This is a genomic window from Bradyrhizobium genosp. P (assembly GCF_049949265.1).
Classification (GTDB): Bacteria; Pseudomonadota; Alphaproteobacteria; order Rhizobiales; family Xanthobacteraceae; genus Bradyrhizobium.
In genome coordinates, this window is sequence record NZ_CP188195.1 from 9,396,760 (window position 1) to 9,623,332 (window position 226,573).

Consider the following 226,573-nt stretch of genomic DNA (forward strand, 5'->3'; position numbering starts at 1 on the left):
AGATGTTGTTCATGCGCGGGAACGCCATATCAGGCGCGCCGATCATCAGCGGCACCATCCAGTTGCCGAAACCGCCGATCATCGCCGGCATCACCATGAAGAAGATCATGATCAGGCCGTGCGACGTCACGAACACGTTGTAGGTATGGGTGTTGTGGAAGATCTGGACGCCCGGATACATCAGTTCGGCGCGGATCGCGATCGACATCGCGGCGCCGATGATGCCCGCGATCACCGCAAAGATCAGGTACATCGTACCGATGTCCTTGTGGTTCGTGGAGTAAACGTAACGCCGCCATCCGGTCGGATGATGGGCGTGATCGTCATGTCCGTGATCTTGGGCGTGATCGTCGTGTGTCGCAGCGCCAGTAGCCATGTTCCAAATCCTGCCTTGCAGTCCCTCTCGGACCTCGCGGTCCCGTCGCCCTTAGTCCAGTTGCGCCGTAAGCCTTAGCTTACTCCGCCGCCTGACCAGCCGAAGCATAGGAATTCGCCGGGTTGGTCGCAAATTTCTTCTTCGCGCCGTCCACCCAGGTCGCGAACTCCTGGTCGCTGACGACCCGAACCGCGATCGGCATGAAGGCGTGGTCCCTGCCGCACAATTCCGAACACTGGCCGTAGAACACGCCGGTCTTGGTGGCCTTGAACCAGGTTTCGTTGAGGCGGCCCGGGATCGAGTCGATCTTGATGCCGAAGGCCGGCACTGCGAAGGAGTGGATCACGTCGGCGCCGGTGGTCTGGATCCGCACCACCTTGTTGACCGGAACCACCATCTCGTTGTCGACGCCGAGCAGGCGAGGCTGCTTGTCCTTGTCGAGCAGCGAATCGAATTCGAACTTGCCGTTGTCAGGGTAAGCGTAGGACCAATACCACTGCTTGCCGGTGGCCTTGATCGTGATGTCCGGCTTCGGCACGTCGAGCTCGAGGAACAGCAGACGGAACGACGGCACCGCGATGCCGACCAGGATCAGAACCGGGATCAGCGTCCAGGCCACCTCGATCAGGGTGTTGTGGGTGGTCCGCGAGGGGACCGGATTGGCCTTGGAATTGAACTTCACCACCACGATGACGAGCAGCGCCAGCACGAACAGGGTGATGACGGTGATCAGCACAAACAGGAAGTTATGGAACCAGATGATGTTTTCCATCACCGGGGTCGCGCCCTCCTGCAGCTTGTACTCCCAAGGCGCCGGCTGTCCCATCTCGGCGAAGGCGGTCCCGCCGGCGGCAAGCGCCATCCCGGCCACCGCAAAACCCAGCAATTGACGGCCAATTTGGCCAATCGACACCTTCATGCCGCCGCGCTCCCTTGATAGTTCCCCAAAGCACCTCCGGCGCGTGGCCGGAAATGCAGCACGATCCGCCCTGACAAACGGCCTACCGGACGTACCCGTCTTCGAAGTCAAGGAGGGTACGGGAGCCAGATCGCTAGAACGCGTCGAAATCCAGCCTCTCAAACCATAATTCGCAGGCGCTCGCAATGCAGTAGTAAGATCGGAAGCCATGCGTGCGCCACTAATCTGCCGCTCTCGAATTTTCCCGCAAAATCAAGCGAAAGTCGCGCAAACCGTAGCCGCCGCAGTTGACAGCGGGATTACTGGATGTACCCACAGACGGGGTGCCTTGCAGAATCCTGATTCGCTGCGGGACGCCCTGATCCGGCGCGGGAATTGCTTGAAGGTCGCCTTCAAGGCGCCGTCATTGCGGTATCAGTCGGCGGGCGCGTGCGGCCGGCGGCGAATGGACGGCCGTACCTGACCGAATTTTCTAGAGGATCGACGCGGATGGGCGCTTCGAATAGTCAGGCAAGACGTCCCGCACCGGCCCGTTGGCTGGGCGGCCTGCTTGCTGCGGGCCTCCTGCTGGGACTGACCCAGGCGGCGAACGCGCAAGGCGCGGTGCGCTCGGTCCATGGCGACTGGCAGATCCGCTGCGACACCCCGCCCGGCGCCCAGGCCGAGCAATGCGCCCTGATCCAGAGCGTGGTAGCGGAAGATCGCTCCAATGCCGGCCTCACCGTGATCGTGCTGAAGACCGCCGACCAGAAGAGCCGCCTGATGCGCGTGGTCGCCCCGCTCGGCGTGCTTCTGCCCTCCGGCCTCGGCCTGAAGCTCGACAACCAGGACGTCGGCCGCGCCGGTTTTGTGCGTTGCCTGCCCAATGGCTGCGTGGCCGAGGTGGTGATGGACGACAAGCTGCTGGGGCAGCTCAAGACCGCCAAAACCGCCACGTTCATTATCTTTGAGACGCCGGAAGAGGGCATCGGCTTCCCGCTCAGCCTGAACGGGCTGGCGGATGGATATGACAAGCTGCCGTGATCGGCTGTATTGCCGCGGGCCTCTCCCGATTTGCAGTCATTGACACTATCTTTCATGATTGCCGTCCGGGGCCTCAGGGCCGGCACTGACGGCCGCAGGTGTCCGGGTTGTAAGATGAGTTCGGTGCTCATCTCTGCTTAGATCGCCGAAAGCCTCGCTGGAGTGACCATGACCAATCTTGCCACAACCTCCCTGCTCGACCGCGCCAATCTCGACCGCGATGCCGTCCGCCGCGAGGTGGCGCGCGGGCTTGAAGGGGCCGATGACGGCGAATTGTTTCTCGAGTACGGGCAGACCGAGGCGCTGGTGTTCGACAATGGAAGGCTGAAGCAGGCGACCTACGACACCTCGCAGGGCTTTGGCCTGCGAGCGGTCAAGGACGACGCGGTCGGCTATGCGCATTCCTCCGATGTCTCGGTCCCGGCGCTGATCCGCGCGGCGGATGCGGTTGCGGCCGTGCGCGGCGGCTATTCCGGCAACTTCGCCGCGGCGCCGGCGCATACCAACGTCAAGCTTTATGGCGACGAGAACCCGCTGGACGGGCCGGCGTTCGAGGCCAAGGTAAAGCTGCTCGGCGAGATCGACGCCTATATCCGCGACAAGGATCCGCGGGTGCGGCAGGTCTCGGCCAGCCTGATGGCGACCTGGCAGGTGGTCGAGATCGTGCGGCCCGACGGCGAGAGCTATCGCGACATCCGCCCGCTGGTGCGCGTCAATGTCTCCGTGGTCGCCGGTCAGGGCGATCGGCAGGAGAGCGGCAGCATGGGCTATGGCGGCCGCGAGGGTTATGCGCGCTTCATCGAGACCAAGGCCTGGCGCAATGCGGCCGACGGCGCGCTGCGCGAGGCGCTGGTCAATCTGGAATCGGTGCCGGCGCCTGCCGGCGAGATGGACGTGGTGCTCGGCGCCGGCTGGCCCGGCGTGATGCTGCATGAAGCCGTCGGCCACGGGCTGGAAGGCGATTTCAACCGCAAGCAGACCTCGGCTTTTGCAGGATTGATGGGCAAGCAGGTCGCGGCCAAGGGCGTGACCGTGGTCGATGACGGCACCATGGCCTCCCGCCGTGGCTCGCTCTCGATCGACGACGAGGGCACGCCGACCAACCGCACCGTGCTGATCGAGGACGGCATCCTGGTCGGCTACATGCAGGATCGCCAGAACGCCCGGCTGATGGGCATGAAGCCGACCGGCAACGGACGGCGGCAGAGCTATGCCCATGTGCCGATGCCGCGCATGACCAACACCTACATGCTCTCGGGCGACCGCGACCCGGCCGAGATCCTCGCCTCGGTCAAGAACGGCATCTATGCCGCCAATTTCGGCGGCGGCCAGGTCGATATCACCTCGGGCAAATATGTGTTCCAGTGCACCGAGGCCTACAAAATCGAGAACGGTAAGCTCGGCGCGCCGCTGAAGGGCGCGATGCTGATCGGCAACGGGCCGACCGATCTCCACAGGATCACCATGATCGGCAACGATCTTGCACTCGATACCGGGATCGGCACCTGCGGCAAGAACGGCCAGGGCGTGCCGGTCGGCGTCGGCCAGCCGACGCTGCGGATGGAACGGATTACGGTCGGAGGAACGGGTTAGTGAGCAGCGGAAACGAGACAATGGCGGCCAAGCCGTCGACCTGGCGCGGCCAGGCCGTGCAATTGGCCGCGATCGTGGCCGTCGTGTTCCTCGCCAAGGGCGCGATTGCCGAGCCGTTCTATGTGCCGTCGGGTTCGATGGAACCGACGCTCCTGATCGGTGACGCGCTGGTCGCCTCGAAATTCCCTTACGGCTACGGCGCGGCCTCGCTGCCGATCCAGATCACACTGCCGGAAACCGGCCGCCTGTTCGGCGAGACGCCGAAGCGCGGCGATGTCGTCGTGTTCCGCTGGCCGGGTGACCGTTCGCAGGCCTGGGTCAAGCGGGTGGTCGGGCTGCCCGGCGACCGCATCCAGATGCGGCAGGGCCAGCTCTTCATCAATGACCATCCGGCAGCGCTGAAGTCCGATGGCGCCGGCTTTGCTGAGGACGATCGCGGCGGCGGCGAGGACGCCAACCGCTATATCGAGACGCTGCCTAACGGCGTCAGCCACGCGATCTTCAAGATGCGCGACAATGGCCGGCTCGACAACACCGCCGAGGTGACGGTGCCGCCCGGAAAACTGTTCGTGCTGGGCGACAACAGGGACAATTCCGCCGACAGCCGCGTGCCGGTGCGCGACGGCGGCGTCGGCCTGTTGCCGATCGACAATCTGATCGGCCGCGCCGACGCGGTGGTCGGCTCCTGGGACATGGGCATCCGCAGCCAGCCGATGTGGACCTGGCTCTCCGGCTTCCGCCTCGCACGGTTTTTTACATCCGTGCATTGAGCCATTGACGTAGCCCGTGGCCCGGATGGAGCCAACGGGGCACGCGGCTCAAGGAGGACGGCGACAGCCCGGTGATGCCGGGCGTGCCGCCGGACGAACGCGAGATGCTGGTCGAGAGCCAGCCGAAGATCTTTTACTTCACCGATCACTACCGCGATTACCCGATCGTGCTGGTCCGCCTGTCGAAGGCGAAGCGCGCCACCGTCGAGCCGTTGCTGCGCCGGCACTGGCGCACGCTGGCATCGAAGAAGGCGGTGAAGGACGACGACGGCAGAGAAAGCCTTACCGCACCACGCCGGAGGTAAACCCGGCCTTCCGTCGCGGCGGCTTGATTTCCTTTTTCAGGAAACAATGCGCGTCGCGACCGGCGTAGCCGGGGCGCGCGTAGGTCCAGGCGCGGCATTTGTTGTCGGCGGTGCAAGCGGCCTGGCAGGCTTCGTCACCGTCGCTGCTCTTCAATTCAAAGTTCTTGTAGTCGCCGCCCAAACGATCGATCGAGGTTTCGATCGCGCCGTTGCGCGGCTCGACCACGCCGGCACCGCGAACGCCGGAGACGCAGCAGGTGTCCTGCACGCGCGGCGGCACCGAGCTCTTGAGCCAGCACACCGCGCCTGCGGTCAAATCGGTCGGATAGCTGAAGGTCCAGGCGCGGCAACGGCGGTCCCGCTCGCAGGTGAGCGCGCAATCGGCGGGATCGCCCGATGTCACCGGCGAACTCTGATAGTCGCCACCGGGGCGGTCGAAATTGGTTTGTGCCAGCGCCGGGCGCGCGACGGCAACGGCCGCGAAGGCGGCGAACGTCACCACACACGCCCTGAACAGGCGGCCCATCCCCATGAGATTGCTTTCAAATTTTTGCGCCCCGCGCCATCCGCGGGCGGTCATTTGAGCGCCACGAACCTGTACGGCTGATGAACGGCACGGAACCGCGGGCCGAGACATCGCCTCGGACACCCGATTCCAACGCAACGAAAAATGCCCCAAAGCGCGATGAGGTTAGGTTGAGTAGCAGTCGCGGCGGTGCGCTCCCTCTCCCGCTTGCAAGCGGGAGAGGTGCAGCGGAGCCGGCCGGACTAGAACGCGTATTCCTGATAGGCCGGGTCCACCGAGCCCTTCCAGGGACCGTTGAACTTCTCCAGCATCTCTTCCGCCGGCGAACGGCCGCATTCGATGATCCGCTCCAGCGGCTCGAGGTAGCGGCTCTCGTCGCGTCCGAGATGATCGATCCGGCCGCGCCGCCGCAGTCCGGCATGCGACAGGATCAGGCACTCCTTGGCGACCTCGAACAGATAGCGGTCCTTGATCCGCGCCTTGAAGCCGAAACGCGGCACGTCGTCACGCAAGGCCTGCCGCTCCGGCGCGCTCCAGTGGCGGACAATGTCCCAGGCCGCATCGAGACTGTCATTGTCGTAGAGGAGGCCAACCCAGAAGCCCGGCAGCGCCGGCAGGCGGCCCCACGGCACGCCATCGGCGCCGCGCATTTCGAGGTAACGCTTCAGCCGCACCTCGGGGAAAATCGTCGATAAATGGTTGGCCCAGTCCGACAGCGTCGGACGCTCGCCCGGCAAGGCCTTGTTCTTGCCGGCGAAGAAATCGCGGAACGAAGAACCGGCGACGTCGATATATTCGTCGCCGCGCTTGACGAAATACATGGGAACCTCGAGCGCGTAGTCGACATAGCGCTCAAAACCCATGCCGTCCTCGAACGCGAAGGGCAGCATGCCCGCGCGCGCATTGTCGGTGTCACGCCATATCTCGGAGCGGAACGACAGGTAACCGTTCGGCTTTCCTTCCGTGAATGGCGAGTTGGCGAACAGCGCGGTCGCGACCGGCTGCAGCGCCAGCGACACGCGCAGCTTCTTCACCATGTCGGCCTCAGAAGAGAAGTCGAGATTGGTCTGCACCGTGCAGGTCCGGTACATCATGTCGAGGCCGTATTTGCCGACCTTCGGCATGTAGTTCGACATGATCTTGTAGCGGCCCTTCGGCATCACTGGGACCTGCGCGCGCGACCAGGATGGCGTCATGCCGAGGCCGAGAAAGCCGATGCCGAGTGGCGTCGCGATCTCCCGCACCTGCGCCAGATGCGCCATCAGCTCGGCCTGGGTCTGGTGCACCGTTTCGACCGGCGCCCCCGACAGTTCGAACTGGCCGCCCGGCTCGAGCGAGATCGCGCCGCCGCCGGTGACGTCATAGAGGCCGATGATGTTGCCGCGCTCCATGATCGGCTCCCAGCCGAGCAGGAGCTTCATGCCCTCGAGCAGCGCGCCGATGCCCTTCGCGCCCTCGTAAGGCACGGGCCTGTGGCCCTCGAGCGTGAACGGCGTCTTCTCGTGCTCGGTGCCGATGCGGAATTCGGATTCCGGCTTCGAGCCAGCCTCGAACCACGCGACGAGTTCGTCGCGCGATTGCAGCGGCGTCATATCGATCTGGTCACGCGCCATACGAATTCCAACTCAAGGGCGCTTCGATCGAATGCGCGTGGTGGCAGGGACAGCCGCAGGCCCGAACGGGCGCGGATGATGGGATCAAGGATATCATCGGGCAGGCACGCCGTCTCGCGCGGAGGCCGGCCTGGTCTCGCTCTTGCCATCGCTCTTTGAGTCGGTCTTGGCATCGGTCTTGGCATCGCTCTTTGCATCGCTCTTGGCGTCATCGCAAGAGCAGCCGAGCCGGTCGAGCAGGCCGCAGAGTTTCGTTGCATCGGCGTCGGACAATTTGGAGCCGACATGCTTGTCGATCGCGGCCGAATAGGCGCTCCACATTCGCTTCTGCAGCTCGCGGCCGGCATCGGTGATCTCGACGAACTGGCCGCGCTTGTCGATCTTGCATTCGCGGCGGGCGGCCAACCCTTCGTCGACGAGGCGGTCGATCAGACGCGACGTCGAATATTGCGGGATCAGCATCTGCCGTTCGAGCTCGACCGGACGCAGTTCGCCCGACGGCGCGCGCGACAGCTCGAGCAGCGCGTCATACCAGGCGAGCGGCGGATAGCCGGCCTTCTTCAGATCATGCTCGACACAGTCCAGCACCCGGCTCGGCACCCGCATGAGGCGGATCCAGGCGGCGGTCGCCTCGGTCGATAGCTTGCGTTTCATGGTCTAGCCCATAAGGTCCCGGAACCGAGTGTACCCCACTGAATGCATCTGCATCAATCTTGACTATTTCATGCAGGTGCATGTAGGCAATCTCCCTCCGGATGCCAAGAACAAGGGAAGGAAATACCCCATGAAGCTCTATTATTCGCCCGGCGCCTGCTCCCTCTCGCCCCATATCGCGCTGCTCGAGGCCGGCCTGCCCTACGACCTCGTGAAGGTCGATTTGCGCGCCAAGAAGCTCGAAAACGGTGACGATTTCCTGAAAGTGAACCCCAAGGGCCATGTGCCGGCGCTGGCACTCGACTCCGGCGAACTGGTCACCGAAGGGCCGATCATCGTCCAGATGATCGCCGACAAGGCCGCCGGCAAAAACCTCGCCCCGGCCCGCGATTCCAACGAGCGCTACAAGCTGCTCGAATGGCTGAACTACATCACGACCGAGCTGCACAAGAACCTCGGCCCGATGTTCTCGCCGGTTCTCGCCGACGACGCCAAAGCCTTCTTCAAGGACCGCGCCATGGGCAAGTTCAAATATGTCGAGAGCCAGCTTGGCGGTCACGACTACCTGATGGGCAACCAGTTCACGGTCGCCGACGGCTATCTCTTCACCATGATCATGTGGGCGACCGAGCGGCTCGGCTTCGATCTCTCCGGCCTGCCCAATTTGATGGCCTACAAGGCGCGCGTCGCCGCGCGTCCGAAGGTGCAGGAAGCGCTGAAGAAGGAAGGCCTGTTGAAGGCGGCGTAAGCCTTCTTCACAAAGCTGCGAGGGGCCGGATCGATGATCCGGCCCTTTTTTCTTCTCCTTCCCCCTGAAAGGGGGAAGGTCGGGATGGGGGGTCAGCCGCACGCACCGTTGCTCACGGTGGGACATGATCCCCACCCGCTTTGCCCTGGCGGGCAAAGCGACCTCCCCTTTTCAAGGGGAGGTGAGGACCGCGATCAGGAACTACTCCGCCGCTTGCGCTGCGGGCTTCTTCGGTGGGAAGCGGCCGTAGAAGGTCTCGCCCTTGGCAGCCATTTCTTCCAGAAGCTTCGGCGGCGTGAAGCGCGAGCCGTATTTGGCTTCGAAGGTGTGGCAGAGATCGACGAACTTTTTGGTGCCCATGAAGTCGATATAGGACAGCGTGCCGCCAGTGAACGGTGCGAAGCCGAAGCCGAGGATCGAGCCGACATCGGCCTCGCGCACGTCGGTGATGACGTGGTCCTCGACGGTGCGCGCGGCTTCCACCGCCTGCGCCACCAGGAAGCGCTGCTTCAGCTCCTCGACACTGAGCGTATCTGGGTCGAGATGCTTCGGCTGCAAATCGGCGATACCGGGCCACAGGCTCTTCTGGCCCTTGCCCTTCTCGGGATAGTCATAGAAGCCCTTGCCGTTCTTGCGGCCGAAGCGGCCCTGCTTCTCGACCATCTCGACCATCAGCTTCTTCTGCGCCTGGTCGATGGCATTGGGGCCGAGATCGGCTTCCGTCGCCTTGGTGATCTTCAGCCCGAGGTCGAGCGCGACCTCGTCCTGCAGCGATAGCGGTCCGACCGGCATGCCGGCCATCTTGGCGGTGTTCTCGATCATCGCCGGCGGCACGCCTTCAAGCAGCATCTCGTTGCCCTCGGCGATGTAGCGCATCACGCAGCGATTGGCGAAGAAGCCCCTGCTATCATTGACCACGATCGGGGTCTTGCCGATCGCGCGCACGTAATCCAGCGCGGTCGCCAGTGCGGCATCGCCGGTGTTCTTGCCCTTGATGATCTCGACCAGCATCATCTTCTCGACCGGCGAGAAGAAGTGGATGCCGAGGAATCGGCCCTGGTCCTTGAACTCCTCCGCCAGCGAGTTGATCGGCAGCGTCGAGGTGTTCGAGGCGAAGATCGCGCCCGCCTTCAGCAGCGGCTGCGCCTTGGCATAGGTGTCCGCCTTGATCTTGCGATCCTCGAACACGGCCTCGATGACCAGATCACAGTCGCCGATCGCGTTGTAGTCTGATGTCGCCGAGATGCGCGACAGGATAGCGTCGCCCGCCTCCTGCTTCATGCGTCCCTTCGCGATCAGCCCGTCGATCACGGTCTTGGCATGGCCCCTGCCCTTGTCGGCGCTCTCCTGGTCGCGGTCGACCAGCACGACGTCGATGCCGGCCTGCGCCGAGACGAAGCCGACGCTGGCGCCCATGAAGCCGGCGCCGATCACGGCGAGCTTCTTGACCTTGGTCGGCGGCACATTCGGTGGACGCCGCGCACCCTTGTTCAGCTCCTGCATCGACATGAACAGCGAGCGGATCATCGCGGCGGCTTCATTCGAGCGCAGTATCTTCGTAAAGTAGCGCGACTCGACGCGCAGCGCGGCGTCGATCGGCAACTGCAGGCCCTCATAGACGCAGCTCATGATGGCGCGCGCGGCCGGATAATTGTCGTAGGTCTCGCGGCGATAGATCGCGTTGCCGGCCGGGAACATCTGCATGCCGGCCTTGGAGAACACCGGACCGCCGGGCAGCTTGAAACCCTTCTCGTCCCACGGCGCAACGGCCTTGCCGCCGCCCTTGATCCAGTCTTTTGCCGCCTTGATCAGGTCGGCGGCAGGAACAATGGCGTGAATCAAATTGAGCGCTTTTGCTTTCGCGAGATTGACCGCCTCGCCCTTGAGCAGCAGCGTCATCGCATCCTGCGGCGGCACGATGCGCGGCACGCGCTGGGTGCCGCCGGCGCCCGGGAACAGGCCGACCTTGATCTCGGGCAGGCCGAGCCGGGTCTTCGGATTCTCCGCCGCGACGCGGTAGTGGCAGGACAGCGTGATCTCGAAACCGCCGCCGAGCGCCAGGCCATTGATGGCGGCGACCCAAGGCTTGCCCGACGTCTCGATCGAACGGAATAGCTGCGACATGCGGCGGCTTTCGTCGAACAGCATCTGGTTTGCCGCTTCCTCGCCCTTCTCCTTCAGAAGCTGCGCATAGCCGCGGTTCATGCCCTCGAGCATCGAAAGGTCAGCACCGGCGCAGAAGGCGTCCTTGGCCGAGGTGATCACGACGCCCTTGATCGCGGCATCGTTGGTGGTCTGCTTGATGATCTCCCCGATCTCCAGGGTCGAGGTCTCGTCAAACACGTTCATCGAACGGCCCGGGATGTCCCAGGTGACCAGCGCGATGCCGTCGGCGTCGGTTTCGAACTTGAAATTCTTGTAAGCCATGTTGGTCGCTCCCAGTCTCTCCGTCATCCCCGCGCAAAGGCTTTGCCTTTGTCGCTGGAGGCGGCCTCGCTCTTGCGAGGCCCTCGAAGGATGACCCGATGAATTTTTCCATCCTTCGAGGCTCGGGCTTTCGCCCTCGCACCTCAGGATGACGCTGCCTTTGCGGTTAAACCCGCTCGATGATGGTGGCGGTGCCCATGCCGCCGCCGATGCACAGCGTCACCAGCGCGGTCTGCTTGTTGGTGCGCTCTAGCTCGTCGAGCACGGTGCCGAGGATCATCGCACCGGTTGCACCGAGCGGATGGCCGAGCGCGATCGCGCCGCCATTGACGTTGATCTTGGCAGTGTCGATGTCGAAGGCCTGGATGTAGCGCAGCACTACGGAGGCGAAGGCCTCGTTGAGCTCGAACAGGTCGATGTCCGACTTCTTCATCCCGGAGCGCTCGAACAGCTTTTCGGTGACGTCGACCGGCCCGGTCAGCATCATCGCGGGCTCCGAGCCGATATTGGCGAAGGCGCGGATCTTTGCACGCGGCTTCAGACCATGTTTGCTACCTGCCTCCTTGCTGCCGAGCAGCACCGCGCCGGCGCCGTCGACGATGCCGGACGAATTGCCGGCATGGTGCACGTAATTGACCTTCTCGACCTCGGGATGCGACTGGGTCGCGACGGCATCGAAGCCCGCCATCGCCGCGACAGCGGCGAATGATGGCTGCAGCTGCGCCAGCGACTGCATCGTCGTGGTGGGGCGCATGTGCTCGTCCTTGGCGAGGATGGTGAGGCCGTTGAAGTCCTTCACCGGCACCACCGACTTGCTGAAGCGGCCCTCGTCCCAGGCCTTGGCCGCGCGCTGCTGGCTCTGCACCGCATAGGCGTCGACGTCGTCGCGCGAGAAGCCATATTTGGTGGCGATCAAATCGGCCGAGATGCCCTGCGGCATGAAATAGGCCGGCACCGCCATCGAGGGATCCATCGGCCAGGCGCCGCCGGAGGCGCCGATGCCGACGCGGCTCATCGATTCCGCGCCGCCGCCGATCACGAGTTCATGCTGGCCGGCCATGATCTGGGCCGCGGCGAAATTCACGGCATCGAGGCCGGAGGCGCAGAAGCGGCTGATCTGCACGCCCGGCACCTTCTCGCCGAGGCCGGCGTTCAGCGCGGCGAAGCGCGCGATGTCGCTTCCGGCTTCGCCGACCGGATCGACCACGCCGAGCACGACGTCGTCGACCGTGTCTTCACCGAGATGGTTGCGGTCCTTCAGCGCTTTCAGCGGCACCGTGGCGAGCGCCAGCGCGGTGACTTCGTGCAGCGCGCCATCGGTCTTGCCGCGGCCGCGCGGGGTGCGAACGTGATCGTAGATATAGGCCTCAGGCATGATGCCCTCCTTATATGAGGATCATAATATATAACGAAACGAAGCGCCGCCGCAGGGGGGGGCGGCGGCTATTTTTCAGAACGCTTCCGCGGCCAGTTCCATCGTGGTCGCGCTCCCGCTCTGGATCCGGGTCAGATGCACAGCGGTCTCCGGCAGCAGCTTTTCCATGAAGAAGCGCCCGGTCACGAGCTTGGTGTTGAGGTAGGAGGTCGCGCCGGCGGCGATCTTGTCCTGCGCCACCTTGGCCATCTTCGCCCACATGAAGGCCAGCGCCACGAGGCCGAACAGTTTCATGTAGTCGGTCGCGGCGGCGCCGGCATTGTCGGGCTTGGTCAGCGCGTTCTGCATCAGCCAGCCGGTCGCCTGCTGCAGATGGCCAAGCGCCGTCGAAAGCGGCGTGACGAACGGCTTCATCGCTTCGTCGCCACCATGCTCCTTGGCGAAGGCACCGACCTCGCCGAAGAACGCCATCGCGGCGCGACCGCCGTCGCGCGGCAGTTTGCGGCCGACCAGATCGAGCGCCTGGATGCCGTTGGCGCCCTCATAGATCATGGCGATGCGCGCATCGCGCACGAACTGCTCCATGCCCTGCTCGGCGATGTAGCCATGGCCGCCGAACACCTGCTGCGCCGAGACTGTGTTGGCGAAGCCGGTATCGGTCAGCATGCCCTTCAGCACCGGCGTCATCAGACCCATATGGTCGTCGGCCTCCTGGCGGTCCTTCGGATCGCTGGAGCGATGGGCGACGTCGCTCTTCAGCGCCGTCCACATCACCATCGCGCGCGCCGCCTCGTTGAAGGCGCGGATGGTGAGCAGTGTGCGGCGCACGCCGGGATGCACGATGATCGGATCGGCCGGCTTGTCGGCCGCCTTCACGCCGGTCAGCGAACGGCCCTGCAGGCGCTCACGCGCATAGGCGACCGCGTTCTGATAGGCCACTTCGGACTGCGCGAGGCCCTGCACGGCAACGCCGAGACGGGCCTCGTTCATCATCACGAACATGCCCGCCATGCCCTTGTTCTCCTCGCCGATCAGCCAGCCGGTGGCGTTGTCGTAGTTCATCACGCAGGTCGAATTGCCGTGGATGCCCATCTTGTGCTCGATCGACCCGCAGGACACGCCGTTGCGCTGCCCCAGCGAACCGTCGGCATTGACCAGAACCTTCGGCACCACGAACAGTGAGACGCCCTTGATGCCCGCAGGCGCGCCTTCGATGCGCGCCAGCACCAGATGGATGATGTTGTCGGTGAGGTCGTGCTCGCCGGCGGAGATGAAGATCTTGGTGCCTGATATCCTGAAGCTGCCGTCGGACTGGCGCACCGCCTTGGTGCGCAACAGGCCCAGATCAGTACCGCATTGCGGCTCGGTGAGATTCATGGTGCCGGTCCATTCGCCGGCGATCATCTTCGGCACGTAGGTCTTCTTCTGCTCGGGGGTGCCGTGCACCAGCAATGCTGCGGTCGCACCCATGGTGAGGCCGCCATACATCGAGAACGCCATGTTGGCGGAGATCTGGAATTCGTTGACCGCCTGCGAGAGCGTCACCGGCAGGCCCTGGCCGCCATACTCAGCCGGCGCCGCCAGCCCCAGCCAACCGCCGTCGGCGACCTGCTTGAACGCGTCCTTGAAGCCCTTCGGCGTGGTGACGCTGCCGTCGTCGTTGTGCTTGCAGCCTTCGAGATCGCCAACACGATTCAGCGGCTGCAACACCTCCTCAGCTAGCTTGGCGGCCTCGCCGAGGATCGCCTCGCGGACATCGGCCGACGCATCGGTAAAGCCGGGAAGGTTGTCATAGCGATCGATCTGGAAGACATCATTGAGCAGGAAGTTGACGTCTTCGACAGGGGCTTTGTAGGTCGGCATGCTGGTCTCCCGGCTGGCTCGCGGTCGCATTCGCAACCGACGCAGCGCATTTGTACTTGTTTGTTGGAACGGACCTTATCCGGTTCCGGAGGTCCGCGGCAGTAACTATCGGGAACGTGATTGCGACGATGCGCCGCCCTGCTTCATCAGTTCGTCTCCCATCAGCCGATGCAGCAGGTTGACGCCCTTGAGCGGGCGCACCATCACCTTGAAATGCACGATCCGGCCCTCCGCATCGAAAGAGATGATGTCAACGCCGTTGATCTTGATGCCGTCGATCTCGTTCTCGAATTCGAGCACGGCTCCGCGATCGTTCTGCCATTCACCGGTATATTTGAATGTCGGACCGCCGAGCACTGTCGCGGCGCCGGTCAGGTATTTGAAGGTGATGTCGCGCCCGCGCTGCGGCGTGTGCACGACAGGGCTTTCGAACACCGCGTCGGGATGCAGCAGATCCCACAACGCTGCGGTATCGTGGGACTTCATGTAGGCGTACCACTTGTCGAGGCCCGGACTGCTCATCGGACGTCTCCTGCGGCGGGTTGGGAAGCCTGAACACCGATCCGCGCGCCCGCAACGGGGCAGACGCGATCTCTATATGCATATTGACGCATATGCACAGCAACGCATAAAGTCAAGCGGACTTCAGAATGCCCTCGGGAACACAAATGGAGGTGGGTGTTGGCGCTCGGTGACGCAATCCTCGCATGCCTCACGGAACGTCCAATGACGGGCTATGAGCTCGCCAAGACGTTCGATGCCTCGATCGGTTTCTTCTGGAAAGCCGACCACCAGCAGATCTACCGCGAGCTGTCCCGGCTGCGCGACAAGGGCCATGTCCAGGGCCGCGAGGTGGTGCAATCGGGCAAGCCCAACAAGCTGGTCTACACCCTCACCTCCGAGGGGCGCGCGGCGCTGAAGCACTGGGCGGCGCGCCCGAGCGTCCCGCCCTCGATCAAGGACGATCTATTGGTCCGGCTCTACGCGCTCGACAGCGTCGACATCGAGCCGCTGCGGACCGACCTGATGGCGCGGCTGGAGCATCACCGCGACCGCTATGAGCGCTACGAACGCCTGCTCAACAAGCGCTTTCCCGACGGCGCAGCACCGCCGGCCGATCTCGGCAAGATGCTCGGGCTTCGCATCGGGATGCGCCACGAACGGGTGGTAATCGAATGGTGCGAGGAGGCGCTCGACGCGCTGTCCGCGATTTCCCACCGCGGCAACGTACTGCCGCTCGACGAGACCAAGCGCGGAAGCAGCGGCTAGCTGTCCTGATCCGGCGCATCCGGTTCCCGGATTCCCAACTTTAAGGCTCCTCAGCCGCATTCCTTAACCCGTTATTTACCGTGACGGGAAAAAGTCGGCAGCTGAGGCAGACGACCCGCGCAGAATTCGATTGTCTCTTAGATGGGATGCGCGGGGAGGCTGCAGGCGCAGGGTGTGGCGCCGGAGTCGGGACCGGACGGAATCATGAATTCGCGCGTATCGTGGAGTGTTGACGGCATTGATCCCTCCGTCCGCGAAAGGGCCGAGGCGGCTGCGCGCCGTGCCGGCATGTCGCTGAACGATTGGCTCAATTCCACCGTCGGCGAAGCCAGCCCGCCGGATTACCGCGCGGCCTACGAACAGCCGCAACGGCCACCGATGCCGAGCCGCGAGCGAAGCGACGTCGCCGACATCCATCAGCGGCTCGACGCGATCACCCGCCAGATCGAACAGATTTCCACGCCTGCCCCCGCCCCGCGCAGCGATACGCGCCCCGACGTGCCGCGCGGCCAGCCGACCGTCGCCCGGCAGCTCAACGACGCCATTTCGCGCCTCGATGCACGGCTATCGCAGATTTCCCGGCCGCAGCAAGCCCGCGCAACGCAGCCGCAGGAGCAGCGGATTCCGGATCGGCAGATCCAGGAACGCCAGACCCAGGATCGGCAGACCCAAGACCGGCAGACCCAAGACCGGCAGACCCAAGACCGGCAGACCCAAGACCGGCAACAGCAAGACCGGCAGCGCCAGGAGGACGTGGTCGAGCGCGCCGCCGCGCAGGTCTATCGCCCTTCGCCGCCGCTGAGCCCGGCCTCGTTCGATTCCGCGATCGCGGAGATTGCCGCGCGTCAGAACGAACTCGACGACGCCGCCCCGCGGCAGATGCCGCCGCGCAACGCCCCGCCGATGGCGCCCGCGGCTGCACCAATGGCGGCCGCGCCGCCGCCGATGGCCGCCTATGCGCCGCCGGCTGCACCCAGTGCACCTGCCGGCCCCGATTTCTCCTCGCTCGAGCGGCACTTGCTCAAGATCACGAGCCAGATCGAAGCGCTGCAGCGCCCGGAGCATATCGAGCAATCGATCGCCGCGTTCCGCAGCGAGCTTGCCGACATCCGCCAGGCCATCACCGAAGCGATGCCGCGCCGGGCGATCGAATCGATCGAGAACGAAGTCCGCTCGCTGCATCGTCGCATCGACGAAATCCGCGAGGAGACCGGCAACGGCAATAACCAGGCGATCGCCGGCATCGAGCGCGCATTGTCCGAAATCCGCGAGGCGCTGCGCACGCTGACCCCGGCCGAGCAGCTCACCGGCTACGACGAGGCGATCCGCAATCTCGGCGCCAAGCTCGACATGATCCTGCGCGCCAATGACGATCCGTCCACGGTGCATCAGCTCGAGGGCGCGATCGCCGCGCTGCGCGCCATCGTCTCCAACGTCGCCTCCAACGACGCGCTGGTCCGGCTCTCCGACGACGTGCAGACGCTGTCGGGGCGGGTCGACCAGCTCTCGCGGATGTCACGCTCCGAAGGCCCGGGCGAGGCGTTCGCCGTGCTGGAACAGCGCATCGCCGCCCTCACCTCGACGCTGGAAAACCGCGAGCGGCCGGCCGGCACCGACAATACCGACGCCATTGAAGGGGCGGTGCGCACGCTCTCGGAACGGATCGATCGCCTGCAGGTCGGCAACGACAGTGGATCGGCGTTCGCCCATCTCGAGCAGCGCGTGTCGTATCTGCTCGAGCGCCTGGAGACGTCTCCGTCCGACCAGCGCTCCGGCAATCTCGGCCGGGTCGAGGAAAGCCTGCATGACATCATGCGGCACCTTGAGGCCCAGCACGCCCATATCGCTTCACTCGCCGACGCCACCCGCAACATCAATGTCCCCTCGCCGCAACCGGCGATGGATTCGGGCCTCGTCGACATCATGAAGCGTGAGCTGTCCGACATCCGCTTCAGCCAGTCGGAGACCGATCGCCGCACCCAGGACTCGCTGGAAACCGTTCACAACACTCTCGGCCATGTCGTCGACCGTCTGTCGATGATCGAGAACGATCTGCGCGCGGTGCGCACCGTGCCATCCCCGGCACCAGCGGCGCCAGCGCCGGTCGAAACGCGGGTCGAGATGCCGCGCGCGGCGATGCCGCAGCCGATCGCACAACCCAAACCTGAATCGTTCAAGTTTGAATCGTACGAGCCTGACCAATACAAGCCTGCCGCGTACAAGCCCGAACTGCCCAATCCTGCCCTGGCGCAAGAGCACTTCCAAGAGCACTTCGCAGCCGCGCCGCGCGAATTCCACGCCGCGCAGCCGCAAGTAACCGCCCCGCCGCCGCTGCCGCCTGCCCCGCCGCGCGCCATCAGCGAGATTCTCGAGCCGCTTGCGGCGCCCGCCCGCGCCGTGATCGCGCCGGAACTGCCGCCGGATCATCCGCTCGAGCCGGGCACGCGTCCGACCGGGCGCACGTCGTCGCCGTCGGAGCGGATCGCCGCGTCCGAGAGTGCGATCAGTGATCTTCCTGCGGCCAAGAAGGAGCCGGTCTCGACGTCGAGCTTCATCGCCGCGGCGCGCCGCGCGGCGCAGGCTGCCGCCACGCAACCCATCAACGAGAAGGCTTCGCGCGCCACCAGCAAGGCTGCCGCCAAGGCCAAGGAAAAGGCCGAGAAGGCCAAGAATCTCGACAAGAATCCCGACAAGGCTCCGGACAAGCCTGCGATCAAGGCCGACGCCGCCGAGGGCCAGCCCTCGACCATCACCTCGAAGATCCGCTCGCTGCTGGTCAGCGCGAGTGTGGTCGTGATCCTGCTCGGCACCATCAAGATGGCGATGAACCTGCTCGACACCGGCAGCGCACCGCAAGCGCCGGCGGTGGAAAGCAGCGAGCCGGCCGCCGCTGCAGCGCAGCCTCCTGCCGCCGCACCGGCGCCGGCTGCACCATCTGCGGTGCCCGCGCCGTCCATGACCTCACCGACCCCGCTCGGCCGGCAGTCCAACAACAGCGATGCGCCGAACACCCTCGACAGCGCACAGGTCACGATTGCGCCGGCCCCGGCACCCGCGGCGGCTCCCGTCGCGGCATCTCCCGTGAGCGCCAACGACGTCACCGGTTCGATTCCGCTCGTGCCGGCCGTCACCGGCAAGTTCGCCACGATCCAGATTCCGCCGGGCGAGAAGCTGCCCGATGCGATCGGTGGACCGGCACTGCGTGCCGCCGCGATCAAGGGCGATCCGACCGCGGCCTATGAGGTCGGCTTGCGCTATGCCGAGGGCAAGGGCGTGGCCGCCAATCTCGACGAGGCCGCCAAATGGTATGGCCGCGCGGCGCAGGCCGGCGTGATCCCCGCGATCTTCCGGCTCGGCACCTTCTATGAGAAGGGGCTCAGCGTGAAGCGCGACGTCGATATCGCGCGGCGCTATTACGTGCAGGCCGCCGAGCGCGGCAACGCGAAGGCGATGCATAACCTCGCTGTGCTCGACGCCGACGGCGGCGGCAAGGGCGCCGACTACAAGAGCGCGGCGCAGTGGTTCCGCAAGGCCGCCGACCGCGGCGTCGCCGACAGCCAGTTCAACCTCGGCATTCTCTATGCCCGCGGCATCGGCGTCGAACAGAACCTTGCCGAATCGTTCAAATGGTTCAGCCTGGCGGCGGCCCAGGGCGATGCCGACTCCGGCCACAAGCGCGACGACATCGCCAAGCGGCTCGATCCGCAATCGCTGGCGGCCGCAAAGCTCGCGATCCAGACCTTCACCCCCGAGCCGCAACCGAGCGACGCGGTCAATGTGCCGGCCCCGGCCGGCGGCTGGGACAGCGCCGCCGCGCAGCCGGCTCCCGCCAAGCCCGCCAAACAACCGTCGAAGCGGACTGCAGCGCTGCTCGCCCACTAAAGCGTGATGAGTTTTGGTCGAATCGGTTCGCGGCGATTTCAGTTCACCTCTCCCCGGCGGGGAGAGGTCGGCGCGAAGCGCCGGGTGAGGGCTCTTGCTTCTCGATAGACCGTAACCCCTCACCCGATTTGCTTCGCAAATCGACCACTCCCAAGGGAGAGGTGAACCATCGACGCCGTTCCAGCTCGACCTTATCTCATCATACTTTAAGGCGTCGCGGCGTCGTTGTCCTGACCCTGCCCGATCGTGTAGACAGGCACGAACCGCGAACGGCACCTGATGCCAGAAGGGATCGCGCTTGTCTGCCGATGACCGCCAGGATGAAAGGGCGGGACTGCACCGTTCATCGCCAACCGGTCCCCGGATAGCGCCACCGCGTCAGGCGCCGCCTCGCGAAGCCCCGCCGCCTCGCGCAACCGTGCCACCTCAGCACGGCATCTTCAGGCCCTCCGTCTGGTCCGTGGTGATCTTTGTGCTGCTGCTGTCCGGTATCGGGATTCGCGCCTATCGGGATATGTCGCGGCCGGGAGCCTGGGACTATTCGCGCGAGACCTTTGTTGCACCGAGCATGAAATCGACGGTCGTTGCCAGCGTCGATCTCGACGGTTCGGGCCGAGGGCGGCGGGCGCTTGCGATCAGTGGCGAAATCGGCCCGGCCAGTGCAGGCTGGTTCACCGACCAGGTCAAGCAGGCGCAATTGTCGCCCGGCGATGTGATCCTGCTGTCGTCGGACGGCGGCAAGCTGAACCAGGGCACGATCATGGGTGAAGTCATCCGTTTGCGCGGGCTCGCCACTGCGGTCGGCACGGCGGACGCATCAGGCAAAGTGCACGCGGCATCCTGCGCCAGCGCCTGTGTGCTGGTCTACGCCGGCGGCAAAACCCGCTACGGCGTTTTTGGATCGCTGCTCGGGGTCCACCGCTTCACCATAGACGGACCGGTGAAGGATGCCCTTGCAGAGGGCCAGCGCACCCAAGGTCGACTGCTCAGCTACATGACGAAGATGGGCGTCTCTTCCAGAATTGTCGAAGTGATGTCGCAGACCTCGGACATCCGCTGGCTCAACCTGCGGGACGCGCTGGCGATGAATCTCATCACCACGCCACTCGAACGACCCTGAAGTCACGCTGTCATTAATCTGAATCATCAACCACGCCGGAAGCTCCCCTGCGATGTGCGGCAAAAAAGCCGCTTGAGGTGGATTCTTTAATCCCTCCTGCTGCCGAATTCGGTTATGCAGGGGCGCGGCAATCGACCCGCGTTCGCCTGCATCCCAGCGCGCCAACCGGATTGTTCTGCCGGACCATGCCCGACCAGGACACCACGCCGTGACGCGGCCTTGCGCCCGCTTTGCGACGAAACAAGAAGCGACGCGCGTGCAGCTTTACCTCCCGATCGCCGACATTCCGGTCAATGTCTTCCTCATCCTGGCGATGGGCGCGGCGGTCGGGTTCGTCTCCGGCATGTTCGGCATTGGCGGCGGCTTCCTGATGACGCCGCTGTTGATCTTCGTCGGCATCGCGCCCGCGGTCGCGGTCGCCTCCGTCGCCAGCCACATCGCCGCCTCGTCGTTTTCCGGCGCGATCTTCTATTGGCGCAGGCGCGCGATCGATCCGCTGCTGGCGGCGGTCTTGCTGACAGGCGGCACGATCGGCACCGCACTCGGCGTCTGGACCTTCACCTACCTGCGCTCGCTCGGCCAGCTCGACCTGATGATCGCGCTATCCTATGTCATCCTGCTGACAACCGTCGGCGGACTGATGTTCTGGGAGGGTCTGCGCGCAATGCTGCGCGCCCACCGCGGCGGCCCCGTCAGGCTGCGCAAGCCGGGCAGCCATGGCTGGATCCACGGCCTGCCGCTGAAAGTGCGCTTCAAGCGCTCCAAGATCTATCTGTCGGTCATTCCGGTCGTCGCGGTCGGCCTCGTGATCGGCTTCATCGGCGCGGTCATGGGCATCGGCGGCGGCTTCATCCTGGTGCCGCTGATGATCTATCTGCTGCGGGTGCCGACCTCGACCGTGATCGGCACCTCGATGGTCCTGACCCTCGTCACCATGGTGTTCGCCACCATGCTGCACGCGGTGACCAACCATCTGGTCGACGCCGTGCTGGCGCTGATCCTGATGATCGGCGGCGTCACCGGTGCGCAGTTCGGTGCGCGCGCCGGTCAGAAGATCCGCGGCGAGCATCTGCGCCTGCTGCTTGGTCTCCTGGTGCTCGCGGTCGGCATTCGCTTTGCGGTCGAGCTGGTGATCCGGCCACAGGATCTCTTCAGCATCCGTGAAAGCGGCGGCGGAGGCCCGCCATGAGACTGCGTAGGCTGCTCGCAATCATGGGCCTCCTCGCCGCCACGTTGGCGGTCGCGCCCGCGCGTGCCGAGCGGCTGATCGTGTCGGTCTCCAACCACCGCGTCACGGTGACGCCGAATTATTCCGGTGGCGAACTCGTGCTGTTCGGCTCGGTCGAGAAGGACGCCGGCACGCCCGCCAACCGCAGCAATTACGACCTCGTCGTCACCGTCTCCGGTCCGCGCGCCGACATGGTGACGCGGCGCAAGGAGCGCAAATTTGGGATCTGGATCAACACCGACTCCCGTCAGTTCCTGCAGGTGCCGGGCTATCTCGCGCTGTTCGCCAACCGTCCGTTCGACGAGATCGCCTCGCCCGAGGTGCAGCGGCGCCAGCAGCTCGGGCTCAACAATGTGCTGCTGATGCAGCGCGTCGGCCCTGATTTTGCCGACGTGGTGCCGAACGACGCGTTCCGCAGCGCCTTCGTACGGCTGCACACCGAGCATGGCCTCTATCGCGAGGCGACCTCGGCCGTGACGTTCCTGACGCCGACCCTGTTCCGCACCGGCATTCCGCTGCCGGCCGAGGTGCCGATTGGCACATACGATGTCGAGATCAGGCTGTTCGCCGACGGCGCGCTGGTGACCAAGACCGAGACCGCCTTCGAGATCGTCAAGGTCGGCTTCGAGCAATTCGTCGCCACCACCGCGCGGCAGAACGGCCTTGTCTACGGCCTCGTGACCGCGTTCATGGCGCTGATGACGGGCTGGATGGCGTCCATCGTGTTCCGCAAGGATTGATGAACGTAAGTTGGGTGGAGCGCAGCGATACCCAACCTACGGAGCCGCGGCGAGCACGATGGGTGTCGCTGCGCTCCACCCATCCTACGGTCGTTGCAATGCGCCTTCGAAAGCCTCGCTCAGGATCGAGAGGCCGAGATCGATCTCGTCATCGCTGATCGTGAGCGGCGGAGCAATGCGGAATACGCTGCCCATGCCGGGCAATTGCACGATGTTGGTGCTCAGCCCGAGCTCCAGGCAGCGCTGAGACACAAGCGTTCCGAGCGCTTCGTCAGGCTCCTTGCTGTACCGGTCGCGTACGATCTCGATACCTTGCATCAGCCCCCTGCCACGCACATCACCGATGCATTCGAACCGGTTCTGAAGTGCGAGCAGCCCGTCCCTCAACCGTGCCCCCGCTATCCTGGCACGCTCGACCAATCGATCGCGCAGGATGATCTCGATGACCTTCAGCCCGACGGCGGCCGGCATCGGATCCGAGACATGCGTGGTGTAAAAGAGGAAGCCGCGTTCATGACACCTCTCCTCGATTTCGGCTGACGTGACGACCGCGGCCAAAGGCAGGCCGGCGCCGAGCGTCTTCGACAGCGTCAGGATATCGGGCACGGCGCCGTCGCGCTCGAAGGCGAACATGGCGCCGGTTCTGCCGAGGCCGGTCTGCGCTTCGTCGACGATCAGCAGCATGCCCCGCTTTCTGCACAGCTCCTTCAGCGCAACCAGATAGCCCTCCGGCAGATCGATCAGCCCGCCGGAGGAGAGGATCGGTTCGGCAATCATGCAGGCGAGCGATCCGGTTGACTGGCGGTCGATGAGATCGAAGGCGTAGGCCAGCTCGGCCCGCCAATCGGCCGCATTTCCGAAGCGAGGGCGATAGAGGCTTGGCGTCGGGATCGCGAGAGAACCGACCGGCGCAGGGCCATAACCCTTGCGGCCGGCCGAATAGGTCGTCCCCGCCGCGCCGGATGTCATCCCGTGCCAGGACTGCGCGAATGCAACGGTCTCGAAACCGCCGGTCGCAAGCTTGGCCATCTTGATCGCAGCCTCGTTCGATTCACCGCCCGTGCTCAGCAGCATCACGCGATCGAGCCCCGGCGGCAGCAGGTCCGCGAGTTTTTCGGCCAGCGCGACCACCGGGCGCGTCAGCATGCCGCTGAAGAGGTGGTCGAGCCTTTCGGCATGCTCGCTGATGGTTTGGACGATCTCGGGATGACCATGACCGAGCACGGCGCTCATCTGGCCGGACGTGAAATCCAGGATGGAGCGACCATCGGCGTCATAAACGAAGCATCCGGAGGCGCGCTCGATGATCACAGGCGCGAACGTCCCGCCATACCGGATGAGGTGACGCCGCGCGCGCTCCCAAAAGGATTTGTCGTCATTTCCAGCCATGCCGGTTTCCTTGCTGCAGGGGCGCCCCGATTTCACGGGCTTACAGCTCATTCTATGCCGGCACGGTCGCAATGACATTGCGATTCGGGATGCATCTGACTGCATTTTCTGCAACTAATTGCGCCGAATGCAGAAAACACGAAAGAAATGAGAACCATGATCGTGCTTGACGAGATCGACCGAAGGATCCTCGACGTGCTGCAAGTCGAAGGGCGCATCACCAATCTCGAACTGGCCGAAAAGATCGGGCTCTCATCGGCACCCTGCATGAGACGCGTCCGGGCGCTCGAAGAGACCGGCGTCATCTGCTCCTATGTGGCGCTGGTGGACCCTGCGCGAATTGGACTCGGGTTCGACGTGATCGTCGAAGTCCGTCTCAAGCAACAGACGAGAGACTCCTTCGCGCGCTTCGAAAAGAAAGTCATCGACCTGCCGGAGGTTGTCGAGTGCTGCATGATTGCCGGCGATTGGGATTATTCGCTGCGGGTAGTGTCATCCGACCTCGCACGATATCAATCGTTCATCCTCGACCGCCTCATGCATCCTGACACCGATATCGCGAGCTACCGCACCACCATCATCCTGCAAAAAGTCAAATCCACGACGAAGATCGATACCAACCTGTTCTGATCGATGTTCGGTGCGTAGGTTGGCTGGAGCGCAGCGATACCCAACATTCGGAGTAGTGGTGAATATGATGGGTATCTCTGCGCTCCACCCATCCTACAACTCCTAAAGCATCAGCCCCGCTCCCATCGTGATCACGCTTAGCGCCATCGCGCCGGTGGAGAGCCAGCCGAGCCAATAGAGCCAGCCACCGATCACGAAGCGGCCCATCACATTCTTGTGGCGCGCCATCAACATCAGCAGCACCATGACCGGCACGGCGAGCACGCCGTTGACGACCGCACTCCAGTACAACGCCGAGATCGGATCGATCGAGGTGAAGTTGAGCGCGATCCCGATCGCACCTGATAGCGCCAGCACCGAATAGAACACGATCGCTTCCTTTGGCTTGCGCGCCAGGCCTACCGACCATCGCCCCGCCTCGCCGACCGCGTAGGCGGTGGCGCCCGCCAGCACCGGAATGGCCAACAATCCGGTCCCGACGATGCCGAGTGCGAAAATCACTTCCGCGAACGGCCCGGCGATCGGCCGCAGCGCCTCGGCGGCCTGCGCCGAAGTCTGAATGTCGGTCTTTCCCGCGGCGTGCAGCGTTGCGGCGGCGGTGAAGATGATCGACAGCGCGATCAGGTTGGAAAACGCCATGCCGACGACGGTGTCGGCGCGGATGCGGGAGAATTCCTGCCGCGCGCCGAAGTGTTTTCTGATCAGCGGGCGTTTCGTGACATCGACCCGCTGCTCCTCGGCCTCCTGCGAGGCCTGCCAGAAGAACAGATAGGGCGAGATCGTGGTGCCGAAGATCGCGACGATGGTCGTGAAGTAGTCCGCGCTCCAGGTGAGACGCGGCACGAGCACACCGGCCAGCGCCTCGCTCCATGAGACCTTGGCGAAAGCCAGCGCCGCGACATAGGCGAACAGGCTGAGCGTCAGCCATTTCAGCACCGCGACGTAGCGCTTGTAGTCCATGAAGATTTGCGCGGCGACCGAGGTGACGCCGAACAGCACGACGTAGATGATCGCCGGGCCGCCGATCAGAAGCTTGGTCGCATCCGCCATGGCGGCGAGATCGGCCGCGATGTTGATGGTGTTGGCGATAAACAGCAGCGCCACGACGATGACCAGCAACCAGCCGGGATAGTGCCGGCACACATTGCCCGATATGCCGTGCCCGGTGACGCGGCCGACGCGTGCGGAAATCTCCTGGATCGCCGCCATCAGCGGAAACGTCAGCAACATGGTCCAGCCGATGCCGTAGCCGAGTTGCGCACCGGCCTGGCTGTAAGTGCCGATCCCGGATGGATCGTCGTCGGAGGCGCCGGTGATCAGGCCGGGGCCGAGCGCCTTCACGACATCGCCAGGGCTGAACGGTTTGCGCTGCGCCTTCGCCACGGACGCGGTGCCGGGCGTGTCGTGATGCTTCCTCGAGATTTTCCTACGTTGCGTCATGCCCGGTTCCGGCCGTCTCGACAACGGACGGATACCAGCATGGTTCCATCGATGAAACCCGGCTGAGGGTCAGCCTCCCGATGGCTGCTCGATGACGGTGGCGACACCCGGCTCGAGGATGCGGAGGCGGCGGCCGAAGCCGAGCGTATCGAAACTGGCGCGCAGATCCTTTGCGTTCTGCCGGAAATGCGCCCAGCCATCGGTATGGACCGGAACGATCACGGCGTCGGCAAAGGCGCGCGCGGTCTCGATCGTGTCGTTGGTATCCATGGTGAGATGGAACGGACCACGGGTCTGCGCCGCGCCGGCGAACGGCAGCACCACGCCGCAATCGAAGCGCCGCGCGACCTCGGCGACGCCGTCGAACCAGGTGGTGTCGCCGCTGATATAGACCGGGCGGCGGCCCGCTTGGCGTGATTGCACCACGAAACCGATGACGTCGCCGGACAATGGCTCGATCCCGGCCGGCCCGTGCCGCGCCGGTGTCGCCGTGATGGTCAGCGTGGCGCCGCCCTTCTGCAGTTCAGTCGACGCCCATGGCGCAAAGCCCTCGGTGTTGCCGCCGAGCCGCTTGGCGCCGGCCTTGGTGGTCAGCACGCGCTTCGCACTGCCGAGGAAATCGCGGCCGGAATGGTCGAGATTGTCGGAATGCTGGTCATGGCTCAGCAACACTGCATCGATCTCGCCGACATCGCGCGCGCTGAGTGCCGGTCCGGTCAGCTTCTCCAGTTTCACATGCGGCAATTGATAGTCGCCGGGCGCATCGAAGGTCGGATCGGTGAGCAGGCGGAACCCGTCGATCTCGATCAACGCGGTCGGCCCCCCGATCAGGGTGATGGTGATGCTCATGCGACACTCCTCTTGAGCGATGCGGTGGCCGCGGGGCGGGTCACCAGATAAATGCCGATCGCGACCGGAACAATCCCGAGCAGGTCACGAAACTCAACGTGTTCGCCGAGCACGAGGAACGCGAACAGCATCGCGAGCGGCGGCATCAGGAAGTGATAGGCGCTTGCGGCGGTGGCGCCACACACTTTCAGGAGATGAAACCAGAGCAGATAGGCGACGATCGAGCCGCCGACCACCAGGAAGGCGAAGGCGCCGGCGAGCCGCGCACTCGGCACGATGTCGCTGACGCTGGAGAGGGTGAAGGCGAACGGCATCACGGCAAGGCCGCCGGCGATATTCTGGATACCGTTGCCGATCCACAGGCTGCCCTTCGGCGCCAATAGCTTGAACAAGATGGTGCCGGCGACGATCGATGCGAGTGAGGCCAGCGTGAACAGGATGCCATGCGGACTGTCCGTCCCGGCGGACATCCGGTGCCAAACGATGAACGCAACGCCGGCGATGCCGAGCAGCAGCCCCGCCACCTTGCGCCAGGTCAGCACCTCGCCGAGGAACAGCGCGGCCAGCACGGCCGTGAACACTGGATTGGCCGATACGATCAGGCCGCCGAGACCGGCCGAGACCGTCTTCAGCCCGGTGTAGCCGAGGCCGAGATAGAGCGCATTGTTTGCGACGCCGAGCGCGGCGAACACGGCCGCATCGCGCCAGGTGAGATCCCATGCATCCCTGCGCACCAGCGAGATAGCGATGATCAGAATGCCGGCAAGCGAAAAGCGCGCGGCCAACAGGATCAGCGGCGGGCATTCGGTGACGCCGATCTTGCCGGCAACGAAGGCGAAGCTCCAGAGCAGGCAGAACAGGGCGATCAGGAACGGCAGGGCGTTGAAACGGCTGCGGGGCATCGCGATGGCGGGGGCGACTGACATGGGAGATTCTCCTTCCCCCTGATCTAGGTCCGCGCGTTGATATTTGGAAATTAAATGATAAACTGACATGCAGTGGATTTTCGAATGGAAGGCTTCCAATGCTCGATCTGGAGCTGTTGCGCAGTTTCGTCTCGGTGGTGGACGCCGGCGGCTTCACCCGCGCCGGCGCGCGCGTTCACCGCACGCAATCGACGGTCAGCCAGCAGATCAAGCGGCTGGAGGAGGACGTCGGCCAGCCGCTGTTGATCCGCAGCGGCAAGGACGTGACGCCGACCGAAGCCGGGGAGCGGCTGTTGTCCTATGCACGTCGGTTGCTGGCGCTGGCTGAAGAGGCGCGCGATGTGGTGTCGCAGCCGGACAATGAGGGTGCGATCCGGCTCGGGGTTCCCGAAGATTTCGCCGCCTTCCGGCTGGCCAAGCTGCTCGCCGCATTCTCGCGCTCGCATCCGGCGCTGCGGCTCGACGTCCGCACTGACCAGAGCACGCAGCTGCGGCGCGACCTCGAACGCGGGGATCTCGACCTTGCGCTGTTCAAACGTGCGGCCGGCGAAAAAGGCGGCATCGCGTCGTGGCCGGAGCGCGTGCATTGGGTCACCAGCAAGCACCATCCGCGCGACACAACGGTGGGGTCGGTGCCGCTGATCGGCTTTCCGCCGGGCTGCCTCTACCGCGCCGGTGCGATCCATGCGCTGGAGAGCGCCGGGCGCAACTGGCACATGGCTTACACGTCGTCGAATCTCTCCGGCATCCAGGCCGCGATCGCCGCCGGCATGGGCCTGAGCATCCTTGCCGAGATCGCAATCCAGGCCGATCACCGCGTGCTGACGGCGAAGGACGGCTTCGCGCCGATCGACAAGACGGAAGTGGCCCTGGTTGCAGCCCCTGATGCCAGTCCGGCAACGCTGCGGTTGGCGGAGCGGCTCGCGGAGTTCTGCGAGACCGTGCAAGCGAAGGCGGCGTAGCGAGAGGGCGACGCAAACCTCCGCTGTCGTCCCTGCGAAAGCAGGGACCCATAATCACAGGGCTGTGTTGCTGAAGTTAGTGGTGGCCCCAGCGTCATTCAACAACAACCATCGGTGGTTGATGGTGTGGACGGCCCCCTACGGCATCAGTGTGCCAGAATGAGGTTGTTGCAAATCTCAGACAAGGGAGCCGTCCGTGAGAGAGATTATCCGCATTGGAATGGATACGTCGAAGTATATTTTTGTGCTGCATGGGGTTGATGCGGCGGAACAGCCTGTGTTGCGCAAGAAGCTTGCGCGCAAGCAGGTGCTGGAGTTCTTCGCCAAGTTGCCGCCGACCGTGATCGGGATGGAGGCCTGCGGGGCCTCGCACCATTGGGCACGGGAGCTTCGCAAGCTGGGCCACGAGGTGAAGTTGATGGCGCCGCAATTGGTGAAGCCCTATGTGTCGCGGAACAAGAACGACGGTCGGGATGCGGAGGCGCTGTGTGAAGCGATGAGCCGGCCGAGCATGCGGTTCGCGCCGGTCAAGACGGTCGAGCAGCAGGCCGCGCTGATGCTGACGGGTGTCCGCGCTGGATTGATCGCCCGGCGCACCCAGCTCGGCAATATGATCCGCGGCCATGCGGCGGAGTTTGGCCTGATCGGGGCCCAAGGGACCGACAAGATCGAGCCGCTGCTGGCGCGGATTGCGCAGGACGAGACGCTTCCTGCCCTGGCACGCGAGCTGTTTACGGTGCTGGGCCGCGACTACACCAGACTCGTGGGCGAGCTGCAGGAGATCGAAGCCAGATTGATGGCCTGGCACCGCTCCGACGCCGTGGGCCGGCGTCTGGCGCAGATCCCTTCTGTCGGGCCGATCGTTGCAACGACGCTCGTGATGAAGACACCCGATCCCCATGCTTTCCGCTCCGGCCGTCACTTCGCAGCCTGGCTCGGCCTCACCCCCCAGGATCACTCCACCGCCGGCAAAACCAGGCTTGGCAAGATCACGCGGGCGGGCGACGAGGACCTGCGCCGCCTGCTGGTGATCGGGGCAACGGCGGTCATCCAGCAGGCCAGACGCGGGCGCGGCCATCACTCGCGCTGGCTGCTGGCCCTGATCAAGCGCAAGCCACCGAAGCTTGCCGCCGTGGCGCTCGCCAACAAGGTGGCCCGCATCGCCTGGAAGCTGATGGCGACCGGCGAGAGTTATGACGCCGCACGGATCAATGCCACCGCGGCAGTCGCCGTCTAACAGATTGGCCGGCTGGCGGGCTCGCTCGTCAGCCGACCCGGAGCTGCAGGAGCAGATGGAGCGATCGATCGAGCAACGATGCGAGACAGTCCGTAGGACCCATCGGCCGTCAACAGGCCGCGTGGTTGTTTGGAACTCGCATCGCGCAAACCATCTTGGCCAGCGATCCATCCGATCGCACTCAAAAGGCCGGACATATGGATGCAAGCGATCCGATCCGCTCAAAAAGCTCTTGTGCCACGGGGGCCGTCCACATATGGGTCCCGGGTCGCGCTTCGCTTGCCCGGGACAACACCGAGTGTGTTGGACGAACCGTTCGTCAATAACACCGCGCGGCGGCGAACGCGTGGACGCGGTTGTCGCCGAGGACGTGGGCCATGAAGCCGGGCGAGCCGAACACTTTTGCGAACGCCGCGTCGCGGATGCTTAAGCCCCCGGTGTAGGCGCCGAACGCCGGCATCACCGCGCGTTCGCCATCGCTGGCAAAACAGCGGCGCTCGATCGAGCGGCCGCGAGTGGGTACGCGGGCCTTCGGATGCAGATGGCCGGCGATTTCGCCGGTCTCACCCGTCGGCTCATGGCGAAACTTGATCGGACCGATCGCGACCTCGGTTGCGACCACGCCGCCGAGATCGGACGGCAGCGCCGGATCATGATTGCCGGAGATCCAGATCCAGTTGCGCCGGACCTGCAGCGCAGCGAGCGCCTCGCGGTCGGGTGCCGACAGCCGCTCATGGGCGTTGCGGTCGTGAAAGCTGTCGCCGAGCGCGATCACCATGCGCGGGTCGTGCCGCGCGATCACGGCCGACAGCCGGCTGAGCGTCGCGACCGTATCATAGGGCGGCAGCAGCACACCGCGCGCGGCGAAGCTCGAGCCTTTTTCCAAATGCAGGTCGGAGACGACGAGCAGGCGCTGCTCATCCCAGAACAGCGCGCCGGAGAAATCGGCCGTGAAGGTGACATCCGCGACGGTGATCGTCGAAACGCGCATCTCGTCAGAGTCCCCCGAAACCTGCGCGCTTGCCGTCACGTCTCAATCCCCAGAGTATGATCCGAATCGGATCATACTCTTATCCTTTTATTTATCGCGTTTTCTTCACGCGAACCGGTGTCCACTTCGCTCGAAAACGCTCCAGCGTTATGTCGTCGCCTCCCGCACGAGATCCTCGGCCGCTTCGGCCAGAAGTTCGTCGGATGCTTCGCCATAAACTGACTCGCGGCCGATTTCCAGCATCACGGGTACCGCCAGCGGCGACACGTGATCGAGTTCCTTGTGGGTGATTCGGCCGTGGATACGCGACAGCATGTCCCCGAGGCGGCGGAGATCGAGCAGACCGGTGGCGGCATCGGACCGCGCGGCGCGCAGCAGTACGTGGTCGGCCTGGTGCTTGCGCAAGACGTCATAGATCAGGTCGGTCGAAAACAGCACCTGGCGGCGGGATTTCTCCTCGCCGGTGAAGCGGCGCGGAATCAGGCCGGAGATGATGGCGCAGTTGCGGAAGGTGCGCTTCATCAGCGCGGATTCCGCCAGCCACGCCTCGAGGTCGTCGCCGAGCATATCGGGATCGAACAGGGCGTTGAGATCGAGCTTGCCGTGGCGGATCATGAAGGAGAGATCGCCGATGCCCCAGATCGCCAGCGCATATTCATTGGCGACGAAACCCAGCGGACGGGCGCGGGCGCGCTCCAGCCGCCGCGTCAAGAGCATGCCGAGCGTCTGGTGTGCGAGCCGCCCTTCGAAGGGATAGCAGACAAAATAATGCTTGCCGCCGCGCGGAAAGGTTTCGACCAATAGTTCGCGCACCGCCGGCACGCGCGAGAAATTTCGCTGCAGGGACAGCCAGTCGTGCACCTGGTCCGGCAATCCCTTCCAGGCGCTGCGGTCGTCGAGCAATTTGCGGACCCGTTCGGCGAGATAGGTCGAGAGCGGAAACTTGCCACCCATGTAGGACGGTACTTTCGCATCCTTGTCGTTGGCGCGGGAGACATAGACGTGGTCTTCCATCAGCGCCTCGTAACGCACCACCTCGCCGCCAAAGACAAAGGTGTCGCCGACCACGAGGCCCTCGATGAAGGCTTCCTCGATCTCGCCCAGCATGCGGCCGCCGCGCGCGATCGCGCCGGTCGACCCGGTTCCGCCGGCGCGCGAGCGCACCAGACGGACCTTCAGCATGGTGTCTTCGACGATGGTGCCGACGTTGAGACGATAGCTCTGCCGCACCCTGGGATTGGCGACGCGCCAGCGGCCCTGCTTGTCCTGCTTGATGCGAGCGAAGCGCTCGTAGGTTTTCAGCGCGTAGCCGCCGGTCGCGACGAAGTCGACGACATCGTCGAAGTCCGCGCGGGCAAGACCGGCGTAGGGCGCGGCGGTCTTGACCTCGGCATAGAGCTCATCCGACAAAAACGGCTCGCCACAGGCGCAGCCGAGCACGTGCTGAGCCAGCACGTCGAGGCCGCCGGTCCGAAGTGGCGGCGTGTCCTGCGCGTTCTCGGCGATGGCGTCGATCGCGACCCGGCACTCCAGCACCTCGAAGCGGTTGGCCGGCACCAGCACGGCGCGGGAGGCCTCGTCGAAGCGGTGGTTGGCGCGGCCGATTCGTTGCATCAGCCGCGACGAGCCTTTTGGCGCGCCGATATTGATGACGAGATCGACATCGCCCCAGTCGACGCCGAGGTCGAGCGAGGAGGTGCAGACCACGCCGCGCAGCTTACCGGCCGCCATCGCCTCCTCGACCTTGCGGCGCTGCGCGACGTCGAGCGAACCGTGATGCAACGCGATCGCCAACCCGTCGTCATTCATGCGCCAGAGATCCTGGAACAGCATCTCGGCCTGGCTGCGGGTGTTGACGAACACCAGCGTGGTCTTGTTGCGCTTGATCAGCTCGTAGACTTCGGGCAGCGCATGACGCGCGCCGTGGCCGGACCACGGCAGCCGCTCCCTCGTGTCGAGCATCTCGACGACCGGCGGCGCGGCGCCACCGGCGATGACGATTTCGGCAGAGGCGCTTTCGCCGCCCGGCTGCGGCACCAGGAAACGCGCGAGCTGCTCGGGCTCGGCCACGGTCGCCGATAAGCCGATCGCGCGCAGCTGCGGCGCGATCTTCCAGAGACGGGCGAGTCCGAGCGAGAGCAGATCGCCGCGCTTCGAGGTGACCAGCGCGTGCAGCTCGTCGAGCACGATGCGCTTCAGCGAGGCGAACAGAAAGGGCGCATCGTCGGATGCCAGCAGCAGCGCGAGCTGCTCCGGCGTGGTCAGCAAGATATCCGGCGGGTAGCGCCGCTGCCGCTGCCGCCGCGACACCGGCGTGTCGCCGGTGCGGGTCTCGATCTTGATCGGCAGCCCCATCTCGGCCACCGGCGTTTCCAGATTGCGCGCGATGTCTACCGCGAGCGCCTTCAACGGCGAGATGTAGAGCGTGTGCAGCCCGCCGCTGCGGCGGACGTCGCGGCCGGTGGAGATGAGGGTGGGGCGCGTCTTCTCCGCCGCAGCTGCTTTACCACTTGCGAGTTCGTCGGGCTCCTTCCCCCTGAAAGGGGGAGGGTTGGGGTGGGGGTCAGCCGCTTGCTCCGCGCCTGCGGCTGACCCCCACCCGTCCCGCCCGGCAGCGCTATCGCGCGCCGGAGCGCGCCGACCTCCCCCTTTCAGGGGGAGGTGATCGGAATCCCTGCGATCCAATCCACCGCTCAACTCCACCAGCGTCGGCAGAAACCCCGCCAGCGTCTTGCCGGCGCCCGTGGGCGCGATCAGCAGCGCGGAACGCTCCTCACGCGCTTTCGCGAGCAATGCGAGTTGATGGTCGCGCGGCGACCAACCACGCGTGGCGAACCAGTCGCGAAACCGGCGCGGCAGCAGATCGGCCGCCTCTGGCGGCGGGACGGAGAAGAGATCGAGCGTCGACACGCCCAAGAGGTAAGTGGTTGACGGCGCTTCGTCGAGGGTGGGCGAAGATGGCGGCAGGTGGCACTGCCGCCGCTCACCTCGCCCCGCTTGCGGGGAGAGGTCGGATTGCATCGTTAGATGCAATCCGGGTGAGGGGGTACCGGCCTGGCCACGCGCATACCTCGCGGTGAGAGCCCCTCACCCCGCCCTCTCCCCGCAAGAGCGGGGCGAGGGGGACGAAAGAGCGAGCCCCCCTACTCCACCACGGGACTGTCGGAAATATCCCAGTCCTTGCCATTGAAGATCGAGATGTAGAGCGTCTTCATCGGTGTGTAGTCGTCGGGCGTGTAGGCGTAATTGACGCCGTCGAGGAAGAACGGCGAGTGGTAGCCCGCGAGCGTGGTGGCGTGCTTCAGCACGTTGGCACGGGTCAGTTCGTCGCCGCAGCGGCGCAGGATTTCCGCCATCGACGCCACCTGGCCATAGCCGGCGAAGGCGATGGTGTTATCGGGATCGACGTTAGGCAGGTACTTCTTGCGCAGATCCTCAAACGCCAGCGAATCGGGATCCTTCTCCCAGCGGCCCGGTCCGGCCTCCTTGGCGTAGCGGATCGCGACGATGTCCCTGGCGTTCTCGAAACCGGCGGCGCTGAGGATCGAGCGGCCGGTCGAGCCTGCCGACAACAGCTGCAGCGGCTTCCAGCCGAGTTCGGCGACCTTGCGGATCGATTGCGACGACGCCTTGCCGGTGCTGATGTTGTAGAACACATCGGCGCCCGACTTCGAGAGGTTGATGAGCTGGGAGTCGATCGTCGGATCGGTGAGATCGTAGGTCTGCTCCATGATCACCTGCGCGGTGCCACCGGCGTCGGCCAGCACCTTCTTGAAGGGGCCGAGGAAGTCGCGGCCGAAATCGTCGTTCTGGTAGAGGATGCCGACCTTGGCATTCGGCTTCACGCCGACCACGTGCTTAGCCAGGATGCGGCCCTCGGTCGGATAGAGCGGCAGGCCCGCCATGGTCCATTTGTTGTTCTTCGGGTCGTTCCACTTCGAGGCGCCGGTATTCAACAACAACTGGGGGACGCCCTTGGAATTGAGATATTTGTGCACGGCGGTCTGCGGCGCGGTGCCGAGCGAACCGTAGAGCGCCAGCACCTCCTCCTGCTCGACCAGCCGGCGCGTCGCCTCGACGCATTTCGGCGCACTGTAGGCGTCGTCCATGGTGAGGAACTTGACCTTGCGGCCATTGATGCCGCCGCTCTCGTTCAGCATCTGGAAATAGGCTTCACCGACGCGGCCGAGCACGCCATAGAGCGAACCTGGACCGGAATGCGGCACGGTCTGGCCGAGCTTGATCTCGGTGTCGCTCGCGCCGGGATCGTATTTCTTCTCGGCGCCCCAGACGAACGGCGCGGGCAAGACGGAGGCTGCGATGGCCGACAACGCGGTGGCGCCGAACTCGCGCCGTGTCTGCTTTTTCATTGTTTCTCTCCCTGGAACACAAGCTGTCGCATTCCGCCTCGTGCCGGGCAAGCGCGAACTCGCGGCGTCGCCCCACAATGCCGCGTTACGGGAAATCCGTAGCGTGTAGACTCAAGTTTTGAGCACGACGACGACGAGGCCGGGGGCCGGGATATTGTCTTCGTTGCGCGCCGAAAGGTCTTCGAGCTGGGCCAGGACCAGCCCTGCCGCAGCGACGGCCGTACGCACGCAAGCGGCACCGTGCGCGTAGCGCAGCCCGTCGCCGACGATGACGCCCTCGCCGTCATGGGTTTCGGTGGTGAAGGCGAGCACGCCGCCGGGGACCAGCACGCGCCTCGCCTCGGCGAGCATCGGCGCGAGATCGGCGACATAGACCATCGCGTCGGCGGCGAGGATCAGTTCGGCGCTGGCGTCGGGCTTGCTACCGATGCCCTTCAGCATGTCGTCGACCTCGAGCTCGGCATAGAGGCCGGTCGCGTGCGCCTTCTCGATCATGCGCGGCGAGATGTCGATGCCGATGAAGCGATCGACGTTTTTCGCAAATGCGCCCGCCGCCAACCCGGTACCGCAGCCGAGGTCGATCGCGCGCTTGAAGAAGGCCGGCTTCCTGGCGGATGCCCGCACCGACAGCACGGCCTTGAACAACAGCGCCGGGCCGCGATAGTCGAGACCACCGACGAGGGCGGCCTCGAAACGCGGTGCATATTGATCGAACAGCGTCTGCACATAGGCCGTCGGCATCGAGTTGACTGCCTCGGCGCCGAGCTGCATCAGGCGCATGCTGGCGCCGTGGTGATCCTCGGGGTCGGCATCGCGCGCGGCCCGGAACGCCGCAATCGCAGCCTCACGCTGGCCGAGCTGCTTGCGGATCTCGCCCAGCGTGAACCAGGCGGAGGTGAATTTCGGCGCCAGCTCGATCGCCTGTTCGAACAGGTCGGCAGCCGCCGGCAGGTCGCCCTTCAATTGCAGGTCGCGCGCGAATTCGTAGCGACGGTCGGCGACGAGATCGCCGGAGGACAGGAACAGGCGCGCGGGCATAGTCTCTCTATTTGACTCACGGTTCACCTCGCCCCGCAGGGGAGAGGTCGGCGGGACGCGAAGCGTCTCGCCGGGTGAGGGGCTGAAGTCTATCGAGGAACCAAGACCCCTCACCCGCCACGCCTTCGCTACGCTTCGGCGCGGCGACCTCTCCCCGGTGGGGAGAGGTAAAAGTCGCCGCGACAGCTCCTATATACAAAAGATGCGCCCGCAAGACATCCTGATGCCCGTTCCGGCCGGCCTGTGCTGCAAGCCCGGCGGCTTCCATATCGATCCGGTCAGGCCCGTGGAGCGCGCGCTGATCACCCACGGCCATTCCGACCACGCCCGCCCCGGTCATGGCGCGGTGCTCGCCACGCAAGAGACGCTCGACATGATGCGGTTGCGCTATGGTGACAATTTCGCCGGCTCGACGCAGGCCGTCAGCTACGGCGAGGAAATCAGGCTCGGCGATGTCACCGTGACGTTCCATCCGGCGGGCCATGTGCTGGGCTCGGCGCAGATTGCCGTGACCTGCAAGGACACCCGCATCGTCGCCTCTGGCGACTACAAGGATGCGCGCGATCCGACCTGCGCGCCGTTCGAGCTGGTGCCCTGCGACGTGTTCATCACCGAGGCGACCTTTGGCCTGCCGGTGTTCCGCCATGGCGACGCGGCCGATGAGGTGAAGAAGCTGCTGGCCTCGGTAAAGCTGTTTCCGGAGCGTGCGCATCTAGTCGGCGCCTACTCGCTCGGCAAGGCGCAGCGCGTGATGGCGCTATTGCGCGAGGCCGGCTACGACGCGCCGATCTACCTGCACGGCGCGATGGAGAAGATCACCTCCTACTATCAGGAGCGCGGCATCCCGCTCGGCGAGCTCAAGCCCGCGCGCGGCATGAAGAAGGCTGAGCTGGCCGGCACCATCACGCTGGCGCCGCCGAGCGCAACATCCGATGTCTGGACGCGGCGCTTTCCCGATCCGGTCACCGCCTTTGCCTCGGGCTGGATGCGTGTGCGCGCCCGCGCCCGGCAAGGCGGCATCGAACTGCCGCTGGTGATCTCTGACCATGCCGACTGGGACGGCTTGACCGCGACGATCGGCGCCACCGGCGCCGGTGAAATCTGGGTCACCCACGGCCAGGAAGACGCGCTGGTGCATTGGTGCAAGACCAGAGGCCTTGCGGCGCGGCCGCTCGATCTCGTCGGCTATGGCGACGAGGATGAAGGCGAGGCGGCGCCGACCGACGTGACCGAGTCCGCCGGCGAGGCTGAGACATGAACCGTTTTGCCCAGCTACTGGACCGGCTCGCCTATGAGCCCGGCCGCAACAACAAGATCAAGCTGCTGGTCGCGTACTTCCGCGAGACCGAGGATCCCGACCGCGGCTACGCGCTGGCGGCACTGACCGGCGCGCTGTCGTTCAAGCACGCCAAGCCAGGATTGATCCGCGACCTGATCACCGAACGCGCCGACCCGGTGCTGTTCGGATTGTCGTACGATTATGTCGGCGATCTCTCGGAGACGGTCGCGCTGATGTGGCCGAAATCTTCTCCCTCTCCCGCTTGCGGGGGAGGGTCGGGGTGGGGGTCTCTCCACGCGATCACCAAGCGGAAAGAGCCCCCACCCGGATCGGCCGACCGCGCTGACGCGCCGTCCGCCGGTCCGACCTCCCCCGCAAGCGGGAGAGGTGAGGACGACCGGCCGCTCAATCTCCACAACAACCCGCCCCCACCCACCCTCACCGAGGTCGTCACCACGCTGCGCACGCTCGGCAAGGCCGAGCTGCCGGCACAGCTTGCGCGCTGGCTCGACGAACTCGACGAGACCGGGCGGTGGGCGCTGCTGAAGCTCGTCACCGGCGCGATGCGGATCGGGATTTCGGCGCGGCTGGCGAAGACCGCGGCGGCTGCGCTCGGGACTAAGGACCCGCACGAAATCGAGCTGATGTGGCCGGGGCTGACGCCGCCCTATCTCGATTTGTTCGCCTGGCTGGAGGGCCGCGGCGAGAAACCCGTCAACCGCGATCCGACGCCATTTCGTCCAGTGATGCTGGCGCATGCGATCGAGGACACGGATTTCGCCAATCTCGACGCCGCCGATTTCAGCGCGGAATGGAAGTGGGACGGCATCCGCGTGCAGGCAGTGTCCGGGCGCGACGCGCGCGGCCAGATCCAGGGGCGGCTCTATTCGCGCACCGGCGAGGATATCACCGGCAGCTTCCCGGACCTGGTGCCGTCACTGCATCTGCCCGGCGCGATCGACGGCGAATTACTGGTACTGCGCGAGGGTCGTGTGCAGACCTTCAACGTGCTGCAGCAGCGGCTGAACCGGAAGGTGGTCTCGCCGAAGCTGATCAAGGAATTCCCGATTCACCTGCGCGCCTACGACCTGCTCGGCGATGACGAGAACGATCTGCGTGAGCTGCCGTTTGTCGAGCGCCGCGCGCATCTCGAAAGCTTCATCGCCAGGCTGGACGATCCGCGCATCGATTTGTCGCCGACGATTCCGTTCGCGAGCTGGGAGCAACTCGCCGCCGCGCGTGCCGATCCGAAAAGCGCCGGCGCCGGCGATGATGCCGACGCGGTCGAAGGCGTGATGCTCAAACGCCGCGACGCACCGTATCTGCCCGGACGGCCGAAGGGGCCGTGGTGGAAGTGGAAGCGCGATCCGCACATCATCGACGCGGTGCTGATGTACGCGCAGCGCGGCCACGGCAAGCGCTCGTCGTATTATTCCGACTATACGTTTGGCGTCTGGACAAACGGCGAAGCCGGCGACGAGCTGGTGCCGGTCGGCAAGGCCTATTTCGGCTTCACCGACGAGGAGCTGTTGCAGATCGACCGCTTCGTTCGCCGCAATACCACCGAGAAATTCGGTCCCGTCCGTCATGTCGTGCATGAGCCGGACCAAGGCCTGGTGCTGGAAGTCGCATTCGAGGGATTGCAACGCTCGCCGCGTCACAAATCCGGCGTCGCGATGCGCTTTCCCCGCATCAACCGGCTGCGCTGGGACAAGCCTCCGCGCGAGGCCGACCGGCTGGAGACACTTGAACGGATGTTAATGACTGTGACACCGAATTAACTCGACCGTCGCATGGCAGCCATTGACCGCGGTTGCCGGGTTCCCCATGTGCCCCGCCGTGACCTATAATAGGCGGGCGATTCCGCCAGGAGATAGTGATGCAAAACGACGTCAGAGACTTGCCGGCCAGCAACGCCGACGGGCTGCACCGTTTTCTCGGCGGCTCGCCCCTTGCCGTGGCGTTCCGGTTGATCTTGCTGTCGATCCTGGTCGGGGTCGTGCTTGCCACGATCGGCTTTGATCCCTGGAACATCCTCAACAGCATCCGCGTGCTGTTCCAGCGCATCTGGGATTTCGGGTTCGACGCGATCAACTGGGCCTGGCGCTACTTCCTGCTCGGCGCCGTGATCGTGGTCCCGATCTGGCTGTTGTCGCGGCTGTTCGGCGCGCCGCGCGGCCGCTGACCCGGAGCAGAGCGTGCAGCCGATGCGATTGCGATTTGCCGGCTGCGGCGATGCGAGCGACGGCATGGCGATCGAGCTCTGACCATGCACGCGCCCGTCCATCCAAAAATCACGACGCGCCAGGTGTTCGCCATCGCTGGACCTGCGATGGTCGCGAACCTGACCACGCCACTGATCGGCATCGTCTCGACCACGGCGATCGGCCGCCTCGACGATGCCGCGCTGCTTGGCGGCGTGGCGATGGCGTCGGTGATCTTCGACTGCCTGTTCTGGCTGTTCGCGTTCCTGCGCATGAGCACGCTGGCGTTCACCGCGCAGGCGCTGGGCGCCGGCGAGACGCAGGAATTCTCCGCGATCCTGGTGCGCGGCTTCATCGTTGCCGGCCTGATCGGCGCGGCGCTGATCGTGCTGCAGGTCCCGCTCGCCGCCATGACCTTCGACCTGATGGGTGGCAGCGAGGGCGTGACCCGCGCCGCCAAGATCTATTTCATGATCCGGATCTGGTCGGCGCCGCCGGCGCTCGCCAATTACGTCATTCTCGGCTGGCTGGTCGGACAGGCCCGCGCCAATCTGGCGCTGGTGCTGCAGATCGTGATCAATGTCATCAATGTGGCCGCTACCGTGCTGCTGGTGTCCCGCGCCGGCGCCGGTATCGCGGGGGCCGCGATCGCCGCCGTGCTCGCCGAAGCGGTCGGGTTCGTGCTCGGCATCGCCGTTGCATGGCGGATTGCCCAGGGCGGCTTCGCGGTGCCGCGCGCCACCCTGTTCGATCGCGCCAAGCTGATGCGCATGCTGGCCGTCAACCGCGACATCATGATCCGCACCGCGGCCCTGATCGTCGCGTTCCTGTTCTTCACCGCGAAAGGCGCGCGCGCCGGCGACGTGACGCTGGCGGCCAATTCGGTGCTGAACAATTTCCTGCTGGTCTCGGCTTTCTTCCTCGACGGCCTCGCCAACGCCGCCCAGCAGCTCTGCGGCCGCGCCTTCGGCGCCCGCGACACCAGGGGCTTTGCCGATTCGACACGGCTGGTGCTTATATGGGGCTTAGGCTTTGCGCTCGCCGTCTCGGTGCTGTTCGCGCTGTTCGGTCCCGATCTGATCGACCTGATGACGACCAGCGACGCCGTGCGCCGCGCGGCACGCGACTTCCTGATATTCGTGATCCTGGCGCCACTGCCCGGCGTGTTCGCATTCGGCTTCGACGGCATCTATGTCGGCGCCACCTGGGCGCGCGAGATGCGCAATCTGATGCTGCTGTCGCTTGCGATCTTCTTCGCCATTTGGTGGGCGACGCGTTCGTTCGGCAATGCCGGACTGTGGACGGCAATGCTCGGCTTCTACGTCGCGCGCGCCGGATTGCAGGGTGCGCGCTATCCGGCGTTGCTGCGCAAGACGTTCAAATCGTGACAATTTTCTCCTCCCCTTCTCCCCGCGTGCGGGGAGAAGGTCGGGATGAGGGGGAGTCTCCGCAAGGATGGTCACAGCTGCGCTCGCGGAAGCTCCCCCTCACCCGGATCGCATCTGCGATGCGATCCGACCTCTCCCCGCAAGCGGGCGAGGCGAAAGCACCTATCTCACCGGCCAGTCTTCGGCCGTGATGGTTGCGGCATCGGCGCCGACGATTTCGGACAGGGAATCGCGTCCCGTCCGCAGCAAGGTCGACGTCAGGTCGCGCTTGATGTCATCGACCAGCCCGAGGCCCTTGTAGACCAGCGACGAATAGAGCTGGATCAGGCTGGCGCCGGCGCGGATCTTGGTCAGCGCGGCGCCGCCGGAATCGATGCCGCCCACGCCGATCAGGGGGAATGCGCCCTCGACGCGCACAAACGTCTCGGCCACCATCCGCGTCGAGAGGCGGAACAGCGGCCGGCCCGACAGGCCGCCCTGCTCCTGGGCACGGTTTTCCTCACGCAACGTCGCCGGCCGCGCCAACGTGGTGTTGGCGACGATCATGCCGTCAACGCGACGCGAGCGCGCGATGTGCACGACGTCGTCGAGCTCGGTGAGGCTGAGATCCGGCGCGATCTTCAGCAGAACCGGTGAATCACCGGCGTTCTTGCGCACCCGCTCGCTGACGTCGATGACCCGCGACAGCAGATCGTCGAGCGCCGCCGATTGCTGCAGATTGCGCAGACCCGGCGTATTCGGCGAGGAGACATTGACGGTGAAATAGCTTGCGACCGGCGCGAACGTCTCGATCAGCTTCACATAGTCGGCAACGCGGTCGGAGGAATCCTTGTTGGCGCCGACATTGACGCCGACAATGCCGCCAAGGCTGGCGCGCGAGACCAGCCGCCGCAGTACCGCTTCCTCACCGTCATTGTTGAACCCCATGCGGTTGATCACCGCCTCGTCGCGCTCGAGCCGGAACAGCCGCGGCCGCGGATTGCCACTCTGAGGGCGCGGCGTCACCGAGCCGATCTCGACAAAGCCGAAACCGAGCCGCAGCAGCGCATCGGGCACTTCCGCGCTCTTGTCGAAGCCGGCCGCCATTCCGATCGGATTCGGGAAGTTCAGCCCGAACGCGCGCACCGCGAGCTTGGGATCCTCCGGTCGCTGCCGGATCGGCGGCAGCAGCTTCAGGCCCTGGATCGCCATGCGATGGGCATCTTCGGCGTCGAACCAGCGCAGCAGCGGCAGAGAGAAGGCATCGAAGGCGCGAATCACGGCTTGAGTTCCGGGACGTCGTGACCGCCGTCGGAGCGGGCGCGCAGGTCGAGGATTTCGGTGACCGCACCGAGGTCGAGTTCGCCATAAAGATGCGGGAACAGCTCCTCATTGCGCGACCGCTCCCAGCGCAGCGCATTGCCGAGCGCATCGGCATCGACCGCGACCAGGAACAGGCCGGTTTGCCCGTGGTAGTGCTTGCGCGCGGTCTCGGCGACCTGGGACGCGGTCGAAAAATGGATGAAGCCGTCGCGCTTGTCGTCCGCATTGCCCCGGTACACGCCCTGCCGCTCGGCCTCGCGCCAGACTGAGGCGGGGGTGATTTTGTAGATCATAGGCACGTGCCGGCGTTCCCTTTTGTCATTGAGTCTCTTGGGATTTTGTCCGGATTTGGCGGGGATACCGCAGACGACACCGGGCGAGCCAGTGACCGTATCGGCGGCGGCGCCGCAACTCAAGCGCCTGAGCCGCAACAGTGAGAGCAGAATTGCGGAAGCCGCCCGATTGAGGCAATAATTCCTAGAGTTCCACAGGGGACGTTCTCGATGGCCAAACAGCCCAAAACCCCCCGACCGCTGACCCACAGCCAGGTCTGGGCCGCGCTCGACCGGCTCGCTGAACGCGCCGGCCTGTCGCCGTCGGCCCTCGCCAAACGCGCCGGCCTCGACCCTACCACCTTCAACCGGTCCAAGCGCGTCACCGGCGGCGGCCGCGAGCGGTGGCCATCGACCGAGTCGGTCTCGAAGGCGCTGGCCGCGACCAACGCCTCGATCGACACCTTCGTGCAGTTGATCGGTGATAGCGGGCGCGCCGACCAGTCGGTGCCGCTGCTCGGCTTCGCCCAGGCCGGCGCCGGCGGTTATTTCGACGACAGCGGCTTTCCCACCGGCAAGGGCTGGGACGAGGCGGCGCTACCAGCGGTTAGCGACGAGCACGCCTACGCGTTGGAGATCGAGGGCGATCAGATGAAGCCCGCCTATCGCGAGGGCGACGTCATCGTGGTTTCGCCGGCAACCGCGATCCGCCGCGGCGACCGCGTGGTGGTACGCACGTCAGGCGGCGAGGTGATGGTCAGGGAATTGAAGCGCCGCACCGCCAAGGTGCTGGAACTCGCCTCGCTCAATCCGGCACAACCCGACCGCATGCTCGATGCCGAGGAGGTTGCGTGGATTGCAAGGATCGTGTGGGCGAGCCAGTAGAAGGACGAACCGGCCGCCACGCACTCCAGTGTCGTCCCGGCGCAGGCCGGGACCCATATCCACCAATCGGAGACGTCGTGCGGGCTGGGGCCACAGCTCGCTTTTACAACATCACCCTGTGGTAATGGGTTCTGGCTTTCGCCAGGACGACGATGAGAATTACGTCGCGTAATCCGGCTCTCTCCGGTCCAGCATCCGTTTCAGCGCATCGAAATGCCGCTGCGACGGGGTCGGGCCCTTGTAGAGGTGATCGTCGCGGAAATCGCGCTTGGTCTTCTCGACCACCGGCGGCGGCAATTGCTTCAGCGGCTGATGGGTCCACATCGCGTAGATCTGCACCTGCGCGGCGCGTTCGACGTAATAAAGCCGGTCGTAGGCATCAGCGATGGTCTCACCGACGGTCGAGATACCGTGATTGGCCATGAACAGCACGGTCTTGTTGCCGATCACGCTGGCCAGACGCGCGCCTTCGGAGGGATCGAGCGCGGGGCCGGTGTAGACGTCGTCATAGGCAATCGATTCCGACAGCCCGACCTCGGTCTGGCCGATCTCCTTGATGCGCGGATCTTCGAGCCGCGTCAGTGCGCTGGCAAACGGCATATGAGTGTGGAACACCGCCTTGGCTTGCGGCAGCGCCTTGTGGATCGGCGCGTGGATGCAATAGCAGGAACGCTCGACCTCGCCCTCGCCGCGCTTCACCTCGGCGTCGTCGATGCCGACTTCCATGAAGGACGACGCCGTCACCTCCGACCAGTGCATGCCGAACGGGATCTGGTAGTAGCGGTCAGTGCGGCCGGGCACCACGAGGGTGAGATGGTTGAAGATGCCTTCCGAAAAGCCGTGATTGAAGGCGAGCCGATGGGCGGCGGCGAGATCGACCCGCGCCTGCCATTCCTCGGCGCTCGAGTCGTTCTGCAGCGATGACGGCGAAACCCTGAACTGCATGCGCGTGCTCCCCTCTGTGCCGGCCCGTCCGTGGGGCCAAATTGATTTTATGGGCAGGATTGTAGCGCAATTCGGCAGTGCCCGTCGGTGAAATTGGCGATGGTCTGCCATCCCCATTTTTGCGAGCTCACCGGAAGTGTGGAATGATGCAACGCGAAGAAAATCGTGAATGGATCGACTGCAATGACCGATGACACCACGCCAAAACCTCCGGCATTTGATCCGGACACCCTGGCAGAGAGCAATTTCACCAGCTATCCGCCGCTGCACCGCGCCGCCAACCAGACACGCTACAACCGCCGGCTCGGCGATCACGCCGGCCTGACAAATTTCGGCGTCACCTTGACGCGGATCATTCCGGGCGGCCAGTCCTCCTACCGTCACGCCCATTCGCGCCAGGACGAATTCGTCTACGTGCTGGAAGGCGAGGTGGTGATGGAGACCAATGGCGGCGCGCAGTTGCTCACGTCAGGCATGTGCGCCGGTTTCCCCGCCGGCTGCGGCGATGCGCACCGCTTCGTCAACCGCACCGACAAGGACGTCAAGCTCCTGGTGGTCGGCGACCGCACGGCCAATGACGAGATCAGTTACCCCGACGTCGACATGCACGCCGTACTCGGCAACGATGGCGTGTACAAGTTCATCACGAAGACGGGCGAGCCGCTGTAGGCGCCGCAAACACCGCTGTCGTCCCGGCCTTGAGTCGGGACCCATACCCACAAACCCACAAATGTTTCCGTGCTGCGCGGACGGGGCCACAGCGCGCCTCATCGACTTGCAGCGGTGGTTGATGGTGTGGACGGCCCCCTACGGCATCAGTGTGCCAGAATGAGGTTGTTGCAAATCTCAGACAAGGGAGCCGTCCGTGAGAGAGATTATCCGCATTGGAATGGATACGTCGAAGTATATTTTTGTGCTGCATGGGGTTGATGCGGCGGAACAGCCTGTGTTGCGCAAGAAGCTTACGCGCAAGCAGGTGCTGGAGTTCTTCGCCAAGTTGCCGCCGACCGTGATCGGGATGGAGGCCTGCGGGGCCTCGCACCATTGGGCACGGGAGCTTCGCAAGCTGGGCCACGAGGTGAAGTTGATGGCGCCGCAATTGGTGAAGCCCTATGTGTCGCGGAACAAGAACGACGGTCGGGATGCGGAGGCGCTGTGTGAAGCGATGAGCCGGCCGAGCATGCGGTTCGTGCCGGTCAAGACGGTCGAGCAGCAGGCCGCGCTGATGCTGACGGGTGTCCGCGCTGGATTGATCGCCCGGCGCACCCAGCTCGGCAATATGATCCGCGGCCATGCGGCGGAGTTTGGCCTGATCGGGGCCCAAGGGACCGACAAGATCGAGCCGCTGCTGGCGCGGATTGCGCAGGACGAGACGCTTCCTGCCCTGGCACGCGAGCTGTTTACGGTGCTGGGCCGCGACTACACCAGACTCGTGGGCGAGCTGCAGGAGATCGAAGCCAGATTGATGGCCTGGCACCGCTCCGACGCCGTGGGCCGGCGTCTGGCGCAGATCCCTTCTGTCGGGCCGATCGTTGCAACGACGCTCGTGATGAAGACACCCGATCCCCATGCTTTCCGCTCCGGCCGTCACTTCGCAGCCTGGCTCGGCCTCACCCCCCAGGATCACTCCACCGCCGGCAAAACCAGGCTTGGCAAGATCACGCGGGCGGGCGACGAGGACCTGCGCCGCCTGCTGGTGATCGGGGCAACGGCGGTCATCCAGCAGGCCAGACGCGGGCGCGGCCATCACTCGCGCTGGCTGCTGGCCCTGATCAAGCGCAAGCCACCGAAGCTTGCCGCCGTGGCGCTCGCCAACAAGGTGGCCCGCATCGCCTGGAAGCTGATGGCGACCGGCGAGAGTTATGACGCCGCACGGATCAATGCCACCGCGGCAGTCGCCGTCTAACAGATTGGCCGGCTGGCGGGCTCGCTCGTCAGCCGACCCGGAGCTGCAGGAGCAGATGGAGCGATCGATCGAGCAACGATGCGAGACAGTCCGTAGGACCCATCGGCCGTCAACAGGCCGCGTGGTTGTTTGGAACTCGCATCGCGCAAACCATCTTGGCCAGCGATCCATCCGATCGCACTCAAAAGGCCGGACATATGGATGCAAGCGATCCGATCCGCTCAAAAAGCTCTTGTGCCACGGGGGCCGTCCACATATGGGTCCCTGCTTTCGCAGGGACGACCATGGTTGAAAGTCCCGCCGACCTACGACGACCGCGCCAGCGCACCGTCGATCATGCTCACCGCGTTCTGCACGCCATAGACCGCGACAAAGGAGCCGAAGCGCGGGCCCTTCTCCTGGCCGAGCAGCACCTGGTAGAGCATGTTGAACCAGTCGAGCGAGACGCCGGGACGGCCGTCCTTGCCCTTCTTGACGGTGTCGAGGAACGGCTCGCGGCGGCCGATCTCGTAGACCACGTTCTGGATGTCTTCGGCGGTCGCGCCCGCGGCGAGATTCGAGAGCGCGTCGCGCAGATCCTGCAGCGCGGCGCGTTCGCCTTCGGTCGGCTCGCGAAACTGTTTCGTCGGCGCCACGAAGTCGCGATAATAGTTGATGGCGTAGCCGACCATGTCGTCGAGCTTCGGATGGCTCTCGGGCGTCACGCCCGGCCGGTAACGGCCGATGAAGCCCCACAGCGTCTCGGCATTCTCCGCGTTCGACGACGACACCAGCGTCAGCAGCAGCTGGAAGGTGACCGGCATGTCGGCCTGCGGCGGCTTGCCGGAATGGATGTGCCAGACCGGATTCTGCAGCTGCTGCCGGGCTCCCTGCTTCGGAAAGCCGTCGAGGAATTGCTGGTAGTCGTCGACATTGCGCGGGATGACGTCGAAATACATCCGCTTCGCCGCCTTCGGCTCGCGATACATGAAAAGCGACAGCGATTCCGGTGAGGCATAGCGCAGCCATTCGTCGATGGTCAGGCCATTGCCCTTCGACTTCGAGATCTTCTGGCCCTTCTCGTCGAGGAAGAGTTCGTAGTTGAAGCCCTCGGGCGGCGTGCCGCCCAGTGCCGAGCAGATCTTGCCCGACAGCTTCACCGAGTCGATCAGGTCCTTGCCGGCCATTTCATAGTCGACGCCGAGCGCATACCAGCGCATCGCCCAATCCGGCTTCCATTGCAGCTTGCAGCGGCCGCCGGTGACGGGAACGGTGACGCTCTCCCTGGTTTCAGGATCTTCGTAGGAGATGGTGCCGGCCTTGGCGTCATGCGCGGTGACCGGCACGTAGAGCACGAGACCAGTGCGCGGACAGATCGGCAGGAACGGCGAATAGCTCGCCGCGCGCTCCTCGCGCAACGACGGCAGCATGATCGCCATCACCTTCTCGATCCGCTCCAGCATGCGCAAGAGCGCTGCGTCGAACCGGCCCGAGGTGTAATACTCGGTCGAGCTCGCGAATTCATAGTCGAAGCCGAACTGGTCGAGGAAGGCGCGCAGCCGCGCATTATTGTGCTGACCGAAGCTCGGATGGGTGCCGAACGGATCCGGCACCTTGGTCAGCGGCATGCCGAGATGCTTCTCCAGCAGCTCCTTGTTCGGCACGTTGTCGGGCACCTTGCGCAGGCCGTCCATGTCGTCGGAGAAGGCGAGCAGGCGCGTCTTGATCTTGTCCTCGGTCAGCACACGGAAGGCGTGGCGCACCATGGTGGTGCGCGCGACCTCGCCGAAGGTGCCGATATGCGGCAGGCCCGACGGACCGTAACCGGTCTCGAACAGCACCTCCTCCTTCGGATTTTTCTTCAGCCGCGCCACGATCGCTTTCGCCTGCTCGAACGGCCAGGCGTTGGATTGCTCGGCGAGCGCACGCAAATCGCTCGGGCTGAAGGCAGGATCAATCACGGACATTCTTCAGGCTTTCTCCAAGGGGACGCGGAAACTAGCGTTTTCGCGGCAAAATGCAAAGTTTGGGGCGCTTTTGCCCCGATCGTCATTGCGAGCGAAGCGAAGCAATCCATTTCTCCGCTTGTCGGGGCATGGATTGCTTCGTCGCTTTGCTCCTCGCAATGACGGTGAGCGATAGGTTGCAGCCCTCAGAACGGGCTGATCGAGAAGTACCGCAGCCACAGATCGGTGAAGCGGCCTTTTTCCCAGATCCGGAACAGCGCCCAGTTGAGCGATTGCCGGAGCAAGTCGTTGCCTTTGCGCACGGCGATCCCGATGCCCTCGCCGAAATAGCGGCTCTCGACGAAGGGACCGCCGGAGAAGGCGCAACATTCGGCCGAATCGGTGCCGTTGATCCAGAACGCCAGCGCGATCGCGTCGCCAAAGATCAAGTCGACCTCGCCACGGCGTAGCGCGGTGCGCAGCGCATCGTCATTCGGGTAGGAATGGATCTCGGCGTCGGTGAACATCGCCTTCAGATAGGCCTCGTGCGAGGTGCCGGCGATGACGCCGACCTTCTTGCCCTCGAGATATTCGGGGCGAATCTCCGGCATCACGGCGTCGCGGCGCGACACGAAGCGGGCCGGCGCGCGATAATAAGGATCGGTGAAATCGACCTTGGCGCGAAGCTGCGGCGTTACCGCGAGCGAGGCGATGATGGCATCTCCGCGGTTGGTCGCGAGCGCATCGACGAGGGTCTCGAAGCGTCGCATCTGGATGGTGCAGGTGACCTTGATCTCGTCGCAGAGCGAGCGGGCCAGATCGACGTTGAAGCCGGCCGGATTGCCGTCGGGGCCGGTGAAGTTGAACGGCGGATAATCGGTCTCGGTCAGGAAGCGGATCACGGTCAGCCGCGACAGGTCCGGCCGATCAGGCCGGCGCCGTGGGTCCCAGAAGCCCGGCACCGCCTGCGGGGCGGCCGCAGCGGCGGCCTTGGGTGGCGCGGTTTGCGCCGATGGCTCCGCGGGCGGGGTCGCTGCCGGGGCGGCCGCCGGCGGCGCTGCTGGCGCAGGGGCGGTCTTTGCGGACGGAGCCCGGGCCGGCGGAGTTTTCGCCGGCGGCGTCTGCGCGATCGCAGACCCGACCGAGACCAGCCAGACAGCCGCCATCATCCCCGGAACCAAATGGACGGCCTGGCGCAACCGGACGGCAAAAGGCTGGGTGGATGAATCTGGCATAAACAGGTGATTTTGAAAGGAATTGGACGGCCTTATAGACCATCCGGGACGCGATGCGAGCGCCGATTGGGTTAATTCTGAACCCGAAAACAGGGTCAGAGATACCGTTTCAAATCGGTCGCCCCTTCGTCCGGCGTTCGTTTCAGGTTGAACGGCGAAACAAAACGGCCATCGCGATCCATTAGATAGATCAGCGCGGTGTGATCCATCGTGTAGTCGCCATCCTTCAGCGGTACCTTCTTGGCGTAGACGCGATATTCCGACAGCACCTTGGCGATGGCGGCAGGATCGCCGGTGAGGCCCTTCAAATGCGGGTCGAAGCTCGAAAGGTAATCCTTCATCGCAGCCTGGGTGTCGCGCTCGGGATCGACAGAGACGAAATAGGTGTTCACGCGGTCGGCGTCCTTGCCCATCGCTCTCAGCACCTCGGACATCTCGAACAGCGAGGTCGGGCAAACATCAGGGCAATGGGTGAAGCCGAAGAAGATCAGCGTCGGCTTGCCCTTGAGATCCTTGTCGGTGACGATCTGGCCGGACTGGTCGGTGAGTTGGAACGGGCCGCCGATCGCGGCCGGCGCGGTGACGCTGCGCAAGCCCCCGACGGCCCACAGCATGACGACCAGGCCGACCATCAAGCTGGCAGCGAAGGCAGTGAAGATCACCAGCGGGCGAGCGGTCCGGGGCATGATGTCGCGAGTTCCTTGTCGGTCAGAAGCAGGCGGAAATGCCGGCAGCGATGGTCTCGAAGAACACGGTGGATCCGTAGTGGAACCAGAGTGCGGCAGCGGCAACCACGGCAAGACCGCCGATGCCAGCCGCGCCCCAGACGATCACGGACGCTGCCCGCCCCTGTGGCGCGGCAACGAGGTGAGGCTGGGTCGCGATCGGCTGAACCATGTCGCTGAGATAAGCCGGGTTCCGACGGGCGGCAAGCAGAATGGCGGCCTGCCCGATCACGTCATGCGGAGGGTTTCTCTGGCACCCTCAACTCGTCATGGCCGGGCAAAAGCGCGAAGACGCGCTTCGCGCTTTTCCCCGGCCATGACGACGAGAGGCGCTTGCGCTCAGTGCGAGAACGGCCTGTTCGCGGAGGCCTGGGCGTCGAGATAGCAGGGCTTGTAGAGCGCCTGCAACTGCTTGCCGCGCAGGAAGATCATGTGCGGGGTCAGGCCGCCGCGCGCCGCGATCCATTTCCGCACCGCCGGCGGATACATCGAATAGAGCATCTGGGTGGCTTCGGGATTGGTGACGGCGCGGCCATTGTCGCCGAAGTCCCAGGCGGCGTGAAAGCCGAGGTTGGCGTGCGACGTGACGCAAATCCGATCACGCGGAACCGCACCGAGCACGATCGTGCAGGCCGAGGCGCAGAGGCCGTCGATGATCACGGTTTCACCGGATGTGCGCAGTCCCTGATATCTGTCGACGTAGGTTCCGATCCGCCCACCACGATCATCGGCGATCCTGACCACCGCATGGGACGCGCCCATTCCCGCCAGCAGGAGAACCGCAGCGAGCAACCCCGTCATCAACTTCATGGCCAGCCCCAGTCGAAACCGAATCTGTTTGTCTTGGTGATGCAGTCGAACGTGAGCGTGTTGCCTGACCGGAATTTTGTCCAGCCGAGCGAAGCACATCAAAACAAATTCAAATTGGGTGTTGCGCGCAGGCTGCAGTTGGCTGCCGCAAGGTCCCAAACTGGAACAATCTACTGCAACCGCTTGATGCGTCGCCGCCACAGGCAAGGGCCAATAAGGGCCATTTGGCGTTGACCGCGCACGATGACGTGGTCTTCAATCGCGCCGGGCGGGGGGAACTGCAACATGGCTGACGATGCAGATGTGATCGTGGTCGGCGGGGGACTGGCGGGTCTGGTCGCCGCGAACGAGACCGCCGACGCGGGCAAGCGCGTGATCGTGCTCGACCAGGAAGCGGAACAAAACCTTGGCGGCCAGGCATTCTGGTCGTTCGGCGGATTGTTCCTGGTCGATTCGCCGGAACAGCGCCGGCTCGGCATCAAGGATTCCGTCGAACTGGCGCTGCAGGACTGGATGGGCACCGCGGGCTTCGATCGTGACGACGATCACTGGCCGCGCCGATGGGCGGAGGCCTATCTCGCTTTCGCCGCGGGCGAGAAACGCGGCTGGCTGCGCGCGATGGGCCATCGCATCTTCCCGGTGGTCGGCTGGGCCGAACGCGGTGGCTATGACGCGATGGGCCACGGCAATTCGGTGCCGCGTTTTCATGTGACCTGGGGCACCGGCCCCGGAATCGTCGAGCCGTTCGAGCGGCGTGCGCGCGAGGCCGCAAAAAGTGGTCGGCTGATCTTCAAGTTCCGCCATCGCGTCGATGCGCTCAGCATGACCAACGGCAGCGTCGACGGCGTCAGCGGCACGATCCTGGAACCGACCCATGTGGAGCGCGGCCAGAGCTCCTCGCGCAAGGTCATCGGTGATTTCGCACTTCGCGCAGCCGTGGTGATCGTCGCCTCCGGCGGCATCGGCGGCAATCATGATCTGGTGCGGCAGAACTGGCCGAAGCGGCTCGGCGAGCCGCCGAAGTTCATGATTTCAGGCGTGCCCGAACATGTCGACGGCCGCATGATCGGCATTACGGAAGCCGCCGGTGCACGGCTGATCAACCGCGACCGGATGTGGCATTACGTCGAGGGCATCCAGAACTGGAGTCCGATCTGGCCGCGTCACGGCATCCGCATTCTGCCGGGGCCGTCCTCGATGTGGTTCGACGCGTCAGGCAAGCGGCTGCCCGCACCGCTATTCCCGGGCTCCGACACGCTCGGGCAACTGCACTACATCATGAGCACCGGCTACGATTATTCGTGGTTCATCCTGACCCAGAGCATCATCAAGAAGGAATTCGCGCTTTCGGGCTCGGAGCAGAACCCCGATCTCACCGGAAAGAGCTGGCGCATGACGATCAAGCGCGCCACCAACAAGGGCGCGCCGGCGCCGGTGGAGGCGTTCAAGCAGCACGGCGCCGATTTCATCGTGCGCGACAATCTTGCCGATCTCGTCGGTGCGATGAACAAACTCACCGGCAACGACCTGCTGAAGCTCGACGCCATCACGGCGCAGATCGAGGCGCGCGACCGCGAGATCACAAACCCTTACGTCAAGGATGCGCAGGTGATGAACCTGCACAATGCGCGCCGCTATATCGGCGACAGGTTGATCCGCACGGCGAAGCCACATCGTATCCTCGATCCCGAGCATGGCCCGCTGATCGCCGTCAAACTCAACATCCTGACCCGCAAGACGCTCGGCGGCTTCGAGACCGATCTCGACTCCCGCGTGTTCGGCAGCGACCACGAGATCATCCGCGGCCTCTATGCGGCCGGCGAAGCCGCTGGCTTCGGCGGCGGCGGCATGCACGGCTATCGCTCACTGGAAGGCACATTCCTCGGCGGCTGCCTGTTCTCGGGACGCAATGCGGGGCGCGCGGCGGCGAAGGCCGTGGGCTAGGCCGTGTATCTATAAACCCGGCGGCGTCATGTGACTGGTGACTGCGTCCGCTTTGCTCCCATAGTACCAAGTTCGTGCGGCAGCGCAGTATGTCGCGATGGGCCAAACTCGGAAGTCGTCGCTTCATTCGATCACCTTGTCAGCGCGGCCGGTTGCTGCGCACGCGCCGCGATCGGACCACCCGTCCGGTACCCGTCAAGAGGCCTTCGCGGGTTTCCGAAAGACAATCTCCTTGGCCAGATCGACGAAGGCGCGCAAGCTCGCGGCCATGTGGCGGCGTCCTGGATAATAGAGGCAATATCCGGGATAAGGGGGCGTCCACTCGCTTAGAACTTCAACCAATCTGCCTGAGGCGATGTCATCAGCAACCATCCACTCGCCTAAATAGGCAAGGCCGATACCGGCCCTACTCGCCTGCGCGATCATCTCGGGCTCATCGAGCGTGAGGGACCCCGGCACATCGATCTTCATTGCTTCGCCGTGACGTTCAAACTCCCAGCGGTAAAGAGCGCCGCTTGAATAGCGAGCGCGGATGCATTCATGATTCGTCAGGTCGGCCGGCGCGATCGGCAGGGGCCTGTTTGCGAAATAGCTCGGCGCCCCGACCACAACATGCCGCGCGTTTGGACCAAGCGGCACCGCGATCATGTCCTGTGGAACCGCTTCAGCCAGGCGCACCCCGGCGTCGAACCCGTCCGTGATGATGTCGATCAGCCGCCCCTCGGTTGCGATTTCGACCTTCATCCGGTCATAGCGACGAAGATACTCGAAGACGAAGGGCATCAGCAGCCGGCGTCCCCCGCCGAGCGAGCAACTGAACCGTAGCACGCCTGTCGGTTTGCGGCTGTGATCGGCGACCGCCCGGGCGGCGTTACGGATGTCCAACAGCGCCGGCGCGATTGCCTCGACGTATTCGCGGCCAGCACTGGTGAGAGCGACGTTGCGAGTCGAGCGGTTGAAGAGGCGAACGCCAAGGCGGTTCTCGAGACTGGCGACGGCGTTGCCAATCGCTGTCGGCGACACTTCCAGATCGATGGCCGCCGCACGGAAGCTTCCGAGCCTGACGATGGCGACGACGGCCTCGAGTTCCATCAACCCACTCTTGTACATTGTCACGATTCTCTAGATACGATATCGCGGTTTATCTCAATTATCGCGACGATCAAAGCCCGTTATGGTGCAACGACCATCAACGACACAAAGCGGTTTGGAATGCCCAAAGCCCCTATCACCAACTTCACCTTCGGCACCATGACGCTCGGCTACCGCGGATACGGAGCCCGGGTTCATGACGCCGCGATCGCAGAAGCAATGCTCGGCGCCGTCTTGGAATTTGGCCACGAGCAACTCGACACGTGTTCTCTCTATGGCGATGGAACCTGCGAACAGATGTTGGGTGATCTCCGCGCCGCCGAACGGTTCGGCATCGCCACGCGGATTCCTTCCGGAAACACTCGCGGCCACGAACCAGAGAACCTGAAGCGAGTCTTCAAGGAGTCCCTAGCGCGCCTGAAGACCGACAAGGTCAAGATCTTCTATTTGGTGACGCGCGACACCGCGACGCCGATCGAATCGACGCTGTCAGCCGTCCAGGAACTTCATGACGAAGGCCTGTTTGAGGAGTTCGGCGTCAGCAACTTCAGCGCGTGGCAAGTGGCGGAGGCATCGGAAATAGCTGCGCGCCATGGATTGATAAGGCCGAGCGTCTACCAGGGAATGTACAACGCGATCACGCGTGCGGTTGAACCGGAACTGTTCAAATGCCTCGGCAACTATGGCATCCGCTTCCATGCCTTCAATCCGCTGGCCGGCGGTGCTTTCAGCAGGAATTTTGCCGATAGCGCTGCGATAGCCGCCGGTTCGCGTTTCGACAGCTCAACTGCTCAAGGCAAGGTATATCGCGATCGCTATATGAACGACGCCTATCTCAATGCTTTGGCGGAAATTCACCGATCTTGTGAAGGCCATGGTCTTGACGCTATCTCCGTGGCGCTGCGCTGGCTGATTCATCACTCACAACTAAAGGCCGAGCGCAATGATGGCATTATCATCGGCGCCTCGTCGTTGGAGCATCTCCGGCACAATCTCACGGCCGTGACCGAAGGTCCGTTGCCAACGGAGGTCCTGGCTGCGATCGACGACGCAGCTCTAGAGCATTTTCACAATTGGTGGAATCGGAGGATTCCCAGCGCGGTTGCTCCATGATTCAGTTTCCGCATTGATTCGAGGCGGAGGCTTTGATGGGAGCACCTTATTCTCAAGATTTGCGTGAACGGGTCATTTCCGTCGTCGACGGCGGAATGGGAGCGTATCAGGCAGCGCCGCTGCTGCGGGTCAGCGTTTCCTACATTTACAAGGCGCTGGGGCGTTGGCGGGCGACTGGCGAGACGACGGCTCGCCCGTCGGGCCGCGGGCCGGCTCCGAAACTTGCTGCTCACGATGAAGCGCTGCGCCAGCGGATCGTGCACAAGCCAGACGCCACGCTGGAGGAGATCCGGGCGTGGCTGCTGGCCACGCACGACGTGAAGGTCAGTATCGGCTGCTTGTGGAAGCGCCTGCGCCAGCTCGGCCTGACGCTCAAAAAAAGTCACTGAGAGCTGCGGAGCAAGATCGGGCCGATGTCGCCGAGGCGCGTGTGGAATGGCGCGCCGGTCAGGCGGAATTGAGCCCGGAGCGCCTGGTCTTCATCGACGAGAGCGGCGCGTCCACCAAAATGACCCGGCTTTACGGCCGCTGCGCGCGCGGCAAGAGGCTCGTTTGCACAGTCCCGCACGGCCATTGGAAAACAACCACCTTCGTCGGAGCTTTGCGCCAGGACGGCATGACCGCGCCGTGCGTCTTCGACGGCCCGATGAACGGCGAGACATTCCTCGCCTGGGTCGAGCAGTTCCTCGTTCCGACGCTGCGGTCGGGCGACATTGTCGTGATGGACAATCTGTCGAGCCACAAGGTCAGGGGCGTCCGCGAAGCCATTGAGGCGGCCGGTGCGATGTTGCGCTATCTGCCGCCATACAGCCCGGACCTCAATCCGATCGAGCAGTTCTTCGCCAAATTAAAGTCCCTGCTGCGCAAGGCAGGCGCACGAACTCTCGAAGCCCTCGACAACGCAATCGCCGACGCCCTTACCCGCTTCTCGCCAACAGAATGCCTGAACTTTCTCGCCGATGCCGGTTATCGTCACCAACCATGAAAACGCTCTAAAGGCCCAGCCGAAATGGCCACCCTATTTCTTCGGCAATGAGGTCTTCGGTCCGGAGCGACGTGAAGCGCGATTGTAGAGTTAAAGCGCAACCGTCGGGTTGAGCGACAGGCGCAAATATTCAACCTAATTTGTCGGAGCGCGAGCCGTGAACGCCGGTTGCGGAGCCTCCACGCCCTTAAGGCGGAATGATCCAATGCTGATCAAGCAGCCAGGTACGGCGCGCTCCATGGTTGAAGAGGCGATTAGCGCGTACGGCGTCTCCTTCGATAGGGCTTCGAGCCGAGCCGCCAGGTTGATCGATGAGCCAACAACGTTAAAGCTCAGACGCTTCTCCGCACCGACATTCCCACAGGTGGCGCTCCCAAGATGAAGTCCGACGCCGAAACGGATCGGGCTCCTTTCGTCAGCTTTACGGCTTAGATTAAGTCTTTCCATCTCGGCGAGCGCGTCGACGGCAGCGTCCACGGCATTTTGACACGCCGTGCGATCGCCGTCTGCGCTTCCATCTGATTCGAACACACCCAGTATGGCGTCGCCGATGAACTGAAGCACTTCACCCCCTCGTGGGCGAATCGAACAATCGACAACGTCGAAGTAGCAGTTCAAAAGATCTACGACCTCGTCGGCTGTCAGGCGCTCATTCAGACCGGTGAAATCGCGAAGATCTGAATACCAGAACGCCGCGCGAATGAGATCGCAATCGCCGCGTCTGATCTGCCCTCCAAGAACTCGCGCTCCCGCCCACTGGCCGACATAAGTGTCGAGCAGAACGGCGGTGATCTTCCGCATGTTAAGTGCTTCAACGAAGGGACAGACGAGGTCGACAACGTCGTCAAAGCCCGGCAGGTCTACATCAACAAAGCCTTCGGGTGACGAGGTCGCGAAGGCGCAGTAGCCGAAAGTGCCGGCGACGCTTCGAAGCGGTAGCCCGTAGTAGTCGATTAGTCCGATCGATCGCAATTCCCTGAAAAGATCATGCTCGCTATCTAACCGAGGTCCGTCCAATCTTATGCGCAGCGGAGCATTGCGCTCCATGATTGTTTGGCCTGGACTGCCCTGGTACTGGCCGGACCCAAACATCTCGAAGCCGAACTCGGCCTGTTCGACCGGCTCGCCGGCGCGCCAAGTCGCGCTCCAAGCGGCAACCAGCGGATGGAGAATTCGTGTCGCCACGCGCATGCGCGAGATCGGTGCACGACCTGCCGCAAGAGAATCGCCGACTCCTCGTACCAGTTGACCGATGGTTGTTGTCCCACGTCCAGGTCCGAGAAGCCAATCTGCAACCGGAGCCGCAGACCAAGTTATTCCCCTATCGGTCGAAGTCCACGCCATACACCTTTCTCCCTGCGCAGTCGAATTGGTGCCCTGAGCCTCGACTACCCGTGAAAGCGTCAAGACTCTCTTCCCCAGGAGCGCCGAGGATTTGATCCGCGCCTTCACTTTCGAGCATCGCGACGAGCAGATTCGATCCCTTGAGCGCCGCCGTTCCTTCAAGCCTCAGAAGGCAAAAGCCCTTGAAGTCCATATTCCATGGCGACTGCTTGCAGATCGACGAGCGTGTCAAACGCTCGGATACGGCTCGGGGCTTCGCAGTGATCCGGCGTCGTTGGGTCGTCGAACAACTTTCGGCTGGATCACGTCAGTTTCCTTCGAACGTTGCGCTCCCCAACTCCGATAGCTTGCGCTGAGTGATGTAGCGAATGTTCACGTCAGGCCGAGCGCTCGATCTGCTCCGTCATCAGCACGCATGCGTCTAAAAAAGCTGCCACTTTTGCAGAGGAACTCTGATCCGATGGCACAATGTGCCCGCCACGATGCATCACGACTTCGGCGCGCTGAAATCTCGCGGCAAGCGCGAGCGAGGTGTCTGGAGCCACTATCTGATCCGTGGCCCCTATAAGGTGAAGGGTCGGGAGAGCGTAGAGTTCCTGCTGCGCATAGATTTGGGCATGCGACGGATCCCGGCTTTCGAAGCCGCCAACCATCACTGCAAAGTTGAACCACGGCGCGCTTCCTGATCGTTCCGGGCTTCTCAGACCCGTCAGCAGGGACGTCATCGCCGCACCCTGGCTGAAACCGAAGACCCCGTCGTAGCGACCGCGAGCTAACCGCTCGGAAAGAAACTCCCTGCTCTTTTCCCACCCCACATAATGAACTGATCCCTTCGCCGCGGACGCGGACGCCTGCGGCGAAGGTTCGATCGCCCGCCACCACCCGTGATCGCGCTCGGCAAGCGAAGGCGCGTCCACGTAGTCCCATTCGAACTGTGGCGGAAGCTTCTGCGTAAGTCCGCTCATCTGCTGCCGCAAGATCATCGCGCTTCCTTGATGACCGTGCAAACACAGTATCCGAAGCCTACGCATCGTCTTCGCCTCTCGCGCGATGCCCGCGTTGCTGAGCTTTTGATCAATCACGCGCCGCTAGCGACCGTATTCGGCGACGAAGGAGGCCTTGCCAAGCAAGGCGTTACCGATGCCTTTGTTCAGAACAAATCCGTAGAGCCCCGCCGCTCCCGTCTTGGGGACGCCTGCCGCGGCCTGCACGTCCGGCATCGCATAGGCGTAAATCGTGAATTGGTATTTATGCGGCTTGTCGCCGGCCGGCGGGCAAGGACCCGCATAGTTACCGTTTCCGCCTCCGACGCCGGTGTCCAAGAAATCGGTGTTGCCGCCGAAGGCGGGAGCCGGCAGCCCCGAAGGCGAGTTACCAGCGCCTTGGTACAACTCGGTCACAGTTCCGGGAATGTTGTATATCGCCCAATGGGCGATCGTGATCCCTCCGGGGCCATCCAAATCCATGACCTGGATCGCGAATGCTTTTGTGCCTGCCGGAGCGTGCCGCCACTCCAGCGAAGGAGAGATATTCGCCCCGGTACATCCGAAGGCATTCAGAGTGAATTTCTTGTCGAATTTGCCAGAGGCAAGGTCGGAACTGCTGAAAGTGAAGGCGTCGGCGGTTCCAGCTTCGGCCGCCGCCAGCCCGCCCAAAAGAGCGAGCGTCAAGCCAGCCGCGGAGGCGATCGAACGGAATGCGCTTCTTCCGTCTGCGACTCTCCCTTCATTGGCTTTTGCCTTCGTGGTGAAGAGGACGGGCAGAGACACGGTCATGACGGCTCCAAATTTCGAATGCTTCCGTGAGATCGACGGTCTTCCTCGACCGCGCCAAGGATCTCTAGCGTCCCCTCGACCTTCCGAAAATACAATTTACCGCAATCGCAAGTTTCGAAATTGCAAGTTCTACGCCGCACTTGTAGGATCGCGGCGACCGCACGCTCACGAGCGGCGACGTCGAGGAGAACCTAGGACATGAACTGGGACGACTTGCGTTTCGTGCTGACTGTCGCGGAGTCTGGGTCGCTGGCTAGCGCTGCGAGGGATCTTCGCTGGGCCGTGTCAACGGCGATGCGACGCCTCGATCAGATCGAGTTAGAACTGAACGCGCGCCTCTTTGAACGGCGCCGCACCGGCTACATACCGACCGAGGCGGGCGAACTCCTGCTCGATGAAGCCCGAAGCTTCGCGCCGCGCATCGACGAGATTGAGCGCAGACTCCAAGGACGCGACCTCAGTCTGAAGGGAACCATTAGGTTCACCACGACCGTCACCGCCGTGCCCTATCTCCTGGCAAATACCTTGGCGCGCTTCAGCGCTCTGCACCCCGACATCGTCGTCAAGCTTTCCGAGAGCAGTGAATTGCTTGAAATCGGCGGCCGGCAAGCCGACGTCGCCCTGCGTTTCATCAATGAACCTCCGGAACATTGGGTCGGACGCGAGATCGGCTCAGTTCGATACCGCGCTTATTCGGCGGCGGGCGGAGGAAGGCGCCGAAAACAAGCTGACATCTCCGACCTGTTCTTGGAGCAGCCCTGGATCGACTTCAGCAGCCCTGAAAATCGTTGCTCGCGATGGGTAAGACGGAATGTTCCCAGCCAGAACGTCAAGTTCCAAGTAGAAACTTTTTCCAGCATGCTGTCGTTGTTGCGCGCCGGCGCGGGCGTCGGTCTGCTACCGACATATGTGGGCGACGCGGACGCTGGGCTTGTGCCTATGTCCGCGAGCATTGACGAGCTGACGAACAAGGCGTGGCTGCTTACGCATCCAGAGCTTCGTCGCACCGTACGCGTCCAGGCCTTTATCGCGGTCGTCGCAAAAGATACGTCTCGGCTGCTCGCATCGTCGTCGAGAGCCGCGCTACGACCGGCCGCGACATCTCGACCAAATCTGCCGAGTGATCCAAAAATGACAGAGGCGACAAATCTCAATTAGCATGCATCTTCGAATAGGGGCCCGCTCATGGTTGCTCAGGCGCTTTCGGGCGAAGAACTCGGCCCTGGTCCGCTCTTCCCACAAACCAGCCCGCGCGGACACCTGACCAAGAATCTCAACGACGATCTTGCCAATCCCGGTCGCGACCATCATCGCTACCCGCTCCGCGACCTCTATTTCTGCGGCATCCCTTCTGGAATGATCGTCTGCACGATCGAGGCATCGAGCGCCTCATAATCGTGAACGCCGAGCGTCGCGTAAAGCTCGGCGCGGGTCTGCATTGCTTCGATCTGGCCAGATCCCTGTGATTCAAGCTTCCGAACTGGGGCTCGAACCATGCGCTACGAACTCGCCGATTATGAATGAGGGCGCGCCAGCGCGATTTCGGAATATTCGAATAATATCGTTGATTTGCCCGACGTGTCAAGTTGCATGGCCGAACGCCGGCCGCCGCCGTCGGCTACTTTGCATGGGGTTGTTTTCGATATTTTGGCAACGCACCCCTGCGCCCTCATCTCTCATCCGCCTCCGCGCCGAGGAAGCGGACGCCGAACGGCTCGGCGTTGGCCTCGCCCCAATCGTACAGCGCCTGCAGCATCGGCTTCAGCATCTCGCCGCGCCTGGTCAGGCTATAGCGCGAGTTACTGCCGGCGCGCTCGTGCCTGACAAAGCCCGAATTGCAGAGATCGCGCAGGCGCTCGGTCAGGATCTTGTCGCTGAGCTGCGGGATGTCGTGGCGTAACTCGCCATAGCGCATCGGGCGGATCTTCAGCCGGCTCAGGATCACCGTCTTCCATTTGCCACTGAGCTGATCAATCGAGAATTCGACCGGGCAGCCATATTTGCGCTTGGTCTTGCGCATCATCCCGCTCTCCTGCGGCACTTTCCATCTGGTTCGTTGAGGGCCGCCATCGATCCATCTAAGCACGCTTTGCGCGGGTTGGGAGCACAGCAGGACCATTGCAAGGCATGACAGAGGACAGTTCCGCCGCAGGCGGCCGCGACACGACGCGCCCACGCATCGTCGTTATCAGCAACGGGCCCTACCAACCTGATCCTGGCATTCCGATCGTCGATCATCTCGGCGTGCCGATCGCAGCGGATGTGCCGGTTAGACTTTGTCGCTGCGGGCAATCGCAGACCAAGCCGTTCTGCGACGACAGCCATATCAGGCGCGGCTTCACCGATGCCAAGGACCCGAGGCGAGTGCCCGACAAGCTCGACGTCTATGCGGGACAGCAGGCGTTCGTGTTCGACAATCGCGGCACCTGCGCGCATTCCGGTTTCTGCACCGATCGCCTCCAATCGGTGTTTCATCTCGGCGAGGAGCCGTTCGTCTCGCCAAGCGGCGCGCGGCTCGACGACCTCGTCAACGCGGTGCGCAGATGTCCGTCGGGCGCGCTCGGCATCGGCATTGGGCCCAAGCGTGACGCCAACCTGTCTGACATCAGCCGGCCGCCGCAGATCGAAGTGTCCAAGGACGGCCCCTACCGCATCGCCGGCCATGTCGAGCTGGTCGATGAGGACGGTGTCGCCATCGCGCAGAATGCCGGCGCGTCGCAGGAGCATGTCAGCCTGTGCCGCTGCGGCGCGTCGCTGAACAAGCCGTTCTGCAGCGGCATGCATTGGAACGTGGCGTTTCACGATCCTATGCCCGATCCGTTGCGCGAGCCTACGCTGTTCGAATGGGCCGGCGGCTATCCGGCGCTGCTCGACATGACGCGCATCTTCTACAGCCGCTACGTGCCGGAGGACCCGCTGCTCGGACCGCTGTTCGCCGGGATGTCGCCGGATCATCCGGAACGGGTCGCGGCGTGGCTCAGCGAAGTGTTCGGCGGCCCGCGCTTCTATACGGAGCGGTATGGCGGCTATCGGCGGATGGTCTCGCAGCATATCGGCAAAGAGATCCAGCCGGTGCAGCGCGCGCTGTGGGCGACCTACATGGTGCAGAGTGCCGACGATGCCGGGCTGCCGTCCGATCCCGAATTCCGCGCCGCCTTCGTCGCCTATATCGAATGGGGCTCGCGGATCGCGATGGAGAATTCCGGTGCCGACGCCAAGCCGCCGCCGAACATGCCGGTGCCGCGCTGGTGGTGGGTCTGCAACGCGACACCCGGCGCGCGGCCATCGGCCATGCCGGACGATGCGCAGACGGCGGGTGATCTCAGCCCCGCATTGCCCGGTCCCGATGAGGCGGTACAGTTCGAACGCCATATCCAACCGCTGTTCCGGCCGATGGACCGCAACTCGATGCTGTTCGCGTTCGACCTCTGGAAGGAAGCGGACGTGACGACGCATCGTCAGGCGATCCTGACGCGGCTGCGGGCCGGGTCCATGCCCTGCGACGGCGCCTGGCCGGCCGAGCGCATTGCGCTGTTCGAGCGCTGGGCCGGCCAACACGGTGCGTGAAGCCTAGAAGTGATTGAATCTGCGGCGTCGGCGCGATGGCCACGATATCGACGGCGTCGAGACCATCTGGGCGTTCTTCAAGCGATTTCCGTGAAGCGGCTTGCAAATTGCGCAGTGGTGGCGGCCGTCCTGACGCGGTAGAGAGTGCGCGCCCTTCAAGTGGAGACCCAAATGAGCATTCAGCGTTTTGAGACCGGCCCGCGCATGAGCCAGGCCGTCGTGCACGGCAATACCGTTTATCTCGCTGGCGTCGTCGCCGGCAAGACCGCCGGCGGCAGCGTCACCGATCAGACCAAGGACATCCTGTCGATCATCGACGGCCATCTGGCGAAGGCCGGCACCGACAAGTCGAAGCTCCTCAGCGCGACGATCTACATCACCGACATGAAGACGTTCCCCGAGATGAACGCGGCGTGGGACGCCTGGGTCTCGCCCGGCAACACGCCGGCACGCGCCACCGTCGAGGCCAAGCTGGCGGCCCCGCAATACAACGTCGAGATCATGGTGGTCGCGGCGAAGTAAGGCGACGATCGACTTCTTTGAATGGCGCCGCAGCCGACCGCTGCCGCGCCATTCTCTTGTCAAGAGTCAGGCCGCGCGCGCGGCGTTTCTCTCCGCCTCGACCTTCCGCGCAAACAGCCAGCGGAAATAGGTCAATGGCGCATCGGCGCCGATTGCCAACAGCTGGTAGTTCGGATCGGCGTCGAGCACCTTCTGTTGCGCCTCGATGAAGTCCTTGTCCTCGTTGAAGGCCTCCTCGAGGGAATGCCGCAGCGACAGCGCGATGTTCGGGTTATCGACGTCGAAGTCGTGCAGATAATTCCAGAAGAAATGGGTGGTCGAGCGCGTCTCCGGCGTCATGAACTGGGCGTTGCGGTATCGCCGCATGCCCGGGACCTGAACGCCTTTCTCCGCCCCTGCGCCTGCGGGGGCGAACGTCGTGTCGAGCGTGAAGATGCCGGGAACGATCATGCGGCCGATGTTGCAGCGGTCGACCTGGTCGGCTTTGTTCGGGATCACCTTCTTGTGGTAGGGCGGTGCTTCGGCGCCCATATGCCAGCGCTCGACGCGAAAACCGTCGTCCAGCTTCTCGATCGCGACCGGCTTGGTCTTGTAGGCGTATTCCTCGGAGCCGCCGAGCGTGTTGGTATGCACGAAGGCGAGATGGGCGAAGTCGCTGAGGTTGTCGACGATCAACAGCCAATTGGCCTTGTAGTGCATGTAGCCCGGCAACCCCCGCCATTTGGGATCGGCAAGCGGCGGATAGTCGAGGACCAGCTTCGGATCGGCTTTCTCGGGATCGCCGGTCCAGATGAAGATCATGTTATAGCGCTCGACCACGGGATAGCTGCGCACGCCGAGCTTGGCGGGAATGACGTCCTGGCCGGGAATCTGGATGCATTTGCCGTCAGCCGCGAACTTCATGCCGTGATACATGCACCTGATGTCGTCACCCTCGACGCGCCCCATCGACAACGGCGCCGCGCGATGGCAGCAACGGTCGTCGAGCGCGACGACCTGTCCGCTCGAGCCGCGATAAAACACGATCGGCCGCTCCAGGATGGTGCGCGCCAGCTTCTTGCCGTCGATCAGTTCGTGATTCCACGCCGCGACGTACCAGGCGTTGCGCAGGAAAATTCCGTCGTCATCAGCCATCTCACCCTCCCGATGCAATGTTCGTTACAGCGACGTTAGGTGATCGCGGTCTATCCGATAATCCGATTTGGCTGGACACACTGTACCGCTGCATGGACAATCGGCCATGGAGTGGCGCGACTGGGAGCTGTTTTGCGAGGTTGTCGAGCATGGCGGCTTCACGGCCGCCGCGCGCGTGCTTGGGCATCCCAAATCGAGCCTCAGTGCTGCGGTGCAACGACTGGAAGCCAATCTCGGGCTGCGTCTGATCGAGCGCACCACCCGGCACCTGCGGCTGACTGATTCCGGCGAAACCATCTATCGCAAGGTGCGCCCGCTGTTCACGGCGCTGCATGATACCCACAGCGAGGCGCTGGCGATGAGCAGCGCCGTCGCCGGCACGCTGCGCATCAAGGCGCCCTACGAATTCGGTGCGCATCACGCCGGTCCGGTCGCCTGCGATGTGATGAGCCGCTATCCGGAGCTCGCGATCCGGATCGATGTCGAGCATGACATTGTCAATCCGATCACTGAGAACTACGACATCGTGTTCGCGATGCTGGAAGCGCCGCTGCCGTCCGCCGGCATCGTGATCCGCCGCGTATTCAGCCTTGAGCGCGGCCTGTTCGCCGCTCCGGCGCTGCTGGAGAGATACGGCGAACCTCGCACGCTGGAGGAGCTGAAGATGTTGCCGCTGCTCACCGGCCCGAGCGACCCGCCATGGGCGATCACCGCGCCTGGCGGCGCGATCGAGCATCTCGCGGTCGACAAGGCGCGCCTAACCAGTTCAAATGCGCATGTCCGCCTGCAGGCGGCGCTCGCGGGCCACGGCGTGCTGCGGGTCACCGCGAGTTACACCCGCGCCGCGGTCGCGGCCGGTCAGTTGCGGCGGCTGTTGCCGGACCATGCCTGCGAACCCTTGAATGTGCATGCGCTGCTGCCGGCGCGGCAATTCGTCCCGGCCAAGGCGCGCTGCTTCCTCGACGCGATGGAGGCTCACGCGCGCGGTGATCCCGAGGCCTATATCAAGCCGTAGCATGCATCACGGGAGCAAGCGCGATGACCTCCGAGGTAATCGATCGGTGCACGCGAAGCTTCGATAGTGCCGACAGCCGAACAGTCCGGCGCCATCGAAGGAGAGCAGAATGACCGACCATGCCACCATTGCCCGCCGCTATATCGACCTCTGGAACGAACGGACACCGAGCCGCCGCCGCGAGTTGCTGAGCGAAAACTGGACCGCGGACGCACGCTATCTCGACCCGCTGATGAGCGGCGACGGCCATGAGGGCGTCGATGCGCTGATCGCGGGCGTGCAGCAGAAGTTTCCCGACTTCCGGTTCACGCTGATCGGCGAACCCAACGGTTACGGCGATCATGTCCGCTTCTCCTGGGGGCTCGGCCCTGATGACGTCGACAGCCCGATCAAGGGCACCGACTTCGCCGTGCTGAAGGACGGCCGGATCAGGAGCATCACGGGCTTTCTGGACCAGGTGCCGGGGGCCTGAGCTTCGGCTCTGCCGCGGCTTCCACACCGGCGATGTCGCTGATAGTCTTGCCGAAACAAATCGGGAGGACATCCATGAAGGCCGATTTCGCCTTCACGAGGTCTGTTATCAGCGACATCACGCCGGCGCTGCTGGCAATCGGCCGTGACGGCTTTCCGCAGGCGCTGATCGGCGGACTGCGCCGCGTCGCCGATGTCGGCCACTGCATGGTGTTCTCGTTCGCAGGCCCGCGCTCCGCCGCGTGCCTGCTCGACGTCGGCAACATCCCGACCGGGCGCGACCTCGGGATCGCTTATTCCGAGCATTTCCACCGCGCCGACCCGAACCGCGACGCCGTGTTCGAGGGGCAGGCGCTACCGGTGCCGATCGTGCTGCCGGCCTTTGCCCGCCGCATGTACAATGACAGCTATCGCAAGATGTTCTTCGACGATTCCGATATCGTCGACAAATTCGCGTCCGCGATCTGGGTCGACGACACCTGCTTCTATGTCAACTTCTACCGCATCACCAAACAGGGTCGCTTTACCCGCGACCAAATCCAGCGCCTGACCGCGGTGGCGCCGGCGGTGAGCGCCGCGGTGGCGCGCCACTTCCAGCGCGACGCCGTGCCGGACGCCGATCCGATGGGCCGGCTGAAAACCCTGTTCGCGACCGCCGAGACATTCGCCAAATTGACCCGGCGCGAGAAGGAGGTCTGCCTGCGCATCCTCTCCGGCCTCAGTTCGGAGGCGATCGCGGCTGAGCTCGGCATTGGCCTGCACTCCGCCCTCACCTATCGCAAGCGCGCCTATGACAAGCTCGGCATCTCCTCGCAGAACGAGCTGTTCGCGATCGCACTGCGCCTGGTGGCCTCGGCGCCGCAGCTGAACTGACCAAAACTGCCTCCGACCAAGGCTGCCTCGAACCACTATCCCAAGCCGCTGTCCCCAACCGTGGGGACAGACAGTGGCGGCTGGCTCGCTTATCCTGCAGCAGGACAAGAGAGCCCAGCCGTGAGCACTGCGCCACATTTCGATATCGACGTGTCAGCGTTCTGGCATGACCCCTACCCGGCGCTTGCGCGCATGCGGAAGGAGGCACCGATCGCCTTCGTCCCGCAGCTTGGCAGCACCTTGCTATGCAGCCGCGACGACATCTTCGTCTCGGAGAAGCAGATCGATGTGTTCTCGTCGCACCAGCCCGAAGGGTTGATGAACAGGCTGATGGGCCAAAACATGATGCGCAAGGACGGCGATGCGCACATGAACGAGCGCAAGGCGATCTTTCCGGCGGTTTCACCCAAGACCGTGAGATCGCACTGGACCGCGCAGTTTGAAACGCATGCGATGCGGATCATCGACGAGCTGAAGCCGGATGGCGTGGTCGATTTCGTGCAGGCTTTCGCGCTGCCGTTCTCGGCAGAATGCCTGAAGTCGATCACCGGCCTCACCAACATGCGTTTCCAGGACATGAACGCGTGGTCACAGGGCATGATCGACGGCATCGCCAATTATACCGCCGATCCCGCGATCGAAGCGCGCTGCCGCGCCGCGACCTCAGGCATCGATGCCGCGATCGACGACGTGGTCCCGGTGCTGAGCAAGGCGCCCGACCTCAGCCTGCTCGGCGTGATGCTGCAGTCCGGCATGCCGATGGACAGCGTGCGCGCCAACATCAAGCTTGCGATCTCGGGCGGCCAGAACGAGCCGCGCGACGCCATCGCGGGCACGATATGGGCGCTCCTGACCCATCCGGACCAGCTCACGCTGGCGACCAGCGGCGCGATCCCGTGGTTGCAGACGTTCGAGGAATATGCCCGCTGGATCTCGCCGATCGGCATGTCGCCGCGGCGGATCGCAAAGCCCTGGACCATCCGTGACATCGCCTTCGAAACCAACGAGCGCGCGTTCCTGATGTTTGGCTCGGCCAACCGCGACGAGAAGCATTTCGCCAAGCCCGACACCTTCGACGTGCGCCGCGACGCCAGCAAGAGCATCGCGTTCGGCGCCGGTCCGCATTTCTGCGCCGGCGCCTGGGCCTCCCGCGCCATGGTTGCTGACGTCGCGCTGCCCGCGATCTTCAAGCGGCTGAAGAACTTACGGCTGATTGCGGATCGGCCAGCGCGGATCGGTGGCTGGGCCTTCCGGGGATTGTTGGACCTGCCGGTGACCTGGGATCGGTAGGTTTTGGGATCGGTAGCTCCCAGGATCGGCCCGTCACAGCCAGCCGACGCCCAGAACAGGCCGTCGGCACCAAAAGAATATACAAATATAGAAACGCCGAAATACAAAGATACGCTACGAAATGCGTAGAGAATACTTGCTTATGCGTCGAACCACGCCGCGCCGACGGCCGCTCGGACAGCTGTCATCGAACTGTCATGAATCCATTTCAATCCGCCGTTATTGGTGGAAGTACAGTAAATTTGTGCCGTCATAAGGGATTAGCGATGAACCCGAACCATAATGGTAGCGCCCAGAATGCCGACCATCACGATGAGGTGGCCGATGAGCATGCCGAGGAAGGCAACGGGCTGAGCAAGACGGTGGCGGTTGTCGCGGTGGTGGCCGTGGGTGCTGCGGTGTTCGAAGCTGCCCTGCTTCCCGGACTTGCACTCGGCGTTGCCGCGGTCGCGGCGCCGAAATACCTGCCCAAGCTCGCCGGGGCACTCAACCCGCTCTTCAAATCCACCGTTCGCGGCACCTACAAGTTCGCGCAGAAGTCGCGCGAGATGTTTGCCGAGGCGCATGAGCAGGTCAACGATATCGTCGCGGAAGTGAAGGCCGAAGGCGCGCAGGACGCCAAGGCTGCGGAAGGCCGGGCTCCGCACGCGGCCTGAACCGCACCGGACCGGGCCCAGGCGAGACGGCCGGAACGGCTGTCTCTGCGACGTGGACGGCGGCGCTGCAAGCAATTGCGCTTGACGACGGCAGCATTCGCTTCCCGCACGCCGGCTATCGAGTTGCCAGAGGACTACGATGACCAAGATGAAGTTGCAGATTGCGCATCAGGTGCCCGGCCGGATTCGCATGAAGATACCGTCAGCCAAGGAAAACCCCGAGCTTCTCGAACAGATCAAGGAAACGTTCAAGGTCATTCCCGGCGTCGAGCAGGTCACGGTCAATCCCGCGACCGGAAGTGTGGTGCTCCATTACGACACCGACCGGCACGACGAATTTCATGACCGGCTGGAACACCACACCGGCGGCCACCACAAGCCGCCGGCCGACGAAATCGACGCGTTGGCGAGCAAGATCGAGCAGGAAGCGGAGTATCTCGCCGAGCATTCGCACACGGCCAGGGTCATCGTCGATTTCTTCAAGAGCTTCGACGACGGGATCAAGGTCGCCACCGGAAACGTGGTCGATCTGAAGATCGTGCTCGCCACCGGTATCGCTGGATTCACGATCTTCGAGGTCGGTGCCAGCGCGGCGACTCCGGTGTGGGTCACGCTGGCGGTCTTTGCGCTCAACCACATGATCCAGGCGAACATGGCCCAGGCGGAAAAAGCGGAAGCGGAACTGGCGCGCGCGACGGCCTGACCGCGACCGGCGAGAGTGCAACCTCATGGACTTCTGCTTCCGTCATTCGATGCCAGGCCGCCTTCGCCTGAGCATCCCCGCGCTCGGACATAACCGCCGGTTGGGCGAGGCCTGCCTGGCGTGGCTGAAGGCGCAGAACGGCGTCAGGAGCGTGCGGATCAATTACGACTGCGCGAGCCTCGTGCTGGAATACGATCCGGCGCAGGAGCAGCGGCTCCTCCTGCTGCTCGGTCACTTCAAGAACATGAGCTTGGCCGAACTCAAGGCACTGAGCAGTCGTACCGCGCAGGACGCGGCTGCGCCACGCGCCGGCGTGCCGGAGGTCTCGAAGCGATCGCCACTGGCGCTGCCGACGCTGTCTCTGTTCATGGCATTCAGCGCCAATCCGGTGATCATGGCGATCAACATGCCGCTGATGCTCTGGAACGCGATCCCGATCGCCAAGCGGGCCTGGAAGGTGTGGGCAAACGAAAGCCGGCTGAACATCGACGTGCTGGATACGCTCGCGATCAGCGCTTCGATGCTCCAGGGCAACCCGCTGGCCGGCTGCATTGTCACTTGGCTGATCAAGCTCGGCGACTGGATCCGCGACCTCACGGCGGCGGGTTCGCGACGGGCCATCAACGAGTTGCTGGAATTCCAGACCAAGACGGCCTGGGTGCTCCGCGATGGTGACGTCGTGTCGATTCCCGCGATCGAGCTGCAGAATGGCGATATCGTCGTGGTGTATCCGGGTGAAATGATCCCGGTCGACGGCGAGATTCTCGAAGGCTCCGCCACCATCGACCAGAAGACCATCACCGGTGAAGGTCTGCCGGTGCATCGCGGCAAGGGCGAAGCCGCCTTCGCCGCCACTGTCATCCGCGAAGGCCAGATCACGCTGCTTGCACTCCGCGTCGGATCGGCCACCACCGCCGGCCAGATCGTGCATCTGATCGAGTCAGCGCCGATCGGCGACACCCGGATGCAGAACCATGCCGAGCGCTTCGCGGACCGGCTGGTGACGCCGACGCTGGCGCTGGCGACCGGCACAGCTATGGTTTCCGGCGACTTCAACCGCTTCCTGTCGCTCGTGATCGTCGACTACGGCACCGGCATCCGCGTCGCTGCGCCGACCTCCGTGCTGTCCTCGATGACACAGGCCGCCCGGAGCGGCATGATCATCAAGAGCGGCGGCCACATGGAGAAGCTCGCCGGGATCGATACGATGGTGTTCGACAAGACCGGCACCCTGACCCATGGCACGCCGGCGGTCATCGACGTGATCTCGTATCAAAGGAACATCACGCCGAATCATCTGCTCGGGCTTGCCGCCGCCGCGGAGACCAAGCTGCAGCACCCGGTCGCCGAGGCGCTGCGCAACCGGGCCCGGCAGCTGGCCGTCAATATCCCGCCATGCAACGAAACGAACTACCGCCTCGGCCTCGGCGTCGAGGGCCAGGTCAACGGCTATTACGTCCATGTCGGCAACCAGCGCTTCATGCGCCAGAGCGAGATCGTGGTCGACGCCGCCGTGCATGATCGCGCCGCGCTGGACGAGCGCGGCTATTCGAGCCTCTACATCGCGGTGGACGGCAAGCTCGCGGGCCTCGTGCCCTACTCCGACGAGATCCGTGCGGAGAGCCGTGCCGTGATCCAGCGCCTGCACGCCCTGGGGGTCAAGAACAGCATCATGCTGACCGGCGACAATGCCGTCGTGGCACGCGCCGTCTGCAACAGACTGGGGCTGACCGAGCACTTCGCGGACATGCTGCCGGCCGACAAGGCCGAAATCATCCAGGAGTTGCAGCGCGCAGGCCGCCGGGTTGCCATGGTCGGCGACGGCATCAACGATTCTCCCGCGCTGAGCTTCGCCGACGTCGGAATCGCGATGAAGCACGGCGCCGAGGTCACGCACGAATCCGCCGATGTCATCCTGATGGAGGATTCGCTGTGGAAACTCGTCAAGGCCGTCGAGATCTCGCAAGGTGCGGTCAGCCTGATCAGGCAAAATTACGCCATCGTCGCGGCGCTCAATACCCTGGCGCTCGGACTGGCGTTGCCTGGCGGCCTGATCACGCCCGAGGTGACGGCCCTGATCAGCAACGGCTCGGCAATCCTGGCGAGCCTGAATGGCATACGGCCAATTCTGCGGTATCAATGAGTCAGGATGTCACCCAGCTTCTTCTCCCTCCAGGCGATCACGCCGCGCTGCAAATTGCCGTCAAGGCCCTCGAGCGCCCCAATCTGGCAGCCAAGATCGCCGACTATGCCGGGGTTCCGATCAATCGTGTCCTGAACATGCTGCCGAAGGCCGCCAACCGCCAGCTCAGCGGGCTGGTGCGCTCGGCGGTCATGACAGGGCTCGAAGTTGCCGTCGATACGCTGAACGAAAAGCCACCGCCCTCGCCCGCGGTCGGCTTCTCGTCCTTCCTTGCCGGGGTGACCGGAGGGGTGAGCGGCCTGTTCGGCTTCGGCGCGCTCGCGGTCGAACTGCCGCTGACGACGACGCTGATGCTTCGTGCGATTGCCGAGATCGCCCGGCACGAGGGCGAGGACCTTTCGAAGCTCGAGGCAAGGCTCGCCTGCCTGGAGGTCTTCGCCTACGGCACAAAGAAGACCGGCGAGAGCGTCGACGTGGGCTATTACGCTGCGCGGGCGCTGATCAGCAAATACACCACCGACGCAGCGGCCTTCATCCTGGAGCGCGGCGCCGTGGATGCCTCCGCTCCCGTGATATCCAATCTGGTCGGCGAGATCGTCTCCCGGTTCGGCCTGGTGGTCTCGGACAAGGTCGCCGCCGGTGCCGTGCCGATCATCGGCGCCATGTTCGGCGCGACCATCAATGTCATCTTCATGGATCACTTCCAGCGAATCGCAAAGGCGCATTTCACCTTGCGCAGGCTGGAGCGGATCCATGGCGGCGCCAACGTTCGACACCACTATACGACGATTGCGAGCGGGCTTGCGATGACGCGAGGCGTCGCGATGACATCAGTTGCCAGCTCATGATGCGATTACAAGGAATCGCATCATGACCTCATCTTTTTGTTTGGGCATGATCTTTTCGGAACAGCGGATTCCACTTTTCCGGATCATGCTCTAGCGGTGGACAGCGACGTCGTGCTCCCGCGTGAAGACACCAGGCTGCGCGATCTTCGCCGAATGCGCTCCCTTGCCACGGCGTTGCTCGTGCTCATGTTCGTGCTCTTCGTGGCGACCTCGATGCTGCAGCAGCAATGGCCGTGGCTGGTCTATCCGCGCGCCTTCGCAGAGGCCGGGATGATCGGCGCCTGCGCCGACTGGTTCGCCGTGGTCGCCCTGTTTCGTCATCCGCTGGGTATTCCAATTCCGCACACCGCGATCGTCCCGCAGAGCAAGCAACGCATCGCCATCGCGCTGGGCCGCTTCGTCGCCAACAATTTCCTGTCGCCGCGCGTGGTCGGCGACCGCATCCGGGACGTCGACATCGCCGGATGGGCTGCGCAATGGATCGAGCGGCCGTCGAATGCCCACAGCGCGGCACAGCGCGCGGTTTCGACGCTGCATCAGGCGCTGCAGGCCACGCCGACCGACGACGTCAATGCCTTTCTGACCCGCCGGACGCGAGAGGGGCTCGCCGCGCTTCAGGCCGCACCGCTCGCATCGCGCCTGCTGTCGCTGTTGTGGGCGCATGGCGGCGCACAGGCGCTAATCGACAGGCTAATCGTCGCGGCGAGTTCGGCGCTCGCCAACAACCGGGAAACGATCCGAAAGAAAATCTCCCAGCGGTCCTATCGCTTCATGCCGAAATGGGTTGACGGCATGGTCTCGGACCGGATTATCAACGGCATCAGCCAGACCCTGGAGGAGATGCGCGAGCCGAACCATCCGTGGCGCATCGAGCTCAAGGCCGAGGTCGAGCGCATGATCGACCGGCTCGCGACCGATCCCGAGTTCCTCGCGCGCGGCGAGGAGCTGAAGCAGCAGCTGCTCGACAATCCCGCCGTGATCCGCCAGATCGACGCGATGTGGGGCGCGATCGAGGATCGGTTGAACTCCGCCGTGACGTCGGCAACCCTCGCCGAGGCGATCGAAACGGCTCTGACCTCGGTCGCGGCGCGGATCGGCGACGATGTCGATCTTCGCGATCGGATCAACCGCTGGCTTCGTGTCGCAGCACTTCGTGCCGTGGCGTCGCGACGGCAGGAGATCGCGGCCTTCATCCGGAAAGTGGTCGAGAACTGGGACACCGAGACGCTGATCATGCGGATCGAATTGCAGGTCGGGCGCGACCTGCAATTCATCCGGATCAACGGAACCGTGGTGGGCGGCCTCGTCGGCCTTCTGATCTTCTCGGTATCGAAGTGGTTCTAGCGGCTATTGAGATAAGGTCGAGCTGGAACGGCGCCGAACATTCACCTCTCCCTTGGGAGAGGTCGATTTGCGCAGCAAATCGGGTGAGGGGTGACGGTCTATCGAGAAAGCAAGAACCCTCACCCGGCGCTTCGCGCCGACCTCTCCCCGGTGGGAGAGGTGAACCGAAACCGCCGCGAACCGATTCGACCAGAACTCATGTCGCTTTAGACTAGCGCGCCCCGATCAGGGGAAGCGAATGCGAAGCAGCCGCAGCTGTCCCAGCCTGCCGAGCAGGTTGTCCACTTTGCTTACGACCAAGGCAAGACAGCCGAGCATGAAGTGGCGGCGGGCCAAGCTCAGGCCGCGGTCCACGAATCCCAGACGCACAAGACGAGGTTCGGGAGGAGCGTGTTCACGCAGGGCGGGAAGCGTTGTCATGCTGCGTCAGCCGACGGGAAGTTGGATTTCCGGCGCAGCGGTCATCCGTTCGATCGTATCGTCGAACGAGAGGCAATCCGGATTTTCGCCCGGCATCCGGCGCAATGTCTCGACGAGCTCTTCCTGCTCCAGCAGCAACGAGCGCCCGTCGCGCAGGCTGGCATAGGCGGCCCATGGCACGAATTTGGTGAACGGAAACGGAAATCCCTCACGGGGCGACACGTCGATATTCACGCCGGAAATAAACAAGACATTCTTGGTCCGGAACGCAGGCTCCCGCAGGATGCTGCGATAGGTGCGGTCGAACTCGGCCTGGGTGACGAAGCGGGCGGCATCCAGCGCCGGATTGGCCGACGTCACCAACACCGGCATGGCCGGGCCGAGCGCCGCTTCGAGGATGTCGTGGCCCTCGGGACCCTCGGCCGGCGCGCGGCGGAAATGAAACAGATCCGAGGACAGCGCCGCTCCGATCGGTGCAGGCTTCTCCCGGAAGCCGGCCTCACCGAGGCGTTCGCGCAGCAGCGGACTGGCGCGAAAGACTTTTGACGTGCTGAGCACACTGAGCGGCTGCGACGGCGCCTCGACGATGCGGTCGAGCGCAAGAAAGATGCCCTCGTTGCGGCTGTCATCCAGATACTGATTGTCGATCTGGACAACCGGCTCGCCAGCGAGCCGGCCACACTGCACCTGCCGGCAGGCATGGGCGTATTCGTCCTGATACCAGCCAAGAACGCTGCAAAGCTTTCCGCAGCAATCGCCGAATCCACAACCGTCGGTTCGGTGGCGCTGGTAGACGCCAAAGCGGCCATCGTCGGGATCGTAGCCGACATGGCTGGCCTGGATGATGACCAAATCCTCGCCGTGATGGGCATAGGGCCCATGGCGATTGATCGCGACCTTGCCGCCGACACGCCCGTGGTCGAACGGAAAGGTTCCGAAATGCTGGACCAGCAGCATGACCGGATAGCCCTGGCTTTCATCCGAGCAGAACGCCCGAGACGGCATCATGCGCTCGCGCTCGAAGCCAAGCGAACGGCAATAATTGTAAAGCCGCGGAACGAAGTGGCTGTAGCGCATCGCAAACGAGCCAATCCGGAAGGTTTCGATCATCCGTCGTCTGCCTACCGGTCCGCTGCGAAATACACCGAATTGACGTGCGGGAACGCCCCCACCGCCGTTGCCGGACGGGAACGGTAGATACCCTTGTTGACAGTTATGTGAATGTCGCGGGCTGCGTATCCCCGAACGCGCGGTCAGCGCCCCCAGCGCAACACGACCGGATCGAGCGTGCGCGCAATCTCGAGGAGACCGGTGCGGGTGGCCGGATGGAGCGGCTGCAACGGATGGCGCACCATGTCCGACTTGATGACACCGCCCTCGCGCATCAGCACCTTGCAGGCCTGCAGCCCGCATTGGCGGTTCTCGTAATTGATCAGCGGCAGCCAGCGCGCATAGGCGGCCATCGCCTCGTCGCGGCGGTCGGCGAAGAACGGATCCATGATCTGGCGGATGCCGTCGGGATAGCCGCCGCCGGTCATCGCGCCGCTGGCGCCGGCGTCGAGATCGGCCATCAGTGTGATCGCCTCCTCGCCGTCCCATGGACCCTCGATCGCGCTGCCGCCCTTTTCGATCAGGCTGCGCAGCTTGCTCGCGGCCATCGGCACCTCGATCTTGAAGTAGCTGATATTGGCGAGTTCATTCGCCATCCGCGCCAGCAAGTCGACTGGGAGCGGCGTGCCCGCGACCGGCGCATCCTGGATCATGATCGGAATGGTGATGGCGTCAGACACCACGCGGTAGAATTCGTAGATGCCTGGCTCCGGCACGCGGAAGGTGGCGCCATGATAAGGCGGCATCACCATGACCATGGCGGCACCGGCGGCTTCCGCCTGACGGCTCCGCGCCGCGCACACCGCCGACGAAAAATGCGTCGTCGTGACGATGACCGGGATGCGGCCGGCAACGTGCTCCAGCACCGCATGCATCACGGTGTCGCGCTCGGCATCCGTCAGCACGAACTGCTCGGAGAAATTGGCGAGGATGCAGATGCCGTGCGAGCCGGCATCGATCATGAAATCAACGCAGCGCCGCTGCCCGTCGAGGTCAAGATTGCCGTTGGCGTCGAAGATGGTCGGCGCCACGGGGAAGACGCCGCGATAGGGACGCTGTGCCGGAGCTGCCATGCCAAAACCTCGCTTGCGATCGGTTACACCTTGCGGAACGGCAGCGGTGGCCCTTCGAGCCTGCGCAGGCCCGGCTCGCGCCGCTCCAGCCACCAGCCATACTGCTTCGGCCAAGCCGCGAAAACCTCGCCGCTTCCGCCCGAAAGCGCAAGCTCGGCATGCAGCGGCCAGTTCGGATCGAACAGCGCCTCGCGGCCGATCGCGACGAGATCGGCATGGCCATCAGCCAGAATGTCTTCCGCCTGCTGCGGATGCAGGATCAGGCCGACCGCAATGGTGGCGATGTCGGCGGAGCGGCGGATCTCGTCGGCATAGGGCACCTGGAAACTGTAGCCGCGCGGAATCCGCGCCGCAGTCGCCGAGCCGAGCAGGCCACCGGAGGAGCAGTCGATCAAATCGACGCCCCGCGCCCTGGCTTCGCGGGCAAACGCGATCTGGTCGTCGAGCTGTAACCCGCCATCGACGCCGTCGACCGAGGAGATGCGCACCGACAGCGGCCGCTCCGCGGGCCAGGCGGCGCGCACGGTCTCGATGATCTCGAGCGGATAGCGCATCCGTCCGGCGCGATCGCCGCCATAGGCATCGGTCCGGCGATTCGACAGCGGCGACAGGAATTCGTGCAGCAGATAACCATGCGCGCAGTGCACCTCGACGAACTCGAAACCGGCCTCCAACGCCCGCAAAGTCGCGCGACGCCATTGCTCCTTCAGCGCAGCGAGCTCGGCGATCTCTAGCGCGTGCGGCATCAGCCAGCCCTCGTCCATCGGGATCGCGCTCGGCGCCACCGTCCGCCACGGCAGATCGCCGCGGCCGCGGTCGGCCACGTCGATCACGGCGTTGCCGTACCAGGGCCGCTGCATGCTGGCCTTGCGGCCGGCATGGGCGAGCTGGATCGACGGCACGGCGCCATTGTCCTTCAGGAAGGCGGCGATGCGCTCCAGCGGCGCGATCTGCTCGTCGTTCCAGATCCCGACGTCGCCATGGGTGATGCGGCCTTCGGCCGTAACAGCCGCGGCCTCGACCATCACGAGCCCGGCGCCGCCTTGCGCGAATTTGCCGAGATGGACGAGATGCCAGTCATTGGCGACGCCGTCGATCGCCGAATACTGGCACATCGGCGAAATCAGGATGCGGTTCCGGGAGGTCACGCCGCGAAGCGTGATCGGCTGAAACAGAAGCGGCTGCGACATCGGGACCTTGCGGGAGTGTGCTGGCGGGAGCGTGCTGGCGGGAAATGGTCGGGAGCAAAACCTAGGCGGCCGGCCACGTCATCGCAAGCCGCGCAACGACGCAGGCGTTACGACCAGAACGCATGATGGCGCACATCGATGATCGCAAATCGTCCCGGACATGCCTACATTGCCGGTATGAAAAAGATCGGATTTCTCTCGTTCGGGCACTGGACGCCCTCACCGCAATCGCAGACCCGCTCGGCGTCGGATACGCTGCTGCAATCCATCGACCTGGCCGTCGCTGCCGAGGAATTGGGCGCGGACGGCGCCTATTTTCGTGTGCATCACTTCGCCCGCCAGCTGGCCTCGCCCTTCCCGCTTCTGGCGGCGGTCGGAGCCAGGACCAGCCGTATCGAGATCGGCACCGCCGTGATCGACATGCGTTACGAGAACCCGATGTACATGGTCGAGGACGCAGGCTCTGCCGATCTGATCGCAGGCGGGCGCCTGCAGCTCGGTATCAGCCGGGGCTCCCCTGAGCAGGTGATCGACGGTTGGCGCTATTTCGGCTATCGGCCGCCCGAAGGCCAGACCGACGCCGACATGGGGCGGCGTCACACGGAGATCTTCCTCGACCTGCTGCGTGGAGAAGGTTTTGCGCAGCCGAATCCACGGCCGATGTTCCCAAATCCTCCCGGTCTGCTGCGGCTAGAGCCGCTCTCGGAAGGCCTGCGCGAACGAATCTGGTGGGGTGCCGGCTCGAACGCCACGGCGGTGTGGGCGGCGAAGCTCGGAATGAACCTGCAGAGCTCGACGCTCAAGAACGACGAGACGGGAGAAGCCTTCCACGTCCAGCAGGCGGCCCAGATCCGGGCCTACCGTGCGGCCTGGAAGGAGGCCGGTCATATGCGCGAGCCCCGGGTATCCGTGAGCCGCAGCATCTTCGCGCTCGTCGACGATCACGACCGCGCCTATTTCGGAAATGGGCAGGAGGAGGACCAGATCGGCTTCATCGACGAGAGGACGCAGGCGATCTTCGGCCGCGGCTACGCCGCCGAGCCGGATACCCTGATCGCGCAGCTCAAAACGGACGAGGCCATCGCCGAGGCCGACACCCTGCTCCTGACCGTCCCCAACCAGCTCGGCGTCGACTACAACGCGCATGTGATCGAAACCATCCTGACCCAGATCGCGCCTGCGATGGGATGGCGCTGAGCAGACGCTGAACACCGGCGTCCGTCGGCGAATTGGTGCGATGATCAACGATTGAGTACAAGGAGCCTTGGAGCGGGCGAAGGGAATCGAACCCTCGTATGCAGCTTGGGAAGCTGCCGTTCTACCATTGAACTACGCCCGCGATCTCAATCGCTTAGGTCGATTTTACCCAATCAGACCTGCCCGACCATAGCCCGGGCCGAGGCAACGGATCAAGCGTGCATTCAAATCGATCGGGGGCCGCTAATAATCCAGCCGCACGAGCACGTCATTGATGACAAAGGGCGCCGCGGCCGTCGCAACATCACAGGCTCCGCTTCGTGCGAAGATGCAGGCATCACCGTTGCCGACGCTGGCACAATTGCGCCGTGAAAACTCCACAGGGAGATCAGCTGCCGAGGCCGGACGTGCGAGGATGCGGTTGAAGGCTGGCTTGGTCGCCTCAACCGTGGCAGGCAGGCGTCCCTTCGCGAGGGGATCGCCGGGCTGAAGCGCGTAGAGTGGCGATGGACCGGACAATCGTTCTCGTCCCGGCAGCAGATGAAAGGGAACATCGTAAAGCGCGAGGCCACAGAGCTGCGGATCGCCGCGCAATTCCGCCGCCAACCGCGCAGCGCCGACGCCGCGCATCCAGTCGTCACGCATCTCTTCGCTCGCCCCGGCGAGCGCGATCGAGACCAAAGCCCAGCCGGCCGCGACCAGCGGCAACGCCCATGGCCGCCAGGCGGGCTTCGCGCGCAGCGATCGAATCCAATCGGCCGAGCCAAGCGCCGCGACAATGATGAGCAGGACCACCGACAGGAAGATGAAGCGGTATTCCTTGTGTCCGATCACGCTGTGAAAGACGAGGTTCACGAGCGCCACGGCGAGCAACAGCGGTGTGTGTCGCGCGCCCCGCCAGATCGCCCACAGCAGCGGCACGATCGCCAGCGACCAGACCATCCAGAAACTGACGAGATAGGTCGCAGCAGATTGCACGCCGAACTCGGCCGCGCGATCATGCAGCAGGTTCTGTTCGACGTTCGCGATCAGCCAGCGGAACGGGACGACGCCGTGGGCGACATCGACAATGGCGGCGAGCAACAGGATGACGATCCCGCCGGCGACCATCGGAACGAGATTTCGCCAGCAGCTCCAGCATGCGCCGATGGCCAGCACGGCAATCGCCGGCGCATATTGAAAGCGGCAGACAAAGGCGAGCGCGAGCAATGCACCGCCGATGACTAGGCGTCGCTGCGACGGGCCATCGGTCAATAGCAACGCTGCCGGCACGATGAGGGCCGTCGCCAGCGGTTCGCTCAATGTGTGCGGCGCGAACAGGATGAACTCGAACCAGATCGCGGCGACAAACGCTGCTACGACGGCGTGGGTTCGCGAGACCCGCGCGCCAAGGAACCAGGCGCTGGCCACGATCGACAGCGACGCGAGCGCGGCGACCAGACGAGGCACCACGAAGGCCCCCGCGCCATCAGGCGCAACAAGATCGCCCACGGCGACCGGCGCCGCCAGTAACGTCGGCAAGAACCAGCCGCGGATACCGTAGCGCCATTCCCACGTGAGGATGCCGTCATGGCCGAGCAACCGCCAGGCCGGCTCGAGGTATTGAAAAATCTCGTCGGGATGGATGATGTTGGGCCAGAAGGCGAGCGGAAGGCGTATGGCCAAGGCCAACAGCAGCAACGCCGCCAGCGGGTGAAAGCGCCCGGTCGATCGTTCGACCACGCCCTTGGTGCCAGGCGATGGATCGGCGCTGGTTCTCGTCATCGTTTCGCCGACCGTATCGGGGGAGGCCCGAGCCTCTTGGAGCAGCATCGTGAGGAACAGATAGCTCCCATGCCTTTAAGATGCGTGACCGGAGGCGGGGCTTTGGACGTCAGCCACACGGCCCGAAACCACGGGCGAGGTCCTTAACCGAACGTTAAGATTCCGGATGCGCGCCCTGGCGAGGGTGCTATCATCTCGTCCGGGATTGGTGGTGGCATGGCGGGGCGTGGGTACACCATTTTCGACACGGCAGTCGGCCGATGCGGCATCGCATGGGGCGAGATCGGCGTGGTCGGCGTGCAGCTTCCCGAGGCCCGCGAGATCGAGACCCGCAAGCGGCTGTTCCAGCTTTATCCCGACGCACGCGAGATGCGGCCACCAGACGAGATCGAGGTCGCGATCGAGGGCATCGCGGGGATTCTGCGCGGCGGCCATCGCGACCTGTCCGGCGTCATGCTTGACATGACCGGCATCCCCGCCTTCAACCAGCGCGTCTACCAGTTTGCCCGGACCATTCCGCGCGGCGAAACCCGCATTTATGACGAAGTGGCGAGCGCGTTACGCGCCTCGGGCTCGGCCTGGCCGGTGGCGCGGGCGATCAGCCGCAATCCCTTCATGATCATCGTCCCTTGCCACCGGGTGCTGGAGGCCGGCCATTATGCCGACCCGATCTCCCCGCACGGCGGCAGCATCTCCAAGCGACGGCTGCTCTCGATCGAGGGGGCGCAGACGACCACCAGCAAGACCCTGTTCGATGTGCTGTTGTCAGTTGCGCCGCCGCGGCCGCATCCTTAAATCGAGAATATGAACCGCACGACGCTGTTGCAGCGCGATCGCATCACTGTGAACGAGTTTCGCTGCACGGCGGAGCCTGGCGAGAAGCCGTTTGCCGAGCAGTTCGCCCGCCATTCTGTATCCTATGTGAGCAAGGGCAGCTTCGGCTGCCATTGCCGCGGCCGCTTCCACGAACTGGTGGCAGGATCGATCCTGGTCGGCCATCCCGGTGACGAATACACCTGCACTCACGACCACGTGGTCGGCGACGAATGCCTGTCGTTCTTCCTCGATCCGGAGTTCGTCGAGACGATCGGTGACCGCGCCGCGGTCTGGCAGGTCGGCTCGGTGCCGCCGCTGCCGGAACTGATGGTGCTGGGCGAACTCGCGCAAACGGCGGTAGGTGGCAACAGCGACATCGGCCTCGACGAGATCGGGCACCTGCTTGCCAGCCGCCTTGTCGAGCTGGTCTCCGACCGCAAGGCAAAACCCCTCACCGCCGGCTTGCGGGACCGACGCCGTGCGGTGGAGGCTGCGCTGTGGATCGACGCCAATTCACATCGCGCCATCGATCTCGACGATGCGGCGGAGCAGGCCGGCCTCAGCACATTCCATTTCCTGCGGCTATTCTCCGCCGTGCTCGGCGTCACCCCGCATCAATATCTCGTGCGCTCGCGGCTCCGCCATGCGGCACGACGGCTTGCCGACGACGACAGCCCGATCACTGATATCGCCTATGATGTCGGTTTCGGCGATCTCTCTAATTTCGTGCGCAGCTTCCACCGCGCCGCCGGCGCCTCGCCGCTGAAATTCCGCCAGGCTTCCCGCGGGGACCGCAAGATTTTCCAAGAACGTCTCGCGCTGCAATAGCTAGGGTTTCTTCAGGTTGCGCGTCACCGACGCGCCTATCACCTGGAGACCTCTCATGTACGACCATATCGGATTGCGCGTCGCCGACCTCGACGCCAGCGTGCGCTTCTACACGGCGGCACTGGCTCCGCTCGGCTTCGTGCTCTGCTCCCGCGACGACAGCGGCGCCGGCTTCGGCCCGAAGGGCGAGCCCGCGCTCTGGCTGCATCTGCACAAGGGCAAGGCCGCCGGCGGCGCCCATGTCGCCTTCCGCGCGCCGAGCCATGACGCGATCAAGAAGTTTCACAGCGAAGGCGCGAAAGCCGGCGGCAAGGACAATGGCGCGGCAGGCCATCGCAAGGACTATAGCCCGACTTATTACGCTGCGTTTTTGATCGATCCCGACGGCAACAATGTCGAGGCGGTGTGCACATAGGCGCGGGCCACCAACTCGACCGTTAAATCCATCAAGCAAGGACCCAATCCCATGGCTTCGATTTACAAGGACATCCCGATCGACGCGCCGGCCGACCATGTCTGGGACGCGCTGCGCGATTTCGGCGCGCTGCATACGCGGCTGGTGCCGGGCTTCGTCATTGACACCAGACGCGAGGGCGACGTGCGCATCGTCAGCTTCGCCAACGGCACCGTGGCGCACGAGACGCTGGTCGATTGCGACGACGGCCGACAGCGGCTGGTCTATACGATCACCCGCGAGCGGCTGAAGCAGCACTCGGCCTCGGTGCAGGTGTTCGCCGAACCCGACGGCCGCTGCCGCGTGCTATGGATCGCCGATGTGCTGCCGCACGACGTCGCGCCCTACATGGACGCGCAGATGGACCTCGGCGCGGCTGCGATGCAAACCGCGCTGGCCCGATCGGCCAAAGCGTTTTCGAGCGAAGTGGACGCCGGTTCGCGTGAAGAAAACGCGTCAAAATAAGAATCTAGAGCTTCGGTTCTGATTCAATCAGAACCGAAAATGCTCTAGGAACGAGAAAGTTGCGTGATCTTTCTCACGGAAGGTCGCGCCGCCAACCCGTAGGCCTCAACCCGTGCGTCCGGATCCTCGCCCGCAATCGCGGGCCGTGGACGCATCGGAGGTTTTGTCATGACGGGAGCCGACAAGGTCGTGTGCCAGGCGGCCACGCTGCTTCTGCTGTTTGCGCTGATATCGACGCCCGCGAAGGCGCAGTTCCTGGGAGGCGGCGGCGGCGGCCAGGACATGATGACGCAAATGGCGCCGATGCTGGAAATGATGAAGGCGAAGATGGGCAAGCGCCGCTTCGCCGCGATGATGCAGACCATGGGCCCGATGATGAGCCGCATGATGGATGGCGGCGGTGGCGGTCTCGGCGGGAACATGGGCGGCGGGGGAATTCCCGGCCTCGGCGGCATACCCGGAGGCTTTGGCGGCGGCGTGCCGAGCGCGCCCGAGAGTTACGGCGTCGGACTGGGCGGCATCAGTGGCGGCAGCGACATCATGGGCATGCTCGGTGGCGGCGGTGGCGGCGAGCTGATGGGGATGATCCCGCAAATTATGCGGATGGCGAATTTCGGCGGCGGCGGACGTCACGGCCGGCGGCACCGGCATCGGTGATACGGTCAACGGCGACACACTACTATCACCGTCACCCTGAGGAGGCTGCGCAGCAGCCGTCTCGAAGGGCGGCGGCCCAGCCATATCCACGAGAGCGGTGATCGCGCGCCGAGGCATCTGGGCCGTGCATCCTTCGAGACGCGCGGAGCCTGTCATCGGGCCGCGCTTCGCGCGGACCCGTTGGCGCTCCTCAGGATGACGGGTTGAGAAGCTTCTGGCTTGCCCCAGCGCGTCAGGATCACGCTTGCGCAGGACAGTACGCCAAGCACCCCCATCGAGGCGGCGGCGAGTGCGAAGAAATTCTGCGCGGTCGCGTCATGCGTCGACAGCCACCAGCCGCCGGTGGCGACGAAGATCAGCCGCGCGCTTTGCGCCAGCACCGGACCCAGCACCTTGGCGGCGCCCTGCGAGGAGAAGTACATCGACATCGCAAGCCCGATGAAGGCGTACATCGGCGCCGCGGTGGAGAGGTACTGATGGCTGGTGCTCCGCACATGCGGATCATCGGTGAAGAGATTGACCCAGAGGTCGGGGAAGACGGCGATGAAGCTGCCGACCGCACCGACCGAGAGGAATGCCAGCGTGCCCGCGGTCCAGGCAATACGCCGGGCGCGCGCGATGCGCTCGGCGCCAACAGCCATGCCGATCATTGGAACGGAGGCGATGCCGACGGCGAACGCGACCGACGTCAGCATGAACTCGAGCCGCGCGCCGATGCCGTAGCCGGCGAGCACTGGTGTGCCGAACTGTGCCAGCATGTGGGTGAAGATCGAGATCGTCAAAACCGATTGCAGCGGTGAGAAGCAGGAGACCGCGCCGACCTTGAGGATGTCGATGAACATCGCTCCCTGCACCCGCAAGCCCTTCAGTTTGGGAACGACACGGGCGCGACCGGAGAACAGGTACCAGCCCATCACGGTGATGCTGATCGAATAGGCGATCAGCGAGCCCGCGGCGACACCGCGCATGCCGAATTGCGGTACCGGACCGAGGCCGAGTCCCAGTGTTCCGCCAAGCATGATCTGCCACACCGCCGACGACAGGATCATGGTCGACGGCAGTTTCATGTTGCCGGTGCCGCGCAGGATGCCGGCCATGGTGTTCATGGTCCAGGGCAGGATCGCGCCGCCAAAGAAGATCTGCGAATAGCCGATCGCCTGCGCCAGCACATTGCTGCGGCCGCCAAGCAGTTCAAGCAGCCGCGGGCCGAAGATCAGCATGCCCAGCATGAATGTCACGCCGAAGGTAAGGCCGATCAGCAGCGCATGCGCCGCAAGCGTCGAGGCGCGCTCGATCTCGCCGGCGCCAAGCGCACGTGCAATTGAGGATGCCACGCCGCCGCCCATCGCGCCGCCCGACATCGTCATGGTGAGAATCACGCAGGGGAACAACAGCGCCATCGCCGCGAGCGATTCGACGCCGAGGCGGCCGATATACGATGTCTCGGCGATCACCACGCAGGTGCCGGCGGACAGCGCGATCACATTGGGCCAAGCCAGCCAGAGCAGCGTACGCAGGATCGGCCCGTCGAGCAGCGCATTGCGCGACGGCCTCGTCGCCGGTGGCGGCAGCGGTCGTTCGTGTTCGTCGACGGGTATTTCGGCGAGGCCGAGATCGGACATTTCTACTCCCAGCGCGCAGTCTGGGAGCCGCGCCATGGGTGTTTCCCTACCATGGTGGCAGCCGTTTCCACGTGCGCGGGACGCAAGGGGGGCCTGCGCGATTGCAGGTGAACCTTGGCGTGAACCTTGGCGTGAACCTTGGCGTGAACCTTGGCCTGAACCTTGGCCTGAACCTTGGCCTGAACCTTGGCGCTAGCCGACCGACCACACGAACGGCGCGCGGGCGCTTGCGTTCGGCTTCAGGTGCACCGGAATATGCCGCCCGCAACCTGCCGCCAGCCCCTCGAACAGGCCGGTCAGCACACTGGCACAGGCCGGATGATAATCGGCAACGTCGGCCATCAGCTTCCAGCCCTGTTGGCGGATTTCGAACTGCCCCTCGGAACAGCTGATCCCGGCGATATCGTCCTGTGACTCGAAGAGCACGCGCAAGAACGCGGCAAATTCCGTCGCGCGGCCACGGCTACCGCCAAGCGCCTTCGCAACCTCGTCGAAATACTGCATGCCGATCAGCTTGCCCGTCAGATGCAGCAGATAGCGCGCATCCTCCGGACCGAACACCTGCACAAGCACGGGTGCCGCAGTCTTCACATATTCCATCGCGTAGTTGCGATAGGCTTTTTCGAGCCGCGGCTTCGGCCAGCTGTCGACCGGCAGCGCCGGCGCAGTGTTCGGATCGAACAGCGGCGCCTCCAGATGGCGCGCAAAGACCAGCCGCTGGTCGAGTTCGAGCGGCCGATCATATTCGCAGTAGTAGCCTTCAAGCCCGTCCTGTCCGTCGACGCTCTGTTTGGTGCAGACGAAGCCAAGCCTGAGATCGCCGAGCGCGGCACCATTGTTGGCGTGCCAGCCGCGCAGCATCGCGCGCGAGACTTCGCCGGGCACACCGCAGATCGCGGTGCCCTTCCAGATCCAGCGCGGCGGCGGATAGCGGATCCAGGCCTTGCGGTCGGTCTCGACCATGTATTCGACGTGCACGCCGCCGATCCAGTTCGAGAGATAGTGATATTGCGCAGCCGCGACCGCCGGTGGCAGGCCTTCAAGGCCAAGCTTCTTGAGCCCGGGCAGGAAGCGCTCCTGCTGCTGGCGGCGAAACACCCGGAAAACAAACTCAGCAGCATCGGCCGTGCCCCGCCGTGTCACCACGGTGAGGATGAGGCCGGTGAAGAAGGCATGGTAGAGATCGGCGAGACTGCGCCATTTCAGCCATTGCGCCTCGCGCGCGTCCTGCTCTCCGGTCATGCTCGTTCCCGATTGTTGTTTTGCCGGAGTGTGTCATCGCCACAGAGGCAGCGCAACCAAACACACATTCGGTGTCATCGCCCGACTTGATCGGGCGATCCAGTATTCCAGAGGCAGATGTTATCTATTGAGAGGCTGCGGCGTACTGGATTCCCCGCTTTCGCGGGGAATGACAACGGAGGGAATTATCGCTAGACGCGGAAATGTTTAGAGAGCTTCAAGCCCTGCGCCTGGTAGTTGGAGCCGATGCGCTGGCCGTACATGGCGTCGGGTCGCTCGAGCATGCGCTCATAGACGAGACGGCCGACGATCTGGCCGTGCTCGAGGATAAATGGCACTTCGCGCGAACGGACTTCGAGCACCGCGCGCGCCCCCTTGCCGCCGGCGCCGGCATAGCCGAAGCCGGGATCGAAGAAGCCGGCATAATGGACGCGGAATTCGCCGACCAGCGGATCAAACGGCACCATCTCGGCGGCATAATCCGGCGGTACCTGCACCGCTTCCTTTGATGCCAGGATGTAGAACTCGCCGGGATCGAGAATCAGGCTGCCGTCGGCGCGCGCCTTGATCGGCTCCCAGAAATCGTCGACGGCGTAGCCGGCGCGCCGGTCGACATCGACCACGCCGGTGTGGCGCTTGGCGCGGTAGCCGACGAAGCCGTTCGAATTCTCGCCGGAGAGATCGACCGAGAGCGCCACGCCCTGCACGAGGTCGGCATCATCGATATCGACCAGCCGCTCGGCCGCATGCAGCGCGTCGAGCTCGTCTGCGTCGAGAACGGCATCGCCGATTCGGAAGCGCACCTGGCTCAGCCGCGAGCCCTCGCGCAGCAGCACGGGAAAGGTCTTCGGGCTGATCTCGGCGTAGAGCGGGCCGTGATAGCCGGCACCGATCATGTCGAAGCGGCGGGTGCCGTCGGCAATCACGCGGGTGAAGACGTCGAGCCGGCCGGTCGAGCTTTTCGGGTTGGCAGCGGCAACGATCTCCGGCGGCAGCGCGAGGCTTTCCAGCAGCGGGACGATGTAGACGCAATTGGTCTCCAGCACCGCGCCATCGGACAGATCGATCTCGTGCAGTTTCAACTGGTCGATGCGCTCCGCGACGGTGGCATCCGGCCCGGGCAGGAAGCTCGCGCGCACGCGGTAGGCGATATCGCCGAGACGCAGATCGAGGCTCGCCGGCTGGATCTGGCTCTCGACAAACGGGTACGCGGGCAGAATGAGGCCAGCCTCCGCCATCTCCGCAATCATGCGATCGGGCAGGATTCCGTTGGATTCATCTTCCAGCGTGAACGACACGGCGCGGTCCCTCGGGATGGCCCAAATCATACCCTGGGCGGCCATCCAGGCCCCAAAATATGGGCTTTTACGAGTTATCCGATGACCGCCTTGACGGAAAGGGCGCGAGGGAATATCAGCAGCACTTATCCCGTGGTGATTTGAGCCGGCCGGCTTGCAGCCACGTTAAATAAATCGCTAAACAGGCCGGGGACAGTGTGATCCCGGCTTGTGGAGCTTGCTCCAGGCCGGTTTTTTTGTGGCCGTTTTCTCGAGGAAACCGGTCGCGTTGGAGGTCACATGTCTGAATCTAAGGTTACCGCCCGCTATCGTCCCGAAACCCGCCTCGTCCATGGCGGCACACTGCGCTCGCAATTCGGCGAGACGTCGGAAGCGCTGTTTCTCACCCAAGGCTACGTCTACGACAGCGCGGAGCAGTGCGAGGCGCGCTTCAAGGGTCAGGATCCAGGCTTCATCTATTCGCGCTATTCCAATCCGACGATTGCGATGTTCGAGAACCGCATGATCGAACTGGAAGGCGCGGAGGCCGCGCGCTCGACCGCGACCGGCATGGCTGCGGTGACTACCGCGATCCTTGCGCCGTTAAAGGCCGGCGATCATCTGGTCGCCTCGAAAGCCCTGTTCGGCTCATGCCTTTACGTGGTGCAGGACCTGTTGCCGCGCTACGGCATCGAAACCACGCTGGTTGACGGTCTCGATCTCGACCAATGGCAGCGCGCATTGCGGCCGAACACCAAATCCTTCTTCCTGGAGAGCCCGACCAATCCGACGCTCGACGTGCTCGATATCGCGGCGATTGCCAGGATTGCGCACAGCGGCGGTGCACGGTTGATCGTCGACAACGTGTTCGCAACGCCGATCTGGCAAAGCCCGCTTTCGCTCGGCGCCGACGTCGTCGTCTATTCCGCGACCAAGCATATCGACGGCCAGGGCCGCTGCCTCGGCGGCGTCATCCTGTCGTCGGAAGCGTTCATCGCCGAGCACATCCACAATTACATGCGCCAGACCGGGCCATCGCTCTCACCGTTCAACGCCTGGGTGTTGCTGAAGGGACTGGAGACACTCGGCATTCGCGTCAAGGCGCAGACCGAGAGCGCGGCCAAGATTGCAGACGTGCTGGCGAACCATCCGAAGATCACGCGCCTGGTCTATCCCGGCCGCGCCGACCATCCGCAGGCCGAGACGGTCAAGAAGCAGATGCGCGCCGGTTCGACGCTGGTCGGCTTCGAGGTGAAGGGCGGCAAGGCTGGCGCCTTCCGCTGCCTCAACGCGTTGAAGATCGCGCGCATTTCCAACAATCTCGGCGACTCCAAGAGCCTGGTCACGCATCCCGCAACCACGACGCATCAGCGCCTGGCGCCGGAAGCCCGCGCCGAGCTCGGCATCAGCGAAGGCTTCATCCGCTTCTCAGCAGGCCTGGAGCACGCCGACGACCTGATCGAGGATATCGATCAGGCACTGGCGAAGGTCTGAGGCTGGCGTAGAAACTCCGAAGCGAGCTGAACTCCCTCTCCAGCTTGCGGGGGAGGGCTGGGGTTGGGGCTCTCTCCGCGAGTCACATCGCGGAGAGAGCCCCCACCCGCCGCGCTTTGGCGCGCAAGAGCGCTGCCGAGCACGTCGGCCTCCCCCGCAAGCGGGAGAGGCGAAGTGAAGTCAGCTGTTACGTCGCCGCCGTTGTGACGCCGCCGTCGATCACGATGGTCTGGCCGGTCATGAAGGTCGAGGCGTCGGAAGCCAGATAGGCGACCGCGCCTGCGATCTCGTCGGGCTCGCCGATGCGGCGCAGCGGCGTGGACGCGGTGCGGCGCTTCAGGTTCTCCGGATCTTCCCACAGCGCGCGAGCGAAATCGGTCTTCACCAGGCCCGGCGCCACGCAATTGACGCGCACGCCTTTCGGGCCCCACTCGCCGGCGAGGCTGCGGCACAACGCAAAATCCGCCGCCTTGGAGATGCCGTAGGCGCCGATCACGGTCGAGCCGCGCAGGCCGCCGATCGAGGAGATGATCACGACCGAGCCCTTGCCGCGTTCGGCCATCTGCGGAACCGCGAGCGCACAGAGCCAGATGTTGCTCTTGACGTTCGAGCCCATGATCTTGTCGAACGCCTCGTCCTTGATGTCGAGCAGCGGGCCGTAATAGGGGTTTACCGCGGCGTTGCAGACCAGGGTGTCGATCTTGCCGTAATGCTTGATCGTGCCCGAGACCAGCGCCTCGACCTCCTCGCGGCGCGAGATGTTGCAGGGGATGACAATCGCATCGCCACCATTGCTGTTGATTCCGTCGGCGACCTCCTTGCAGGCGTCCGCCTTACGCGAGGAGATCACGACCTTGGCGCCGAGCTTTGCCAGCAGTTCGGCGGAGGAACGGCCAATGCCGCGGCTCGAGCCGGTGACGACGGCGACGGTGCCTGTGAGATCGAACGGGGTGTTTTTCATTGTTGTTGTCTCCCTGACTTTTACAAAGACTCGTCATGCGCGGGCTTGACCCCCGCATCCATCCTCCCAGGAGCGACGGGTTGCCGGGTCAAGCCCGGCAACGACAGATCAACCCAACAGCCCGCCACCCTCGCTGACGCGGCGGAGGTGGTAGTCGGTGTCGCCGAGCGTGTTCTCGATCATGGTCAGCCGCTTGAAGTAATGGCCGATCTTGGCCTCCATGGTCATGCCGATGCCGCCATGGAGCTGGATCGACTGCTGGCCTACGAACTTCAGCGACTTGCCGATCTGCACCTTGGCCGCGGCGACCGAGTTGGCGCGCTCCTTTGCGTTGTCGAAGTCCGACGCCATGGTCGCAAGCATCGACATGCTGCGGGCCTGCTCCAGCGCCACGAACATGTCGGCGGCGCGGTGTTGCAGGCTCTGGAACGAGCCGATCGCAACGCCGAACTGCTTTCGCGTCTTGATGTATTCGACGGTCTCCTTCAGCGACTCGTCCATCGCACCGACCGCCTCGGCGCAGATCGCGGTACGGGCTTCGTCCGCCACGCGTTCGATTAGCGGCAGCGCGTTCTCGGGATCGCCGATCACAGCATCAGCGCCGACCTCGACATTGGTGAAGGTGATGTCGGCCGCGTGCAGGCCGTCCTGGGTCGGATAGCCCTTCCTGGTGATGCCCTTGGCGTCTGCCGGCACCAGGAACACGCCGATGCCGGTCTTGTCGCGCTGGCCACCCTTGGTGCGCGCAGTGACAATCAAGGTGTCTGCGTTCTCGCCATTGAGCACGACGAACTTCTCGCCGTCGATGACCCAGCCGTCGCCTTTTTTCTTGGCCGATGTGACGACATCGTGAAGATCGTAGCGCGAGTTCTTCTCGAGCTGCGCGAAGGCAAAGGTCTTGCTGCCGTCGATGATGCCCGGGATGTATTTCGCCTTTTGCTCGGCAGAGCCGCCGTGGCGCAGGAAGCCGCCGGCGATGACGACCGTGGCGAGGTACGGCTCGACCACCAGCGCCTTGCCGAGCGCCTCCATCACGATCATGGTCTCAACTGCGCCGGCGCCGAAGCCGCCATCGGCCTCCGCGAAAGGCAGACCGAGCAGGCCCTGCTCGGCGAGCTTGCCCCAGAGCGTTTTGCTCCAGCCGCCCTTCTCCTTCATGTATTTCTTGCGCGCATCGAAGTCGTAAGCGTCGGTGAGAAGCCCGTCGACGCTTTCCTTGAGAAGCCGCTGCTCCTCGGACAGATCAAAATCCATGTTCGTTTCCTTAAACTGAAAGTCATTACCGAAACCGGGACCTCTTCACCTCGCCCCGCCTGCGGGGAGAGGTCGGATCGCATCGTCAGATGCGATCCGGGTGAGGGGATACAGGTCTCACCGCGAGTGATTGCGCGGAGAGAGCCCCTCACCCCAACCCTCTCCCCGCAAGAGCGGGGCGAGGGAGAAGAGAGATCAAAGCCCCAGCACCGCCTTGCTGATGATGTTGCGCTGGATCTCGTTGGAGCCGCCGTAAATCGAAACCTTGCGGTTGTTGAAGTAGCTCGGCGCGATCTGCGCGCTCCAGTCCATGCTCTCGTTCGAGCCGGCGTCGCCGTGCTCATCGTAAGGCGCGGCGAACGGGCCGATCACTTCCATCAGGAGTTCGGTGGTGGTCTGCTGGATTTCCGAGCCCTTGATCTTGAGCACCGAAGAGGCCGGGTTGGGCTTGCCCTTGCCGTGCTTGCCTTCGTCGGCGACGACGCGGAGCTGGGTCAGCTCAAGCGCCTTCAGCTCGATCTCACAGGCCGTGAGCTTCTCGCGGAACGCCAGATCCTCGATGACCGGACGGCCACCCGCCTCGACCTTAGAAGCGAGGTCGCGGATGCGGCGCAGCCGCTCCTTCGACACGCCGACCCGGGCGATGCCGGTGCGCTCATTGCCGAGCAGGAATTTGGCGTAATCCCAGCCCTTGTTCTCCTCGCCGATCAGATTTTCGTAGGGCACCTCGACGTCGTCGAAGAAGACTTCGTTGACCTCATGGCCGCCGTCGATGGTCTGGATCGGGCGCACCGTGACGCCTTTCGACTTCATGTCGAACACAATGAAGGAAATGCCCATCTGCTTCTTCGCATTGTTGTCGGTGCGGCAGAGGCAGAAGATCATGTCGGCGTGCTGGGCGAGCGTGGTCCAGGTCTTCTGGCCGTTGATGATCCACTTGTCGCCCTTGCGCTCGGCCTTGGTCTTGAGCGAGGCGAGGTCCGAACCTGAGCCCGGCTCCGAGAAGCCCTGGCACCACCAGTCGTCGACATTCGCAATACGCGGCAGATACTGCTTCTTCTGCGTCTCGTTGCCGAAGGTGTAGATGACAGGACCGACCATGCTGACGCCGAAGGCGAGCGGCTGCGGCGCCGGATAGGACTGCAGCTCCTCATTGAAGATGTAGTGCTGGACCGAGGTCCACCCCGTGCCGCCATACTCCTTCGGCCAGTGGGTGACGCCCCAACCCTTCTTGTTGAGGATGCGCCACCAGGTGACCATCTCGTCCTTTGACAGATGGCGGCCCTCCTGCAGCTTGCGGCGCGTGTCCGGCGGGACATTAGCCTTGAAGAACGCCCGCACGTCCTCGCGAAACGCTATCTCTTCCTTGGTGAAAGCGAGATCCATCGGATCCTCCTTTGAAAATTCAACTGCTTGATGCGGCTTGTTGCGGTTTGGGTTGGGACGCCTGTGGCGGCTGCTGCTGGCGCAATTCGTGGCGCGACAGTTTGCCGACCGGGGTGCGCGGCAATTCGGCGACGAACTCGACCGCGACAGGCAATTCATGCTTGCCGAGCTTGCCGGCGAGGTACGCGCGCAGTTCGTCGATCGAGAACGGTGCCTGCCCGTCGCGCAGCTTGATGAAGGCTTTGGCCGCCTCGCCGCGGTAATCGTCCGGGATGCCGATCACGATCACCTCGTGCACGGCGGGATGCGTGTAGATCGCCTGCTCGATCATCTGCGGATAGACGTTGAAGCCGCCGGAGATGATCATGTCCTTCTTGCGGTCGACCAGATAGAAATAGCCGTCGGCGTCCATGTAACCGATGTCGCCGGTCAGGAAGCGGTCGCCGACAAAGGCTTCCGCGGTTTCCTTCGGCCGATTCCAGTAGCCCTTGGTGACGTTCGGACCGCGGATGCGAATCTCGCCGACTTCGCCGATCGGCATCAGCTTCGTCGAATCCTCCAGCGACACCACGTCCATCTCGATGCCGGGCAACATCAACCCGATCGAGCCCGGTTTGTCCGGTCCTTCCTTCGGATGGCCGGTGCCGGGCGAACAGGTCTCGGTCATGCCCCAGCCGCTCTTCAGCTTCATGCCGACGCGGCGCTCGAAGATTTTTGCGACTTCCACCGGCAACGGCGCGCCGCCGGAGCCGCAGGAGACCAGTGACGACAGGTCGCGCTTGTCGAGATCGGGCAAGCCCGCGATCGCAATCCACATCGTCGGGACGCCAGGAAACATCGTGGCACGCTTGACCTCGATGTCGCGCATCACGGCCTCGACGTCGAAGCGCTGGTGCAGCGAGATCAGATGGCCGCGGCGGATCGCCGAGAGCAGCACGACCGTGAGCGCGTAGATATGGAACAGTGGCAGCACGCAGATTACGCGCTCGATCTCGTTGCGCTCGAGGCGCCCCGGCTTGCCCCAGATGTCGTAGATCGACACCGCGCCGGTCAGATTGCCGTGGCTCAGCATCGCGCCTTTCGGCAGGCCGGTGGTGCCGCCGGTGTATTGCAGCAGCGCAACGTCCTCGACATCGATCGCCGGCCATTGCGACGGCTTGGTCGCGCCGTCGATGAACTGGCTGCGCGTGATGATTGCGGGGTTATCGGGCAGCGCGGTCTGGGCCGTGCCGGCCTTGCCCCACTTGTCGTCCTCGCAGACGATGAGGCGATCCAGCAAACCCTTGGCGAGGAATTTCAGCGCGGTCGGCAGCAGCGCCGACAGATTGCTGGTGACCAGCACCCGCGCGCCGGAATCCGACAGCTTGTGCGACAGCGCGATCTCGCCGTCGAGCGGCGACAGGTGCACCACGCGAGCGCCGGCCTTCAACGCGCCGAAGAAGTTGATGGGATGATCCGGCGTGTTGCCGAGAAACAGCGCGATCGATGCGCCCTTGCCGTAACCGGCGCGCATGAAGGCGCTAGCTGCAGTTTCAACCAGGGCTTCCAGCTCGCCGTAGCTGATTGGCCGGTCACGGAATTCGAGCACCGGGCGCGCGCCATACTCGGCAGCGGCGGTGGAAAGTAGATCGGGCAATGTGCCGCGCACGATCTCGTCACTCCAGTGCACGCCCTTGGGATAATATTGTTCGCCGGGATGGGTCATGAAGGTTCTTGATTCCGTGAGATGAGCACCGCTGCGCAGGCTCCCCTCCCCCTTGCGGGGTCGAGACGAGCAAAGCTCGCTCTTAGGGGTTGGGGAAGGGGTACCACTCGGGAAGTCCCGATGCGGCCACCCCTCTCCCTAACCCTCCCCCGCAAGGGGGGAGGGAACCCTGTCACCGCCATCGTGTCGCTAAAGCCAATCACGCCGCCTTCGACGACGCGGCGAGCGAGGCGAAGGTCTTGCCTTCATCGGCGAGGCGCTTGAGCAGCGGCGCCGGCTCGAGCGACGGATCGTTGGTCTCCTTGGCGTAGAAGGCGAGACGATCGGCAATGTGCTTCAGACCGACGCTGTCGGCCCAGAACATCGGACCACCACGATAGATCGGCCAGCCATAGCCATAGAGCCAGACCACGTCGATATCGCTCGGGCGCGCCGCGATGCCCTCTTCGAGTATCTTCGCGCCCTCGTTGATCATCGGGTACATCATGCGCTCGAGGATCTCGTCGTCAGTCACGACGCGCTTCTTGCGGCCCAGCCGGGCCAGGGTATCGTCGATCAGCTTCTCGACCTCCGGATCTGGTAGCGCCGACCGCGATCCGGCCTCATATTTGTAGTAGCCCTTGCCGGTCTTCTGGCCGAAGCGGCCGGCTTCGCAGAGCGCGTCGGCGATTTCCGACTTGATGCCGCGGTCCTTGCGCGAGCGCCAGCCGATGTCGAGGCCGGCGAGATCGCCCATCGCGAACGGGCCCATCGGCATGCCGAATTTCGTCACCACGGCGTCGACCTGCTGCGGCAAGGCGCCCTCGAACAACAGCTTCTCGGACTGCTTGCCGCGCTGCGCCAGCATGCGGTTGCCGACGAAGCCGTCACAGACGCCGACCACCGCCGGTACCTTCGCGATCTTGCGCGCGATCGAGACGGCGGTGACCAGCGCGTCAGGCGCGGTCTTGTCGGCGCGCACGATCTCGCACAGCTTCATGACGTTGGCCGGCGAAAAGAAGTGCATGCCGAGCACGTCCTGCGGACGCTTGGTCGACTTCGCGATCTCGTCGATGTTGAGATAGGAGGTGTTGGAGGCGAGCACCGCGCCGGGCTTGGCGTATTGATCGAGCTTGCCGAACACTTCCTTCTTCACCGCCATGGTCTCGAACACCGCTTCGATCACAAGATCGGCGTCACCTACGTTCTCGATGCCGACGACGCCACTGATCAGCGCCATCCGCTTGGCGGGCGCGTCCGCCGGGATACCGCCACGCGCCGCGGTCGCTTCGTAGTTCTTCTGCATGATGCCCATGCCGCGCTTCAACTGCTCCTCGCCGGTCTCGATCAGAGTGACCGGAACACCGGCATTGGCAAAGGACATCGCGATGCCGCCGCCCATCGTGCCGGCGCCGAGAATGGCAACCCGCGCGACGTTGCGCGGCTTGGTGCCGTCAGGTACGCCCGCGATCTTGGCGGCCTCCCGCTCGGCAAAGAAGGCGTAACGCTGCGCCTTGGACTGGTCGCTCGCGACCAGTTTGAGGAAGCCTTCACGCTCCTTCTTCAGCCCCTCATCGAACGGCAGGTCGATCGCGGCACCGACAGCATCCGCGGCCGCGAACGGCGCTTCCAGCCCGCGCGACTTCTTGGTCATCGCAGCGACGGCGTTGGTGAAGATCGACCGGTCGGCCTTGGCCGCGGCAAGCTTGCTATCGTCATCGCGCAGCTTGCGCAACGGGCGCTTCTCGGCGACCAGCTTGCGCGCAAATGCCTCACCGCCCGATGCCGGCCCTTCGACGATCTCCTCGATCAGGCCGTTCTTGAGCGCCACTTCGGCGCTGATCGGATCACCGCCGACGATCATCTTGACCGCGAGTTCAGGCCCGACGGCGCGTGGCAGGCGCTGGGTGCCGCCGGCACCCGGCAACAGGCCGAGTTTCACCTCGGGCAGGCCGAGCCTGGCGTCCTTGGTGGCGACCCGATAGTGGCACGCCAGCGCGACCTCGAGACCGCCGCCGAGCGCGGTGCCGTGAATCGCGGCAACGATCGGCTTCGGCGAATCCTCCATCAGGTTCAGCACCTCGGCGAGCCCGGGCGGCCTCGGCGGCTTGCCGAATTCGGTGATGTCGGCTCCGGCGATGAAGGTGCGGCCGGCGCAGGTCAGCACGATGCCCTGAACCTGCGGATCGGCGATCGCGCTCTTCATGCATTCGAAAATACCGCCGCGCACCGCAGCGCTCAGCGCATTTACCGGAGGACTGTTAACCGTAACGACAGCAATGTTGTCATGACGCTCGAGCTTGACGACTTCACTCACCGGGACTCTCCCTGGATGCTTGTTCTTGAACTTGTGTTGAGTAGCTGCCGACTTGCGTCGAGCCGCTACGTTCTCCGCGCTTTAGACCAATTTCGCACTGCGAAATTAAATTCCACATCTTGACACGGAGGGTTATTTTGAAGCACGAGCCTTGTCAACGAGCATGACAAAGCGGCAGGGAATGAAACGTTCTGGCAAGAAGGCAGCGACCGATCGCAACTTCGTCGTCGCGCTTTCCCGCGGACTTGATGTTCTGCGCGCATTCCACCCCAATGACGGGCTTCTTGGCAATCAGGAGATTGCGGCCCGCACCAAACTACCGAAGCCGACCATCTCCCGGCTGACCTATACGTTGACCAAGCTGGGCTACCTTACACCCGTTCCCAGGTTCGAGAAGTACCAGTTGGCGCCATCGGCGATGGCGCTGGGCTATGCGGCGCTCGCCAATCTTGGCGTTCGGCATTTGTCCGAACCCTATCGAGAAGAAGTGATGCGCCAGACCGGCGGCGCCGTCGCGGTCGGCGGCCGCGACCGTCACAGCATGATCTACTTTGGTCAAAGCCGGAATGGCTTGGCGCTCGGCGTGCAACTCGACGTCGGTTCGCGGGTACCCATCGCAACCACCGCGATGGGACGTGCCTATATTTGGGCATTGCCTCCCGACGAACGCGCCGCTTTATTGCGTGAACTGCGCGATCACTATGGCAGCCGCTGGCCCAAGATGCGCGACGGCATCGAGCGCTCCGGCGAGACGGTGGCGAAGTACGGATTCACGATGTCGACGGGCGACTGGCAGGACGATGTCGCCGCGGTCGGCGTCGGGCTGAAGCTGAATGACGGAACTGGGCCCTATGCCTTCAATTGTGGCGCACCGGCATTCCGCTTCACGGAAGATAGATTGCTCAACGACATTGGACCTCGTCTTGTCGCGATGGTAAGGAACATCGAGCAGGCGCTCGGTGGGATGGCGCCGCAATCAAAAAAACAAGAAAGCAAAAAGTCCAAAGTAGGAGGGAAAGTTGCACGTTTGGCCGAGGGGATCAGATAGCCTCCATCACGACCAGCGAAAGACTTCGCAGGTTCGCTCGCATCGCGTGAAGATGGCGGGCGAGACGAGATGACGCAGGCACAGCTCGCGCAGGGACAGACACCCCTGCTCGCGGTTCGCGACGTCAGCGTCGTGTTCGGCGGCATCGTCGCGCTCAATGGCGTGTCGTTTGACATGCAGCAGGGCCAGATCCTCGGCTTGATCGGACCGAACGGGGCCGGCAAGACGACGCTGTTCAACTGCCTGTCGCGGCTCTACCAGCCGAGCTCCGGCGACATCCTGATGGAAGGCAAGAGCATCCTGACGCGCCCGCCGCATCGGATCGCCGAGATCGGCATCGGCCGCACCTTCCAGAACGTCGCATTGTTTCCCAATCTTTCCGTGATCGACAACGTGCGGGTCGGCGCGCATGCGCGCAGCTCCAGCGACATCATCAGCGACTCGTTGCGGCTCGCCTGGGTCAGGCGCGGCGAGGCCGACATGAACAAGAAGGTTCACGCGATCCTCGGCTATCTCGACCTCGAGGGCGTCGCCCACACCGTGGTCTCCGGCCTGCCCTTCGGCACCCAGAAGCGCGTCGAGCTGGCGCGCGCGTTGGCCGCGGACCCGAAGATCCTGCTGCTCGACGAACCGGCCGGCGGCCTCAACCACGAGGAAGTCTATGTGCTCGGCGACCTGATCCGCAAAATCCGCGATGACCGCAAGATCACCGTGCTGCTGGTCGAGCACCACATGGGCCTCGTGATGTCGATCGCCGACCATGTCGTGGCGCTCAATTTCGGCCGCAAGCTCGCCGAGGGCACACCGGCCCAGGTTCAGGCCGACCCGGATGTCATCAAGGCCTATCTGGGGAGCAAGGACCAATGACCTCGATGCTCAACGTCAAGGACCTGCGCGCCTATTACGGTCAGGTCCAGGCCCTGCACGGCCTCTCCTTCCAGCTCAACGAGGGCTCGCTGACCACGCTGCTCGGCGCCAACGGCGCCGGCAAGACCACCACGCTGCGGGCGATCTGCAACATGGTGCGCTCGACCGGCGCAATCGAGTTCGAGGGCAAGCCGATCGGCACCCGCTCGACCGAGAACGTGGTCCGCCTCGGCATCGCGCATGTCCCGCAGGGCCGCGGCACCTTCACCACCATGACGGTGGAGGAGAACCTGCAGCTCGGCGCCATCACCCGCACCGACAAGAAGAACATCGTCGCCGACATCGAGCGGATGTACGACCATTTCCCGGTGCTGAAGCAGCGCTACACCCAGCAGGCCGGCACGCTATCCGGCGGCGAGCAGCAGATGCTCGCGGTCGCCCGCGCGCTGATGCTGCGGCCGCGCCTGATGCTGCTCGACGAACCGTCATTCGGCCTCGCGCCACTGATCGTGCGCGACCTGTTCCGCATTCTCGGCAAGATCAATCGCGAGGAAAAGGTCACGATCCTGGTGGTCGAGCAGAACGCGCAGCTCGCGCTCGAGCTTGCCGACCAGGCCTATGTGATCGAAACCGGACGGATCGTGATGTCGGGCAATGCCAAGGACATCGCCAACAACGAAGACGTCCGCAAATCCTATCTCGGCTACTGAGGAGCAAGGACAATGGAGCTGTTCGTCAACCAGGTCCTGGCCGGCATCGCCACCGGCGCAATCTATGCCTGCATGGCGCTCGCGGTGGTCATGATCTACCAGGCCATCGACCATCTGAATTTCGCCCAGGGCGAAATGGCGATGTTCTCGACCTTCGTCTCCTGGCAGCTGATGCAATGGGGCGTGCCCTATTGGGGAGCCTTCGTCCTCACCGTCGCGTTTTCGTTCTGCGCAGGCATTGCGATCGAGCGATTGCTGTTCAAGCCGCTGGCGAAGGCGCCGATCCTGACCAACGTCGCCGGCTTCATCGCGCTGTATGCGATCATCAACAGCGTCGCCGGCCTGATCTGGGATTTCACCATCAAGCAGTATCCGACGCCGTTCGGTTCCTCGCCGTTCCTCGGCAGCCAGTTGATCTCAACGCATCAGGCGGGAATGATCGGCATCACGCTGCTGATGCTGGTCCTGCTGTTCTTCTTCTTCCGCTTCACCCGCGTCGGCCTCGCGATGCGTGCCGCAGCGTCGCTGCCTGAATCGGCGCGGCTGGTCGGCATCAACACCTCGTGGATGATCGCGCTGGGTTGGGGCATGGCGGCCGCAATCGGATCGGTCGCCGGCATGATGATCGCACCTGTGGTGTTCCTGGAGCCGAACATGATGCTGGGCGTGCTGATCTACGGCTTTGCCGCCGCCGTGCTCGGCGGCCTGACCAGCCCGTTCGGTGCCGTCGTCGGCGGCTTCCTGGTCGGGATCTTCGAAAACCTGGTCGGAACCTATATCCCCGGCGTGGGCAACGAGCTGAAACTCCCGATCGCGCTTGCGCTGATCATCACCGTGTTGGTCGTCAAACCGGCTGGGCTGTTTGGCCGGCCCATCGTGAAGCGAGTTTGATCATGAGCGCCATTGAAGACGTCGTCACCGAAGCCCCGGCCGTCGAGGCCGTTCCCAAGCGAGCCATGACGCTCGGCTACGGCACCTCGCTCGTAGTGCTGGCCGCACTCATCATCGTCCCGCTGTTCGTGAAGAACTTCATCATCTTCCAGCTCACGATGCTGTTGATCTACGCCCTCGCGGTGCTGGCGCTCAACATCCTGACGGGTGGCTCAGGACAGTTCTCGCTCGGCCAGAGCGCATTCTATGCCGTCGGCGCCTACACCTCGGCGATCCTGATGGAGCACGCGGGCATGAACTATGCCCTGACGCTGCCGGTCGCCGGCATCGTCTGCTTCGGCTTCGGATTCCTGTTCGGCCAGCCGGCGCTGCGGCTCAGCGGGGTCTATCTGGCACTTGCGACCTTTGCGCTGGCCACGGCGATGCCGCAGCTATTGAAACTCGGCTATTTCGAGTACTGGACCGGCGGCGTGCAGGGCCTGGTCGTGACCAAGCCCGACGCGCCGTTCGGGCTGCCGATGTCGCAGGACATGTGGCTGTATTATTTCACGCTTGCGGTCGGCATCGCGATCTACGTCGCCTCGGTCAACCTGCTGCGCTCGCGTTCGGGCCGCGCCTTCATGGCGATCCGCGACAACGAGATCGCGGCTTCCGCGATGGGCGTCGACGTCGCGCTGTACAAGACGCTGGCGTTCGGCGTCTCGGCCGGCATCACCGGCGTTGCCGGCGGTCTCGGTGCCATCGCGGTGCAATTCGTGGCGCCCGACGGGTACACCATCACGCTCGCGATCCAGCTGTTCCTCGGCATGGTGGTCGGCGGCGTCGGTTGGCTGCCCGGCTCGATCGTCGGGTCCGCCTTCATCATCTTCGTGCCCAACATCGCCGAGAGCTTCTCCAAAGGCCTTTCGGGCGCGGTGTTCGGCGTGCTGCTGTTCCTCGTCATCTTCCTCGTGCCGCATGGCGCCAGGCAAGTTGCGATCATTGCCCAGCAACTGATCGGAAAACTCAAGAAGAGCTAACAATCCCCAAGAAGAACCAGGAGACATTATGCTGTCTGCACTACGGATCGCCGCGGCTTGCGCGGCGGTCGTCGCTTTTACTGCGACCTCCACTGCCGCGTTCGCCCAGAAGAAATACGACACCGGCGCCACCGATACCGAGATCAAGGTCGGCAATATCATGCCCTACAGCGGACCTGCTTCCGCCTATGGCGTGATCGGCAAGACCGAAGAAGCCTATTTCAAGATGATCAACGATCAGGGCGGCATCAACGGCCGCAAGGTCAGCTTCGTCAGCTATGACGACGCCTACTCGCCACCGAAGGCGGTTGAGCAGGTGCGCAAGCTGGTCGAGAGCGACGAGGTGCTGCTCGTCTTCAATCCGCTGGGCACGCCGTCGAACACCGCGATCCAGAAGTACCTCAACGCCAAGAAGATCCCGCAGCTGTTCGTCGCCACCGGCGCGACCAAGTGGAATGACCCGAAGACCTTCCCGTGGACCATGGGCTGGCAGCCGAGCTACCAGAGCGAGGCACAGATCTACGCCAAATGGCTGATGAAGGAGAAGCCGGACGCCAAGGTCGCGATTCTCTACCAGAACGACGATTTCGGCAAAGACTACCTCAAAGGCACCAAGGACGGTTTTGGCGCCAAGGCAGCCTCCACCATCATTATGGAGGAGAGCTATGAGGTGTCGGAGCCCTCGATCGACAGCCATATCGTCAAGATCAAGGCCGCCAATCCGGACGTGCTGTTGATCTACACCACGCCGAAATTCGGCGCCCAGACCATCAAGAAGACCGCCGAGCTCGGCTGGAAACCGCTCCAGATCATCACCAACGTCTCGATCTCGGTCGGCAGCGTGATGCAGCCGGCCGGCTTCGAGAATGCCCAGGGCGTGCTCTCGGCGGCCTATGCCAAGGACGGCTCCGACCCGCAATGGGCGACCGATCCCGGCATGAAGAAGTGGTCCGCGTTCGTCGACAAATACATGCCGGGCGCCGACAAGACCGACAACGGCGTCGTCTACGGTTATGGCGCGGCGCAAACGCTGGCCAAGGTGCTCGAAATGTGCGGCGACGACCTCACCCGCGCCAATGTCATGAAGCAGGCGGCGAGCCTGAAGGACTTCGCGCCGGACACATTGTTGCCCGGCGTCAAGATTAACACCTCCGCCACCGACTTCGCCCCGATCTCGCAATTGCAGATGCAGCGCTTCAAGGGCCAGAAGTGGGAACTGTTCGGCGAGACCATCTCGGGTGACATCGCTGCCGAATGACGTTGGAATGCAGAAAATGAACCGCGTGCCCCCGCGACATCAGTCGCGGGGGCTTTTTATCGACGCCCTCGACCGATGGTATTGAATGCGCAGACCAAGAACACGAGGTGGGGAAACCATGACTACTGTACGCCAATCCCTGACGGCGCTCTTGTCGGCGCTCGCGCTGATCGTGGCGAGTTGCGGTGTCGCAATGGCCCAGAAGACCTACGACACCGGGGCCAGCGACACCGAGATCAAGATCGGCAACATCATTCCCTACAGCGGACCCGCCTCGGCCTACGGGGTGATCGGCAAGACCGAGGCCGCCTATTTCAAGATGGTCAACGCACAGGGCGGCATCCACGGCCGCAAGATCACGTTCATCTCCTATGACGACGGCTATTCGCCGCCGAAGACGGTAGAGCAGGCGCGCAAGCTGGTCGAAAGCGACGAGGTGCTGCTGGTGTTCAGCTCGCTCGGCACCGCGACCAACTCCGCGATCCAGAAATACATGAACGAGAAGCAGGTGCCGCAGCTGTTCGTTGCCTCCGGCGCTTCCAAATGGAACGACCCCAAGGACTTCCCGTGGACCATGGGCTGGCAGCCGTCCTACCAGGACGAGGCGCGGGTTTACGCAAAGTACATCATGAAGCAGAAGCCGGATGCCAAGGTCGCGGTGCTCTACCAGAATGACGACTTCGGCAAGGACTACCTCAAGGGTTTGAAGGCCGCCTTCGGCGAAAAGGCCGTGATGATCGTCGCCGAGGAGGCTTATGAGACATCCGAGCCCGCGATCGACAACCATATCGTCAAGCTGAAGGCCGCCGGCGCAGACACTTTCATCAGCATCACGACGCCGAAATTCGCCGCGCAGGCGATCAAGAAGGTCGCCGAGATCGCATGGACGCCGCTCCAGATCGTTGCCAATGTCTCGGCCTCGGTCGGCGGCGTGATGCAGCCGGCGGGCTTCGAGAACTCGCAGGGCATCCTGTCGGCCGCCTACCTCAAGGACGGCGCCGACCCGCAATGGGACAAGGATCCCGGCATGCAGAAATTCCTGACCTTCCTCAAGCAGGACTATCCGGAAGGCAATCGGCTCGACGGGGCTGTCGTCTTTGGTTACGGCGCGGCCCAAACCATGACGAAGGTGCTCGAGATGTGCGGTGACGACCTCACGCGCGCCAACGTGATGAAGCAGGCAACGAACCTGCAGGCCTTTGCCCCCGACACGCTGCTGCCCGGCATCACCATCAACACGTCGGCCACCGATTTCGCGCCGATCAAGCAATTGCAGTTGATGCGCTTCAAGGGCGAGAAATGGGAGCTGTTCGGCGACATCATCTCGGCCAATCTGGGCCACTGACGTTCTGCGGGCCCTGCCTTCGCCGGCCCGCGTCTTCAACCAAATGATGCCCTCCGCGGTGCCGCCGCGGGGGGCTTTTTGTTGCTGGCGTCAAGCGAAAGGTATTCAATGCCGCGAGGAGCCGCCAAGCGCTCCCAATCCAAAAATCGTGACACATTCACCGTGATCCATGGGAGATCAAAATGCCTGCTATCCATTTGCGATTGGGGGCCTTTTCGGCTGCCCTCGCGATCCTCGCAGCCAGCTCCACCGGTGCGTTCGCGCAAAAGAAATACGACATCGGCGCCACCGACACCGAAATCAAGATCGGCAACATCATGCCTTACAGCGGACCGGCCTCCGCCTATGGTGTGATCGGCAAGACCGAGGAGGCCTATTTCCGCAAGATCAACGCCGAGGGCGGCATCAATGGCCGCAAGATCACCTTCATCACCTATGACGACAACTATTCGCCGCCGAAGACGGTGGAGCAGGCGCGCAGGCTGGTCGAGAGCGATGAGGTGTTGCTCATCTTCAACCCGCTCGGCACACCGCCGAACTCGGCGATCCAGACGTACATGAACCAGAAGAAAGTGCCGCAACTCTTCGTCGCCACCGGCGCCACCAAATGGAACGACCCGAGGACATTCCCCTGGACCATGGGCTGGCAGCCGAACTACCAGAGCGAGGCCATCATCTACGCAAAGTACATCCTGAAGAACAAGCCGGACGCCAAGATCGCGGTGCTCTACCAGAACGACGATTACGGCAAGGACTATCTGAAGGGCTTCAAGGATGGGCTTGGCGCGAAGGCGGCGTCAATGATCGTCGCTGAGGACGCCTACGAGGTGACCGAGCCGACCATCGACTCTCACATCGTCAGGCTCAAGGCTTCCGGCGCTGACGTGTTCTTCAACATCACGACGCCGAAATTCGCGGCCCAGGCGATCAAGAAGAACGCCGAGCTCGGCTGGAAACCACTGCATTTCCTCAACAACGTCTCGTCCTCGATCGGCAGCGTGATCAAGCCGGCAGGCTTCGAAAACGCTCAGGGCATCATCTCGTCGCAATATCTCGAGGATCCGACCGATCCGCAGTGGAAAGCCGACAAGGGAATGATCGCCTGGAATAAGTTCCTGGATAAGTACTATCCGGAAGCCAACCGCGCGGATGCAAACGTGATGTACGCCTACATCGTGTCCCAGGGACTGGTGCATGTGCTGAAGGCCTGCGGCGACGACCTGACGCGCGCGAACATCATGAAGCAGGCGGCAAGCCTGCACGACCTCAAGTTCGACGGGCTGCTCCCGGGTATCAAGGTCAACACTTCGGCAACCGACTTCGCGCCCCTCTCCCAACTGCAACTGATGCGCTTCAAGGGCGAGACCTGGGACCGTTTTGGTGAAATCTTGAGCGGCGACGTCGGCGGTTAGACTCGAGGCAGTCGACTAAAGACGGAAGCCCCCGCGGCAATGTCGCGGGGGCTTTTCATTGAGACCGACCGGGTAAAATGGTAATCACGTCGACCAACAAGAGAGCCTTCGAAACAGAGGGCCGCGACACACATCAGTCCAACAACAGGGAGAGACGTAATGTCCGCTACCAGACAACTGGCGGCCCTTGCGGCCGCGCTCGCGCTCGCCGCTGCATCGAGCAACTCGGCGCTGGCCCAGAAGAAATACGACACCGGCGTCACCGACACCGAGATCAAGATCGGCAACATCATGCCCTTATAGCGGCCCCGCGTCCGCCTACGGCATCATCGGCCGCACCGAGGCTGCCTACTTCAAGAAAATCAACGACGCCGGCGGCATCAACGGCCGCAAGAGCAGTGCGGCGACAACCTCACGCGCGAGAACATCATGAAGCAGGCGGCGAACCTGCGGGACTTCCGCACCGAGGTGCTGCTGCCCGGCATCAAGATCAACACCGCCCCGGACGACTTCGCTCCGATCAGCCAGCTTCAACTGATGAAGTTCAAGGGCGAGAAATGGGAACTGTTCGGCGACGTGATCAGCGCCGACGTCGGCGGCTGAAACTTTCCCGCATCGTGAAAATCCAGCCCCCTGCGACACTTTCGCAGGGAGTTTTGCTTTGCCTGACGCTTCCTGTCGTCTGATCCGGCAAACCGAAGGACGGTCCAGCGTTTACACTCCCGCTGACGATGCGCTAGGTATCGATGCGGCAGAGCCAATAAAAAGCCGACGCCTCCCAAGGCGCAAGAACAATGGAGTTTTCTGGACATGTCCATGCCGATGCGACGCCGTATTGCAACCGCCCTCCTCGGCCTCGCCGTTGCAGCCGCGAGCAGCGCGGCGCTGGCGCAGAAGAAATATGATACGGGCGCGACCGACACCGAGATCAAGATCGGCAACATCGTGCCCTACAGCGGCCCGGCCTCGGCCTATGGTGTGGTCGGCAAAACGATGGCCGCCGTGTTCAAGAAGGTGAACGACGACGGCGGCATCAACGGCCGCAAGATCAACTTCATCTCTTATGACGACGCCTATTCGCCGCCCAAGGCGGTCGAGCAGGCCCGCAAACTGGTCGAGAGCGACGAGGTGCTGTTCCTGTTCGGCACGCTCGGCACCGCCTCGAACACCGCGATCCAGAAGTACCTCAACGCCAAGAAGGTACCGCAGCTGTTCGTCGCGACCGGCGCGACCAAGTGGAACTCCCCGAAGAGCTTCCCCTGGACCATGGGCTGGCTGCCCAGCTACCAGAGCGAGTCGCGCATCTACGCGAAATATCTCATCAAGGAGAAGCCGGCCGCCAAGGTCGCGGTGCTGTACCAGAACGACGACATGGGCAAGGACTATCTGAAGGGCCTCAAGGACGGCTTCGCCGGCGATCCCGCGCGCATCGTCGCCGAGGAGAGCTACGAGGTCGCCGAGCCCACCATCGACTCGCATGTGGTGCGGCTGAAATCGTCCAATCCCGACGTCATCATCTTCTTCACGACACCGAAGTTCGGTGCGCAGGCGATCAAGAAGGTCGGCGAGATGAACTGGAAGCCGGTCACGATCGTCTCCAACGTCTCGGCCTCGACCGCGACTGTGATGCGGCCGGCGGGGCTCGAGAACGCGCAGGGCGTGATCTCGGCGGCCTACGCCAAGGACGCCAGCGATCCGCAGTGGAAGGACGATGCCGGCATGAAGGCCTTCGACGAGTTGCTCGCCAAATACATGCCCGAGACCAATCGCGTCGATGCCTCGGCGATGACCGGCTACAACATGGCGACCACCATGGTCGAGGTGCTGCGCCGTTGCGGCGACGATCTCACCCGCGCCAATGTGATGAAGCAGGCGGCAGGCCTGCAGCAGTTCGCGCAAGGCGGCTTGCTGCCGGGCGTGACGCTGAGCACCGGCCCCGACGACTTCCAGCCGATCGAGCAGCTTCAGCTGATGCAGTTCAAGGGCGAGCGCTGGCAGTTGTTCGGCGACGTCATCAGCGGCGAAATCGTGGGCAATTAGGGCTTTGGCCGACGCGGAGGCACCCTTGTTCCACCTCCCCGCAAGGGCGCGCTGCCAAAATATCGAAAACAACCCCATGCAAAGGAGGCCGGGGGCGGCCGGCGCTCGGCCAAGCAACTTGACACGTCGGGCAACTCAGCGCCATTCTTCCAATATTCCGAAATCGCGCAAGCGCCCCTTCGCCCGCCGCAGGCAGGAGAGGAAATGCAGCAGCTCGCAATTCAGCCTCATCTCGTCACACCTTACCGTTCGTGAGTTCTGCAATGACTGACCGACGTCCTCTGCTGCGTTCGATCTTCGATGCCGCCGTTGCCGCGGCGCATCCCGACGTCGTGCTGGCGTCGCGGCTGCGCCCGGTGCCGACCGGCCGGATCATCTGTCTCGCCGCCGGCAAGGGTGCCGGCGCGATGGCTGCGGCAGCCGAACGGTATTATCTCGACGAACTCGGGCTCGATCCGTCGCGGCTGGTCGGCATCGCGACGACACGTCACGGCCATGGCGTGCCGACCCGGCGTATCAAGGTGGTCGAAGCCGGGCATCCGGTGCCCGATGAAGCCGGTCTCAAGGCGGCCGACGATACGCTACGGCTCGCCGTGGAAGCGACACCTGACGACCTGCTGCTGGTGCTGCTGACCGGCGGCGGTTCGGCGAACTGGATCGCCCCGGTTGAGGGCGTGAGCTTTACACAAAAGCAGCAGGTCAACCGCGCGCTGCTGCGCTCCGGCGCGCCGATCGGCGAGATGAACACCGTCCGCAAGCACCTCTCGCGCATCAAGGGCGGACGGCTCGCCCGCGCCGGCCAGCGCGCCGCCGAAATCGTGACGCTCGCGATCTCCGACGTGCCGCATGACGATCCCTCCGCGATTGCGTCTGGGCCGACGGTACCGGATCCCACCACGCTGGCGGACGCCCGCGCGCTGGTCGCGAAGTACAATCTCTCGGTCGACGATGCCGTTCGCCGCGCGCTCGACGACCCTAGGAATGAAAGCTGCAAGCCCGGCGATCCCGCCTTCGCGCATGCGACGTTCGAATTGCTGGCGAAACCAAAGGCCTCGATCGACGCCGCAGTGAAGGTCGCGCGCGACGCCGGCTATGAGACGATCGCGCTCGGCGCCGATCTCGAAGGTGAGGCGCGTGACGTCGCCGCCGAGCATGCTCGCCTGGCGCTGCGAGCCCGCAGCGAAGGCAAGCGCGTCGCGATCCTCTCCGGTGGCGAACTCACGGTGACCGTGCGCGGCAACGGGCGCGGCGGTCCCAACCAGGAATACGCGCTCGCGCTCGCCGATCTGCTCAGGGACACGCCTGGTATCTCGGCGCTTGCCGCCGACACCGATGGTGCCGACGGCGGTGCCGGCAGCGCCAGCGATCCGGCCGGCGCCATGATCGACCAGGCGACATTCGCGAAGATGAAGTCGATGGGCCTCGATCCCAAGGCCTATCTCGAGAACAACGATGCGACGGGATTCTTCGCCAAGACCGGCGACTTGCTGCTGACGGGACCGACGCTGACCAACGTCAACGATGTGCGGGTGATTTTGGTGGATTGACACCCCCTCGCCTCGTCATTGCGAGGAGCGGTAGCGACGAAGCAATCCATGCTTCCGCGCCGAGCGGTGGAATGGATTGCTTCGCTCCGCTCGCAATGACGGCCGAGAGATTGGCTGCCCCGTCAAAACTCCTGCGCGAGCTTTGCCAGCATCTCCAGCAATGCGGCGTGATTCGACGGCCCGAGCACCTCGATCAGCCGCGCCTCGTGCTTGTTGGCAACCAGCTTCTTGGCGCGCGCCAGCACGGCGCGGCCCTTGTCGGTCAGCACCAGAATGTGGGAGCGGCGGTCATTGGTGGAGCGCATCCGCGCGCAGAGGTCGCGGGTCTCCAGCCCGTCGAGCATGGCGACGAAGTTCGGCCTGAGGATGCCGAGCGTGTTGGCAATCTCGGTCTGGTTGCGGCCAGGGTTCTTGTCGAGCAGGAGCAGCACCGAGAACTGCGCCGGTGTCAGTTGCAGCGGCGCGACGCAGCGCAGAAAATCCTCGAATACCTTGAGCTGTGCGCGCTTCAACGAATAGCCGAGCAATCCGGACAGCTCGCCCAGTTGCAGCATGCTGTCGTCACCGGCAGGATCGACCGGTTCCCTGCGCAGGGCGCGCTGTGGCCTGGTGGCATCGGAGGCAGTCTTGGAAACAGTCATCGCTCCAGGCTCGCAATCCCGATACAAAGATCCCGCGCGACGCTCGGGGACCTTGAGATTATATTTGATAATTGTTATCGGTTATATCAAATATCGGCCGCTATCAACAGCCGATATCGGTCGACCCGGCCAGTCGAGCTGGCTGCGGCGGCCCGACGCTTGAGGGGGAGCGCTCGGCCTTGAACACGACGATTCTGCTGTTCCTGCTGCAGGACGGCATCACCAATGGTGCGATCTACGCGCTGCTTGGGCTGGCCCTGGTGCTGGTGTTTGCGGTCACGCGGGTGATCCTGATTCCGCAGGGCGAATTCGTCACCTATGGCGCGCTGAGCTACGCCATGCTCGCGACCGGACAGGTGCCCGGCACCGTGCAGCTCGCCGTCGCGATGGGTATCGTCGCCTTCGCCCTCGACCTGTTCTTTGCGCGCAAGGCGCTCCGGGTGCGGCTGGTGCTGCGCTCCGCGGCGCTCAACGTCGTCTTTCCCGTCGCGCTGCTGGCGCTCACCTATGCGCTGGTCGGCCCGAAGACACCGATGGCCGTCAACATCGCGCTGGCACTGCTGATCGTCGCCGCGATCGGGCTGTTTCTCTACCGCATCGCCTTCCAGCCGATCGCGCACACGTCCGTGCTGGTGCTGCTGATTGCCGCCGTCGGCTGCCACCTTGCGCTGCAGGGCCTCGGGCTGGTGTTCTTCGGCGCCGAAGGATTGCGCGGGCCGGCGCTGTCGAACGTTGCAGTGACCGCCGGCCCGCTGCGCTTCACCGGCCAGAGCCTCGCGGTCTATGGGCTGACGGTGGCCTTCATCGTCGGGCTGTGGCTGTTCTTCGGCTACACCCGGACCGGCAAGGCGCTGCGCGCCACCGCCGTTAATCGCCTCGGCGCCCGCCTCGTCGGCATCCGCACCTCGCTGTCGGGCCAGATCGCTTTCCTGCTCGCCTCCGTGATCGGCGCGCTCTCCGGCATCCTGATCGTGCCGATCACGACGCTCTATTACGACACCGGATTCCTGATCGGCCTGAAGGGCTTCGTCGCCGCGATCATCGGCGGTCTCGTCAGCTATCCCCTGACTGCGGTCGCCGCCATCGTGGTGGGCATCGTCGAGGCCTTCTCCTCGTTCTACGCCAGCAATTTCAAGGAAGTCATCGTGTTCTTCTTGATCCTGCCGGTGCTGGTGCTGCGCTCGCTCGCGGCACCCGCGGTCGAGGAAGAGAAGGATTGAGCGTGATGACGCAGCGGCTTCCTCTCCTCATCTTCGCGCTCGTGATGGCGGTGATCCCGGTCATCCCCGGCGTTCCGCCGTTCTGGATCGTGCTGCTCGACAATATCGGCCTCGCCTCGCTGGTCGCGATGGGGCTGGTGTTGCTGACCGGCGTCGGTGGCCTCACCTCGTTCGGCCAGGCCGCGTTCTGCGGCTTCGGTGCCTACACCACCGCGGTGCTCACTACGGCCTACGGCGTCTCGCCATGGCTGACCTTGCCGGCCTCGCTGCTGGTGAGCGGCATCGCCGCCGTGCTGCTCGGCATCGTCACCGTGCGGCTCTCCGGTCACTATCTGCCGCTCGGCACCATCGCCTGGGGCATCGGCCTGTTTTATCTGTTCAGCAAGCTCGAATTCCTTGGCCGCAATGACGGCATCTCCGGCATTCCGCCGCTCTCGATCGGCGCGTTCAAGATGTTGAGCCCGGACGCGATCTATTACGCGATCTGGATCGGCGTGCTGATCTCGGCGCTGCTGACCATGAACCTGCTGGATTCCCGCACCGGCCGCGCGATCCGCGCCCTTCGCCGCGGCCATATCGCGGCTGAAGCCTTCGGTGTGCAGACGCCCCGCGCCAAGCTTTTGGTGTTCATCTATGCGGCGGTTCTGGCCGGCCTGTCCGGCTGGCTCTATGCGCATTTCCAGCGCGCCGCCAACCCGACGCCGTTCGGCGCACAGGCCGGCATCGAATATCTGTTCATCGCCGTCGTCGGCGGCGCCGGCTATGTCTGGGGCGCGGTGCTCGGCGCCGGGATCGTCGTGGTGCTGAAGGAGGTGCTGCAAAGCTATCTGCCCTACATCTTCGGCGGCCAAAGCCAGCTCGAGACCATCGTGTTCGGCATCCTGCTGGTGCTGCTGCTGCAGCTCGCGCCATCGGGCGTGTGGCCGTGGCTGATGTCGTGGCTGCCGCTCAAGCCGGGCCGCAAGACGCCGGACACCTCCCTGAAGCTTGAGGCCCGTAGCGGGGCGCCCGTGACATCGGGGACGCTTCTGCAGATCGACAAGGCGCGCAAGCAGTTCGGCGGCGTGGTGGCCGTCAACGACGTCTCCTTCGACGTGCGGGCGCGCGAGATCGTCGCGCTGATCGGCCCGAACGGCGCCGGCAAGAGCACGACCTTCAACCTGATCACCGGTGTCCTGACGGCGACCAGCGGCGCGATCTCGGTGCTCGGCCGGAAGGTCGAGAACGCGCCGCCGCAGGAGATCGTCAAGCTCGGCGTGTCCAGGACCTTCCAGCACGTCAAGCTGGTACCCGACATGACCGTGCTGGAGAACGTCGCGATCGGCGCGCATCTGCGCGGGTCGTCCGGCGCGATCGCCAGCATGCTGCGGCTCGACCGCGCCGATGAAGCCAGATTGCTGGCGGAAGCCGCGCGGCAGATCGAACGCGTTGGCCTGTCCGAGCAGATCGACCAGCTTGCAGGCTCCTTGTCGCTCGGACAGCAGCGCATCGTCGAGATCGCCCGTGCGCTCTGCGTCGATCCGATGCTGCTGTTGCTCGACGAGCCCGCGGCAGGGCTCCGCTACATGGAGAAGCAGCGGCTCGCCGCGCTGCTGCGGCAATTGCGTGACGGCGGCATGTCGGTGCTGCTGGTCGAGCACGACATGGGATTTGTGATGGACCTCGCCGACCGCATCGTGGTGCTCGATTTCGGCACCAAGATCGCCGAGGGCACGCCGGCCGCGATCAAGAAGAATCCCGACGTCATCAAGGCCTACCTCGGAGCCGCCGCATGAGCGCGCTGTTGACGGTTGCCGACGTCCACATCGCCTACGGCAAGGTCGAGGCCGTACGCGGCGTCTCGCTCGATGTCGCCGCCAACGAGATCGTCACCATCATCGGCGCCAACGGAGCCGGCAAGACCACGCTGCTCAACGCTATCATGGGCATCTTGCCGCTGAAGGGCCGCGCGACTTTCGCCGGCACTGATCTGGCTCCGCTCGATATCGAGGACCGCGTCGCCGCCGGCCTCAGCCTGGTGCCGGAGCATCGCGAACTGTTCGGCTCGATGAATGTCGAGGACAATCTCGAGCTCGGCGCCTTCCGGATTCCGAAGGTGACCGCGGCGATCTCGATCGAAAAGGTCTACGCGCTCTTTCCGCGGTTGAAGGAGCGGCGCAAGCAGCTCGCCGGCACGCTGTCCGGCGGCGAGCAGCAGATGCTCGCGATGGGTCGCGCGCTGATGGGCGCGCCGAAACTCCTGATGCTGGACGAGCCGAGCCTCGGACTTGCCCCGATCATCGTCGCCGACATCTTCCGTATCGTCGGCGAGCTGCGCGCCGCCGGCGTCTCGGTGCTGCTGGTCGAGCAGAACGCGCAGGCCGCGCTGCAGATCGCCGATCGCGCCTATGTGATGGAGCTTGGCGAGTTCGTGCTCAGCGGCACGGCCAAGGAGATCGCGGCCAACAAGGGCGTCGCCGCGAGCTATCTCGGCTTTCAACACGAGGGCGAGAGCGCGATTTGATCGCGGTAACGTAGGGTGAGCAAACGCGCCCACCATCGAATGTTGTGTTCGTGAAGGTGGGCACGCTTGCGCTTTGCCCACCCTACGCGACTACGCATCGTGCCTCTCACATCGCGGGGACGTACTTGCCGTCCTTGACCGTCAGCAGGATCCGCGCGCGGTCGTCGAGGCCGTAGCGGTCCTTTTCGGTCCAGTTGTAGACGCCCTGGCTCGCGACGATTTCCTTTTCCGAGAGCAACGCCTGACGGATCGCCTCGTGGAATTCCGGCGTACCGGGCTTGGCCGTCTTCAGCGCCACCGGGATGATGCGCTCCAGCACCTGGAAGGCATCGTAGGAGTGGCCGGCGAACTGGCTCCGGCTGTTGGCGCCGTACTTGGCTTCATAGGCGGTGTTGAGCGCGAGTCCCGGCTTCTTGGTCAGCGCGCTGTCGGCTTGCGTTTCCGGCGACATCACCGGTCCCGCCGCCATGATGACACCTTCCGCAGCCGCGCCGGCAATGCGGATGAAGTCCATCGTGGCCGCGCCGTGGGTCTGGTAGATCAGGCCCTTGTAGCCGCGCTCGCGCAGCGCGGTCTGCGGCAGTGCTGCGGCGGTGCCGGAGGCGCCGATCAGGACGGCGTCGGGATTGGCGGCGACGAGCTTGAGCACCTGGCCGGTCACCGACGTATCGGGACGCGCGAAGCGCTCCTCGTCGGTCATGGTCAGGCCCATCGGCACGGCGGTCTTCTGGAAATCGGCGACCCAGAGATCGCCGTAGGAATCCGAATAGCCGATATAGCCGACGGTCTTGATGTTATGCGCCTTCATGTGCTCGTAGAGCGCCTTGCCTATGATCGAAGCCGACTGCGGCAGGTCGACCGACCACTTCGCACGCGCCTCGTTGATCGGGAATGGCGCAAGGCCAATATGCGGAATTCCCGCCTCGTTGGCGACCGTCGACACCGCGATCGTCGTCGGCGTGATGCAGGAGCCCATGATGATGTCGGCCTTGGACTCGGTGACGAAGCGCCGCGCATTGGTGGTCGCAGCCGTCGGGTCGCCGCCGTCATCGAGCACGATCAGCTTCAACGGCACGCCGGCGATTTCCTTCGGCACGAAATCGAGCGCGTTGCGCTCGGGAATGCCGAGGGCCGCAGCCGGCCCGGTGGTCGAGAGTGTGATGCCGATGGTGATTTCACTGGTCTGCGCTTGCGACGGCGAGCCGGGCAGCGCGAAAACAGCTGCGAGCGCCGCGGCGGCGAGAGTGGCCTTCTTCATTCAATTCCTCCCTAAGGATATGCTTTTCGGTTTAAACCAGTTTTGAGGGCCAATTCAGCCCCTTCTTTAGGTCATGGCGGCCTTCGAGTCAGCCTGTCATGAAGCGGTCGACGATCTCCTGCGGAAACGGCGCCGATTTCAGCTTGGCGGGATCGTCCGGGTGACGGCCGACCAGCACCCGGGTCTCGAACGCCTCGATCGCAAGCGCCTCGCCCTTGAAGACCCGATGCACCACCTCGAAGCTCGAGCGCTTGATGCTGTCGATCCGGCTCTCGATGGTAATCCAGTCGCCATGGGTCGACGGAACGTGGAATTTCGCCCGCGTGTCGACCATCGGGATGCCGACCAGACCGTATTTTCGGATGATGTCCTGTTTCGAGAAACCGGCCGCTTCAAACATGATCGAGGTAGAGTCGTCGAACATCGCGAAGTAGCGCGGGTAGTAGACGATATTGGCGGGGTCGCAATCACCCCACTGGATCTGCACGTCGCGGCGGTTGACGAACATGATTTACCGAACTCCGTTGGCGCGGCGACGGCGGTTGGCTCCCTCTCCCATGGGGGGAGGGCTGGGGTGAGGGGGTACGGTCTTCGTTGTTGATCGTAACCCCTCACCCGGATCGCTGCGCGATCCGACCTCTCCCAATGGGAGAGGTGGAAGCGAGCCCGCTGAACGCTCTCGATTCATATTCAGGATCATGCTTTAGCGCGGCGCCATCCGGAGCGCGGCGTCGAGCCGCACCACTTCGCCGTTCAGGTAGGGATTGTCGATCATATGCAGCGCCAGCGAGGCGAACTCGTCGGCCTGCCCGAGGCGGCGCGGGAACGGGATCGCCGCGGCGAGCGAATCCTGCGCCTCTTGCGGCAGGCTGCCCAGCAGCGGTGTCATGAACAGGCCGGGCGCGATCGTCAGGACCCGGATTCCGAACTGCGCGAGTTCGCGCGCGATCGGCAAGGTCATCGCCACGATGCCGCCCTTCGAGGCAGAGTACGCCGCCTGCCCGATCTGGCCGTCATAGGCGGCAACCGAGGCGGTGCAGATCACGACGCCGCGCTCGCCGGTCGCCGCGAGCGGCTCCAGCTTGGACATGCCCGCGGTGGCAAGCCGCAGCATGTTGAAGGAGCCGATCAGATTGACCTTGATCACCTTGTCAAAATCAGAGAGGGCCATCGGCCCCTCGCGGCCGATGACGCGTTTCGCAACCCCGATGCCGGCGCAATTCACCAGCACGCGCGCCGGGCCATGTGCCTTGGCCGCTTCCGCAACCGCGGCTTCGGCGGCGCCCGCATCGGATACGTCGCAGACCAGCGCAATGCCGCCGATCTCGGCCGCGACGCTCTCGGCGAGTTTTGCATTCAGGTCGCAGACCGCGACCTTGGCGCCCTGCGCAGCCAGACGGCGCGCGGTGGCGGCACCCAATCCCGATGCGCCGCCGGTGACGATGGCGGCCTGGTCCTTCAACTGCATGGCGTTCTCCTCTTCTGCATTCAAGTTAGCATGATCACTGATGCGGGCGGCACCGGCCCATAAAGCGTCTCGATCAGGGCTGCGCGATGCTCCAGAACGGCGCGCTGGTTGATCGAACCCTTGTCGGTCACCTCCCCGCGATCGATCGACAGCGGGGTGTCGAGCAGGATCGCACGGGTGATGCGGGTCGACGAGCCGGTGGCACTGGCCAGGAACCGCGTGAACCGCTCGCGAAAGGCGGCGCGGACCTTCGGATCACCAGCCGCCGCGGTGATGTCGTTGGCGGCGAGATTCGGATTGATCAGGCGGCAGCCATCGAGATCGAGGATGACGAGCGCCGAAATCTCGTCGCGGTTGAGGCCGGCGATCACGACGTCGCGCACCAGCGGCGCGCAGGTGCCGACGAAGCGCGCCCGCAGCGGGCCGACACTGACCCAGGTGCCGCTCGCCAGCTTGAAGTCCTCGGCGATGCGGCCGTCGAAATCAAAACCTGCATCGAAATTACCGGGATCGGCCGGCTTCAACGCGTCGCCGAACTTGTAGAAGCCTTCGTCGTCGAACGCCTTGGCGGTCAGTTCCGGCTGGCGCCAGTAGCCCGGCGTGACGTTCGGCCCCTTGGCGCGGACCTCCAGCTTGCCGTTGTTTGGCAACAGCTTGGCGTCATTGCCCGACACCGGAAGGCCGACATGACCGGACCGGCTGGTGTCGGGACGCACCGACATGAAGAACGGCGAGGTCTCGGTGGCGCCGAGACCGGTCAACATCGGGACGCGATAGCCCCTCGCCTGCACCGCGAGCGCATCGAGGCTGTTCCAGATGAATGGCGACAGCGCCGCACCCGAGAAGAACATGGCATGCAGCCGGTCAAAGAATTTTGCCCGCAGAGCGGCGTCGTCACGCAGATAAGGCAGCAGCGATTCATAGCCCTTGGGCACGTTGAAATAAACCGTTGGCGAGATCTCGCGCAGGTTTCGCACGGTCTCCTCGATACCGCCGGGCATCGGCTTGCCCTCGTCGAGATACATCGAACCGCCATTGTAGAGCGTCAGCCCGATATTGTGGTTGCCGCCAAAGGTGTGATTCCACGGCAGCCAGTCGACGATGACAGGCGGCTCATCCTTCAGGAAAGCCAGCGTCTCGCGCAGCATCACCTGGTTGGCGCAGATCATGCGCTGGGTGTTGATGACGGCCTTGGGATTGCCGGTCGAGCCCGACGTCAGCAGGAATTTCGCGATCGTATCCGGCCCGATAGCCGCATTGACGGCGTCGAGGCGTGGGTCTTGCGGCGTCGCCAGAAGTGCGGCCAGCGCTGTGACGTCGCGGCCGGGCACCGCGCCACGGGTCGCCGCAATCTCGGTGCCGGCAGGCACATTGGCGAGCAACGCGTCGGAAAACCTGTCGGCGTCATCGACGAAGACGAGGCCCGGCGTGAGCAGCTTGATCAGGAAATTCAACTTGCCGTAATCGCGCGATACCAGCGAATAGGCCGGCGAGACCGGGCAGAACGGAATGCCGGCATAGAACGCACCGAATGCGATCAGCGCGTGATCGAGCGAATTGCCCGACAGGATCACGATCGGCCGCTCGGCGGATAGCCCACGCGCCATCAACGCGGAGGCGATGTTCCGTGTCGTCTCGAGCAGTTGCGCGTAGGTGATCTGCCGCCAGCCGCCGCCGGCGACGCGCTCGGCCATGAAGACGCGATTCGGCTCGGCTTTCGCCCAGTGATGCAGGCGGTCGGTGATGCGGACCGGATAGCCGGCGAGCTTCGCCTTTGGGCGCAGATAGATCGTGCCGTCGTCTTGGCGCTCGACCGTGACCTCGGGATTGCCGAACGAGATCGGGCGCAGCGGGTGCGCGCTTGCGGCGGGCGCAGACATGTCGGGCCTGGCGCTCATGTCGGCTTGACCTTGGCGGTCTTGCGATCGAGGAACGCGCGGATGCGTTTCTTGGCTTCCTTGTCGCTCTGCGCCACGGTCGCCATCAACGATTCCATCAGAAGACCGGTCTGCGGATTGGCTTCCGCGATCATCGGCAACGCCTGCAACACCGCAAAATTCGTCAGCGGTGCGTTCGCCGCGACGCGTTCGGCAAGCTCCAGTGCCTTCGGCAGCGCGCCATCGGCTTCGGTGAGATATTGCGAGAAGCCGTAGGCCGCGCCTTCGGTCGCGGAATAGACGCGGCCGGTCAGCATCATATCGGCCATCCGCGGCACGCCGATCAGGCGCGGCAGCCGCACCGAGCCACCGCCGCCGACAAAAATGCCGCGCTGGCCCTCGGGCAGCGCGAAATAGGCCGACGGCTCGGCGACCCGGATATGCGCGGCGCAGGCAAGCTCCAGCCCACCACCGATCACGGCGCCCTGCAGCGCGGCAATGACCGGCACGCGGCAATACTGGATGCGATCGAACACCCGATGCCACATCTGGGAATGGACAAGCCCCTCGGTGGCGTCGCGTTCGGTCAGCTCGGAGAGGTCGAGGCCGGAGGAAAAATGATTGCCGACGCCGTAAATGACCACGGCGCCGACATCGTCGGGAATCTCCGAAAAGCAGTCCCGCAGCGCCAGGATGATGCCGTCGTTCAACGCATTGCGCTTGGCGGGACGGTTAAGCCCCACGGTCAGCACCGCGCCCCGCGTCTCGATCCTGAGCAGCGAAGCATCGTCGGCGGCGGCGGCGTTTCCCATGGCGTTATTGCTTCCTGTCAAGAATAGTTATGTTTTATAACTATTGATGGCGGAGTCAATATGGGGGTTCGCATCTCCTCAATCGTCGTCCTGGCGCGCCTTCGTGACGTGCGCTCGCCCCTCAATCGGGTGGGACGGGTAAATCTATATCACTGAGTTGCGTTTACGAAAATCAGAATATTTTTCGCGTGAGGGCTTGCGGCGTCGGGCAAATCAGAGATAGGGGCGTAAGGGACACGTCGTGTGGTACCTCTCTCCCTAACCCTCCCCCGCAAGGGGGGAGCGAACCCTTCCGCTGGTGGCTTCCTTACGTGCGTGACGCGAGAGCTCGCTACTAACGACGATGATTACTGCTCACAACACCTGATGCACGTCGATCACGACACGGTCGGCGTGGCGGGCGGCGGAGGCGATGAAGATGTGCTCCATCAGCCAGCGATATTTCTCGGCACCGGTCTCGAATTTCGGCACGGTGCGGAAATAGATCAGCTTCGGGTCGACCGGTTCGCCGCGCTTCAGCTTTTGCAACAACTCGACCGGCCCGAAGCGGATGCCCTTGTTCTCGACATAGACGACGGCACCGTCGTCGGTCTCGAACGCGTACCTTGCCTCTAGGTCGATCAGCTCGTTGGGGCGTACGATCTGGAAGTCGGCGCCGAAGCCAAGCACCTTGCCGTTGACCTTCTCGCCCCTCACCTCGCCGCCGATGATCGGGATGATACGGCGGACGCCGGACCCGATGTCGCCGGCCGAGGTGACCTCGGCGATGCGGGCCGTGATCGTGAAGACGTAGCGGGTCTGGATTTCAGGAGTCATGGAGGCCCTTCCTTTGGGCATGATCCTTTTCGGAAAACCGGTGCCCACTTTTCCGGGATCATGCCTAGCCTATCATACGCTGCGGCAGCCACGTGGCGAGCAGCGGGAACAGGATCAGGATCACCAGCCGGATCAGGTCGGTGATCACAAAGGGCAGCACACCGACGAAGATCGTCGACATGTTGACGTCCTTGATCACGCTCTTGATCACGAACACGTTCATGCCGACCGGCGGATGGATCAGGCCCAACTCGACCGTCATGACGATGATGATGCCGAACCAGATCGGATCGAAGCCAAGCGCGGTGACGACCGGAAACACGATCGGCACGGTGAGGATCACCATGGCCATCGCATCCATCAGGCAGCCGAGCACCAGATACATCAGCAGGATCAGCGCCAAGACGCCATAGGGGCCGATGCCGAGTCCGGTGAGGAAGGCCGTTACGTTCTGCGGCGTCTGGGTGATGGTGAGGAAATAGCCGAAGCAGAGCGCGCCGATCAGCACGGTGAACACGGCAGCCGCCGTGCGGGTCGCCTGCAGCAGCGATTGCAGAATGCCGTCCTTGGTCAGCTTGCCTCTGACGATGCCGATGATGAAGGCGCCGACCGCGCCGACCGCGCCGGCTTCGGTCGGGACGAAGAAGCCGCCATAGAGACCGCCGATCACGAACAGGAACAGTAGCAGCGGCGACCAGACGTCGCGGATCGCGAGCAGCCGGTCGTGCCACGATGCTTTGGGACCGGCCGGCAGGAAGCCGGGCCGCGCCACGCCGATGATGCCGATCGTCATCATGTGCATGACGATCGCGAGCAGGCCCGGCACGATACCGGCGATGAACAGTTTGCCGATGTCCTGCTGGGTGATGATGCCATAGACCGCGAGCACCGTGGACGGCGGCAGCATCGCCCCGAGCGTGCCACCGACCGCGATCACGCCGGCGGAGAAAGATTGCGGATAGCCGAAGCGGCGCATCTCGGGATAGGCCACTGCGGAAAATGTCGCGGCGGTCGCGACCGACGAGCCGGAGATCGCGGCAAAGCCGCCGCAGGCGGCGATCGTCGCGATGCCGAGCCCGCCCTTCCAGTGACCGACGAAAGTGTTGGCGGCGCGAAACAATTCGCGGCTGATGCCGGAGACGGACACGAAGGCGCCCATCAGCAGGAACATCGGGATCACGCCGAAGGAATAGTCGGTCACCGTGCGCATGGTGGTCTGGCCGATCAGCTTCAGCGCCGGCGCAAAACCGGTGAGATAGCCGAAGCCGGTGATGCCGACGAGGCCCATCGCCATGCCGACCGGCACGCGCAGCAGCATCAGCCCAAACAGGCTGACGAAGCCGATGACGGCAACGGTTTCGTTGCTCATTACCGTCTACTCCGCGATCTTGATCTTGGCGTCATGGATATCTTCCGGATGGAAGATCAGGCGCCAGGTGCGGATCGCGATCAAGAGCACTGCGGACACGTCGCCGATCCACGACACCAGGAAGAACGGCCAGACCGGCAGGCCGAGATCCATGGTGACGATGTGGCTGTTTTTGGTGTCGATCACTTTGTCGACCAGCGTGTAGGTCTGCACCGTGACGACGAACAGCAGAACCAGCGTCGCGAAGATATCGATCCAGCGCTGATGGCGCGGCGACGCATTGGCCCAGACCAGATCGACCGTGATGTGGGTGCCGCGATAGCTGGTCGCCGCGATCCCCCAGAAGATCAGGATGCCGAGCAGGAACTGGCCGACATTGTAGTAGTCGGGGATCGTCACCGCGAAGAATTTACGCATCACCACCGCGACGAAGGTGTTGAGCGCGACGATGCCGACAAAGAACGCCGCGACCCATTCGATGGAATCGATGAAGCGGTCCATGAAATTCTTGCGCACCGGCTCGGGCGGGCCGGTGATGACGCCGTCTTGGGTCACTTCGGTAGATTGCGTCATGCGTTGCTTCGATTAGCTCCTCTCCCCGCCTGCGGGGAGAGGGTTGGGGTGAGGGGGCTATCCGCGAAACTGGTGTCAATGGAAAGGCCTGTACCCCCTCACCCGGATCGCGAAGGGCGATCCGACCTCTCCCCGCAAGCGGGGAGAGGTGAAGGGGTAACGAAATCACAATCCCGCGTCGTATTTCTTCAGCGTGGCCTGCAAATCCGCGTCGATCTTTTCCGGGTCGCCGCCGGCCTTCTTCACCGCTTCCGCCCAGCTGTCATGCAGCGGCTTGACCGCCTTCTTCCACTCGGCGAGTTGATCCGCCGTCAGCGGATAGACCTCGTGTCCCGGCAGCGCCTTCATCTTGACGCGGCCGTTGGCCTCGAACTCGGTCCAGGGGTCGGTGACCTTGGACGCCCATTCCGGCGTGCAGTGATCGTCGATCACCTTCTTCTGGGCATCCGACATCGAGTTGTATTTGTCGAGGTTGATGTTGTAGGTGAACACCGTCGTGTAGAGCGGCACGTCCATGTGGTACTTCACCACCTTGTCGATGCCGAACAGGAAGATCGAGCCCCAGGGGAAGGTGATCTCGTCGGCCACGCCGCGCTCGAGCGCATCGCGCGATTCCGGCGCGGAGGCCTGCACGTTGGTGCCGCCGAACATCTTCACCATCTCGCCGATCGTGCTCTGCGCCGGCCGCACCTTCACGCCGGAAAGGTCGCTCGGGAGCAGGATCTTCTTCTTGCCATGCAGCGCGCCCGGATCGTGGATGAAGGCGAAGCACAGCTTGGTGTCCTTCATCTCGGTCGGCGCGTATTTGTGGTACCACTCGTTCAGCGCTAGTGTGCCCTTCTTGCCGTCGGAGAATACGAACGGAAGCTGGCCGGCAGCCGCGATCGGGAAGCGGCCGGGCTGATAGCCGGGATTGACATAGGTGACGTCGGCGATGCCGTCGCGGGCCATGTCGTAATGGTCGAAGGCCTTGCCGAACTGCTCGGAGGGGAACACGGTGACCTTGATGGTGCCGCCCGAGGCCTTTTCGATGTCGGCGGCCCAGGCCTGCGTTGCCGGCACCAGCGGATGCGCCGGCGGCACCCACAGCGATACTTTGAGATTGACGGTCTTGTCCTGCGCCAAAGCCGGCGTGACGCTGGCGGCCAGCAGCAACGCCAATAGTGTTTTCCTCATCGCATGTCTTCCCTCTCCATGACGGCGGGCTTCGCGCCCGGTCTCATTACTTAACATGTTATATAGTTTGCAGGTTTGTTCAAGGCGAAATCGCCCGCCCGACACCTCGCCGCACCAGAATAGAAACCGGCCGCACCGCCATCTTGCATTGCGGCGAACGTATTTCACCGAACAGACGCACTTTGCTAAAGTTGTTATATGATATAGTTGCCATGGCAAGCTGACGACGCCCGCCCGCGGCGCGGGTGCTTGACTGAAGCCTACCGTATCTGGAGGAGCAGGTATTGCGGACAAAAGTAGCAATCATAGGCGCAGGTCCGGCCGGACTGTTGCTTGGGCAACTACTTCATACTTTCGGCGTAGACAACGTCATCCTGGAGCGGCAGACCCCCGACTATGTGCTGGGGCGGATTCGGGCGGGCCTGCTCGAGGAAGGCACGGTGGGCCTGCTGGATAGTGTGGGCGCCGCCGGCCGGCTGCATCAGGAGGGCCTGATCCATCACGGCGTCGAACTGGCGTTCGGCGGCGCGCGCCACCGCATCAACATGCATGCCGCAACCGGCAAGACGGTGACAATCTACGGCCAGACCGAGGTCACGCTCGACCTGATGAACGCCCGCAAGGCGGCCGGCCTGACCTCGATCTACTCTGCGGCCGACGTCAAGCCGCATGATTTCGACACCGACCATCCGCGCGTGACCTACGTCAAGGACGGCGTCAGCCATGAGATCGCCTGCGACTTCATTGCCGGCTGTGACGGCTTCCACGGCGTCAGCCGCGCCAGCGTGCCGTCACAGGCGATCACGAGCTATGAGCGGGTCTACCCGTTCGGCTGGCTCGGCATCCTCTCCGAGACGCCGCCGGTGTCGCCCGAGCTGATCTACAACAACCACGAACGCGGCTTTGCGCTCTGCACCATGCGCTCCAGCCACCGCAGCCGCTATTACCTGCAGTGCCCACTCGACGACCATATCGACCAGTGGCCGGACGAGCGGTTCTGGGACGAGCTGAAACTTCGTCTCGACCAGAAGGCGGCCGACGAGCTCGTCACCGGCCCCTCGATCGAAAAGAGCATCGCGCCGTTGCGCAGTTTCGTCGCCGAGCCGATGCGGTTCGGCCGGATGTACCTCGCCGGCGACGCCTCGCACATCGTGCCGCCGACCGGCGCCAAGGGCCTGAACCTGGCGGCCAGCGACGTGCACTATCTGTCGCAGGCGCTGCGCGAATATTACGACGAGAAATCCTCCGCCGCCCTCGACGGCTATTCGGCCAAGGCGCTGGCGCGGGTCTGGAAAGCGGTTCGGTTCTCGTGGTGGATGACCTCGATGCTGCACAAATTCCCCGACGAGGGCGACTTCGCCGCGCGCATCCAGATCGCCGAACTGGATTATCTCGTCAGCTCGAAGGCCGCATCGACCTCGCTGTCGGAGAACTATGTGGGGCTGCCGTTCTAAGGTGTGCCGCAAGCTCTTTCGTTGAGCGGCGCCGCCTCCACACTCCCGGTTGTCATACCCCGCGCATGCGGGGTATCCAGTACGCTGCGGCTTCTCGAGTCCAGCTCAGGTCGGAATACTGGGTCACCCGCCTTCGCGGGTGACGACAAGCTCGTCACTTTCAAACGCCCGCGCAAATCCCGTTTAAAACTTTGTAGGCGGTGAACTCGTCGTCGACATCGCGTTCAATGACGGCAACGAAACGCCATGCGCGAGCTTCACATGACCATTGATACATCAATCGCTGCCGACGTCCCTCAAGCCGTGCCTCAAGGCTTCGAGCCGCATTTCCGCAAGAGCCCGCTCACCGATCCCTGGGAGCCGCTTTACTCGAAGAAGACCGACAGGGGCGTCAGCATCGGCCTGCGGCTGGCGAAGCCGCACACCAACAGCCGCGGCCTCATTCACGGCGGCCTGATCGCCGCCCTCGCCGACGGCGCGTTGGGTTACAGCTGCGCGCAGGCGACCGGCTGGACGACCTCGTTCGTGACAATCTCGCTGGCGGTCGATTTCGTCGGCAGCGCCAAGATCGGGCAATGGCTCGCGGTCGAGGGCGACGTGATCAAGACCGGCAGCACGATCTGCTTCGCGCAGTGCCTGATCAAGGCCGACGACGTCACGATCGCGCGCGCCAGCGGCACGTTCCGCGTGGTGCCGAAGAAGGAGCCCGTGAGCTGAGGCTCTCTCCAGCGGAGCGCGTTTGGCCAGCCGCCCGACAGGCGCGTCGACCTCCACACAGGTCCCAGACCAGCCTGCGGGGGCCAGCCCGCGGGAGCTCGGCCTGCTGCGGTCACCAGAAAGCCAAAATCTGCAACATCTCTTAACATCTTCGCCACATCCCGGCCCCGGGCGCGCGTATGCTCGCCGCATTGCGATTCGGAGATCAACTCGATGTCTTGGAGATTTTTGTCTTGGAGATTTTTGTCTTGGAGATTTTTGTCTTGGAGATTTTTGTCTTGGAGATTTTTGCTCAAGCGAAGCGTCGCGGTGGGTTTCGCGCTGATGACCTTGAGCGCGTCATATGCGGCGACGGGTTTCGACAATTTGGCGGGCGGATGGTCCGGATCCGGCAAGATGAAGCCCTCGGATGGAGCCTGGGAGAGGGTTCGCTGCAAGGTCGCGTACAATGTCACGAAGCCGGACAGGTCGATCAGCCTGGATCTCCGATGTGCGAGCGATGCCTACAAGATGTCGCTATCGGCCAACATCGACCAGAACGGAACGCAGCTCTCGGGCAACTGGTTCGAGCACGAATACCGGCAGGGCGGCAAGATCTCGGGCACCAATTCTGACGGGCTGATCGAGGCCAGAATTGAAGGCGAGACCGTTGCCGCGCTGGTGACGATCCGGACCAAGGGCAACCACCAGTCGTTCGTGATGAACGCGCCGGGTTCGTGGCTCTCGCAGGTCGCCATCGAACTAAACAAGGACGCCAATTGAGCGGCGCGCCGATCCTATGATCGGATCGCGATCTAGCCGAAGTGCCAGTCGGTGGTCTCGGTCACGAGATCGATGAAGGTCCTGACCTTGGCCGAGAGCAGCCGCGTCGTCGGATAGACGACATGGATCGGTACCGCGGGCTGCTCGAACTCTGCAAGCACGATCTGGACCCGGCGCGCCTTCAGCGATTCGGCGGCCTGGTAGAACATCACCCGCGTCAGCCCGCCGTCCTGCTCGGCATATTGGATGGCGGCATCCGAGCTGTTGCTGGTGAAGCGCGGCGAAGGGGCGATCCGAACCTCGCGTCCGTCCTCCACGAACTGCCAATCCGGGATAGCGGTCATGGCGCCGAACTGGATCGTGTCATGGGTCGCGAGATCGGCAGGCCGGCACGGCTCGCCGCGGCGCTTGAGATAGCCTGATGATGCCACCACGATCCGGCGCATCGTGCCAACATGGCGCGCCACCAGCGTCGAGTCAGGCAGATGGCCGAGCCTGACCGCGAGGTCGACCCCGTCCTCGACCAGGTTGATCCGGCGATCCGACAGGCGCAGGTCGACGCCGACGTCCGGATACCGCTTCAGGTAGGCCGAGACGACCGGGCTGACATGCAGTCGGCCGAAGCCGAACGGCGCCGAGATCACCAGCCGCCCCTCGGGGCGGGTGCGCTCGCCCTCCACCGCGTCCTCGGCCTCGGCGACGTCGGCCATGATCCGGCGCGCCCGCTCCAGATAGCGCGATCCGGCATCGGTCAGCGTCACCTGCCGGGTGGTCCGCTGCAACAGCCGCGCGCCCAGCCGCTGCTCCAGCGCCGCGATCAGCCGGGTGACGGCGGACGGCGACAGGCCGAGCTTGCGCGCCGCGGGAGCAAAGCCCTCCAGATCGGCGACGGCGACAAAGGCCTGCATGGCGTCGAGACGGTCCATGCTACTATTGCATATTCGGCAATAGTGAAGTGTCAATTCACAAGATTGCCTACGATCCAGGAGTATCCACATTAGCACGAGAGGACGAGCGTTTTTGTCGCCCGTGACGGGAGGCTCAGATGTCAGATGTGGAGAGCTATTCCAGCGATGTGGGCTTCACTCCGGCCGTGAAGCAGATCCAGGCCCGCAAAGGGTCACGCGGGACCTATGCCGAGGTCGAGGCGCATGGCGGCTGGCATACCGAGATCGACGAGAATCTCGCAGCCTTCCTTGCCAACACCAACAGCTTCTATCTCGCGACCGCATCGGCCGACGGCCAGCCCTATATCCAGCACCGTGGCGGACCGAAGGGCTTCATCAAGATCCTCGACAAGCACACCATCGCGTTCGCTGACTATGCCGGCAACCGGCAATTCATCACGCAGGGCAATCTCTCCGAGAATCAGAAGGCCCATATTTTCGTGATGAACTATGCCTACCGCCAACGCATCAAGATCTGGGGCGAGGCGCGTGTGGTGGAGGACGATCCGGCGCTGACGCGGTCGCTGATGCCGCAAGGTTATCGCGCACGTCCCGAGCAGGTGATCGTGTTCAAGGTCACGGCGTGGGACGTCAACTGCCCACAGCACATCCCGCAGAAATTCGATGCGGCCGATGTGTCGACCGCGCTGGCCTCACGCGACCAGCGCATCGCCGAACTCGAAGCCGAGCTGGCCGCATTGAAGGGTCAGCCCGCTCCTGCCGCCGCCGGCTAGGCTGCCTGCTGCTGCTGCGTCCAGCCGAATTCCGGGTAATATTGCAGCATCATCCGGTCGACATAGGCGGTGAGATTGTTGAACTTCTCGGCGCGCTCGCGCAGCGGCGACGAGAAGAACGGCGTCAGGAGTCCGGCCAGCGCGCCGAACGCAGTAGCATCGGTGCCGCAGGGCGCGTCTCCCATCAGATAGGGCTTGTCGCCGAGCTGTACCGAGAGCGCAAACAACGAGCGGATCGCGAGATCGACGTCCTCGTCGGGCGCGTGGCGACCGAGACCGCTCAACAGATAGTTCTCGGCAACGCGGAACTGGGCATCTTCGCGCATCTTGTCGCGCATATGATCGGGCGCGCCGTCGAAGAAATGCGCCGGCCCCTTGGCGAAATTGGTATCGTCGACCCAGCGTGCGCCGACCATCGCCCAGTAGACGTGATGCTCGATCATGCGCTCGAACGCCCAGGCCTGGGCGCGGGCCTGCAGACTCAGCGGCGCGTCGAAATCAAAGCCGTATTTGCCCTCGATATGGGCGCGGATGAAGGTCGAATCGGCAATCGCCTCGCCTTCGTCAGAGATAAAGGGCAGCTGGCCCTTGGGAGAGGCCGGCGGCATCGCCTTTTCCTTGACATAGGCGAGCCCGGCCATCTTGAGCTGGACCTCGGTCTTGGTCACGAAAGGGCTCATTTCCGGCAAGCCAAAGCCCGTGCCAAAGCCAAAAAGCGTAATCATCCTGAAGCTCCCGATTGCCTGTGGTCGTGAATTGAGGCTAGCGCGCCCCTGCTGCCACCATGGTGTCAGCAGTAGTGGCATTCACTGTCGAGCGGGCTTTGGAGCGGGCTTGCGGGTGCGAGGCGGCGGACCGCCTCGCGAACCCGTTTGACAACCCGCGACCGCCCGAACGACCAGGCCGCGTAGACCGACCGCGCGAGCAGCGCAATCAGGGCCCAGCGCAGGTCGCCGGAGGTGGAGAAGACCGTGATCATCTGTTCCAGCGCGAAGCTCTGCGCTTGCCGGAAACCGAGTTCGTCTAGATTCGTCATGGACAAATTCCCTTCATTTGAGGTGATGTCCTGCTATAGCCCCCGCCTGCTGCCAACATGCTGTCAGCAGCCGCGCAGCGGGACGCGGAAAAGCGACGAGCCGAGACACCAAGAGAGCTGACAAGAGATCTGCCATGCGACGCGCCGACCGGTTGTTTCAGATCATCCAGGTGCTCCGCCGCACCCGTAAGCCTTTGACAGCAGACGCGATCGCGGCCGAACTCGAGACCTCGAAGCGCACGATCTATCGCGACATTGCAAGCCTGATCGAGCAGCGAGTGCCGATCCGCGGCGAGGCCGGCATGGGTTACATCCTGGAGAAGGGATTTGACCTGCCGCCCTTGATGCTGACACCCGACGAGATCGAGGCCTGTGTGCTCGGTGCGCAATGGGTGGTCGGCCACGCCGATCCGGCGCTGGCGCGCGCCGCCGAAGACCTGATGGCCAAGATCGCCGAAACCGTACCCGACCGCCTGCGGCCCTTCGTGCTCGAGCCGGCCAGCCGCGCCCGATCGGCCTGGAACCGGGAGCCGGACAGGATCGACATGGTGAAGACGCGCAGCCATATCCACGAAGGCAAGAAGATCACGCTGAACTACCGCGACGAGCATGGCCGCGATAGCGAGCGGACGGTCTGGCCGATCGCCGTCGGCTATCACGAGGCGGTGCGGCTGCTCGCGGCCTGGTGCGAGCTGCGCAAGGATTTCCGCAGCTTCCGCACCGACCGGGTCGTCACGGCGTTCTATCATGACGAGAAATATCCGGAGCGGCGCGACCTGCTCAGGGCGCGCTGGCGGCGCAGCCTGGTCTGGGAAGCCCCGAAGGATACCTGATGGCAGCGGACGACATCGAAGCCACCAGCGAGAGCCCCTGCCAGTCCTGCGGGGCCTGCTGCAGCTATTCGGAGAACTGGCCGCGCTTCACGGTCGAGGACGACGCGCAGCTCGAGCTGATCCCGGCGAAATTCGTCAACGCGCGGCTGTCAGGCATGCGGTGCGACGGCGACCGCTGCGCGGCGCTGTCAGGCCAGATCGGGGTCAACACGTGCTGCGACGTCTATGCTGTCAGGCCGGAGGTGTGCCGGACCTGCATGCCCGGCGATGCGGAATGCGCCATGGCGCGGCGCCGGCACGGCCTGCCGGTCATCTGACCCAAGCTAGGCGGCCTGATCAGGCCGAGGCCGTTACCGTGTCGGTGAAATCTTCGTCGTCGAGATCGTCATCGACAACAGGCGCAAAGGTCGAGAGCGGCTTGGTCGACAGCGTGATCGGCTTGCGGCTGCCATGCGACACCGCGGCAACGCGCGTCGGTTCGCGCGACAGCGCGTAAAGGGTCGAGCCGACCCTTCCGCCTAAATTGATCAGCTCGCGCTCGGTGCAGCTCGTCGCAATGGCGAGTGCGAGTGCGTGCAAGTGGCTGCGGCGATAGCAGAACAGCGCCAGCATCGCTCGCGCCTCGGGCGAGACGTTCGCAACCAGAAGCGACAGGCCGTTTGGATTGGCGCGATACATCTGGCCGAGCATATCGTCACCGACCGGGCAGGCATCGTTCTCGAATGCGTCGCGGCTTGAAAACATTTGCAAATCCCCCTCGATTGCGAAGATGCCGCGCAATCCTCTAACGAAAGGTTAACCACAGCCCCCGGTCGTCAGCGGGGGTCCTTGTCCGTTGCACGCGAATCACATCCGCGCGTCGCTAACGGCTGATGTTGCCCTGGAGATGTGATTTGAGGAGATCGAGCCGCTTTGAGAAGAACGAGCCGCGGCTCAGTTGGCGGCCATGTAAATCGACAGCCCGAAGCCCGTGAGATGGTGCAGCGCCTGGTCGACCCCGATCAGGGTCCAGAACCAGGGATGCCCGGACTCCAGCGTCATGCCGAAACGCGAGGCGCAGATGCCCTTGGCGCGGTCGATGATGATGTGGATGACGAAATCAATGAAGGCGACGTACCAGAAGCGCGGCGCGACGACCAGGATCAGCACCAGCGCGACGGCGAGATGCACCAGGCAATGCGCGAGCAGCGGCATCGCCCAGCCGGTCTTCTGGTCCTTGCCGATCGCCATCCAGGCGTTCTGCAGCATGAAGTCGGCGATGATGTGCTTCGCGGTCAGAAGCAGCATCCATCCCACCAGGGCACCAACCGACACCGACGACGACATGGAGGGAAACAACAAGCTGACGCCCCTTGGTGGGATGAAGTTGATCGCAAGAAATCTGGGTCAGGCCGTCAGCACAATTTCGCAAAACCCGGACAATTCCAGAGCGTGTCGCATTTATGACACCTCCGGCGGCGGAATGCACCTGTGGGTCGTCCGAAAATCACACGATGTGAGGTCGCAGCGCTAGTGGCGATCGTCATGTCGCAGCGCGGCGCAATCATGGCGGGCTAACGTTACTGCCGGCGGCCAATTTGCATTCCGCCCGCGGAGCGGTATCAACGGCGGCGCGAAATTTTCTTTCTTTTATAGTCATTTACCAATTCACCGGGCAGCCTGCGCCGCTAAAGCCCGATGCGCTGGCCAAAGCCGGGCTCGGACAGTTTCCGCTCGTCATCGGGGGCGTCGTCCCTGTGGTGAACATCGAAGACATCGGGCCGGGCAAGCTGCGCTTCACGGGCGCGCTGCTCGCGGACATATTCCTCGGCAAGATCAAGAACTGGGACGATCCCGCCATCACGGCTTTGAACCCGGACATCAAGCTCCCGGCCGCGCCAATCACGGTCGTCCATCGCTCCGACGGGTCTGGCACGACCTTCAATTTCGCGAACTACCTTTCCAGGGTCAGCCGGGAATGGAAGGAGAAAATCGGCGAGGGTGTCGCGGTCGAGTGGCCTGTCGGCGTCGGCGGTAAGGGCAACGAAGGCGTCGCGGCCTATGTCGGCGTCTCCAACAATTCCGTTAGCTACGTCGAATATGCCTATGCGGTGAAAAATGCGCTCGCTTACGGGCTCGTCCAAAACAAGGCGGGCCGTTTCGTGCAGCCGAGCGCGGAGACCTTCCAAGCCGCCGCAGCATCGGCCGAATGGGGGAAAACGACCGATTTCTACCGCATCATGACCGACGCCCCGGGCGAGAACTCCTACCCCATCACCGCGACCTCGTTCATTTTAATGCCGAAGCAGCCCAAGGATCCCGCCAAGTCAAAAATCGCCATCGATTTTTTCAGGTGGTCCCTTGAAAACGGGCGCGACGACGCGAGCGCGCTCAACTATGTGCCGCGCCCGGCCGACCTGATCGAGAGGATCGAGAGATACTGGAAAAGCGATCTCGGCGCGTAGTGCGGCGGACCATAGAGCTTTTCTGCCTCACATATCGAGTTCAGGTAGCCACTCCTTACTTTGATAGTTCTGGAAATACGGTTGACGCTTCGATCTCCGGAGTGATAGATGGCTGGCATGAAGATCGAAGACGCAGCGGCGCGCCTGGAAGCGCTGGGTAACCCGACCAGGCTGAAAATCTACCGCGCGCTCGTCCGCGCCGGACGCACCGGCTTGCCGGTCGGGCGTCTGCAGGATCGGTTGAAAGTTCCAGCGTCGACCCTTTCACATCATCTCAAGGGGCTGCTCGCTGTCGGTCTTGTCACGCAGGTCCGCGAAGGGACCACGCTGATCTGTCACGCGGAATACGACACCATGACCGGACTGGTCGATTTCCTCGTCGCCGAGTGTTGTGTGGACGAAACCGGGTGCACGACCGCTGCCCGTCCGGCCGCGTGATTATTTTTGTCTACTTGTTCTATGATTCTAGAAGGATAGGAGAATGAAATGAGCGATGGGAAAAAAGTTGCCATCATCGGCGCCGGCCCGGTCGGGCTGGCCGCAGCGGCTCACGTTCTCGAGCGTGGTATGACACCGATTGTTCTGGAAGCGGGGCCAGAGGCCGCTCATTCCGTGCGGCAATGGCAGCATGTGCAGTTGTTCTCGCCGTGGGAATACAATGTCGATAAGGCGGCTGCACGTCTGCTCGCGCCAACCGGATGGAATTCACCCGACCCGCAGGTCTATCCAACCGGAGCCGAACTCCTCGACCGCTATATCGAACCTCTCGCAACCAAGACCGCGCTGAGCGAGGTCATACGCACATCGAGCCGCGTCATCGCCATCGGGCGCGCGGGCTTCGACAAGGCGAAGACCAAGGGCCGCGAGGCAGCGCCTTTCGAGATTCGTTACCAGAACGGCAAGGGCCCGGAGACGCTGCGCGCCGATGCGGTTATCGACGCATCCGGAACGTGGGCGTCGCCGAACCCCGCCGGCGCCAATGGTCTGGCCGCGTTCGGCGAGCGCGAGGCCGCAGCACAGATTTCATATGGCATGCCCGATGTCCTCGGGAGGGACCGCGCCCGCTTCGCCGGCAAAACCGTGGCTGTGCTTGGGGCCGGCCACTCGGCGATCGGCACGCTGACGGACCTGACCAATCTGGCGCAGCAGGCGCATGACACCCAACCGATCTGGTTGCTGCGTGGAACGGATCCCGCCAAGGCTTTCGGCGGCGGCGCCAACGACAAGCTGGCCGCCCGTGGCGAACTCGGGGCTCACTTCGCTTCCCTCGTCGCATCCGGGAAGGTCCGGGTCGAGGCCGGTTTTCCTGTCGCCGCCATCTCGCAGGCGGATGGCCGGCTCCGGATCGCGACCTCGTCGGCCTGCTGTGGACGCAGCATCGTCGTCGATGAGCTGGTAGTCGCGACCGGCTTCCGTCCCGACCTCTCATTTCTTGGCGAAATCCGGCTTCGACTCGATCCCGCGATCGAGGCTCCCGTCGCGCTCGCACCGCTGATCGATCCGAACGAGCACTCCTGCGGAACCGTGCGTCCGCACGGCGCGCGCGAACTGGTGCAGGACGACCCCGGTTTCTACCTCGCCGGCATTAAATCGTACGGCCGTGCGCCGACCTTCCTGATGATCACGGGCTACGAACAGGTTCGCTCGATCGCGGCCGACATCGCCGGCGACAGGGAAGCAGCCGAGCGCGTGGAGCTCGAACTTCCGGAAACCGGCGTTTGCACGCGCGGCGGCGTGGAAGGCGGCGCGTCGTCCGGCTGTTGCGGCGGACCTGCTCCCGCGGGCGTCGAGGCCTGCTGCGTCGACGACGCAGCAGCCAAGGCGGCGGCCAAGTCTGGCTGCGGTTGTTCCTGATGGACCGGGGACGGCTTGGTGTCATCGCTGCGCTGGGCACCGCGCAGACGCTGGCGTGGGGATCGAGTTACTATCTGCCAGCAATCCTGGCCGATCCGATCGCACATGACCTCGGGATTTCCAGCAACTGGTTCTTCGCGGCCTTCTCCGCGTCGCTTGTGATCTCCGGATTGCTTGGTCCCAAGGTTGGCCGTCAAATTGACCGCGTCGGCGGCCGGCAGGTTCTCTGCGCCTCGAATCTGATTCTGGCGGCGGGTCTCGCGCTGCTCGGTGCATCGGCCTCGGTGTGGACCATGTCCGCGGCGTGGTTGCTGCTCGGCGTCGGCATGGGCCTCGGCCTCTACGATGCGGCGTTCGGCGCCTTGGGCCGCATCTACGGCGGCGACGCACGCGCATCGATCACTGGCATCACCCTGATCGCAGGCTTCGCCAGCACCGTCGGCTGGCCCCTGACGTCGCTCGGGCTTGAGACGATCGGCTGGCGGGAGACTTGCTACGCCTGGGCGGCGGCGCACATCGTGATCGGCCTGCCGCTCAACCTGATGCTGCCACGAAGTGAACGGGTGGCCTCAGCCAGGGGGCCGGTCGTAAAGCCTCACATTCCGATCGACCGGACCATGGTGCTGCTATCGTTCACATTCGCCGCTGCCTGGACGGTGACGTCGGCGATGGCGGCGCATCTCCCACGCATCGTCGAAACGTTCGGGGCGACCCCGGCGCAGGCGGTGTTCGCCGGCATGATGATCGGCCCCGCCCAGGTCGCCGCCCGCGTGCTCGAGGCGGGCGTGTTGATCCGCTTCCATCCACTTCTCTCGACGCGGCTTGCATGCCTGACACATCCGCTCGGCGCATGCGTCATCGGTGTCTTCGGCGGCGGCGCCGCAGCGGCGTTCGCGCTGCTGCATGGCGCGGGTAACGGCATCCTGACGATCGCGCGCGGCACCTTGCCGCTCGCTATCTTTGGACCCGAAAACTACGCCTACAGGCTGGGACTGATCGGAGCGCCGTCCCGGATTTGCCAAGCGATTGCGCCGTTGGCCTTCGGGCTGCTGATCGAGCCGATGGGCCGGATGGTGCTCGTGGTGTCCGCGTGCCTCAGTCTTTCGGCGTTGATCGGGTTGATTGCGCTGCCGCGAGCACATCCGAACAAGACAGCGGCGTCCGCGATGGCAGAGTGACGCTGCAATCCTGCTTTGGGGTCACCCCGCCGCGGCGTCCGTTGGCCCGACGGCATCGAGCTGCCGTCCTTCGTGGTCCATATGCAAATAGTTCGGGTTGAACAGGCCCGCACGCATCAGCCGGTCGAGATTGGGGACGGCCAGGGTCTTGCCCTTGAGGATGATGAGGCCGTCGGCGCGCAACTCCTGCAGCGTCCTGTTGACATGGACCTTGGAGAGGCCGGTGGCGTCGGCGAGATCGCCCTGGGTCAACGGGAAATCGCAGCTATCGCCCTGGGTCAGGCCGGCCAGACGCAGGCGCAGCCAGACCTCGCAGAGCAGATGGGCCATACGCTCCAGCGCCGTGCGCTGGCCGAGGCTGATGGTCCATTCGCGCTGGATCGCCGCGTTGACGAGGGTCTCCCACCAGAACGCGGTGACGATGCGCGGATGCTCGGCAGCGACCTTGTCGAAGAACTCGCGCGAGAGATCGGCGACCGACACCGCGGTGATGGTACCGATCGAATGATCCATCTCACGCAGGATGAAACCATTCACGTCACAGATATCGCCGGGCAGGAAGAACGACACCACCTGGCGCCTTCCATCCTCCAATTGCTTGTAGCGGCAAGCCCAGCCGGACAGGATCAGGTGAACGTCCTTCGACCTCTCGCCCTCGCGCACGATATCGACGCGTGGATCGAAATGGCGCACGCGCTCGATCGACGCGCGGTTGAGAATAGCGTGATCTGCCGGCGATAGCCGTACAAAGTGCTCCAATTTCCGGACTAGCGACGCCAACGACATTGGTCTCCCCGCACGCTTAATCGGGTAACCACCGGAGCGTTTTCAATAACGTATGTTATATTGCACAAGTATTGCCGTATGTTCACAAGTGTACACACGCCGGAGGCGTGATAACTCACGTCCTTGGCGCTGCACCGCGCAAGGTCCCGAAGGCACCGCCCTGGCAACGGGCGATGCCTTCCAGACTGATGTCATTCAGGCCGATGCCGATCAGACCAACGGCACGTCAGACCAGCGGCACACCGTAATAGTCGTTCACCGTGCGCGTCCTGGCGGCGTCGGACCAATTCCAGTCCTTGTCGCTGCCGTATTTCGGCGCGGCGCGAAGCTGATCCTCGGTCACGCCGGTGACATAGCCGCCCAGCCGGGTGTCGTATTTCAGCGACTGCCACGGCAGCGGATAATGGTCGTTGCCGAGACCCAGGATGCCGCCGAAGCCGAGCACGGCGTAGGACACGCGCCCGCTCGTCTTGTCGATCATGACGCGCTCGATCGAACCGATCTTGCGCTCATCGCTACCATACACCGCAGTGCCCTCGACCTTGTCGCTGCCGATCAGATTTCCCATTTCCTTGTCGTCCATTGCCATGCGAACTCTCCCTTGAATCGCTCGTGTGCCTGCAACAGTCGAACTGGATCATCGTTCCTGCCGCGTTGTCGCAGCAGGTGGGCGCAAGACGAGTGGTTAGCCGGTCGGCGGATCGCCTCTGTCGCCGGGCACCATGCCCGAGCCCGGCGTTTTTTCAGGATCGCTCAGTTTCGGATCCCGCGTCGCTTCGCGCGGCTTCGATTTTTCCGGCTCGGTCTTGTGAGCCGTCTGCGCGCGACGCTTGTCGGCAGGCTGCTCCTGGCCCTGACCGTCCCGGACGATACCGTGATCGGAATGTTTAGCGGAATGTTTCATGGCGAAGGTCCTCCCAAAACCAGGCGGGCCCCGGCGACAAAAATTCGCCGGGGCCCGCCACCGGAGTGGTCCGCCGCTTTCGGGGGGCGAGCAGCGAACGCATCGGTGTTACGCGCGTCCGGGCAAATCGTTCCTGTCGTCCCGCGCGCGATTTCGTCCAAGCGAAATGTCATAGGTTAACGACGGCCTCTGGGAACCCGCCTAAATGTTTGCGCACCATCGGAGGCGAGATGACCAAGAAGAGACGCAACAGGTCGCGGCCCGCGGGTTCATTCGAAGAGCGGCTGCAGAAATTTGCCGAGGACGCACGCAGCGCAGCGCGCAAGATGCCGCCGGGGCGCGAGCGCGAAGCCTTGATGAAAAAAGCAAAACAGACCGAGGCCGTGATCGAGATCGGCGAGATGCTGACGCTCCGTGCGCCCGGAGATGCGCACAGGGAGAGCTGCGATGATCGAGGAGAGGTTTGATTCGCGCACGCTTGCGATCATGAACGCGGCGCTGGATCGCGTCTGCGAGCAGGTTCCGTGCGGCGAGGACCATGTCACGCGCAAGCGCGTTGCCAAAGACATCATCAAATGCGCCAAGAGCGGCAGGACGACACTCTCGGAGTTGACCGAAGCTGGACAACAGGCACTGGCCAAGGTCACCGCCGCAGTGGAATAACCACTGCAACCTGCGCCTGCTCTTGGCCTTCAAACGACCGATGTACTGGCCGGCACCCGCGCGCGGATTTCCGCGATCTTGCGCTTCAGCGCGGCCTGCCGCGGATCGGGCATGATAACGGCGCGTGCTTCCGCGATCGCGCCGGCGAGGTCGGGCAGCGCCAGCGCACCATCGAACACCGGCTTGGCGAGCCCGTCGATGATCGCGTGCCAGTCCTTGATGCCCTGACGATATGGATCGCCGTAGCCGCGGATCATGGTCGCGGTCTGGATGATCGCCGTGGCCGAGCCCGGCTGCTTGGTCAGACTGCGATCGATCATGTGCAGCCAGCGTTCGACCCAGACACGCTCCTTGGCGTAGCGTATCGAAAACAGCCGCCAGCGCTTCAACCCGGCCTCGATCCGCAAGCGGCGAACGCTGAAGCGGTTATTGGCGCTGAAGCGGATCGAGACGCTCTTGCGCAGCCAGCCGAGCCGATCGAGCGCGCCAAGCACGGGATCGGCGACCACCGCCGGCAGGGCGTCGATCAACTCGTCGAGGCGGAATTTCTTGACATCGTCGGCGGAGCGCGCGGCCAGGGCACAGCCGGCCTCGTTGAGCTCGTGGAGCTTGAGCTGTGCGATGCGGATCGGATCCTCATAGGCCATGCGCTGGGCCATCAGCTGCGCGATATCGGCGAGCATGGCATCATCGACGCCACGCCGGCCAACGAAGCGCTTGAGCCGGTCGATATAGAGCCTGGCGTAGCTGGCGCTCTGATACGTGATCAGCGATTGGATGGCGTTGTTGACCGCCGGTCCGATGTGCTCCGGGCAGGCGTCGGGCAGCAGCGGCGGTCCGTCGTCCTCATCGCCGATAATGTCGGCGAACAGGTAACGGAGCGACGCCAGCAGGCCTTCGTCATCCGGCACTGCGCTGCCTCCAGGATTCATCGTAGCGGACTCATCATAATAGGCTCATGAGTGGCTCATGCAGGCTTCGGCTCCGCGACCTGCGGTGCGGTGTGCTGCGCCAGCCGCTGCTCGAGGGTCGAGATATTCTGGAACAGGCGGGCGCTGGCCAGGCGCAGGAAGTAGAAGCCGAATGCCGGATTCTGGACGTAGAGCTGCTCGACCTGGTCGTAGGTGACCGAGAGCACCATGCCGCTCTCCGCGCATTCCAGCGTCTGGGTGCGCGTGTTCGACGGCGACAGCATGCCGAACTCGCCGACGATGGCGCCGACCGGCAACTCGATGCCCGACTCGACCAGGCGGAAGCGGCCGCTGACGATGTAGAACATGCTGTCGGCCTTCTCGTCCTTGTAGAACATCACTTCGCCGGCGGTGCATTTCCGTTCCGTCGTGAACGGTCGCAGCCAATCCATCGAGAGATCGCCGCTGACCGATTTCTTCACGTCACGGACGAGCTGCAGCATCTGGTGCAGGCGGTAGGTGTTCAGCGGCAGCAGCACGGTATGCAGGATCAGCGTCGCGTAATTATGGGTCGGGATCGCGGTCACGATCAGGACGATGTTGGTCAGGATGGCGAAGACACGCAGCGGGATCATGGTCCGCATCGACAGCGTGGCGACCACAAAGATCGATGCGAAGAAACTGCCGGCGGCGCCGGCATGCTCCGCGAGGTGCGAGGTATCCATCGGAAACCAACCAATTCTCAAGAAGTGAATATAACAGTCTATTAGTCGCTGCAGTGCGGCCGAGGTCGCCTCCTCCACCGCATCCCTGATATACGGGGAAAAAGCGACGTTTTGTCGGGTTTCTCACATTTGCAGGCGCAAAATCGGGTGAGGATACTCGGCCATTCGGCTAATGCACCGAACGCCAATGGCGTGCCTGCGTTGACGGCCTCACCCGCGACGGGGCAGGTTGTGGCGTCGGCCCGGCATCCTGCGCGGTCCCGTTTCACGCAATCCATCGACAGGCAACATACGTCCGATGTCCAAGCGGCCCGTCCTTCCGGTTTTGGCACAATTCATGTCCGCCACCGCCGGCCGCAACATGACCACGACGGCCTATGTTGCGGTGAGCCTTGGCGTCGCGATGATGACCCTGCTGACGGTCGCGCCGGCCTATGACGCGGCCGCCCACTGGGTCGACGCGCTGCTGTGGGGCTGCCTGGCCTATTTCGTATTCGAATGGCTGGTGCGGCTGCGCCATATGCGGCAGCGGGGCCGGCTGTGGTTCTACGCGCTGTCCGGCGCCGGGCTGGTCGACGCGACAGGCGCGCTGGCCGTGCCGATCGCCCTGCTCTCGGGTGTCGCGCCAAAGACAGCGTGGCTGCTCGCGATCCTCTGGGTGCTCAAGGTGGTGCCGGGCATCCCGGGGCTGCGACAGCTCCGGCGCGTGCTCGTGGTCGAATCCGGCCCGCTGCTCTCAGTGCTCGTGATCTTCCTGATGGTGGTGTTCCTCGCCTCCGTCGCCGAGTACTTCCTCGAGCGCGATGTGCAGCCGCAGACCTTCGGCAGCGTTCCGGCCGCGCTGTGGTGGGCGGTAGTGACGCTGACCACGACCGGCTATGGCGACGTGGTGCCGATCACCCCGCTCGGCCGCATCGTCGCGGCGATGGTGATGATCTCGGGCCTCGGCGTATTCGGGCTGTGGACCGGTATTCTCGCGACCGGTTTTGCCGCCGAGACCCGGCGCGACAATTTCCTGAAAACCTGGGAGACCGTCAGCAAGGTGCCGTTCTTCGCCACCCTCGGGCCCGCGGCGATCGCCGACGTCACCCAGATGCTGCGGACCATGGACCTGCCGCCGCGGACCATGATCATCCGCAAGGACACCACCGGCGACTGCATGTATTTCGTCGCGGCCGGCGAGGTCGAGGTCGACCTGCCCGGCCGCAAGGTGAAACTCGGCGAAGGCGCGTTCATCGGCGAGATGGCGCTGCTCGGCAACGCCAAGCGCGGCGCCAATGTCACGACCACCAAGGTCACGCGGCTGCTGGTGCTTGACCTGGTCGATTTCCGCCTGTTGATGGCACGGCATCCCGAACTCGCCGAGACCATCGACGCCGAGGCGAAGCGGCGCGAGATTGAGAACCAATGATGGAGACCACCATGCCTGATGCGGCCGATACCGCCAGCGGACCCGTGCTTGAGATTTCGGGCGGGCGCGCCACCATCCGCCTCAACCGGCCGAAGCATCTCAATCGCCTGCAGCCCGAGGACCTCGGCGAGCTCGTCAAACTGTTCGACCGGATCGAGGCCGATCCTGCGATCCGCGTGCTGGTGCTGACCGGAACCGGACGGGCATTCTCGGCCGGCTATGACCTCAACTCAGTAGCGGAGCGTGCGGTGAGCACCAACGCGCAGCAGAGCGCCGGCTCGGCGTTCGAGGTCGTGGTCAACCGTCTGGAGGATCTCAGCGTACCGACGATCTGCCGGCTCAATGGCGGCGTCTATGGCGGCTCGACCGATCTGGCGCTGGCCTGCGACTTCCGCATCGGGGTCGATACCGCTGACATGTTCATGCCGGCGGCGCGGCTCGGGCTGCATTACTACCGGAGTGGCATCAAGCGCTATGTGACGCGGCTCGGCGTCGACAATGCCAAGATGCTGTTCCTGACCGCCTCGAGGATCACGGCGCCCGAGATGCTGCGGATCGGCTACCTCACCGCGATGGTCGCCGTGGAGTTCCTCGACGAGGAAGTCGACAAGCTCGCCAATATCCTCGCCGGCAATGCGCCGGTCGCGATGGCCGGCATGAAGCGCGCCATCAACGAGTTCGCCCGCGCCGAGCTCGACGAGGCCGCCGCCGACCAGCGCCACCGCGACAGCATGCGCGGCGACGAAATCAAGGAAGGCATCAAGGCGTTCGCCGAAAAGCGGCCGCCGCGGTTTTAGTTCGGCGTATCACGCTATCAGTACCGTCACCCTGAGGTGGCCGCTTCTTCAGCGGCCCTCGAAGGGCGACGGCCCCACTGTGGCCGTACATCCTTCGAGGCTCGCAAGAGCTCGCACCTCCAGCGACAAAGGCGAAGCCTTTGCGCGGGGATGACGGGTCTGATGATGCGCTACTCATCCACAAACGCTACCATATCGATTACTTCGCCCGCTTGCTCCGCATCGCACGAACCTGCGCGATGTCAGGATCCGCGGCGAGCGCTCGGTAACGCTTGCTGTCGACGGCATAGATCGCGACGCGGCCCTCGGCATCGGCATGGACGCCCCAGCCGAAGCGTTTTCCGAGCGGCGAGGCGCGCAGGCAGGCCTGTCCCTTCGAGAAGAACGCCTCGCGGGCGAGGCTGCGCTCTTTCCTGGTCGCCCTAGTCTCGAGCGCACGGCCTGGCGCCGATGTCGCGAACACCACGTCGTCGGAAGTGTATGTGTACGGCGAGGTGGTGATCATCTGATATTGCAGCGTGGCGACGGTCGGATTGCCACCGCGCGGCTGCGGCTCCTCGCCGTTGCGCGCGGGACAATCCTCCGCAACGCGGATCAAGGTGTTGAAGCAGTTGGTGGTGTGCAGCGTAATGGCCATCGCAACGTCCTATCACACTCCTGCGGCAGTAGCATGCAGGGCGGCCATCTCGTCGTCGGCCGCCGAAATGCGCTGGAAGGCCGGGCGCGACGTGATGCGCTCGGTATAGCGGACGAAGATGTCCTTCCTGGGCACCAGGCCGAACATCATGGTCCAGCTGAACGCCCCGCCCCAGAGGATGTCGGCCGCCGTGATCTGCTCGCCGAACAGATAGGGCCCCTTCGCAAGCGCAGATTCCAATGCACCCAGCATGGTGTCGTAGTCGGCGTAGGGCGACTGCGAGATTGGCGTGGGCTCGCGCTTCATGAACTTGTCGATCAAAGCCGGCTCAAAGGACGAGCCGTAATAGGCGATCCAGCGCAGATACGGACCGCGGCGCGGATCGTTGAGCCCAGGCGTCAAACCGGCCTGCGGAAACAGGTCGGCGAGATAGATGGTAATGGCCACGCGCTCGGTCACCAGCGCCCCGCGGTGCTCGATCGCGGGAACCTTTCCGAGCGGATTGATCGCGAGATAGGCTGACTGCCGCTGCTCGCCTGCCTTCATGTTGAGGACGTGCAGATCGTAGGGCGCCCCCAGTTCCTCCAGCAGCACCCGTGCGCCGGTGGCGCGGCTCTGCGGTGAATAATACAGCGTGATGCGGTCGGTCGTGGTCATGGGCAATCTCCTTGCGCTGTTCGGGTCGCGATCCCTTATGCGCGCCTATACCTGACATCCTGTGTCAGGTATGATCGATCCATGCGCGCGAGCCGGCTTTTCTCCATCCTCACCACCCTGCAGGCGCGGGGACAGGTCACCGCGCCTGAACTTGCAGAGGCCTGCGAGGTCTCGGTCCGCACGATCTACCGCGACATTGACGCGCTCGCAGCCTCTGGTGTCCCGATCTATGCCGACCGTGGCGCCGAGGGCGGCTATCGCCTGCTCGACGGCTATCGGGTGCGGCTGAATGGATTGTCGCAAGGCGAGGCCGAGGCGCTATTCATGGCGGGGCTGCCGGAGGCTGCCGCCGCGCTCGGCCTCGATGCGGCGATGGCGGGCGCGCAGACCAAGCTGATGGCGGCGCTGCCGGAAAATCTGCGCCCGAACGCGAGGGGGATGCAGCAGCGCTTCCACCTCGATGCGCCCGGCTGGTTTGGCCAGACCGAGGAGCCGAAACATCTGCGCGCCATCGCCGGCGCGGTGCTGCGCGAACATCTGATCGAAATCCGCTACCAGAGCTGGAAGGCCGAGAAGCGCCGCCGCCTGGCGCCGCTCGGTCTCGTGCTGAAGGGCGGCAGCTGGTACGTCGCAGGCCACGTCGACGGCAGCGTGCGGACCTATCGCGTCGCGCGCGTGCTCGACTGCACCGCGCTGGACAAGACGTTCACGCGGCCGGCCGATTTCGACCTCGCCGCCTATTGGCGCGCCTCGATCGAGCGGCTCGAGGCCGAGCTACATCCGAACCAGGCCACGGTGCGGCTATCGCCGTTCGGCATGAAACTGTTCGATGTGCTGGCCCATCCCTATGTGAAGGCACGCATGCGCCTTGCCGAGACCGCCGACGCGGACGGCTGGCGGATCGCCACCATGCCGGTCGGCAAGACGCTGTGGCACGCCGCCACCGAGCTGTTGCGCCTCGGCGCCGAGGCTGAGGTGCTCGAGCCGCGCGAGCTACGCGACAAGATGGCCGAACTCACCAGCGCGATGGCCGCGCGCTACGCGGAGGCGCCGCGGCGGCGGGCTACGACGGCACGCCGCGCCTGAGCGCGTTACGTGTCGAAGAACGTAACGGTGTCGGCCACGCTCGCGCGCGACGTGCGATAACTGTTCACCTTGTGCGCATGGTCGGCGTAGCCGAACGAGATGCCGCAGACGACCCGGCGGTCGTCTGCGAGACCAAAGTGGCGGCGGATCAGGCCGGAGTGGCGGGCGATCGCGGCCTGCGGAATGGTGCCGAGGCCAAGCGCCTGCGCCGCCAGCATGAAGTTCGAGACATAGCCGCCGCAATCGATCGCGCCGTAGATGCCGAGCGGCTCGTTGGTGTGGATCACGGCGACATGCGGCGCGCCGAAGAAATTGTAGTTCTCCAGCGCCTGCTTTGCGTAAGCAGCTTTATCCCCGCGCGCAATGCCGAGCGTGTTGTAGAGCTGAAAGCCGCTCTCGCGGCGGCGCTCCAGATAGACGCCGGCATATTCACGCGGCGGCGTGAAATCATAGTCCTCGCCGAGGCCACGCGACGCCTCCGCATAGATCGCCTTACGGAAGCGCTCCTTGGCTTCGCCGGAGACGATCAACACCTGCCACGGCTGGCTGTTGCACCAGGACGCGGTGCGCTGCGCCACGGCGAGCACATGCTCGATGATTTCGCGCGGCACCTCGCGCGCCTCGAACGCGCGCACCGAGTAGCGCTCGTTGAGCAGTTCCTCGAGCGCGCCGATACGGTCTTCGGTCGAATAGTGCGGCTTTGTCGCGGCGTCCATGCTTAGCGCCCCTTGGTCGGAATCTTGTTGTAGGGCACGTCCTTGTCGACCCTGATGTCGCCGGGCAGGCCGAGCACGCGCTCGGCAATGATGTTGCGCAGGATTTCATCCGTGCCGCCGGCAATGCGCATCGAGGGCGAGGACAGCAGCATCGCCTGGAACTGGCCGTTGGCCTGCTCCTCGTCAACGCCGGTGAGACTGCCTGCGGCGCCTTCCAAATCCATCGCGTAGGTGGCGATGTCCTGCAACATCATGCCGGAGACGAGCTTGCCGATGGAGTTTTCCGGCCCGGGCCGCTCGCCTTTCGACAGCGCCGAGATCGCGCGGTAGCTGGTGTATTTCAGCCCGCTCGACTTCACCGCCCAGCTCGCGAGCTTCGAGCGCACCGCCGGATCGTCAATCGCGAGCCCGTCTTCCAACATTAAATTGGAGCAGAACTCGAACATTTCGGGGACGCCGGTCGCCAGCCGCGAACCGATCGACATGCGCTCGTTCATCAGCGTGGTCAGCGACACGCTCCAGCCCTCGCCGACGGCGCCGAGCCGCTGGCTGTCGGGGATCACGACGTCGGTGAAATAGACCTCGTTGAACTCCTGCATGCCGTTGGCCTGCTTGATCGGCCGCACCTCGACGCCCGGGCTCTTCATGTCGAGGAAGAACATGGTGAGGCCCTTGTGCTTCGGCACATCAGGATCGGTGCGTGCTATCAGGAGGCCATAGTCGGAATAATGCGCACCTGATGTCCAGATCTTCTGGCCGTTGACGATCCAATTGTCGCCCTTCTTCTCGGCGCGGGTGCGCAGCCCCGCGACGTCGGAGCCGGCCGACGGCTCGGAGAACAGCTGGCACCAGATCTCCTCGCCGGAGGCGAGCTTCGGCAGATAGCGGCGCTTGGCGTCTTCGCTGCCCCAGGCCATCACGGTCGGGCCGCACATGCCCTCACCGATCTGGAACGGCTGCGTCAGCTTGCCGTAGACGCCCTCTTCCTGCTGCCAGATCACGCGCTCGATCGGGGTAGCGCCGCGGCCGCCATATTCCTTCGGCCAGTGCAGGCAAGCCCAGCCGCCGTCGGCCTTCTTCTTCTGCCAGGCCTTGCCGACCTCGACCATGTCGTGCCTGGCCGGCCTGATGCGGCCGAGCGACGACTTCGAGAGCTCTTGCTCGAACTGCGTCGGCGCGTTGGCCGCGACCCACTTGCGGGCAAGGCTGCGGAACTCGGCTTCCTGCGGCGTGTCATCGAAATTCATGGCGAACCTCTCTCGCTCTTCGCGCTCACGCGCGGCCCTTGGTCGGGATCTTGTTGAAGGGAACGTCCTTGTCGACCCTGATGTCGCCGGGCAGACCCAATACTCGCTCGGCGATGATATTGCGCATGATCTCGTCGGTGCCGCCTTCGACGCGGGTGCCGGGTGCGCGCAACAACATCGCCTGGAACTTGCCGGCGGCTTCGGCGTCTTCAGCAGCGTTCAGCGCGCCGGCAGCGCCCTGCAGATCGAGCGCGTACATCGCGACGTCCTGGATCATCGAACCGGCGACCAGCTTGCCGATCGAGTTCTCCGGTCCTGGACGGTCCCCCTTCGAGAGCGCCGAGATCGCGCGCATGCTGGTGTATTTCAGGCCGCTCGCCTTGACCGCCCAGTTCGCGAGCTTCGAGCGCACCGCAGGGTTCTCGATCGCGGGGCCGTCCTCCAGCATCAAACTGTTGCAGAAGTCGAACAGCTCGGGAAAACCCGTCGAGACGCCGGCGCCGATCGACATCCGCTCGTTCATCAGCGTGGTCAGCGACACGTTCCAGCCGTCATTGACGTTGCCGAGCCGCTGGGTATCCGGAATGCGGACGTCGGTGAAATAGACCTCGTTGAAGTCGGACGCGCCGCTCGCCTGCTTGATCGGCCTCACCTCGACACCCGGGCTCCTCATGTCGAGGAAGAACATGGTGAGGCCCTTGTGCTTCGGCACGGCCGGGTCGGTGCGCGTGAGCAGGATGCCATAATCCGAGTAGTGCGCGCCCGAGGTCCATATCTTCTGGCCGTTGATGACCCATTCATCGCCGTGCTTTTCGGCGCGGGTGCGCAGCCCGGCGACGTCAGAGCCACCGGCGGGCTCGGAGAACAACTGACACCAGATCTTCTCGCCGGAAGCGAGCGGCGGCAGATAGCTGCGCTTCTGCTCCTCGCCGGCGAACGCCATCATGGTCGGGCCGCACATGCCGTGGCCGATGATGAACATCGCGCTGAGGCGGCCGAACGCGCCCTCTTCCTGCTGCCAGATCACCCGCTCGATCGGCGAGGCGCCGCGGCCGCCATAATCCTTCGGCCAATGCAGGCAGGCCCAGCCGGCATCGGCCTTCTTCTTCTGCCACGCCTTGGCAACTTCGAGGATGTTGGCGCCCTTGAGCTGGACACGGCCGAGCGAAGCCTTGCGCAGCTCGTCCTCATATTGCTTCGGCGCATTCGCCGCGATCCAGGCTTTCGCCTCGGCACGGAACGCGGCCTCCTGCGGGGTGTCGTCGAAATTCATGATCTCAATCCTCGGCCGCGCTTGCTTCGTAGGATGGGTGGAGCGCAGCGATACCCATCTCTTTTGCCGCACGCACATGATGGGTATCGCTTCGCTCCACCCATCCTACGATTATTTACGCCGCGTTCTTCTTGCGCATGCGATCGATCAGCGCATCTTCCCAATAAGACAGGCTACCGAGGCCGAGTGCCACCGCATTGGCGCGGCGGTAGTACATGTGGCAGTCGAACTCCCAGGTGAAGCCCATGCCGCCATGGACCTGGATGTTGTTCTTGGCACAGTGCTGGAACGCCTGCGTCGCGCTGATGCGCGCGGCAGCGGCGGCTTCCGGCAGCTCACCGGCATTGGTCGAGAGCGCCCAGGCGCCGTAGTAGCAATTGGAGCGCGCCAGCGTCGCGGAGACATACATGTCGGCTAGCATGTGCTTGACCGCCTGGAACGAGCCGATCGGGCGGCCGAAGGCAATACGATCCAGCGCGTAGTCGCGGCCCATCTCCAGCGCGCGGTCGGCGCCGCCGACCTGCTCGAATGCGGTGAGTACGGCGGCGCGATCCAGCACCTGGGTGATGACGCCCCAGCCTTCACCGGCAGCGCCCAGCGGCTCGGCATTGGCGTCCTTGAAAGTGATCTCGGTCTGGCCGCGGGTCGGATCGATATTGGTCAATGATTTGACCTCAACGCCGCCGTCCCTGAGGTCGACGATGAACAGCGAGATGTCGGACTCACGCCCGCTGGAGCCGGTGCGCGCGGCGACCACTGCAAAGTCGGCGATCGCGCCGTCAGCGACGGGCTTCTTGACACCGTTGAGTGCGCCGCCATTGGCGGTCAGCTTGATCGCCTTCGGCGATGGATTGCCCTTGCCCTCGAACAGCGCCAGCGTGCCGATCGCTTCGCCTGCGGCGATCTTCGGAAGCCATTTCTGCTTCTGCGCATCGGAGCCAGCAATCAGGATCGCCTCGGCGGCAAGATAGACCGTCGAGGAGAACGGCACCGGCGCCAACGCGCGGCCCATTTCCTCCGCGATCACGCAAAGCTCGAGATGGCCCGCACCCGCACCGCCGAATTGTTCCGGGATCGCGACGCCGAGGAAGCCCATCTCGGCGAGGCCCTTCCAGAGGTCCTTGTCGTACGTCGCGTTGCCGTCGAGCACCGCACGAACGGCCTTGGGCGGACATTTCTCGGAGAGAAATTTCCGCGCCTCATCGCGCATCTGCTTCTGTTCGTCGGAGAAATCGAAATTCATGGCGGTCCACTCGGGTTAAAGCTGACTTCGTAGGATGGGTGGAGCGAAGCGATACCCATCGGTTTCTTGTTGCGTGAGTGATGGATATCGCTGCGCTCAACCCATCCTACGATTCACGATCAGTTCAAGACGATCACGTCCTCTCCGGGTTTGTCGGCGTAAAGCCTGTCCACCAGATCAGCACGGCGCTCGAGGCCGGCGCGCTGGTTGATGTAGCCCTTGTCGGTGAGTTCGTTGCCGTCGATCGACGGCGGTTCGACCATCAGGAGCGCGCGAGCGACGCGCATGCTGCTGCCGGTGATCGAGGCATTGTGCGCTTGCAGACCGTTTTTGAGGCACGCCATCACTTCAGGATGTCCAATCACCTCCTGATAGGTTGCGTCGGGATTGCCGACGAGTTGACGGCAGGCATGCAGATTCGGCCAGCACAACAGGCCAATGAACTCACGGTCATGGCCCGCAACCAGTGCGTCATGCACAACGGGTGTTGCGGCTGATATCGCGTCGGTGCGCAGCGAGCCGACATGGACGAAGGTGCCGGTTGTCAGCTTGAAATCCTCGACCACACGACCGGCGAAGATGATGCCTTGCAGCGGGTCTTCGGGATCGACGAACAGCCCGGCATCACCGATGCAATAAAAGCCCTCCTCGTCGAACATCTTCTTCGTGAGGTCAGGCTGGCCGAAATAGCCCGGCGTGACGTTGACGCCGCGCAGCCGCAATTCGTACTTCGAGCCGCACGGCACCATCTTCAGCTCGACGCCGGGGAAGGGCAGCCCGATCAGGCCGACGCGCTCGGTGTCCCAATAGGTGCCGGTCGAGGTCGGCGCGGTCTCGGTCGAACCCCAGCCGGTGTAGAACACGATGCGCTCGCCTGATGTCTTCACCGCCAGCGCCTGCATGCGGTCGTAGAGATCGTCGGGCAGCCGAGCGCCGCCATAGGCCATGATCGAGAGATTCTTGAAGAAGCTGCGGCAGAGCGCGTCGTCCTTCTCCATCGCCGCCGCGAGCGCGGCATAGCCGGCCGGCACGTTGGCGTAATAGGTCGGCGACACCTCGCGCAGATTCCTGATGGTCTCCTCGAGTTGGCCCGGCATCGGCCGGCCGTCGTCGATATAGAGCGTGCCGCCGTCGACGAGCACCGGATTGAACGCGGCGTTGCCGCCCATGGTGTGATTCCAGGGCATCCAGTCGAGCACGGTCGACACCGGACCGCCTGATACACGCGGGCGCACCTGCATCATCATGGCCGCATTGGCGCACATCATCTCCTGGGTGTTGATGACGGCCTTGGGCATGCCGGTCGAGCCCGAGGTGAACAGCAGCTTGCCGACGGTGTCGGGCGTGATCTTAGCGATCGACTCAGCGACCGCCGCCGTCAGCGGCGTCGTCGCGAGGTCGGCATACGACACGCTCTTGATGCCGTCGCAGGGCCGCAGCACGTGGATGACCTTGATGCCGGTGAGATCGAGCGCTTTCAGCGCCTTCTCGAAGGTCGGACCGTCCTGCACCATCACGACGGCCGGCTTGATCAAGTTGAACAGATATTTGAGTTTGAGGTGATCCTGGCTCATCAGGGAATAGGCCGGCGACACCGGCGCGGCGGGCAAGCGCGCCTGCATCGCCGCCTGCGTCATCAGCGCATGCTCGATCGAATTGCCCGAGAGGATGGCGACCGGGCGGCCTTCATCGAGGCCGAGATCGAGCAGGCCTTGCGTCAGCGCATCGACGGTACGCTTGGCCTCGCCATAGGACACCTTGCACCACTGCCTGTCGGGGCCGCCGCGCTGCGCGAGCCAGGTCCGCTCCGGCGCCTGCTTTGCCCATTTGGCGAGCGAGGCAGGAATATGCGTCTCATAGGCCTGCAGCGGAATCCGCGACTTCAGCACGACGGTGCCGTCGCCGCGCCGCTCGACCGCGATGTCGCGCGCCAGCCAGTCCACCTTGCGAAACGCCGGCTTCGTCATCACCGCCGCGGCATTCCCATCCATTTTGCGTCTCCCGGAATTTTCGTGTCCTTTGCGGATCTTCTGTCAGCGCCTGATATAGACAGGCTTTCGTTTCTCGAGAAAGGCCTTGATGCCCTCCTGGAAATCTTCCGAGCGGCTACAGAGCACCTGGTTGCGGTCCTCCATTGCGATAACGGCCTCGATCGAGCCGGCATCGACGCTCATATTGATGCATTCCTTCGAGAGCCGTAGTCCCACCGGCGAGGCCGTCATCATGGCTTCGACGTAGGGGTTGGCAGCGGCATCGAGATCAGCGGTCTCGACCACTTCGGAGACCAGACCGACAGCCAGCGCACGCTCAGCGTGGATGAAGCGTCCAGTGAGGATCAGCTCGGAGGCGACGGACACGCCGACGAGGCGCGGTAGAAAATAGCTGGTGCCGATGTCGCAGCCGCCTAAGCCGAGCTTGATAAAGGCGCAGTTCATCCGCGCATTTTTGGCGGCGATGCGGATGTCGGCGGCGAGCGCAAGCGCAAAACCGCCGCCGGCCGCGGCGCCCTGCACCAGCGCGATGATCGGCTGCGGGCAGCGCCGCATCAACATCACGATGTCGGCAATGCGCCGCTGCGAGTCGAGCGACTCGGTGACGCCGGGCGGCTCGGTCTGCCCGCCGCGGCGAGCCATCGCGTGCTTGAGGTCGAGGCCAGCGCAGAAATTGCCGCCGGCGCCCTTCAGCACCACGACGCGGGTGTCGCGGTTGCGCTGCAGGCCCTGGAAATAAGTGTTGAGGGCGTCGATCATCGAGGGATCGAGCGCGTTCAGGCTTTCGGGACGATTGAGCGTGACCCAATCAGTTCCGTCGTGATGTTCGATCAGCAGCGGTTGAGACACGCGTTACTCCTGCATCTGCGGGTGCGGTGCCGATTATTGCGCCCTCTCCCCTTGCGGGAGAGGGCATGTGCGTGAGCGCCGCATATTCGCTTCGGTGAGGGGTGTTCGCGGAGAGAACCCCTCTCCCGGCAGGCTTCGCTGCCGCCCTCCCCCGCAAGGGGGGAGGGAAAGCAGCCGCTCGACCTACCGCGGCGCCATGCGGATGGCGCCGTCGAGGCGGATGGTTTCGCCGTTGAGCATCGGGTTCTCGACGATGTGAACCGCGAGGTTGCCGTACTCCGAGGCGTCGCCGAGGCGGGCCGGATGCGGCACCTGGGCACCGAGGCTCTTGCGGGCTTCCTCGTTGAGGCCCATCAGCAGCGGCGTCAAGAACAGGCCGGGCGCGATGGTGTTGACGCGGATCTTCAGGCTCGCGAGATCGCGCGCGGCCGGCAGCGTGAGGCCGACGACGCCGCCCTTCGAGGCGGAATAGGCGATCTGGCCGATCTGGCCCTCATAGGCAGCAACCGAAGCCGTGTTGATCGCGACGCCACGCTCTTCACCGATCGGAGCCTCGGTCGCGAGGCGCTCGGCGAACAATCTCAGCACGTTGAAGGTGCCGATCAAATTGACATTGATGATGCGGACGAATTTTTCCAGCGGATAGACACCATCCTTGCCGACGATGCGCTGCGAGCCGCCGATCCCGGCGCAGTTCATCAGCACACGCGCGATGCCGTGCGCCGCTTCAGCCTTGGCGATCGCCGCCTTGATCTGCTCTTCGTTGGTGACGTCGGCGTGCAGGGCGACACCCTTCACTTCAGCCGCGACCTTCTCGGCATTTTCCTTGTTCTGATCGATCACGCCGATCTTGGCGCCCTTCGCAGCCATGGCGCGGGCGGTCGCGGCGCCGAGGCCGGAGCCGCCACCGGTGATGAGAACGGCAACATCTTTCAATTGCATGGGAACAACCTTTCCTTGGGCGTTTCTTCTCTAGACTTCGAACTTGTTATCCGGCGGCGACTGCCGCCGTCTCATTCTTCGGATTGAGCATGCCGCCGAAAATCAGCGCTTCCATGTGCTTAATGTAGTCGCGGCAGACCTCATCGGTGACCGGACCGACACCGACCGCGCGCGACATCGCGTGGCGGCCAAAGAACAGATGATCGCAGGCACCGATCAGGCTGGTGTAGAACAGCACCGGATCGACCTTGCGGAACTCGCCGGACTTGATGCCTTCGGCGAGCAAATGACGATGAAACTCCAGCAGCGGCGCCACGAAGAATTTCGACACCTCGTCGGCGGCATCCGGCGTGCTCTCGTGCAGGAGATAGTGGATCAGCCGGTTCATGTAGGGGAACTGGTGATAGGCGCGGATGATACCGCCGATGTGCAGCCTGAGCTTGGCGGTCGGCGTGATCGGTTGCGCCAGGAGATAGTCGAGCTGGGACATTTCGGTCGCGGCGTCGCGCGCCAGCAGCGCCAGCAACAGGCCGTCCTTGTTGCCGAAATGATATTTCACCAGCGCTGCGTTGACGCCGGACTTCTGCGCGATGTCGGACAGCGAGACGTCGATCGAGGCGCGCTCGATCATCAGCTCGCTGGCTGCGACCAATAGCTTTTCGGCGGTGGCATTTTTGCCGGCCGGAAGTCTTGTCGGTACGCTGGTATTCAACTGCGCGGTGATCCTGGCTCGGCGGGAAATCGAGGCCGCACATAAGCCCATGGCGGGGCCGCACTCAAGAGTTAATTGATTGATTGACTAAATGGGAAGCCACCCGTTAAATCCGGCCCAACTTCGAAAGTATCAAATCCAGAACATCAGGGAGATCAGACATGGCCGAGGCCTATATCGTCGCCGCCGCTCGCACCGCGGGCGGCCGCAAGGGAGGGCGTCTCGCCGGCTGGCATCCGGCCGATCTGGCCGCGACCGTGCTGGACGCGCTGGTCGAACGCTCCGGCGCCGACCCCGCGCAGGTCGAGGACGTCATCATGGGCTGTGTCATGCAGGCCGGCGAGCAGTCCAACAACATCGCGCGCAATGCGGTGATGGCCTCGAAGCTGCCGGAGAGCGTGCCGGCGACCTCGATCGACCGCCAGTGCGGCTCCTCGCAGCAGGCGCTGCACTTCGCGGCGCAGGCGGTGATGAGCGGGACGATGGACTGCGTGATCGCCGCCGGCGTGGAATCGATGACCCGCGTGCCGATGGGCCTGGCGTCGTCGCTGCCCGCAAAGAACGGCTTCGGCCACTACAAGAGCCCGGGCATCGAGGCCAAGTATCCGAACATCATGTTCAGCCAGTTCACCGGCGCCGAGATGATGGCGGAGAAATACGGCCTGTCGAAGGATGAGCTCGACGAATACGCCTACAACAGCCATCAGCGCGCGATCGCCGCAACGCAGGCCGGCGCCTTCAAGGACGAGATCGTACCGGTGAAGATCACCCGCGCCGACGGCTCGACCGATACCCACCATATCGACGAAGGCATCCGCTTCGACGCCAGCCTCGACGGCATCAAGGGCGTCAAGCTGATCGCCGAGAACGGCAAGCTGACGGCGGCGAGCGCCAGCCAGATCTGCGACGGCGCCTCCGGCGTGATGGTCGTCAACGAGAAGGGCCTGAAGGCACTCGGCGTCAAGCCGATGGCGCGCATCCATCACCTGACCATGATGGGCGGCGACCCCGTGATCATGCTGGAAGCGCCGCTGCCGGCGACCCAGCGCGCGCTGCAGAAGGCCGGCATGAGCGTCGACGACATCGATCTGTTCGAGGTCAACGAAGCCTTTGCTTCGGTGCCGACCGCGTGGCTCAAGACGACCGGCGCCGATCCGGCGCGCCTCAACGTCAATGGCGGCGCGATCGCGCTCGGCCATCCGCTTGGCGGAAGCGGCACCAAGCTGATGACGACGCTGCTGCACGCCCTCAAGCAGCGCAACAAGCGCTACGGCCTGCAGACCATGTGCGAAGGCGGCGGCATGGCCAACGTGACGATTGTCGAACGACTTTAAAAAAGAAAAAAGCAATCGGCGACTGGCGAGCAGGGAGTGCGCTTCCTGCTCGCCATTTTCATGTCGAGGAAACACCCGAGGAAACGCTAGTGACCCATCCGTCCGTTCACGCCCGCAGCACGCCTGACAAGATCGCCTACCAGATGGCGGGTAGCGGCAAATCGATCACCTATCGCGAGCTCGACGAGCTTTCCAACCAGGGCGCGCATCTGTTCCGCTCGCTCGGCCTGAAGGCCGGCGACCACATCGCGCTGCTGATGGAGAACCGGCTCGCCTTCATGGAGATCTGCTGGGCGGCGCAGCGCTCGGGGCTCTATTACACCGCGATCAGCCGCTACCTGACCCTGGACGAGATCGCCTATATCATCAAGGATTGCGGCGCCAAGGTCTTCATCACCACGCCGAAATGCGCGGATCAAGTGAAGGGCGTCATCAAGGGCGAGCCCAGTGAACCGCTGTTCTACATGATGGACGAGCCGGCGCCGGGCTTCCGCTGCTATGACAGGGAGGCCGCGGCACAGCCGGTGACGCCGATCGCGGATGAAATCGCGGGCCACGACATGCTCTATTCGTCCGGCACCACCGGCCGGCCCAAGGGCATCAAGAAGCAGTTCGAAGGCAACCGGATCGATGTGCCCAACCCGTTCCTGCGCATCCTGTGCGCCGACATGTGCGGCATGAATGCCGACAGCCTTTATCTGTCGCCGGCGCCGCTCTATCACGCAGCCCCGCTGCGCTTCAACATGATGGCGATCGTGCTCGGCGGCACCTCTGTCATCATGGAATCGTTCGACGCCGAGGAATTTTTGAAGCAGGTCGAAAAACACAGGATCACGCAGTCGCAGTTGGTGCCGACCATGTTCGTGCGAATGCTGAAGCTGCCCGACGAGGTCCGTCAGCGCTACAACGTCTCCTCGCTGAAAGGCGCGATCCATGCCGCCGCCCCCTGCCCGGTCGACGTCAAGGCGAGGATGATCGACTGGTGGGGCCCGATCCTGATCGAGTATTACGCTGGCTCCGAAGGCAATGGCGTCACCGTCTCGACCTCGCAGCAATGGCTGACCCATCGCGGCACCGTCGGCCGCGCCGTGGTCGGCAAGGTCAAGATCCTGGACGAGAACGATCAGGAGGCGCCGACCGGCCAGATCGGTCAGGTCTATTTCGCCGATGCGCCGGCCTTCGCGTATCATAACGATCCCGAGAAGACGAAGAAGGCCTACAACGCCAAGGGCTGGTCAACCCTCGGCGACGTCGGCTATCTCGATGACGAGGGATTCCTCTACCTCACTGATCGCAAGAGCTACATGATCATCTCCGGCGGCGTGAACATCTATCCGCAGGAAACCGAGGACGTGCTGATCACGCACGCGAGCGTCGCCGACGTCGCGGTGTTTGGCGTGCCGAACGAGGAGATGGGCGAAGAGGTCAAGGCCGTGGTGCAGCCGCACGACATGGCAAAGGCTGGCAAGGAACTCGAGGCCGAGCTGATCCTGTTTTGCCGCAAACATTTGTCGCCGATCAAATGCCCGAAGAGCATCGACTTCGAACCTGAACTGCCGCGCACCCCGACCGGGAAGCTGGTGAAACGCCATCTGCGCGATAAATATTGGCCTAAGGCGGCGAAAGTGTAGCTGTCTCAACCGCCATTCTTGCTCCTCGCTTCGTCATGCCCGGGCTTGTCCCGGGCATCCACGTCTTTACAGTCGCAACACAAGACGACGTGGATGGCCGGAACAAGTCCGGCCATGACGAGGAAACAACCCATGCCAGAACTCCCGGACATCCCGCTCCCCACCACCATCCGCTCGCGTTATGTCGACGGTATCAACAGCCTGCGCATGCATGTGCTGGAGGCAGGCTTCGAGACGCCGGGCCGTCCCTGCCTGTTGCTGCTGCACGGATTTCCGGAGCTGGCGTTTTCCTGGCGCAAAGTGATGCCGGTGCTGGCTGCGGCCGGCTACCACGTGATCGCGCCGGATCAGCGCGGCTATGGCCGTACGACGGGATGGAACGCCGACTATGACGGCGATCTCACACCGTTCCGGCTGCCGAACATGGTGCGCGATGCGCTCGGGCTGGTGGCGGCGTTCGGCTATAAGCACGTCGACGCGGTGATCGGACATGATGCCGGGTCATCGGTCGCAGCCTGGTGCGCGCTGATCCGGCCAGACGTATTCCGCGCGGTCGCGATGATGAGTGCGCCGTTTGGCGGACCGCCGTCGCTGCCGTTCAACACCGCGAATACGCCGGTGAAACCTGCGACCGAAGACCCTGTGCATCGCGAGCTGGCGGCGCTGCCGCGGCCGCGCAAGCATTACCAATGGTACTATTCGACGCGCGAGGCCAATGGCGACATGCATCGCGCGCCGCAAGGCGTGCATGAATTCCTGCGCGCCTATTACCACCACAAGAGCGCGGACTGGACAGGCCACAAGCCCACTCCGCTGCAGTCATGGTCGGCCGGCGAGCTGGCAAAGCTGCCAACTTACTACGTCATGGATATCGCCAAGGACATGGCCGCGACCGTCGCCGAGGAAATGCCCTCGCGTGAGGCGATCGCCACCAACAATTGGCTGCCGGATCATGAACTGGCCTATTACAGCGCCGAATACGGGCGCACCGGATTCCAGGGCGGCCTGCAATGGTATCGCTGCGGCACCTCGGGCGCGTTCACGGGCGAATTGCAGACTTGGTCCGGCCGCACCATCGACCAGCCCTCCGCCTTCATCGCGGGGAAGCAGGACTGGGGCACCTACCAGCGGCCGGGCGTCTACGAGGCCATGCAGACCAAGGCCTGCACGAACATGATCGGCTGTCACCTGATCGACGGCGCCGGCCACTGGGTGCAGCAGGAGCAGCCGGAAGAAGTCGGCCGCCTGCTGCTTCAATTCCTCAAGCGTGCGGCGCAGTAGGTTCCGATCCCGAGGGTTTGAGGAACCTTCGGCATGACCTCGCGTTGCGGTCAGCCGGTCAATTCGTCCGGCGACCGGATCAAGGAGGAGTGACGATGGAAAGAAAGATTGCCGGACTGCTGGGGGCGGTCGTATCGATTGGTGCGTTGGGCGCCGCGCAGGCTGCGCCGGCACCTACGGACGTACTACAGGCCAATTCATACGCGGAGCTGCTGGCACCGATCCCGGATGCGTCGGCAAAGCTACAGGCCCTCGACGAGGCTGCGCCCATTCCGGCCCGCGAGAATGTGCAGGTGGCACAATATCATCACCATCATCATCACCACCATCACAGCATGTACCGCCGCTATGCGCCTCGCGTCGTTGTGGTACCGCGTTATCGGCGGCACCACCACCATCATCATCATCACCATCACCACTACGGCTACTAATCGGCGCGATTGTTGAGCGACCGCAGCCAGTCAAAGTAACGACGGCGGGGCCTTCGGGCCCCGTCGCTTTACCGGTCATGATGCTGCACCTGGCTCATCCTGACGCGCCTTCTCTTTTGCGGCGCGGTGAAGGTGACGGTAGGTACCGTCGAACACTGTGTCGCTGGACGACGTCCATTCCGTTCCAGCGGCCAGTTTCGGCCGGTTGTTGTAGATGCGCCGCGCCTGCAATTCACGTTCGGCGGCTTCCTCGTCGCCCATTTGCTCGAGCTTAAAGTTCGCCTCTTCGGGAATCACGATGATCTGGGCGAATGGTTCGCTCGGCCGGAAGATATGGGTGCGGCCTTCGGCCGGTGCCTTGAACACCGTGAAGAACATCATCGGCCACCAATTGCGTACCAGCGCCGGAACGGCAATCGGCACGGTATCAGTGCGATCGGTGTAGAAGCGCGGATGCGGTTCGGTGCGGATCGCCATGCCCTTCTCGACCTTGAGATCGAGCAGTATCTGATAGGTGTAGAACGCATCGCCGAAATTCCGGAATGGCGGCCACTGCACGCCGCTATCGGGCGGCTCGCCCCAATCGCCGTCGAGCTGCAGGCGGCCATCCTTCGTGGTTACATGCAGCTCGAATTCGTAGGGATAGAACAGTTCGATTCCGTACTGCGCTCCTTCCGTGAACGGTACGCAATGCCAGACCTGTTCACGTGAGCCGTCGGTGCGCGGTTCGCGTGAGCCGGCCCAGCCTGGAATTTCGAGTTTGGTCCGCCGCGGCGCAAGCCGCGGGTCGTTTAGGCGATATTTGACGGTTTCCATGAAATCCCTGCTCGCAACCAACAGAAACTCGAACGGGCGCGTGATCGCCTAGTTCCCGGGCCGCACCTGCTTTTTCCGGGTTGACCTTCCCGCATCGAGACAATATTAGAATTATTCTAATTCTAAATTGGGTAAACGAGGCGTTGCCGTGAAGAATTTCGCCGATCTGACCGAGCGCGAGGTGCTGGCGGTCGCGATTGCCTCCGAAGAGGAGGACAGCCGCATCTACATGGCCTTCGCGGAGGATCTCGCGGGCCGCTATCCGGATACCGCCAAAATCTTCGAGGAGATGGCCGAGGAGGAACGCGGTCATCGTCACCGGCTGCTCGAAACCTACGAACAGCGCTTCGGCCTGCATCTGCCGCCGATCCGTCGTGAGGACGTCAAAGGCTTCCTGCGCCGCCGCCCGATCTGGCTGACCAAGAACCTGCCACTCGACACCATCCGCAAGGAAGTCGAGACCATGGAGCTGGAAGCCGAGCGCTTCTACGCCAAGGCGGCCGAGAAAGCCGAGGATGTCGGCGTGCGCCGGCTGCTCGGCGACCTCGCCGAGGAAGAGAAGGGCCACGAGAAGCTTGCGGTCAAGCTCACCGGCGACATCCTCAAACCCGACGTGCGCGCGGAAGAAGACCGCACGCGGCGGCGGATGTTCGTGCTGCAATATGTGCAGCCGGGGCTAGCCGGGCTGATGGACGGCTCGGTCTCGACCCTTGCGCCGCTGTTCGCGGCCGCCTTCGCCACCCATCACAACTGGCAGACGTTCCTGGTCGGGCTCGCCGCCTCGATCGGCGCCGGCATCAGCATGGGTTTTGCCGAAGCGTTGTCGGATGACGGTTCGCTGACCGGCCGCGGGTCGCCCTGGCTGCGCGGCCTGACCTGCGGAGCGATGACGACGATCGGCGGACTGGGCCACACCATTCCCTATCTCGTTCCCGATGCTTGGGCGAACGCCTTCTGGATCGCGACCGCAATCGCAGGCGTCGTCGTGTTCTTCGAATTGTGGGCAATCGCCTTCATCCGATCGCGCTACATGGACACGCCGTTCATGCAGGCGGTGTTCCAGATCGTGCTCGGCGGCGCCATCGTGCTGGCGGTCGGAATATTGATCGGCGCGGCATAGCCTGGGGGTCGATGTGCCGATGCAAGCTCACCGCCAACACCGACGGACCGCCAGCGCGGTGCTCCTTGGCGTGTTGGTCGCACTCGGATGGAGCGGGGGCGCGAAGGCGACCGACGAGATCCAAGTCTATAATGCCGAGATCGCCGCGCTCGGCCAGTTCACCATCCAGCAGCACCTCAATTTTGTCGGCATCGGGCAGAAGAATCCGCCGTTTCCCGGCGGCTTCCCTTCCAATCACAGTCTCAATGGCACGCCGGAATTCGCCTATGGCATGACCGACTGGTGGGAGCTTGGGCTCTATCTGCCGTTCGCCGCGCAGAATGGCCAGTTCCTCTCTGACGCATTCAAGCTGCGCACCCTGTTCGTATCGCCCAACGCCGACAAGCGCAATTTGTTCTACGGCATCAATTTCGAGCTCAGCTACGAGATGCCGAAATTCGCGCAGACCCGGTACGGCCTGGAGATTCGGCCGATCATCGGTGTCCGCAACGCGGACTATGAATTCATCGTCAACCCGATCGTCGACGTCGGCTTCGGCAAGTATGGCGAGGCGGATTTCGCGCCGGCCGCGCGCGTCGCGCGCAAGATCAAAGACGATCTGTTCGTCGGCCTCGAATATTACGCCGATTTCGGCAAGATCGGCGACTTCAGTCCGCTCGCGCAGCAGCAGCACACGCTGTTCGCGGTGACCGATTTCAAACTCGGCGAGTTCGACATCGATTTCGGCGTCGGCTACGGCCTGACGCCCGCGTCGGACCGGTTTGTCGTCAAGACCATCATCGGCTATGCATTTCCGGTGCCTGGCGACAAGGGCGACTCGCGCGCGAGCGCGGGCGGTGCCGTCAATCCGATGGCGCATGTGTCGGCGCGCAGCACGCCCTATTAAGGCGTATTGAATCCGTCAACATCTCGCGGGACGTCCATGACCGATCGTTTGCTCTACGGCACGACAGCGAAAACGTTCCACTGGGTGATCGTGGCCCTGCTGGCGGTGCAATATCCGATCGGCTGGCTGATGCCTGACCTTCATCGCGGCCAGACTCCAGGCGCGGCGATGACGTTCCACGTCTCGTTCGGCATCATCATCCTCATCCTGATTGTCCTGAGATTGATTTGGCGCCTGACCCACCCGGTCGCGCCGGAGAGCTCGCTTCCGCCGTGGCAGCGGCTCAGCTCGGAGGTCCTGCACTGGATGCTCTACTTCTTCGTGCTGGCGACGACGGTGAGCGGCTGGCTGTTTGCGTCGTTCCGCGGCTGGTCGGTGTCATTCCTCTATCTGGTGCCGCTGCCGATGCTGGCGTCGGACAATGCGGCGGCGGGCAAGGCCATGGACGGGCTGCACCAGGCTGCGGAATGGTCCCTGCTGGTGCTTATCGGCCTTCACATCGCCGCGGCGCTGACGCACCTTTTGATCTACCGCGACCGTGTCATGCATCGGATGCTTCCGAAGTAAGTCGGGCACGCAATTGCGATCAAGCCAGCCTTGCCCGCCTGCTGCATTCTGCGCATGATCGGCGCCAAACAAGGGAGCAGGCCGTGGCCAAATCGCAATGGAGTTTCAAGACCGCCGTCGAAGTATCGGCGGCGCTGAAAAGGAAAGAAGTGTCCGCGGTCGAATTGGCCGAAGACACGATCGGCCGCATCGAACGGCATGACGGCAAGATCAACGCGATCTGCGTACGCGATTTCGAGCGCGGCCTGGCCGCGGCGCGCGCCGCCGATGCCGCGATCGCGCGCGGCGAGCACAAGCCGCTGCTCGGCATCCCCATGACGGTGAAGGAATCCTACAATGTCGCGGGACTGCCGACGACATGGGGCAATCCGGCGCAGAAGGATTTCAAGCCGGCGGAGGACGCGCTCTCGATTGCGCGGGTGAAGGACGCGGGTGGCGTCATCCTCGGCAAGACCAATGTGCCGCTCAACCTCGCCGACTGGCAGAGCTACAACGAGGTCTACGGCACCACCAACAATCCCTACGACCTCGGCCGGACACCGGGCGGCTCCTCCGGCGGATCGTCCGCAGCGCTCGCTGCGGGCTATGGTGCACTGTCGCTTGGCTCCGACATCGGCGGCTCGCTGCGCGTGCCGGCCTTTCATTGCGGCATCTATGCACACAAGCCGACTTTCGCGCTGTTGCCGTCACGCGGCCACACGCCGCCGCCTTTGCCGGCATTGCCGTTCGACCGCGACCTCTCGGTGATCGGCCCGATGGCGCGCGGCGCCGCCGATCTGTCGCTGCTGCTCGACGTGATGGCCGGTCCCGATCCGCTGGAAGCCGGCAAGGCCTACAAGCTCGAGCTGCCGGCGGCGCGCCACACCAGCCTGAAGGATTTCCGCATCCTGGTCATCGACACCGATCCGGTGCTGCCGACCGACAAGGCGGTTCGTGGCACCATCGACAAGCTCGCCAGCAATCTCGACAAGGCCGGTGCCAAAATCTCGCGCTCGAGCCCGCTGCTGCCGGATTTTGCTGCTTCCTCGCGGCTCTATATGCGGATCCTGCTGTCGTTCCTGGGCGCGACCTTCCCGCCGGAGATCCATGCAGGCGCCTGCGCCGCGGCGGCGGCCCTGCCGGCCAGCGACATCAGTCTGCGGGCCGAGCGGCTGCGCGGCATCGCGCTCAGCCATCGCGACTGGGTGATCGCCGATGGCGGCCGGGCACGGCTGCGCGCGCAATGGCGCGAGCTGTTCAAATCGTTCGACGCGGTGATCTGCCCGATCATGCCGACGCCGGCCTATCCGCAAGATCAATCGCCCGACCAGGAGCAGCGCAAAATCCTGATCGACGGCGAACCGCACGTCTACTCTGACCAGCTCGCCTGGCCCGGCATCGCAACGCTGCCCGGCCTGCCCGCAACCGCGATCCCGACCGGCTTTGCGCCTGATAGCTTGCCGGTCGGCGTGCAGATCGTCGGGCCTTTCCTGGAAGACCGCACGCCGCTGAAGCTCGCCGAGCTAATCGAGCGCGAATTCGGCGGCTTCGTGCCGCCGAAGATGTTTGATGATTGAGGGTTAGCAGTCATTCCCGGGCAGCCCGCAAGGCTGAACCCGGAATCTCGAAATCAAAACAACCAGAGATTCCGGGGCTCGGCGCGCCCCGGAATGACAGGGAGGAGAGCATGAGCAAAGACCTCGATGAGCTCACAAAGCTCAACAAGGACTATGTCGACTCCGTGCAGAACTGCGACGTCCAGCGCTTCGACGAAATCCTTGCCGCTGATTTCTACTGCACCAATCCCGACAAGAGCCTGGTCAACCGTGCCGCGTTCCTGAAGCAGACGGCGATCCCGGTGAAGATCAGGGGCCTCAAGGCCGAGGATGTCAAAATCCGCATCCTCGGCGATTTCGCCATCATCCATGCGCAGACGAGCTACACCGACGCCGAGGGAAAGCCGGCGCACGGCCGCTACACCGATTGTTGGGCGAAGCAGAACGGGACATGGCTCGCGGTCTCCGCGCACGTCGCGCGGTGAATGATAGGACGAGCCGTCACCCTCCGTTGTCATGCCCCGCTTCATGCGGTGCATCCAGTACGCCGCGGCCGAAATTGGACTACACAATGCCGGCCGCGGCGTACTGGGTCGCCCGGTCGAGCCGGGCGACGACAACCTTATTCAGCTATCGAACATGATCACGCTGCGCAGCGTTTTGCCGGCCTTCATGTTGGCAAAGCCTTCGTTGATCTCCGAAAGCTTGAGCTTGGCCGAGATCCAGTCCTCCAGATGCAGTCTGCCGCGCATGTAGAAATCGATGAGCCGCGGCATGTCGACGCGGAAATGGTTGGACCCCATCGACGAGCCCTGAATGCGCTTCTCGCGCAGGAAGTCGAAACCGTGCAATTCGATCTTCTGGCCGAACGGGATCATGCCGACGATGGTCGCGGTGCCGCCGGGCGCAAGCATTCCGAACGCCTGCTCGGCGGTGTCCTTGCGGCCGAGCACTTCGAAGGAATGCTGCACGCCGCCGCCGGTGAGCTCGCGCACCTGTTGCACGACGTCGCCACGCGCGGGATCGACGATATCGGTGGCGCCCAATTTCGTTGCGAGCTGCAGCTTGGCGGGATTGGTGTCGATCGCGATGATGCGGCCGGCACCGGCGATCTGCGCGCCGTTGATCGCGGCCATGCCGACGCCGCCGCAGCCGATCACCGCCACCGTCTCGCCTGCGGTCACCTTAGCGGTGTTCACCACGGCGCCATAGCCGGTGATGACGCCGCAGCCGATCAGCGCGGCGAGTTCGAGCGGCATCTCCTTCTTGATCTTCACGATGGCGTTCTCGTGCACCAGCATCTGCTCGGCAAAGGACGAGAGGTTGAGGAACTGGTTGAGCTTTTCCGGCCTGTTCCAGGACAGCCTATTGGAGGCGCCGGGCAGCATCTTCACCGTGGTGTCGGTGCACAGCACGGTGCGTCCGGTGGTGCAATTGTCGCAGGTACCGCAGAACACCGAGAGACACGTGACGACGTGATCGCCGGGCTTCACGTAGTGGACGTCGGAGCCGACCTTCTCGACCACGCCGGCCGATTCATGGCCGAGCACGGCGGGCAGCGGATGCGGATAGAGCCCTTCCATGAAGTGCAGGTCGGAATGGCAGAGACCTGCGACTGCGGTGCGGATCAGGACCTCGCGCGGCCCCGGATTGGGCACGCTGACATCCTCGATCGCCAGCGGCTTGTTGACTTCATGCAGGACGGCGGCCTTCATCGGGATTTCCTCTCGTGTTTTTTTGTTGTCTACGCTCGCTACCTCTCCGATCGGGAGAGGTCAAACTGCGCTCGCGGCGACGGAGCCTACGCTGCCGACAGCAATTCGCCAACCTCGGCCATGCCGACGGCACGATCGCCGAGCAGATGATCCGTCATCCTGCGCTGGACGGTATTTTCCGTCAGCCGGAACGGATCTCCCGGCATCAGGCGGTGGTCGACCACCATCCGCGACAGCAACAGCCGGCGCGCATCGCCGCGCATCTCGTGGATGCGTCCGCTTTCCCATGCCAGCGCCACGGCACTGGCGACATGATAAAGCACGCTGGTGGCGCGGCGCGCATCGCCCTCGTTGTCGGTGCGGCTCGCCACCTCGCGCGCAAACGCAATCGCCCGGTCGCCGAGATCGCGCAGGCGGTTGCGCCATGCTTGCGGGACGTTGGCGCTGTCATCGAGGCGCGCATGCAGATCGGCGGCAAGCGCGTTGTCGGCGCCGTGACGGCCGACCGCGCGCTTGAGTGCATCGATTGCGACGATGTTGCCGGTGCCTTCCCAGATCGAGCCGAGATGGGCATCGCGCAGCAGCCGCGGGGTGACGAATTCCTCAATGTAGCCGATACCGCCGCGCATCTCCATGGCGTCGCCGCAGACCTTGCGGGCGTCGCGGGTGGCGCGGAATTTCAAGGTCGGCGTCAGGATACGCAGCAGCGCGGCGGCGTCCTGGCTGCCCGCCTCGGCGCGATCGAGCGCGTCCGCGGTCAGGAAGCTCATCGACAGCGCCTGCTCGGTCGGCAGCATGATCTTCATCAATTGCCGCCGTGCCAGCGGCAGATCGATGATGCGCTGGCCGAACACCACGCGGCCCTTCGCCACCGTCATCGCATCATGATACGCGCGGCGCATCAGTGCGGTCGATTTGACGCCGTTGCTGAGCCGCGATGAATTCACCATCTCGGCCATCTGCACGAAGCCGCGATCGAGTTTGCCGACAGCGTAGGCGATCGCGCCTTCCAGCTTGATCTCGCCCGAGGCCATCGAGCGGGTCCCGAGCTTGTCCTTCAGACGCACGATCCGGTAGTGGTTTTGCGAGCCGTCGTCGAGGAAACGCGGCATCAGGAACAGGCCGACGCCGCGCGTGCCTGGCCCCGCACCTTCCGGCCGCGCCAGCAGCATCACCACCTTGGCGTCGGCATTCGAGCAGAACCATTTCTCGCCATGGAGCCGCCAGTGGTCGCCCTCCTGCACCGCCGTTGTGGTCAGCGTGCCGACGTCGGAACCGCCCTCCTTCTCCGTCATGAACTGGCCGCCCTGCGTCAGCTTGCTCATGTCGGTCTGCGTCAAGCCGTCGAGATATTTCGCCTTCAGGGCGTCGCTGCCGAAATTCGCCAGCAGCTTGGCGCAGCCGTCGGTGACGTTGATCGGGCAACCCATGCCGAATTCGGTCTGGTTGAACAGGAAGGTGAAGGCATGCTTGGCGACCACAGGATATTTGTCTGGCCAGCCCATGATGCCCTTGCGGAGCGACAGCGCGTGAATGCCGAACTCGCCGAAGGCGACCTTCTCGATCTCACGATAGGCCGGGTGGTATTCGATGTGCTGCACGTCGCGGCCAAACTTGTCGCGCGGGTGCAGCACCGGCGTGTGCTTGTCGGCAAGCCGCGCGTAGTCGTCGAGAGGGCCGCCGGCAAGCCCGCCAAGCCGGTCGAGATGCGGCTCGATGTGGCGGAACAGCGCCTCCGGCAGATGAAGCTTCAAAAGATCGGTTAGCGCCTGATCGGCCCGGTAAAAGTTCATTCCCGTCGTATCGGGAGCGAGCAGTCCCGGCTGGCTGGCGGGTGACGGTGCAAGGTCTTGTTTGAGCGGCTGCATTGAATTCCCGGCTGCGTTCCTCATCTCTTCAGACAAGACTATCATCCTCCGGCAGCGCAAAGGAAAGCCCAATGGATATTCCAAAATACAAGATCGCCCTGATCGTCGGGGCCGGCGAGGGCATCAGCGCCTCGCTGACACGGCTATTTTCGCGAGAGGGAATTCGCGTGGCGCTGGCCGCCCGCAGCATCGAGAAGCTCGGCGCGCTCTGCACCGAAACCGGCGCCCGCGCCTATGCCTGCGATGCTACCAAGGCCGAGGATGTCGAACGGCTGTTCGGTCTCGTGGAACGCGAGATCGGAACACCCGATGTCGTGGTCTACAACGCCAGCGGCCGCAGTCGCGGGCCGTTCCTCGAGCTGGTGCCTTCCGAAGTCGAGCAAGCGATCGCGGTCTCGGCCTTCGGTGGCTTCCTGGTGGCACAGGAAGCGGCGAAACGCATGCTGCCTAACAAAAAGGGCGCGATCCTGTTCACCGGCGCCTCAGCCAGCGTGAAGGGCTATGCCCAGTCGGCGCCGTTCGCGATGGGCAAATTTGCGCTGCGCGGCCTGGCGCAGAGCATGGCGCGCGAGTTGTCGCCGCAGGGTCTTCATGTCGCGCATTTCGTGATCGATGGCGGCATCCGCAGCAAGGCCCGCATCGAGCCTGCCGACCGGCCGGACTCAATGCTGGACCCGGACGCGATCGCGCTGAGCTACTGGAACGTGCTGCAGCAACCACGCAGCGCCTGGAGCTGGGAGCTCGAATTGCGGCCATGGGTCGAGAAGTTTTGAGATGACGAAGATCATTCAAACCACGTAAGGTGGTCGCAAGTGATCCCCGCAGTCGTCATTGCGAGCGGAGCGAAGCAATCCATGTCACCACAAGCGGAGAAATGGATTGCATCGTCGCTCCGCTCCTCGCAATGACAGGGAAACAGGGCAAGGAAACCATGACCAGCGAAATCAAGATCGACACCGGCACCGACGAACTGCTCTGCGTGATCCGCGACCGCGTCGCGGTCATCACGCTGAACCGCCCCGACGCCCGCAACTCGCTGTCGGATACCCTGACGCCGGCGCTGCGCACGATGATCCGGACCTGCGGCGAGAACCCCGAGGTCGGCGTGCTGCTTCTCACCGGCGCCGGCAAGGCATTCTGCGCCGGCGGCAACGTCAAGGGCATGGGCACCAATCGCGACCCGAAAAAGCTCGAAATGTCCTACGAGGACAAGGTCGCGGACCTGCAGGAGCGCCAGCGCCTGCTCACCGGCGCACTGGCCTCGGTGCGCAAGCCGACCATTGCCGCGCTCCCCGGCCCCGCGGTCGGCGCCGGGCTCTCGATCGCGCTGGCCTGCGATATCAGGATCGCCGCGCAATCGGCCTTCGTCTCCACCGGCTATCTGCGGGTGGGGCTGAGCGGCGATTACGGCATCGCCTGGCTGCTCACCCGCCTGGTCGGCACTTCCCGCGCCCGTGAATTGATGTTCACGTCGGAAAAGGTCGACGCCACCAGGTGCGAGCAGATCGGTCTAGTCAACCGCGTGGTGCCGGACGAAACTCTGCAGGAGGAGGCCTTTGCGCTCGCTAAATCGATGGCCGAGGGCCCGACGCTGGCGCTGCGCTACATGAAGGACAATCTCGACGAAGCGATGCTGTTCGACTTTACCACCGCCCGCGACCATGAGGCCGAGCGACTGATCCGGCTCACCACGACCGCCGATCACAAGGAAGCGGTGCAGGCTTTCATCGAGAAGCGGAAACCGGTGTTCAGGGGTAATTGAGCCTGCGTCTCTCAGCGTCGTCATTGCCGGGCTTGACCCGGCAATCCGTCGCATAAAGGGGCTTTTGCTTAATGGATGCGCGGGGCAAGCCCGCGCATGACAAGCGGGGAAAAAAGAAAAGCGGCCCGGTTCGGGATATCCAGAACCGGGCCTAGTCTCGTCAAACCGCAAGCGAGGACATCACGGCCATGCGGGAGGTGGCGGCAAGCCGCCAGCTGGCACAGGGAATGTCTTGCGGTGCGACGTGGATCTCTTTCTCGACGCGCACCAGCTTCCAATCGCCGGGGCTCGCGACGAAGGCGTAATCAGACTTGCGGGCGAGGCCGATCATCGATGCATTGGAACGAAGAGTGTCGCCGAAAATGCGCTCGGCTCCAAAAGACGCCGCGCGGCATTCGAGGTTCTTCAGCAGCGCCTTGCCGATGCCGTGACCCTGCCACCGGTCGTCGATCGACAGGCCGAACTCGACGCTCGACGTATCGGCATGGAAGGCGTAGCGGGCTTCACCGACAATGGTCTCGAAGCCGTCGATCACCATCGTCGCGACCACCGTGAACCGGTCGGCCTCGCCGATATGGATAAAACGTTCGAGCTCCATCTTCGGCAGCTCGCGCATGGCCCCCAGGAAGCGGTTGTAGCGGGACCCCGCCGAGAGCGAACGGATGTAGTTCTGCAGCTCCTCGCGATCATGCGGCTCGACGAACCGCACCTTGACCTCGTCGCCGTTGCTGGCACGCAGCACGTCGGAATATCGCTTGAGATCATCGAGACGCAGCGCAATCATGAGACGCTCCTCGGGGTGGAAGATTGGCCGGCGCCCCTCGATCGAGGCAGCGCCGGGCAGCGCATGACCCGCCAAAGTGTGTGCGGTTTGGCGGCCAGGTCATGCGCCTTCTTTAAGTTTGGAGCACGCCCGGACGCAAAACCGGCGTCCACTTTTGCTGGTCGCGCTCCGGCGGCCGTTCAGGCCCGCCAGAAAGGTTTTTCGATCTCGACCACGATGTCGCTGCGGGACATTCCGATGTCGTGAAGGTCGCGCTCCGACCAGTACGCCAGCTCGCGGCGGCGCTCGTAACGATCCCACCAGACATGGAGGGTTTCGCCGACCTGATTCAAAACGCTGGGAACATGATGATTTGTCATCGATTCATGAGTGAAAATGGACATCTGCGGCTCCTATCACTAATCTATTGCCCGTAATATCGTCGCCAACCGGCCTTTCCACAAACGACACTTTGTACCGCTTCACATGAGATAAAATCATGCGTTTGGGAGCTACGGGGAGATGACCAGCCGACTGCCTTCGCTGAACGGCCTGCGGGCATTCGAGGCCGCTGCTCGGCACATGAGCTTCACGCTGGCAGCCTCGGAATTGAACGTCACGCAGACCGCAATCAGCCATCAGATCCGGCGGCTGGAGGAAGAGCTCGGCGTGCGCCTGTTCGTCCGCCAGAACAGGTCGCTAAGCCTGACGCCGGAGGCCATCGAATACCTTCCCGGCATCCGCGCCGCCTTCAACGACCTGCGGCTGGCAACCGACCGCCTGTTGCGCAAGGACGACGATCACGTACTGACCGTCTCCACCCTGGCATCGTTCGCGGCCAAATGGCTGCTGCCGCGGCTGTCAGCCTTCCAGGAAGCCCATCTCGGAATCGATGTCCGCATCACTACCTCAACGAGCCTCGTCGATTTCCAGCGCGACAAGGTCGATGCCGCGATCCGCTATGGCCGCGGCCAATGGCCCGGCCTGCGGGCCGACTGGCTCACCGCGGATGAATTGTTCCCGGTCTGCAGCCCGTCTCTGCTGCAGGGAGGCAAGCCGCTGAAATGCCCCGAGGACCTCCGGGATCATTTGCTGCTGCATACGTCCAACACCAACAGTGACGACTGGCGTCTGTGGCTGACCGCGGCCGGGCTGCCGACCGACATCTCCAAGCAGCCGGGCGTCACCTTCGACCTGGTCTTCGTGACGATCCAGGCCGCGATCGACGGGATGGGCGTCGCGATGGGCCGAACCTCCTATGTGAGCGACGACATCACCAAGGGCCGCCTCGTGGTTCCTTTCAAGATCGCATTGCCGGCGGATGCCGGCTTCTACCTTGTCTCGCCTCAGGGGCGGACCGATTCGCCGAAGCTCGCGGCATTCCGGAACTGGGTCACCGCATCGGCGCACGCGTCGTCTTGATGCAGCGCGCGCTGCGTCAAGCCATTTTCGTGTACAGCTTTTTTCCCATAGACCCGGCACGTTTTCGGGTTGGTCACGCCGAACAAGCGTGCCAAATTACCGCGTAAGGCAGGTTAACTGCCTTGGCTGGCGAGGTCTTTTCGCCGGCCCTTATGCCACGGGGAGGAAAGGGCGTTATGCCGCAGTCGAGTCCATCGCCAACACCGCAGATCAAGTCGCGCGTCGGAGCCATCCTGCGCGCCACCAGCGGCAATTTCCTCGAGCAATTCGACTTCTTCCTGTTCGGTTTCTATGCGCAGGCCATTGCCAGGGCCTTCTTCCCCGCCGAGAACGAGACTGCGGCGCTGCTCAACGCGTTCGGCGTGTTCTGGCTCGGCGCCATGATGCGCCCGGTCGGCGCGATCGTGCTCGGCGCCTATATCGACCGCATCGGCCGCCGCCAGGGCCTGATCGTGACGCTCGCCATCATGGCGATCGGCACCGTGGTGATCGCCATCTGCCCGAGCTATTCGACCATCGGCGTTGCCGCCCCAATCATCGTGCTGATCGCCCGCCTGCTGCAGGGCTTCTCGGCCGGCGTCGAGCTCGGCGGCGTTTCGGTCTACCTCTCGGAGATCGCCACGCCCGGCAATCGCGGCTTCTACACCTCATTCCAATCGGCGAGCCAGCAGGTCGCGATTTTCGTCGCCTCGATCCTTGGCTTTATCCTGAGCGAAAGCATGCCGGCGGCCACGGTCGCGGCCTGGGGCTGGCGCATTCCGTTCTTCGTCGGTTGCCTGATCATTCCGGTGATCTTCTTCCTCCGTCGCACGCTGGAGGAAACCCCGGCGTTCCTGGCGATGAAGAAGCACCCGACGGCGAATGAGGTGTTTGCCTCGGCGCTGGCGAACTGGCGCATCGTCGTTCTGGGCATGATGATCGCAGTGCTGACCACCACGACGTTCTATTTCGTCACCGTCTATACGCCGACCTTCGGCAAGACCGTGCTGAAACTGTCGACGCAGGATGCGCTGCTGGTCACCCTGCTGGTTGCAGTGACCAACTTCATCTGGAATCCGGTCGGCGGCGCGGTCTCCGACCGGGTCGGCCGCAAGCCGGTGCTGCTGTCGATCGCGTGTCTGTCGCTGGTGACGGCCTATCCGGCCCTGCACTGGCTCGTCAGCGATCCGACCTTCGGCAAGATGCTGGCGGTCGAGATGATGTTCTCGTTCTATTTCGGCGTCTACAGCGGTGCCATGCTCGGCAGTCTGGTCGAGATTGTCCCGGCACATGTTCGCACCACCTGCTTCTCGCTGGCCTTCGCGCTGGCGGCCGGGTTGTTCGGCACGTTCACGCCATTCGCCTCGACCTGGCTGATCCAGCACACCGGCGACAAGGCCTCGCCCGGTTACTGGCTGATGTGCGCCGCGGTACTCGGCATCGTCGCCACGCTCACGGTCTATCGTGGCGGCCAGACCATCGAACAGCGCGAGACGGTCGCCGCCTGATGAGTCAACACATGGTTGGGCAGGCCACTCGCCCGCCCAACCATGTTGCTTTCCATGCCGACAACGATAACAAGTGCGCATGGTTGATCTGACGCGCAGGTTTGACGTGCTGGTGATCGGCGGCGGCAACGCCGCCCTTTGCGCCGCGATCAGCGCGAGGCGTGCCGGCGCTTCCGTACTGGTGCTGGAGGGCGCGCCAAAGTTCTACCGCGGCGGCAACACCCGCCACACGCGCAACATGCGTTGCGCCCATGACGCCGCGACCGAGATCCTCACCGGCCCCTACACCGAGGAAGAGTTCTGGAAGGACTTGCTGCTGGTGACCGGCGGCCAGACCGATGAGGAACTGGCCCGCTTCATGATCCACGAGTCGAAGGATATCCTGAACTGGATCGTCGAGCAGGGCGTGCGCTGGCAGCCTTCGCTCGGCGGCACGCTGAGCCTCGGCCGCACCAACTCGTTCTTTCTCGGCGGCGGCCGCGCGATGTTGAACGCGCTGTACCGCACGGCTGAGGAACTCGGTGTCGACATCCTTTACGATGCCGAGGTGATCGATCTCAAGATCGAGGACGGCATGTTCCTCTCGGCTCAGCTGAAGCAGCCGGTCAACGGCAAGACCGAGGTACGCGCCTCGACGCTGGTCGCGGCCGCCGGCGGCTTCGAGGCCAACATCGAATGGCTGAAGCAATATTGGGGCGAGGCGGCCGACAATTTCCTGATCCGCGGCACGCCCTATAACCGCGGCGCGATCCTGAAGATGCTGCTGGCCAGGGGCGTGCAGGAGATCGGCGACCCCACGCAGTGCCACGCCGTCGCGATCGACGCGCGGGCGCCGAAATTCGACGGCGGCATCATCACGCGCCACGATTCGGTGGTGTTCGGCATCGTCGTCAACAAGCACGCCGAGCGCTTCTATGACGAGGGCGAGGACATCTGGCCGAAGCGCTATGCGATCTGGGGCCGCCTGGTCGCGGCGCAACCCGACCAGATCGCCTACATCATCTTCGATTCGACGGTCGTGACCAGCTTCATGCCGACGCTGTTTCCGCCGATCGCGGGCGCGACCATCGCCGAACTCGCCGGCAAGCTCGAGCTCGATCCGGCGGCGCTGGAGAAGACCATCACCGAATTCAACGCTGCAGTGCTATCAGGCACGTTCGACCACACCATCCTCGACGATTGCCGCACCGAAGGCCTCACGCCGCCGAAGACGCACTGGGCGCGGAAGATCGATACGCCGCCCTACCTCGCCTATCCGGTGCGGCCCGGCATCACCTTCACCTATCTCGGCACCCGCGTGAACAAGCAGTCGCGGATGCTGATGAAGGACGGCAAGCCGTCCGCCAACATGTTCGCCGCCGGCGAGATCATGGCCGGCAATGTGCTCGGCAAGGGTTACGCCGCCGGCATGGGCATGACCATCGGTAGCGTGTTCGGCCGCGTCGCCGGGCGGGAAGCGGCGAAGAATGCGCGGAACTGAGCGCCACTCGAAGGAGGAGCCATGTCACGCCTTGCGATCGTCTCCGCCGCGGCTGTCTTGATGGCATCGGCCGCCACTCACGCCGCCGAACCAATCGCGCTGCGTGACATGGGCTCGTTCCATGTCGGCGGGCGGCTGGTCGAAATCTCGGGCAAGCCGGTCAAGGACGTCACCTTCACGCCCGGCGGCGTGCCGGCGAAGGTCGACCCGAATGGCACCTACCAAGTCGAGCAGATGTACGTGCAGTACTTCCTCCCCGCGAACGAGAAAGGCGCCTATCCGCTGTTGTTGTGGCACGGCGGCGGACTGACCGGCGTCACCTACGAGACGACGCCGGACGGCCGCGAGGGCTGGCTGAACTATTTTCTGCGCAAGGGCTGGGACGTCTATAATTCGGATGCAGTCGAGCGCGGCCGCGCCGGTTGGGCACAATACCCCGATATCTTCAAGGGCGAGCCGGTGTTTCTCACTACCTCCAACCCCTTCGAGCGGTTTCGCATCGGCGACGGCCCGGGCTCCTACGATCCCGATCCGGCAAAACGGAAGCTGATGCCGGGCAGCCAGTTCCCGAACGAAGGCTACGAGAACTTCGTCAAGCAGAACGTACCGCGCTGGACGACGACCGATGATGCGACGATCGCGGCCTATATCGCGGAGATCGACCGCGTCGGTCCCTGCATCATCCTGTTTCATAGCCAGGCCGGCACGTTCGGCTTCAAGGTCGCACAGGCGCGTCCCGACAAGGTGAAGGCGCTGATCGCGATCGAGCCGGCCGGTGTCGGCGATTCCGCCAAGGTCGACAGCTTGAAGAACATCCCGACGCTGATGGTCTATGGCGATTATATCGAACGCGATTCGCGCTGGCCGAAAATCCGCGCCACCGGCGTGGCCTTTGCCGATGCCATCAGGGCCGCCGGCGGCAGCGTCGATGTCGTCGACCTGCCGACGGTCGGCATCAAGGGCAATTCGCACATGATGATGATGGACAAGAACAATGCCGAGGTCGCCGGCCTGATCCAGACATGGCTGGAAGGCAAAGGGCTGACGAAGAAATAGCGGGACGTATAAAGCGATGCACGGGACCAAAATCTTGCAGGAGGCCGACCGTCTGATGACGGTGTGCAACTCCTGTCGTTATTGCGAGGGCCTGTGCGCGGTGTTTCCCGCGATGGAGATGCGGCGCGCCTTCTCCGACGGCGACCTCAACTATCTCGCCAATCTCTGCCATTCATGCGGCGCCTGCTACACCGACTGCCAGTTCTCGCCGCCGCACGAATTCAACGTCAACGTCCCGAAGACGCTGGCGATCGCACGCGGCGAATCCTATGCAACCTATGCCTGGCCACGCGCCTTCGCAGGCGCCTTCGCGCGGAACGGTCTCGTCATCAGCCTGATCGCCGCGCTTAGCGTCGCCGCCTTCATCTTCGGCTTTGCCGCGCTCAATGACCGCAGCGTGCTCTATGGTATCCATACCGGTCCCGGCGCGTTCTACAAGTTGATGCCGCACAATGCGATGGCGGTGTTGTTCGGCCTTGCGCTGCTCTACGCCATCCTCGCGCTGGCGATGGGGGTGCGCGCGTTCTGGCGCGACATCGGCGAGCCCGTCGGCATGAAGACGGATGCCAAATCGCTGCTGCAGGCAATGCGCGATGCCGGCGAGTTGCGCTACCTCGACGGCGGCGGCGTCGGCTGCTTCAACGAGGACGATCACCCGACCGATCGCCGCAAGCTGTATCACCATTTCACCTTCTATGGCTTTGCCCTGTGCTTCGCCGCGACCTGCGTCGGCACGCTGTATCACTACCTGCTCGCGCGCGAGGCGCCCTATGCGTGGTGGGACCTGCCGGTGCTGCTCGGCACACTCGGCGGCATCGGTCTCGTGGTCGGGCCCATCGGCCTCCTGACTGAAAAATGGAAGCGCGACCGCGTGCTGGTCGACGAGCAGCAGATGGGCATGGACACCGCGTTCATCGCGATGCTGTTCCTGACCAGCATCACCGGCCTGGCGCTCTTGCTCTGGCGCGATACCGGCGCGATGGGCCCGCTGCTGGCGCTGCATCTCGGCGTCGTGTTCGCGCTGTTCATCACCATGCCCTACGGCAAGTTCGTGCACGGCATCTACCGCTACGTCGCGCTGGTCCGCTACGCGCGCGAGCGGCAGCTGATGGGGCACGGGAAAGCGGAGTAGATTTCCGTTGTCATTCCGGGGCACGCGAAGCGTGAACCCGGAATCTCGAGATTCCGGGTTCGATGCTGCGCATCGCCCCGGAATGACGTGGTCCTACAACTCCACCACGACATAATCGCTCTCCACCGCGACCTTGATGGTCTCGGCGATATACGGGCCCTTCACCAGATTGGTGCCCGGCTCGACATTGACCGGATAGGCCCGCACGCGGAAACGGCGGGGGTCACAATAGGATTGGCCGGTGCGGATGTCGAATTCCCAGCCGTGCCAGGGACAGCGGATGATCTCGCCGAGTTTTGTATACTCGATCTCGCCCGGATCGGATGATGAGGCCAGGCCGATCAACGGACCCTCGCACAGCGCCGCGCCCTGATGCGGGCAGCGGTTCAACAGGCCGAAGAACTCGCCCTTGACGTTGAAGACCGCGATCGGCCGGCCCTCGATCTCGAGGAATTTTCGCGACCCCGGCGGCAGTTCATCCACCGGGGCGATCACATGACGCGCCATCTATGTAATGCCGTACAGCTTCTTCGCATTGTCGAGATAGAACGCCTGCTTGTTGGCGTCGCTGACGCCGGCCGGCAGCACGCGCGACGGCTCGTCGAAATCCCAATGCGGGTAGTCGGTCGCGAACAGCAGTTTGTCCCAGCCGATCCATTCGATGAGTTGGAACAGGTGGTCGCGGTTCTCCGGATCCTCCATCGGCTGCGTGGTCCACCAGATGTGATCGCGAATATAGTCCGACGGCTTGCGCTTCAGATGCGGTACCTCGGCATGCAGCCGCGCGAACACCTTGTCGAGCCGCCAGGCCAATGATGGCGCCCAGCCGAAGCCGGCCTCGACCATGACCATCTTCAATTTCGGGAAGCGTTCGAACACGCCTTCGAGCACCAGGCTCGCCAGCGCGGTCTGCTGGCACTGCGAATGGCCGACCATCTCCTCGATGTAATAGCTCGGCCAGCCGGACGCGGTAATCGGGTTGCCGCCGAAGCCGAAGGCGTGCACGCCGATCGGAAGGCCGGCCTCCTGGGCCGCTTCATAGATCGGCCAGTAGCGGCGCTGGCCGAGGGGTTCGACATTGCGGCTGAGCAGCAGCACCTGGACGAAATTCGGATCGCCGGCGCGCTTGCGGATTTCAGCCGCGGCCGACACGCCGTCCTCATTGGCAACGACCACCGAGCCCTTCAGCCGTGAATCGTTGGCTGTCCATTTCTCGATCTGCCAGTCGTTGACCGCCGAGCAGATCGCCGCTGCCAGATCCTGGTTGCGAATGCCCTGCCCGGTGTTGAGCGGATTGAGCACGCCGAGCGCGACCTTGTTCGGATCGAGAAGCTGCTTCTGCATGAAGGACAGCGACGAGCCTTGCGGCCCGCCTTCCGGCGGATAGGCATCGCGGCGCGAAGCATTCGGCTGCGCCTTCGGATAGGGAGGGCCTCCCATCATGCCCTGATAGGGATGGACGCCGAAGGTCTCGAGATGCGCGTGCCAGCGCTTGGCGAGGAACGGATACAATTCGTCGTTGGTCGCGCGCGCCGGATGGATGTCGCAATCGGCGAACGCGGTCTTGATGCCAGAGGACGATGCGGTCTGCGGACGCTCGCGAATCTGAATATTCATGGCGTCGTCTCCTTAACCCTGAGGCGCGAATAGGTCGCATGTGGATTGTCGATCATGATCTTGCGGACCAGATCCTCCGACAACCCCCTGGGCAGCACCTCGTCGCCGTCGAACTGCCAATGCGGATAGTCGGATGAGAATAGGATCAATTCATCCGACTGCATATGGTCGAAAAGCCGGTTCAGCGTGTCTCCGTCCGGCGGCGCGTCGACCGGCTGCAGCGAGAAGCGGATATTGCTGCGCACAATCTCCAGCGGCGCGCGATCGACCCACGGCGTTTCCATGCGCACGCCGCGCCAGAACTTGTGCAGCCGCCACAGGAACGGCGGCAGCCAGGTGAAGCCTGACTCCAGCATCACCATTTTCAAGGCGGGATGGCGCGCGAACACGCCCTCGACGATCAGGCTGGTGAGCTGGGTCTGGAACGCCTGCGCCTGCGCGACATAGTCCTCGATGTGGTAGGAGCCCCAGCCGACCGAGGTCGGCGGATTGTGATAGGCGCTGCCGGCATGGATGCCGATCGGCAGACCGAGACGCTCGGCCACGGCATAGATCGGCCAGTAATGGCGTTTGCCGAGCGGCATGTCGCCCATGACCAGCATCAGCACCTGGACGAAGCGCTTGTCTTGCGCACAACGCTCGATCTCGGCGACGGATTTCTCGATGCTCTGCACCGGGATCACGATCGAGCCGCGCAGGCGATCGTCCTTGTCGAGCCATTCCTTGACCAGCCAGTCGTTCAGCGCGCGACAGAACGCGTTGGCCATGTCCTCTGAAAACACCATCTGCACGCCGTAGAGCGGATTGCAGATGCCGTAGGCCGCCCCGAACTTGTCGAGCGCCTGGCGCTGCAGGTCGGCGAGGTCGGAGCCCGGCTTGCCCTGGGCGGGCCGCCAGTCCGGCCGCGATGAGATCGGCGAATTGAGCGGATAGGATTGCGAGATCAGATCCGTCATGCCGCGCGTCGTGACCTGGTCGCGCCAGTAATCGTTCATGTACGGCAGCAGGCTGGTCAGGTGAGGCACGGCGGGATGCAGATCGCAATCCACGCCGCCGGCGATCGGCGACGTCATGGTGTTTCCTCTCGCGGGCTACGGCAGTCGCGCCGCCAACTGATTGAACGGCATTCAAGCAGGCCCGCCGACGGTCGGCAACTCGGCAGAAGCCAATGTGGTGTGCTAGGACAGCAGGACACCCCGGAGAAATTTCATGGCAAGCAACAGGGAAGGCCGCCGATGAACGAGTTGGTATCCATCGCCGAGCAGATCGCCGCAAGACTGATCGCGCGCAAGCAGACCATCGCGGTCGCGGAATCCTCGACCGGCGGCTTGATCTCCGCATCGCTGCTGGCGGTGCCGGGTGCATCGGCCTATTTCCTCGGCGGCGGCGTGATCTACACGCGCGACGCGCGGCGCGTGCTGATGGATATTCCTGACGACGCGATGCGGGGCATCCGCTCGGCGTCCGAGCCCTACGCGCAACTGCTCGCGCGCCAGATCCGCGAGCGCCTCTCGACCGACTGGGGATTGTCGGAAACCGGCGCGACCGGCCCGACCGGCAACCGCTACGGCGACGCCGCAGGCCACAGCTGCATGGCGGTGGCCGGACCGCGGCAACAGGTGATCACGCTGGAGACCGGCAGCGGTGACCGGCAGGCAAACATGCACGCTTTCGCGAAGGCGGCGCTGGAGTTGCTGCTGCAGAATTTGTCGGGGTAATTTCAACTTTGTAGCCCGGATGAAGCCAACGGGCGCGCATTCGCGCGACCCGTTGGCTTCATCCGGGTTACAAGAATCAGCGCGCGTCTCACTTCTCGCGAAATGAGCGCATGAACTGGTCGCTGAGCGGCTTCATCAGGTAGGACAGCAAGGTGCGGTCGCCGGTCTGGACGAAGGCTTCCACCGGCATGCCTGGAATCACCTTGACGTCGCCGAGGCGCTTGATCTCCGCGGGCGGCATCGAGACGCGGATGGTGTAAGAGGCCTGCCCGGTGCGCTGATCGGTGGTGGTGTCGGCGGAAACGCGGGTGACGACCCCATTCAATTCCGGCGTAGTGCGCTGGTTGAAGGCGGAAAGCCGCAGCAGCGTCTTCTGGCCGATCTGCAGCTTGTCGATATCCTGCGGATTGACCTTGGCTTCGACCGAAAGCGCGTCGCCCTGCGGCACGATCATCATGATGGCGTCGCCGGCGGTGATGACGCCGCCGACGGTGTGCACCGTCGATTGCAGCACCATGCCGTCCTGCGGTGCGCGGATATCGACGCGGCGGAGCTGGTCTTCGGCGGTGACCTTGCGCTCGACGAATTCGCCGATCTTGTCGTTGGTCTCACGCAGATCCTTGGAGACCTCCGCCAGCATATCCTTGTCGACCTGGATGATCTGGAGCTCGGTCTCGGTGATCTTGCCCTTGGCTTGGGCGCGCTGAGCGATATATTGCGCGCGCTCGCCGGCAAGCCGCGCCGAGTCGCGCTCCAGCGTGGTCAGGCGGGTGAGCTGCACCAGATGCTGGTCGTAGAGCTGACGGACACCGACCAGCTCCTGCTGCACAAGCTCGATTTCCTTGTCCTTGGATGTTTCCTGCGCCACCAGGCCGGCGATTTCCTCGTTGAGCTGCGTGACACGCTCGCGGAGCTGCGCCTTCTGGCCAACGCGGCCGTTGACGCGAACCTCGAACAGCTTGGTTTCGCTTGCCATGATGTCGCGAACGTCGGGATCGCTGGCCTGATCGGTCAGTTGCGGCGAAAAGACGATCTTGTCGAGGCCCTGCTGCTCGGCCTCCAGCCGGGCGGCGCGCGCGTAGAGACCGTTCAGGGTCTTGACCACGATCGCCAAGCTCGCCTTCACGACCGTCTCGTCGAGGCGCACGACGATGTCGCCGGCCTTGACCAGATCGCCATCATGCACCCGCACCTCGCCGACGACGCCTCCGGTCGGATGCTGCACCTTCTTGACGTTGGAATCGACCACCACCGAGCCCGGCGCGATCAGCGCGCCTGAGATCGGTACCGTCGAGGCCCAGCCGCCGACCCCGCCGCCGAGAACCAGGACCACGGCCAGGCCGACGATCAGATGCTTCCTGATCGAGTAATGTGCGTTGCGCGGCCGATCGGTCACGACTTGGCCACTCCCGCATCGGCGACGATCTTGATCGGTGTGGGCGGCGCGACGCGCTGCAGCACCTGCCCAAGCACGACCTCCTTCGGGCCAAAGGTCTGCATGCGGCCGTCCTTCAGCACCAGCAGCTGATCGACGCCCTCGATGCCGATCGGCCGGTGCGCGACCACGATGACAACGGCGCCGCGCTCGCGGGCGGCGCGCACCGCGCGGGTCAGCGCCTCGTCGCCTTCGCTGTCGAGATTGGAGTTCGGCTCGTCCAGCACGATCAGGAACGGATTGCCGTAGAGCGCGCGCGCCAACGCGACGCGCTGCGCCTGGCCGGCGGAAAGCGCGGTGCCCTGCTCGCCGACCTGGGTGTCGTAGCCCTCGCGCATCTTGATGATCATCTCGTGCACGCCGGCTTCCTTGGCCGCGGCGATGATACCGTCGGACTTGGCCTCGGGATCGAACCGGGAGATGTTCTGCGCGACCGTGCCGCCGAACAGCTCGACGTCCTGCGGCAGGTAGCCGACATGGCGGCCGAGCACGTCCGACGACCATTGGTCGAGCGCGGCGCCGTCGAGCCGCACCTTGCCACGCGCGGGCGTCCAGACGCCGACCAGCGCGCGGATCAGCGAAGACTTGCCGGAACCGCTCGGGCCGATCACGCCGACGCCGGTGCCGGCTTCGACCGCAAAGGTGATGTCCTGCACGATGATACGCTGGTCGCCCGGCGCGACCATGGTCACGCCTTCGACCGATAGTTTCTTCGTCGGCGCCTGCAGCTGGGTCTGCGCCGCAGGTGCGGGAACCTGCTGCAGCAGACGGCTGAGGCGCTGCCAGCTCTGGCGCGCGGCGACAAAGCCCTTCCAGTGCGCGATCGCGAGATCGACCGGCGCCAACGCCCGCGCGCTCAGGATCGAACCGGCGATGATGATGCCGCCGGTGGCCTCCTGGTGGATCACCAGATACGCACCGACCGCGAGCACCGAGGACTGCAACATCATGCGCAGCACCTTGGCGATCGCGCCGAGGCCGCCGGAAACGTCACTGGCACGCTGATTGCCGGCCAGATAATCCTCATTGGCCCCGTTCCAGCGCTTGTTCATCCGCCCGGCCATGCCCATCGCGACGAGCACCTCGGCATTGCGGCGGCTGGTGGCGGCGAGATCGTTGCGCCGCGCCGCGAGCGTCATCGCTTCCTTGGCCGGTGTGCGCGACATGTATTCGGTGATCAGCGTCAGCGTCACCAGAATGACGGCACCGATCAGCGCGGTGAGACCAAGCAGCCAGTGGAACGCAAAGCAGATCGCCATGTAGAACGGCAGCCAGGGCAGGTCGAAGAACGCACCGGGCCCCATACTGCCGAGGAACGAGCGCACATTGTCGAGGTCACGCAGCGGTTGCAGGCCCTCGCTGCGATTGCCGACTATCAGCGGCAGGCGCACGACGGTGTCGAACACCCGCGCGTTCAACGCTTCGTCAAGCGAAGTTCCAACGCGGCCGAGGATCCGTCCGCGCAGCAGATCGAGTACGCCCTGGGCCATGTAGAGGCCGCCGGCGATGATGGCGAGGCCAATCAGGGTCGGGACACTACGGCTCGGCAGCACCCGGTCGTACACCTCGAGCATGAACATTGAACCCGTCAGGTACAACAGGTTGATCATGCAACTCATGAGACCGACGCCGATAAAGGCACTGCGGCATGCGTGCAGCGCCTCACCCAGTTCGGAACGCCGGACAGCGGGAAGGACTGCCATAAAACCTAGTCTCTGCAAAAGGGCTACGTGATGGTCACGTTTCTACCGACGTTTGTGACCATCGTCTATTTAAGTCGCGTTAAGCCCGGATGTGGTTCGCCACTGTATTGCCGTGATGCCACAGAGAGTTGAAGGAATCGTGGCTGGTTTGCCGCCGAACCGGGCCGTTAAGCGGGCACTCGTCTCAAAAAGGGCACGAGAATGACTGACATTGAGACCCGCCCGATCTCGCCGTAGACATCAAGCAACACGCCGCTGCCGACGCCAAGACCGGCCTCCGGACGCCAGCCTGTCTCGGCCCGGACGCCAACCCACGCGCCGCGCGGCGGCCTGAGCAGCTGGACCGTCAGGTTCGGATTGGGGTCCGCCACAACATTCTGGACGAGACGTCCGATGCCATGGGTTCCAGTCGGCGGGGCCCAGCACCCCCGCCAGGGGACCGGCGCCCGTCATCACGCTGTGATGCATCCGGAACCAGGCGGCATCGCCGCCGGCACGGGCCTCCATCGCATCCATGAACCAGCTGCGGCCATGGCTGCCGTTCTTCACCAGCACCGTGCTGCTGCCGGCGCTGCCAGAGTTCAAACGGCGCCTTCCGCAACTGACGCTGCGGATCGAAGCCACCCATCAATATGCCGACTTCAACGCCTCTCGCGTCGACATCGCGATCCGCCACGGGCGCGAGCATTCGGCCGGGTTGAAGGTCGAGCCGCTGGTCCGGGTCAGGGGGCTGCCGGTCTGTGCACCGGCGCGGGTCAAGGCGGGGCTACGGGCCCCTGCGGATCTGTCGCGCGAGGTGCTGATCCACGTCACGACGCAACCGCTGATGTGGCCGGTCTGGCTGAAGGACGCCGGACTGCAGCATATGGCTCCGCCGGATATCTTTGGCTCGACAGCGTGCCGGCGATGCTCGAGGCGGCCGAGCACGGGCTCGGCGTCGCGCTTGGCATGGTTCCGCTGATCAAGGCCCGGCGGGGCTTTGGCAGGAGGTTGGTCGCACCGTTTGCGATCGAGGCCGCGCATGCCGAGACGATCTACCTGATATCCCGCACCGAACAGGCGCAGGACCGGCGGATAGCCGCGATGCGGCGCTGGATCGCAAACGCAGTCGCCCGCGCTGGCTGATTATCGCCGGACCAGCCGGACGATGAGCAGCAGAATGATCGCGCCGATCGCGGAATAGATGATCTCGGACACCAGGCCGCTGCCGAGATGGAAGCCGAGCCGCGGGAAGATCAGCGTGGAAATGAACGCGCCGGCAATACCGACGACGATGTCGCCGACGATGCCGAGACCGGCACCACGCACGACCTTGCTGGCCAGCCAGCCGGCCACGAGGCCGACAAACAGAATGACGATGATGCCTTCACCCGACAGATACATGGACGTCCCCCCGAATTCCCGAGCGCCGCGATTGGACGAGCGCTGTGTTGGAACCTAACGGTAATTCGGGAGGGTGACGACAAAAATCTCAGGCCGCGGAAGTCGCAGCGACTGCGGGCACAGCCATGATGCAGCGCGCAACGTGGCCAGGATCGACCTGCACGTTGGGCGGCAAGCTCTCGCTGCAGCGCGGCTGAGTAAAGCCACAGCGCGGTGCGAAGGAGCAACTGGCCGGCGCGTGATCGAGCGAGGGCGGCGTGCCCGGAATGGTTTCCAGCCGCTGGCCGCGTTTGGCACCATGAATGGTGGAGGCCAGCAGCCCCTTCGCGTAGGGATGCGTAGGCGTGCGCACGATGTCGCGCAAGGTACCCTGCTCCACGATCTGGCCGGCATACATCACCGCGACGCGGTCGCAGATCTCGATGGCAACGCCGATGTCGTGGGTCACGAAGATCACGGACATGCCGAATTCGCGCTGCAACTCGCGCAGCAGCAGCAGGATCTGGATCTGCACCGTGGCGTCGAGAGCCGTGGTCGGTTCGTCCGCGAGCAGTATCTTCGGCTTGCAGGCGAGCGCCAGCGCGATCATCGCGCGCTGCCGCATGCCACCCGACATTTCGTGCGGATAGGACTCCAGTCGTTGCTTGGCGGAGGGAATCCGTACGACTTCGAGCATCTCGAGCGCGCGCGCCACGGCTTCGCGCTCGCTCTTGCCCTCGTGGCGCATCACGGATTCCGCGATCTGGCGGCCGATCGTGTAGACGGGATCGAGCGCGAGCGCCGGCTCCTGGAAGATCATCGAGACGGTCTGGCCGCGGAAGGCGGACAGCGCCTCGTCATCCATCGCCAGCACGTCCCGTCCCAGCACTGTGACGCTGCCGGAGATCTGCGTCCGCTTCTTCGGCAACAGCCGCATCAGCGCCCGCAGCGTCACGCTCTTGCCGGAGCCGGATTCGCCGAGCAGCCCCAACACCTCGCCTTCGCCGAGCGACAGGCTGAGATCGTTCACGGCATGGACCGTGCGATCGCCGGTGAAGCGGATGTTGAGGTTGTTGATCTCGACGAGGTTGGTCATGCGAGTGTCGGCACCTGCGCGTGGAAGTCGGTCGCGCGCTGGAAGGCAGCGCCGATCCGCAGCAGCACGGCCTCCTCGAAGGAGCGGCCGATCAGCTGCATGCCGACCGGCAACCCCGCCTTGGTAAAGCCCGACGGGATCGAGAGCGACGGCAGACCGAGATAGTTGACCGGACGGGTGAACCGCGTCAGGCGCTGGATCACCGCTTCCGCACCTTGACCGTTGCCGACGTCGCTTTCGGCGATGGTCGGTGCCGGAATCGGCCCTACGGGTGCGATGACCGCATCGACGCCGCTGACGGCGGCATTGTGGGCAGCGAGCGCAGGCCCGCGCCAGCGCATCGCCTCGAGATACGTGACGGCCGGAATCGTGAGGCCATTCTGCAGCCGCATCAGCACCTGCGCGCCGTAATCCTGCGGCCGCTCGATCATCCAGCGCTTGTGAAAGGCGGCCGACTCGGCCGCAAGCACCAGCTGCGAGGCTGAGCTGAGCTGCCGCTGATCCGGCAGTTCGACTTTGACGATTTCGGCGCCTTCCTTCTTCAGGGTTGCGACCGTCTCGTCGAGGACGCGCGCCACCTCGGGATCGAGATCGTCGACATAGAATGCTGTGGGCACGCCGATCTTGAGACCCTTCAGCGATTGCTTTGTCGCGGCCATATAGTCCGGCACCGGTTGCGCCGAGGCCGTGAGATCTTCCGTATCCGCACCGGCCAGCAGGCCGAGCAGCAGCGCGCAATCCTCGGCGGTCTGCGCCAGCGGACCGACCGTGTCGAGCGATTGCGACAGCGGCATTGCGCCGGCACGGCTGACGCGCCCGACCGTCGTCTTGAGGCCGGTGACGCCGCAGAAATGCGCGGGCATCCGGATCGAGCCGCCGGTATCGGAGCCGAGCGCCGCAAAGGTCAGGCGCGCGGCCACCGCCGAGCCCGAGCCCGACGACGAGCCGCCGGTGATGTGATCGACATTCCAGGGATTATGCACCGCGCCGTAATGCACATTGTGACCGGTCGGGCCATAGGCGAATTCGACCATCTGCAGCGATCCGAGCCGGATCGAACCGGCGTCCTTGAGCCGCTGCAGCGCGGTCGCGGTCGTCTTCGGCACGAAGTCGCGACGGATCAGCGAACCGCAGGTCACGACCTTGCCCGCCTCGTAGTACATGTCCTTGTGCGCCATCGGTACTCCGTGCAGCACGCCGCGGCTGTTGCCCTTGGCGAGATCCTCATCGGCTGCATCCGCTGCGGCGAGCACCTGTTCGGATTCGATCGCCATATAGGCGTTGAGGCGCGGCTGCCATTGCGCGATTCGGTGCAACACCGCGCGCGTCACCTCGTGCGACGACAATTTCTTCTCTGCAATCGCCTTGGCGACTGCGGTGAGGGTCATCAGGGCAGGCTCAGTGCTCATTTCGACACCTTCTCGATCTTCTGCGCGATCTGCGCCAGCAGGAAGCTCGCGGGTTCAAGATCGAACGGCAGCGTGCCGCTGATTGGCGCGAAGCCATCGAACGCGGGCCCGATCGAATTGGCGATGCGGGTCGCAACCTCGTCATCGGCAGGCACATCGGCGACGTGCGCCACCACCTTGACGTCCTTGGGAGTGGGTCTGGTCATGCCGCGTTGTCTCCTCTTGCTTTTGCCGGCGCCTGGCTGTGCCCCGAGCCCGGAATGGCCATGTAGCACGCTGCCTGATGGCCCATTGTATCGATGTCGCTGAGTTTTGGCGTGTCGTTTGCGCAGAGCGGCTCCGCAAACGGGCAACGGGTGTGAAACCGGCAGCCCGACGGAGGATCGATCGGATTGGGCGGATCGCCCGAGATCGGCGGCACCTGGGTACGCCTGTCAGGATCGGACGATGGCATCGCCGCCAGCAATGCGCGCGTATAGGGATGCGCGGGCGCATCCCACACGGCGTCGACCGGACCGAGCTCGACGACTTCGCCGAGATACATAACCAGCACCCGATCGGAGATGTAGCGGACCACGTTGAGATCGTGGCTGATAAAGAGATAGGTCAGCCCGAACTCGCGCTTCAGATCGGCGAGCAGGTTGAGCACCTGCGCCTCGACCGACTTGTCGAGCGCGGACACTGCTTCATCGAGGATCACCAACCGCGGCGACAGCGCTAGCGCGCGGGCAATATTGACGCGCTGGCGCTGGCCGCCGGAAATCTCGTGCGGATAGCGGTTGGCAAAGGTTTCGGGCCGCAAGCCGACCTTGCCGAGCAGCTCTCGCGCCAGCGTGCGCGCCGCGCGATCGACCATGCCGTGAACCTTGGGCCCGAATGCGATCGACTCCTCGATTGTGAGGCGCGGGTTGAGCGAGGCGTAGCTGTCCTGGAACACCATCTGCATGCCACGGCGCAATTCGCGCAAGGAGAGCGACTGGCCGACCTGCATGCCATCATAGACGATGTCGCCGGCATCGCGCGCCATCAGATGCATCAACAGCCGCGCGGTGGTCGACTTCCCGCAGCCGGACTCGCCGACGATGCCGACGGTTTCACCCTTCATCACCGCGAACGAAACGTCGTCGACCGCGCGCACCGTCTTGCGCGGGCTGAACAGCCCGCCGCGCACCGGAAAATGCTTCGTGAGACCCGTGACCTGCAGCAACGGCTGCGCAACGCCGCCGACGTCTTCGATCGGCTCCAGCATATCCGCTGAGATATCGACCCCGGTCATCGCTCAGTTCCTGATGTCCATGGCGCTGCGCATGCCGTCGCTCAGCAGGTTGAAGCAAATCGAGACCGCGAAGATCATTGCACCCGGGAGCGCTGCGACCCACGGATTGACATAGATCGCGGTGCGCAGCGTATTGAGCATCAGGCCCCATTCCGGCTCCGGCGGTTTGGTCCCCAGACCGAGGAAGGAGAGACCGGCAGCGAGGATCATCGACACCGAAATCAGGCCGGTGGCGTAGACGAAGATCGGCCCGAGCACATTCCCGAGCATGTGCACGCGCATGATGGTGAAGGGACGGGCGCCGGAGGCGCGCGCCGCCTCGACGAAATCCATGTTGCGCACGCCCGTCGTGACGCTCTCGGCCACGCGGGTGATCTGCGGCACGAACACGACGGTCAGCGACACGATCGAGTTGACGATGCCGGCCCCCAACGCGCCCGAGATCGCGATCGCCAGCAGCACCGAGGGGAAGGCATAGAACACGTCGACCGTACGCATGATCGCGGTGTTGAGCTTTCCGCCGACATAGCCGGCGACAAGGCCGAGCGAGGTGCCGATCGTGAAGGCGAGGATCACCGGCAGGATGCCGATGACCAGCGACAGCCGCCCGCCGTAGATCAACCGTGCCAGCATGTCGCGGCCGAGCTCGTCGGTGCCGAGCGGATAGCCGGGTGTGCCGATGTGGCGGAGCCGGCGGATCATCGACCCCTGATAGGGATCAGCGAGGCCAAGCCACGGCGCAAGCAGCGCTGACGCAAAGATCAGCACCAGGATGATGGCGCAGGCCATGCTGACCTTGTCGCGCGCGATGCGGCGCCCGACGGTTGCCCAGTAGCCGCGTGCCTTCGTCACGGGCGCGGCCTGCAATGCGGCATCTGTCATCGTACTCATTACCTAGCTCCGCTTGATGCGCGGATCGATCGCGGCTTGCGCGATGTCGACCAGAAGATTAAGCAGGACGAAGAACAGCGCCAGCACCAGGATCGTGCCCTGCAATAGCGGCAGGTCGCGCTGGAAGATCGCCGAATTGAGCAACAGGCCCGAGCCGGGCCAGGAGAACACGGTCTCGATCAGGATCGAGCCGCCGAGCATGTAGCCAAGTTGCAGTCCCATCACCGCCAGCGCGGTCGGCGCGGCGTTCTTGATGACGTGACGGAACACCCCGGTCTCGCGCAGGCCCTTGGCGCGCAGGGCCTCGACGAAATCCTGGCTCAGGATATCGCCGGTCAGCGCCCGCACGGTGCGGGTGATGATGCCCATCGGGATCACCGACGTCGTGATCGCCGGCAGCACGAGATAACGCAGATGCTCCCAGTCCCATGCCCAGGCGCTGGAACCGCCAGGCCCGGCCCCGACCGCAGGCAGCCAGTTCAGCTGCACCGAGAAGATGATGACCAGCACCATGCCGAGCCAGTAATGCGGCAACGAGACACCGGCGATGGCGATGGAGGTCGCGACTTTGTCGACCCAGGTGTTGCGGAAATAGCCCGCGATCAGGCCGAACAACAGGCCGAGCGTGAAGCCGATGATCGCGGCTGCGATCGCCAGCGTCACGGTGTTGCCGACGGCGCGCATCACCTCCGACAGCACCGGACGGCCGGTTGCGATCGAATTGCCGAGATCGCCATGGATCGCGCGCCATAGCCACAGCCCGAACTGCACCGGCAGCGGGCGGTCGAATCCGTACGCCGAGCGCAACTGCCCGGCGAGCTCCTGCGAGGCATCCGCCGGCAGCACCGCGACCAGCGGATCGCCGGGCGTGATGTGCACCAGCAGGAAGCACACCAGCGCCACGCTGAGCACGATCGGAATGACGTAGACGATTCGTCTGGCGATATAGGCGAACACGAGTTACTCGCTTCTTCCCTTCTCCCCCTTGTGGGAGAAGGTGGCGCGCACGACGTGCGCGCCGGATGAGGGGTTCTGTCCGCGGAGATTGAATTTTCAGAAACGAGAGGTCCCATCCGCGGAGACAGACCCCTCACCCGGCTTCGCTTGCGCGAAGCCACCCTCGCCCACCAGGGGAGAGGGTGCAACGATTACGCGGCTAGCACCTCACGGCACGATCGTGACCGGCGAGAAGTCGACGAACCAGCTCTTCGGCTGCACGAAGCCCTTGATCTTCGGGCTCATCGCGCGCGGACCGACGTCATGCGCGACGTACAGGAAGTCGGCGTCATCGACCGAGGCCGCATGCAGCTCGGCGAGCGCCGCGTCGCGTGCCGCGGGCTCGAAGGTCTGACGGGCCTTCTTCACCAGTTCGTCGAACTTCGGGTTGTTGATAAAGCCCCAATTGTTCGAGACCGGCGGCGCCATGCCCGACTGCAGGAAGCGCACCAGCGCGAAGAACGGATCCATCGCCGCATAGGTGACGTTGACCGCGTTCGAACCGTTGGCCGACGGATCCTTCGCACCGCGCCGCCAATTGGTGAACAGCGTATTCCACTCGATGACGTCGAGGTGCACGTCGAAATAGCACTCGGCCAGCGCCTGCTGCAGATATTCGTTCATCGGCAGCGGCAGCATCTGGCCCGAACCTGACGCAGAGGTCTGGATCTTGACCGTCAGCTTCTTGTTCGGACCGTAGCCCGCCTCCTGCATCAGCTTCTGTGCGGCCGGCTTGTCATACTTGATCTGGAAGGTCGGATTACCGCGCCAGGGATGGCCGGGCTCGAAGGTGCCGGTGGCCGGCACCATCAGGCCTGCGAGCAGGCCGTCACGCAGCCCTTCGCGATCGATGCAGAGATTGGCGGCCTTGCGGACGCGGATGTCGTTCCACGGCGAGCCTTCGACGCGCGAGAACTGCCACGGCCAGACATGCGGCTCCTCATTGCTGTACAGCACAAAGCCGCGCTGCTTGATCTCGGGCAGCGCATCCGGCGCCGGCGCCTCGATCCAGTTGACCTGCCCCGACAGCAGCGCCGCGGTGCGGGCGTTGGCTTCCGGCATCGGAAACAGCACCATCTTGTCGACCTTCGGCACCCGCGCCTTGTCCCAGTAATTGTCGTTCTTCACCAGTTCGAGCCGCTCGCGCGGCGTGAAGCCCGACATCTTCCAAGGGCCGGTGCCCGAAGCATCCTTGGCGAACGCGGTCCATGCCGCCTGCGACTTCGCCTTGGCATCTGCGCCTGCAGCCTTGTCGTAGAATTGCTGCCACTTGGTCGGGCTCGCCATGAACAGATTGGAGAGATTGATCGGCAGGAAGCTGTCCGGCTCCTTGGTGGTGAACTCAACCGTCATGTCGTCGATCTTGCGGGCCGACACCAGCGTCGGCATGCGCGAGGCGGTGACGCCGACCTGGCTCGGGTCGAATTGCGGCGCGTCCTGCTTCAGGACTTTGTCGACGTTCCAGACCACGGCATCGGCGTTGAAGGCCGAGCCGTCGTGAAAGGTGACGCCGGGACGCAGCTTGAAGGTCCATTTCGTCTTGTCGGCATCGTCGACCTTCCACTCGGTGGCAAGGCCGGGGATGATGACACTGGCCTTATCGGATGACGACAGGTCCCACATCGTCAGCGCGTCGTACATGGTGAGGCCGGTGAAGCGATTGCCTTCAAAACCCTGGTCGGGCTGACCGAGGGTGCGCGGAATATCAGCAGCCGTCATGCCGATGCGCAGCACAGTCTCAGCGCTGGCGGTCGCCGGCAGGCCTGCCACTAGCGAAAACGCCAGCATGACGGCCGCCGCTGGCGCTTTGGTCTTCTTCTTGTTACGCATCTGAGCAACCTCTTCTCGACGTCAGGTGACTTGTTCTGGGTGATTATTTCTTGGGCAAGCGTATGCAATGCCTGTGCCAAGGGGAACAGTTCCTCAGCAGATAACCCCAAGCCGCGTCATTTCTTCTCACATCACGGCATATCGACGCCACTCTGCCTATTCTGGCATCATGCTTGCAGGTTTCGGCTCCAATCTACAATCAGCGGAGCCTCCATATGCGTGCGCGTAACTCGATCCTGATGGCGGCAATGGCGTTCGCCATAGCTGCGGGCTGGCCTGCCGTGCCGGCGCAAGCCGAGTCCGTTGTGCGCTACGGCATTTCGATGGCCGACATCCCGCTCACGACGGGCCAGCCCGACCGCGGCGCCGGGGCTTATCAATTCACGGCCTATACGATCTACGATCCCCTGGTCGCCTGGGAGATGGACGTTTCCGACCGTCCGGGCAGACTGGTGCCGGGCCTCGCCACCGAATGGAAGGTCGACGACAAGGACAAGACCAAGTGGCGGTTCACCTTGCGCAAGGGCGTGAAATTCCACGACGGCAGCGACTTCAACGCCGACGCCGTGATCTGGAATCTCGACAAGGTGCTGAACGACAAGGCGCCGCAATTCGACAAGCGGCAGAGCGCGCAGGTCAAGACCCGGCTGCCCTCGGTCGCGAGTTACGCCAAGATAGATGCCTCCACGATTGAGATCACGACCAAGACGGTCGACTCCTTCTTCCCCTATCAGATGCTCTGGTTCCTGGTCTCGAGCCCCGCGCAATATGAGAAGCTCGGCCGCGACTGGGACAAGTTCGCCAGCCAGCCTTCCGGTACCGGCCCGTTCAAATTGACAAAACTGGTGCCGCGCGAACTCGCGGAGCTTTCGAAGAATCCGGACTATTGGGACAAGAAGCGGATTCCGAAAGTAGACAAGATGATCCTGATCCCGATGCCGGAAGCGCTGACGCGCACCAACGCGCTGCTCGCGGGCCAGGTCGATCTGATCGAGACGCCGGCGCCCGACGCCGTGCCGCAGCTCAAGGCCGCCGGCATGAGGATCGTTGATAACATCACGCCGCATGTCTGGAATTATCATCTGAGCGTGCTGCCCGGCTCGCCCTGGACCGACATTCGCCTGCGCAAGGCACTCAATCTCGCAATCGATCGCGATGCCGTAGTCGGGTTGATGAACGGGCTCGCCAAGCCTGCCGAGGGCCAGATCGACCCGTCGAGCCCCTGGTTCGGCAAGCCAACCTTCGAGCTGAAATACGACCTAGCAGCCGCCAAGAAGCTGGTGGAGGAAGCGGGTTATTCGAAGGACAAGCCGCTGAAGACGACCTTCATCATCGCGCAGGGCGGCACCGGGCAGATGCTGTCGTTGCCCATGAATGAATTCCTGCAGCAGAGCTTCAAGGAGATCGGCATCGACATCGACTTCAAGGTGGTCGAGCTCGAGACGCTATATACGCACTGGCGCAAGGGCGCGGCCGATGAGATGAACGCCGGTATCACTGCCAACAATATCGCCTATGTGACGTCGGATCCGCTCTACGCCATCGTGCGGTTCTTTGCATCCGACCAGGTTGCGCCGGTCGGCGTCAACTGGGGCGGCTACAAGAATCCGAAAGTCGACGCACTGATCAACGAGGCCAAGCAAACATTCGATGTCGCCAAGCAGGATGATTTGATCGCACAGGCGCATGCACTGATCGTCGACGATGCCGCGCTGGTCTGGGTGGTGCACGATACCAATCCGCACGCGCTGTCGCCGAAAATCAAGACCTTCGTGCAGGCGCAGCACTGGTTCCAGGATCTGACGCAGATCGGAGTGGAGTGACGCAAGTAAACCCACCCGTCATTGCCGGGCTTGACCCGGCAATCCATCCATTTGAACAATGCACTTTCGCGATGGATGCGCGGGTCAAGCCCGCGCATGACATCCAAGCGCATCACTTCGTCATCAGCGCAAACGCACCGTTCCAGTCGTCGGGCGGCGGCTCTTTCTGGAAGGCCCGGATGCGCGCCTCGTAGAGGCTGTAGAGATACTGCAACGAATACGCCTCGTCGCTCTTGCGGCCGCGCTCGATGGCGGCGAGCGCGCCGTCCCAGTCGCGGCTGCGGTAGCAGGCAAGCATCTCGATCGTGAGGTTGCGCAGCCGCTGGAAGCGGCCGGAATTTGCGACGTCCTCGCGGCCGGCAATCGCATAGATCACCTCGGGCTCCTTCTTGCCCTTCACCAGGATGAAGTCGAGTTCGAGGATCGCGAACTTCTCCTTCACCGCGAGCGCGGTCTTCGAGCCCACGATGATCGGGAAGCCGTACTCCTTGGACTGTCCCTCCAGACGCGACGCCAGATTGACGCTGTCGCCGAACACCGAATAGTCGAAACGCACGTCGGACCCCATATTGCCGACCACGCAGGTACCGGTGTTGAGGCCGACGCCGATGTTGAGCGGCACATAGACGTGACCGCCTTCCTCTGCTTCCGCTGCGCGCTCCTGGTTCAGCTCATCAACACGCTCCAGCATGTCGAGCGCAGCTTCGCAGGCGTTGAGCTGGTGAGCCCTGTCGTCGAGCGGCGCATTCCAGAACGCCATGATGGCATCGCCCATATATTTGTCGATGGTGCCCTTGCGGGTGAGGATTGCGTTGGAGAGCGGCGACAGGAAGCGGTTCATCAGCGCAGTGAGGCCCTGCGGATCGCTCTTGTAGGTCTCGGAGATCGAGGTGAAGCCGCGCATGTCCGAGAACATGATGGTCATCTCGCGCTCCTCGCCGCCGAGCACGAGCTTTTCCGGAGAATGCGCGAGCTGCTCGACCAGCGCCGGCGACATGTATTGCACGAACTGCGACCGGATCTGCCGGCGCTGCTGCTGCTCGCGCACGAAGCTGGAGAAGATCAGCGTCAGATAGATCGCCGTCGTCGACATCAGCGGATAGGTGAAATCGATCAGCAGCCGGTGCTGCGTGTAGAAATACCAGGAGATGCCGAGCAGCACCGACGCGAACAGGCCGCCGACTGCGACCAGCGTCACCGGACCGAACTTCGGCGCGAACGCGATGACCAGCAGCCCCATGATCAGCGCGGCAAAGAACTCGATGCCGACGCCGTAACTCGGTTGCGAAACGATGTCTCCCGTCAGCGCGCTTTCCAGCACCTGGGCGTGAACCTCGACCCCGGGCATCGCCGGCGTAACCGGTGTCGTCTTGATGTCGTTCATTCCGATCGACGAGGTGCCGATCAGCACCAGTTTGCCCGCGATCCTGTCCGGCGCGACGCGCCCCTCCAGCACGTCGATGGCGGAGACATAGATCGAGGGATCGAGACGGGCGTAGTGGATCCAGAGCTGCCCGTTGCGGTCGGTCGGAATAGTGAAGCCCTTGACGCCGATACTCTGGATACCGCCCTTGTCGGCCTTGATCAGGATCGTGCCGGAGCCACTTACGACGCGCAGCATCTCGAAAGTCAGCGACGGCATCGTCACGCCCTGCGCGACCATGATCATCGGCACGCGCCTGACGATGCCGTCGCGCTCGGACTTGATCGTGAACAGGCCGCGGCCCGCGGCCGCCTCCTCGAGCAAGGGGACATTGCGCAGCAATCCTGGAAACTCGACCATGAACGGCTGCGGCTCCTCGCCGAGCATGGCGAGGCCGGTGACCGGGAGGTTCTGGTTGAGGTCGGCATGAACATTGAAGTCGCCGGATTCGCCGAGCACAACGCGCGAGTTGCGGATGGCGTCCGCAAGGATGCGGTCGTTGCTCGGCAGTTGCCGCAACCTGACGCGCATCTCCTCGTCGAGATTGCCGAACGTATCGGCCGCGATGTCCGGGTTGAGGCGGTCCGGTTCGGAAAATACCTCGTCGAATGCGATCACGACAGCGCCGAGCCGGGTGAGATTGGTGACGATGTCTGCGATCCGCGTTCGCGGCCATGGCCATTGGCCGAGCCGAGGACTAGCGAGGCTCCTCTCGTCGATATCGACGATAGTGACAGGGCGCGCGGTCTTTTTGCGGGGTTCGAGTACCTGGAAGCTGTCGAACGTCCTGATGCGGATTTCCTGAACCGGAGGCGGATCCCAGACGCGGAGCGCAGCGACGCCGATCAGCAGCCCTACGCACGCCAGTCGCGCATAGCCGAAGCGCCGCGCGAACCACCTTCGTATCGCCCTCAGCCGTGTCATGTCATTCAGGTATCATGGCGCGGCGGCTTGATCACGTTGTTGTTTCGGCAAGGCCCGCGAGAGCCGCATTTCGTCGGGCAGACGCTTACGCGAAATGGAAGTCGGCGGCGTGCAACTGCGCCTTGGCCACCCCCGACAGGACAATGGCATCGCTGGCATCCAGGGTGATAACCGTGTTGCCGTGTCCGTCATCGTGCGCCGCGGTCAAGGCTGCCTGCGCATTTGCAAATATTCCGCTGCCGAACTGCAGCGTGTCGGTGGTGGGATGGAAGTTTGTCACCGTGTCGTGGCCGATGCCGGTGAAATCGAACGCGAAATTATTGCTGGCGCCAGTGCCGGTCAGCGTCTGGTTCGGGACATTGGCAACGATCGTCTGGCTGGTCGCCTCGGGATCAACTCCGGCCTTGTCGCCACTCGCTGGCGGATCGACGATATTGACGCCGTCATGCTGATCGTCGGAAACCGTCCAGCTCGAGCCCGACAAATCACCGGCCAGTTTCAAAGTGACCGATTGGCTCGTCGTCTGGTCGGTCACGACAAGCGAGGTAGTGTCGGTATCGCTGTCGAAGCTTCCGGCGCCGGTCGACGCCACCACAGGATCGTCGGCCGCATCGAAGCCCCTGAGATCGAGCACATTGCCGGTGCCGACGATGCCGGCGATCTTGCCGGCGAAGCCTGCGGGGTCATCAAGCTGCAGCGTTCCACTGCTTCCGCCAAAGGTCACGGTCTGCGTCGTGGCCCCGGGGATTTCCAGCGTCACATTGGCTGCAATGTCCGGGCTGGCGTTGTCCGGGTCGCTGACATGCATGAGGAAGCTCGGCACGGTGGCGGTGCCATCCTGGACGAACTCGACATGGCCGGCCTCGATCTGCCCCGTGGTAAAGCCGCCAGTCGGTGCCGATACCCAGGTCTCGCCGTTGAAGACATTGAACTGACCGCCGGCGACGTCACCCACCGTATAGGTGAGGTTCGTGTAGCCGGGATCGCTGACGTTGAAGTCGCTATTGCACAGCACCGTGGTGCCGCCCTCGCCGACGGTCAGCGCAAAACTGTTGAGGATCGGGCCGACCTCGACAGTCGTGGTCACGGTGGGGCTGTGGACGACGTTGTCATACGCCGCCCATGTCACCGTACGCTCGCCGTCGGCGGCTCCGGGAGCGAACTTGATCAGTTGCAGGGCGGCGTCGAAGTCGGCAGCGGATGGGCTGCCTGCGATTCCCGATAGGAAAATCGAAGGCTGGTCGGGATGGGTGACGTTGTCGAAATGATAGTGGATGGTGCCGTCCGAATAGACGAGTTCGCCATCGAGGCTGCCATTGATCGAGAGGGCGTCGCCGCTCCTGGCGCCGGATGAAATCCAGACGTTGACGCTCGCGACCGTACCGGTGTCGTCCGTGACGGCGACCGACGGGTCCAGCGAGACCGGCGTACCCGCATAGGTGACGGAGTTGTCCGCGCCGGCGACCACGGGCCCACTACTGTTGTTGCCGCCGCTGCTAAACTCCGAGTAGGTAAAATTATCCAGCGCGAACTGCGTACCGGAACCATTATAGCCTGCGCTCGTTCCGCCGGACGACGTGAAGACCAGATTGGTAATATCGGTGAAGTCGAACTCGAACCACGTCGGCGACGTCGTGTTGACGACGACGGTTTTCTCATCGAGCAGCGTGCCATTGTTGTAGTCGTCGACGGTGATCGTCAGCCCATTGTTCCAGGCACTCGTGAGATCGGCCCCGATGAAGTCGAATGCGGCACCGCTGACCGACGCAGGGTTTCCATAGCCGTTGTATGCGACGTTCGGCGCCGAAACGGTCCCGAAGAAATATCCGGAGGGATATATGCTGGGGCCGTGCAAATAGTCGAAATTGGACCAGTTCAGACTACCGTATCCGTTCGGCACCACAATGCCGCCGGCCGGCAGGTCGTCGAACGTCAATGTGGTCGCCTCGGCCTGTGTCACCGATACGCCCACTGTCTGCTGGGTCGCGGTGTTGCCCAGGCTGTCGATCGCGGTCACATAAATGGGGTCAGAACCAGGCGTTGCGCTGGTGTCGATCAGCGTCGCAAGGTCGGTGTTCACGTCGCTTAGCGTACCCGTAATCGAGAGCGTGGTCCCGGCAGCGCTCACCGTATCGCCGTCGCCGACCGCGTTCGCCGACAGCACGCCATGCTGGTCGGTGAGGGTGACCGTGAAGATCTCGCCCGTCGTGTTGCCGCTCTCTGCCAGGCTGATACCGCCGATCGCGGCCTGATGTCCCGCGACGAACGTGTGGGAGTCGGTCCCGACCGTGATCGCCGGGACATCGTTGACCGTCGTTGCGATTTGCGCAGAAGCGGTGTTGCCGAGGTTATCGACCGCGGACAGCGTGATGGTATCCGCGCCGAGCGTGCCATTGGTGACGTGCAGTGTCGCGAGATCGCTGTTCACATCGCTCAGCGTGCCAGTGATGGTCAGGTTGGTGCCGTCGGTGCTCACCGTGTCTCCGTCGCCGACGGCGGTCGCCGATAGCACGCCGTGCGTGTCGGCGAGCGTGACCACGAAGATCGCGTCCGGTGTGGCACCGGTCTCCGACAAGCTGATGCCCGAGATCGCCGCCGATTGGTCGATCCCGATCGTCTGCGTGCTGGTCGGCACCTTGAGCACCGGCGGCTGTTCGACCGCTTCCGTCAGCGTTACCGACACCGTCTCGCTGACCGTGCCGCCATGGCCATCGCTGATCACGACGTCGAAGGTCTCGATCTTGCTGTGCGAGGGGATGCCGTCGAGCGCGGTGCGGACGGCCGCGGAACTGGCATCATACGTCCAGGTGAATTCACCGCCGGTTCCGCTGCCGGTGGTGTCCGACGCCAAGGCAAGCGTCAGGGTTCCGAGCGCGGCGCCGCTGCCGGTGTAGGTCACGCTCTGGACCGTGTGTGTATCCAGGAGATTGGGATCGGCGAAATCGATCGTCCCGTTCGTGGTCAGCGTCGGCGGGTCGACCTCGCCGTTGCGGACATCGAAAACATCGACGCCGTCGATCCCGGTGTTGCCGGCGGTCTGTGGCAGGGTCAGCAACGCAATCTGGTTCCCGGACTGCGGCAGCTCGTAGTAATGCGAACCGTCGCCTGCACTATAGCCGATCCGCGCCGGCGTCCCGCCGAGACCATTAGTCCCGCCGGTGGTCCACTGGATCTGGCCGTAGCGGTACTCGATGTCGAAATTGCCGCCGCCCTCGTTGATCAGCACGACCTGGAAAGAATTGAGCTTGTCGGTGGCTGCCGAATAGTAGCCGACATCGTCCCAGGTGATGGTCATGATGCCGTCGGCCTGGTCGAGGTCGTAGAACACCTGACCGTGTCCGCGCGTGTCGACGTGCGCCCAGAACGGCGCAATGATCGGGCTGTCGAAGCCTGCGCCGATCGCCTCCGGCGTGTACGCGCTCAGCGGCGCGGAGAAAGTGATGTTGCCATTGTTGTTGATGTAGAGCGAGGTGAAATGGTGGCCGAAGAAATCGATGCCGCCCGAGCCGAACACCGAGGTGATGTCGATCGCGCTGCTGGAGCCGTCGTCGTTCGGGAGCATCGCCAGCGTGCCAAATCCCGTAGCATTCGGCAGGTTGCTGATCAGTCCGGACGTCGCGAGTTCCGCCGCAGTGCCCGGGCTAATCGTATTGTGGCCGCCGCCCTCCGCGGCGAGCATGATCGAGCCTGTCGCGACCGTTCCTGAGGTAATGACGGGCGCTTCATTGAAGCCGGTCACGGTGACGTCGATGACCCGCTGCGCAGTGCCGTCGAAGGAGGTGACGGTCAACTGCTCGTGGACCACCTGTCCGCCGGACAGACTGTCCGCGCGTGCGCTATCCAGCGTGTAAGTCCATGCGCCGGTCGACGCATCGAAGGTGAAATTGCCGTAAGCGCCGGTGAGTGCCGCGCTCGCGACCGGCCTGAACACGGCTTCCCCGGCGTCAATGTCGTGCACCGTCAGCGTTCCGTTCGCCGTGACCGAGGCACCCTCGGACACACTGCCGGCCGCCGGCCCGGTGATCGTCGCAGGATCGTTCTGAACACTGAGACTTGCCGTCGAGGTCGCGGTCAGCGTGCCATCGGAGGCCGTGTAGTTGAATACGACCTCGCCGTGGAAGCCGGACGCCGGCGTGTAGGTCCAGCTACCGTCCTGGTTGTGCACCAGCGTGCCGCCGCCCGTCTTGATCGAAACGTCGGTGATCGACAGCGACAGACTGTCGATATCGCTGACGGCCTTCAGCAGCGTGTTAGGCGTAATCGTATAGGAACCGTCTCCATGGGCATCCGCAAGCGTCACCGGGTCTGCGACCGGCGCCACTTCCGCTGGTACGATGACGGGCTGCACAAGGTCTTGCACCGCCACCGTGACAGGGACGGTCGTGGTGCCGCCGCTGTAGCTCAGCACGATGTTGAAAACTTTGGCGAGGTCGTCGCCATAATGGAGCCCGGCAAAATCGGACTTCGCCTCGCTGAAGCTCCACTGCACATTTCCGTTGCTGTCGAAGGCCGCAGTCAGGAGATTGGTCGGATTGCCGGACGCGTCGGTGACGCTGAGCGAAACCCCGCTGCTGCCACCGGTGATCTGGATCTCGCCTGACGCCGTGAGCTGAGCCGGAGAGCTAGCCGTTTCCTGGATAATCGCGCCGTGGCCCGACGTCGGATCGACGAAGTAGATGTTGTTGGCCCCTGACGAGCCGCCCGAGAAGGACGAGTTGCTGGCAAATGCGAAATAGAGACCGCCCGCGCTGATCGCGACACCGCCCTCGGACGGAGCGTTGCTGCCGGCACTGACCAGCTTGAAGACAGGATGCGCGGGATCAGTGACGTCGACAACGTAAGTGTCGGCATAGGTATTGGTGTCATCCGGCGTGAGTTCCGCCGTGCTGGTGAAGATAATGAAATGGCCGTCCGGGCTGATGACGGGATTGCTGCTGTCGCCGGCCGGCGCATTCGCGGTCGTGAACACCACATGGCCGGTGGTGAGATCATACATGCTGATCTCGGTGTGACCGGACGCCCCCTCAGATTGATAAACCACGTAGTGGCCGTCGGCGCTGATGGAGGCCGCGGTGATGCCGGCACCGGTCGACGTGCTCGCGATCTCGCTGATCAGGCCCGTCGACACATTGTAGGTAAAGAGATGGCCGGAGCCACCCGGCGCCGAGTCCGCGCTCCAGAAGGCGATGATGTGGCCATCGGCACTGATCGCCGGCTTTAGCAGCGTGCCGGTGGCGCCGACCACGGCCGGCGTAATCGTGCCTTTGGAATTGCCCTGTAGATCGAAGATGCCGATTCCGCCGCCGGCGAGCTGCGCCAGGATCGTGCTGCCGTCGCCGCTGACGGCGGGTGAAGAACCGGCCACGATCTCGATCTGCTTGTGAAAATGCGCCGGATCGGACGGATCGGTACCCCAGACGAAAATATATGTGTGGGTGCCGTCGGTGCCCTGATAGACGACGTAGCGGCCATCCGAGCTTATGGTCTGGCCGGAATAGGTGAAGCCGTCATTGGCAGGTGTCACCTGCGTCGTGGTGCCGGTCGCGCGGTCGTAGTAATAGATGACGCCATCGGGGTCGTACACGACGTTGCCCGAGGCGCTCATCACCGGGCCAGTATGGTCGATCGCCCCCGTGGTGATCGCGCCCACCGGCGACGGCGTCACCGGGAAGGGGATCGACGGGAAAGGGATCGACGGCGGCGGAGCTTCAGTCCCGACCGGCTTCACCACCACAAAGGTTTGGCTCGGCGTTGTCCCTGGCAGGGATCCGCCGATGGTGAATAAGTGGGGGTCCGTCTGCGAGGTGGGGTCGCCGTTCTGGTTCGGACTGCCGCCATTGGTGTACGACGGCTTCAGACTTTCCGTGTACGGCGAGTCCGCCGGCGAGCTGCTGCCGACACTCGCATATCTGGTCTGCGGATTGGCGTTGTCGGTATGCTGCGGCAGGTTCGGATCGATCGCCTTCTGCAGTTCGTAGGTGTTCAGCGCCGCCTGGAAGGCGTTGAACTCGGCTGCGACCTGCGCCGGCGTCTTGTCGCTCATCTGCGCGATCACATTGAAGGTCGCGGTCGGGGTCAGCGTCAGCGAGCCGCCGCTGCTTGTGACCATGCCGATCAAATTGCCCTGGGAGTCGAAGACCTGGACCGAGTGGAGCAAGCTGTCGTGCTGGTCGATGACCGAGATCGACACGTTGCCGTCGTTCGAATCGATATCCAGCGTCACCGCGGTGCCGCGGATACCCATCGTCGCGATCGGTGTACCGACCTTCATGTCACCGGTCTTGGCGACCTGGCCGGCGACGAAGGTCGCTGCGCCCTGCACCAAAGTGAACAACGACGTGTTGTTCGTGCTGGTCGGGTCGTAGGTCAGGTCATTGAGCATCAGCCGCGCATTGGCGCTGAGGTTGAATGTCGTGCCGTCGTTCAACACGAGGCCGAGGGTCGAGTTGCTGCCGGTCTGCACCACGTCGGTCTGGTAGACCGCATCGCCGTTTTGCAGATCGACCGTGACACCGTTGCGGACGATGCTGGCGCTGCCTGACAGCTTGGCGACGTGCCCGATCAGCTTGGCGGGGGTAGCGCCGCCGGCTTGCGCGTATTCCGTATGGCCGGTCAGCGCATCAACGACCCGGGGGTCCATCGGTGCGCCGTCAGGCGAGCGCAGCGCCGGATGCTTGTCGCCGTGGAAGTAATTCGGCACCACAACACGGTGCGTCTCATCGGAGATGACGAGGTCGCCACCGGACTTGTGGTAGTCTCCGGAAAACAGCAGGTGGGCGTCGGGAATCGTGACGCCTTCCGCGCTGCCTGGATGGGCAAGCGAATCGAGATCGATGTGGGTGTGGCTCAAGGAGTCGAGCCCGCTCGATCCGAATTTACCGGCGTAATTCAATGCGCCACCATAAATCGTTAATAAAACTTAAATATTCCCTACGAGGCCATCTATACCATTGCGATTCCCAGCGCGAAAGCACGCAAACAGTGTGCTCACCCGATAGCCAGCGTATTCGCGAAGAATTTCGGTCAGTAGATCGATACAAATATTGGCAGATTGCATGATTATGTTTGCGCCTTTCTCAACAAAGGTCGAACTCAACTGGGTATTTCCAAGTAAAAATGTCACAGTTCCTACGTGAAAGAGGGCGTTAGTCTTGACCTCACACACCCACCCTCACTTGTCCTGAGTTCTTCGGGACGATTCGACCCGGATTTCTGGTTCAAGACTATGATCTGGTTAACAGATCGCGCAAAAGCCGCGCACGCCGACCCGTTAACCAGCAATCAAGGATAAGGCTTCCCTTCCAGCAAAAGGTTCGACCGGCCGCGGTCACAAAATCGATAAACTTTTACAGGAGTGAGCGAGATGGCTTTCAGCCTGCCGAGCGACTTTCGCCGGCCTGCGGGCGGGCCTTAAGCAGTTCGGAAACAATACAGCCGATCCTGTCGCCTCGAAATGATCCAGTCGCGTGCGGGCGAATTTCGCCAGCCGAATGCCTGGACAGGGGGTGTCAGATGGGGATTTTCGGTTACGCGCGCGCGCTGCGTGTGCTTCTGCTTGCCTGCGGGCTGGCCCTGGTTGCGCCTATCGACGTCTTGGCGGCGAACCTGCTCTCTCCGGCGGGCGCATTGCTGATCAAAAAATTAGCCGAGCCGTTTGGCATCCCAACCGTCATTCTCGACGGCGGCGGGGTGCACGACAAATGGTTTGGCCTGCAGAGCCGCCTCGACGACGACATGGTGCAGCTCGTACTTTGTGATGGCGATCGCGAACGTTGCGCCTCGCCCGCTGCCCTGCAACTGCTCGCCATCATCGATACCGCGCGGGCCCGCGACGGCCGCGCCCGGCTCGGCGAGATCAACCGCGCGGTCAACCTCGCCATCCACCCCGCCAGCGACATCATGCAGTATGGAGCGATCGACGTCTGGGCCTCACCGCTCACGACCTTCGACCACCGCGCCGGCGACTGTGAGGATTATGCGATCGCCAAGCTCGCGGCGCTCCGCCTTGCCGGCATCTCAGCTGAAGACCTTCGCCTCGTGATCATGCACGACACGCGGCTCGGCGAGGACCACGCTGTCGCCGCCGTATGGCTCGACGGTCACTGGCTCACCCTCGACAATCGCCGGATGGCAATGGTGGAGGACTCCGATATGCGCAACTATCGGCCAACCTTCGTGATCGGCCGGGACGGTGTCAGCAAGTACACCGATATACCGGCCGTCGCCGAGGCCGCGTTGCGGCCGGTTGCACAGGTGGATTGATCGGCTTCCGGCCGCTGCGGTTCCATCGGGTATCCAAAAACGACGCGAACCATACTTCCACACATATCGCGCCCGATTTGACGTCGGCGATTCACCGCACCGAAACGGTTTATGTTCAAGGTGCACAACCAACCGGTTCCGGATCGCACCACCATCATGACAACAGCATCATCCGCACTCGAGGTGCGAGGGTTAACCAAGCGTTTTGACCGCCCGGCGGTCGATGCGCTCGATCTCACCGTGCATGTCGGCGAGTATTACGCGCTGCTCGGGCCGAACGGTGCCGGCAAGACCACGACGCTGCGCATGGTGGCAGGCCTGCTGCGGCCCGATGCCGGCTCGGTGTCGATCCTCGGCATCGATGCGCTGCGCGATCCGGTGGCCGCGAAACAGGTGGTGGCCTGGGTGTCGGACGAGCCGATGATCTACGACAAGCTGACGCCGCTGGAGTATCTCGAATTCGTCGCCGGCCTCTGGGGCATCGATCCCAAGATCTCCGAGACATCGGCGCACGATCTGCTGGTGTCGCTCGGGCTCGAGCCGCATCTCAATGAGCGCTGCGAGGGCTTCTCCAAGGGCATGCGCCAGAAGGTGGCGCTCGCCGGCGCGCTGGTGCACGACCCGCGCCTGATCATTCTCGACGAACCCCTGACCGGTCTCGACGCGTTGTCAGCGCGTCACGTCAAGGGACTGCTGCAGGATCGCGTGCGCGCGGGCTGCACCGTGATCATGACGACACATATTCTCGAGGTCGCCGAGCGCATGGCTGACCGGATCGGCGTGATCGCGGCCGGAAAACTGATCGCCGAAGGCACGCTGGACGAGCTGCGTCAGCAGAACGGCCGCAACGACACCAGCCTCGAGGACATGTTCATCGCGCTGGTCGACACCGAAGCGGCTGCCGCGTGAACTCGGTCGCCCATTTTTCCTGGTTCGCCCGCCACGAGTTCCGCCTCGCCTGGCGCGAATGGCTGGCGATGATGACCGGCGGCCGGCGCCGCCGCAACCGCGCCGTGATCGGACTCCTGGTCTTCGCCGCGGTCATGCATCTGCCGGCCTATGTCGTGGTCGCCGGCTTCGCCGACCTCCGGTTCCCGCTCGATCCGTCGTCGCTGATCGTGCTGACCGCGACGATCTTCCTGTCGTGGGCCCTGGTCCTGTCGCAGGCGATCGAATCCGTGACACGCGTATTCTATGCCCGTGCCGATCTCGACCTGATCATGTCATCGCCGGTGCAACTGACCAATATTTTCTCGGTCCGTATCGCTGCCATCGCGCTGTCGGTGAGCTCTATGGCACTGTTGCTGTCGACGCCGTTCATCGACGTGCTGGTGATGCTCGGCGGGGCACGGTGGCTCAGCGGCTTCGGGGTCGTGGTCGCGATCGGTCTTTCGGGCGCGGCGGCCGCGATTGCCATCACCGTATTCCTGTTCCGCCTGATCGGGCCGAGCCGGACGCGTCTCGTCGCGCAGATCGTCTCCGCCATCATCGGCGCGGGCTTTGTCATCGCGCTGCAGGTCGTTGCGATCCTCTCTTACGGCACGCTGTCGCGCTTCGCCGTGCTGACCTCGGACACCGCGGCGCGCCTGGCTCCTGCCGCCGACAGCATGGTGTGGTGGCCTGCGCGTGCCGCGCTGGGTGATACCGAAGTGATGATGCTGCTGGTCGCCGGCGGGCTCATGATGCTCGGCGGCGTCATGGCGGTATTCGCCCCGCGTTTTGCCGACACGGTCGTGAGCGTCGCGGCCAATCCGGCTGCGGCCACACGCGGGCGCGCCCACGCCTTCCGCTCAGGCTCGCGGCAGCAAGCGCTGCGCTGGAAGGAATTCCTGCTGCTGCGCCGCGATCCCTGGCTGCTGTCGCAGAGCCTGATGCAGATGCTCTATCTGGTGCCGCCGGCGCTGATGCTGTGGCGAAGTTTTTCCGACTCGTCGACCGCGATCGTGCTGATCACGCCCGTGATCGTGATGGCTGCGGGTCAGTTCGCCGGCGGGCTCGCCTGGCTGACGATCTCGGGCGAGGACGCCGCCGATCTGGTGGCGACCGCGCCGCTGCCGCCGTCACGCATCGTCCGCACCAAGATCGAGGTGGTGTTGATCGCGATCACCGCCATCTTCACACCGCTGGTGGTCGCGCTGGCCTTCACCTCGCCACGGCAGGCCGCGGTGACCGCGATCGCGGTGCTCATTGCGACCGCGTCCGCCGCTGCGATCCAGCTCTGGTTCCGTGCACAGGCGAAGCGCAGCCAGTTTCGCCGGCGCCAGACCTCCTCACGCGTCGCGACCTTCGCGGAGGCCTTCTGCTCGATCGGCTGGGCCGCGACATCGGCGCTGGCGCTGACGATCCCGGACGCCGCCGTCGTCAGCGGCGTGTTGACCGCGGCAATTCTGGCCGCTGCGTGGAAGATCAGCCCGCGGCGCGAATAACCGCCAAGGTCGGCTGCCAGTCAGGGCATATTCGCTATCTCGTTGAACCGAAAACGGATTTCCAGCGACTTGGATAGCAGCGACAGATCCAGCAGTGTCATCGAATCGTTCGAGTGCGACCGTTATCTTGCTGGAATCTCGAGCCGATACCATTTCAAGCCTCAGGGCGAAAAGCACAGGAGAGGAAGCGGATGAACGAAACCATCAATGTCCCGGCGGTGATGGTGGATGCGTCCGCGGTCGCGCGTATCAGGTCCGAGATCGACATCTCCGACCGGTCGCGCATCGTCACCTTCGGTGATCGCGCGCAGCGTTCGGTGGTCGAGTTTGCCGACCGGATCCTCGCCCAGACCCAGAACCGGGAGCTTGGCACCACCGGCAAGCTGCTGTCAGACATCCTGGCCAAGGCGCGCAGTCTCGATCCGGCCGCGCTCAAGGACGGCGGCTTTCTCACCCGCCTGTTCTCCTCGATGGAAGCACGCCTGCGGCGGTTCACCGAGCAATTCGGCGACGTCGCCTCGCAGGTCGATCGCGTTTGCGTCGAACTCGACCGCAACAAGGAAACCCTGCGCCGCGATATTGCAGTTCTCGACGAACTGCATGAGCAGACCAGGACGTCACTCGTCGACCTCGATTCGCATATCGCAGCCGGCAAGGCCTTCGTGGAAGGCTTTCGCCATGGCAAGCTGGTCGAGCTGGAGCAAGGCGTAAAGGCGGCGCCCGCCGGCAGCGATGCGCTGCTGGCGGCCCAGACCTACCAGGATGCCGTCCAGGCGCTCGACCGGCTCGAAAAACGCGTCTTCTATCTGCAACAGGCGCGTCAAATCGGCATTCAGCAATTGCCGCAGATCCGCATTGTGCAGTCCAGCGACGAAACCCTGATCGAAAATCTCCAGGCAACCACCGAGCTCACCATTCCGGTGTGGAAGCAGAAAATGATCCTGCTGCTCGGCCTCACCAGGCAGAAGTCGGCGCTTGACCTGCAGAAGACGGTGACCGATGCGACCAACGAAATGATGCGGCAGGCGTCCGAGATGATGAAGACGCAGGCGATCGAGATCGAGAAGCAGTCGCAGCGCGGCATTGTCGACATTGAGACGCTGGAAAAGACCAACAGCGATCTGCTCGACACGATTTCAGGCGTCCTCGGCGTCCAGGAACAGGGCCGCAGGAAGCGTGCCGAAATCGAGCAGCGGATGGCGCAGTTGACCGACCAGCTGAAATCAGCGTTGTCCAAGTCGCCCGTATGAAGCTCATCGCTCCGAGGTCCGCTGCGGCGAGATTCGCGGCCGGCCTGTTGCTCACGCTGGGGCTCGGCGCTTGTTCGGCGCCGGGGCCGCAATTCACCATCCTGTCCGGCTCGGAGAACGAGGTGCTGGAGCCGATGGTGCAGGAGTTCTGCCAGTCGCGCCATGCCTCCTGCACGGTGCACTACCAGGGCTCGCTGGATATCGCGCTGGCGCTCAAGCCGGGCAATGATCCCGACGCCGACGCGGTCTGGCCCGCGGCCTCGATCTGGATCGACATGTTCGACACCGCCCGGCGCGTCAAGTCGGTGAAGTCGATCGCCCAGATGCCCGTCATCCTCGGCGTGCGGCGGTCGAAGGCGCAGGCCCTGGGCTGGATCGGCGCCAAGGTGACAACCCGGGATATCCTGGCCGCCGTCGAAGGCGGTCGCCTGAAATTCCTCATGACGTCAGCGACCCAATCGAATTCCGGAGCCTCCGCCTACCTGGCGATGCTGGCGGCCGGGATCGGCAAGCCGGACTTGATCGAGGCCGGCGATCTCGACAAGAGCGAGGTGCTTGCCACCGTGCGCGGACTGTTGCGCGGCGTCGAACGTTCGTCCGGCTCCAGCGGCTGGCTGGCCGATCTCTATCGTGAGGGCGAACGGACCGGCGCAAACTACGACGCCATGTGGAACTACGAGGCTGTCATCAAGGAGACCAACGACAAACTGGTCGCCGACCGCAGGGAGCCGCTTTACGCTGTCTATCCTGAGGACGGCGTGTCGGTCGGCGATTCGCCGCTCGGCTTTGTCGACCGCGGACGGGGCAAGGATGTCGAAAGCTTCTTTGCCGATCTGCAGGCGTTCCTGCTGAAGAGCGAGACGCAGGCGCGGATCGCCGCCACCGGGCGTCGGGTCGAACTGGGGCGGGCCGCGGTGCTCAAGGCGGATACCACCACCAATCTCGACCCCGGCCGGCCGCTTACGGTGGTCCGGCCGCCGGAACCTGCCGTCATTCAGAAAGCGCTGGGGCTTTATCAGGAGGCATTGCGGCGCCCGTCATTGACTGCGATGTGCCTCGATGTCTCCGGCAGCATGCAGGGCCCTGGCGAGGCGCAGTTGCTCGATGCGATGCGTTTCCTGCTCACGCCGGCGCGGACGCGCGAGGTGCTGGTGCAATGGTCGAACGAGGACCAGATCATCGTGCTTCCGTTCAGCGACCGCGTGCTGTGGACGGCGAGCGCAGGCGGCGACGAGGCCGCCCAGGCCGATCTGCTCGGCAAGGCCCTTCAGCTGCGCGCAGAGGGCGGCACGGATTTCTACACCTGCGCCGCGCGGGCGCTGGCCGCCATGAAGCCGTACCTCGACCGTGGACAACATCTGCCCGCCATTGTCATCATGACCGACGGCAAGAGCCAGGGTGCGATGTCGACCTTCGAGCTGCCGTGGCGCGCGGAGGGGCATCGGGTGCCGGTCTTTGGCGTCACGTTCGGTGAGAGTGCCGACCGCAGCCAGCTCGACAATTTGGCCGCGCTGACCGGCGGGCGGGTGTTTGACGGCACCAGGAGCCTGACCCAGGCTTTTCGGGCCGTGCGGGGTTATAACTGAATGCCATCGGCATGGTCAGGCATGAACTGGATCGCTGGCGGGGCCGGTGCCGCCATCCTGTTGCCACTGCTCGCGGTCGGCGTCGGCATGCCGTTCTGGATCGCCGGCCTGATCAGCGTTGCGGCCGGCGGCGGGCTGGTGGTCATGCTGGCTCCGCGCAAACTGTTCGACGGACTGGAGGGCAGTGGCGCTGCCCGCGGCAAGATCGAGTTCGCGCGCGACCTCCTGACCGATGCCGAGCCGCTGGCAATCCGCCTCGAGGTCGCGGTGAGCACGATCCGCACCCAGAAGGTCGCCGAACGCGTCCGTCACCTGGCGCGGAGATCGCGCGAGATCTTCGCCGGCGTCGAAGCGGACCCGCTGCGCGTCGACCGCGTGCGCCGCTTCCTGACCTATTATCTGCCGCGCGCGGCCGAACTGGCCGAAGCCTATGCCGTGCTCGAAAAGAGCGGCAACCGCGACACCACGCGGCTGGCCGCGACCGGCGACCTGATCGACCGCCTCGATGCGGCCTTCAGCCATTATGCGACAAACCTGCAAGAGGCCGATCTCGGCAACCTCGACATCGAGCTCAAGCTCCTGAAGAGCTCGCTCGATGAGGATCTCGGCCCGTCGGCCCTTCCTGCACCGTCAGATCCGGGCAAAAATCCGGACAAGAGGAGAGCCTGATGGCCATTTCCCGCCGGGCTTTTGGTGTCGGACTGCTGGCCGCCAGCGCCGCCGGCACCGGCGGCTACGTCTATCTGCGGCAACATCCGGAGATCGCCGGCCGATTCGGCGAAGCCAAGAAATTGTTCGGATTTGCCGGCGGCGAGAAGGAAGGGTTTCTTGCCAACACCCAGGTCCGCGGCCTGCTGGAACGACGGTTCGGATTGATCCTCGATGCGCGGCGCGCAGGCTCCGTCGAGATGGTACGCGAACGCGCGCTGCTCGACCAGAAGCCGCAATTCCTGTGGCCGTCCTCTTCGGTGCTGGTCGACGTTGCGCGCAGCTCCGGCGTCAAGATTTCGCGCGACCAGGTGATCTTCAATTCGCCGATCGTGCTCTACTCATGGGATCGTATCGCCGACGGGCTGGTGAAGGGCGGCTTTGCCGAGCCCGCCGGCGGCCCGCGCTACACGGTCGACCTGCTCAAGGTGCTGAAGGCCATCATTGCCGGCGAGACCTGGGAAGCGATGGGCGTGAGCGGCCTGTTCGGCCGGGCCCGCATCGTCTCGACCGATCCGAACAAGTCCAATTCCGGCTTCATGTTTGCCGGACTGACCGCGAGCCTGTTGAGCGGCGACGTCATCGCGCTCGATTCGCTTGGCAAGATCGACGGTGACGTTGCGACCGTGTTTCGCCGCATGGGCTACAAGCCGCCATCGTCGGGCAAGCTGTTCGACGACTACGTCGCCGGCGGGGCCGGCGCCCAACCGCTCATCGTCGGCTACGAGAACCAGTTGATCGAGTGGGTGTTGCAGGACGCCGAGCGGTGGAAGCGCGTCGAGGCCAACGCGCCATCCAAGCCGGTGATCCTTTATCCCAGGCCCACCGCGTTCTCCGCCCATCCGCTGATCAGCATCGATCGGGCCGCCGACGAACTTATCGACGCCCTGGTGAGCGAAAGCCTGCTCGAGCTTGCCTGGGAGGAGCACGGTTTTCGCGGGCCGCTCGGCACCATCGGCAAGGCGCGTAACCCGCTGTTGCAGTCGCGCCTGATCGAACGCATCGATGCCGTGCTGCCGATCCCCGACGCGCCCGTCATGCTGGCGTTGCTCGATCGGCTATCGGCCGCGTGAGCTGCGCGTCCGCTACGCCCGCACCACCTCCATCACCGCCGCGGCAAAGACGTCAGGTGTTTCCTGCGGCACATTATGTCCGGCGCCCGGCACGATGTGATGGCTGCGGCGGCCGGTGAATTTCGCCGCGCTGGCGCGGCCGTCGCTCGCCGGAAGCACGCCGTCGGCATCGCCGTCCAGTGTGACGGCCGGCACTGATATCGCAGGCATCGCAGCCAGTCGACGTTGCAGGTCGGCATAGCGCGGATCGCCTTGGGCAAGGCCGAAGCGATGGCGGTAGCTGTGGATCACGACGTCAACATAGTCAGGGTTGTCGTGCGCCGCGGCGCTGCGCTCGAAAGTCATGTCGTCGAAATCCCAATCCGGTGACCAGTCCTCCCACAGCATTCGCGCGATCTCGCGCCGGTTTGCGGCAAGGCCGGCACGGCCGCGCTCGATCTGAAAATAATATTCGTACCAAAGCGCGATCTCGAAGTTCGGCTCGATCGGCGTCATCGCCCGCGACAGGTCCTGGATCAGATAGCTGTTCACGGTCACGAGGCCTGCACAGCGATCCGGCCATAGCGCCGCCGCGACGCAGGCCGCACGGCCACCCCAATTGTGCCCCGCCAGCACCGCCCGACTGATGCCGAGCGCATCCATCAGCGCGATCACGTCGGCGCCCAGCGCCGCCTGCTCGCCGGAGCGCAACGTCGCGACATCGCGAAAGCGCGTGTCGCCGAAGCCGCGCAGATAGGGAACGATGACGCGGTAGCCTTGTGACGCCAGCTGCGGCACGACATCGACGAAGGAGTGGATGTCATAGGGAAATCCGTGCAGCAGGATCACCACCGGCCCATCGGCAGGGCCGGCTTCGTGAAAGGCGACGTTGAGCACGCCAGCGTCGACATGACGGAGCGACACCAGCCGCGCCGTCGATGCCGTGCGTGTGGGATTCGCTGACGGCACGGCTTGCGCAAGCGCGTTGCCGGCAAGGCCCGACAGAGCTGCGGCAACGATCAGACGACGCTTGCGATCGACGGTATCAGGCATGATCTCAAGCCTTGATCAGCTCCATTACCGCCGCGGCAAAGGCTTCCGGCACCTCCTGCGGCAGATTATGGCCGGCGTGCGGGATCACCCGATGCGCCCGCCGGGCGGTGTACTTCGCCGCGCTGGCGCTGCCGTCGGTAGCGGCCGTGACGCCGTCCTCCGCCCCGTCAAGCGTGATGGTGGGGACCGTAATCACCGGCAATGTATCGAGCCTTCGCCGTAACCCGGCATATTGCGGATCGCCATCTGCGAGGCCGTAACGATGCCGGTAGCTGTGGATCACGACATCGACATAGTCAGGATTGTCGAGTGCGACGGCGGTGCGTTCGAAACAGGTGTCGTCGTATTGCCAGGCCGGCGACCATTGCGACCACAAGATCCTGGCGATGCCGCGGCGGTTGGCGGCGAGCCCTGCGCGCCCACGCTCGATCTGGAAGTAATACTGGTACCACAGCGGCACCTCGCGCTCCGGCCGCGCCGGCACCATCGCATGCGCAATGTCCTGGATCATGTAGCCGTTGGTGCAGACGAGTCCGATGCAACGTTCCGGCCAGAGCGCGGCCCCGATCGAAGCGGCGCGGCCGCCCCAATCATATCCGGCGAACACCGCGCGCTTGATCCCGAGCGCATCCATCAGCGCCATCATGTCGGCGCCGACGGCGGCCTGCTCGCCCGAGCGCGGCGTCGCCTTGTCGCGGAATGTCGTCGGCCCGTAGCCGCGCAGATAGGGCACGATGACGCGGCAGCCCTGTGCTGCCAGGTCAGGCGCGACGTCCACATAGGAATGAATGTCATAGGGAAAGCCGTGCATCAGCATCACGGCAGTGCCGTCGGCGGGACCGGCCTCGTAATAGGCAACGTTGAGCACGCCGGCGTCGACATGGCGCAACGGCTCCAGCCGTTTGGTCGAAGGTGCGCGTGGCGCGGAGGTTTTGTCGGTCACGGCTTGCTCCCTGGTCCTGGCTGCTCGCGCGGCATGGTAGCGCTTCTCGCCGGATTAATCGCCTGGATCGCATTGCGGCCCACGCCATGGAGCGATGCGCCCGCGTCATCATGACGGCAGGCCAATTCGGCGATAATCTTGCGGCGCTACGGACGGAACACGCCATGATGAGATTGCTCGCCACGCTCGCCCTGTTCGGTGTCTTCGCCACCCAGGCCGGAGCGCAGGAGGCTCCGCGCAGCGAGTGCCTGGCGATGGCAAATGCGCCGCCGCGCGCGGTGCCGGTCGGCCTCCGACACGTGGCAGCGAAAGCCGACGAGGTCGCGATCACCTATGCCGGCCATTCGACCTATTTTATCGATACGCCGGGCGGCATCCGCATCGCCACCGACTACAGCGGCGCCTATCAGATCGGACGGCTGCCCGACATCGTCACCATGAACCGGGCACATTCGACGCATTGCACGCTATTCCCCGACCCCAGAATTCCCCATGTGCTGCACGGATGGGGCGAGAATGGGCAGGCCGCGCACTATGCCGAGCGCATCGGCGACGTCTATATCCGCAACGTCACCACCGATATCCGCCGCTACTGGGGTGAGGATGCCGGCGGCGAGATGATCAAGGATGGCAATTCGATCTTCATCTTCGAAGTCGCCGGCCTCTGCATCGGCCATCTTGGTCACCTCCACGTCAAGCTCGACGACAGCCAGTTCGCGGCGATCGGCCGGCTCGACATCGTGATGGTGCCGATCGACGGCACCTATACGATGTCGCTCGACGGCGTCTCCGAAATCACCAAGCGGCTGCGCGCCGCGGTGGTGTTGCCGATGCACCGCTTCGCCACTCCGCTCGACGAATTCATGCGCCTGATCGGCCGGCAGTTCGAGATCGACCGCCGCGGCGGCGAGCGCACGCTGAGGATCTCGCGGGACACGCTGCCGTCGACGCCGACGGTGATCATCCTCGACGGCGTCTGAGGCCCGAGGCGCCGGCCTTGACACGATTTCGTCAGCAGGCGGTTTTAGCGCTTGACCTAGAGTGCGCTCTAGCATGTTCACTCAACGATATCCGGCGACCACCCGGGAATGAGGACCCATCCCATGACGACCACCAGCAAGCTCCCGCATCGCAAGCTCGGCACGGACGGCCCCAAGGTTTCCGCGATCGGGCTCGGCTGCATGTCGCTGTCCGGCGTCTACGGCGCCAATGACGACACGGCGACACCCGACCTGATCCGCCACGCCATCGAGGAGGGCATCGACTTCCTCGACAGCGCCGACCTCTACGGCTTTGGCCACAACGAGGAACTGCTGGGCCACTCGCTGAAGGGCCTGCGTGACAAGGTCGTGATCGCCACCAAGTTCGGCCAGGTGAAGACCGCCACCGGACTGGGTGTCGACGGGCGGCCGGCCTATGTCCAGCAGGCCTGCGAGACGAGCCTGAAGCGGCTCGGCATCGACACCATCGACCTCTATTACCAGCACCGCATCGACCCGAACGTGCCGATCGAGGACACTGTCGGCGCGATGGCGCGGCTGGTCGAGCAAGGCAAGGTCCGCCATCTCGGCCTCTGCGAGGCGCGTCCAGACACCATTCGCCGCGCCCACAAGGTGCACAGACTGGCCGCCGTGCAGACCGAATACTCCCTGCTGTATCGCAGCGAGGCTGAGGAGACCCTGCAGATGACGCGAGAACTCGGCATCGCCTTCGTCGCCTACTCGCCGCTCGGCCGTGGCTTCCTGACCGGGCAGATCCAGTCGCAGGCCGATATCGCGGGCGATCGCCGCGGCGATCATCCGCGCTTTGCCGGGGACAACTTTGCCCGCAACCGCGATCTCGTTGGCGGCATCGTCGCGATCGCGGATGAGAAGAGCTGCACGCCGTCGCAGCTCGTGCTCGCCTGGCTCTTGGCCCAGGGAGAAGACATCGTGCCGATCCCCGGCACCAAGCAACGCGGACGGCTGGACGAGAATATCGGCGCGCTCAAGGTAACGCTTTCACCGGACGAACTTGCGCGGATGTCGGCAGCGATACCGTCCGGCGCCGCGGCAGGCGAGCGCTATCCAGCCGGCGCGATGAAGGCAGTCTATCTGTGATGGACGCCCGAACACCTGCACAGGCGATACCGGGCGCGCTCCACATCGGTGACATCGCGCGCCGCTCCGGCCGAAGCGTGCACGCCATCCGCTGGTACGAGGCACAGGGCCTGATGCCGGGCGTTGTCAGAGACCGCGGCCGCCGCCGGGTCTACAGCGACTATCATATCGGCTGGCTCGACCTGATGGAGCGACTGCGCTTGACCGGGATGTCGATCAGGCAATTGCGGGAATACACCGCGCTGGTGAGGCAGGGCAGCGCGACCTTGCGCAAGCGCCGCGCGCTGCTCGCTGAACACCAGCTCCGTGTCCAGGCCATGATCGCCAAATGGACCGAGGCGCTCACGCTGGTCGATGCCAAGATCGAGTTCTACGACGAATGGGTCGCGGAAGGCACGCGGCCCGCGGTCTCGCCGCAGCAGCGCGCCCGCGCCAAGCGGCCTGCGACCAAGGCCTGAGCGCCTAGCTCAGTTCACAAAACAGGATCTGCGGTGGACAATATGCTTCGGCGTAAACCCTTCGCCATGCGCGCATCACATCGGCTGACGCTGCTGACGCTCTGCCTGACCGTCATGATCGCGCATCTCGATACATTCATTGTCAATCTCGGCGCGCGCGCGATCGGCGACCATTTCGACGCTGGCGTCGGCGAGTTGCAGTGGATCGTGGATAGCTACAATCTGGTCTATGCGGTTTCGCTGCTGACCGGCGGGATGCTTGCCGACATCTACGGCAGGCGCCGGATGCTGATGTCCGGCGCGCTGATCTTCACCCTCGCATCGCTGCTATGCGCGGCCGCGCCGTCCGCGCTGGTGCTGATCTGTGGACGCGCACTCACGGGCGTCGGCGGCGCGCTGATGATTCCAGCCTCGCTTGCGATCATACGGGTGGTCTGGGATCAGCCAGGCGAGCGCGCACGCGCACTCGGCATCTGGGCCGCATGCAACGGTGTGGCCATGGCGCTGGGGCCGAGTCTCGGCGGGATGCTGATTCCCTGGTACGGCTGGCGCAGCATCTTCCTGGTCGTGGTGCCGTTCGGCCTGCTTGCCCTGATCATGGCCGGATACACCATCCCGGAATCGTCGGATCCACGGCGGCGCCCGTTCGACGCGGCGGCGCAGCTGTTCGGCGCATTGGCGCTCGGGAGCCTGACCTATGCCGCCATCAGCGCGCAGTCGGCGCCTCGCGCAATGACCACGGCCCTGATCATTGCTGCACTTTCGGCGGTGCTGTTCATCGCGGTCGAAAGGAAGAAGGGTTCCGATGCGCTGGTGTCGCCCGACATCTTCACGGTCCGCCAGTTCCGTGGCGCCATGATCGCCACCATGGGCATGACGTTTGGCGGATACGGGATGGTGTTCGTACTGCCGCTGGCGTGGCAATCGAGCGGACGGCTCGACACCGCCGCAAGCGCCGCAGCCCTGCTGCCGATGTCGCTGGTGTTCGTTTTGGTCTCGCCTTTCTCGGGCGCGCTTTCGGAGAAGCTCGGCATCCGCGTGGTCACGTCAGGTGGCGTCACTCTGATGGGCACAGGCCTCCTGCTGATTGGCCTGGGCGGCCTGCAACCGAACATCGCTGCGGCCGAATTCGGACTGGCCATGACCGGCCTCGGTCTCGGCCTCGCCGCCGGACCGCTCTCGGCGATGGCCGTCGGGCATGTCGCCGCCGCACGCGCCGGTACGGCCGCAGCGCTCATCAACGTCGCCCGCATCAGCGGCGCCACGATCGGGGTTGCGATCCTGGGCGCGTGCTACGCCGCGGCCGGCGGCGGCCAGGGCGGGCTGTTGGTGTCGATGGTCGCAGGCAGCCTTGTCCAGTTCGCCGGCGCCGGCGCGGCGTGGATGGTCACGCGGCATGAGGTGCAGCAGGCGCACATTTGACGGGTTCGTGCCCGCCTCGTTATCCTCCGAAGAGCCGACATTGGATCGGCGGCCGACAAGAGCAAGAACAGGGAGCGTCATCCATGGCCAGCACTCTGCCCGCCTCCGCAAGCGGGCTTTATGCCAATCCGCGAGAAGATTGGCTCGTCCAATATACCGAGGAGATCATCGATCCCAGCAGGCCGATCGTCGACCCGCACCATCATCTCTGGGACCGTGGCGGATTGCGCTATCTGATCGAGGAACTGCGTGACGACATCGCATCCGGCCACAACATCGCCGCGACCGTTTATGTCGATTGCCGGTCGATGTATCGCGCTGACGGCCCGGAGGCGTTCCGCCCCGTCGGCGAGGTCGAGTTCGCCAACGGCGTCGCCGCGATGGCGGCCAGCGGCGGCTATGGCAAGGCCGCGATCTGCGCCGGCATCGTCAGCCACGTCAATCTGTTGATCGGCGATCAAGCCAAGGCGGTGCTGGAGGCCGAGATATCAGCCGGCAATGGCCGGTTCCGCGGCATCCGCCACTCCTCGGCCTGGGACGAAGACCCCAATGTCGCCCATATGTATGCCAACCGGCCGCAGGGGCTGCTTCTGGATACCACCTTCCGCAAGGGCTTTGCCTGCCTCGCGCCGCTCGGCCTGAGCTTCGATGCCTGGCTGTTCCACCCGCAGATCGGCGAACTCACCGATCTCGCGCGCGCCTTCCCCGATACCAGGATCGTGCTCGACCATTGCGGCGGCCCGGTCGGCACCGGCCGCTTCGCCGGCAAGCGCAGCGAGACTTTCCCGGTCTGGAAGGCCTCGATCCAAGAAATAGCCGAGTGTCCAAATGTCGTCGTCAAGCTCGGCGGGCTGGCGATGTGCCTGCTCGGCTATGATTTCCATCTCCGGGCCAAGCCGCCGTCGTCGGAGGAACTTGCCGCCGTATGGCGGCCCTATGTCGAAACCTGCATCGAGGCGTTCGGCCCCGACCGTTGCATGTTCGAAAGCAACTTCCCACCTGATAAGGGTCAATGCAGCTATCAGGTAATCTTCAACGCCTTCAAACGGCTGGCTTCACAATATAGCGAAGTCGAGAAGACGGCGTTGTTCTCGAAGACGGCAAAGGATGTTTATCGGCTCGATATCGGGTAATCTCCCGACTCATGGATGACGGCATCACCATCCGGCCGCTTCAAGAGGCTGATGCGGAAGCGGTTGTTGCACTTTACGCCAGGGCGGCCGCGGTAGAACCGCGGCTCGGTCCGGTCACGCTGCCGCAATGGGATCAGTTCCTGAAGCTGCCGCAGAACCGCGGCGGACGGGATTTTCGTGTCGCCGAGCGGAACGGCCGGCTCGTTGGCCTTGCCGAATCCTCGTTGCGCGATCAGGGCGCGCACCATTCCCGGTTCCTCAAGATCGTCGTGGCACCCGAGGCACGGCGCCGCCGGATCGGCCTTGCGCTGTTCGACGACGTGCTGGCGATCGACGCCGACGCCGATCTCACCGTGCAGACGCAGGCAAGTCCCGACTGGCCGGCTGGAGTCGCCTTCGTGTCCGCGTTCGGCTTTGTTCATGTCGAATCCGAGATCGGGATGAAGTGCGTGGAGCCGCTGCAGCCGGCTCGTACACTTGCCGCCGCGCGCGCCGCCATCGAGCGCGCCGGCGATGTGACCGCCTGCGCGGCTGAGGTCGCGCGCATTCACAACGCCGCCTATGCCTCGGACGCCGCGTTCCGCCTGTACTCGCCGGAGGAGATGGCGCAGGTTCTCATCGAAAGCGAGGTCTGGATCGCGTCGGAGGACGGACAGGTGTCGGGCTTTTGCCTGACCGAACCGGAACAGAATTCGATGTGGATCGAGTCGGTCGCGGTCGAACCGGCACGGCAGGGACGCGGGCTCGGCCAGCTCCTGGTCTATCGGGTGCTGACCGCCCATGATGTGTCGGTCGAACATCCGTGCTGGCTCAATGTCTCGAGCCGCAACGCCGCCGCGCTGAAGATTTATCGCCGGCTCGGGTTCCGGCCGCAGCACGAAACCTGCCGCTTCAGCGCCACGCGAGGCGAGTTGATCGCCACACGTGACCGGCGATTCCATTAATCTTTGGAGCATGATCTCCTCGGAAAGCCGGTGTCCACTTTTCCGGATCATGCTCTAGAGCGGTTCATGGCTAGGATGAATCGGGAGGGATTCCCCTGAGGGGCGGTTTGTGATTCAAGATGCTGGCTGGGCTGGGGGCCAGCATCTGATGGGCCGACCTCTTTCCAATGACCTGCGAGAGCGCGTGGTGGCAGCGGTGGCAACTGGCGAGAGCTGCCGTATAGTGGCGGCACGGTTTGGTGTTGCAGTGTCCTCTGTAGTGAAGTGGTCGCAGCGCTACCGGGCGACCGGCTCAGTGGCGCCGGGCAAAATGGGCGGGCACCGGAAGCCGGTGCTGGAACCGCACCGCGCGTTCATCAAAGAGCGGATTCGCCAGACACCGCATCTGACGCTGCACAAGTTGAAGGACGAACTCGCTGCGCGCGGGGTCAAGGTCTCTCACAATGCGGTCTGGACATTCCTGCGGCGCGAAGGGCTGCGATTCAAAAAAAACGCTGTTCGCCCTCGAGCAAGCCCGCGCTGACGTTGCGCGTCGGAGGCGACGCTGGCGGTCATGGCAGGCCAGCCTGGATCCCCAGCGCCTGGTTTTCATCGATGAGACCTGGATCAAAACCAGCATGGCCCCGCTGCGCGGATGGGGACCGAAGGGCGAGCGAGTGGGAGGTTTTGCCCCGCACGGCCACTGGCGAACGCTGACCTTTCTCGGCGCTCTGCGTTGCGATGGCCTCACGGCCCCTTGCGTCTTCGATGGGCCAATCAACGGCGAGTGCTTCCGAGCTTACGTCGAACAGCAGCTCATCCCCGTTCTCAAGCCGGGCGACATCGTCATCATGGACAATCTCGGCAGCCATAAGTCGGCCGCTCTGCGCCGCGCCATCCGCGGCGCCGGCGCCAAGCTCTGGTATCTGCCGCCTTACTCACCAGACCTCAATCCGATCGAGCAGGCCTTTGCTAAAATCAAGCATTGGATGCGCATCGCCCAGAAGCGCACCCTCGAAGACACTTGGCGTCACATCGGCGACCTTGTTGCAACTATCCAGCCCCGCGAATGCAGCAACTATTTCGCCAACGCAGGTTATGCTTCCGCCAAATCGTGAAACGCTCTAGCAGAGCCTTACGCCCATTCGCCCTTGCGGAATACCGGCACGCTGCGGCCATCGGCGTGGATGCCGTCGATATCGGTGTTGGCGGAGCCGATCATCCAGTCGATATGGATCAGGCTCTTGTTACCGCCCTGCTCGGCGATCTGCTGCGGAGTGAGTTTGTCGCCGTCGACGAAGCATTTCGAGTAGCACTGGCCGAGCGCGATGTGCGAGGCGGCGTTCTCGTCGAACAGCGTATTGAAGAACAACAGCCCGCTCTTGGAAATCGGCGAGGAGTGCGGCACCAGCGCGACCTCGCCGAGGCGGCGCGCGCCTTCGTCGGTGTCGAGCACCTTCTTCAAGACCTCCTCGCCGCGCGAGGCCTTTGCCTCCACGAGGCGGCCTTCCTCGAACTTGACGGAAATATTGTCGATCAAGGTGCCCTGATAGGACAGCGGTTTTGAACTCACGACATGGCCGCTGACGCGCCGGCAATGCGGCGTGGTGAAGACCTCCTCGGTCGGGATGTTGGCGTTGCAGACTATCCCGTTCCTGGCGGTCGACGCGCCGCCTTCCCATTCATGGCCGTCGGCGAGCCCGATGGTGAGGTCCATTCCGGGGCCGGAATATTTCAAGGCATGGAAGCGCTGGCCATTCAGCCACTGCGTCCGCTCCCGCAGTGTTGCATTGTGCTTGTCCCAGGCCGCGACGGCGCCGTCCTGGTCGACGCGCGAGGCCGCGAAGATCGCGTCCGCGAGCTTGGCCACCGCGACATCCTCGGCGTCCTCGGGGAACACCTGCTTCGCCCAGGACGTGCTCGGATAGGCGATGATGTTCCAGTTGGTCTCGAACGTGACGATCTTCTCCAGCGCCGGCTGGTAGGCAATCGAATTGGCCTTGCTGGCGCGCGCGACCTTGGCCGGGTCCTCGCCCGACAGCAGCATCGGATTGTCGCCGACGATCGCGAGCCGCGCCGTGTTGGCGCCGAACGCCTTCGCCATGCCCTCGTAGAGCCAGCTCGTCGCGCGATCGAAGCTCGCATCATCGGCGTAACGGTAACGCGCCAGTGTGACCTCTTCGTCCGAGAAGAACGGCGTCACCAGGCCGGCGCCGGCCTTGTAGGCATGCTCCGCGATCCGCCGCACCAGCGGCATCGCCACCGCAGGCGCCGTCAGCAGCAGATCCTGTCCCGGCCGCAGCCCCAATCCAACTTTCACCGCGACTTCGGCGAGCCGATCGAGTTTCACGGGATCGATCGAGGCGGAATGGTTGCGTTGATGTGCGGTCATGAAGCATCCAGCGATGTCGGTTGAGGATTTGACGATTCGTAGTCCAATTCGATCCGTATTCGCAAGGCTCCACTGGTCTCCGCCGATCACGCCGAGGCGAGCGGATGCCTCGAATTTACCGCTTTGCCGACGCCAGCACCCGATCGACCATCTCCGGCGCCAAGCCCAGATAGTTCGTGGGCGCAGTGAGCCGGTCGATCGTCACGCGATCGATGCGATCAGCTACCCGCGCATCCGCGACCAGCGCCTCCGCCAGCGTCAGGCCCTTGTCGTTGGCGACGCGGCAGGCGTCGTAGACGACGTCATGCGCCTCCTGCCGGCCCATCGCCGGCGCAAGCCCCATCATCACGGCTTCGGCGACGATCAGTCCGCGGCTGATATCGAGATTGCCAGCCATCCGCGTCTCATCGACGATCAGGCCGCCAAGCGCGAATTTCGCCTGATGCAGTGCGCCTGCGCTCAGCACGAAGCTCTCCGGGATCGCCATCCATTCGGCATGCCACGGCCCGGTGGCGCGCTCGAAATCCTGCACCATCGCGTCCAGCATCAGGCCGGCATGCTGTCGCACCGCTTTGGCGGCCGCCAGCATCAGCTCGGACGAGATCGGGTTGCGCTTCTGCGGCATGGTCGAGGACGCCCCGCGTCCCTTCACGAAGGGCTCGTAGACTTCGGCAAACTCGGTCGACGCCATGATCATGATGTCGAGTGCGATCTTGCCGAGCGATCCCGTGACCAGCGCGAGGAAGTTCACCGTTTCCGCGAACCCATCGCGCGCGACGTGCCAGGTCGAGACCGGAATGCCGAGGCCGAGCTCGTCGCACAACGCCTCCTGCACATCGAAACCCTTGTCGCCGAGCGAGGCCAGCGTGCCGGCGGCGCCGCCGAACTGGCCGACCAGCACGCGCGGCTTGAGCTCGGCCAGCCGTTCGGCGTGACGGTCGAACATCGCGAGCCAGATCGCGGCCTTGTAACCGAACGTCACCGGCAGCGCCTGCTGCAGATGGGTGCGGCCCGCCATCGGCGTGTCGCGATGACGTTTCGAGAGATCGGCCAGGATGCTGCGCAGCACGGCGATATCGTCCTCGATGATCTTGAGGCCGTCGCGCAGTTGCAGCACCACGGCGGTGTCCATGATGTCCTGCGTAGTGGCGCCCCAATGCACATAGCGGCCGGCCTCGCCGCACTGCTTCACCATCTGATGCACCAGCGGCAGGATCGGGTAACCGACCATGTCGGTCTCCTGCCGCAGCAGATCGAAATCGAGCGCGGCAACGTCGGTACGTTCAGCAATCTCCTCGGCTGCCTGGGCTGGGATCACGCCGCAGCGCGCTTCGGCCCTTGCCAGCGCGACCTCGACCTCGGCATAGCGAGAAATCAGCCGCACGTCGGAAAACACCTCGCGCATCTCGCGCGTGCCGAAGGCATCGCGAAACAGCACAGAATCGAGAACGGTGGTCGAGGTCGGGAAGGGCGACATGGATTTTCCTCACACAATCAGATCACCGGATCGATCGGTGTGTGTCGTACGGTGATCGATTTCGATCCGGCGAGAAGCCTTGAACTCGATCTGGTGCAAGTATAGCGTTTTCCGCACGGGACGTCGGATGGGACGAACAACGTCTCCGAGGCAAGCGCCATGCTTATTCCCGTTTCCGGGCACGTTCCTCGCCGAACGCCAGCGAACGCGTTGACGCCTTTGGCGCGAAAGCTGGCGCTCGCCGCGCTGATCGTATTTTGTCTTGGCCGTCCCGCATTGAGTGACGACGAAGGCAACGGGGCGGCGGAGAAGCCTGCGCCGGCGCTGCCGAACGTCTACCTCGATTGGCGCACAGGCTACGGCACTGTCCCGGCAGGCGCGCTGTCGATCGGCTTCGGCAACATCGGGCTTGCGCCAACGCTGCAGCAGATCCAGTCGCTCGCCGCGGCCAACGCCTTGCCGATGCCGCCGGGCGGCCTCACGTCGCCGGCGAGTCAGTCGGTCGGCGTCGACCTGCCGTTGACCGTCGACGTCACCGACCATATCTCGCTCTATGGCGGCATCAGTGCCAGCTCGACGCGGACCGACATCACCGACTGGTCGGCGCTCGCGGTCAATAGCTGGAATCTCGGGTTTCAGGTCGACGTCTACCAGCAGAACGGCGGATCGTTTCCGACCGTCACGCTGCAGACGACGGTGACGCGCGCTGTGCCGAACGGCCCGCTGGCCACGACATCGCTCAACAATATCCTCGAATTCAGTTACGCCTTCGATGAGGACGAGACCCGCGGCCTGCTCGCAGGCGTCCAGCACACCCGAACAGACATCGAAGCGCAGTTGGCGCGGATCGGTTCGAATGCCATCGGCTACGTTGGTGGCTATTATCAATGGCCCAACAACTGGAAGGTGACGGGCCGGCTCGGCGTGCAATCCTTTGGCGGTGCGCAACTTCTCAGCCTGACACCGATCCAATCCTTCACGCAGCCGATCGTTCGGCTCGACCTCGACCGCATGGACGACAACGACAACCGCCTGTTCGGCGTGACCGCCCAGATTTCGTGGTTGCCGAAGCCGTCCTATCAATTGACCCTCCGGACGCCGCTTTACTTCGTGAGGAACTAGCCGCGGGCGCCGATGGCCAGAACAGGTCACGAGGCTGCAGCTTATGGCCTCACGCTGTCGGAGATGCCGGCGGCGTCTCTCCAAATATCTCGGCCGCAATTTTGCTGGTTTCGATCGCGGCCGGCACGCCGCAATACATCGCAACCAGCAATAGCACGTCCTGCACCTGCGCGGCGGAGCAGCCATTGGCCATCGCGCCCTTGGCATGCACCTTGAACTCGGCGGCCTTGCCGCTCGCGGCGGTGATGCCGAGCATGACGAGGCTGCGGATCTGGTCGGAGAGGCCGCTGCGCTCCCAGACATCGCCATAGACATAGGCGTTGATGATGTTCTGCAGCGGGGCGCCGAAATCGCCCGCGGCCGCCATCCGCTTGGCGACATCGGCCTCGCCGAACATCTTCTGGCGCCGGCGCAGGCCGCGCGCGTGGAGATCGCTGACATCGACCATGGGGTATCGGGCTCCTTTTTCGACTATTTATACGGACAAATTTTACCCACCGCAATCCGGATAACGATCCCTCACTTGCATCCTTGATCACTTTGTCCGTATAAATCTGGTCAAAATGGCCACGGGAGGAATCGGCATGACATTGCGCCTGGGCTTGCTTGTCGCCCTGTTGCTCTCCGGCCTCGCTGCGCTGCCTGCCGTTGCCGACGACTTCCCGCAGCGGCCGATCAAAATCATCGTGCCCTTCCCGCCTGGCGCCGGCCCGGACAATGTCGCTCGGCTGGTCGCGCAGCATTTGCAGGACGCGTTCGGCCAGACCGTGGTGGTAGAGAACCGCGCCGGTGCGCTCGGCAGCATCGGCGCCCAGGAAGTCGCACGCAGCGCACCCGACGGCTACACGCTGCTGATGGGTACCAACACGACGCAGGCCAGCAACGTCGCGACGTTCAAGAGATTGCCCTATGACCCGGTGAAGGATTTTGCGCCGATCATCCGCACCACCACGACGGCGATGGTGCTGCTGGTCAATCCGACATTCGCGGCCAAGGACCTGCCGCAGTTCCTCGCCTACGCCAAGGCGCATCCCAACTTGACCGCGGGCTACGGCTCGGGCGCCTCGCAGATCTCGATCGCACAATTGCAGTCGCGTGGTGGGCTGTCGCTGATCGCCGCGTCCTACCGCGGCGTGCCGCAGGCGATGACCGACGTGATGGCCGGCGTCATCGCCGTCAGCTTCGGCGATTTCTCGGTCGCGATCCCGCAGATGCAGGGCGGCACACTTCGCGGCATCGGCGTGACCTCGGCGACCCGCAATGAACTCCTCCCCAGCCTTCCGGCGCTGTCGGAAGCGATGCCCGGCTTCGAGGCCACGATCTGGTACGGACTGTTTGCGCCGGCCGGCACGCCGGAGCCTGTCGTCAACAAGATCTATGCCGAGTGCGCGAAGTACCTCGCGATGCCGAAGACGAAGGCGACGTTCGCCGACGTCGGGGTCATTGTGGCGCCGCTGGCGCCGCCCGAGTTCGGCGCCTTCGTCAAAAGCGAGGTCGTTCGCTGGTCGGCAGAGGTGAAGGCCGCCGGCATCGAGCCGCAGTAAGCGGAACCGGCTGGGTCGCGCCATGGGCCGTGAGACACCGATCGGAATGATTGGCCTGGGCCTGATGGGATCGGCCCTGGCTGCGCGCTTGATCGATGCTGGAGTGGCCGTGATCGGCTTCGATGTCGATGCGGCCAAAAACGATGCGTTGAAGGCCAGCGGCGCGGAATTCGCAGCTTTCGCGGCTGACGTGGCGACGCGCTGCCGCACCGTTGTCATCGCGGTGTATGACGGCGCCGAGGTCAAGGCGTTGCTGCCCGACATTGCCAACGCAAAAGTCCCGCCGCTTGTGATCTGCACCACGACCTGCGCGCCCGACGAGATCGCCGCCATCGCCGAATTCGCGACCCGGTCGCACCTCGCCTTCATCGAGGCGCCGATCTCGGGCACCAGCGCGGAAGTGCGCGCGGGAACCGCCACCGCATTGGTGGCCGGCGACGCGGACATCGTCGAAGCAGCCGCGCAGACACTCGAACTCCTGTGTCCGCAACGGATCAATGTCGGAGCGATCGGTAATGCCAGCCGCACCAAGCTCGCGATCAACCTGATCCTGCAGAACAACCGCGCCGCGCTGGCCGAAGGCATTGTCTTTGCGGAGAGCCTTGGCCTCGACGGCGCGAGCTTCCTTGCGGCCGCGCAGCAGTCGGCGGCATATTCCAGGGTGATGGACAGCAAGGGACGGAAGATGCTGACGCGGGATTTTTCACCGCAATCGCATATCGAGCAGACCCTGAAGGATGCCGAACTGATCCTCCGCGAGGCGGACCGGCATGGCTTGCCTTTGCCGATGACGGCGGCGCAGACTGACCTGCTGCGTGCGGCGATCGCACTGGAAGGCCCGGACAGCGACAGCGCGGCGGTCATCGAAGCCATTCGTGCGAAGCGCGGCCGGGGCGGGGAAAGCGGATGATCAACTGTGCGATCGCTGGCCTCGGGCGATGGGGCCGTGCGCTGGTCGAGGCGGCGCGCTCCGAACCGCGGCTGAGGATCACACGCGTGGTGGAACCCGACATCATCAGCGCCGAAGATTTCTGCATGACGCATGGCCTCAGCCGCGCGGCCGGCCTGGACGCCGTCCTCGCCGACCCCGGTATCGACGCCGTGCTGCTGGCGACGCCGCATTCGCTGCACAAGAGCCAGGTGATCGCGGCCGCCGCGGCGGGCAAGCAGATCTTTTGCGAGAAGCCGCTGGCGCTCAGGCGAGACGACGCGGCGGAGATGTTCGCGGCCTGCCGCAACGCGGGCGTAGTGCTTGCCGTCGGGCACAACAGGCGCTTCTGGCCTGCGATGCAGGCGCTGCGCGCGATCGTCGCCACCGGCGAGCTCGGCACGGTGCTGCATGTCGAAGGCCACAACAGCAACGAGAACTCCCAGGGCATCACGCAAGGCTGGCGGCTGTCGCCGGAGGAATCGCCGGGCGGCGGACTGACCGGCGCCGGCCTGCATGTGCTCGACGGCTTCGTCAGCCTGCTCGGCCCGGCGCGCCAGGTCTATGCCCGGTTGAGTGCACGCGAGGCCGGGCCACCACCGCTCGATACCGCAACCCTGGCGATTGAATTTGTGAATGGCGTGAGCACAACCCTTGCGACGGTGCGAGCAACACCGTTCTATTGGCGCGTGCATGTGTTCGGGACGAAGGGATCCGCCGAAGTGCTGGACGAGATCACGATGGTGCTGCGGAAATCCGGCGAGCCGCCCGCGACGACACGCTATCCCGCGCGCGACACGCTCGCTGCGGAACTGTCGGCCTTTGCCGATGCCGTCGAGGGCAGACAGCCTTTCCCGGTGCCGGAAGCGGATGTGCTGGCGACCTTGGCCGCCTTCGAGGCGGCGCTGCAGTCGATGCAAACGGGGCATCCGGTGGCATGCCAGTGATCTCTCATGGCTGACAACCCGGCCAAAGCCAGATCGTCCCGCTACCGCGATATCGCCGCCAACCTGCAAAAGGATATCCGGCTCGGCACCTATGCGGTCGGTAATCTGCTGCCGACCGAAACCGATCTGATGGCGAGCTACAAGGCGAGCCGCCAGACCGTGCGCGAGGCGCTGCGCATCCTGATCGAGCAGGGCCTGATCATACGCCGCGCCGGCCTCGGTTCGGTGGTGATCGCCGCTGAGCCGCCGGTGCTGTTCACCCACAGCGTCAAATCGCTCGGCGAGTGGCTGCGCTATTCCAACGAAACCTATCGCGACGTGGTGCAGAGCGCCGACATCGTCGCCGACCGCAAGCTCGCCGCGCTCCTGAAATGCGAACCCGGCAAGAACTGGTTCCTGATCGAAGCCGTCCGCCGCTCCGACCAGTTCGCCGCGCCGCTCGGCTGGACCGAGATCTACGTGCTGCGCAAATTCGCCGATGTGGTGAAGCGCAGCGACCACGGCCGCACACCGGTGCACGAGCAGATCACC

206 protein-coding genes, 1 tRNA gene, 4 pseudogenes and 1 riboswitch (2 of these 212 running past the window's edge) are annotated in these 226,573 nt (G+C 64.0%); of the genes and pseudogenes, 111 read left to right on the forward strand and 100 right to left on the reverse strand.

Annotated features, from left to right (window positions below; all coding sequences use genetic code 11):
• Nucleotides 1-376, reverse strand: the 5' portion of a protein-coding gene (gene ctaD / locus ACP2YO_RS45180) for a cytochrome c oxidase subunit I (RefSeq protein ID WP_426437586.1). It extends 1,253 nt beyond the left edge of the window; 376 of the gene's 1,629 nt are visible here — the first part of the coding sequence; it begins with the start codon at nt 374-376; the stop codon falls past the left edge of the window.
• Between the two features lie 79 nt (nt 377-455).
• Nucleotides 456-1,295, reverse strand: coding sequence for a cytochrome c oxidase subunit II (gene coxB / locus ACP2YO_RS45185; RefSeq protein ID WP_426437587.1), 840 nt, complete (start codon nt 1,293-1,295; stop codon nt 456-458).
• A gap of 489 nt (nt 1,296-1,784) precedes the next feature.
• Here coxB and ACP2YO_RS45190 point away from each other — a divergent pair, with 489 nt between their 5' ends.
• The 4 genes and pseudogenes from ACP2YO_RS45190 to ACP2YO_RS45205 form a co-directional block, all read left to right on the forward strand.
• Complete coding sequence (locus ACP2YO_RS45190) at nt 1,785-2,318, forward strand: invasion associated locus B family protein (RefSeq protein ID WP_426437588.1); 534 nt, start codon at nt 1,785-1,787, stop codon at nt 2,316-2,318.
• Between the two features lie 168 nt (nt 2,319-2,486).
• Nucleotides 2,487-3,911, forward strand: a complete 1,425-nt coding sequence (gene tldD, locus ACP2YO_RS45195) for a metalloprotease TldD (RefSeq protein WP_426437589.1) — start codon at nt 2,487-2,489, stop codon at nt 3,909-3,911.
• 20 nt (nt 3,912-3,931) lie between these two features.
• The gene (gene lepB / locus ACP2YO_RS45200) at nt 3,932-4,681 is read left to right on the forward strand and encodes a signal peptidase I (protein WP_426437590.1); all 750 of its coding nucleotides are present in this window, start codon (nt 3,932-3,934) and stop codon (nt 4,679-4,681) included.
• A 44-nt stretch (nt 4,682-4,725) separates the two neighbouring features.
• Nucleotides 4,726-4,986, forward strand: a pseudogene (locus ACP2YO_RS45205) (MmcQ/YjbR family DNA-binding protein); the annotation flags it as partial.
• Here the strand turns inward: ACP2YO_RS45205 and ACP2YO_RS45210 are convergent.
• From ACP2YO_RS45210 to ACP2YO_RS45220, 3 genes are all read right to left on the reverse strand, one after another.
• On the reverse strand, nt 4,964-5,518 hold the full coding sequence (locus ACP2YO_RS45210) for a PAN domain-containing protein (RefSeq protein ID WP_426443475.1): 555 nt from the start codon (nt 5,516-5,518) through the stop codon (nt 4,964-4,966). The pseudogene ACP2YO_RS45205 and the gene ACP2YO_RS45210 overlap by 23 nt on opposite strands.
• 236 nt (nt 5,519-5,754) lie before the next feature.
• Nucleotides 5,755-7,125 (reverse strand): glutamate--cysteine ligase, encoded by a 1,371-nt coding sequence (locus ACP2YO_RS45215; RefSeq protein ID WP_426437591.1) that lies wholly within the window; start codon nt 7,123-7,125, stop codon nt 5,755-5,757.
• Nucleotides 7,126-7,218: 93 nt separating this feature from the next.
• Entirely contained in the window at nt 7,219-7,779 is a 561-nt protein-coding gene (locus ACP2YO_RS45220; RefSeq protein WP_426437592.1) for a MarR family winged helix-turn-helix transcriptional regulator, read from the reverse strand.
• A gap of 130 nt (nt 7,780-7,909) precedes the next feature.
• Here ACP2YO_RS45220 and gstA point away from each other — a divergent pair, with 130 nt between their 5' ends.
• A complete protein-coding gene (gstA, locus tag ACP2YO_RS45225; protein ID WP_426437593.1) occupies nt 7,910-8,527 on the forward strand; it encodes a glutathione transferase GstA in 618 nt (205 codons plus the stop codon).
• Between the two features lie 201 nt (nt 8,528-8,728).
• Here gstA and ACP2YO_RS45230 read toward each other — a convergent pair whose 3' ends face one another.
• From ACP2YO_RS45230 to ACP2YO_RS45245, 4 genes are all read right to left on the reverse strand, one after another.
• Nucleotides 8,729-10,954 (reverse strand): 3-hydroxyacyl-CoA dehydrogenase NAD-binding domain-containing protein, encoded by a 2,226-nt coding sequence (locus ACP2YO_RS45230; protein WP_426437594.1) that lies wholly within the window; start codon nt 10,952-10,954, stop codon nt 8,729-8,731.
• 166 nt (nt 10,955-11,120) lie between these two features.
• Nucleotides 11,121-12,329: an acetyl-CoA C-acetyltransferase gene (locus ACP2YO_RS45235; RefSeq protein ID WP_426437595.1), complete on the reverse strand. Its 1,209-nt coding sequence runs from the start codon at nt 12,327-12,329 to the stop codon at nt 11,121-11,123.
• A 75-nt stretch (nt 12,330-12,404) separates the two neighbouring features.
• Nucleotides 12,405-14,192, reverse strand: a complete 1,788-nt coding sequence (locus tag ACP2YO_RS45240) for an acyl-CoA dehydrogenase C-terminal domain-containing protein (protein WP_426437596.1) — start codon at nt 14,190-14,192, stop codon at nt 12,405-12,407.
• Between the two features lie 105 nt (nt 14,193-14,297).
• Nucleotides 14,298-14,714 carry a nuclear transport factor 2 family protein gene (locus tag ACP2YO_RS45245; RefSeq protein WP_426437597.1) on the reverse strand — a complete coding sequence of 139 codons (417 nt, stop codon included), beginning with the start codon at nt 14,712-14,714 and terminating at the stop codon, nt 14,298-14,300.
• A gap of 159 nt (nt 14,715-14,873) precedes the next feature.
• On the opposite strand from ACP2YO_RS45245, the gene ACP2YO_RS45250 reads away from it, so the two are divergent.
• From ACP2YO_RS45250 to ACP2YO_RS45270, 5 genes are all read left to right on the forward strand, one after another.
• Complete coding sequence (locus ACP2YO_RS45250; RefSeq protein ID WP_426437598.1) at nt 14,874-15,461, forward strand: PadR family transcriptional regulator; 588 nt, start codon at nt 14,874-14,876, stop codon at nt 15,459-15,461.
• Nucleotides 15,462-15,665: 204 nt separating this feature from the next.
• A complete protein-coding gene (locus tag ACP2YO_RS45255) occupies nt 15,666-19,343 on the forward strand; it encodes a hypothetical protein (protein WP_426437599.1) in 3,678 nt (1,225 codons plus the stop codon).
• A gap of 472 nt (nt 19,344-19,815) precedes the next feature.
• Nucleotides 19,816-20,463 carry a hypothetical protein gene (locus tag ACP2YO_RS45260; protein ID WP_426437600.1) on the forward strand — a complete coding sequence of 216 codons (648 nt, stop codon included), beginning with the start codon at nt 19,816-19,818 and terminating at the stop codon, nt 20,461-20,463.
• A 256-nt stretch (nt 20,464-20,719) separates the two neighbouring features.
• On the forward strand, nt 20,720-21,652 hold the full coding sequence (locus tag ACP2YO_RS45265) for a sulfite exporter TauE/SafE family protein (RefSeq protein WP_426437601.1): 933 nt from the start codon (nt 20,720-20,722) through the stop codon (nt 21,650-21,652).
• Nucleotides 21,649-22,431 (forward strand): TIGR02186 family protein, encoded by a 783-nt coding sequence (locus tag ACP2YO_RS45270; RefSeq protein WP_426437602.1) that lies wholly within the window; start codon nt 21,649-21,651, stop codon nt 22,429-22,431. The genes ACP2YO_RS45265 and ACP2YO_RS45270 overlap by 4 nt, the downstream gene beginning before the upstream one ends.
• Nucleotides 22,432-22,515: 84 nt before the next feature.
• Here the strand turns inward: ACP2YO_RS45270 and ACP2YO_RS45275 are convergent, their stop codons facing one another.
• Complete coding sequence (locus ACP2YO_RS45275; RefSeq protein WP_426437603.1) at nt 22,516-23,820, reverse strand: aspartate aminotransferase family protein; 1,305 nt, start codon at nt 23,818-23,820, stop codon at nt 22,516-22,518.
• Between the two features lie 156 nt (nt 23,821-23,976).
• Between ACP2YO_RS45275 and ACP2YO_RS45280 the strand changes: the two genes are divergently transcribed.
• Entirely contained in the window at nt 23,977-24,450 is a 474-nt protein-coding gene (locus ACP2YO_RS45280; protein WP_426437604.1) for an Lrp/AsnC family transcriptional regulator, read from the forward strand.
• Between the two features lie 102 nt (nt 24,451-24,552).
• On the opposite strand, the gene ACP2YO_RS45285 is transcribed toward ACP2YO_RS45280, so the two are convergent.
• The 3 genes from ACP2YO_RS45285 to ACP2YO_RS45295 form a co-directional block, all read right to left on the reverse strand.
• Nucleotides 24,553-25,890: an NRAMP family divalent metal transporter gene (locus ACP2YO_RS45285; protein WP_426437605.1), complete on the reverse strand. Its 1,338-nt coding sequence runs from the start codon at nt 25,888-25,890 to the stop codon at nt 24,553-24,555.
• Between the two features lie 69 nt (nt 25,891-25,959).
• Nucleotides 25,960-26,739, reverse strand: a complete 780-nt coding sequence (locus ACP2YO_RS45290) for an MBL fold metallo-hydrolase (RefSeq protein WP_426437606.1) — start codon at nt 26,737-26,739, stop codon at nt 25,960-25,962.
• Nucleotides 26,736-27,665 (reverse strand): DMT family transporter, encoded by a 930-nt coding sequence (locus tag ACP2YO_RS45295; RefSeq protein ID WP_426437607.1) that lies wholly within the window; start codon nt 27,663-27,665, stop codon nt 26,736-26,738. Before ACP2YO_RS45295 ends, ACP2YO_RS45290 begins: the two co-directional genes overlap by 4 nt.
• A gap of 98 nt (nt 27,666-27,763) precedes the next feature.
• Between ACP2YO_RS45295 and ACP2YO_RS45300 the strand changes: the two genes are divergently transcribed.
• Nucleotides 27,764-28,627 (forward strand): LysR family transcriptional regulator, encoded by an 864-nt coding sequence (locus tag ACP2YO_RS45300; RefSeq protein ID WP_426437608.1) that lies wholly within the window; start codon nt 27,764-27,766, stop codon nt 28,625-28,627.
• A 196-nt stretch (nt 28,628-28,823) separates the two neighbouring features.
• Nucleotides 28,824-29,864: an IS110 family transposase gene (locus ACP2YO_RS45305; RefSeq protein WP_426437609.1), complete on the forward strand. Its 1,041-nt coding sequence runs from the start codon at nt 28,824-28,826 to the stop codon at nt 29,862-29,864.
• A gap of 319 nt (nt 29,865-30,183) precedes the next feature.
• Here the strand turns inward: ACP2YO_RS45305 and pdeM are convergent, their stop codons facing one another.
• From pdeM to ACP2YO_RS45325, 4 genes are all read right to left on the reverse strand, one after another.
• Nucleotides 30,184-30,855: a ligase-associated DNA damage response endonuclease PdeM gene (gene pdeM / locus ACP2YO_RS45310; RefSeq protein ID WP_426437610.1), complete on the reverse strand. Its 672-nt coding sequence runs from the start codon at nt 30,853-30,855 to the stop codon at nt 30,184-30,186.
• A 147-nt stretch (nt 30,856-31,002) separates the two neighbouring features.
• Nucleotides 31,003-33,876, reverse strand: a complete 2,874-nt coding sequence (locus ACP2YO_RS45315) for a ligase-associated DNA damage response DEXH box helicase (RefSeq protein WP_426437611.1) — start codon at nt 33,874-33,876, stop codon at nt 31,003-31,005.
• Between the two features lie 122 nt (nt 33,877-33,998).
• Complete coding sequence (locus ACP2YO_RS45320) at nt 33,999-35,225, reverse strand: ABC transporter substrate-binding protein (protein ID WP_426437612.1); 1,227 nt, start codon at nt 35,223-35,225, stop codon at nt 33,999-34,001.
• A gap of 111 nt (nt 35,226-35,336) precedes the next feature.
• Nucleotides 35,337-36,263, reverse strand: a complete 927-nt coding sequence (locus ACP2YO_RS45325) for a methyltransferase domain-containing protein (RefSeq protein ID WP_426437613.1) — start codon at nt 36,261-36,263, stop codon at nt 35,337-35,339.
• A gap of 202 nt (nt 36,264-36,465) precedes the next feature.
• Between ACP2YO_RS45325 and ACP2YO_RS45330 the strand changes: the two genes are divergently transcribed.
• The 4 genes from ACP2YO_RS45330 (at nt 36,466) to ACP2YO_RS45345 (ending at nt 41,134) form a co-directional block, all read left to right on the forward strand.
• Nucleotides 36,466-37,521 carry a ligase-associated DNA damage response exonuclease gene (locus tag ACP2YO_RS45330; RefSeq protein WP_426437614.1) on the forward strand — a complete coding sequence of 352 codons (1,056 nt, stop codon included), beginning with the start codon at nt 36,466-36,468 and terminating at the stop codon, nt 37,519-37,521.
• On the forward strand, nt 37,518-39,323 hold the full coding sequence (locus ACP2YO_RS45335) for a cisplatin damage response ATP-dependent DNA ligase (RefSeq protein WP_426437615.1): 1,806 nt from the start codon (nt 37,518-37,520) through the stop codon (nt 39,321-39,323). Before ACP2YO_RS45330 ends, ACP2YO_RS45335 begins: the two co-directional genes overlap by 4 nt.
• 98 nt (nt 39,324-39,421) lie before the next feature.
• On the forward strand, nt 39,422-39,727 hold the full coding sequence (locus tag ACP2YO_RS45340) for a DUF6460 domain-containing protein (RefSeq protein WP_426437616.1): 306 nt from the start codon (nt 39,422-39,424) through the stop codon (nt 39,725-39,727).
• An 84-nt stretch (nt 39,728-39,811) separates the two neighbouring features.
• The gene (locus tag ACP2YO_RS45345) at nt 39,812-41,134 is read left to right on the forward strand and encodes an MATE family efflux transporter (protein ID WP_426437617.1); all 1,323 of its coding nucleotides are present in this window, start codon (nt 39,812-39,814) and stop codon (nt 41,132-41,134) included.
• 162 nt (nt 41,135-41,296) lie between these two features.
• Here the strand turns inward: ACP2YO_RS45345 and ACP2YO_RS45350 are convergent, their stop codons facing one another.
• Nucleotides 41,297-42,394 carry a quinone-dependent dihydroorotate dehydrogenase gene (locus tag ACP2YO_RS45350; RefSeq protein WP_426437618.1) on the reverse strand — a complete coding sequence of 366 codons (1,098 nt, stop codon included), beginning with the start codon at nt 42,392-42,394 and terminating at the stop codon, nt 41,297-41,299.
• The gene (locus ACP2YO_RS45355) at nt 42,391-42,735 is read right to left on the reverse strand and encodes a DUF952 domain-containing protein (protein WP_426437619.1); all 345 of its coding nucleotides are present in this window, start codon (nt 42,733-42,735) and stop codon (nt 42,391-42,393) included. The genes ACP2YO_RS45350 and ACP2YO_RS45355 overlap by 4 nt, the downstream gene beginning before the upstream one ends.
• A gap of 204 nt (nt 42,736-42,939) precedes the next feature.
• Here ACP2YO_RS45355 and ACP2YO_RS45360 point away from each other — a divergent pair, with 204 nt between their 5' ends.
• Nucleotides 42,940-43,593 carry a S24 family peptidase gene (locus tag ACP2YO_RS45360; protein WP_426437620.1) on the forward strand — a complete coding sequence of 218 codons (654 nt, stop codon included), beginning with the start codon at nt 42,940-42,942 and terminating at the stop codon, nt 43,591-43,593.
• 159 nt (nt 43,594-43,752) lie between these two features.
• Here ACP2YO_RS45360 and ACP2YO_RS45365 read toward each other — a convergent pair whose 3' ends face one another.
• Nucleotides 43,753-44,538, reverse strand: a complete 786-nt coding sequence (locus tag ACP2YO_RS45365) for a class II aldolase/adducin family protein (RefSeq protein WP_426437621.1) — start codon at nt 44,536-44,538, stop codon at nt 43,753-43,755.
• 183 nt (nt 44,539-44,721) lie between these two features.
• On the opposite strand from ACP2YO_RS45365, the gene ACP2YO_RS45370 reads away from it, so the two are divergent.
• Together ACP2YO_RS45370 and ACP2YO_RS45375 are read left to right on the forward strand one after the other, a co-directional pair.
• Nucleotides 44,722-45,207, forward strand: coding sequence for a cupin domain-containing protein (locus tag ACP2YO_RS45370; protein WP_426437622.1), 486 nt, complete (start codon nt 44,722-44,724; stop codon nt 45,205-45,207).
• A gap of 196 nt (nt 45,208-45,403) precedes the next feature.
• Nucleotides 45,404-46,444, forward strand: a complete 1,041-nt coding sequence (locus tag ACP2YO_RS45375; protein ID WP_426437623.1) for an IS110 family transposase — start codon at nt 45,404-45,406, stop codon at nt 46,442-46,444.
• A gap of 305 nt (nt 46,445-46,749) precedes the next feature.
• Here ACP2YO_RS45375 and ACP2YO_RS45380 read toward each other — a convergent pair whose 3' ends face one another.
• The 5 genes from ACP2YO_RS45380 to ACP2YO_RS45400 all read right to left on the reverse strand — a co-directional run bounded on the left by ACP2YO_RS45380 (nt 46,750) and on the right by ACP2YO_RS45400 (nt 51,139).
• Entirely contained in the window at nt 46,750-48,390 is a 1,641-nt protein-coding gene (locus ACP2YO_RS45380) for a lysine--tRNA ligase (protein ID WP_426437624.1), read from the reverse strand.
• A 185-nt stretch (nt 48,391-48,575) separates the two neighbouring features.
• A complete protein-coding gene (locus tag ACP2YO_RS45385) occupies nt 48,576-49,604 on the reverse strand; it encodes a transporter substrate-binding domain-containing protein (protein ID WP_426437625.1) in 1,029 nt (342 codons plus the stop codon).
• Between the two features lie 95 nt (nt 49,605-49,699).
• A complete protein-coding gene (locus tag ACP2YO_RS45390) occupies nt 49,700-50,290 on the reverse strand; it encodes an SCO family protein (protein ID WP_426437626.1) in 591 nt (196 codons plus the stop codon).
• A 22-nt stretch (nt 50,291-50,312) separates the two neighbouring features.
• Nucleotides 50,313-50,561, reverse strand: a complete 249-nt coding sequence (locus tag ACP2YO_RS45395) for a hypothetical protein (protein WP_426437627.1) — start codon at nt 50,559-50,561, stop codon at nt 50,313-50,315.
• Between the two features lie 107 nt (nt 50,562-50,668).
• Nucleotides 50,669-51,139: a hypothetical protein gene (locus ACP2YO_RS45400; RefSeq protein WP_426437628.1), complete on the reverse strand. Its 471-nt coding sequence runs from the start codon at nt 51,137-51,139 to the stop codon at nt 50,669-50,671.
• A 285-nt stretch (nt 51,140-51,424) separates the two neighbouring features.
• Here ACP2YO_RS45400 and ACP2YO_RS45405 point away from each other — a divergent pair, with 285 nt between their 5' ends.
• Nucleotides 51,425-53,083 carry an FAD-binding dehydrogenase gene (locus ACP2YO_RS45405; protein ID WP_426437629.1) on the forward strand — a complete coding sequence of 553 codons (1,659 nt, stop codon included), beginning with the start codon at nt 51,425-51,427 and terminating at the stop codon, nt 53,081-53,083.
• 195 nt (nt 53,084-53,278) lie between these two features.
• Here the strand turns inward: ACP2YO_RS45405 and ACP2YO_RS45410 are convergent, their stop codons facing one another.
• Nucleotides 53,279-54,175, reverse strand: a complete 897-nt coding sequence (locus ACP2YO_RS45410; RefSeq protein ID WP_426437630.1) for a LysR family transcriptional regulator — start codon at nt 54,173-54,175, stop codon at nt 53,279-53,281.
• A 120-nt stretch (nt 54,176-54,295) separates the two neighbouring features.
• Between ACP2YO_RS45410 and ACP2YO_RS45415 the strand changes: the two genes are divergently transcribed.
• Both ACP2YO_RS45415 and ACP2YO_RS45420 read left to right on the forward strand, forming a co-directional pair.
• The gene (locus ACP2YO_RS45415; RefSeq protein WP_426437631.1) at nt 54,296-55,288 is read left to right on the forward strand and encodes an aldo/keto reductase family protein; all 993 of its coding nucleotides are present in this window, start codon (nt 54,296-54,298) and stop codon (nt 55,286-55,288) included.
• Between the two features lie 35 nt (nt 55,289-55,323).
• A protein-coding gene (locus tag ACP2YO_RS45420; protein WP_426435017.1) for an IS630 family transposase occupies nt 55,324-56,273 on the forward strand; the annotation gives its coding sequence in 2 pieces (ribosomal slippage) (nt 55,324-55,660 and nt 55,660-56,273; 951 coding nt in all).
• 135 nt (nt 56,274-56,408) lie between these two features.
• Here the strand turns inward: ACP2YO_RS45420 and ACP2YO_RS45425 are convergent.
• From ACP2YO_RS45425 to ACP2YO_RS45435, 3 genes are all read right to left on the reverse strand, one after another.
• Nucleotides 56,409-57,464 carry an adenylate/guanylate cyclase domain-containing protein gene (locus ACP2YO_RS45425; RefSeq protein ID WP_426437632.1) on the reverse strand — a complete coding sequence of 352 codons (1,056 nt, stop codon included), beginning with the start codon at nt 57,462-57,464 and terminating at the stop codon, nt 56,409-56,411.
• Between the two features lie 530 nt (nt 57,465-57,994).
• The gene (locus ACP2YO_RS45430) at nt 57,995-58,600 is read right to left on the reverse strand and encodes a hypothetical protein (RefSeq protein ID WP_426437633.1); all 606 of its coding nucleotides are present in this window, start codon (nt 58,598-58,600) and stop codon (nt 57,995-57,997) included.
• Between the two features lie 105 nt (nt 58,601-58,705).
• Nucleotides 58,706-59,392, reverse strand: a complete 687-nt coding sequence (locus ACP2YO_RS45435) for a YbhB/YbcL family Raf kinase inhibitor-like protein (RefSeq protein ID WP_426437634.1) — start codon at nt 59,390-59,392, stop codon at nt 58,706-58,708.
• A 198-nt stretch (nt 59,393-59,590) separates the two neighbouring features.
• Here ACP2YO_RS45435 and ACP2YO_RS45440 point away from each other — a divergent pair, with 198 nt between their 5' ends.
• A complete protein-coding gene (locus tag ACP2YO_RS45440) occupies nt 59,591-60,550 on the forward strand; it encodes a LysR family transcriptional regulator (protein ID WP_426437635.1) in 960 nt (319 codons plus the stop codon).
• A 173-nt stretch (nt 60,551-60,723) separates the two neighbouring features.
• Here ACP2YO_RS45440 and ACP2YO_RS45445 read toward each other — a convergent pair.
• Together ACP2YO_RS45445 and ACP2YO_RS45450 are read right to left on the reverse strand one after the other, a co-directional pair.
• Nucleotides 60,724-60,840: pseudogene (locus ACP2YO_RS45445) on the reverse strand (methylisocitrate lyase); the annotation flags it as partial.
• Nucleotides 60,841-61,061: 221 nt separating this feature from the next.
• A complete protein-coding gene (locus tag ACP2YO_RS45450; protein WP_426437636.1) occupies nt 61,062-61,415 on the reverse strand; it encodes a winged helix-turn-helix transcriptional regulator in 354 nt (117 codons plus the stop codon).
• 104 nt (nt 61,416-61,519) lie between these two features.
• Here ACP2YO_RS45450 and ACP2YO_RS45455 point away from each other — a divergent pair, with 104 nt between their 5' ends.
• A complete protein-coding gene (locus ACP2YO_RS45455) occupies nt 61,520-62,959 on the forward strand; it encodes a CDGSH iron-sulfur domain-containing protein (protein ID WP_426437637.1) in 1,440 nt (479 codons plus the stop codon).
• A gap of 171 nt (nt 62,960-63,130) precedes the next feature.
• Complete coding sequence (locus ACP2YO_RS45460; RefSeq protein WP_426437638.1) at nt 63,131-63,481, forward strand: RidA family protein; 351 nt, start codon at nt 63,131-63,133, stop codon at nt 63,479-63,481.
• A gap of 66 nt (nt 63,482-63,547) precedes the next feature.
• Here ACP2YO_RS45460 and ACP2YO_RS45465 read toward each other — a convergent pair whose 3' ends face one another.
• A complete protein-coding gene (locus ACP2YO_RS45465) occupies nt 63,548-64,615 on the reverse strand; it encodes a Rieske 2Fe-2S domain-containing protein (RefSeq protein WP_426437639.1) in 1,068 nt (355 codons plus the stop codon).
• Between the two features lie 106 nt (nt 64,616-64,721).
• On the opposite strand from ACP2YO_RS45465, the gene ACP2YO_RS45470 reads away from it, so the two are divergent.
• The 9 genes from ACP2YO_RS45470 to ACP2YO_RS45510 all read left to right on the forward strand — a co-directional run bounded on the left by ACP2YO_RS45470 (nt 64,722) and on the right by ACP2YO_RS45510 (nt 73,958).
• Nucleotides 64,722-65,630, forward strand: coding sequence for a LysR family transcriptional regulator (locus tag ACP2YO_RS45470; protein ID WP_426437640.1), 909 nt, complete (start codon nt 64,722-64,724; stop codon nt 65,628-65,630).
• 109 nt (nt 65,631-65,739) lie between these two features.
• Nucleotides 65,740-66,102 (forward strand): nuclear transport factor 2 family protein, encoded by a 363-nt coding sequence (locus tag ACP2YO_RS45475; protein WP_426437641.1) that lies wholly within the window; start codon nt 65,740-65,742, stop codon nt 66,100-66,102.
• A gap of 74 nt (nt 66,103-66,176) precedes the next feature.
• The gene (locus tag ACP2YO_RS45480) at nt 66,177-66,974 is read left to right on the forward strand and encodes a helix-turn-helix transcriptional regulator (RefSeq protein ID WP_426437642.1); all 798 of its coding nucleotides are present in this window, start codon (nt 66,177-66,179) and stop codon (nt 66,972-66,974) included.
• Nucleotides 66,975-67,094: 120 nt separating this feature from the next.
• Complete coding sequence (locus tag ACP2YO_RS45485; RefSeq protein WP_426437643.1) at nt 67,095-68,264, forward strand: cytochrome P450; 1,170 nt, start codon at nt 67,095-67,097, stop codon at nt 68,262-68,264.
• A 266-nt stretch (nt 68,265-68,530) separates the two neighbouring features.
• Nucleotides 68,531-68,920 (forward strand): DUF5132 domain-containing protein, encoded by a 390-nt coding sequence (locus ACP2YO_RS45490; RefSeq protein ID WP_426437644.1) that lies wholly within the window; start codon nt 68,531-68,533, stop codon nt 68,918-68,920.
• A 139-nt stretch (nt 68,921-69,059) separates the two neighbouring features.
• The gene (locus ACP2YO_RS45495) at nt 69,060-69,623 is read left to right on the forward strand and encodes an HMA2 domain-containing protein (RefSeq protein ID WP_426437645.1); all 564 of its coding nucleotides are present in this window, start codon (nt 69,060-69,062) and stop codon (nt 69,621-69,623) included.
• A 25-nt stretch (nt 69,624-69,648) separates the two neighbouring features.
• Nucleotides 69,649-71,766, forward strand: a complete 2,118-nt coding sequence (locus tag ACP2YO_RS45500; RefSeq protein WP_426437646.1) for a heavy metal translocating P-type ATPase — start codon at nt 69,649-69,651, stop codon at nt 71,764-71,766.
• A complete protein-coding gene (locus tag ACP2YO_RS45505) occupies nt 71,763-72,614 on the forward strand; it encodes an EcsC family protein (RefSeq protein WP_426437647.1) in 852 nt (283 codons plus the stop codon). The genes ACP2YO_RS45500 and ACP2YO_RS45505 overlap by 4 nt, the downstream gene beginning before the upstream one ends.
• 153 nt (nt 72,615-72,767) lie before the next feature.
• On the forward strand, nt 72,768-73,958 hold the full coding sequence (locus ACP2YO_RS45510) for a DUF445 domain-containing protein (protein WP_426437648.1): 1,191 nt from the start codon (nt 72,768-72,770) through the stop codon (nt 73,956-73,958).
• Nucleotides 73,959-74,384: 426 nt separating this feature from the next.
• On the opposite strand, the gene ACP2YO_RS45515 is transcribed toward ACP2YO_RS45510, so the two are convergent.
• The 3 genes from ACP2YO_RS45515 to ACP2YO_RS45525 form a co-directional block, all read right to left on the reverse strand.
• Complete coding sequence (locus tag ACP2YO_RS45515; RefSeq protein ID WP_426437649.1) at nt 74,385-75,488, reverse strand: hypothetical protein; 1,104 nt, start codon at nt 75,486-75,488, stop codon at nt 74,385-74,387.
• Between the two features lie 143 nt (nt 75,489-75,631).
• Nucleotides 75,632-76,561, reverse strand: a complete 930-nt coding sequence (locus ACP2YO_RS45520; protein ID WP_426437650.1) for a dihydrodipicolinate synthase family protein — start codon at nt 76,559-76,561, stop codon at nt 75,632-75,634.
• Nucleotides 76,562-76,584: 23 nt separating this feature from the next.
• On the reverse strand, nt 76,585-77,751 hold the full coding sequence (locus ACP2YO_RS45525; RefSeq protein WP_426437651.1) for an NADH:flavin oxidoreductase/NADH oxidase: 1,167 nt from the start codon (nt 77,749-77,751) through the stop codon (nt 76,585-76,587).
• 177 nt (nt 77,752-77,928) lie between these two features.
• On the opposite strand from ACP2YO_RS45525, the gene ACP2YO_RS45530 reads away from it, so the two are divergent.
• Nucleotides 77,929-78,948 (forward strand): LLM class flavin-dependent oxidoreductase, encoded by a 1,020-nt coding sequence (locus ACP2YO_RS45530; RefSeq protein ID WP_426443476.1) that lies wholly within the window; start codon nt 77,929-77,931, stop codon nt 78,946-78,948.
• 68 nt (nt 78,949-79,016) lie between these two features.
• Here ACP2YO_RS45530 and ACP2YO_RS45535 read toward each other — a convergent pair.
• Nucleotides 79,017-79,090 (reverse strand) — tRNA-Gly (locus tag ACP2YO_RS45535).
• 101 nt (nt 79,091-79,191) lie between these two features.
• Complete coding sequence (locus ACP2YO_RS45540) at nt 79,192-80,712, reverse strand: 4-amino-4-deoxy-L-arabinose transferase (RefSeq protein WP_426437652.1); 1,521 nt, start codon at nt 80,710-80,712, stop codon at nt 79,192-79,194.
• Nucleotides 80,713-80,928: 216 nt separating this feature from the next.
• Here ACP2YO_RS45540 and ACP2YO_RS45545 point away from each other — a divergent pair, with 216 nt between their 5' ends.
• The 5 genes from ACP2YO_RS45545 (at nt 80,929) to ACP2YO_RS45565 (ending at nt 83,932) form a co-directional block, all read left to right on the forward strand.
• On the forward strand, nt 80,929-81,507 hold the full coding sequence (locus ACP2YO_RS45545) for a methylated-DNA--[protein]-cysteine S-methyltransferase (protein ID WP_426437653.1): 579 nt from the start codon (nt 80,929-80,931) through the stop codon (nt 81,505-81,507).
• A 9-nt stretch (nt 81,508-81,516) separates the two neighbouring features.
• Complete coding sequence (locus tag ACP2YO_RS45550; RefSeq protein ID WP_426437654.1) at nt 81,517-82,356, forward strand: helix-turn-helix transcriptional regulator; 840 nt, start codon at nt 81,517-81,519, stop codon at nt 82,354-82,356.
• A gap of 55 nt (nt 82,357-82,411) precedes the next feature.
• Nucleotides 82,412-82,771: a VOC family protein gene (locus ACP2YO_RS45555; RefSeq protein ID WP_426437655.1), complete on the forward strand. Its 360-nt coding sequence runs from the start codon at nt 82,412-82,414 to the stop codon at nt 82,769-82,771.
• Between the two features lie 51 nt (nt 82,772-82,822).
• Complete coding sequence (locus ACP2YO_RS45560) at nt 82,823-83,275, forward strand: SRPBCC family protein (protein WP_426437656.1); 453 nt, start codon at nt 82,823-82,825, stop codon at nt 83,273-83,275.
• A 168-nt stretch (nt 83,276-83,443) separates the two neighbouring features.
• A complete protein-coding gene (locus ACP2YO_RS45565; protein WP_426437657.1) occupies nt 83,444-83,932 on the forward strand; it encodes a hypothetical protein in 489 nt (162 codons plus the stop codon).
• Nucleotides 83,933-84,084: 152 nt separating this feature from the next.
• On the opposite strand, the gene ACP2YO_RS45570 is transcribed toward ACP2YO_RS45565, so the two are convergent.
• The 3 genes from ACP2YO_RS45570 to ACP2YO_RS45580 all read right to left on the reverse strand — a co-directional run bounded on the left by ACP2YO_RS45570 (nt 84,085) and on the right by ACP2YO_RS45580 (nt 88,124).
• On the reverse strand, nt 84,085-85,554 hold the full coding sequence (locus tag ACP2YO_RS45570) for an MATE family efflux transporter (RefSeq protein WP_426443477.1): 1,470 nt from the start codon (nt 85,552-85,554) through the stop codon (nt 84,085-84,087).
• Nucleotides 85,555-85,746: 192 nt separating this feature from the next.
• Complete coding sequence (locus ACP2YO_RS45575) at nt 85,747-86,796, reverse strand: hypothetical protein (RefSeq protein WP_426437658.1); 1,050 nt, start codon at nt 86,794-86,796, stop codon at nt 85,747-85,749.
• Nucleotides 86,797-86,987: 191 nt separating this feature from the next.
• A complete protein-coding gene (locus ACP2YO_RS45580; RefSeq protein ID WP_426443478.1) occupies nt 86,988-88,124 on the reverse strand; it encodes a 2'-deoxycytidine 5'-triphosphate deaminase in 1,137 nt (378 codons plus the stop codon).
• 92 nt (nt 88,125-88,216) lie between these two features.
• A riboswitch (SAM riboswitch) is annotated at nt 88,217-88,296 on the forward strand.
• A gap of 77 nt (nt 88,297-88,373) precedes the next feature.
• Between ACP2YO_RS45580 and ACP2YO_RS45585 the strand changes: the two genes are divergently transcribed.
• The gene (locus ACP2YO_RS45585; protein WP_426437659.1) at nt 88,374-89,567 is read left to right on the forward strand and encodes an O-succinylhomoserine sulfhydrylase; all 1,194 of its coding nucleotides are present in this window, start codon (nt 88,374-88,376) and stop codon (nt 89,565-89,567) included.
• A gap of 187 nt (nt 89,568-89,754) precedes the next feature.
• Here the strand turns inward: ACP2YO_RS45585 and ACP2YO_RS45590 are convergent, their stop codons facing one another.
• The 5 genes from ACP2YO_RS45590 to ACP2YO_RS45610 all read right to left on the reverse strand — a co-directional run bounded on the left by ACP2YO_RS45590 (nt 89,755) and on the right by ACP2YO_RS45610 (nt 97,169).
• A complete protein-coding gene (locus tag ACP2YO_RS45590) occupies nt 89,755-90,528 on the reverse strand; it encodes an SDR family NAD(P)-dependent oxidoreductase (protein ID WP_426437660.1) in 774 nt (257 codons plus the stop codon).
• A 108-nt stretch (nt 90,529-90,636) separates the two neighbouring features.
• The gene (pimD, locus tag ACP2YO_RS45595) at nt 90,637-91,782 is read right to left on the reverse strand and encodes a pimeloyl-CoA dehydrogenase small subunit (RefSeq protein WP_426437661.1); all 1,146 of its coding nucleotides are present in this window, start codon (nt 91,780-91,782) and stop codon (nt 90,637-90,639) included.
• A gap of 195 nt (nt 91,783-91,977) precedes the next feature.
• A complete protein-coding gene (pimC, locus tag ACP2YO_RS45600; protein ID WP_426437662.1) occupies nt 91,978-93,168 on the reverse strand; it encodes a pimeloyl-CoA dehydrogenase large subunit in 1,191 nt (396 codons plus the stop codon).
• 19 nt (nt 93,169-93,187) lie between these two features.
• Entirely contained in the window at nt 93,188-94,873 is a 1,686-nt protein-coding gene (gene pimA / locus ACP2YO_RS45605) for a dicarboxylate--CoA ligase PimA (RefSeq protein WP_426437663.1), read from the reverse strand.
• A 199-nt stretch (nt 94,874-95,072) separates the two neighbouring features.
• On the reverse strand, nt 95,073-97,169 hold the full coding sequence (locus ACP2YO_RS45610; protein ID WP_426437664.1) for a 3-hydroxyacyl-CoA dehydrogenase NAD-binding domain-containing protein: 2,097 nt from the start codon (nt 97,167-97,169) through the stop codon (nt 95,073-95,075).
• Between the two features lie 181 nt (nt 97,170-97,350).
• On the opposite strand from ACP2YO_RS45610, the gene ACP2YO_RS45615 reads away from it, so the two are divergent.
• From ACP2YO_RS45615 to ACP2YO_RS45670, 12 genes and pseudogenes are all read left to right on the forward strand, one after another.
• Nucleotides 97,351-98,217: an IclR family transcriptional regulator gene (locus ACP2YO_RS45615; protein WP_426443479.1), complete on the forward strand. Its 867-nt coding sequence runs from the start codon at nt 97,351-97,353 to the stop codon at nt 98,215-98,217.
• A 69-nt stretch (nt 98,218-98,286) separates the two neighbouring features.
• Nucleotides 98,287-99,084 (forward strand): ABC transporter ATP-binding protein, encoded by a 798-nt coding sequence (locus tag ACP2YO_RS45620; protein ID WP_426437665.1) that lies wholly within the window; start codon nt 98,287-98,289, stop codon nt 99,082-99,084.
• Nucleotides 99,081-99,794, forward strand: coding sequence for an ABC transporter ATP-binding protein (locus ACP2YO_RS45625; protein ID WP_426437666.1), 714 nt, complete (start codon nt 99,081-99,083; stop codon nt 99,792-99,794). The genes ACP2YO_RS45620 and ACP2YO_RS45625 overlap by 4 nt, the downstream gene beginning before the upstream one ends.
• A 12-nt stretch (nt 99,795-99,806) precedes the next feature.
• Nucleotides 99,807-100,685, forward strand: a complete 879-nt coding sequence (locus ACP2YO_RS45630) for a branched-chain amino acid ABC transporter permease (RefSeq protein WP_426437667.1) — start codon at nt 99,807-99,809, stop codon at nt 100,683-100,685.
• 2 nt (nt 100,686-100,687) lie between these two features.
• Nucleotides 100,688-101,704 carry a branched-chain amino acid ABC transporter permease gene (locus tag ACP2YO_RS45635; RefSeq protein ID WP_426437668.1) on the forward strand — a complete coding sequence of 339 codons (1,017 nt, stop codon included), beginning with the start codon at nt 100,688-100,690 and terminating at the stop codon, nt 101,702-101,704.
• A gap of 28 nt (nt 101,705-101,732) precedes the next feature.
• Complete coding sequence (locus tag ACP2YO_RS45640; RefSeq protein WP_426437669.1) at nt 101,733-102,962, forward strand: ABC transporter substrate-binding protein; 1,230 nt, start codon at nt 101,733-101,735, stop codon at nt 102,960-102,962.
• A 118-nt stretch (nt 102,963-103,080) separates the two neighbouring features.
• A complete protein-coding gene (locus ACP2YO_RS45645) occupies nt 103,081-104,307 on the forward strand; it encodes an ABC transporter substrate-binding protein (protein WP_426437670.1) in 1,227 nt (408 codons plus the stop codon).
• A 182-nt stretch (nt 104,308-104,489) separates the two neighbouring features.
• The gene (locus ACP2YO_RS45650; RefSeq protein WP_426437671.1) at nt 104,490-105,719 is read left to right on the forward strand and encodes an ABC transporter substrate-binding protein; all 1,230 of its coding nucleotides are present in this window, start codon (nt 104,490-104,492) and stop codon (nt 105,717-105,719) included.
• A gap of 159 nt (nt 105,720-105,878) precedes the next feature.
• Nucleotides 105,879-106,113, forward strand: a pseudogene (locus tag ACP2YO_RS45655) (ABC transporter substrate-binding protein); the annotation flags it as partial.
• A pseudogene (locus ACP2YO_RS45660) lies at nt 106,113-106,322 on the forward strand (ABC transporter substrate-binding protein); the annotation flags it as partial. The pseudogenes ACP2YO_RS45655 and ACP2YO_RS45660, both read left to right, overlap by 1 nt.
• Before the next feature lie 213 nt (nt 106,323-106,535).
• Complete coding sequence (locus tag ACP2YO_RS45665) at nt 106,536-107,759, forward strand: ABC transporter substrate-binding protein (RefSeq protein ID WP_426437672.1); 1,224 nt, start codon at nt 106,536-106,538, stop codon at nt 107,757-107,759.
• A 263-nt stretch (nt 107,760-108,022) separates the two neighbouring features.
• Complete coding sequence (locus ACP2YO_RS45670) at nt 108,023-109,306, forward strand: glycerate kinase type-2 family protein (protein ID WP_426437673.1); 1,284 nt, start codon at nt 108,023-108,025, stop codon at nt 109,304-109,306.
• Nucleotides 109,307-109,428: 122 nt separating this feature from the next.
• Here the strand turns inward: ACP2YO_RS45670 and ACP2YO_RS45675 are convergent, their stop codons facing one another.
• Entirely contained in the window at nt 109,429-109,947 is a 519-nt protein-coding gene (locus ACP2YO_RS45675) for a MarR family winged helix-turn-helix transcriptional regulator (protein ID WP_426437674.1), read from the reverse strand.
• A 179-nt stretch (nt 109,948-110,126) separates the two neighbouring features.
• Between ACP2YO_RS45675 and ACP2YO_RS45680 the strand changes: the two genes are divergently transcribed.
• Genes ACP2YO_RS45680 through ACP2YO_RS45690 form a run of 3 tightly spaced genes read left to right on the forward strand, consistent with a single transcriptional unit; the run spans nt 110,127 to nt 113,670 of the window.
• Nucleotides 110,127-111,167, forward strand: coding sequence for a branched-chain amino acid ABC transporter permease (locus ACP2YO_RS45680; protein WP_426437675.1), 1,041 nt, complete (start codon nt 110,127-110,129; stop codon nt 111,165-111,167).
• Nucleotides 111,168-111,172: 5 nt separating this feature from the next.
• A complete protein-coding gene (locus ACP2YO_RS45685; RefSeq protein ID WP_426437676.1) occupies nt 111,173-112,942 on the forward strand; it encodes an ABC transporter permease subunit in 1,770 nt (589 codons plus the stop codon).
• The gene (locus tag ACP2YO_RS45690; RefSeq protein WP_426437677.1) at nt 112,939-113,670 is read left to right on the forward strand and encodes an ABC transporter ATP-binding protein; all 732 of its coding nucleotides are present in this window, start codon (nt 112,939-112,941) and stop codon (nt 113,668-113,670) included. Before ACP2YO_RS45685 ends, ACP2YO_RS45690 begins: the two co-directional genes overlap by 4 nt.
• Nucleotides 113,671-113,776: 106 nt before the next feature.
• On the opposite strand, the gene ACP2YO_RS45695 is transcribed toward ACP2YO_RS45690, so the two are convergent.
• From ACP2YO_RS45695 to ACP2YO_RS45735, 9 genes are all read right to left on the reverse strand, one after another.
• Nucleotides 113,777-114,928, reverse strand: coding sequence for an ABC transporter substrate-binding protein (locus tag ACP2YO_RS45695; protein ID WP_426437678.1), 1,152 nt, complete (start codon nt 114,926-114,928; stop codon nt 113,777-113,779).
• 88 nt (nt 114,929-115,016) lie between these two features.
• Nucleotides 115,017-115,436 carry an acyl-CoA thioesterase gene (locus ACP2YO_RS45700; protein ID WP_426437679.1) on the reverse strand — a complete coding sequence of 140 codons (420 nt, stop codon included), beginning with the start codon at nt 115,434-115,436 and terminating at the stop codon, nt 115,017-115,019.
• Between the two features lie 195 nt (nt 115,437-115,631).
• Entirely contained in the window at nt 115,632-116,396 is a 765-nt protein-coding gene (locus ACP2YO_RS45705) for an SDR family NAD(P)-dependent oxidoreductase (RefSeq protein WP_426437680.1), read from the reverse strand.
• A 20-nt stretch (nt 116,397-116,416) separates the two neighbouring features.
• Nucleotides 116,417-118,294, reverse strand: a complete 1,878-nt coding sequence (locus ACP2YO_RS45710) for a feruloyl-CoA synthase (RefSeq protein ID WP_426437681.1) — start codon at nt 118,292-118,294, stop codon at nt 116,417-116,419.
• Entirely contained in the window at nt 118,291-119,085 is a 795-nt protein-coding gene (locus tag ACP2YO_RS45715) for a crotonase/enoyl-CoA hydratase family protein (protein ID WP_426437682.1), read from the reverse strand. Before ACP2YO_RS45715 ends, ACP2YO_RS45710 begins: the two co-directional genes overlap by 4 nt.
• 354 nt (nt 119,086-119,439) lie before the next feature.
• A complete protein-coding gene (locus ACP2YO_RS45720; protein ID WP_426437683.1) occupies nt 119,440-119,901 on the reverse strand; it encodes a DUF3237 domain-containing protein in 462 nt (153 codons plus the stop codon).
• Nucleotides 119,902-119,965: 64 nt separating this feature from the next.
• A complete protein-coding gene (locus ACP2YO_RS45725; protein ID WP_426437684.1) occupies nt 119,966-121,270 on the reverse strand; it encodes a TRAP transporter large permease in 1,305 nt (434 codons plus the stop codon).
• Between the two features lie 6 nt (nt 121,271-121,276).
• Nucleotides 121,277-121,786, reverse strand: coding sequence for a TRAP transporter small permease (locus ACP2YO_RS45730; RefSeq protein ID WP_426443480.1), 510 nt, complete (start codon nt 121,784-121,786; stop codon nt 121,277-121,279).
• Nucleotides 121,787-122,008: 222 nt separating this feature from the next.
• Nucleotides 122,009-123,019, reverse strand: coding sequence for a TRAP transporter substrate-binding protein (locus ACP2YO_RS45735; protein WP_426437685.1), 1,011 nt, complete (start codon nt 123,017-123,019; stop codon nt 122,009-122,011).
• A 284-nt stretch (nt 123,020-123,303) separates the two neighbouring features.
• Between ACP2YO_RS45735 and pobA the strand changes: the two genes are divergently transcribed.
• From pobA to ACP2YO_RS45750, 3 genes are all read left to right on the forward strand, one after another.
• The gene (gene pobA, locus ACP2YO_RS45740; RefSeq protein WP_426437686.1) at nt 123,304-124,473 is read left to right on the forward strand and encodes a 4-hydroxybenzoate 3-monooxygenase; all 1,170 of its coding nucleotides are present in this window, start codon (nt 123,304-123,306) and stop codon (nt 124,471-124,473) included.
• Between the two features lie 261 nt (nt 124,474-124,734).
• Complete coding sequence (locus ACP2YO_RS45745) at nt 124,735-125,190, forward strand: PaaI family thioesterase (RefSeq protein WP_426437687.1); 456 nt, start codon at nt 124,735-124,737, stop codon at nt 125,188-125,190.
• Between the two features lie 288 nt (nt 125,191-125,478).
• Nucleotides 125,479-125,952, forward strand: coding sequence for a hypothetical protein (locus ACP2YO_RS45750; RefSeq protein ID WP_426437688.1), 474 nt, complete (start codon nt 125,479-125,481; stop codon nt 125,950-125,952).
• A gap of 32 nt (nt 125,953-125,984) precedes the next feature.
• On the opposite strand, the gene ACP2YO_RS45755 is transcribed toward ACP2YO_RS45750, so the two are convergent.
• Nucleotides 125,985-126,878: a LysR family transcriptional regulator gene (locus ACP2YO_RS45755; RefSeq protein ID WP_426437689.1), complete on the reverse strand. Its 894-nt coding sequence runs from the start codon at nt 126,876-126,878 to the stop codon at nt 125,985-125,987.
• Between the two features lie 119 nt (nt 126,879-126,997).
• Here ACP2YO_RS45755 and ACP2YO_RS45760 point away from each other — a divergent pair, with 119 nt between their 5' ends.
• On the forward strand, nt 126,998-127,633 hold the full coding sequence (locus ACP2YO_RS45760; protein WP_426437690.1) for a pyridoxamine 5'-phosphate oxidase family protein: 636 nt from the start codon (nt 126,998-127,000) through the stop codon (nt 127,631-127,633).
• Here the strand turns inward: ACP2YO_RS45760 and ACP2YO_RS45765 are convergent.
• Both ACP2YO_RS45765 and ACP2YO_RS45770 read right to left on the reverse strand, forming a co-directional pair.
• On the reverse strand, nt 127,630-128,358 hold the full coding sequence (locus ACP2YO_RS45765; protein WP_426437691.1) for a glutathione S-transferase family protein: 729 nt from the start codon (nt 128,356-128,358) through the stop codon (nt 127,630-127,632). The genes ACP2YO_RS45760 and ACP2YO_RS45765 overlap by 4 nt on opposite strands.
• A 65-nt stretch (nt 128,359-128,423) precedes the next feature.
• Nucleotides 128,424-128,669: a hypothetical protein gene (locus ACP2YO_RS45770; protein WP_426437692.1), complete on the reverse strand. Its 246-nt coding sequence runs from the start codon at nt 128,667-128,669 to the stop codon at nt 128,424-128,426.
• A gap of 134 nt (nt 128,670-128,803) precedes the next feature.
• Here ACP2YO_RS45770 and ACP2YO_RS45775 point away from each other — a divergent pair, with 134 nt between their 5' ends.
• Together ACP2YO_RS45775 and ACP2YO_RS45780 are read left to right on the forward strand one after the other, a co-directional pair.
• Complete coding sequence (locus tag ACP2YO_RS45775) at nt 128,804-129,502, forward strand: helix-turn-helix transcriptional regulator (RefSeq protein ID WP_426437693.1); 699 nt, start codon at nt 128,804-128,806, stop codon at nt 129,500-129,502.
• Complete coding sequence (locus ACP2YO_RS45780; protein WP_426437694.1) at nt 129,502-129,819, forward strand: YkgJ family cysteine cluster protein; 318 nt, start codon at nt 129,502-129,504, stop codon at nt 129,817-129,819. The genes ACP2YO_RS45775 and ACP2YO_RS45780 overlap by 1 nt, the downstream gene beginning before the upstream one ends.
• A 19-nt stretch (nt 129,820-129,838) precedes the next feature.
• Here the strand turns inward: ACP2YO_RS45780 and ACP2YO_RS45785 are convergent, their stop codons facing one another.
• A complete protein-coding gene (locus ACP2YO_RS45785) occupies nt 129,839-130,246 on the reverse strand; it encodes a hypothetical protein (RefSeq protein WP_426437695.1) in 408 nt (135 codons plus the stop codon).
• Between the two features lie 189 nt (nt 130,247-130,435).
• Nucleotides 130,436-130,789: a DUF3307 domain-containing protein gene (locus ACP2YO_RS45790; RefSeq protein ID WP_426437696.1), complete on the reverse strand. Its 354-nt coding sequence runs from the start codon at nt 130,787-130,789 to the stop codon at nt 130,436-130,438.
• A gap of 290 nt (nt 130,790-131,079) precedes the next feature.
• Here ACP2YO_RS45790 and pstS point away from each other — a divergent pair, with 290 nt between their 5' ends.
• The 4 genes from pstS to ACP2YO_RS45810 all read left to right on the forward strand — a co-directional run bounded on the left by pstS (nt 131,080) and on the right by ACP2YO_RS45810 (nt 134,978).
• On the forward strand, nt 131,080-131,946 hold the full coding sequence (gene pstS / locus ACP2YO_RS45795) for a phosphate ABC transporter substrate-binding protein PstS (protein ID WP_426437697.1): 867 nt from the start codon (nt 131,080-131,082) through the stop codon (nt 131,944-131,946).
• 117 nt (nt 131,947-132,063) lie between these two features.
• On the forward strand, nt 132,064-132,384 hold the full coding sequence (locus ACP2YO_RS45800) for an ArsR/SmtB family transcription factor (protein WP_426443481.1): 321 nt from the start codon (nt 132,064-132,066) through the stop codon (nt 132,382-132,384).
• 48 nt (nt 132,385-132,432) lie between these two features.
• Nucleotides 132,433-133,800: an NAD(P)-binding domain-containing protein gene (locus ACP2YO_RS45805; RefSeq protein ID WP_426437698.1), complete on the forward strand. Its 1,368-nt coding sequence runs from the start codon at nt 132,433-132,435 to the stop codon at nt 133,798-133,800.
• The gene (locus tag ACP2YO_RS45810; protein ID WP_426437699.1) at nt 133,800-134,978 is read left to right on the forward strand and encodes an MFS transporter; all 1,179 of its coding nucleotides are present in this window, start codon (nt 133,800-133,802) and stop codon (nt 134,976-134,978) included. Before ACP2YO_RS45805 ends, ACP2YO_RS45810 begins: the two co-directional genes overlap by 1 nt.
• A gap of 21 nt (nt 134,979-134,999) precedes the next feature.
• Here ACP2YO_RS45810 and ACP2YO_RS45815 read toward each other — a convergent pair whose 3' ends face one another.
• The 3 genes from ACP2YO_RS45815 to ACP2YO_RS45825 form a co-directional block, all read right to left on the reverse strand.
• Nucleotides 135,000-135,758 carry a Crp/Fnr family transcriptional regulator gene (locus ACP2YO_RS45815; protein ID WP_426437700.1) on the reverse strand — a complete coding sequence of 253 codons (759 nt, stop codon included), beginning with the start codon at nt 135,756-135,758 and terminating at the stop codon, nt 135,000-135,002.
• Between the two features lie 232 nt (nt 135,759-135,990).
• The gene (locus ACP2YO_RS45820) at nt 135,991-136,353 is read right to left on the reverse strand and encodes a PRC-barrel domain-containing protein (RefSeq protein ID WP_426437701.1); all 363 of its coding nucleotides are present in this window, start codon (nt 136,351-136,353) and stop codon (nt 135,991-135,993) included.
• Nucleotides 136,354-136,449: 96 nt separating this feature from the next.
• Complete coding sequence (locus ACP2YO_RS45825; RefSeq protein WP_426437702.1) at nt 136,450-136,668, reverse strand: hypothetical protein; 219 nt, start codon at nt 136,666-136,668, stop codon at nt 136,450-136,452.
• 230 nt (nt 136,669-136,898) lie between these two features.
• On the opposite strand from ACP2YO_RS45825, the gene ACP2YO_RS45830 reads away from it, so the two are divergent.
• Together ACP2YO_RS45830 and ACP2YO_RS45835 are read left to right on the forward strand one after the other, a co-directional pair.
• Nucleotides 136,899-137,135: a hypothetical protein gene (locus ACP2YO_RS45830; RefSeq protein WP_426437703.1), complete on the forward strand. Its 237-nt coding sequence runs from the start codon at nt 136,899-136,901 to the stop codon at nt 137,133-137,135.
• A complete protein-coding gene (locus ACP2YO_RS45835; RefSeq protein WP_426437704.1) occupies nt 137,116-137,331 on the forward strand; it encodes a hypothetical protein in 216 nt (71 codons plus the stop codon). Before ACP2YO_RS45830 ends, ACP2YO_RS45835 begins: the two co-directional genes overlap by 20 nt.
• 29 nt (nt 137,332-137,360) lie before the next feature.
• Here the strand turns inward: ACP2YO_RS45835 and ACP2YO_RS45840 are convergent, their stop codons facing one another.
• Together ACP2YO_RS45840 and ACP2YO_RS45845 are read right to left on the reverse strand one after the other, a co-directional pair.
• Nucleotides 137,361-138,263, reverse strand: coding sequence for a DUF6537 domain-containing protein (locus ACP2YO_RS45840; RefSeq protein ID WP_426437705.1), 903 nt, complete (start codon nt 138,261-138,263; stop codon nt 137,361-137,363).
• A gap of 35 nt (nt 138,264-138,298) precedes the next feature.
• The gene (locus tag ACP2YO_RS45845; protein WP_426437706.1) at nt 138,299-138,967 is read right to left on the reverse strand and encodes a Crp/Fnr family transcriptional regulator; all 669 of its coding nucleotides are present in this window, start codon (nt 138,965-138,967) and stop codon (nt 138,299-138,301) included.
• 298 nt (nt 138,968-139,265) lie between these two features.
• Between ACP2YO_RS45845 and ACP2YO_RS45850 the strand changes: the two genes are divergently transcribed.
• Both ACP2YO_RS45850 and ACP2YO_RS45855 read left to right on the forward strand, forming a co-directional pair.
• On the forward strand, nt 139,266-140,378 hold the full coding sequence (locus ACP2YO_RS45850; RefSeq protein ID WP_426437707.1) for a cyclic nucleotide-gated ion channel: 1,113 nt from the start codon (nt 139,266-139,268) through the stop codon (nt 140,376-140,378).
• An 11-nt stretch (nt 140,379-140,389) separates the two neighbouring features.
• Nucleotides 140,390-141,175: an enoyl-CoA hydratase/isomerase family protein gene (locus tag ACP2YO_RS45855; RefSeq protein ID WP_426437708.1), complete on the forward strand. Its 786-nt coding sequence runs from the start codon at nt 140,390-140,392 to the stop codon at nt 141,173-141,175.
• A 199-nt stretch (nt 141,176-141,374) separates the two neighbouring features.
• On the opposite strand, the gene ACP2YO_RS45860 is transcribed toward ACP2YO_RS45855, so the two are convergent.
• Nucleotides 141,375-141,812, reverse strand: coding sequence for a DUF6157 family protein (locus ACP2YO_RS45860; protein WP_426437709.1), 438 nt, complete (start codon nt 141,810-141,812; stop codon nt 141,375-141,377).
• 12 nt (nt 141,813-141,824) lie between these two features.
• Nucleotides 141,825-142,469 carry a glutathione S-transferase family protein gene (locus tag ACP2YO_RS45865; RefSeq protein WP_426437710.1) on the reverse strand — a complete coding sequence of 215 codons (645 nt, stop codon included), beginning with the start codon at nt 142,467-142,469 and terminating at the stop codon, nt 141,825-141,827.
• An 81-nt stretch (nt 142,470-142,550) separates the two neighbouring features.
• On the opposite strand from ACP2YO_RS45865, the gene ACP2YO_RS45870 reads away from it, so the two are divergent.
• The gene (locus ACP2YO_RS45870) at nt 142,551-143,555 is read left to right on the forward strand and encodes a helix-turn-helix transcriptional regulator (protein WP_426437711.1); all 1,005 of its coding nucleotides are present in this window, start codon (nt 142,551-142,553) and stop codon (nt 143,553-143,555) included.
• A gap of 5 nt (nt 143,556-143,560) precedes the next feature.
• On the opposite strand, the gene ACP2YO_RS45875 is transcribed toward ACP2YO_RS45870, so the two are convergent.
• The 8 genes from ACP2YO_RS45875 to ACP2YO_RS45910 all read right to left on the reverse strand — a co-directional run bounded on the left by ACP2YO_RS45875 (nt 143,561) and on the right by ACP2YO_RS45910 (nt 152,579).
• Nucleotides 143,561-144,271 carry a nitroreductase gene (locus ACP2YO_RS45875; protein WP_426437712.1) on the reverse strand — a complete coding sequence of 237 codons (711 nt, stop codon included), beginning with the start codon at nt 144,269-144,271 and terminating at the stop codon, nt 143,561-143,563.
• A 2-nt stretch (nt 144,272-144,273) separates the two neighbouring features.
• Complete coding sequence (locus ACP2YO_RS45880) at nt 144,274-145,518, reverse strand: acyl-CoA dehydrogenase (protein WP_426437713.1); 1,245 nt, start codon at nt 145,516-145,518, stop codon at nt 144,274-144,276.
• A gap of 25 nt (nt 145,519-145,543) precedes the next feature.
• Nucleotides 145,544-146,791, reverse strand: coding sequence for an acyl-CoA dehydrogenase (locus tag ACP2YO_RS45885; protein ID WP_426437714.1), 1,248 nt, complete (start codon nt 146,789-146,791; stop codon nt 145,544-145,546).
• A gap of 115 nt (nt 146,792-146,906) precedes the next feature.
• Nucleotides 146,907-148,034, reverse strand: a complete 1,128-nt coding sequence (locus ACP2YO_RS45890) for an acyl-CoA dehydrogenase family protein (protein ID WP_426437715.1) — start codon at nt 148,032-148,034, stop codon at nt 146,907-146,909.
• Between the two features lie 119 nt (nt 148,035-148,153).
• Nucleotides 148,154-150,025: an AMP-binding protein gene (locus tag ACP2YO_RS45895; protein ID WP_426437716.1), complete on the reverse strand. Its 1,872-nt coding sequence runs from the start codon at nt 150,023-150,025 to the stop codon at nt 148,154-148,156.
• Between the two features lie 42 nt (nt 150,026-150,067).
• The gene (locus ACP2YO_RS45900; RefSeq protein ID WP_426437717.1) at nt 150,068-150,874 is read right to left on the reverse strand and encodes an enoyl-CoA hydratase/isomerase family protein; all 807 of its coding nucleotides are present in this window, start codon (nt 150,872-150,874) and stop codon (nt 150,068-150,070) included.
• Nucleotides 150,875-151,057: 183 nt separating this feature from the next.
• Entirely contained in the window at nt 151,058-151,816 is a 759-nt protein-coding gene (locus ACP2YO_RS45905) for an SDR family NAD(P)-dependent oxidoreductase (RefSeq protein WP_426437718.1), read from the reverse strand.
• A gap of 46 nt (nt 151,817-151,862) precedes the next feature.
• Nucleotides 151,863-152,579 carry a TetR family transcriptional regulator gene (locus ACP2YO_RS45910; RefSeq protein ID WP_426437719.1) on the reverse strand — a complete coding sequence of 239 codons (717 nt, stop codon included), beginning with the start codon at nt 152,577-152,579 and terminating at the stop codon, nt 151,863-151,865.
• A 110-nt stretch (nt 152,580-152,689) separates the two neighbouring features.
• On the opposite strand from ACP2YO_RS45910, the gene ACP2YO_RS45915 reads away from it, so the two are divergent.
• The 4 genes from ACP2YO_RS45915 to ACP2YO_RS45930 all read left to right on the forward strand — a co-directional run bounded on the left by ACP2YO_RS45915 (nt 152,690) and on the right by ACP2YO_RS45930 (nt 157,205).
• A complete protein-coding gene (locus ACP2YO_RS45915) occupies nt 152,690-153,862 on the forward strand; it encodes an acetyl-CoA C-acetyltransferase (protein WP_426437720.1) in 1,173 nt (390 codons plus the stop codon).
• Nucleotides 153,863-153,951: 89 nt separating this feature from the next.
• Nucleotides 153,952-155,493 (forward strand): acyl-CoA synthetase, encoded by a 1,542-nt coding sequence (locus ACP2YO_RS45920; protein ID WP_426437721.1) that lies wholly within the window; start codon nt 153,952-153,954, stop codon nt 155,491-155,493.
• A gap of 132 nt (nt 155,494-155,625) precedes the next feature.
• On the forward strand, nt 155,626-156,774 hold the full coding sequence (locus ACP2YO_RS45925; RefSeq protein WP_426437722.1) for an alpha/beta fold hydrolase: 1,149 nt from the start codon (nt 155,626-155,628) through the stop codon (nt 156,772-156,774).
• 95 nt (nt 156,775-156,869) lie between these two features.
• Nucleotides 156,870-157,205 carry a hypothetical protein gene (locus ACP2YO_RS45930; RefSeq protein ID WP_426437723.1) on the forward strand — a complete coding sequence of 112 codons (336 nt, stop codon included), beginning with the start codon at nt 156,870-156,872 and terminating at the stop codon, nt 157,203-157,205.
• Between the two features lie 75 nt (nt 157,206-157,280).
• Here ACP2YO_RS45930 and ACP2YO_RS45935 read toward each other — a convergent pair whose 3' ends face one another.
• Entirely contained in the window at nt 157,281-158,021 is a 741-nt protein-coding gene (locus ACP2YO_RS45935) for a hypothetical protein (RefSeq protein WP_426437724.1), read from the reverse strand.
• 148 nt (nt 158,022-158,169) lie between these two features.
• Here ACP2YO_RS45935 and mbfA point away from each other — a divergent pair, with 148 nt between their 5' ends.
• From mbfA to ACP2YO_RS45960, 5 genes are all read left to right on the forward strand, one after another.
• Nucleotides 158,170-159,141 carry an iron exporter MbfA gene (mbfA, locus tag ACP2YO_RS45940; RefSeq protein ID WP_426437725.1) on the forward strand — a complete coding sequence of 324 codons (972 nt, stop codon included), beginning with the start codon at nt 158,170-158,172 and terminating at the stop codon, nt 159,139-159,141.
• Between the two features lie 19 nt (nt 159,142-159,160).
• On the forward strand, nt 159,161-160,027 hold the full coding sequence (locus tag ACP2YO_RS45945; RefSeq protein ID WP_426437726.1) for a hypothetical protein: 867 nt from the start codon (nt 159,161-159,163) through the stop codon (nt 160,025-160,027).
• A 36-nt stretch (nt 160,028-160,063) separates the two neighbouring features.
• Nucleotides 160,064-160,594, forward strand: a complete 531-nt coding sequence (locus ACP2YO_RS45950; protein ID WP_426437727.1) for a cytochrome b — start codon at nt 160,064-160,066, stop codon at nt 160,592-160,594.
• Between the two features lie 83 nt (nt 160,595-160,677).
• The gene (locus ACP2YO_RS45955; RefSeq protein ID WP_426437728.1) at nt 160,678-162,150 is read left to right on the forward strand and encodes an amidase; all 1,473 of its coding nucleotides are present in this window, start codon (nt 160,678-160,680) and stop codon (nt 162,148-162,150) included.
• 110 nt (nt 162,151-162,260) lie between these two features.
• Nucleotides 162,261-162,614, forward strand: coding sequence for a nuclear transport factor 2 family protein (locus tag ACP2YO_RS45960; RefSeq protein WP_426437729.1), 354 nt, complete (start codon nt 162,261-162,263; stop codon nt 162,612-162,614).
• 141 nt (nt 162,615-162,755) lie between these two features.
• Here ACP2YO_RS45960 and ACP2YO_RS45965 read toward each other — a convergent pair whose 3' ends face one another.
• Both ACP2YO_RS45965 and ACP2YO_RS45970 read right to left on the reverse strand, forming a co-directional pair.
• Entirely contained in the window at nt 162,756-163,844 is a 1,089-nt protein-coding gene (locus ACP2YO_RS45965; protein ID WP_426437730.1) for a Zn-dependent alcohol dehydrogenase, read from the reverse strand.
• Between the two features lie 86 nt (nt 163,845-163,930).
• The gene (locus tag ACP2YO_RS45970) at nt 163,931-165,712 is read right to left on the reverse strand and encodes an acyl-CoA dehydrogenase family protein (protein ID WP_426437731.1); all 1,782 of its coding nucleotides are present in this window, start codon (nt 165,710-165,712) and stop codon (nt 163,931-163,933) included.
• A gap of 71 nt (nt 165,713-165,783) precedes the next feature.
• Here ACP2YO_RS45970 and ACP2YO_RS45975 point away from each other — a divergent pair, with 71 nt between their 5' ends.
• Nucleotides 165,784-166,485, forward strand: coding sequence for an SDR family NAD(P)-dependent oxidoreductase (locus ACP2YO_RS45975; RefSeq protein WP_426437732.1), 702 nt, complete (start codon nt 165,784-165,786; stop codon nt 166,483-166,485).
• A 158-nt stretch (nt 166,486-166,643) separates the two neighbouring features.
• A complete protein-coding gene (locus ACP2YO_RS45980; RefSeq protein ID WP_426437733.1) occupies nt 166,644-167,474 on the forward strand; it encodes an enoyl-CoA hydratase in 831 nt (276 codons plus the stop codon).
• 160 nt (nt 167,475-167,634) lie between these two features.
• Here ACP2YO_RS45980 and ACP2YO_RS45985 read toward each other — a convergent pair whose 3' ends face one another.
• Nucleotides 167,635-168,258, reverse strand: coding sequence for an N-acetyltransferase family protein (locus tag ACP2YO_RS45985; RefSeq protein WP_426437734.1), 624 nt, complete (start codon nt 168,256-168,258; stop codon nt 167,635-167,637).
• 179 nt (nt 168,259-168,437) lie between these two features.
• On the reverse strand, nt 168,438-168,641 hold the full coding sequence (locus ACP2YO_RS45990) for a DUF1127 domain-containing protein (RefSeq protein WP_426437735.1): 204 nt from the start codon (nt 168,639-168,641) through the stop codon (nt 168,438-168,440).
• 118 nt (nt 168,642-168,759) lie between these two features.
• Between ACP2YO_RS45990 and ACP2YO_RS45995 the strand changes: the two genes are divergently transcribed.
• The 5 genes from ACP2YO_RS45995 (at nt 168,760) to tcuB (ending at nt 174,814) form a co-directional block, all read left to right on the forward strand.
• Nucleotides 168,760-169,659: a transcriptional regulator GcvA gene (locus tag ACP2YO_RS45995; RefSeq protein WP_426437736.1), complete on the forward strand. Its 900-nt coding sequence runs from the start codon at nt 168,760-168,762 to the stop codon at nt 169,657-169,659.
• 176 nt (nt 169,660-169,835) lie between these two features.
• The gene (locus tag ACP2YO_RS46000; RefSeq protein WP_426437737.1) at nt 169,836-171,146 is read left to right on the forward strand and encodes an MFS transporter; all 1,311 of its coding nucleotides are present in this window, start codon (nt 169,836-169,838) and stop codon (nt 171,144-171,146) included.
• Between the two features lie 79 nt (nt 171,147-171,225).
• Entirely contained in the window at nt 171,226-172,626 is a 1,401-nt protein-coding gene (gene tcuA, locus ACP2YO_RS46005; RefSeq protein WP_426437738.1) for an FAD-dependent tricarballylate dehydrogenase TcuA, read from the forward strand.
• A gap of 21 nt (nt 172,627-172,647) precedes the next feature.
• On the forward strand, nt 172,648-173,682 hold the full coding sequence (locus ACP2YO_RS46010; protein ID WP_426437739.1) for an esterase: 1,035 nt from the start codon (nt 172,648-172,650) through the stop codon (nt 173,680-173,682).
• Nucleotides 173,683-173,698: 16 nt separating this feature from the next.
• A complete protein-coding gene (gene tcuB, locus ACP2YO_RS46015; RefSeq protein ID WP_426437740.1) occupies nt 173,699-174,814 on the forward strand; it encodes a tricarballylate utilization 4Fe-4S protein TcuB in 1,116 nt (371 codons plus the stop codon).
• Between the two features lie 93 nt (nt 174,815-174,907).
• On the opposite strand, the gene ACP2YO_RS46020 is transcribed toward tcuB, so the two are convergent.
• Genes ACP2YO_RS46020 through ACP2YO_RS46030 form a run of 3 tightly spaced genes read right to left on the reverse strand, consistent with a single transcriptional unit; the run spans nt 174,908 to nt 177,504 of the window.
• Nucleotides 174,908-175,321, reverse strand: a complete 414-nt coding sequence (locus tag ACP2YO_RS46020; RefSeq protein ID WP_426437741.1) for a Rieske (2Fe-2S) protein — start codon at nt 175,319-175,321, stop codon at nt 174,908-174,910.
• Entirely contained in the window at nt 175,322-176,431 is a 1,110-nt protein-coding gene (locus ACP2YO_RS46025) for an amidohydrolase family protein (protein ID WP_426437742.1), read from the reverse strand.
• Nucleotides 176,428-177,504 carry an amidohydrolase family protein gene (locus ACP2YO_RS46030; RefSeq protein WP_426437743.1) on the reverse strand — a complete coding sequence of 359 codons (1,077 nt, stop codon included), beginning with the start codon at nt 177,502-177,504 and terminating at the stop codon, nt 176,428-176,430. Before ACP2YO_RS46030 ends, ACP2YO_RS46025 begins: the two co-directional genes overlap by 4 nt.
• Nucleotides 177,505-177,666: 162 nt before the next feature.
• Here ACP2YO_RS46030 and ACP2YO_RS46035 point away from each other — a divergent pair, with 162 nt between their 5' ends.
• Nucleotides 177,667-178,149, forward strand: a complete 483-nt coding sequence (locus tag ACP2YO_RS46035; RefSeq protein ID WP_426437744.1) for a CinA family protein — start codon at nt 177,667-177,669, stop codon at nt 178,147-178,149.
• Nucleotides 178,150-178,237: 88 nt separating this feature from the next.
• On the opposite strand, the gene ACP2YO_RS46040 is transcribed toward ACP2YO_RS46035, so the two are convergent.
• Together ACP2YO_RS46040 and ACP2YO_RS46045 are read right to left on the reverse strand one after the other, a co-directional pair.
• Nucleotides 178,238-179,545 carry an HlyD family type I secretion periplasmic adaptor subunit gene (locus tag ACP2YO_RS46040; protein WP_426437745.1) on the reverse strand — a complete coding sequence of 436 codons (1,308 nt, stop codon included), beginning with the start codon at nt 179,543-179,545 and terminating at the stop codon, nt 178,238-178,240.
• A complete protein-coding gene (locus ACP2YO_RS46045) occupies nt 179,542-181,287 on the reverse strand; it encodes a type I secretion system permease/ATPase (RefSeq protein ID WP_426437746.1) in 1,746 nt (581 codons plus the stop codon). The genes ACP2YO_RS46040 and ACP2YO_RS46045 overlap by 4 nt, the downstream gene beginning before the upstream one ends.
• A 514-nt stretch (nt 181,288-181,801) precedes the next feature.
• Here ACP2YO_RS46045 and ACP2YO_RS46050 point away from each other — a divergent pair.
• Together ACP2YO_RS46050 and ACP2YO_RS46055 are read left to right on the forward strand one after the other, a co-directional pair.
• Complete coding sequence (locus ACP2YO_RS46050) at nt 181,802-182,248, forward strand: LysR substrate-binding domain-containing protein (protein ID WP_426437747.1); 447 nt, start codon at nt 181,802-181,804, stop codon at nt 182,246-182,248.
• Complete coding sequence (locus ACP2YO_RS46055) at nt 182,236-182,412, forward strand: hypothetical protein (RefSeq protein WP_426437748.1); 177 nt, start codon at nt 182,236-182,238, stop codon at nt 182,410-182,412. Before ACP2YO_RS46050 ends, ACP2YO_RS46055 begins: the two co-directional genes overlap by 13 nt.
• Here ACP2YO_RS46055 and ACP2YO_RS46060 read toward each other — a convergent pair whose 3' ends face one another.
• From ACP2YO_RS46060 to ACP2YO_RS46095, 8 genes are all read right to left on the reverse strand, one after another.
• Nucleotides 182,413-182,670, reverse strand: a complete 258-nt coding sequence (locus tag ACP2YO_RS46060; protein ID WP_426437749.1) for a GlsB/YeaQ/YmgE family stress response membrane protein — start codon at nt 182,668-182,670, stop codon at nt 182,413-182,415. It abuts the gene before it with no gap.
• An 88-nt stretch (nt 182,671-182,758) separates the two neighbouring features.
• Complete coding sequence (locus ACP2YO_RS46065) at nt 182,759-183,745, reverse strand: ABC transporter ATP-binding protein (RefSeq protein ID WP_426437750.1); 987 nt, start codon at nt 183,743-183,745, stop codon at nt 182,759-182,761.
• On the reverse strand, nt 183,742-185,154 hold the full coding sequence (locus tag ACP2YO_RS46070) for an amidase (RefSeq protein ID WP_426437751.1): 1,413 nt from the start codon (nt 185,152-185,154) through the stop codon (nt 183,742-183,744). Before ACP2YO_RS46070 ends, ACP2YO_RS46065 begins: the two co-directional genes overlap by 4 nt.
• The gene (locus ACP2YO_RS46075; protein WP_426437752.1) at nt 185,151-185,360 is read right to left on the reverse strand and encodes a hypothetical protein; all 210 of its coding nucleotides are present in this window, start codon (nt 185,358-185,360) and stop codon (nt 185,151-185,153) included. Before ACP2YO_RS46075 ends, ACP2YO_RS46070 begins: the two co-directional genes overlap by 4 nt.
• Nucleotides 185,357-186,430: an ABC transporter ATP-binding protein gene (locus ACP2YO_RS46080; RefSeq protein WP_426437753.1), complete on the reverse strand. Its 1,074-nt coding sequence runs from the start codon at nt 186,428-186,430 to the stop codon at nt 185,357-185,359. The genes ACP2YO_RS46075 and ACP2YO_RS46080 overlap by 4 nt, the downstream gene beginning before the upstream one ends.
• Nucleotides 186,431-186,433: 3 nt before the next feature.
• Complete coding sequence (locus ACP2YO_RS46085) at nt 186,434-187,312, reverse strand: ABC transporter permease (protein ID WP_426443482.1); 879 nt, start codon at nt 187,310-187,312, stop codon at nt 186,434-186,436.
• 12 nt (nt 187,313-187,324) lie between these two features.
• Complete coding sequence (locus ACP2YO_RS46090; RefSeq protein ID WP_426437754.1) at nt 187,325-188,278, reverse strand: ABC transporter permease; 954 nt, start codon at nt 188,276-188,278, stop codon at nt 187,325-187,327.
• 207 nt (nt 188,279-188,485) lie between these two features.
• Nucleotides 188,486-190,147: an ABC transporter substrate-binding protein gene (locus ACP2YO_RS46095; protein ID WP_426437755.1), complete on the reverse strand. Its 1,662-nt coding sequence runs from the start codon at nt 190,145-190,147 to the stop codon at nt 188,486-188,488.
• Between the two features lie 215 nt (nt 190,148-190,362).
• Between ACP2YO_RS46095 and ACP2YO_RS46100 the strand changes: the two genes are divergently transcribed.
• Entirely contained in the window at nt 190,363-191,970 is a 1,608-nt protein-coding gene (locus tag ACP2YO_RS46100) for an ABC transporter substrate-binding protein (RefSeq protein WP_426437756.1), read from the forward strand.
• Between the two features lie 112 nt (nt 191,971-192,082).
• On the opposite strand, the gene ACP2YO_RS46105 is transcribed toward ACP2YO_RS46100, so the two are convergent.
• Both ACP2YO_RS46105 and ACP2YO_RS46110 read right to left on the reverse strand, forming a co-directional pair.
• Complete coding sequence (locus tag ACP2YO_RS46105; protein ID WP_426437757.1) at nt 192,083-194,317, reverse strand: CHASE2 domain-containing protein; 2,235 nt, start codon at nt 194,315-194,317, stop codon at nt 192,083-192,085.
• Nucleotides 194,318-194,402: 85 nt separating this feature from the next.
• A complete protein-coding gene (locus ACP2YO_RS46110; protein WP_426437758.1) occupies nt 194,403-201,209 on the reverse strand; it encodes a nidogen-like domain-containing protein in 6,807 nt (2,268 codons plus the stop codon).
• 620 nt (nt 201,210-201,829) lie between these two features.
• On the opposite strand from ACP2YO_RS46110, the gene ACP2YO_RS46115 reads away from it, so the two are divergent.
• The 7 genes from ACP2YO_RS46115 to ACP2YO_RS46145 all read left to right on the forward strand — a co-directional run bounded on the left by ACP2YO_RS46115 (nt 201,830) and on the right by ACP2YO_RS46145 (nt 209,622).
• On the forward strand, nt 201,830-202,579 hold the full coding sequence (locus ACP2YO_RS46115; RefSeq protein ID WP_426437759.1) for a transglutaminase-like cysteine peptidase: 750 nt from the start codon (nt 201,830-201,832) through the stop codon (nt 202,577-202,579).
• A 156-nt stretch (nt 202,580-202,735) separates the two neighbouring features.
• Nucleotides 202,736-203,488, forward strand: coding sequence for an ABC transporter ATP-binding protein (locus ACP2YO_RS46120; protein ID WP_426443483.1), 753 nt, complete (start codon nt 202,736-202,738; stop codon nt 203,486-203,488).
• Entirely contained in the window at nt 203,485-205,005 is a 1,521-nt protein-coding gene (locus tag ACP2YO_RS46125) for a permease (protein WP_426437760.1), read from the forward strand. Before ACP2YO_RS46120 ends, ACP2YO_RS46125 begins: the two co-directional genes overlap by 4 nt.
• Nucleotides 205,006-205,196: 191 nt before the next feature.
• A complete protein-coding gene (locus ACP2YO_RS46130; RefSeq protein WP_426437761.1) occupies nt 205,197-206,255 on the forward strand; it encodes a toxic anion resistance protein in 1,059 nt (352 codons plus the stop codon).
• Nucleotides 206,252-207,841 (forward strand): substrate-binding domain-containing protein, encoded by a 1,590-nt coding sequence (locus ACP2YO_RS46135; protein WP_426437762.1) that lies wholly within the window; start codon nt 206,252-206,254, stop codon nt 207,839-207,841. Before ACP2YO_RS46130 ends, ACP2YO_RS46135 begins: the two co-directional genes overlap by 4 nt.
• Before the next feature lie 21 nt (nt 207,842-207,862).
• Complete coding sequence (locus ACP2YO_RS46140) at nt 207,863-208,510, forward strand: 5-bromo-4-chloroindolyl phosphate hydrolysis family protein (protein ID WP_426437763.1); 648 nt, start codon at nt 207,863-207,865, stop codon at nt 208,508-208,510.
• Complete coding sequence (locus ACP2YO_RS46145) at nt 208,510-209,622, forward strand: hypothetical protein (RefSeq protein ID WP_426437764.1); 1,113 nt, start codon at nt 208,510-208,512, stop codon at nt 209,620-209,622. Before ACP2YO_RS46140 ends, ACP2YO_RS46145 begins: the two co-directional genes overlap by 1 nt.
• Nucleotides 209,623-209,634: 12 nt before the next feature.
• Here ACP2YO_RS46145 and ACP2YO_RS46150 read toward each other — a convergent pair whose 3' ends face one another.
• Nucleotides 209,635-210,654 (reverse strand): alpha/beta fold hydrolase, encoded by a 1,020-nt coding sequence (locus tag ACP2YO_RS46150; RefSeq protein WP_426437765.1) that lies wholly within the window; start codon nt 210,652-210,654, stop codon nt 209,635-209,637.
• Nucleotides 210,655-210,658: 4 nt separating this feature from the next.
• On the reverse strand, nt 210,659-211,597 hold the full coding sequence (locus tag ACP2YO_RS46155) for an alpha/beta fold hydrolase (RefSeq protein WP_426437766.1): 939 nt from the start codon (nt 211,595-211,597) through the stop codon (nt 210,659-210,661).
• A gap of 164 nt (nt 211,598-211,761) precedes the next feature.
• On the opposite strand from ACP2YO_RS46155, the gene ACP2YO_RS46160 reads away from it, so the two are divergent.
• The 7 genes from ACP2YO_RS46160 (at nt 211,762) to ACP2YO_RS46190 (ending at nt 218,750) form a co-directional block, all read left to right on the forward strand.
• Nucleotides 211,762-212,577: an MBL fold metallo-hydrolase gene (locus ACP2YO_RS46160; protein ID WP_426437767.1), complete on the forward strand. Its 816-nt coding sequence runs from the start codon at nt 211,762-211,764 to the stop codon at nt 212,575-212,577.
• Nucleotides 212,578-212,700: 123 nt separating this feature from the next.
• The gene (locus tag ACP2YO_RS46165) at nt 212,701-213,696 is read left to right on the forward strand and encodes an aldo/keto reductase (protein WP_426437768.1); all 996 of its coding nucleotides are present in this window, start codon (nt 212,701-212,703) and stop codon (nt 213,694-213,696) included.
• The gene (locus ACP2YO_RS46170; protein ID WP_426437769.1) at nt 213,696-214,154 is read left to right on the forward strand and encodes a MerR family transcriptional regulator; all 459 of its coding nucleotides are present in this window, start codon (nt 213,696-213,698) and stop codon (nt 214,152-214,154) included. Before ACP2YO_RS46165 ends, ACP2YO_RS46170 begins: the two co-directional genes overlap by 1 nt.
• 42 nt (nt 214,155-214,196) lie before the next feature.
• Complete coding sequence (locus tag ACP2YO_RS46175; protein ID WP_426443484.1) at nt 214,197-215,576, forward strand: MFS transporter; 1,380 nt, start codon at nt 214,197-214,199, stop codon at nt 215,574-215,576.
• 83 nt (nt 215,577-215,659) lie between these two features.
• Complete coding sequence (locus ACP2YO_RS46180; RefSeq protein WP_426437770.1) at nt 215,660-216,709, forward strand: amidohydrolase family protein; 1,050 nt, start codon at nt 215,660-215,662, stop codon at nt 216,707-216,709.
• Between the two features lie 11 nt (nt 216,710-216,720).
• Nucleotides 216,721-217,653, forward strand: a complete 933-nt coding sequence (locus tag ACP2YO_RS46185; RefSeq protein ID WP_426437771.1) for an N-acetyltransferase family protein — start codon at nt 216,721-216,723, stop codon at nt 217,651-217,653.
• Between the two features lie 148 nt (nt 217,654-217,801).
• Nucleotides 217,802-218,750, forward strand: a protein-coding gene (locus tag ACP2YO_RS46190; RefSeq protein WP_426435316.1) for an IS630 family transposase whose coding sequence is annotated in 2 segments (ribosomal slippage) — nt 217,802-218,137 and nt 218,139-218,750 — 948 coding nt in all. Because the reading frame shifts where the segments join, the coding sequence is not laid out codon by codon here.
• A gap of 17 nt (nt 218,751-218,767) precedes the next feature.
• Here the strand turns inward: ACP2YO_RS46190 and ACP2YO_RS46195 are convergent.
• Nucleotides 218,768-220,024 (reverse strand): aminopeptidase, encoded by a 1,257-nt coding sequence (locus tag ACP2YO_RS46195; protein ID WP_426437772.1) that lies wholly within the window; start codon nt 220,022-220,024, stop codon nt 218,768-218,770.
• Between the two features lie 115 nt (nt 220,025-220,139).
• On the reverse strand, nt 220,140-221,501 hold the full coding sequence (gene pcaB / locus ACP2YO_RS46200) for a 3-carboxy-cis,cis-muconate cycloisomerase (protein ID WP_426437773.1): 1,362 nt from the start codon (nt 221,499-221,501) through the stop codon (nt 220,140-220,142).
• A 219-nt stretch (nt 221,502-221,720) separates the two neighbouring features.
• Between pcaB and ACP2YO_RS46205 the strand changes: the two genes are divergently transcribed.
• Complete coding sequence (locus ACP2YO_RS46205) at nt 221,721-222,623, forward strand: hypothetical protein (RefSeq protein ID WP_426437774.1); 903 nt, start codon at nt 221,721-221,723, stop codon at nt 222,621-222,623.
• Nucleotides 222,624-222,672: 49 nt separating this feature from the next.
• Here the strand turns inward: ACP2YO_RS46205 and ACP2YO_RS46210 are convergent, their stop codons facing one another.
• A complete protein-coding gene (locus ACP2YO_RS46210; protein WP_426437775.1) occupies nt 222,673-223,071 on the reverse strand; it encodes a carboxymuconolactone decarboxylase family protein in 399 nt (132 codons plus the stop codon).
• Nucleotides 223,072-223,207: 136 nt separating this feature from the next.
• Between ACP2YO_RS46210 and ACP2YO_RS46215 the strand changes: the two genes are divergently transcribed.
• The 4 genes in view from ACP2YO_RS46215 to ACP2YO_RS46230 are tightly spaced (at most 22 nt apart) and all read left to right on the forward strand, a layout consistent with a single transcriptional unit that may run on beyond the window.
• The gene (locus ACP2YO_RS46215; protein WP_426437776.1) at nt 223,208-224,167 is read left to right on the forward strand and encodes a Bug family tripartite tricarboxylate transporter substrate binding protein; all 960 of its coding nucleotides are present in this window, start codon (nt 223,208-223,210) and stop codon (nt 224,165-224,167) included.
• Nucleotides 224,168-224,189: 22 nt separating this feature from the next.
• Nucleotides 224,190-225,077, forward strand: a complete 888-nt coding sequence (locus tag ACP2YO_RS46220) for an NAD(P)-dependent oxidoreductase (RefSeq protein ID WP_426437777.1) — start codon at nt 224,190-224,192, stop codon at nt 225,075-225,077.
• Complete coding sequence (locus ACP2YO_RS46225; RefSeq protein WP_426437778.1) at nt 225,074-226,042, forward strand: Gfo/Idh/MocA family protein; 969 nt, start codon at nt 225,074-225,076, stop codon at nt 226,040-226,042. The genes ACP2YO_RS46220 and ACP2YO_RS46225 overlap by 4 nt, the downstream gene beginning before the upstream one ends.
• 6 nt (nt 226,043-226,048) lie before the next feature.
• Nucleotides 226,049-226,573, forward strand: partial view of a GntR family transcriptional regulator gene (locus ACP2YO_RS46230; protein WP_426437779.1) — the 5' portion only. 231 nt of this gene lie beyond the right edge of the window; 525 of the gene's 756 nt are visible here — the first part of the coding sequence; it begins with the start codon at nt 226,049-226,051; the stop codon falls past the right edge of the window.

Excerpts from the sequence above, each read along its gene's own strand:
- ACP2YO_RS45415 (WP_426437631.1), top strand. The coding sequence starts at position 54,296 with ATGCCCAAAGCCCCTATCACCAACTTCACCTTCGGCACCATGACGCTC.
- ACP2YO_RS45835 (WP_426437704.1), top strand. The coding sequence starts at position 137,116 with ATGATCGAGGAGAGGTTTGATTCGCGCACGCTTGCGATCATGAACGCG.
- ACP2YO_RS45585 (WP_426437659.1), top strand. The coding sequence starts at position 88,374 with ATGTCTGAATCTAAGGTTACCGCCCGCTATCGTCCCGAAACCCGCCTC.
- ACP2YO_RS45590 (WP_426437660.1), bottom strand. The coding sequence starts at position 90,528 with ATGAAAAACACCCCGTTCGATCTCACAGGCACCGTCGCCGTCGTCACC.
- ACP2YO_RS45645 (WP_426437670.1), top strand. The coding sequence starts at position 103,081 with ATGACTACTGTACGCCAATCCCTGACGGCGCTCTTGTCGGCGCTCGCG.
- ACP2YO_RS45470 (WP_426437640.1), top strand. The coding sequence starts at position 64,722 with ATGGAGTGGCGCGACTGGGAGCTGTTTTGCGAGGTTGTCGAGCATGGC.
- ACP2YO_RS45325 (WP_426437613.1), bottom strand. The coding sequence starts at position 36,263 with ATGCCCGCGCGCCTGTTCCTGTCCTCCGGCGATCTCGTCGCCGACCGT.
- ACP2YO_RS45800 (WP_426443481.1), top strand. The coding sequence starts at position 132,064 with ATGAAGATCGAAGACGCAGCGGCGCGCCTGGAAGCGCTGGGTAACCCG.
- ACP2YO_RS45530 (WP_426443476.1), top strand. The coding sequence starts at position 77,929 with ATGAAAAAGATCGGATTTCTCTCGTTCGGGCACTGGACGCCCTCACCG.
- ACP2YO_RS46165 (WP_426437768.1), top strand. The coding sequence starts at position 212,701 with ATGACGACCACCAGCAAGCTCCCGCATCGCAAGCTCGGCACGGACGGC.
- ACP2YO_RS45810 (WP_426437699.1), top strand. The coding sequence starts at position 133,800 with ATGGACCGGGGACGGCTTGGTGTCATCGCTGCGCTGGGCACCGCGCAG.
- ACP2YO_RS45425 (WP_426437632.1), bottom strand. The coding sequence starts at position 57,464 with ATGCGCGTGGCGACACGAATTCTCCATCCGCTGGTTGCCGCTTGGAGC.
- ACP2YO_RS45500 (WP_426437646.1), top strand. The coding sequence starts at position 69,649 with ATGGACTTCTGCTTCCGTCATTCGATGCCAGGCCGCCTTCGCCTGAGC.
- pimA (WP_426437663.1), bottom strand. The coding sequence starts at position 94,873 with ATGACCCATCCCGGCGAACAATATTATCCCAAGGGCGTGCACTGGAGT.
- ACP2YO_RS46025 (WP_426437742.1), bottom strand. The coding sequence starts at position 176,431 with ATGAATATTCAGATTCGCGAGCGTCCGCAGACCGCATCGTCCTCTGGC.
- ACP2YO_RS46140 (WP_426437763.1), top strand. The coding sequence starts at position 207,863 with ATGAACTGGATCGCTGGCGGGGCCGGTGCCGCCATCCTGTTGCCACTG.
- pcaB (WP_426437773.1), bottom strand. The coding sequence starts at position 221,501 with ATGTCGCCCTTCCCGACCTCGACCACCGTTCTCGATTCTGTGCTGTTT.
- ACP2YO_RS45510 (WP_426437648.1), top strand. The coding sequence starts at position 72,768 with ATGCGCTCCCTTGCCACGGCGTTGCTCGTGCTCATGTTCGTGCTCTTC.
- gstA (WP_426437593.1), top strand. The coding sequence starts at position 7,910 with ATGAAGCTCTATTATTCGCCCGGCGCCTGCTCCCTCTCGCCCCATATC.
- ACP2YO_RS46170 (WP_426437769.1), top strand. The coding sequence starts at position 213,696 with ATGGACGCCCGAACACCTGCACAGGCGATACCGGGCGCGCTCCACATC.
- ACP2YO_RS45515 (WP_426437649.1), bottom strand. The coding sequence starts at position 75,488 with ATGATCGAAACCTTCCGGATTGGCTCGTTTGCGATGCGCTACAGCCAC.
- ACP2YO_RS45635 (WP_426437668.1), top strand. The coding sequence starts at position 100,688 with ATGAGCGCCATTGAAGACGTCGTCACCGAAGCCCCGGCCGTCGAGGCC.
- ACP2YO_RS45910 (WP_426437719.1), bottom strand. The coding sequence starts at position 152,579 with ATGGGCTTATGTGCGGCCTCGATTTCCCGCCGAGCCAGGATCACCGCG.
- ACP2YO_RS45300 (WP_426437608.1), top strand. The coding sequence starts at position 27,764 with ATGCTCGATCTGGAGCTGTTGCGCAGTTTCGTCTCGGTGGTGGACGCC.
- ACP2YO_RS45845 (WP_426437706.1), bottom strand. The coding sequence starts at position 138,967 with ATGGATACCTCGCACCTCGCGGAGCATGCCGGCGCCGCCGGCAGTTTC.
- ACP2YO_RS45480 (WP_426437642.1), top strand. The coding sequence starts at position 66,177 with ATGAAGGCCGATTTCGCCTTCACGAGGTCTGTTATCAGCGACATCACG.
- ACP2YO_RS45215 (WP_426437591.1), bottom strand. The coding sequence starts at position 7,125 with ATGGCGCGTGACCAGATCGATATGACGCCGCTGCAATCGCGCGACGAA.
- coxB (WP_426437587.1), bottom strand. The coding sequence starts at position 1,295 with ATGAAGGTGTCGATTGGCCAAATTGGCCGTCAATTGCTGGGTTTTGCG.
- ACP2YO_RS46210 (WP_426437775.1), bottom strand. The coding sequence starts at position 223,071 with ATGGTCGATGTCAGCGATCTCCACGCGCGCGGCCTGCGCCGGCGCCAG.
- ACP2YO_RS46175 (WP_426443484.1), top strand. The coding sequence starts at position 214,197 with ATGCTTCGGCGTAAACCCTTCGCCATGCGCGCATCACATCGGCTGACG.
- ACP2YO_RS46095 (WP_426437755.1), bottom strand. The coding sequence starts at position 190,147 with ATGCGTAACAAGAAGAAGACCAAAGCGCCAGCGGCGGCCGTCATGCTG.
- tldD (WP_426437589.1), top strand. The coding sequence starts at position 2,487 with ATGACCAATCTTGCCACAACCTCCCTGCTCGACCGCGCCAATCTCGAC.
- ACP2YO_RS45755 (WP_426437689.1), bottom strand. The coding sequence starts at position 126,878 with ATGGACCGTCTCGACGCCATGCAGGCCTTTGTCGCCGTCGCCGATCTG.
- ACP2YO_RS45715 (WP_426437682.1), bottom strand. The coding sequence starts at position 119,085 with ATGGGAAACGCCGCCGCCGCCGACGATGCTTCGCTGCTCAGGATCGAG.
- ACP2YO_RS45685 (WP_426437676.1), top strand. The coding sequence starts at position 111,173 with ATGACGCAGCGGCTTCCTCTCCTCATCTTCGCGCTCGTGATGGCGGTG.
- ACP2YO_RS45735 (WP_426437685.1), bottom strand. The coding sequence starts at position 123,019 with ATGAGGAAAACACTATTGGCGTTGCTGCTGGCCGCCAGCGTCACGCCG.
- ACP2YO_RS45725 (WP_426437684.1), bottom strand. The coding sequence starts at position 121,270 with ATGAGCAACGAAACCGTTGCCGTCATCGGCTTCGTCAGCCTGTTTGGG.
- ACP2YO_RS45630 (WP_426437667.1), top strand. The coding sequence starts at position 99,807 with ATGGAGCTGTTCGTCAACCAGGTCCTGGCCGGCATCGCCACCGGCGCA.
- ACP2YO_RS45455 (WP_426437637.1), top strand. The coding sequence starts at position 61,520 with ATGACAGAGGACAGTTCCGCCGCAGGCGGCCGCGACACGACGCGCCCA.
- ACP2YO_RS45255 (WP_426437599.1), top strand. The coding sequence starts at position 15,666 with ATGAATTCGCGCGTATCGTGGAGTGTTGACGGCATTGATCCCTCCGTC.
- ACP2YO_RS46115 (WP_426437759.1), top strand. The coding sequence starts at position 201,830 with ATGGGGATTTTCGGTTACGCGCGCGCGCTGCGTGTGCTTCTGCTTGCC.
- ACP2YO_RS45380 (WP_426437624.1), bottom strand. The coding sequence starts at position 48,390 with ATGTCCGTGATTGATCCTGCCTTCAGCCCGAGCGATTTGCGTGCGCTC.
- ACP2YO_RS45430 (WP_426437633.1), bottom strand. The coding sequence starts at position 58,600 with ATGATCTTGCGGCAGCAGATGAGCGGACTTACGCAGAAGCTTCCGCCA.
- ACP2YO_RS46045 (WP_426437746.1), bottom strand. The coding sequence starts at position 181,287 with ATGGCAGTCCTTCCCGCTGTCCGGCGTTCCGAACTGGGTGAGGCGCTG.
- ACP2YO_RS45330 (WP_426437614.1), top strand. The coding sequence starts at position 36,466 with ATGCGCCCGCAAGACATCCTGATGCCCGTTCCGGCCGGCCTGTGCTGC.
- ACP2YO_RS45570 (WP_426443477.1), bottom strand. The coding sequence starts at position 85,554 with ATGTCCGATCTCGGCCTCGCCGAAATACCCGTCGACGAACACGAACGA.
- ACP2YO_RS45555 (WP_426437655.1), top strand. The coding sequence starts at position 82,412 with ATGTACGACCATATCGGATTGCGCGTCGCCGACCTCGACGCCAGCGTG.
- ACP2YO_RS45190 (WP_426437588.1), top strand. The coding sequence starts at position 1,785 with ATGGGCGCTTCGAATAGTCAGGCAAGACGTCCCGCACCGGCCCGTTGG.
- ACP2YO_RS45385 (WP_426437625.1), bottom strand. The coding sequence starts at position 49,604 with ATGCCAGATTCATCCACCCAGCCTTTTGCCGTCCGGTTGCGCCAGGCC.
- ACP2YO_RS45460 (WP_426437638.1), top strand. The coding sequence starts at position 63,131 with ATGAGCATTCAGCGTTTTGAGACCGGCCCGCGCATGAGCCAGGCCGTC.
- ACP2YO_RS45765 (WP_426437691.1), bottom strand. The coding sequence starts at position 128,358 with ATGATTACGCTTTTTGGCTTTGGCACGGGCTTTGGCTTGCCGGAAATG.
- ACP2YO_RS45990 (WP_426437735.1), bottom strand. The coding sequence starts at position 168,641 with ATGTCCATTTTCACTCATGAATCGATGACAAATCATCATGTTCCCAGC.
- ACP2YO_RS45975 (WP_426437732.1), top strand. The coding sequence starts at position 165,784 with ATGGATATTCCAAAATACAAGATCGCCCTGATCGTCGGGGCCGGCGAG.
- ACP2YO_RS45665 (WP_426437672.1), top strand. The coding sequence starts at position 106,536 with ATGCCGATGCGACGCCGTATTGCAACCGCCCTCCTCGGCCTCGCCGTT.
- ACP2YO_RS46105 (WP_426437757.1), bottom strand. The coding sequence starts at position 194,317 with ATGACACGGCTGAGGGCGATACGAAGGTGGTTCGCGCGGCGCTTCGGC.
- ACP2YO_RS45575 (WP_426437658.1), bottom strand. The coding sequence starts at position 86,796 with ATGACCGGAGAGCAGGACGCGCGCGAGGCGCAATGGCTGAAATGGCGC.
- ACP2YO_RS46135 (WP_426437762.1), top strand. The coding sequence starts at position 206,252 with ATGAAGCTCATCGCTCCGAGGTCCGCTGCGGCGAGATTCGCGGCCGGC.
- tcuA (WP_426437738.1), top strand. The coding sequence starts at position 171,226 with ATGGTTGATCTGACGCGCAGGTTTGACGTGCTGGTGATCGGCGGCGGC.
- ACP2YO_RS46070 (WP_426437751.1), bottom strand. The coding sequence starts at position 185,154 with ATGAGCACTGAGCCTGCCCTGATGACCCTCACCGCAGTCGCCAAGGCG.
- ACP2YO_RS45285 (WP_426437605.1), bottom strand. The coding sequence starts at position 25,890 with ATGACGCAACGTAGGAAAATCTCGAGGAAGCATCACGACACGCCCGGC.
- ACP2YO_RS45495 (WP_426437645.1), top strand. The coding sequence starts at position 69,060 with ATGACCAAGATGAAGTTGCAGATTGCGCATCAGGTGCCCGGCCGGATT.
- ACP2YO_RS45550 (WP_426437654.1), top strand. The coding sequence starts at position 81,517 with ATGAACCGCACGACGCTGTTGCAGCGCGATCGCATCACTGTGAACGAG.
- ACP2YO_RS45870 (WP_426437711.1), top strand. The coding sequence starts at position 142,551 with ATGCGCGCGAGCCGGCTTTTCTCCATCCTCACCACCCTGCAGGCGCGG.
- ACP2YO_RS45210 (WP_426443475.1), bottom strand. The coding sequence starts at position 5,518 with ATGGGGATGGGCCGCCTGTTCAGGGCGTGTGTGGTGACGTTCGCCGCC.
- ACP2YO_RS45465 (WP_426437639.1), bottom strand. The coding sequence starts at position 64,615 with ATGGCTGATGACGACGGAATTTTCCTGCGCAACGCCTGGTACGTCGCG.
- ACP2YO_RS45915 (WP_426437720.1), top strand. The coding sequence starts at position 152,690 with ATGGCCGAGGCCTATATCGTCGCCGCCGCTCGCACCGCGGGCGGCCGC.
- ACP2YO_RS45785 (WP_426437695.1), bottom strand. The coding sequence starts at position 130,246 with ATGTTTTCAAGCCGCGACGCATTCGAGAACGATGCCTGCCCGGTCGGT.
- ACP2YO_RS46220 (WP_426437777.1), top strand. The coding sequence starts at position 224,190 with ATGGGCCGTGAGACACCGATCGGAATGATTGGCCTGGGCCTGATGGGA.
- ACP2YO_RS45745 (WP_426437687.1), top strand. The coding sequence starts at position 124,735 with ATGACCATTGATACATCAATCGCTGCCGACGTCCCTCAAGCCGTGCCT.
- ACP2YO_RS45245 (WP_426437597.1), bottom strand. The coding sequence starts at position 14,714 with ATGAGCAGTCCGGGCCTCGACAAGTGGTACGCCTACATGAAGTCCCAC.
- ACP2YO_RS45525 (WP_426437651.1), bottom strand. The coding sequence starts at position 77,751 with ATGTCGCAGCCGCTTCTGTTTCAGCCGATCACGCTTCGCGGCGTGACC.
- ACP2YO_RS45960 (WP_426437729.1), top strand. The coding sequence starts at position 162,261 with ATGAGCAAAGACCTCGATGAGCTCACAAAGCTCAACAAGGACTATGTC.
- ACP2YO_RS45885 (WP_426437714.1), bottom strand. The coding sequence starts at position 146,791 with ATGAATTTCGACGACACCCCGCAGGAGGCCGCGTTCCGTGCCGAGGCG.
- ACP2YO_RS45720 (WP_426437683.1), bottom strand. The coding sequence starts at position 119,901 with ATGACTCCTGAAATCCAGACCCGCTACGTCTTCACGATCACGGCCCGC.
- ACP2YO_RS45280 (WP_426437604.1), top strand. The coding sequence starts at position 23,977 with ATGATCGTGCTTGACGAGATCGACCGAAGGATCCTCGACGTGCTGCAA.
- ACP2YO_RS45825 (WP_426437702.1), bottom strand. The coding sequence starts at position 136,668 with ATGAAACATTCCGCTAAACATTCCGATCACGGTATCGTCCGGGACGGT.
- ACP2YO_RS45315 (WP_426437611.1), bottom strand. The coding sequence starts at position 33,876 with ATGCAATCCGACCTCTCCCCGCAAGCGGGGCGAGGTGAGCGGCGGCAG.
- ACP2YO_RS45295 (WP_426437607.1), bottom strand. The coding sequence starts at position 27,665 with ATGTCAGTCGCCCCCGCCATCGCGATGCCCCGCAGCCGTTTCAACGCC.
- ACP2YO_RS45410 (WP_426437630.1), bottom strand. The coding sequence starts at position 54,175 with ATGGAACTCGAGGCCGTCGTCGCCATCGTCAGGCTCGGAAGCTTCCGT.
- ACP2YO_RS46065 (WP_426437750.1), bottom strand. The coding sequence starts at position 183,745 with ATGACCAACCTCGTCGAGATCAACAACCTCAACATCCGCTTCACCGGC.
- ACP2YO_RS46080 (WP_426437753.1), bottom strand. The coding sequence starts at position 186,430 with ATGACCGGGGTCGATATCTCAGCGGATATGCTGGAGCCGATCGAAGAC.
- ACP2YO_RS45775 (WP_426437693.1), top strand. The coding sequence starts at position 128,804 with ATGCGACGCGCCGACCGGTTGTTTCAGATCATCCAGGTGCTCCGCCGC.
- ACP2YO_RS45335 (WP_426437615.1), top strand. The coding sequence starts at position 37,518 with ATGAACCGTTTTGCCCAGCTACTGGACCGGCTCGCCTATGAGCCCGGC.
- ACP2YO_RS45820 (WP_426437701.1), bottom strand. The coding sequence starts at position 136,353 with ATGGCAATGGACGACAAGGAAATGGGAAATCTGATCGGCAGCGACAAG.
- ACP2YO_RS45505 (WP_426437647.1), top strand. The coding sequence starts at position 71,763 with ATGAGTCAGGATGTCACCCAGCTTCTTCTCCCTCCAGGCGATCACGCC.
- ACP2YO_RS45405 (WP_426437629.1), top strand. The coding sequence starts at position 51,425 with ATGGCTGACGATGCAGATGTGATCGTGGTCGGCGGGGGACTGGCGGGT.
- ACP2YO_RS46085 (WP_426443482.1), bottom strand. The coding sequence starts at position 187,312 with ATGACAGATGCCGCATTGCAGGCCGCGCCCGTGACGAAGGCACGCGGC.
- ACP2YO_RS46120 (WP_426443483.1), top strand. The coding sequence starts at position 202,736 with ATGACAACAGCATCATCCGCACTCGAGGTGCGAGGGTTAACCAAGCGT.
- ACP2YO_RS46035 (WP_426437744.1), top strand. The coding sequence starts at position 177,667 with ATGAACGAGTTGGTATCCATCGCCGAGCAGATCGCCGCAAGACTGATC.
- ACP2YO_RS46215 (WP_426437776.1), top strand. The coding sequence starts at position 223,208 with ATGACATTGCGCCTGGGCTTGCTTGTCGCCCTGTTGCTCTCCGGCCTC.
- ACP2YO_RS45985 (WP_426437734.1), bottom strand. The coding sequence starts at position 168,258 with ATGATTGCGCTGCGTCTCGATGATCTCAAGCGATATTCCGACGTGCTG.
- ACP2YO_RS45450 (WP_426437636.1), bottom strand. The coding sequence starts at position 61,415 with ATGATGCGCAAGACCAAGCGCAAATATGGCTGCCCGGTCGAATTCTCG.
- pimC (WP_426437662.1), bottom strand. The coding sequence starts at position 93,168 with ATGGATCTCGCTTTCACCAAGGAAGAGATAGCGTTTCGCGAGGACGTG.
- ACP2YO_RS45675 (WP_426437674.1), bottom strand. The coding sequence starts at position 109,947 with ATGACTGTTTCCAAGACTGCCTCCGATGCCACCAGGCCACAGCGCGCC.
- ACP2YO_RS45275 (WP_426437603.1), bottom strand. The coding sequence starts at position 23,820 with ATGGCTGGAAATGACGACAAATCCTTTTGGGAGCGCGCGCGGCGTCAC.
- ACP2YO_RS45390 (WP_426437626.1), bottom strand. The coding sequence starts at position 50,290 with ATGCCCCGGACCGCTCGCCCGCTGGTGATCTTCACTGCCTTCGCTGCC.
- ACP2YO_RS45805 (WP_426437698.1), top strand. The coding sequence starts at position 132,433 with ATGAGCGATGGGAAAAAAGTTGCCATCATCGGCGCCGGCCCGGTCGGG.
- ACP2YO_RS45770 (WP_426437692.1), bottom strand. The coding sequence starts at position 128,669 with ATGACGAATCTAGACGAACTCGGTTTCCGGCAAGCGCAGAGCTTCGCG.
- ACP2YO_RS45905 (WP_426437718.1), bottom strand. The coding sequence starts at position 151,816 with ATGCAATTGAAAGATGTTGCCGTTCTCATCACCGGTGGCGGCTCCGGC.
- ACP2YO_RS45625 (WP_426437666.1), top strand. The coding sequence starts at position 99,081 with ATGACCTCGATGCTCAACGTCAAGGACCTGCGCGCCTATTACGGTCAG.
- ACP2YO_RS46000 (WP_426437737.1), top strand. The coding sequence starts at position 169,836 with ATGCCGCAGTCGAGTCCATCGCCAACACCGCAGATCAAGTCGCGCGTC.
- ACP2YO_RS46185 (WP_426437771.1), top strand. The coding sequence starts at position 216,721 with ATGGATGACGGCATCACCATCCGGCCGCTTCAAGAGGCTGATGCGGAA.
- ACP2YO_RS45895 (WP_426437716.1), bottom strand. The coding sequence starts at position 150,025 with ATGGATGGGAATGCCGCGGCGGTGATGACGAAGCCGGCGTTTCGCAAG.
- ACP2YO_RS46020 (WP_426437741.1), bottom strand. The coding sequence starts at position 175,321 with ATGGCGCGTCATGTGATCGCCCCGGTGGATGAACTGCCGCCGGGGTCG.
- ACP2YO_RS45340 (WP_426437616.1), top strand. The coding sequence starts at position 39,422 with ATGCAAAACGACGTCAGAGACTTGCCGGCCAGCAACGCCGACGGGCTG.
- ACP2YO_RS45945 (WP_426437726.1), top strand. The coding sequence starts at position 159,161 with ATGCAAGCTCACCGCCAACACCGACGGACCGCCAGCGCGGTGCTCCTT.
- ACP2YO_RS45240 (WP_426437596.1), bottom strand. The coding sequence starts at position 14,192 with ATGCCGACCTACAAAGCCCCTGTCGAAGACGTCAACTTCCTGCTCAAT.
- ACP2YO_RS45705 (WP_426437680.1), bottom strand. The coding sequence starts at position 116,396 with ATGCAGTTGAAGGACCAGGCCGCCATCGTCACCGGCGGCGCATCGGGA.
- ACP2YO_RS45970 (WP_426437731.1), bottom strand. The coding sequence starts at position 165,712 with ATGCAGCCGCTCAAACAAGACCTTGCACCGTCACCCGCCAGCCAGCCG.
- ACP2YO_RS45700 (WP_426437679.1), bottom strand. The coding sequence starts at position 115,436 with ATGTTCGTCAACCGCCGCGACGTGCAGATCCAGTGGGGTGATTGCGAC.
- ACP2YO_RS46010 (WP_426437739.1), top strand. The coding sequence starts at position 172,648 with ATGTCACGCCTTGCGATCGTCTCCGCCGCGGCTGTCTTGATGGCATCG.
- ACP2YO_RS46075 (WP_426437752.1), bottom strand. The coding sequence starts at position 185,360 with ATGACCAGACCCACTCCCAAGGACGTCAAGGTGGTGGCGCACGTCGCC.
- ACP2YO_RS46195 (WP_426437772.1), bottom strand. The coding sequence starts at position 220,024 with ATGACCGCACATCAACGCAACCATTCCGCCTCGATCGATCCCGTGAAA.
- ACP2YO_RS45855 (WP_426437708.1), top strand. The coding sequence starts at position 140,390 with ATGCCTGATGCGGCCGATACCGCCAGCGGACCCGTGCTTGAGATTTCG.
- ACP2YO_RS46225 (WP_426437778.1), top strand. The coding sequence starts at position 225,074 with ATGATCAACTGTGCGATCGCTGGCCTCGGGCGATGGGGCCGTGCGCTG.
- lepB (WP_426437590.1), top strand. The coding sequence starts at position 3,932 with ATGGCGGCCAAGCCGTCGACCTGGCGCGGCCAGGCCGTGCAATTGGCC.
- ACP2YO_RS46180 (WP_426437770.1), top strand. The coding sequence starts at position 215,660 with ATGGCCAGCACTCTGCCCGCCTCCGCAAGCGGGCTTTATGCCAATCCG.
- ACP2YO_RS45560 (WP_426437656.1), top strand. The coding sequence starts at position 82,823 with ATGGCTTCGATTTACAAGGACATCCCGATCGACGCGCCGGCCGACCAT.
- ACP2YO_RS45640 (WP_426437669.1), top strand. The coding sequence starts at position 101,733 with ATGCTGTCTGCACTACGGATCGCCGCGGCTTGCGCGGCGGTCGTCGCT.
- ACP2YO_RS45360 (WP_426437620.1), top strand. The coding sequence starts at position 42,940 with ATGGCCAAACAGCCCAAAACCCCCCGACCGCTGACCCACAGCCAGGTC.
- ACP2YO_RS45875 (WP_426437712.1), bottom strand. The coding sequence starts at position 144,271 with ATGGACGCCGCGACAAAGCCGCACTATTCGACCGAAGACCGTATCGGC.
- ACP2YO_RS45320 (WP_426437612.1), bottom strand. The coding sequence starts at position 35,225 with ATGAAAAAGCAGACACGGCGCGAGTTCGGCGCCACCGCGTTGTCGGCC.
- ACP2YO_RS45880 (WP_426437713.1), bottom strand. The coding sequence starts at position 145,518 with ATGAATTTCGATGACACGCCGCAGGAAGCCGAGTTCCGCAGCCTTGCC.
- ACP2YO_RS45950 (WP_426437727.1), top strand. The coding sequence starts at position 160,064 with ATGACCGATCGTTTGCTCTACGGCACGACAGCGAAAACGTTCCACTGG.
- ACP2YO_RS46100 (WP_426437756.1), top strand. The coding sequence starts at position 190,363 with ATGCGTGCGCGTAACTCGATCCTGATGGCGGCAATGGCGTTCGCCATA.
- ACP2YO_RS45270 (WP_426437602.1), top strand. The coding sequence starts at position 21,649 with ATGAGACTGCGTAGGCTGCTCGCAATCATGGGCCTCCTCGCCGCCACG.
- ACP2YO_RS46055 (WP_426437748.1), top strand. The coding sequence starts at position 182,236 with ATGGTTCCGCTGATCAAGGCCCGGCGGGGCTTTGGCAGGAGGTTGGTC.
- ACP2YO_RS45565 (WP_426437657.1), top strand. The coding sequence starts at position 83,444 with ATGACGGGAGCCGACAAGGTCGTGTGCCAGGCGGCCACGCTGCTTCTG.
- ACP2YO_RS45865 (WP_426437710.1), bottom strand. The coding sequence starts at position 142,469 with ATGACCACGACCGACCGCATCACGCTGTATTATTCACCGCAGAGCCGC.
- ACP2YO_RS45980 (WP_426437733.1), top strand. The coding sequence starts at position 166,644 with ATGACCAGCGAAATCAAGATCGACACCGGCACCGACGAACTGCTCTGC.
- ACP2YO_RS45925 (WP_426437722.1), top strand. The coding sequence starts at position 155,626 with ATGCCAGAACTCCCGGACATCCCGCTCCCCACCACCATCCGCTCGCGT.
- ACP2YO_RS46150 (WP_426437765.1), bottom strand. The coding sequence starts at position 210,654 with ATGCCTGATACCGTCGATCGCAAGCGTCGTCTGATCGTTGCCGCAGCT.
- ACP2YO_RS45545 (WP_426437653.1), top strand. The coding sequence starts at position 80,929 with ATGGCGGGGCGTGGGTACACCATTTTCGACACGGCAGTCGGCCGATGC.
- ACP2YO_RS45440 (WP_426437635.1), top strand. The coding sequence starts at position 59,591 with ATGAACTGGGACGACTTGCGTTTCGTGCTGACTGTCGCGGAGTCTGGG.
- ACP2YO_RS45790 (WP_426437696.1), bottom strand. The coding sequence starts at position 130,789 with ATGCTGCTTCTGACCGCGAAGCACATCATCGCCGACTTCATGCTGCAG.
- pdeM (WP_426437610.1), bottom strand. The coding sequence starts at position 30,855 with ATGCGCGTTTCGACGATCACCGTCGCGGATGTCACCTTCACGGCCGAT.
- ACP2YO_RS45290 (WP_426437606.1), bottom strand. The coding sequence starts at position 26,739 with ATGAGCATCACCATCACCCTGATCGGGGGGCCGACCGCGTTGATCGAG.
- ACP2YO_RS45930 (WP_426437723.1), top strand. The coding sequence starts at position 156,870 with ATGGAAAGAAAGATTGCCGGACTGCTGGGGGCGGTCGTATCGATTGGT.
- tcuB (WP_426437740.1), top strand. The coding sequence starts at position 173,699 with ATGCACGGGACCAAAATCTTGCAGGAGGCCGACCGTCTGATGACGGTG.
- ACP2YO_RS45230 (WP_426437594.1), bottom strand. The coding sequence starts at position 10,954 with ATGGCTTACAAGAATTTCAAGTTCGAAACCGACGCCGACGGCATCGCG.
- ACP2YO_RS45670 (WP_426437673.1), top strand. The coding sequence starts at position 108,023 with ATGACTGACCGACGTCCTCTGCTGCGTTCGATCTTCGATGCCGCCGTT.
- ACP2YO_RS45695 (WP_426437678.1), bottom strand. The coding sequence starts at position 114,928 with ATGAAGAAGGCCACTCTCGCCGCCGCGGCGCTCGCAGCTGTTTTCGCG.
- ACP2YO_RS45690 (WP_426437677.1), top strand. The coding sequence starts at position 112,939 with ATGAGCGCGCTGTTGACGGTTGCCGACGTCCACATCGCCTACGGCAAG.
- ACP2YO_RS45995 (WP_426437736.1), top strand. The coding sequence starts at position 168,760 with ATGACCAGCCGACTGCCTTCGCTGAACGGCCTGCGGGCATTCGAGGCC.
- ACP2YO_RS45220 (WP_426437592.1), bottom strand. The coding sequence starts at position 7,779 with ATGAAACGCAAGCTATCGACCGAGGCGACCGCCGCCTGGATCCGCCTC.
- ACP2YO_RS46145 (WP_426437764.1), top strand. The coding sequence starts at position 208,510 with ATGGCCATTTCCCGCCGGGCTTTTGGTGTCGGACTGCTGGCCGCCAGC.
- ACP2YO_RS45400 (WP_426437628.1), bottom strand. The coding sequence starts at position 51,139 with ATGAAGTTGATGACGGGGTTGCTCGCTGCGGTTCTCCTGCTGGCGGGA.
- ACP2YO_RS45710 (WP_426437681.1), bottom strand. The coding sequence starts at position 118,294 with ATGAGCGCCAGGCCCGACATGTCTGCGCCCGCCGCAAGCGCGCACCCG.
- ACP2YO_RS45780 (WP_426437694.1), top strand. The coding sequence starts at position 129,502 with ATGGCAGCGGACGACATCGAAGCCACCAGCGAGAGCCCCTGCCAGTCC.
- ACP2YO_RS46050 (WP_426437747.1), top strand. The coding sequence starts at position 181,802 with ATGAACCAGCTGCGGCCATGGCTGCCGTTCTTCACCAGCACCGTGCTG.
- ACP2YO_RS46030 (WP_426437743.1), bottom strand. The coding sequence starts at position 177,504 with ATGACGTCGCCGATCGCCGGCGGCGTGGATTGCGATCTGCATCCCGCC.
- ACP2YO_RS45860 (WP_426437709.1), bottom strand. The coding sequence starts at position 141,812 with ATGGCCATTACGCTGCACACCACCAACTGCTTCAACACCTTGATCCGC.
- ACP2YO_RS45520 (WP_426437650.1), bottom strand. The coding sequence starts at position 76,561 with ATGGCAGCTCCGGCACAGCGTCCCTATCGCGGCGTCTTCCCCGTGGCG.
- ACP2YO_RS45650 (WP_426437671.1), top strand. The coding sequence starts at position 104,490 with ATGCCTGCTATCCATTTGCGATTGGGGGCCTTTTCGGCTGCCCTCGCG.
- ACP2YO_RS45580 (WP_426443478.1), bottom strand. The coding sequence starts at position 88,124 with ATGATTTGGGCCATCCCGAGGGACCGCGCCGTGTCGTTCACGCTGGAA.
- ACP2YO_RS45370 (WP_426437622.1), top strand. The coding sequence starts at position 44,722 with ATGACCGATGACACCACGCCAAAACCTCCGGCATTTGATCCGGACACC.
- ACP2YO_RS46160 (WP_426437767.1), top strand. The coding sequence starts at position 211,762 with ATGATGAGATTGCTCGCCACGCTCGCCCTGTTCGGTGTCTTCGCCACC.
- ACP2YO_RS45345 (WP_426437617.1), top strand. The coding sequence starts at position 39,812 with ATGCACGCGCCCGTCCATCCAAAAATCACGACGCGCCAGGTGTTCGCC.
- ACP2YO_RS45760 (WP_426437690.1), top strand. The coding sequence starts at position 126,998 with ATGTCAGATGTGGAGAGCTATTCCAGCGATGTGGGCTTCACTCCGGCC.
- ACP2YO_RS45365 (WP_426437621.1), bottom strand. The coding sequence starts at position 44,538 with ATGCAGTTCAGGGTTTCGCCGTCATCGCTGCAGAACGACTCGAGCGCC.
- ACP2YO_RS45235 (WP_426437595.1), bottom strand. The coding sequence starts at position 12,329 with ATGCCTGAGGCCTATATCTACGATCACGTTCGCACCCCGCGCGGCCGC.
- ACP2YO_RS45840 (WP_426437705.1), bottom strand. The coding sequence starts at position 138,263 with ATGAATCCTGGAGGCAGCGCAGTGCCGGATGACGAAGGCCTGCTGGCG.
- ACP2YO_RS45615 (WP_426443479.1), top strand. The coding sequence starts at position 97,351 with ATGAAACGTTCTGGCAAGAAGGCAGCGACCGATCGCAACTTCGTCGTC.
- ACP2YO_RS45475 (WP_426437641.1), top strand. The coding sequence starts at position 65,740 with ATGACCGACCATGCCACCATTGCCCGCCGCTATATCGACCTCTGGAAC.
- ACP2YO_RS46130 (WP_426437761.1), top strand. The coding sequence starts at position 205,197 with ATGAACGAAACCATCAATGTCCCGGCGGTGATGGTGGATGCGTCCGCG.
- ACP2YO_RS45830 (WP_426437703.1), top strand. The coding sequence starts at position 136,899 with ATGACCAAGAAGAGACGCAACAGGTCGCGGCCCGCGGGTTCATTCGAA.
- ACP2YO_RS45490 (WP_426437644.1), top strand. The coding sequence starts at position 68,531 with ATGAACCCGAACCATAATGGTAGCGCCCAGAATGCCGACCATCACGAT.
- ACP2YO_RS45435 (WP_426437634.1), bottom strand. The coding sequence starts at position 59,392 with ATGACCGTGTCTCTGCCCGTCCTCTTCACCACGAAGGCAAAAGCCAAT.
- ACP2YO_RS45890 (WP_426437715.1), bottom strand. The coding sequence starts at position 148,034 with ATGAATTTCGATTTCTCCGACGAACAGAAGCAGATGCGCGATGAGGCG.
- ACP2YO_RS45850 (WP_426437707.1), top strand. The coding sequence starts at position 139,266 with ATGTCCAAGCGGCCCGTCCTTCCGGTTTTGGCACAATTCATGTCCGCC.
- ACP2YO_RS45965 (WP_426437730.1), bottom strand. The coding sequence starts at position 163,844 with ATGAAGGCCGCCGTCCTGCATGAAGTCAACAAGCCGCTGGCGATCGAG.
- pimD (WP_426437661.1), bottom strand. The coding sequence starts at position 91,782 with ATGGATTTTGATCTGTCCGAGGAGCAGCGGCTTCTCAAGGAAAGCGTC.
- ACP2YO_RS45540 (WP_426437652.1), bottom strand. The coding sequence starts at position 80,712 with ATGACGAGAACCAGCGCCGATCCATCGCCTGGCACCAAGGGCGTGGTC.
- ACP2YO_RS45620 (WP_426437665.1), top strand. The coding sequence starts at position 98,287 with ATGACGCAGGCACAGCTCGCGCAGGGACAGACACCCCTGCTCGCGGTT.
- ACP2YO_RS45935 (WP_426437724.1), bottom strand. The coding sequence starts at position 158,021 with ATGGAAACCGTCAAATATCGCCTAAACGACCCGCGGCTTGCGCCGCGG.
- ACP2YO_RS46060 (WP_426437749.1), bottom strand. The coding sequence starts at position 182,670 with ATGTATCTGTCGGGTGAAGGCATCATCGTCATTCTGTTTGTCGGCCTC.